Annotated in this window: 189 protein-coding genes, 2 tRNA genes and 3 pseudogenes (1 of these 194 cut by a window edge); 88 read left to right on the top strand and 106 right to left on the bottom strand. The window is 64.5% G+C overall.

Translation table 11 applies throughout. The features are described from left to right. Nucleotides 1-318, top strand: a pseudogene (locus tag THIMADRAFT_RS27940) (hypothetical protein); the annotation flags it as partial. A 305-nt stretch (nt 319-623) separates the two neighbouring features. Here the strand turns inward: THIMADRAFT_RS27940 and THIMADRAFT_RS28245 are convergent. From THIMADRAFT_RS28245 to THIMADRAFT_RS13665, 5 genes and pseudogenes are all read right to left on the bottom strand, one after another. Beyond that, nucleotides 624-926: pseudogene (locus tag THIMADRAFT_RS28245) on the bottom strand (site-specific integrase); the annotation flags it as partial. Next, nucleotides 919-1884 (bottom strand): tyrosine-type recombinase/integrase, encoded by a 966-nt coding sequence (locus THIMADRAFT_RS13650; protein ID WP_007193641.1) that lies wholly within the window; start codon nt 1882-1884, stop codon nt 919-921. The gene THIMADRAFT_RS13650 and the pseudogene THIMADRAFT_RS28245, both read right to left, overlap by 8 nt. Further along, nucleotides 1881-3134 (bottom strand): site-specific integrase, encoded by a 1254-nt coding sequence (locus THIMADRAFT_RS13655; protein ID WP_007193642.1) that lies wholly within the window; start codon nt 3132-3134, stop codon nt 1881-1883. The genes THIMADRAFT_RS13650 and THIMADRAFT_RS13655 overlap by 4 nt, the downstream gene beginning before the upstream one ends. A 747-nt stretch (nt 3135-3881) precedes the next feature. Further along, nucleotides 3882-4289 carry a nucleotidyltransferase family protein gene (locus tag THIMADRAFT_RS13660; protein WP_007193644.1) on the bottom strand — a complete coding sequence of 136 codons (408 nt, stop codon included), beginning with the start codon at nt 4287-4289 and terminating at the stop codon, nt 3882-3884. Nucleotides 4290-4511: 222 nt separating this feature from the next. Beyond that, complete coding sequence (locus THIMADRAFT_RS13665) at nt 4512-5681, bottom strand: hypothetical protein (RefSeq protein ID WP_007193645.1); 1170 nt, start codon at nt 5679-5681, stop codon at nt 4512-4514. A gap of 233 nt (nt 5682-5914) precedes the next feature. Between THIMADRAFT_RS13665 and THIMADRAFT_RS13670 the strand changes: the two genes are divergently transcribed. From THIMADRAFT_RS13670 to THIMADRAFT_RS13710, 9 genes are all read left to right on the top strand, one after another. Further along, nucleotides 5915-6130, top strand: coding sequence for a hypothetical protein (locus tag THIMADRAFT_RS13670; RefSeq protein ID WP_007193646.1), 216 nt, complete (start codon nt 5915-5917; stop codon nt 6128-6130). Nucleotides 6131-6137: 7 nt separating this feature from the next. Beyond that, the gene (locus tag THIMADRAFT_RS13675; RefSeq protein ID WP_007193647.1) at nt 6138-6935 is read left to right on the top strand and encodes an IclR family transcriptional regulator; all 798 of its coding nucleotides are present in this window, start codon (nt 6138-6140) and stop codon (nt 6933-6935) included. 598 nt (nt 6936-7533) lie between these two features. Beyond that, complete coding sequence (locus tag THIMADRAFT_RS13680) at nt 7534-8490, top strand: AAA family ATPase (protein ID WP_007193648.1); 957 nt, start codon at nt 7534-7536, stop codon at nt 8488-8490. Between the two features lie 16 nt (nt 8491-8506). Continuing rightward, nucleotides 8507-9424, top strand: a complete 918-nt coding sequence (locus THIMADRAFT_RS13685; RefSeq protein WP_007193649.1) for a DUF58 domain-containing protein — start codon at nt 8507-8509, stop codon at nt 9422-9424. Then, a complete protein-coding gene (locus tag THIMADRAFT_RS13690) occupies nt 9424-10050 on the top strand; it encodes a DUF4381 domain-containing protein (RefSeq protein WP_007193650.1) in 627 nt (208 codons plus the stop codon). The genes THIMADRAFT_RS13685 and THIMADRAFT_RS13690 overlap by 1 nt, the downstream gene beginning before the upstream one ends. Nucleotides 10051-10058: 8 nt before the next feature. Then, the gene (locus THIMADRAFT_RS13695) at nt 10059-11102 is read left to right on the top strand and encodes a VWA domain-containing protein (RefSeq protein ID WP_007193651.1); all 1044 of its coding nucleotides are present in this window, start codon (nt 10059-10061) and stop codon (nt 11100-11102) included. Further along, nucleotides 11095-12126 (top strand): VWA domain-containing protein, encoded by a 1032-nt coding sequence (locus THIMADRAFT_RS13700; RefSeq protein WP_007193652.1) that lies wholly within the window; start codon nt 11095-11097, stop codon nt 12124-12126. Before THIMADRAFT_RS13695 ends, THIMADRAFT_RS13700 begins: the two co-directional genes overlap by 8 nt. Continuing rightward, complete coding sequence (locus tag THIMADRAFT_RS13705) at nt 12123-13829, top strand: tetratricopeptide repeat protein (protein ID WP_007193653.1); 1707 nt, start codon at nt 12123-12125, stop codon at nt 13827-13829. The genes THIMADRAFT_RS13700 and THIMADRAFT_RS13705 overlap by 4 nt, the downstream gene beginning before the upstream one ends. Next, the gene (locus THIMADRAFT_RS13710; protein WP_007193654.1) at nt 13823-15616 is read left to right on the top strand and encodes a BatD family protein; all 1794 of its coding nucleotides are present in this window, start codon (nt 13823-13825) and stop codon (nt 15614-15616) included. Before THIMADRAFT_RS13705 ends, THIMADRAFT_RS13710 begins: the two co-directional genes overlap by 7 nt. Nucleotides 15617-15821: 205 nt before the next feature. On the opposite strand, the gene THIMADRAFT_RS13715 is transcribed toward THIMADRAFT_RS13710, so the two are convergent. From THIMADRAFT_RS13715 to THIMADRAFT_RS13790, 16 genes are all read right to left on the bottom strand, one after another. Continuing rightward, entirely contained in the window at nt 15822-16481 is a 660-nt protein-coding gene (locus tag THIMADRAFT_RS13715; RefSeq protein ID WP_233490264.1) for an ABC transporter ATP-binding protein, read from the bottom strand. A 323-nt stretch (nt 16482-16804) separates the two neighbouring features. Then, nucleotides 16805-17725, bottom strand: coding sequence for a YihY/virulence factor BrkB family protein (locus THIMADRAFT_RS13720; protein WP_139052834.1), 921 nt, complete (start codon nt 17723-17725; stop codon nt 16805-16807). A gap of 120 nt (nt 17726-17845) precedes the next feature. Further along, a complete protein-coding gene (locus tag THIMADRAFT_RS13725) occupies nt 17846-20044 on the bottom strand; it encodes a cation:dicarboxylate symporter family transporter (RefSeq protein ID WP_007193657.1) in 2199 nt (732 codons plus the stop codon). Between the two features lie 583 nt (nt 20045-20627). Next, complete coding sequence (locus tag THIMADRAFT_RS13730) at nt 20628-22472, bottom strand: V-type ATP synthase subunit A (protein WP_007193658.1); 1845 nt, start codon at nt 22470-22472, stop codon at nt 20628-20630. Nucleotides 22473-22809: 337 nt separating this feature from the next. Then, on the bottom strand, nt 22810-23523 hold the full coding sequence (locus tag THIMADRAFT_RS13735) for a DUF2764 family protein (RefSeq protein WP_007193659.1): 714 nt from the start codon (nt 23521-23523) through the stop codon (nt 22810-22812). A 15-nt stretch (nt 23524-23538) separates the two neighbouring features. Further along, the gene (locus THIMADRAFT_RS13740) at nt 23539-24276 is read right to left on the bottom strand and encodes a hypothetical protein (protein WP_007193660.1); all 738 of its coding nucleotides are present in this window, start codon (nt 24274-24276) and stop codon (nt 23539-23541) included. Beyond that, complete coding sequence (locus tag THIMADRAFT_RS13745; RefSeq protein WP_007193661.1) at nt 24273-24719, bottom strand: ATP synthase subunit C; 447 nt, start codon at nt 24717-24719, stop codon at nt 24273-24275. The genes THIMADRAFT_RS13740 and THIMADRAFT_RS13745 overlap by 4 nt, the downstream gene beginning before the upstream one ends. Then, nucleotides 24716-26521 (bottom strand): V-type ATP synthase subunit I, encoded by a 1806-nt coding sequence (locus THIMADRAFT_RS13750; RefSeq protein WP_007193662.1) that lies wholly within the window; start codon nt 26519-26521, stop codon nt 24716-24718. The genes THIMADRAFT_RS13745 and THIMADRAFT_RS13750 overlap by 4 nt, the downstream gene beginning before the upstream one ends. Further along, on the bottom strand, nt 26518-27123 hold the full coding sequence (locus tag THIMADRAFT_RS13755; RefSeq protein ID WP_007193663.1) for a V-type ATP synthase subunit D: 606 nt from the start codon (nt 27121-27123) through the stop codon (nt 26518-26520). The genes THIMADRAFT_RS13750 and THIMADRAFT_RS13755 overlap by 4 nt, the downstream gene beginning before the upstream one ends. 18 nt (nt 27124-27141) lie before the next feature. Beyond that, nucleotides 27142-28512 carry a V-type ATP synthase subunit B gene (locus tag THIMADRAFT_RS13760; RefSeq protein WP_007193664.1) on the bottom strand — a complete coding sequence of 457 codons (1371 nt, stop codon included), beginning with the start codon at nt 28510-28512 and terminating at the stop codon, nt 27142-27144. 890 nt (nt 28513-29402) lie between these two features. Further along, nucleotides 29403-30110 (bottom strand): ABC transporter permease, encoded by a 708-nt coding sequence (locus tag THIMADRAFT_RS13765; protein ID WP_007193665.1) that lies wholly within the window; start codon nt 30108-30110, stop codon nt 29403-29405. 205 nt (nt 30111-30315) lie between these two features. Beyond that, on the bottom strand, nt 30316-31797 hold the full coding sequence (locus THIMADRAFT_RS13770) for a transposase (RefSeq protein ID WP_007193666.1): 1482 nt from the start codon (nt 31795-31797) through the stop codon (nt 30316-30318). A gap of 221 nt (nt 31798-32018) precedes the next feature. Then, nucleotides 32019-32657 (bottom strand): hypothetical protein, encoded by a 639-nt coding sequence (locus THIMADRAFT_RS13775; RefSeq protein WP_007193667.1) that lies wholly within the window; start codon nt 32655-32657, stop codon nt 32019-32021. Between the two features lie 18 nt (nt 32658-32675). Beyond that, on the bottom strand, nt 32676-33836 hold the full coding sequence (locus THIMADRAFT_RS13780; RefSeq protein WP_007193668.1) for an ABC transporter permease: 1161 nt from the start codon (nt 33834-33836) through the stop codon (nt 32676-32678). 166 nt (nt 33837-34002) lie between these two features. Continuing rightward, the gene (locus tag THIMADRAFT_RS13785; RefSeq protein ID WP_007193669.1) at nt 34003-34731 is read right to left on the bottom strand and encodes an ABC transporter ATP-binding protein; all 729 of its coding nucleotides are present in this window, start codon (nt 34729-34731) and stop codon (nt 34003-34005) included. 23 nt (nt 34732-34754) lie between these two features. After that, nucleotides 34755-35972, bottom strand: coding sequence for an efflux RND transporter periplasmic adaptor subunit (locus THIMADRAFT_RS13790; RefSeq protein WP_007193670.1), 1218 nt, complete (start codon nt 35970-35972; stop codon nt 34755-34757). Between the two features lie 249 nt (nt 35973-36221). Between THIMADRAFT_RS13790 and THIMADRAFT_RS13795 the strand changes: the two genes are divergently transcribed. From THIMADRAFT_RS13795 to THIMADRAFT_RS13835, 11 genes are all read left to right on the top strand, one after another. Beyond that, the gene (locus THIMADRAFT_RS13795) at nt 36222-36851 is read left to right on the top strand and encodes an Arm DNA-binding domain-containing protein (RefSeq protein WP_007193671.1); all 630 of its coding nucleotides are present in this window, start codon (nt 36222-36224) and stop codon (nt 36849-36851) included. 63 nt (nt 36852-36914) lie between these two features. Continuing rightward, a complete protein-coding gene (locus tag THIMADRAFT_RS13800) occupies nt 36915-37523 on the top strand; it encodes a tyrosine-type recombinase/integrase (protein ID WP_007193672.1) in 609 nt (202 codons plus the stop codon). 44 nt (nt 37524-37567) lie between these two features. Then, complete coding sequence (relB, locus tag THIMADRAFT_RS13805) at nt 37568-37795, top strand: type II toxin-antitoxin system RelB family antitoxin (protein ID WP_007193673.1); 228 nt, start codon at nt 37568-37570, stop codon at nt 37793-37795. Between the two features lie 377 nt (nt 37796-38172). Beyond that, nucleotides 38173-38394 carry a hypothetical protein gene (locus THIMADRAFT_RS13810; RefSeq protein WP_007193674.1) on the top strand — a complete coding sequence of 74 codons (222 nt, stop codon included), beginning with the start codon at nt 38173-38175 and terminating at the stop codon, nt 38392-38394. Further along, on the top strand, nt 38391-40571 hold the full coding sequence (locus THIMADRAFT_RS13815; RefSeq protein WP_007193675.1) for a type I restriction-modification system subunit M: 2181 nt from the start codon (nt 38391-38393) through the stop codon (nt 40569-40571). Before THIMADRAFT_RS13810 ends, THIMADRAFT_RS13815 begins: the two co-directional genes overlap by 4 nt. A gap of 211 nt (nt 40572-40782) precedes the next feature. Further along, entirely contained in the window at nt 40783-41943 is a 1161-nt protein-coding gene (locus THIMADRAFT_RS13820) for a restriction endonuclease subunit S (protein WP_007193676.1), read from the top strand. After that, on the top strand, nt 41940-42464 hold the full coding sequence (locus tag THIMADRAFT_RS13825; RefSeq protein ID WP_007193677.1) for a zeta toxin family protein: 525 nt from the start codon (nt 41940-41942) through the stop codon (nt 42462-42464). The genes THIMADRAFT_RS13820 and THIMADRAFT_RS13825 overlap by 4 nt, the downstream gene beginning before the upstream one ends. Next, complete coding sequence (locus tag THIMADRAFT_RS26675; RefSeq protein WP_007193678.1) at nt 42461-42673, top strand: hypothetical protein; 213 nt, start codon at nt 42461-42463, stop codon at nt 42671-42673. Before THIMADRAFT_RS13825 ends, THIMADRAFT_RS26675 begins: the two co-directional genes overlap by 4 nt. Before the next feature lie 374 nt (nt 42674-43047). Continuing rightward, nucleotides 43048-46443 (top strand): type I restriction endonuclease subunit R, encoded by a 3396-nt coding sequence (locus THIMADRAFT_RS13830; RefSeq protein WP_007193679.1) that lies wholly within the window; start codon nt 43048-43050, stop codon nt 46441-46443. A gap of 97 nt (nt 46444-46540) precedes the next feature. After that, nucleotides 46541-46651 carry a DUF5681 domain-containing protein gene (locus THIMADRAFT_RS27950; RefSeq protein WP_233490253.1) on the top strand — a complete coding sequence of 37 codons (111 nt, stop codon included), beginning with the start codon at nt 46541-46543 and terminating at the stop codon, nt 46649-46651. A 137-nt stretch (nt 46652-46788) separates the two neighbouring features. Further along, a complete protein-coding gene (locus THIMADRAFT_RS13835; RefSeq protein WP_007193680.1) occupies nt 46789-47052 on the top strand; it encodes a hypothetical protein in 264 nt (87 codons plus the stop codon). A gap of 385 nt (nt 47053-47437) precedes the next feature. Here THIMADRAFT_RS13835 and THIMADRAFT_RS13840 read toward each other — a convergent pair. The 12 genes from THIMADRAFT_RS13840 to THIMADRAFT_RS24805 all read right to left on the bottom strand — a co-directional run bounded on the left by THIMADRAFT_RS13840 (nt 47438) and on the right by THIMADRAFT_RS24805 (nt 60822). Continuing rightward, nucleotides 47438-47522: transfer RNA gene (locus THIMADRAFT_RS13840), tRNA-Leu, on the bottom strand. A gap of 382 nt (nt 47523-47904) precedes the next feature. Beyond that, on the bottom strand, nt 47905-49524 hold the full coding sequence (locus THIMADRAFT_RS13850; RefSeq protein ID WP_040731528.1) for an alpha/beta hydrolase: 1620 nt from the start codon (nt 49522-49524) through the stop codon (nt 47905-47907). Between the two features lie 119 nt (nt 49525-49643). Further along, a complete protein-coding gene (locus THIMADRAFT_RS13855) occupies nt 49644-50693 on the bottom strand; it encodes an AI-2E family transporter (RefSeq protein ID WP_007193682.1) in 1050 nt (349 codons plus the stop codon). A gap of 316 nt (nt 50694-51009) precedes the next feature. Continuing rightward, complete coding sequence (locus tag THIMADRAFT_RS13860) at nt 51010-52611, bottom strand: YfcC family protein (protein WP_007193683.1); 1602 nt, start codon at nt 52609-52611, stop codon at nt 51010-51012. A 112-nt stretch (nt 52612-52723) separates the two neighbouring features. Continuing rightward, entirely contained in the window at nt 52724-53881 is a 1158-nt protein-coding gene (locus THIMADRAFT_RS13865; protein WP_007193684.1) for a hypothetical protein, read from the bottom strand. Between the two features lie 113 nt (nt 53882-53994). Beyond that, on the bottom strand, nt 53995-55257 hold the full coding sequence (gene arcA / locus THIMADRAFT_RS13870) for an arginine deiminase (RefSeq protein ID WP_007193685.1): 1263 nt from the start codon (nt 55255-55257) through the stop codon (nt 53995-53997). A 32-nt stretch (nt 55258-55289) separates the two neighbouring features. After that, nucleotides 55290-56714: a basic amino acid/polyamine antiporter gene (locus THIMADRAFT_RS13875; RefSeq protein WP_007193686.1), complete on the bottom strand. Its 1425-nt coding sequence runs from the start codon at nt 56712-56714 to the stop codon at nt 55290-55292. A gap of 90 nt (nt 56715-56804) precedes the next feature. Next, the gene (locus THIMADRAFT_RS13880) at nt 56805-57206 is read right to left on the bottom strand and encodes a hypothetical protein (protein WP_007193687.1); all 402 of its coding nucleotides are present in this window, start codon (nt 57204-57206) and stop codon (nt 56805-56807) included. 317 nt (nt 57207-57523) lie between these two features. Next, on the bottom strand, nt 57524-57922 hold the full coding sequence (locus THIMADRAFT_RS13885) for a type II toxin-antitoxin system VapC family toxin (RefSeq protein WP_139052835.1): 399 nt from the start codon (nt 57920-57922) through the stop codon (nt 57524-57526). Beyond that, nucleotides 57919-58185 carry an antitoxin gene (locus tag THIMADRAFT_RS13890; protein ID WP_007193689.1) on the bottom strand — a complete coding sequence of 89 codons (267 nt, stop codon included), beginning with the start codon at nt 58183-58185 and terminating at the stop codon, nt 57919-57921. The genes THIMADRAFT_RS13885 and THIMADRAFT_RS13890 overlap by 4 nt, the downstream gene beginning before the upstream one ends. Nucleotides 58186-58367: 182 nt before the next feature. Next, nucleotides 58368-58988, bottom strand: a complete 621-nt coding sequence (locus THIMADRAFT_RS13895) for a response regulator transcription factor (RefSeq protein WP_007193690.1) — start codon at nt 58986-58988, stop codon at nt 58368-58370. Next, a complete protein-coding gene (locus tag THIMADRAFT_RS24805; RefSeq protein ID WP_007193691.1) occupies nt 58978-60822 on the bottom strand; it encodes a sensor histidine kinase in 1845 nt (614 codons plus the stop codon). Before THIMADRAFT_RS24805 ends, THIMADRAFT_RS13895 begins: the two co-directional genes overlap by 11 nt. Before the next feature lie 271 nt (nt 60823-61093). On the opposite strand from THIMADRAFT_RS24805, the gene THIMADRAFT_RS13905 reads away from it, so the two are divergent. The 9 genes from THIMADRAFT_RS13905 to THIMADRAFT_RS13945 all read left to right on the top strand — a co-directional run bounded on the left by THIMADRAFT_RS13905 (nt 61094) and on the right by THIMADRAFT_RS13945 (nt 71559). Continuing rightward, nucleotides 61094-61927 (top strand): MipA/OmpV family protein, encoded by an 834-nt coding sequence (locus THIMADRAFT_RS13905; RefSeq protein WP_007193692.1) that lies wholly within the window; start codon nt 61094-61096, stop codon nt 61925-61927. Nucleotides 61928-62450: 523 nt separating this feature from the next. Then, on the top strand, nt 62451-63722 hold the full coding sequence (locus THIMADRAFT_RS13910; RefSeq protein WP_007193693.1) for an efflux RND transporter periplasmic adaptor subunit: 1272 nt from the start codon (nt 62451-62453) through the stop codon (nt 63720-63722). Continuing rightward, nucleotides 63719-66805 (top strand): efflux RND transporter permease subunit, encoded by a 3087-nt coding sequence (locus THIMADRAFT_RS13915; RefSeq protein ID WP_007193694.1) that lies wholly within the window; start codon nt 63719-63721, stop codon nt 66803-66805. Before THIMADRAFT_RS13910 ends, THIMADRAFT_RS13915 begins: the two co-directional genes overlap by 4 nt. 164 nt (nt 66806-66969) lie before the next feature. Next, nucleotides 66970-67512: a Na+/H+ antiporter subunit E gene (locus THIMADRAFT_RS24810; protein ID WP_233490254.1), complete on the top strand. Its 543-nt coding sequence runs from the start codon at nt 66970-66972 to the stop codon at nt 67510-67512. Nucleotides 67513-67711: 199 nt separating this feature from the next. Next, a complete protein-coding gene (locus tag THIMADRAFT_RS13925; protein ID WP_007193696.1) occupies nt 67712-68065 on the top strand; it encodes a monovalent cation/H+ antiporter complex subunit F in 354 nt (117 codons plus the stop codon). Beyond that, nucleotides 68062-68388: a monovalent cation/H(+) antiporter subunit G gene (locus THIMADRAFT_RS13930; protein ID WP_007193697.1), complete on the top strand. Its 327-nt coding sequence runs from the start codon at nt 68062-68064 to the stop codon at nt 68386-68388. The genes THIMADRAFT_RS13925 and THIMADRAFT_RS13930 overlap by 4 nt, the downstream gene beginning before the upstream one ends. After that, complete coding sequence (locus THIMADRAFT_RS13935) at nt 68385-69344, top strand: hydrogenase subunit MbhD domain-containing protein (RefSeq protein WP_007193698.1); 960 nt, start codon at nt 68385-68387, stop codon at nt 69342-69344. Before THIMADRAFT_RS13930 ends, THIMADRAFT_RS13935 begins: the two co-directional genes overlap by 4 nt. Next, nucleotides 69341-69721, top strand: a complete 381-nt coding sequence (locus THIMADRAFT_RS13940) for an NADH-quinone oxidoreductase subunit K (RefSeq protein WP_007193699.1) — start codon at nt 69341-69343, stop codon at nt 69719-69721. Before THIMADRAFT_RS13935 ends, THIMADRAFT_RS13940 begins: the two co-directional genes overlap by 4 nt. Then, nucleotides 69718-71559 (top strand): complex I subunit 5 family protein, encoded by a 1842-nt coding sequence (locus tag THIMADRAFT_RS13945; protein WP_007193700.1) that lies wholly within the window; start codon nt 69718-69720, stop codon nt 71557-71559. The genes THIMADRAFT_RS13940 and THIMADRAFT_RS13945 overlap by 4 nt, the downstream gene beginning before the upstream one ends. Before the next feature lie 16 nt (nt 71560-71575). Here the strand turns inward: THIMADRAFT_RS13945 and THIMADRAFT_RS13950 are convergent. Further along, nucleotides 71576-71649, bottom strand: a tRNA-Cys gene (locus THIMADRAFT_RS13950). A gap of 184 nt (nt 71650-71833) precedes the next feature. Here THIMADRAFT_RS13950 and rpmB point away from each other — a divergent pair. Together rpmB and rpmG are read left to right on the top strand one after the other, a co-directional pair. Next, complete coding sequence (rpmB, locus tag THIMADRAFT_RS13955) at nt 71834-72070, top strand: 50S ribosomal protein L28 (RefSeq protein ID WP_007193701.1); 237 nt, start codon at nt 71834-71836, stop codon at nt 72068-72070. A gap of 14 nt (nt 72071-72084) precedes the next feature. Then, the gene (gene rpmG, locus THIMADRAFT_RS13960; RefSeq protein WP_007193702.1) at nt 72085-72252 is read left to right on the top strand and encodes a 50S ribosomal protein L33; all 168 of its coding nucleotides are present in this window, start codon (nt 72085-72087) and stop codon (nt 72250-72252) included. Nucleotides 72253-72504: 252 nt separating this feature from the next. On the opposite strand, the gene THIMADRAFT_RS13965 is transcribed toward rpmG, so the two are convergent. Then, nucleotides 72505-73086, bottom strand: a complete 582-nt coding sequence (locus tag THIMADRAFT_RS13965) for a beta-class carbonic anhydrase (RefSeq protein ID WP_007193703.1) — start codon at nt 73084-73086, stop codon at nt 72505-72507. A 336-nt stretch (nt 73087-73422) separates the two neighbouring features. Here THIMADRAFT_RS13965 and tmpT point away from each other — a divergent pair, with 336 nt between their 5' ends. From tmpT to THIMADRAFT_RS13995, 5 genes are all read left to right on the top strand, one after another. Continuing rightward, nucleotides 73423-74082: a thiopurine S-methyltransferase gene (gene tmpT / locus THIMADRAFT_RS13975; protein ID WP_007193704.1), complete on the top strand. Its 660-nt coding sequence runs from the start codon at nt 73423-73425 to the stop codon at nt 74080-74082. A 219-nt stretch (nt 74083-74301) separates the two neighbouring features. After that, entirely contained in the window at nt 74302-76866 is a 2565-nt protein-coding gene (locus THIMADRAFT_RS13980; RefSeq protein ID WP_007193705.1) for a S41 family peptidase, read from the top strand. 420 nt (nt 76867-77286) lie between these two features. Then, nucleotides 77287-78270, top strand: a complete 984-nt coding sequence (locus THIMADRAFT_RS13985; protein ID WP_007193706.1) for an MBL fold metallo-hydrolase — start codon at nt 77287-77289, stop codon at nt 78268-78270. Nucleotides 78271-78325: 55 nt separating this feature from the next. Further along, nucleotides 78326-80689 carry an ABC transporter permease gene (locus tag THIMADRAFT_RS13990; RefSeq protein ID WP_007193707.1) on the top strand — a complete coding sequence of 788 codons (2364 nt, stop codon included), beginning with the start codon at nt 78326-78328 and terminating at the stop codon, nt 80687-80689. A 517-nt stretch (nt 80690-81206) separates the two neighbouring features. Continuing rightward, entirely contained in the window at nt 81207-82415 is a 1209-nt protein-coding gene (locus THIMADRAFT_RS13995) for an efflux RND transporter periplasmic adaptor subunit (RefSeq protein ID WP_007193708.1), read from the top strand. A 142-nt stretch (nt 82416-82557) separates the two neighbouring features. Here the strand turns inward: THIMADRAFT_RS13995 and THIMADRAFT_RS14000 are convergent, their stop codons facing one another. The 3 genes from THIMADRAFT_RS14000 to THIMADRAFT_RS27140 all read right to left on the bottom strand — a co-directional run bounded on the left by THIMADRAFT_RS14000 (nt 82558) and on the right by THIMADRAFT_RS27140 (nt 83541). Then, entirely contained in the window at nt 82558-82779 is a 222-nt protein-coding gene (locus tag THIMADRAFT_RS14000) for a type II toxin-antitoxin system RelE/ParE family toxin (protein WP_050799577.1), read from the bottom strand. Between the two features lie 98 nt (nt 82780-82877). Then, nucleotides 82878-83171, bottom strand: a complete 294-nt coding sequence (locus THIMADRAFT_RS14005; RefSeq protein WP_007193709.1) for a type II toxin-antitoxin system Phd/YefM family antitoxin — start codon at nt 83169-83171, stop codon at nt 82878-82880. A 217-nt stretch (nt 83172-83388) separates the two neighbouring features. Continuing rightward, entirely contained in the window at nt 83389-83541 is a 153-nt protein-coding gene (locus THIMADRAFT_RS27140) for a hypothetical protein (protein ID WP_007193710.1), read from the bottom strand. A gap of 290 nt (nt 83542-83831) precedes the next feature. On the opposite strand from THIMADRAFT_RS27140, the gene THIMADRAFT_RS14010 reads away from it, so the two are divergent. Both THIMADRAFT_RS14010 and THIMADRAFT_RS14015 read left to right on the top strand, forming a co-directional pair. Further along, complete coding sequence (locus THIMADRAFT_RS14010) at nt 83832-85577, top strand: FAD-dependent oxidoreductase (protein WP_007193711.1); 1746 nt, start codon at nt 83832-83834, stop codon at nt 85575-85577. Then, nucleotides 85570-85830, top strand: a complete 261-nt coding sequence (locus tag THIMADRAFT_RS14015; protein ID WP_007193712.1) for a hypothetical protein — start codon at nt 85570-85572, stop codon at nt 85828-85830. Before THIMADRAFT_RS14010 ends, THIMADRAFT_RS14015 begins: the two co-directional genes overlap by 8 nt. A gap of 89 nt (nt 85831-85919) precedes the next feature. Here THIMADRAFT_RS14015 and THIMADRAFT_RS14020 read toward each other — a convergent pair whose 3' ends face one another. Further along, the gene (locus THIMADRAFT_RS14020; RefSeq protein WP_007193713.1) at nt 85920-86357 is read right to left on the bottom strand and encodes a universal stress protein; all 438 of its coding nucleotides are present in this window, start codon (nt 86355-86357) and stop codon (nt 85920-85922) included. Nucleotides 86358-86558: 201 nt separating this feature from the next. Here THIMADRAFT_RS14020 and THIMADRAFT_RS14025 point away from each other — a divergent pair, with 201 nt between their 5' ends. Beyond that, nucleotides 86559-87140, top strand: a complete 582-nt coding sequence (locus THIMADRAFT_RS14025; RefSeq protein ID WP_007193714.1) for an HdeD family acid-resistance protein — start codon at nt 86559-86561, stop codon at nt 87138-87140. 620 nt (nt 87141-87760) lie between these two features. On the opposite strand, the gene THIMADRAFT_RS14030 is transcribed toward THIMADRAFT_RS14025, so the two are convergent. The 4 genes from THIMADRAFT_RS14030 to THIMADRAFT_RS14045 all read right to left on the bottom strand — a co-directional run bounded on the left by THIMADRAFT_RS14030 (nt 87761) and on the right by THIMADRAFT_RS14045 (nt 92096). Next, nucleotides 87761-89986 carry an FUSC family protein gene (locus tag THIMADRAFT_RS14030; protein ID WP_007193715.1) on the bottom strand — a complete coding sequence of 742 codons (2226 nt, stop codon included), beginning with the start codon at nt 89984-89986 and terminating at the stop codon, nt 87761-87763. A 44-nt stretch (nt 89987-90030) separates the two neighbouring features. Next, a complete protein-coding gene (locus THIMADRAFT_RS14035) occupies nt 90031-90951 on the bottom strand; it encodes an efflux RND transporter periplasmic adaptor subunit (RefSeq protein WP_007193716.1) in 921 nt (306 codons plus the stop codon). Nucleotides 90952-90976: 25 nt separating this feature from the next. Next, nucleotides 90977-91198 carry a DUF1656 domain-containing protein gene (locus tag THIMADRAFT_RS14040; RefSeq protein WP_007193717.1) on the bottom strand — a complete coding sequence of 74 codons (222 nt, stop codon included), beginning with the start codon at nt 91196-91198 and terminating at the stop codon, nt 90977-90979. 109 nt (nt 91199-91307) lie between these two features. Further along, a complete protein-coding gene (locus THIMADRAFT_RS14045; RefSeq protein ID WP_007193718.1) occupies nt 91308-92096 on the bottom strand; it encodes a hypothetical protein in 789 nt (262 codons plus the stop codon). 174 nt (nt 92097-92270) lie between these two features. Here THIMADRAFT_RS14045 and ilvB point away from each other — a divergent pair, with 174 nt between their 5' ends. The 4 genes from ilvB (at nt 92271) to THIMADRAFT_RS14065 (ending at nt 96153) form a co-directional block, all read left to right on the top strand. Continuing rightward, nucleotides 92271-94016: a biosynthetic-type acetolactate synthase large subunit gene (ilvB, locus tag THIMADRAFT_RS14050; protein ID WP_007193719.1), complete on the top strand. Its 1746-nt coding sequence runs from the start codon at nt 92271-92273 to the stop codon at nt 94014-94016. An 89-nt stretch (nt 94017-94105) separates the two neighbouring features. Then, nucleotides 94106-95158, top strand: a complete 1053-nt coding sequence (locus THIMADRAFT_RS14055) for a WD40 repeat domain-containing protein (protein ID WP_007193720.1) — start codon at nt 94106-94108, stop codon at nt 95156-95158. A gap of 312 nt (nt 95159-95470) precedes the next feature. Beyond that, complete coding sequence (locus tag THIMADRAFT_RS14060; protein WP_007193721.1) at nt 95471-95719, top strand: type II toxin-antitoxin system Phd/YefM family antitoxin; 249 nt, start codon at nt 95471-95473, stop codon at nt 95717-95719. Beyond that, complete coding sequence (locus THIMADRAFT_RS14065; protein ID WP_007193722.1) at nt 95719-96153, top strand: type II toxin-antitoxin system VapC family toxin; 435 nt, start codon at nt 95719-95721, stop codon at nt 96151-96153. Before THIMADRAFT_RS14060 ends, THIMADRAFT_RS14065 begins: the two co-directional genes overlap by 1 nt. 209 nt (nt 96154-96362) lie before the next feature. Here THIMADRAFT_RS14065 and THIMADRAFT_RS14070 read toward each other — a convergent pair whose 3' ends face one another. Both THIMADRAFT_RS14070 and THIMADRAFT_RS14075 read right to left on the bottom strand, forming a co-directional pair. Then, entirely contained in the window at nt 96363-96911 is a 549-nt protein-coding gene (locus tag THIMADRAFT_RS14070; protein WP_007193723.1) for a very short patch repair endonuclease, read from the bottom strand. Beyond that, nucleotides 96908-100234, bottom strand: coding sequence for a bifunctional diguanylate cyclase/phosphodiesterase (locus tag THIMADRAFT_RS14075; protein WP_007193724.1), 3327 nt, complete (start codon nt 100232-100234; stop codon nt 96908-96910). Before THIMADRAFT_RS14075 ends, THIMADRAFT_RS14070 begins: the two co-directional genes overlap by 4 nt. Before the next feature lie 365 nt (nt 100235-100599). Here THIMADRAFT_RS14075 and THIMADRAFT_RS14080 point away from each other — a divergent pair, with 365 nt between their 5' ends. The 5 genes from THIMADRAFT_RS14080 to THIMADRAFT_RS14100 all read left to right on the top strand — a co-directional run bounded on the left by THIMADRAFT_RS14080 (nt 100600) and on the right by THIMADRAFT_RS14100 (nt 105649). Next, nucleotides 100600-102771: a malate synthase G gene (locus THIMADRAFT_RS14080; RefSeq protein ID WP_040731618.1), complete on the top strand. Its 2172-nt coding sequence runs from the start codon at nt 100600-100602 to the stop codon at nt 102769-102771. Nucleotides 102772-102960: 189 nt separating this feature from the next. Continuing rightward, entirely contained in the window at nt 102961-103263 is a 303-nt protein-coding gene (locus tag THIMADRAFT_RS14085) for a hypothetical protein (protein ID WP_007193726.1), read from the top strand. A 90-nt stretch (nt 103264-103353) separates the two neighbouring features. Next, on the top strand, nt 103354-103602 hold the full coding sequence (locus tag THIMADRAFT_RS14090; protein ID WP_007193727.1) for a PepSY domain-containing protein: 249 nt from the start codon (nt 103354-103356) through the stop codon (nt 103600-103602). Between the two features lie 11 nt (nt 103603-103613). Further along, entirely contained in the window at nt 103614-104312 is a 699-nt protein-coding gene (locus tag THIMADRAFT_RS14095; protein ID WP_007193728.1) for a response regulator transcription factor, read from the top strand. Beyond that, entirely contained in the window at nt 104312-105649 is a 1338-nt protein-coding gene (locus tag THIMADRAFT_RS14100; RefSeq protein WP_007193729.1) for an ATP-binding protein, read from the top strand. Before THIMADRAFT_RS14095 ends, THIMADRAFT_RS14100 begins: the two co-directional genes overlap by 1 nt. A 91-nt stretch (nt 105650-105740) precedes the next feature. On the opposite strand, the gene galE is transcribed toward THIMADRAFT_RS14100, so the two are convergent. Next, nucleotides 105741-106763 carry a UDP-glucose 4-epimerase GalE gene (gene galE, locus THIMADRAFT_RS14105; protein WP_007193730.1) on the bottom strand — a complete coding sequence of 341 codons (1023 nt, stop codon included), beginning with the start codon at nt 106761-106763 and terminating at the stop codon, nt 105741-105743. A gap of 602 nt (nt 106764-107365) precedes the next feature. Between galE and THIMADRAFT_RS14110 the strand changes: the two genes are divergently transcribed. Together THIMADRAFT_RS14110 and THIMADRAFT_RS14120 are read left to right on the top strand one after the other, a co-directional pair. Continuing rightward, complete coding sequence (locus THIMADRAFT_RS14110; protein ID WP_233490256.1) at nt 107366-110893, top strand: hypothetical protein; 3528 nt, start codon at nt 107366-107368, stop codon at nt 110891-110893. Nucleotides 110894-111581: 688 nt separating this feature from the next. Continuing rightward, nucleotides 111582-112400, top strand: coding sequence for an SHOCT domain-containing protein (locus THIMADRAFT_RS14120; RefSeq protein ID WP_007193732.1), 819 nt, complete (start codon nt 111582-111584; stop codon nt 112398-112400). Between the two features lie 219 nt (nt 112401-112619). On the opposite strand, the gene cls is transcribed toward THIMADRAFT_RS14120, so the two are convergent. Then, nucleotides 112620-114059 carry a cardiolipin synthase gene (gene cls, locus THIMADRAFT_RS14125; RefSeq protein ID WP_007193733.1) on the bottom strand — a complete coding sequence of 480 codons (1440 nt, stop codon included), beginning with the start codon at nt 114057-114059 and terminating at the stop codon, nt 112620-112622. 68 nt (nt 114060-114127) lie between these two features. After that, nucleotides 114128-114901 (bottom strand): retropepsin-like aspartic protease family protein, encoded by a 774-nt coding sequence (locus THIMADRAFT_RS14130; RefSeq protein WP_007193734.1) that lies wholly within the window; start codon nt 114899-114901, stop codon nt 114128-114130. Nucleotides 114902-115316: 415 nt separating this feature from the next. Between THIMADRAFT_RS14130 and THIMADRAFT_RS14135 the strand changes: the two genes are divergently transcribed. From THIMADRAFT_RS14135 to THIMADRAFT_RS14150, 4 genes are all read left to right on the top strand, one after another. Then, nucleotides 115317-117278 carry an SLC13 family permease gene (locus THIMADRAFT_RS14135; protein WP_007193735.1) on the top strand — a complete coding sequence of 654 codons (1962 nt, stop codon included), beginning with the start codon at nt 115317-115319 and terminating at the stop codon, nt 117276-117278. Between the two features lie 191 nt (nt 117279-117469). After that, nucleotides 117470-118702, top strand: a complete 1233-nt coding sequence (locus tag THIMADRAFT_RS14140; RefSeq protein WP_007193736.1) for an ATP-binding protein — start codon at nt 117470-117472, stop codon at nt 118700-118702. Nucleotides 118703-118928: 226 nt separating this feature from the next. Continuing rightward, nucleotides 118929-120197: an urea ABC transporter substrate-binding protein gene (locus THIMADRAFT_RS14145; RefSeq protein ID WP_007193737.1), complete on the top strand. Its 1269-nt coding sequence runs from the start codon at nt 118929-118931 to the stop codon at nt 120195-120197. Continuing rightward, nucleotides 120194-122932: a bifunctional diguanylate cyclase/phosphodiesterase gene (locus THIMADRAFT_RS14150; protein WP_139052836.1), complete on the top strand. Its 2739-nt coding sequence runs from the start codon at nt 120194-120196 to the stop codon at nt 122930-122932. The genes THIMADRAFT_RS14145 and THIMADRAFT_RS14150 overlap by 4 nt, the downstream gene beginning before the upstream one ends. Here THIMADRAFT_RS14150 and THIMADRAFT_RS14155 read toward each other — a convergent pair. Both THIMADRAFT_RS14155 and THIMADRAFT_RS14160 read right to left on the bottom strand, forming a co-directional pair. Continuing rightward, nucleotides 122839-126036 carry an efflux RND transporter permease subunit gene (locus THIMADRAFT_RS14155; protein WP_007193739.1) on the bottom strand — a complete coding sequence of 1066 codons (3198 nt, stop codon included), beginning with the start codon at nt 126034-126036 and terminating at the stop codon, nt 122839-122841. The two genes, THIMADRAFT_RS14150 and THIMADRAFT_RS14155, sit on opposite strands and share 94 nt — an antisense overlap. Further along, a complete protein-coding gene (locus THIMADRAFT_RS14160) occupies nt 126033-127160 on the bottom strand; it encodes an efflux RND transporter periplasmic adaptor subunit (RefSeq protein WP_007193740.1) in 1128 nt (375 codons plus the stop codon). The genes THIMADRAFT_RS14155 and THIMADRAFT_RS14160 overlap by 4 nt, the downstream gene beginning before the upstream one ends. A 231-nt stretch (nt 127161-127391) precedes the next feature. Here THIMADRAFT_RS14160 and THIMADRAFT_RS14165 point away from each other — a divergent pair, with 231 nt between their 5' ends. Further along, entirely contained in the window at nt 127392-128087 is a 696-nt protein-coding gene (locus tag THIMADRAFT_RS14165) for a TetR/AcrR family transcriptional regulator (RefSeq protein WP_007193741.1), read from the top strand. Nucleotides 128088-128095: 8 nt separating this feature from the next. On the opposite strand, the gene THIMADRAFT_RS14170 is transcribed toward THIMADRAFT_RS14165, so the two are convergent. The 14 genes from THIMADRAFT_RS14170 to THIMADRAFT_RS14230 form a co-directional block, all read right to left on the bottom strand. Continuing rightward, the gene (locus tag THIMADRAFT_RS14170) at nt 128096-128941 is read right to left on the bottom strand and encodes a lipase family protein (protein WP_007193742.1); all 846 of its coding nucleotides are present in this window, start codon (nt 128939-128941) and stop codon (nt 128096-128098) included. A gap of 38 nt (nt 128942-128979) precedes the next feature. Beyond that, nucleotides 128980-129639, bottom strand: a complete 660-nt coding sequence (locus tag THIMADRAFT_RS14175) for a leucine-rich repeat domain-containing protein (protein WP_007193743.1) — start codon at nt 129637-129639, stop codon at nt 128980-128982. An 84-nt stretch (nt 129640-129723) separates the two neighbouring features. Beyond that, nucleotides 129724-129921 carry a YgjP-like metallopeptidase domain-containing protein gene (locus THIMADRAFT_RS27955; RefSeq protein WP_086010400.1) on the bottom strand — a complete coding sequence of 66 codons (198 nt, stop codon included), beginning with the start codon at nt 129919-129921 and terminating at the stop codon, nt 129724-129726. Between the two features lie 256 nt (nt 129922-130177). Beyond that, on the bottom strand, nt 130178-130531 hold the full coding sequence (locus THIMADRAFT_RS14180; RefSeq protein ID WP_199484243.1) for a type II toxin-antitoxin system PemK/MazF family toxin: 354 nt from the start codon (nt 130529-130531) through the stop codon (nt 130178-130180). After that, nucleotides 130518-130724: a hypothetical protein gene (locus THIMADRAFT_RS14185; protein WP_007193746.1), complete on the bottom strand. Its 207-nt coding sequence runs from the start codon at nt 130722-130724 to the stop codon at nt 130518-130520. Before THIMADRAFT_RS14185 ends, THIMADRAFT_RS14180 begins: the two co-directional genes overlap by 14 nt. 35 nt (nt 130725-130759) lie before the next feature. Beyond that, nucleotides 130760-130972, bottom strand: a complete 213-nt coding sequence (locus tag THIMADRAFT_RS14190) for a hypothetical protein (protein ID WP_007193747.1) — start codon at nt 130970-130972, stop codon at nt 130760-130762. A 111-nt stretch (nt 130973-131083) separates the two neighbouring features. Then, complete coding sequence (gene hrpA / locus THIMADRAFT_RS14195) at nt 131084-135103, bottom strand: ATP-dependent RNA helicase HrpA (RefSeq protein ID WP_007193748.1); 4020 nt, start codon at nt 135101-135103, stop codon at nt 131084-131086. Beyond that, nucleotides 135100-135354: a nucleotidyltransferase family protein gene (locus THIMADRAFT_RS14200; RefSeq protein ID WP_007193749.1), complete on the bottom strand. Its 255-nt coding sequence runs from the start codon at nt 135352-135354 to the stop codon at nt 135100-135102. The genes hrpA and THIMADRAFT_RS14200 overlap by 4 nt, the downstream gene beginning before the upstream one ends. Before the next feature lie 304 nt (nt 135355-135658). Next, the gene (locus THIMADRAFT_RS14205; RefSeq protein WP_007193750.1) at nt 135659-137347 is read right to left on the bottom strand and encodes a hypothetical protein; all 1689 of its coding nucleotides are present in this window, start codon (nt 137345-137347) and stop codon (nt 135659-135661) included. Nucleotides 137348-137417: 70 nt separating this feature from the next. Then, entirely contained in the window at nt 137418-139232 is a 1815-nt protein-coding gene (locus THIMADRAFT_RS14210; RefSeq protein ID WP_007193751.1) for an alkaline phosphatase PhoX, read from the bottom strand. A 296-nt stretch (nt 139233-139528) separates the two neighbouring features. Continuing rightward, entirely contained in the window at nt 139529-141541 is a 2013-nt protein-coding gene (locus THIMADRAFT_RS14215) for an EAL domain-containing response regulator (protein ID WP_158308386.1), read from the bottom strand. Between the two features lie 138 nt (nt 141542-141679). Then, on the bottom strand, nt 141680-142684 hold the full coding sequence (locus tag THIMADRAFT_RS14220; RefSeq protein ID WP_007193753.1) for a S49 family peptidase: 1005 nt from the start codon (nt 142682-142684) through the stop codon (nt 141680-141682). 264 nt (nt 142685-142948) lie between these two features. Further along, nucleotides 142949-143608, bottom strand: a complete 660-nt coding sequence (locus THIMADRAFT_RS14225) for an HAD-IA family hydrolase (protein ID WP_007193754.1) — start codon at nt 143606-143608, stop codon at nt 142949-142951. Beyond that, nucleotides 143605-144540 (bottom strand): RluA family pseudouridine synthase, encoded by a 936-nt coding sequence (locus tag THIMADRAFT_RS14230; RefSeq protein ID WP_040731633.1) that lies wholly within the window; start codon nt 144538-144540, stop codon nt 143605-143607. Before THIMADRAFT_RS14230 ends, THIMADRAFT_RS14225 begins: the two co-directional genes overlap by 4 nt. 915 nt (nt 144541-145455) lie before the next feature. Here THIMADRAFT_RS14230 and rne point away from each other — a divergent pair. The 4 genes from rne (at nt 145456) to THIMADRAFT_RS14250 (ending at nt 152023) form a co-directional block, all read left to right on the top strand. Beyond that, entirely contained in the window at nt 145456-148794 is a 3339-nt protein-coding gene (gene rne / locus THIMADRAFT_RS14235) for a ribonuclease E (protein ID WP_139052838.1), read from the top strand. Between the two features lie 95 nt (nt 148795-148889). Then, complete coding sequence (locus THIMADRAFT_RS14240) at nt 148890-150170, top strand: sulfotransferase (protein ID WP_007193757.1); 1281 nt, start codon at nt 148890-148892, stop codon at nt 150168-150170. A gap of 43 nt (nt 150171-150213) precedes the next feature. Then, nucleotides 150214-151299, top strand: a complete 1086-nt coding sequence (locus THIMADRAFT_RS14245; protein WP_233490257.1) for a glycosyltransferase — start codon at nt 150214-150216, stop codon at nt 151297-151299. Beyond that, on the top strand, nt 151286-152023 hold the full coding sequence (locus THIMADRAFT_RS14250) for a polysaccharide deacetylase family protein (RefSeq protein WP_007193759.1): 738 nt from the start codon (nt 151286-151288) through the stop codon (nt 152021-152023). The genes THIMADRAFT_RS14245 and THIMADRAFT_RS14250 overlap by 14 nt, the downstream gene beginning before the upstream one ends. Nucleotides 152024-152045: 22 nt before the next feature. Here the strand turns inward: THIMADRAFT_RS14250 and THIMADRAFT_RS14255 are convergent, their stop codons facing one another. Further along, on the bottom strand, nt 152046-152576 hold the full coding sequence (locus THIMADRAFT_RS14255) for a low molecular weight protein-tyrosine-phosphatase (RefSeq protein ID WP_007193760.1): 531 nt from the start codon (nt 152574-152576) through the stop codon (nt 152046-152048). A 174-nt stretch (nt 152577-152750) separates the two neighbouring features. Between THIMADRAFT_RS14255 and THIMADRAFT_RS14260 the strand changes: the two genes are divergently transcribed. The 5 genes from THIMADRAFT_RS14260 to THIMADRAFT_RS14280 all read left to right on the top strand — a co-directional run bounded on the left by THIMADRAFT_RS14260 (nt 152751) and on the right by THIMADRAFT_RS14280 (nt 160098). Then, nucleotides 152751-153941 carry an SPOR domain-containing protein gene (locus THIMADRAFT_RS14260; protein WP_007193761.1) on the top strand — a complete coding sequence of 397 codons (1191 nt, stop codon included), beginning with the start codon at nt 152751-152753 and terminating at the stop codon, nt 153939-153941. Nucleotides 153942-153978: 37 nt separating this feature from the next. After that, nucleotides 153979-156135 (top strand): HAD-IIB family hydrolase, encoded by a 2157-nt coding sequence (locus THIMADRAFT_RS14265; RefSeq protein WP_007193762.1) that lies wholly within the window; start codon nt 153979-153981, stop codon nt 156133-156135. Continuing rightward, complete coding sequence (locus THIMADRAFT_RS14270) at nt 156132-156971, top strand: HAD-IIB family hydrolase (protein ID WP_007193763.1); 840 nt, start codon at nt 156132-156134, stop codon at nt 156969-156971. Before THIMADRAFT_RS14265 ends, THIMADRAFT_RS14270 begins: the two co-directional genes overlap by 4 nt. Nucleotides 156972-156981: 10 nt before the next feature. After that, nucleotides 156982-157902 (top strand): PfkB family carbohydrate kinase, encoded by a 921-nt coding sequence (locus THIMADRAFT_RS14275; protein ID WP_007193764.1) that lies wholly within the window; start codon nt 156982-156984, stop codon nt 157900-157902. Nucleotides 157903-158094: 192 nt separating this feature from the next. After that, the gene (locus tag THIMADRAFT_RS14280; RefSeq protein ID WP_007193765.1) at nt 158095-160098 is read left to right on the top strand and encodes an alpha-amylase family glycosyl hydrolase; all 2004 of its coding nucleotides are present in this window, start codon (nt 158095-158097) and stop codon (nt 160096-160098) included. Nucleotides 160099-160370: 272 nt separating this feature from the next. Here the strand turns inward: THIMADRAFT_RS14280 and sohB are convergent, their stop codons facing one another. The 3 genes from sohB to gpmI all read right to left on the bottom strand — a co-directional run bounded on the left by sohB (nt 160371) and on the right by gpmI (nt 164169). Then, a complete protein-coding gene (gene sohB / locus THIMADRAFT_RS14285; RefSeq protein WP_007193767.1) occupies nt 160371-161387 on the bottom strand; it encodes a protease SohB in 1017 nt (338 codons plus the stop codon). Nucleotides 161388-161778: 391 nt separating this feature from the next. Next, nucleotides 161779-162618 carry a thymidylate synthase gene (locus THIMADRAFT_RS14290; RefSeq protein WP_007193768.1) on the bottom strand — a complete coding sequence of 280 codons (840 nt, stop codon included), beginning with the start codon at nt 162616-162618 and terminating at the stop codon, nt 161779-161781. Nucleotides 162619-162621: 3 nt separating this feature from the next. Next, nucleotides 162622-164169 carry a 2,3-bisphosphoglycerate-independent phosphoglycerate mutase gene (gene gpmI / locus THIMADRAFT_RS14295; RefSeq protein WP_007193769.1) on the bottom strand — a complete coding sequence of 516 codons (1548 nt, stop codon included), beginning with the start codon at nt 164167-164169 and terminating at the stop codon, nt 162622-162624. Between the two features lie 203 nt (nt 164170-164372). Between gpmI and THIMADRAFT_RS14300 the strand changes: the two genes are divergently transcribed. Together THIMADRAFT_RS14300 and THIMADRAFT_RS14305 are read left to right on the top strand one after the other, a co-directional pair. Further along, nucleotides 164373-165632, top strand: coding sequence for a glucose-1-phosphate adenylyltransferase (locus THIMADRAFT_RS14300; RefSeq protein ID WP_007193770.1), 1260 nt, complete (start codon nt 164373-164375; stop codon nt 165630-165632). A gap of 23 nt (nt 165633-165655) precedes the next feature. After that, on the top strand, nt 165656-166534 hold the full coding sequence (locus THIMADRAFT_RS14305; protein ID WP_007193771.1) for an SDR family oxidoreductase: 879 nt from the start codon (nt 165656-165658) through the stop codon (nt 166532-166534). Between the two features lie 9 nt (nt 166535-166543). Here the strand turns inward: THIMADRAFT_RS14305 and THIMADRAFT_RS14310 are convergent, their stop codons facing one another. The 16 genes from THIMADRAFT_RS14310 to dsrA all read right to left on the bottom strand — a co-directional run bounded on the left by THIMADRAFT_RS14310 (nt 166544) and on the right by dsrA (nt 181792). After that, entirely contained in the window at nt 166544-166753 is a 210-nt protein-coding gene (locus THIMADRAFT_RS14310; protein ID WP_007193772.1) for a DUF2061 domain-containing protein, read from the bottom strand. Between the two features lie 420 nt (nt 166754-167173). Then, entirely contained in the window at nt 167174-168301 is a 1128-nt protein-coding gene (locus THIMADRAFT_RS14315) for a hypothetical protein (protein WP_007193773.1), read from the bottom strand. A gap of 21 nt (nt 168302-168322) precedes the next feature. Continuing rightward, nucleotides 168323-168637 (bottom strand): HesB/IscA family protein, encoded by a 315-nt coding sequence (locus THIMADRAFT_RS14320; RefSeq protein WP_007193774.1) that lies wholly within the window; start codon nt 168635-168637, stop codon nt 168323-168325. 622 nt (nt 168638-169259) lie between these two features. After that, a complete protein-coding gene (locus tag THIMADRAFT_RS14325) occupies nt 169260-170642 on the bottom strand; it encodes a cobyrinate a,c-diamide synthase (RefSeq protein ID WP_007193775.1) in 1383 nt (460 codons plus the stop codon). A gap of 138 nt (nt 170643-170780) precedes the next feature. Then, nucleotides 170781-172034, bottom strand: a complete 1254-nt coding sequence (gene nrfD / locus THIMADRAFT_RS14330) for an NrfD/PsrC family molybdoenzyme membrane anchor subunit (RefSeq protein WP_007193776.1) — start codon at nt 172032-172034, stop codon at nt 170781-170783. A gap of 21 nt (nt 172035-172055) precedes the next feature. Next, the gene (gene dsrO / locus THIMADRAFT_RS14335; protein ID WP_007193777.1) at nt 172056-172856 is read right to left on the bottom strand and encodes a sulfate reduction electron transfer complex DsrMKJOP subunit DsrO; all 801 of its coding nucleotides are present in this window, start codon (nt 172854-172856) and stop codon (nt 172056-172058) included. A gap of 1 nt (nt 172857) precedes the next feature. After that, a complete protein-coding gene (locus THIMADRAFT_RS14340) occupies nt 172858-173331 on the bottom strand; it encodes a hypothetical protein (protein ID WP_007193778.1) in 474 nt (157 codons plus the stop codon). Nucleotides 173332-173348: 17 nt separating this feature from the next. Continuing rightward, a complete protein-coding gene (locus tag THIMADRAFT_RS14345) occupies nt 173349-175313 on the bottom strand; it encodes an NAD(P)-binding protein (protein ID WP_007193779.1) in 1965 nt (654 codons plus the stop codon). Nucleotides 175314-175425: 112 nt separating this feature from the next. Then, nucleotides 175426-176958, bottom strand: coding sequence for a sulfate reduction electron transfer complex DsrMKJOP subunit DsrK (gene dsrK, locus THIMADRAFT_RS14350; protein WP_007193780.1), 1533 nt, complete (start codon nt 176956-176958; stop codon nt 175426-175428). A 38-nt stretch (nt 176959-176996) separates the two neighbouring features. Continuing rightward, complete coding sequence (locus THIMADRAFT_RS14355) at nt 176997-177728, bottom strand: respiratory nitrate reductase subunit gamma (protein WP_007193781.1); 732 nt, start codon at nt 177726-177728, stop codon at nt 176997-176999. 79 nt (nt 177729-177807) lie between these two features. Continuing rightward, nucleotides 177808-178146, bottom strand: a complete 339-nt coding sequence (locus tag THIMADRAFT_RS14360; RefSeq protein WP_007193782.1) for a TusE/DsrC/DsvC family sulfur relay protein — start codon at nt 178144-178146, stop codon at nt 177808-177810. Nucleotides 178147-178174: 28 nt separating this feature from the next. Continuing rightward, the gene (gene tusB / locus THIMADRAFT_RS14365; RefSeq protein ID WP_007193783.1) at nt 178175-178483 is read right to left on the bottom strand and encodes a sulfurtransferase complex subunit TusB; all 309 of its coding nucleotides are present in this window, start codon (nt 178481-178483) and stop codon (nt 178175-178177) included. A gap of 9 nt (nt 178484-178492) precedes the next feature. Then, complete coding sequence (gene tusC / locus THIMADRAFT_RS14370; RefSeq protein WP_007193784.1) at nt 178493-178903, bottom strand: sulfurtransferase complex subunit TusC; 411 nt, start codon at nt 178901-178903, stop codon at nt 178493-178495. Between the two features lie 12 nt (nt 178904-178915). Further along, nucleotides 178916-179308: a sulfurtransferase complex subunit TusD gene (gene tusD, locus THIMADRAFT_RS14375; protein WP_007193785.1), complete on the bottom strand. Its 393-nt coding sequence runs from the start codon at nt 179306-179308 to the stop codon at nt 178916-178918. Between the two features lie 53 nt (nt 179309-179361). Continuing rightward, the gene (gene dsrB, locus THIMADRAFT_RS14380) at nt 179362-180432 is read right to left on the bottom strand and encodes a dissimilatory-type sulfite reductase subunit beta (protein WP_007193786.1); all 1071 of its coding nucleotides are present in this window, start codon (nt 180430-180432) and stop codon (nt 179362-179364) included. Nucleotides 180433-180538: 106 nt separating this feature from the next. Further along, nucleotides 180539-181792 carry a dissimilatory-type sulfite reductase subunit alpha gene (gene dsrA / locus THIMADRAFT_RS14385; protein ID WP_007193787.1) on the bottom strand — a complete coding sequence of 418 codons (1254 nt, stop codon included), beginning with the start codon at nt 181790-181792 and terminating at the stop codon, nt 180539-180541. 411 nt (nt 181793-182203) lie between these two features. Here dsrA and THIMADRAFT_RS14390 point away from each other — a divergent pair, with 411 nt between their 5' ends. From THIMADRAFT_RS14390 to THIMADRAFT_RS14430, 10 genes are all read left to right on the top strand, one after another. Continuing rightward, nucleotides 182204-183130, top strand: coding sequence for a TauD/TfdA family dioxygenase (locus tag THIMADRAFT_RS14390; RefSeq protein WP_007193788.1), 927 nt, complete (start codon nt 182204-182206; stop codon nt 183128-183130). A gap of 164 nt (nt 183131-183294) precedes the next feature. Beyond that, the gene (locus THIMADRAFT_RS14395; RefSeq protein ID WP_007193789.1) at nt 183295-183486 is read left to right on the top strand and encodes a hypothetical protein; all 192 of its coding nucleotides are present in this window, start codon (nt 183295-183297) and stop codon (nt 183484-183486) included. Nucleotides 183487-183535: 49 nt separating this feature from the next. After that, nucleotides 183536-184255: a hypothetical protein gene (locus THIMADRAFT_RS14400; protein WP_007193790.1), complete on the top strand. Its 720-nt coding sequence runs from the start codon at nt 183536-183538 to the stop codon at nt 184253-184255. A gap of 58 nt (nt 184256-184313) precedes the next feature. Further along, nucleotides 184314-185015 (top strand): type I-MYXAN CRISPR-associated protein Cas6/Cmx6, encoded by a 702-nt coding sequence (cas6, locus tag THIMADRAFT_RS14405; protein ID WP_007193791.1) that lies wholly within the window; start codon nt 184314-184316, stop codon nt 185013-185015. 283 nt (nt 185016-185298) lie between these two features. Then, nucleotides 185299-185637, top strand: a complete 339-nt coding sequence (locus THIMADRAFT_RS14410) for a TusE/DsrC/DsvC family sulfur relay protein (RefSeq protein ID WP_007193792.1) — start codon at nt 185299-185301, stop codon at nt 185635-185637. Nucleotides 185638-186185: 548 nt separating this feature from the next. Continuing rightward, the gene (locus THIMADRAFT_RS14415; RefSeq protein ID WP_007193793.1) at nt 186186-187394 is read left to right on the top strand and encodes a carbohydrate porin; all 1209 of its coding nucleotides are present in this window, start codon (nt 186186-186188) and stop codon (nt 187392-187394) included. Nucleotides 187395-187708: 314 nt separating this feature from the next. Next, on the top strand, nt 187709-189238 hold the full coding sequence (locus THIMADRAFT_RS14420; RefSeq protein ID WP_007193794.1) for a protein adenylyltransferase SelO: 1530 nt from the start codon (nt 187709-187711) through the stop codon (nt 189236-189238). A gap of 363 nt (nt 189239-189601) precedes the next feature. Further along, complete coding sequence (locus tag THIMADRAFT_RS14425; protein WP_007193795.1) at nt 189602-190255, top strand: beta-class carbonic anhydrase; 654 nt, start codon at nt 189602-189604, stop codon at nt 190253-190255. Between the two features lie 89 nt (nt 190256-190344). Next, entirely contained in the window at nt 190345-190587 is a 243-nt protein-coding gene (locus THIMADRAFT_RS28595) for an FmdB family zinc ribbon protein (RefSeq protein WP_083829290.1), read from the top strand. 50 nt (nt 190588-190637) lie between these two features. Beyond that, complete coding sequence (locus THIMADRAFT_RS14430; RefSeq protein ID WP_007193796.1) at nt 190638-192206, top strand: sigma 54-interacting transcriptional regulator; 1569 nt, start codon at nt 190638-190640, stop codon at nt 192204-192206. 26 nt (nt 192207-192232) lie between these two features. Here THIMADRAFT_RS14430 and radC read toward each other — a convergent pair whose 3' ends face one another. From radC to THIMADRAFT_RS14455, 5 genes are all read right to left on the bottom strand, one after another. Then, nucleotides 192233-192895 carry a RadC family protein gene (radC, locus tag THIMADRAFT_RS14435; RefSeq protein WP_007193797.1) on the bottom strand — a complete coding sequence of 221 codons (663 nt, stop codon included), beginning with the start codon at nt 192893-192895 and terminating at the stop codon, nt 192233-192235. A gap of 4 nt (nt 192896-192899) precedes the next feature. Next, entirely contained in the window at nt 192900-195836 is a 2937-nt protein-coding gene (locus tag THIMADRAFT_RS14440) for a DEAD/DEAH box helicase family protein (protein WP_007193798.1), read from the bottom strand. 216 nt (nt 195837-196052) lie between these two features. Then, a complete protein-coding gene (locus tag THIMADRAFT_RS14445) occupies nt 196053-197345 on the bottom strand; it encodes a restriction endonuclease subunit S (RefSeq protein ID WP_233490258.1) in 1293 nt (430 codons plus the stop codon). A gap of 97 nt (nt 197346-197442) precedes the next feature. After that, entirely contained in the window at nt 197443-198603 is a 1161-nt protein-coding gene (locus tag THIMADRAFT_RS14450) for a PDDEXK nuclease domain-containing protein (RefSeq protein WP_007193800.1), read from the bottom strand. Continuing rightward, nucleotides 198600-199835 carry an HsdM family class I SAM-dependent methyltransferase gene (locus THIMADRAFT_RS14455; RefSeq protein WP_233490259.1) on the bottom strand — a complete coding sequence of 412 codons (1236 nt, stop codon included), beginning with the start codon at nt 199833-199835 and terminating at the stop codon, nt 198600-198602. Before THIMADRAFT_RS14455 ends, THIMADRAFT_RS14450 begins: the two co-directional genes overlap by 4 nt. Before the next feature lie 83 nt (nt 199836-199918). On the opposite strand from THIMADRAFT_RS14455, the pseudogene THIMADRAFT_RS14460 reads away from it, so the two are divergent. Continuing rightward, nucleotides 199919-200826: pseudogene (locus THIMADRAFT_RS14460) on the top strand (tyrosine-type recombinase/integrase). Then, nucleotides 200823-201932: an IS91 family transposase gene (locus tag THIMADRAFT_RS14465; RefSeq protein ID WP_007193803.1), complete on the top strand. Its 1110-nt coding sequence runs from the start codon at nt 200823-200825 to the stop codon at nt 201930-201932. Before THIMADRAFT_RS14460 ends, THIMADRAFT_RS14465 begins: the two are co-directional and overlap by 4 nt. Before the next feature lie 176 nt (nt 201933-202108). On the opposite strand, the gene THIMADRAFT_RS26680 is transcribed toward THIMADRAFT_RS14465, so the two are convergent. The 12 genes from THIMADRAFT_RS26680 to THIMADRAFT_RS14515 all read right to left on the bottom strand — a co-directional run bounded on the left by THIMADRAFT_RS26680 (nt 202109) and on the right by THIMADRAFT_RS14515 (nt 216306). Continuing rightward, complete coding sequence (locus THIMADRAFT_RS26680; protein WP_007193804.1) at nt 202109-202975, bottom strand: HEPN-associated N-terminal domain-containing protein; 867 nt, start codon at nt 202973-202975, stop codon at nt 202109-202111. 591 nt (nt 202976-203566) lie between these two features. Beyond that, nucleotides 203567-204964, bottom strand: coding sequence for a restriction endonuclease subunit S (locus tag THIMADRAFT_RS14470; RefSeq protein WP_007193805.1), 1398 nt, complete (start codon nt 204962-204964; stop codon nt 203567-203569). Next, complete coding sequence (locus THIMADRAFT_RS14475) at nt 204961-206427, bottom strand: class I SAM-dependent DNA methyltransferase (RefSeq protein WP_040731651.1); 1467 nt, start codon at nt 206425-206427, stop codon at nt 204961-204963. The genes THIMADRAFT_RS14470 and THIMADRAFT_RS14475 overlap by 4 nt, the downstream gene beginning before the upstream one ends. Before the next feature lie 85 nt (nt 206428-206512). Continuing rightward, nucleotides 206513-207091, bottom strand: coding sequence for a Uma2 family endonuclease (locus THIMADRAFT_RS14480; RefSeq protein WP_007193807.1), 579 nt, complete (start codon nt 207089-207091; stop codon nt 206513-206515). A 185-nt stretch (nt 207092-207276) separates the two neighbouring features. Next, nucleotides 207277-210669, bottom strand: a complete 3393-nt coding sequence (gene hsdR / locus THIMADRAFT_RS14485; protein WP_007193808.1) for a type I restriction-modification system endonuclease — start codon at nt 210667-210669, stop codon at nt 207277-207279. A 507-nt stretch (nt 210670-211176) separates the two neighbouring features. Continuing rightward, on the bottom strand, nt 211177-211458 hold the full coding sequence (locus THIMADRAFT_RS25760; protein ID WP_083829293.1) for a BrnT family toxin: 282 nt from the start codon (nt 211456-211458) through the stop codon (nt 211177-211179). A 213-nt stretch (nt 211459-211671) separates the two neighbouring features. Continuing rightward, nucleotides 211672-212298 (bottom strand): 3'-5' exonuclease, encoded by a 627-nt coding sequence (locus tag THIMADRAFT_RS14490; RefSeq protein WP_007193809.1) that lies wholly within the window; start codon nt 212296-212298, stop codon nt 211672-211674. Nucleotides 212299-212337: 39 nt separating this feature from the next. After that, on the bottom strand, nt 212338-212766 hold the full coding sequence (locus THIMADRAFT_RS14495) for a type II toxin-antitoxin system VapC family toxin (RefSeq protein WP_007193810.1): 429 nt from the start codon (nt 212764-212766) through the stop codon (nt 212338-212340). Further along, a complete protein-coding gene (locus THIMADRAFT_RS14500; protein WP_007193811.1) occupies nt 212753-213013 on the bottom strand; it encodes an AbrB/MazE/SpoVT family DNA-binding domain-containing protein in 261 nt (86 codons plus the stop codon). The genes THIMADRAFT_RS14495 and THIMADRAFT_RS14500 overlap by 14 nt, the downstream gene beginning before the upstream one ends. Before the next feature lie 155 nt (nt 213014-213168). Further along, complete coding sequence (locus tag THIMADRAFT_RS14505) at nt 213169-213711, bottom strand: ferritin-like domain-containing protein (RefSeq protein ID WP_007193812.1); 543 nt, start codon at nt 213709-213711, stop codon at nt 213169-213171. Further along, nucleotides 213708-214544, bottom strand: coding sequence for a 2-oxoacid:ferredoxin oxidoreductase subunit beta (locus THIMADRAFT_RS14510; RefSeq protein WP_007193813.1), 837 nt, complete (start codon nt 214542-214544; stop codon nt 213708-213710). Before THIMADRAFT_RS14510 ends, THIMADRAFT_RS14505 begins: the two co-directional genes overlap by 4 nt. A gap of 1 nt (nt 214545) precedes the next feature. Further along, a complete protein-coding gene (locus tag THIMADRAFT_RS14515; RefSeq protein WP_007193814.1) occupies nt 214546-216306 on the bottom strand; it encodes a 2-oxoacid:acceptor oxidoreductase subunit alpha in 1761 nt (586 codons plus the stop codon). Nucleotides 216307-216531: 225 nt separating this feature from the next. Here THIMADRAFT_RS14515 and nifV point away from each other — a divergent pair, with 225 nt between their 5' ends. The 5 genes from nifV (at nt 216532) to nifM (ending at nt 220294) form a co-directional block, all read left to right on the top strand. Beyond that, nucleotides 216532-217680, top strand: a complete 1149-nt coding sequence (gene nifV, locus THIMADRAFT_RS14520; RefSeq protein WP_007193815.1) for a homocitrate synthase — start codon at nt 216532-216534, stop codon at nt 217678-217680. Between the two features lie 21 nt (nt 217681-217701). Next, complete coding sequence (locus tag THIMADRAFT_RS14525; RefSeq protein WP_007193816.1) at nt 217702-218244, top strand: hypothetical protein; 543 nt, start codon at nt 217702-217704, stop codon at nt 218242-218244. 361 nt (nt 218245-218605) lie between these two features. Beyond that, nucleotides 218606-218950: a nitrogenase-stabilizing/protective protein NifW gene (gene nifW, locus THIMADRAFT_RS14530; RefSeq protein WP_007193817.1), complete on the top strand. Its 345-nt coding sequence runs from the start codon at nt 218606-218608 to the stop codon at nt 218948-218950. Beyond that, entirely contained in the window at nt 218934-219425 is a 492-nt protein-coding gene (locus THIMADRAFT_RS14535) for a nitrogen fixation protein NifZ (protein WP_007193818.1), read from the top strand. Before nifW ends, THIMADRAFT_RS14535 begins: the two co-directional genes overlap by 17 nt. Then, nucleotides 219422-220294, top strand: coding sequence for a nitrogen fixation protein NifM (nifM, locus tag THIMADRAFT_RS14540; protein ID WP_007193819.1), 873 nt, complete (start codon nt 219422-219424; stop codon nt 220292-220294). Before THIMADRAFT_RS14535 ends, nifM begins: the two co-directional genes overlap by 4 nt. A gap of 180 nt (nt 220295-220474) precedes the next feature. Here the strand turns inward: nifM and THIMADRAFT_RS14545 are convergent, their stop codons facing one another. Together THIMADRAFT_RS14545 and THIMADRAFT_RS14550 are read right to left on the bottom strand one after the other, a co-directional pair. Then, nucleotides 220475-220921: a hypothetical protein gene (locus THIMADRAFT_RS14545; RefSeq protein WP_007193820.1), complete on the bottom strand. Its 447-nt coding sequence runs from the start codon at nt 220919-220921 to the stop codon at nt 220475-220477. Between the two features lie 263 nt (nt 220922-221184). Beyond that, nucleotides 221185-222765, bottom strand: a complete 1581-nt coding sequence (locus THIMADRAFT_RS14550) for an alpha/beta hydrolase (protein ID WP_007193821.1) — start codon at nt 222763-222765, stop codon at nt 221185-221187. A gap of 338 nt (nt 222766-223103) precedes the next feature. On the opposite strand from THIMADRAFT_RS14550, the gene THIMADRAFT_RS14555 reads away from it, so the two are divergent. From THIMADRAFT_RS14555 to THIMADRAFT_RS14565, 3 genes are all read left to right on the top strand, one after another. Next, a complete protein-coding gene (locus tag THIMADRAFT_RS14555; protein ID WP_040731655.1) occupies nt 223104-223328 on the top strand; it encodes a Trm112 family protein in 225 nt (74 codons plus the stop codon). 106 nt (nt 223329-223434) lie between these two features. Further along, the gene (locus tag THIMADRAFT_RS14560; RefSeq protein ID WP_007193823.1) at nt 223435-223962 is read left to right on the top strand and encodes a Slp family lipoprotein; all 528 of its coding nucleotides are present in this window, start codon (nt 223435-223437) and stop codon (nt 223960-223962) included. 12 nt (nt 223963-223974) lie between these two features. Continuing rightward, entirely contained in the window at nt 223975-224607 is a 633-nt protein-coding gene (locus THIMADRAFT_RS14565) for a Slp family lipoprotein (RefSeq protein WP_007193824.1), read from the top strand. Between the two features lie 198 nt (nt 224608-224805). On the opposite strand, the gene rapA is transcribed toward THIMADRAFT_RS14565, so the two are convergent. The 3 genes from rapA to alr all read right to left on the bottom strand — a co-directional run bounded on the left by rapA (nt 224806) and on the right by alr (nt 229986). After that, entirely contained in the window at nt 224806-227583 is a 2778-nt protein-coding gene (gene rapA / locus THIMADRAFT_RS14570) for an RNA polymerase-associated protein RapA (RefSeq protein ID WP_007193825.1), read from the bottom strand. A gap of 145 nt (nt 227584-227728) precedes the next feature. Further along, nucleotides 227729-228094 (bottom strand): hypothetical protein, encoded by a 366-nt coding sequence (locus THIMADRAFT_RS27480; RefSeq protein WP_007193826.1) that lies wholly within the window; start codon nt 228092-228094, stop codon nt 227729-227731. Between the two features lie 809 nt (nt 228095-228903). After that, nucleotides 228904-229986, bottom strand: coding sequence for an alanine racemase (alr, locus tag THIMADRAFT_RS14580; protein ID WP_007193827.1), 1083 nt, complete (start codon nt 229984-229986; stop codon nt 228904-228906). Nucleotides 229987-230218: 232 nt separating this feature from the next. Here alr and recD2 point away from each other — a divergent pair, with 232 nt between their 5' ends. After that, nucleotides 230219-230686 carry the beginning of an SF1B family DNA helicase RecD2 gene (gene recD2 / locus THIMADRAFT_RS14585; RefSeq protein WP_007193828.1) on the top strand. Its footprint extends 1707 nt past the window's final position, so 468 of the gene's 2175 nt are visible here — the first part of the coding sequence; its start codon is at nt 230219-230221; its stop codon lies beyond the right edge, outside the window.

A 230686-nucleotide genomic window follows, 5' to 3' on the forward strand; every position in this document is an offset into this window, starting at 1 on the left:
GTCAAGGGCCGCCCGGACTTCCCCTCCGATCCCTTCGACGACGTCGAGGCGGCACGACGCTGGATGACGACATTCACCGCCTGGTACAACACCATCCACCTGCACAGCGCGCTGAAGTTCGTCACCCCGGCACAGCGCCATCGCGGCGAGGATGGCGACCTGCTGGCACGGCGCGACGCGCTCTATCGAGCCGCCAGAGACGACAACCCGACGCGCTGGTCCGGACCCACCCGCAATTGGACGCCACCCGCTTCGGTCTTGCTCAACCCGGGAAAACCCCCTCGTGACCAGGAGAAGGCCGACACGAACATGACATGAAGGATGCGACAACTACCTTGACACTTACCGCGTCCTTTGCCGTGCAAATGCACACAAGCAGACGCCTCCAATACAACATCGGCGACCCGCACGGCGATGATCTCCGAGACGCGCGCCCCGGTGTTGTAGAGCATGGTCAACAACAGGTGGTCGCGCTGCGACGTCCAGGTCGCGCCTGGGTCGCCAATCACCGCGGTCATCTCTTCGCGCGACAGAAACCCCAACATGGGACGCTCGAAGCGCTTCATCGGCACGCCGAGCGCCTGTTCGACGCTCAACAGGGAGGCGACATCACGCCGTCCGGCGAACTTCAGGAACGCGCGCAGGGCGGTCAGGCGTAGATTGCGGCTGCGCACCGAGTTGTTGCGCCGCTGTTCCAGATCGTCGAGGAATGCCAGGATCAAGTCCGGCTCGAGATCCGTTAGGCGCAGTTCAGTCGGCATCTTGCCCAGGCGTTCGTACGCGAAGTCCAGAAACAGCCGCATCGCATCCCGATAGGACGCGACGGTGTTAGGGCTCATGGCGCGCTGAGCGAGCAGGTAGTCGGTGAAAAACTGCTGGACCAGTGCCGCAAACGAAGGCATGCGTACTAAAGTGGCTTCAGACATGGCTGACCTCCTTGCTTGGCAGCGGTTCGAACCGCTCGGCGGCCAGTGCCAACAGCGCGGGCACCGCGGTGATGTACCAGTAGGTGTTGGTCACCATCGCATGGCCGACGTAGGTAGACAGGGCCAGCATCTGCTGGTCAACATCGATCCCCTGCGCCTGCCAGAGCAGCATGCGGCGCACGACGAACGTGTGTCTCAGGTCATGAATGCGCGGTGCGTGATGGGCGCCGCGGTTGACCCACGCCAATCGGTTGCATAAGCCACGGAACACCCGATCGACCTGGCGCAGACACAGCACACATCCTTGCCGCGGAGCGCGTGTGCCGACAAAAAACGGCGTCTCGTCGGTACGCGCGACCTGCTGATCGCGCAGCAGACGGTACGCTCTTAGCACCTCCAGCGTGCTCGGATGCAGTGGTACCTGGCGGGATTTGGCGAACTTGGTCCGGCGGACCGCCAGCAGGCCAGATCGTAGATCAACATCCGCGTCGAGGAGATGCACCGCCTCGGAGACGCGCAGGCCGGTTGCCGCCAGCAAGCCGAACAGCGTCTCATAGGTGGCGCCGCGCAATGGCGGGCACAGGCCACGCGCGGCGATCAGCAAGTCGGCGATCTCCTCCTGAGTGTAGATGTGGGGTGCCAAGCGCTGGTCGACGCTGCCGAAGACGCTGTCGTCCGGCACCTCGGTGCCCGGCTCGAATTGCTGCAGCCAGCGGGCGAAGGGACGCAGGATCTTCAGTCGCCGCGCCCAAGTCAGCGGATTGTCGCTGCCATTGTTCGGGCAGCGTGCCCACGCGGCCATGACCTCGACGGTGAGCGGCCCCTGCGTTTCCAGACGATCGATGTCGCGGGCGAAGCTCCCAAGGGCATACCTCATCGAGCGCGAGGCAAGCCCGAGCCGCCGACGTTCGTCCAGAAATTGCGCAACGTACGTTTGCAGGGCGGTCGCGGTCTTCATGCCGCACCTCCTGGCCATGGCAAAGCGACCGCGGTCAGATTCCGACTGTCGAGCTTGGCGTAGATCAGCGTGGTGTTGAGCGAACGATGACGTAGGACATCGGCTACCTCCTTGAGCGAGCTGCCGCTGGCCAGCAGGCGACTGGCCATGGTGTGGCGCAGCAGGTGCGAGCGGGTATAGGGCAAACCGGCACGGGCGTAGGCTTGGCGGATGGTTTTGCGCACGCAGTCGGCGCCAAGCGGACGGTCGCAAGGCGCGATGCGGCGAACGAAGACCGCCCGACTGGCGCTCGGCGGGCGTTCGTGCAGGAGATAGTCGGCGATGGCCTGTCCCGTGGTCGGCGGTAACGGCAAGGTGTCTTCGCGGCGACTCTTGGTCCTGCGCAAGGTGAGCGTACCGGCCTGCCAGTCGATATCATCGAGGCCAATCGTGGCGACCTCCCCGCTGCGCATGCCCAGATCCAGGGCACAGCGCACCATGGCATCGGCGCGCCGCGCCGACGGCCCCTCCCAACCGAGCGAATCCACCAGGCGCCGGACTTCGGCATCGCTCAGGCCCTTCGGCAACGAGGCCAACTGCCAGTTGGCCGGATAGGGGAGCACTCCGATCAGTGCGTGCACCCGATCGCCACAAGTGGCACGGAAACGACAGTAGCCGCGCAACGCGGAAATCAGCGTGGCGGCGCTCCCCGGCGTGCTGTAGAGCTCGCTCTGGCTGGCGACGAATCGACGCACGCGCTCGGGCGTGATGGCGTCGAAGTCGATTGCCCCATCGCCGAATTGCTCGACGAGCAGACGACGGACCGTGCGCAGGTACAGGGTGCGCGTTGTTGGAGCGAGTCCCTGCGCATGATGCATGCGTTCGTCGAAGCGATGCAGTTCCTCGTCCACAGGCGTGGTCGGCACGATCCGCTCGGGGATCGCTTCCTCGGCGCGCAGAACGACGAAGAGATGCCCAAGCGCGGCGCTAAGGTCCTCGCGCGTGCGAACGACCGGTGCGGCGCAATCGCACTGCGGCAGATGGTCGTCGAGAAACTCCGCGATCCGGTCTTCATCAAGGGACTCGACCTGGAGTGGGCGCCGGTGCATCCAGCGCCCGAAGTGGGCCAGGCATCCGAAATAGGTTGTCGTGGTTTGAGGTGCGTAGTCGCGCTCGTCGAGGTAGCGTGCGAAGGCGTCCACGTAAGGTGCCAGCGGGCTACGACGCAGCCGGCGGATTGATCGCTCGGGAAGTTGGCCTACAGTGCTCATCGCGGTCTCCTGAAGTGGCTGGGCCTTTCAGTAAACCGCAAAAAATATGTAAAGTTTGCTCGCCGCTCATTCCAGGCACGACCCGCATACACAGCGACTTGCGAGGACGCCCGTGCCACGCTTTACATAGTTGGCAACTTTACATAGGGGTCGTGACTAGACACTCGTTGAAGCGCGATCGACTTTCCGCTAACAGGATCGAAGAGTCGCCTCCTTTCGGGCGCTGGGTGACCGGTCATGGCCAGTTTCTGCCGTTAGGGTCGCCTGAACCGACCCAAGATCAGCGGGACCCCGGGTTGCCGCAAAAGTGGTGGACGAATCCGGTAGAGTCAGGGCGGATTACTCTGAGGAATTCTCGTGGAATAAAGTCATCGACAACCACAGGTCGTCGGGATTCCTGCTCGTGGGCAGCCGGCTTGCTCGCACAGGCAACGGGGTGCGCATCGGCGCCGATTTTCTTGCCATCCATGGACCTCCAGGCCCGACCAGATAATGGAAGAGGCCGCAACCTATTGCTTTAAATAACTTCTTTTCATTCCGTGTCGCCATTATCCAGCGGCAACGATAATGGAGTACTCGCGCAGGCGCTGCTGCCCGGGAAGGCTTTCCGGTACGCCGCGGGACGCTTGCCGCGAGAGTTGCCCCTATCGCAACTCATCCAATTTTTCGCGGACCGTGGCGAAGACCCGCGCCAACGCTTCGAGCTTGGCCAACTCGTCTTCGATGTCGGCGCGCAGCAGTGCGATGTTAGGCGGCATAGATCACCTTGCCCCGCGCAATGGCCTTGGAGACAAAACGAGCGTCATCGGACTCGGTGTGGAGATCGATCGGGCGCCCGAAGGTCTCTTCCAGATCGCGCCGCAACGCCCAGTAGTCGGCAGGGTCCGTTCCAAACACGATCAAATCGATGTCCGAGCGCGCGTGAGCCCGACCTTCGACCAATGAACCGAACGCGGTGGCTCGAGTTGCGTGGTAGCGGCGAAACACGGCTGCACCCTCGCGTTCGACCTGCTCCAGCAATCGTGCCGACAGACTTGCGGACGCATTGCGCTGCGCGTCCCAACGCGCTTTGAGTGCGCTGTAGTCGAAGCGGCGCGGGGTAACTGTTTGTCCTCGTGAGGCGCGATCCGATGCTGGCGGGTGCGGGTGTGTCATGTGCCGTGACAATGGGTTGGGTTGAGCGACGATTCCAATGGAAGCAATGCCGGATCAAACCGGACACCGGCAGCTTAGCAGTTGCGACGTCGCCTGGCCCGGCTCCTTCCCGCGCCCCGTCTACCGGAAACGCGGATTTCGTCCAGCCCCCGCGCCTACGGGAAGATTGAGTTCGCGCCGCGCCGACCTCGCGTCGGCGCTGTGGTCACGCGCCCGATCGAGTCAATTGCAGAGCCTTGCCGGATGATCTGACGGAGCGAGCGATCGAGACGTCTCTTTCCTCGTCGCGAGCCTCCGGAGGCGCCCGAGCCAGCGCCAAGGCACCCAGACGAAGGCACCGAGCGCGACCAAGAGGTACAACACCCAATCGGGCACATTGACGAACAGACGCGCAAAGACGTGAATGACGTCGCCTTTGTAGACCATCTTGCTGCCGCGGGCGGTGAATTTCGCAAACCTCAGTGCACCGACCTTGTCGAGGGCCTGCAGGCCGCCTTTGCCGTAGGTCGCCGCAACCTTGATGCTGTCGACACCCAGATCACCCGCGCGCTGCGCGGTTCGCACGAAGCTGTTGCCGCCGATCCGGTAGAGGGTCGCGGTTTGATCGCCGAAGGTATCGGCCAGCTTGGCCATGCGGCGCAGCGAGGCGGCGTCCGTGGTCTTGCTCAACAGGGTCAGGCCACCACGGGTCTTGGCAAGCCGATAGACGTCGGCGAAGAGATCCGTGACCGCGTCGAGCTTTTTGGTCTGCTTGACCGTCTTGGCGCCTTTGATCAAAGCCTTGCCGAGCCAGGGCGGGAGCTTGCCGAGCTTGCGGGCAGTCTTGAGGATGATGACGCCGCCCTTGGCCGTGGTGCTCGCCGCGACGGTCGGGGCCGCCGCCCCGGCAGTGCCGACGGTCGCCGCGCCGCTCGCGAGCTGCGCCGCGGTGGCGACCAGGCCGATAGACGCGAGCGCGGTGACGACCTCGTCGACGTCTTCCCCCTGAGCGAAGTTGGTCGCCTGGTTTGCGAGATCGCGGATGTCGCCGATAACGAAGAGATCCGTAATGACACTCGCCGCTTGACCGACCGTCTCGTCGCTGGTGCCGTTGAGAAGGCCCTCGGACAACTTGCCGGCCTGATAGCTCAGGCTACTGCGCACGGCCTCGATCTCGGCGTGCAATGCCCGAGCGGCCGGATCCTGATCGACGTAGTCGTAGGCCATGAAGAAATCGAGATAGTCGGCCGCGTCCGCATAGCGCTCCTCGGCCACCATCGTCCGCGTCTCGGGCACGGGATCGATGCGGCTCAAGGCCAGGACGCTCAGTTGCGCTTGTTGCCAAAGCACGCCTGCCGCGATGGCGGCCAGGAGCAACAGGGTCAATTTTATGGGCAGCTTGAAGAGGATCATGGGTGTCGTCCTTGGATGATCGAAAGGGCGCGCACAGGGTCGGCGCGCCGCGTGAAAATATCCTTCATTCGATCGATGAATATCGTGTACTGGTGCTCGTTTCGTAACCTACCGGCAAGCCGCGCAAAGGGGACGAGCAACAGGCGCGAGCCGCGTTTCGGTCCGACGGGTTCGCCGCGCGCTCGCCGAGGACTACAATCTCACCGTGCCATCTCGCCGTTCAGACCCATTCCATGACCCGGAAGATCCTGCCCATCGGTATCCAGACCTTTCTCTTCGAGCTCGAGGTGCTCGAGATCGAGCCCGAGGGCCGGGCCTTGCAGAAGATCAAGGACCGCGGCTACGCGAACAAATACCGCGCCGACGGCCGACCCCTTCATCTGATCGGCGTAGAGTTCAGTCGCGGGCGGCGACAGGTGCTCGGCTTCGCGGTCGAGAGCGGGGATTGACCCGACCATGACCGATCACTCCAAACCCGATCAGATCCAAGCCCACATCCAGGTCATCGACCGCGCCGCCGCGCTGCTCGACGCCATCGCCCGTTATTCCGATCCCGTGAGTCTGAAGATCCTGGCCGCCGAGACGGGTCTGCATGCCTCGACCGCGCATCGTATCCTCGCCTCGCTGATCCAGAACCGGTTCGTCGAGAAGGACGCGGTCGGACGCTACCGACTCGGACTGCGGTTGCTGCAGCTGGGTGTAAGACTGCACGCCAACGTCGATGTCCGGGCCATCGCGCGACCCGTGATGGAGGCGCTGCGCGACCGGCTTGGGGAGACCGTGAACTTGACCATCCGCGAGGGCGACGCGGTAGTCTACATCGAGAAGGCGACGCCGAACCGAATGATCCACGTGCAGCAGCTGGTCGGCTCCCGTGCCCCTCTGCACGTCACCGCGGTCGGCAAGCTGATGCTGGGTGCCGCCGGCGAGGAGGCGATCCGCGCCTATGCCGCACGCACCAATCTGCCCGCCTACACCCGCAACACGGTCAGCACCCTCCCCCGCCTGCTCGCCGAATGCCGAGACGCCCTGGCGCAGGGATATGCGTTGGACAACGAGGAGGCCGAGCTCGATGTCGGCTGTATCGGCGTGCTGCTCTTCGACAGCACGGGCAACGTGAGCGCCGGGCTGTCGGTCTCCGCCCCGATCGAGCGCCGCCGGCTCGAGTGGACCGCGGACCTCATCGAGGCCGCGGAACGGATCTCGGCGCAGCTCGGACATCAGCCGCTGCACCCGCAAACCCACCCGGCCTGACCGGTCCGCCCATCCAGTCATCGCGCTTTTCGCAACTTAGCCGCAACACCTCTGCCCCGCACTCGCAACTGCACGGCAACACATCTGCATCAGTAGGCATTTCGGAGATGCCAACAGAACCTGTGGATAAGGATGTGGAGAAAGTCTGATCAACGTGCCTGAAGGCTTACGGTTGCTCGACCGAAAACAGATCGGTCAGATCTTGATCGCTTGAAATCGACACTTTTAAAACAGACGCTTGACGTTTCGTGGACGATCGGAGCACACCCTTTAAGAACATCAATGGCTCGGCGAAATCAGGCTTCGGATCCATGTGTACAACCGCTTTGTCAAGACTTGCGCAAGGTCTGTTCACCGCCGAGTCGATGGACGGGGCTCGCCACCCGATGCGCATGCGTCAGCCCGCGCCGATGTCGCAGGCAGCGAATGAAAACATCTGAATATACTGATAAATCGAGCAAGCCCGCCGATCCGGACGAGGCTTGCACTTGCCCGGGAAAAGGCACAGCATTAGGCGGTCGGACGCGACCGGTCGGAAGAATCGGCGATCCACGCCCCCCCTGAAGCAGTCAGCCACCCGGACAAGACGTAACAGAGCATGACGCCAAGCGATCTCAAGCCCGTTCGCGACCACATCGCCTCCCGCATCATCGGACAAGCATCCTTCATCGACAGCATGCTGATTTGCCTGCTGAGCGACGGGCATCTCTTGGTCGAGGGCATGCCGGGTCTAGCCAAGACCACCGCTGTGAAGGCCCTCGCCGATGCGCTGGAGGGCGACTTCCACCGCATCCAGTTCACGCCGGATCTGCTGCCGTCGGATCTGATCGGCACCGACATCTATCGGCACGAAAAAGGCGAGTTCGAGTTTCGCCCCGGCCCGCTCTTTCACAACATCCTGCTCGCCGACGAGGTCAACCGCGCGCCGGCCAAGGTCCAATCGGCCTTGCTGGAGTCGATGGCCGAGCACCAGATCACGGTCGGGCTGAAAACCTATCCGCTGCCCAAGCTGTTCATGGTGCTGGCGACCCAAAACCCGGTGGAGCAGGAAGGGACCTATCACCTGCCCGAGGCACAGCTCGACCGCTTCCTGATGCAGGCGGTCGTGACCTATCCCACCCGCGACGAGGAGCTGATGATCCTCGAGCTCGATGCCCGCCAGCAGAAGGAGCCCGAAATCGCGCCGGTGGAGCGCCTGAGTCAAGCCGATCTCTTCGCCATGCGTCGCGACGTCGCCGGGCTCTACCTGGATCCGAAGCTGCACAGCTATATCGTCGACCTGGTGCAGGCGACCCGCCAGCCCAAGCTCTATGATGACGATCTGGGGCGCTGGTGCCGGTTCGGCGCATCTCCGCGTGCCAGTATCGCGGTCGCCCGCTGCGCCCGCGCCCGCGCCTGGCTCGACGGCGACGACTTCGTTGCACCTCATCACATTCAGGCCGTCGTCCCCGAGATCCTGCGCCATCGTCTGCTGCTGACCTTCGAGGCCGAGGCCGAGGGGGTGACCACGGATGTCTTCGTGAATCGACTCCTCACCCTGGTGGCCATCCCCTGAGATCGGCCGCGGCACGATGAGTCTTTATCCCCGTCTCGACGACCTGCTGGAGCTGCGCCATCAGGCGCATACGCTCGGGCTGCCCTCACACCATCTGGTCAACTCGACCTTCGCCGGACTCTATGCGTCGGTCTTCCGCGGCGCCGGGGTCAACTTCGAGGAGGTGCGCGAGTACCGCGAGGGCGACGACATCCGCTATATGGATTGGAAGGTGACGGCCCGCACCAACGAGCCGCACATGAAGATCTTCCGCGAGGAGCGCGAGCGCTCGGTGGTGCTCTGTGTGGACAAGGGTCCGCACATGGCCTTCGGCACGCGCGGGACCTTCAAATCTGTGCAGGCGGCCCGCGCGGCGGCCCTGATCGGCTGGGCGGCGAGCCGGCTCAACGACCGGGTCGGCGGACTCGTCTTCGGCGATCCGTCCACCGGACTTCAGCACTTCCGCCCCTCGCGCGGTCGCCGAGCACTCTGGCAACTGCTGCGCACCCTGACCGTGCCCGGCGCCGAGCTGGATCCCTCGGTCGATTGTCTCGGCGGCGCGCTGCGGCGCGCGACCTCGGGTCTGCCCACCGGCTCGCTTGTCTTCGTGATCGCGGATCTGAATCGCGATGCCATGGGCTTGGAGGCAATCCTCGGTGATCTGGGACAACGCAACTCGGTCGCGCTCATCCCGGTCGACGACCCGGCCGACTGGGAGATCCCGGCGATGGGCATCGCCACCTTTACCGGCACCGACGGCATCCTGGTGGAGATCGACACCGACGACCCCGAGGCTCGGCGTCGCTATCGCGCGGCATGGGAGGAGCGGCGGAGCCTGCTCCAAGCGGTCGTCCATCGTCTCGGGATCATCCTCCTCCCGGTGCGGACCGATGCCGAGATCCACCTCAGCCTGATCCGCGCCTTGGAGCAGCGGGCGCGCTCCCGGGCGGTGTGATGGACCCGATCCTCACCCCCTCGCCCCCGGTCGCGATGCTGCGCGATATCCACGACATCCCGCCCATCCCCTGGTGGCCGCCGGCCCCGGGCTGGTGGCTGCTGGCGATCGCCCTGACGCTGCTCGTCCTCCTGGTTTGGCGCTCGCGTGCCCGGCTCAGTCTGCGCATCCCCATCCCCGGCATCACGCTCGGCACTTGGCGTTGGGAGGCCGCAGCCGCGCTGCGCGATCTCAAGCGCCGCGCCGGCAAGGGGCAGGACGCCAAACAGACACTCGGCGAGCTCTCCGAGCTGCTGCGCCGCATCGCCATGGCGCGACTCGGGCGTGCGGCCTGCGCGGGCCTCGTCGGAACGGCTTGGCTTGATTGGCTCTCGGCACAGGATCCGAACGGCTTCCGCTGGCATGAGCGGGGACGCATCCTGATCGACGCTCCCTATGCACCGGCCGGCACGCTCGGCAGCAGGGTCGGCGCCAAGGATCTGCTGTCTTTGATCGACGCGGCGCTCCCCTGGGTCGAGGTCCGCGATCCGCAACGAGAGCGGCACCACGGCCTGATCCAGCGCCTGAGCCAGAGCATCACCCGACGCCTGCCGTGGCTCCGAGCACGGGGGAATGCCCGTGGTTGAGATCCGCCATGTTTGAGTTTCATTGGCCCTGGGCCGCACTCCTCTTGCCGTTGCCGCTCCTGTTACCCTGGCTCTGGCCGGAGCGCGCACGGGATCCAGGCGAGGCGACGCTCGAAGGTCAGCGTGTCACCCTGCTGCACCCGCAGATCGTCGCACTTCAGGCCGCCTTTGCCGCTCGACGCCCCGCTCTTCAGCTCACCGGCTGGCTGTATCGGGCATTGCTGTATCTGCTCTGGATCGCGCTGGTCTTGGCGTTGATGCGCCCGCAGTGGCTGACGCCTTACACCGAGATCAGCACACCCGGTTACGACCTGATGATTACGGTCGACGCCTCGCACTCGATGGAGGCCCTGGATTTCACGGTCGACGGCCGTCCGGTCAACCGCATGAGTGTGGTGCGCGGTGTCATGGGCCGTTTTATCGAGGGCCGCAACGGCGATCGCGTCGGTCTGGTCGTCTTCGGCAGCCAGGCGTTCGTGCTCTCGCCCCTGAGCCTGGACCGGCTGGCCGTGCGTCAGCTGCTGGACGGGATCGTCCCGAGCATCGCCGGTCCGGCGACCGCGCTGGGCGACGCCATCGCGCTCGGGGTGGTGAAGCTGCGCGAGCGTCCCGAGGGATCGCGGGTCATGATCGTCATCGCCGACGGGGACAACAATGCCGGACGTTTCGCACCAAGCGAGGCGGCGACGGTGGCCCGACAGAACGGGGTGCGCGTCTACGTGATCGGGGTCGGCAGCAAGCAGGCGAGCATCCCGATCCTCGAAGAGGGCACGGTGCGCTACCGCGACGATCTGACGATGGACGAAGGCGCCTTGGAGGAGATCGCCGAGCTCACCGGAGGCGCCTATTTCCGCGCCACGGACACCCGCGCGCTCGAGGAGATCTCGGCGCGCATCGGCCAGCTCGAGAAGACCGAGGCCGAGACGCGCACCGCCTATCTGCCTCAGCCGCTCTACCGCTGGCCGCTCGGGCTCGCCCTGGTCGCGCTGCTCGGCCTCGGTCTCTTCCCCGAAGGTCGCAAGCGCTTCGTCGGGAGGACTGCCGGTGTTTGAAGGCGGCTTTCACTTCGAGCAACCGCTATGGTTCCTCGGCCTCCTGGCCGTGCTCCCGGTCGCCTACTGGCTCAAGCGCAGCGCGGCGCGTGCTGCTCAAGGCCCGCTGCACCGCTATGCCGATCCGCACCTGCTGCCGCACCTGACCGGAACGCGCGACCTGCGCACGACCGAGCGCTGGGGGCGATTTCTCACTTGGAGTCTCTTGTGGACGCTCGTCCTCACCGCGATGGCCGGCCCACGCTGGGACGCCACCGACGTGCGGCTCTTCCATCCCGGGAACAACCTACTGATCCTGCTCGACATCTCGCGCTCCATGCAGGTCACCGACGTGACCCCGAGCCGCCTCGGCCGCGCCCGTCACGAGATCAGCGACCTCATCCGCAAGAACCGCGAGGCCCGCATCGGACTCATCGTCTTCGCCTCCGTGCCGCACGTGATCTCGCCGATCACCGAAGACACCCAGACGATCCTCAACGCCCTGCCCGCCCTCTCGAGCGACCTCGCCGACCCAAACCTGCAGGGCAGTCGCGTGGGCGCGGCACTCGTGCGCGCCGAGCAACTCCTCGCGGGACTCCCCGAGGACAGCGCCCGCTCGATCCTCTTGATCTCGGACGGCGATTTCGAGGAACCCGACCTTCCCGAGCAGTTCACGGGACTGGCATCGCGAGGGATCCGGATCCACACCCTCGGCATCGGGACGCCGGAGGGCGGCTTGGTGCCGGGGCCGGCCGGCGGAGTCATCCGCGATCTCGGCGGCGAACCGATCCGCTCTGCGCTCGATGCCCCACTCTTGGCGAGTCTGGCGGAGGCCGGTACCGGCATCCATTGGATCGCCGACTATCGAGACTCGGACTCGGACGCCATCCTGCGCGCAGTCTCGGTCTCGCGCCTGCCGCCGCAATCGAGCGACGAGCGTACCCGGGTGTGGAACGAGCGCTATTGGATCCCTGTCGTTCTCGTCATGCTCCTTCTGCTGAGCCGCTTCCGCGCACCGATTCTGCGACGGAGGTCCTCCACATGAGCACCCCGTCGATCCTACGCCACGGCGCTCCGTCCCGCGCGGTCGCGGCGTGCATGGTGCTCGTCTTCTGCGTGCCGTATCCGGCAGCCGCCGGATGGTTCAAGACCTCCGAGCAAGAGGCGCTCGAGATCTATCAGGCGGGTGACTTCGACGCTGCCGCGGAGTCCTTCTCGGATCCCTATCGGCAAGGCGTGGCCCTGTATCGCGCGGGACGACTCGAAGAAGCGGAACACGCCTTCGGCGAGGCCGAGCACGGCAAGGAGGGTCAGTCGGCCCGTTACAACCTGGGCAACACCCGTTTCGAGCGCGGCGACTATGCGGGCGCCGCAGACGCCTATGAGTCGGTTCTGCGCGAGAATCCGAGTCATGCCGACGCGGCTCACAATCTCGCAATCACCCGTGCCACCTTGGCGAGGCTCGAGCAGGAGCAGTTTCGCGACGAGTCGGAACAAGAGGACGGTGACGATCCGACACAAAGCCCCGAGGAACGGGATCGGGAATCACAAGAGGAACCGCAGCCGGAGACGCAATCGCCGCAACAAGAGTCCGAGGATGAGCAGAAGTCCGAGGATGAGCAGGAGTCGGAGTCGGAGGACGAGAAAAAATCCGAGGAGGACAAGCCGTCCGAGGACCAGCAGCAGGGCGATCAGCAACAGGAATCCGAGCAAGAAGAAGGCTCCGAGCAACAACAAGACTCCGAAGGCGAGGAATCCGGCAACGAGCAGGGCGAGGACAGCGGCTCGCAGGATCAATCCTCCGACGGCTCGGGCCAGCAAAGCGAGTCGCAGACCGAGAGCGAAGGCGACGAGGTGGGTCAAGGCCAAGGCACCGACACGTCCGAAACGGCCGAAGGCCAGGCGCAGGGCGAGTCCAGCGACGCACGCGGCGCCGATGACACCGACGAGACCGGCTCGGCATCGGACAGCGCGACCGACTCGGAGACCGGCGAATCCGATCAACCCGAAAGCGACAACGATCGAGGCGATGCGGGGGATCGGGCGACGCCGGAGGGCACGTCCGGCGAGGAGCTCATATCCGACCCGGAGTCGGGAAAGGACAACGAGCCCCGCGATTCGACCGCCCCTGACGAGACCGAGGGCGGAGGCGAAGACAAGAGCGAATCCGAGCCATCGACCACCTCCTCCGTGAATCCGCCGGAGGACACGCCCGCGGACGGCGAAGAGGATCCGACCCAAGCACCGCGAGACGAATCGTCCGGGGATGAAGCAGAAGACGGGCGTGACCCGAGTCGCGGCGAGCCCGAATCACCCGACCGAAACGGCGAAGAGCCGGATTCAGCCGATCAGGGGCGCTCGGACGCCCCGGGCTCGGATCCGAGCCGGCCCGACCGTGACGAGGGCGGCTCAGAGGACGCCGGCGGGCGGACACCCCGTGGGAGCCCAACCCGTCCGGCACAGATGAAGCCGCTGGAAGCGCTCGGAACAGAGGAGCAGCCGGAGGCCGCCGAGCAATTCGATCAACTCGGCGATCGGTCCGGCGACCAAGTAGGGGAGGATGCTGAACACGAGCGAGGCGCAATGGACGGATCGCCCGCCCTGGGAGCAGGCATGGCCGTGATGGAGCAGCGCCTTAAGCAGGTGGAGGGCGACCCGTCACTCTTGATCCGAAATCAGTATCGCCTCGAGGAGCTGCGTTGGATGCAGAGCACGGGTGCGCCTATCCTGGAGAACCGTCCGTGGTAACGCGCTCCGCGGTTCTCCGGCACTTTTCTGCCCTGTTCGGCATGATGCTCCAGACGCCGAATCCGATTCCGGGCCTGATCCGGATCCCGATCCTGGGACTGATGCTCGGGTTGTTCGGCCAAACGGCGAGCGCATGGCCCTACGGCCCTCAGGGACAGCCGCCCTTCCCGCCACCGGGACCCTACGGCCAACCCCCGCCCCAGGCCGGAGCCTGGCAATTCCGACCCCAAGCTCCGACCAATGCGCAAGGCACCCCGCCGGCCTATCCGGCAGGCCAGATGCCGAACCAGGCGCCCGGGCAGCCACAGGCACCCGCATATGGCCAGTATCCGAGTCAGTTCCAGGGCCAGTACCCGAGCCACTATCCGACCCAGTATCGGACGCAACCCCAAGCAACACCGCCTCGGCTCGAAGCGACACTCGACGAGCCGGAGCCATACCTGCAGCAACCCCTGCTGCTGCGTCTTCGGCTCATCACCTCGGCGAACCCCGAGGAGGCCACGCTCGATCTCCCGGCGACCGGAGACGCACTGCTGAGGCGCATCGATGGACCAACCCCGGAGTCGCGTCTCGGGGAGGGAGGCCGGCGCGAGATCGTCAACACCTTCGTCCTGACCCTGATCCCGTTGCGGCCGGGCGATATCGAGATTCCGCCCATCAAGGTGACAGGAACCGTGCGAAGCACGGGCGGAGGCATGCAGCGCTTCGAGTCGGCGACCGACCACCCCATTCGCCTTCGGGTCCGACCGGCGATGAGCGCCGTGATCCCTTGGCTGCCCCTGAAGTCCTTGAGCCTCAAGGCCGACATCGACCGCGAAACCACCTTGGTCCCGGGGCAGCCCGTCACGCTGGCGTTGGAGCTGGCCGCCGTGGGCGGCACGGCGGCTCAGCTGCCGAGCTTGGAAGATCAGCTCGCCGGACCGGATCACCGGGTCTATCGCGAGCAGGTTCTGACGGAAAGCGGCCTCTCGGCGGACCGCCGCGATCTGGTTGCACGCCGAACCGAGTACTACACCCTGGTCCCTCAGTCCTCCGGTCGACTGACCCTTCCGGAAATCGGCGTACCCTGGTGGAACACCGATTCGGGCACGCGAGAGATCGCGAGTCTGCCCATGCGCACCTTGAGCATCGCCGGCGACAGCGGGCCCTTGGGCATGCCCTCCTCCGTCATGACCGCCCAAGACTGGAGCGTTGTCTGGCTCCCTCTGGCGGGGCTTGTGCTGGTGATTGCCGGTTATTGGGGCGGTGTCTTCTACGCCACCAGGCGAAAAACGGGAGATCGAGCGCGAACGCCTCCGGCGGACGCGCTGCTCGGCAGACTCCGGGCCTTTGCCGTCGTCATAGGCGCGCGCTTCGGTCGCCTCGCCCGTCGCCTGCAACCCGAACCGCTGGTACCGCGCATACGCGCCGCCGTGGCCTCGGCACTCCCGCCAAGCAGCCGGTTTCTGATGTGCGTGCGCCACGCCAATGGCGCATCGGAACCCGTCGACTGGTGCGACCGCTTCGAAGCGGACGCCCGTAGCCGACTGCGTTTCCAGGGGGAGGCCACCCAGCCCAATCTGACCCGACTCATCCTGAGCTTGCGTCCGCATGCGGAGCCGGCAACCTTGACCCGACTGATGCAAGAACTGGACGCCGCACTCTACGGTCGACAGGGTCTCGACTTCGCGCGATGGAAACGCGACTTCATGCGACAAGTCGGCCGCGGCGCCCGGTTGCGACCGCGCAAGGGCCGCGTTGCCCGGATCAAACGCGCCGCTTTGCCCGCGCTGAACCCCGGTCGTTGAGCCGCGGCGTCTTCGGTGGGTAATCGCTGCGATGCCTGTGCTGATGCAGGTCTCTACACAGGCTGCAAGGCGCAGAATCAACGACGATCCCTAAGGATGAATCATCTGAAACGCGTGGAAGCCGACAGGCGTCGGTCGGCATGAGCCCGAGATCCGCTCCGCCCCCGCATACACCAGGGGACGCGTTTTAGATCCGCGGCCTCGATCACCAGTCCAGCTCGGCCGGATACTTTCGACGCGCGTTGACCTGCACCTCCTGCACCCGACCGTCGGCCAACCGGATGACCCGATCGGCCATGTCGGCGATCACGGCGTTGTGCGTGATGACGGCCGTGGTGGTGCCGAGATCCCGGTTGATCTGTTGGATGACCTGCAGGACACGGATACCTGTTTTCGAGTCCAAGGCACCAGTGGGCTCGTCGCAAAGCAGCACGGCCGGGCGCTTGGCGACGGCGCGGGCGATGGCCACGCGCTGCTGCTCGCCGCCGGAGAGTTGCGACGGGAAGTGGTCCAAACGATCGTCGAGCCCGACCAGGGCGAGTGCGTCTTCCGGGGTCATGGGGTCAGGGCTGATCTCGGTGACGACGGCGACGTTCTCGCGCGCGGTCAGGCTGGAGATGAGGTTGTAGAACTGGAAGACGAAGCCGACATGTCGACGCCGGAAGGCGGTCAGCGCCTTGTCGTCGGCACCTGTCAAGTCCTGGTCGAGATAGCGGACCCGGCCGCCGGACGCACGGTCGAGTCCGCCGAGGATATTCAGCAGGGTGGATTTGCCGGAGCCCGATGCCCCGAGCATGACCGCCAGCTCCCCGGCATAGAGCTCGATGTCGACGCCGCGCAGGGCTTGGATCTCGACCTCCCCCATGACGTAGGTCTTGACGAGGTTCTCGACGGCGAAGACGATCCGGCCGGGTGCCCGACATTCGCCGCGTCGCGTCTCATCGCCGGATGGGAATTCGGCCTGTACCATATCGATTCGGCGAATGCGTTTAAACCGCGCCCGGCGCGGCGTGCGATGTTCTTGGATAGTATCGGCCTCGGCAGACTTGACGACAGCCTGAGTCGGCGCGGTTTAAAATGTTAAAAAATAATCATCTTAAACCGCGTCGCCGCCAAGGGTTGTAGATGCACCAAACGTCGAACTCACTCGAAAATGACGCATGTTGTTCCGGACGCAGTTTAAGGCGATCACCGAACGAATTCCTGCATGACCCTGACCGCCGATTTTCGGGGGACGACGGGTTTTCCGCGCGCATGGAGATACATGCGTGTGAAGGCCGCCCCCAGCAAGAGGATCAACGCCGAGTAGTACACCCAGAACAGGACGATGACGAGCGAGGCTGCCGCTCCGAAGGTAGACGCCTTCGCGGTGTGAGCAAGAAACAGGGTAATGCCGTAGCGCCCGATCGCGAACATCAGGGCGGTGACGACGGCACCGATCATCACGTCCCGCCAGGAGAGGACGACGTCCGGCAGCACCTTGAAGAGGGTCGCGATGAAGGCCGTCGCGATCAGCAGTGAAATCGCCGATTGTCCGCTGTTCCACAACAGCTCCAAGCCCGGCAGCGAAAGGTCCAAATAGGGCGCGATGGCACCCAGCGCCGAGCTGATGACGCTGTAGAGCAACAACGCCAGGCCGATCAAGAGCACCACGAACAAGGCCAAGAGCCGCGTCATGGCCATGCGCAACAGTCCGCTGCTTTCGGGATTTGGTCTGACGCCCCAGATGGTGTTGAGCGAGAAGCGCAATTGGGTGAATACGGTGGTTGCACCCACTACGACGGCACCGATCCCGAGCAGGGTCGGCATCACGCCCGTCTTGTCCACGCGCGACATCAAGACCGCATGCTCGATCGCTTTGGCTGCGCCAACCCCGATGGTGTCCTGCAGTCGGGCGGCAATCTCGCCTTGGGCCGCACTTTCGCCCAGCACCAGGCCCAAGACCGCGACGACGATGACCAAGGTCGGTGCGAGTGAGAACAGCGTGAAGAAGGCCAATGCGCCGGCATGACTGAAGGCGTTGTGCTCGAGCCAAAGTCTGCCGGCATCCCGGGCGAGTTGAAATCCCTCGATCGATTTCGGCGCAAGAGGCTTCGAAATTTCCGTCATTGCCATTGATATCCGAGTTTGAGGAGCAGGGTGGTATCGGTGGTGAGTGCCTGATCGGACGGCTTGCTGTCGTACTCGATCTGGTATTCCAATTGCCGCGGTCGCTGGTCAGCGAGGCATTCAATCGAGCCACCCGAGAACGTTGCGGGCGATCGACCAGCGCGGCTCGCGCGTGGTGTCGAGTTCGCCGAGCATCCAATAGCGATAGAGCACGTCGACAGTGCCGTATCCCTTTGCATTGTCGAGCCAGGCATTGAAGAAGGTCAGAAGCTGCGGATCGGCATCCCGTGCGAGCGCATAGCCGAACGGGATCATGAGGATCGGTGTCGGTATGGTCAGGTTGAGCCGCGGATAACGGATGGTCCAGGCGGCCCCTTCCTCGGCGGCCATCAGGATGGCATCGAAGCGTGGTGGATCTTCGGTCAGGAGGGCGTCGAGGGCCACGTTGTCCTGCAGGATGACCTGCTGCGCATCGGGCAGCATGCGGTCGAGAAAGCGCGGGGTGGCGCGATTGTCGGTGGTCGCGATGCGGATGTCGCCGGCCGCCGCGATGGCCTCCCAGCTCTCGAACTCGCGCCGCCGATAGTCCGGCATGATCATCCCGATCGGGCCGTCGATGACCGGCACCGTCATCGCAAAGCTCAGGGTCATCTCCGGGACGATCGGCAGCAAGGACATGAAGATATCGCACGTACCCTTATCGAGGGACGCCTCGGCGTCCGAGATCGAGTCCACGGGGATAAAGTCCACGCGGGCGTCGAGCCTCCTCGCGAAGCGATGGGTCATCTCGATATCGAAGCCGACCAGATCGCCGTGGCGATTGAAGAAGGACGAGGGATAGTCGCTGCGCTGATAGCAGGCACGCAGCACCCCGGTCTCCTGAATACGGGCCAGTGTCGCCGGTGCGCGCGGGGTCGTCTCGGGCGGCACCTCGCGATAAACCCTGTGCGGCTGAGGCGCCCGCAGCAAGGAGAGCCCTGCGAGCACCTGGTCCTTGGTGAAGGGGGCAACGAAGACGTAGGTATAGAAGGCACGGATCCCGATCAGGACCGCCAGCACCATCACCACGGAGAGGAGCGCGAAACGCACCAGGCGCCCCACGCGCACCTTCAGCGCGCCCTCCATGGCGTAGGCACCGATCAGGGCAATGGCGATGATATGCATGCCGGCCAGGAGTGTGCCGAAGCGGGCGCCGATGACGTCGACCGTGATGAAGACCTGGAACAGGTCGGCCGGCAAGCGCAGCAGATCGAACAGAAACGGTAGGGCCAGGATGGTGCTGCCGAAGAGACTGGCGAGTCCGGCCCCGGCGATCAGCAGATAATCGCTGGCCGCGACGGACGCGCCGACGAACCAGCCGCCGAAGAGCACGAACATCAGAGACAGGACAAGGCCGAGGTTGGGAAAGGGAAAGGCCGCCGGGATCAGGATATCGATGGCGGACTCTTCCTGCTCGCTCGGCTCGCCGTCCTTCCCGTCGGTCTCGGCGACCAGCCGTTTGGCGTCGGCCGCCAGCACGGGCAGCACGATCAGCACGTTCGCCGTCGCGAAGGCCGTGATCAAGGGGCCGCGAAAGGCGCGAACAACGCTCGTGTAGCTCAGCGGCGTCAGCGCCGCGATCAGCCCGGGAATGATCCAGAGGCTGAGGATCAGGGCCATGGACACATAGGTCACGATATAGACCTGGAGTCGCGCCAGATCGCCGATGTCGATGGTGCCGGCCGCCGCCGCGGTGATGGCGAACACCCCGTAAGGCGCGAGTCGGCCGATGAACCCTGTCATGGTCATCAAGGTATCGCCGACCGTGGAGAGCAGGTCGACGAAGCGCGCTTTGTTTTTGACCCCGATCAGGGCCACCCCGAAGAGGATGCTGAAGACGACGACGGCCGGCACGATCGCGAAGGCCAGGGAGGCGAAGATGTTCGAGGGGATATAGAGCTTGAGAAAATCGACCGCCGCGGGCTCCTGGATCTGGCTGGTGCTGAAGAAGGAGGCGGAGGCCCAGTTCGGGAAGGCCAAGGGGGACGACAAGACCACGGCCAAGCCGATGATCCAGAGCAGCAGCAGCACGCCGCCGGCCTTCAGACCGAGATGTTTGGCCTCGTCCAGGGTCAGTCGACCCAGCGACGTGATCAGGGCGACGATCACGTAGGGGATGACGGTCACCTGCAGCAAGGCGATGAAGATATCGCCTCCGAGCTGGAGGAAGGCCACCTCCTCGCCGAAGAAGAGACCGACGAGGATCCCCGCGCCCAGACCGATGAAGACCTGGGTCGCGATACCGAGCCTGCGTCGAGGCTGTCCGTTTTTCGGGCCCATGCCGATGACCTCTCCTCGGGAAGGGCGCAGGCGGCGCAGACCGCATCTTGGCCGAATCCCTTAGGCTCGATGGGTCGGACTCAGCCCTTGATGTCCGATACCCTTATGTGAGGGTCTTGCGGAATCGATGGCCTCGTCGCGACGCTCGACGAGCGTTTCGGTTGGTTGCAGGACCCGGGACGCGCCGCCCGGTCCATCGGGATCCGGCCGCATAGGATACGAGCCAACTGCAGAGGTTGAGCGGCGGTGTCGATCACCGCATGCCCCGACTGGCCGGCAGGTAAACCCTGGATTCCGGCGAGCGTTCGGGGGTTGGTTCTGGACGCGTCGATCGCGATGCGACGAACGCGCCCGGTGGAGAACAGGTTACGGCCCGCCTTCGAGCCGATCAAGCCATAAACCGCGCCCAGCGCGGTATGCGATGTTTTTGAATGATATCGGCCCCGGCGGACTTGACGACCGTCGGAGTCGGCGCGGTTTAAGATTTTAAGAAATAAATCATTTTAAACCGCGTCCGCCAAAGATCGTGGATGCCACATAGGACGAGCTCGCTCGACAACGAGCATGTCGCTCCGGACGCGGTTTAGGTCGTCATCGCGTCGATCTCGGCGAGCAGACGCGTGTAATCCGGTGATTCGGGTGCGGCGTAGTGGAAGTTCTTGAAGAGTCCGGTCAGCTTGTTGAAGTGGTGTCGCACCGCGGTCTTGTCCTCGAAGCTACGCTCCTGCTCGACGATGTCCCAGACGCGGTCGAAGGTGAGTTTTTGGCGATCCATGGGGACTGCGCCGTCGACAGCGTCGAAGGCGTCCTGCTGGAGGAAGACCATGTCGAGAAAGAGCGCCTTTTGATAGACGACATAGTCGTCCGTCGTGATGCCCTCCTCGCCCGTCACCTGCATCATCTGCTGAACGCTGTCGCCGCGGACGAGAAGATCCTTGAGGGCCTTGACGCGCTCGGTCCAGGTCGGGTCGAGGTTGCGGGCGTACCAGTCGGACAACTGCTCCAGGTAGCGCGACCAGGAGATCAGCGGATCGATCGCCGGGTAGAAGCGGCGGTACGCCCGATCGTAGGAGAGCCCGAGGAAGCTCTTGACCGTGCTGAGTGTGCCCTGCGTGACCGGCTCTTCGAAGTTGCCCCCGGCCGGTGAGACCGTGCCGATCATGGTCAGGCTGCCCGAGCTGCCGTCGGCACTTCGGATCAGACCGGCGCGCTCGTAGACGCTGCGGATCGCCGATTCCAGATAGGCCGGGAAGGCCTCCTCGCCCGGGATCTCCTCCAGACGCCCCGAGGTCTCGCGCATGGCCTGTGCCCAGCGCGAGGTCGAATCGGCCAGCAGCAGAACGTGGTAGCCCATCTGGCGGTAATACTCGCCGATGGTGATGCCGGTGTAGATGGACGCCTCGCGCGCCGCGACCGGCATGGAAGAGGTGTTGCAGATGATGATGGTGCGGTCCATCAGCGAGCCGCCGGTCGCCGGGTCCTTGATGCGCGGGAACTCCTGGATGGTTTCCACGACCTCGCCGGCACGCTCGCCGCAGGCGACCACGAGCACGATATCCACCGCCGCGTGCTTGGCCAGCGAGTGCTGCAGGACGGTCTTGCCGGCGCCGAAGGGGCCGGGGATGCAGGCCGTCCCGCCGCGCGCGACCGGGAAGAAGGTATCGACGGTACGCATCGTCGTGATCATCGGCTCGTTCGGATAGAGCCGCTCGGTCGTGCGCTCGCGCAACATATGCTCGGTCAAGGGGCGGCGGACCGGCCAGCGCTGGGTCAGGTCGAGCGAGTGCTCCTCGCCTCGGCCGTCGCGGATGCGCGCGACCGGCGTGTCGAGCGTCACGCTCCCTTCCTGAATCCAGGTGACCTCGACCTCGCCGGCCTGGTCGAACGGCACCATGATCTTGTGCGTGAAGCGGCCTTCGGCGACCGTTCCGAGCAGACCCCCGGCCCTCAGGCGCGCCCCTTGCGAGACGGCGGGGACGAAGGACCACTTGCGCTCTCGGTCCAATGGATCGACATCGACACCGCGCGGCAGGAAGATGCCGTGCTCGATGGCGATCTTGTCGAGCGGGCTTTGCAGGCCGTCGTAGACCTGACCGAGCAGGCCCGGGCCGAGGATGACCGACAACATCTCGCCGGTCTGCTCGACCGGGTCGCCGATGGTGATGCCGCGCGTGTCTTCGAACACCTGGACGTCGGCGGTATACCCGCGGACCCGCAGGACCTCGGCCTTGAGCCGTTCCTGGCGTCCGTCGGCGGCGACCCGCCCCGGCAGGATCAGGACCACCTCGTTCTTCATCAGGGAGCGACGCGTCCCCTTCTCCCAGCCGGCCTCGATGGTCACCAGGCTCTCCTGCACCGCCACGACATGCGCGAGTGCGTCGGCCTGTGCGGGAGGGGTCGGCGGGGCGGTCCGGGCGTTGTCGTCCATCGCTGCGAGGTCCTGAGTCCGTGGGGCGCCGTCGGACGCACGCGGCCGCTCCTCATGCTTTGGTTTGCCTCGGGTCGTATGTCTTGCCATGGGTAGATCCAGTAGGGCGCCGACGTCGAGCAAACGGTCGACAGGGTTAAACCGCGTCTAAACCGCGTCCAGAGCGAGATGCGCACTTTCGAGTGAGCTTAACGTTTGGTGCATTCACGGCCCTTAGCGGAAACGCGGTTTAGAACAATATATTTTTTAATATCTTAAACCGCGCCGGCTCCAGCGGTCGTCAAAACTACCGGGGCCGATCCCGTCCGAAAACATCGCATACCAGACAGGGCGCGGTTTAAGCGCGGACGGGTCGGGCGGTGTCGGCGGACGGCCGCAGGCTCTTCTCGACCCCCGCCATCGCCTGCTCGACCAGCTCGTCGAAGCGTCGCGCGGCCTCCTCGCCGTCGTACGTCGTCCAGCGCGCGATCATGTCCCAGCGCAAGACATAAATGACAACGGCCTCGAAATCGAGATAGTGCCCGTCGCTGCAGCTCTCCAAGTGGTTCCACACCGCGCCGAGCAGCAGGCGCTCGAGATCGACGGTGCCGCCGCGTGCAAGCAGACGCTCGGCCTCGGGCAGCCAGGGAAAGGCGCGCTCGAGACCGAAGGCAGGCTCGTTCCAGTGCTGCATGATCCGGCTCGTCCAGCGCCCGAATCCCCAGCGGCGGTCGCGCGGCGCGGACTCGCCGCGGTGGCGCCGCCGCAGGGCGGCGACCAGCGTGCGCAGCTCGAGCCGCCAGGTCACCAGATCGCGGATGAAGGGGTTCGTAATCCCCTCGATGACCTGTTTCGCCCGGACCACGGACTGTGCGTCGGTTCGGTCGGGCTCCTGTTGCGCCCACTCGAGCAATCGTCTGGCGTGGCGCAGACAGTCGGCCTCGTCTGGATCGAGCAAGGCGAGACGCTGGTTCAGCCGGATGCGCGACAAGGGGGTCTGCGTCGCACCGAAGAGCGGGCCGTGATACGGCAACGCGCTCAGGAGCATCGCGTAACGGTCGGAGTGCGCCACGGTCGCCTCGTCTCCTTACTTCACCATGCCTTCGAGGATCGCCCGAAAGCGCGGTTGCAGGTGCGCGAGCAGGGTGGCGGCGACCGTCTCGTCGGTCAGGTCGATGTGCACGTCCTTGCCCTTGAGTGCGAGCCGGATGCCCTTGCCCTCCGTTCCGGCGGCGACCCCGAAGGTCACGCCATCGGCCAGGATGTTGCCGGCCAAGGAGAGCACGAAGTGGGACAATGAACCCTCACGCAGCTCCAGCGGGTTGCGACGAAGCTCCTCGGGACTGACCAGCGCCTTGGGCAACTGGACCTCGACCGCCTGTCCGGCGTCGACCCCGGCCTCCGCGCGTGCCTTGGCGGCCACCTCCAGGATCAAGCGCTCGAGGAATGCCTCCTGCTCGATCTTGGCGGCGATGAGGCGTTTGACCTCGTCGCTGAAGCGATCGGAAAGGTCGGCCTTGAGCCGCAGCACGGTGTCGCGCATGGCGATCCGCAGCGCCTCTTCACCGCCCTTTCGCAGCGCATCGACCTCTTGTTGGGTCTCCTCGCGGATGGCCTTGGCGCGGTTCTCGGCCTCGCGCACGATGCGGGCCGCCTCGCGCCGCGCCTCCGCCTCGATCCGTTGCGCCTCGGCCTGACCGACCTGCACGCCCTCGTCGCGCAATCGCTCGATCAGCGCCTCGACGCCGGAGGATGCGAGGCCCTTGAGTGCACCCTTCTCTTCTATGGTCATGGTATCGCGCCCCTCGCTGCTCGTGCGGCTCATCCGGGGATCCCGCCGGCCAAGACCAGCGCAAACACGAAGGCGAACACGGCGAAACCCTCGACGATCGCGGCCGGCGCCAGCGAGAGACCGAAGATCTCGGGCTTGGTCTTGCTGGCATGAATCGCCGAGGCGCACGCCTGGCCCTGACGCATCGCCGAGAAGAGCAGCGCGAGACCCGAGAGCAGACCGATACCGAAGAGCGCCGGTGCGGTCACGGGTGTGACGTCGCGCTGCAGGCTGAACATGATGACGATGCCGTAGATGACCTGCGAGGAGGGCATCACCGACACACCGATGTAGCGTCCGTAGCCCGAATCCGTATCCACCATGGCGCCGATCGCCGCCTGTCCGGCAACCGCGCAGCCGATGACGCTGCCGATCGCACCCAGGGCCATGGGGGCGAAGAGTCCGGCCCAGCCCAGCGCAACCACAAATTCGTTCATTCGCGCAACTCCGTCCGTTTAAAGGGTTTGAAGGGGTAGCCTTCGCCGGCCAGGGCCCAGTTGTAGAATTCGATGAAGTTCAGCCGCAGCCCGTGGACCACGCCGCTCATGAGCGCGAGCAGCAGATTCAGCGCATGTCCGGCCAGGAGGATGAGGATGGCGAGCAGCAGTCCCAGGCCCGGCAGCTCGGTTGCGACGTCCCGGGCCAGTCCGTTGAAGGTCATCGCCATCGAGGCGGAGGCCAGGCCGAGTGCGAAGAGCCGCAGATAGGAGAGCACGTCCCCGAAGACCTGCGTCACCCGCACCAGGTTGCTCAGACCATCCAGGCCGCGCAGGGCCAACGCCTTCACGCCGTCCACGCGCCGATCGCTGCCCATGAGCAGGACCACGGCGAACCCGAGGCCCATCAGGATCTGCGCCGAAAGGACGACCCACTCGGGTGCCCCGGCATCACCCGCAATCCAGAGCGTGAAGCCGCCGACCATCACCGCGATCCAGCCGATGGCCACACGTCCGGCAGCTCGGCCGCGTTGCGCGCCGGCCATCTCGAGGTTGGCGAGGATCAGATGGACCACGCCGATCCCGACCGAGAGCTGCATCATGACCTCGAAATCGTTGATATCGAGGAGATGCAGATGCCCCGGGAGGCTGTCCGGGCGGGGCGCGAAACCGAAATAACTCCCCACCAGGACACCCCAGACCACGGATGTGCCGACCAGCGCCGCGGCCAGGATGCGCAGGCGCCCGCCGAGCGCGCTGCGGCCGATCTTGCGCCAATAGGCGAGCAGCAAGACGCCCAAGAGGGCCGCGTAGCCGGCATCGGAGAGGATCATCGCGAAAAAGGCCGCGAAGGAGAAGAACAACACCCGCGAAGGATCCCAGGAGTCGTAGGCCGGCATCTGGTAGAAGGCCACCAGGTCCTGGCCGGCGGCGATGGGGCCGGGATTGTCGAGCAGGGTCGGCGGTGCGTCGTCCGGTCCGGGCGTCTCCGTCAAGAGTGCCAGGCCCTGTTGCTCGGCGAGCGCCTGGACCGGCTCGACCGCGTCTTCGGGGACCCAACCCTGCACCAGGAATAGGGACTCCTCGTCGCGTGTCTGCGCCTGTGCGTGGCGAAGCTGGGCCGCGTCCTCGGCCTGGGCGAGATGTGTCGAGATGAGATAGATCCAGCGTGTCAGGGCAACGTGCTCGGCCCGGATCTCTTCGAGCTCGAGCTCGGCCGCCTCGAGACGACGGCGGACCTCGGAGAGACTCAAAGCCCCGGCCAGGGTGCGCGGCACCGGCAGGGCATCCCGCGGCGGCTCGTCCGGGTGGATCACCACGACCCAGGATTGACGGTTGTCGCGATGCACCACCTGCCAAGGGAGCTCGAGCGCTGCGAGCTGCGCCATCTGGCGCTGCGGCACGATGTAGAACCAAAACTTGCGCCCGGCCAGATCCGGCTCGGGCGGTAGTGTGAAATCGCCCCAGGGCTCAAGCTCGGCGATGCGCTCGACGAGGGCATCGCGGCGGTCGCTCGTGTCGCGCAGGCGTTGCTGATTCTCCAGGACGGCCGCGATGGTACCGGGCAGATCGAAGCCCTCCGGGTCACGGACCTGTCGACGCTTCTCGCGCGAGTCCTGTAGATACCGCAGGGCCTGCAGCGCATCGACGGCATGGCTGGCGGGCTCCTTCTCGGGCTCCCGCGGTGCCGGTCGCAAGGGGATCAGATGCAGACAGCCGAGCGTTTGGAGCTGCTCGAGGACGGCATCCTTATCCGTGGCGAGACCGGCCAAGGTCAGGCGCGTCAGGCGTTGAATGCTCATGCCGATGCCTCTCTGAGTCGTTTGCCCTTCGCGATCTTCGAGCGCACGATCGCCGCGCGCTCGGCGTCGGAGAGGTGGACGCGAATCCGCTTGATGTTCTCGCGTGTGCGCGGGATCAATACCTTGTCGAACAGATTCACCCGTTGAGTGACCTTGCGCACCGCTTCATCGAGCAAGACGAGACGCCGATCGTGCAGCGCCAGTTGTGCTTGGAGCGTCAGCATCTCGGAGAGTGCATCGACCAAGACATCCACCCAATGGGGCTTGCTCAAGAAGCCGTAGTCGCGTTTCACGAGATCGAGCCCTTCGAGCACGGGCAACCGCGTCCCGAGAAGGTTTTCCTCGCCGAGGCGTGCGCCGCGCACATGCACCAGGTTGCTCAGCTCGATCTCACGGTTGGCGAGCATGGGCAAGTTCTCCGTCACGCGCGTGCGCAGCACTGTAATCTTGCGACGGGTTTCCTCTTGGGCCACGACCTCCTTGGCGCGCTCGGTCATGATCTGTTTGCGCTTCAGATCGAGCGAGGGCAGGTAGCGCTCGTAGGTCTGGAGCGCGCGGTTCTGCTTGGCGAGCGAGGATTTGCTGAGACTCACGCGTGACATGCGATGGACTGCTCCGCGTCAAGCCGCCGCTTGGATCCGCTCGTCGTCGTCGAGCGTCGGGAGGTACTTATCGATCAGGGTCTCCTTCATCAGCAGCTCGTCGCGATCGAAGCATTCGGCAAGGGTCCGCCAGCACAGATCCAAACCCTTCTCCAACGGGATGCTGACATCGATATCCATGAAGCGCTCCCGGAAGAGGTTCCCGAACTTGATCAAGCGGATGTCGAATTCGGACAGATCGAAGGCCATCGCCTGTTTCTGCTCGGCATCGCGGGCGCCGGAGTAGAAGCGGATCATGGTGTTCATGATCTGGCTGTGGTCCTCGCGGGTGACCTTGCCGATCACGTGCTGCTTCAAGCGCGAGAGCGAGCCGAAGGGGTCGAGCATGCCGTCGTGGAGATAGAACTGGCCCTCCGTGATGTAGCCGGTATTGTCCGGCACCGGGTGCGTCACATCGCCGCCCGGCATGGTGGTCACGGTGAGGATGGTGAGCGAGCCGCCGTCCTTGAAGTCGGCGGCCTTCTCGTAACGTCGTGCGAGCTGGGAGTAAAGGTCGCCCATGTAGCCGCGATTGGACGGCACGGCCTCCATCGCGATGCCGACCTCCTTCATGGCGTCGGCATAGGCGGTCATGTCGCTGAGCAAAACGAGGACGCGCTTGCCCTCCTCCACCGCGAACCGCTCGGCAACCGCAAGGGCCATATCCGGAACCAACAGACGCTCGACCACGGGGTCGGATGCGAGGTTGACGAACATGACGGTGCGGGCGAACACGCCCGCGTCCTCGAAGCGACGCAGAAAGAAGTGATAGTCGTCGAAGATGAGACCGAGCCCGCCGAAGACGACGATGTCGGCATCGGCCTGGATGCCGATGCGCGCCAGCAGCGCGTTGTAGGGCTCTCCGGCAACCGAGAAGATCGGGATCTTCTGACTCTCCACCAGAGAGTTGAAGATGTCGATCATGGGGACGTCGGTGCGCACCATCTTGGAGGCAAGCGAGCGTCTGGCCGGGTTGGCCGAGGGGCCGTCGATCTCGATCTTGGGGTCTTGAGCAAGGCCGGGCCCGGTATCGAACGGGGTGCCGTCGCCGCGAAAGACGCGACCCAGGACGTTCGGCGAGTAGGTCACGCGCATCGGGTGACCGAGGAAGCGGACCGACGCCTGCGTGGAGAGCCCCTTGGTCCCCGAGAAGACCTGAAGCGACACCAGCTCGCCTTCGAGCCTGATGACGCGCGCCATCGATTTGAAACCGCTCGGGTCCTCGACCCATCCCAGGTCGCCGAACGCGACCCGTTCGCCCTGCTCGGACACCGGGGGCGGAACCAGGACCTTGAGGAGGTCGCCGACGATCTCGACGACCTTGGAGTAGCGCACGAGCGTGTGGGACATCGGACGTGTTTCCCCGCGTGTTTAAACCGCGCCCGTCGCGGTATGTGATGCTTTTGAACGGGATCGGCCTCGGCAGACTCGACGATTCTCGGAGGCGGCGCGGTTTAAAGTTTTTGAAAAATAAACTGCAAACCGCGTCTCCGTTAAGGATCTGAAAAATCCCCGACCCCGACACGACGTGAGAATGATGCGTGTCGCTCCGGACGCGGTTTAACCTAGATCCGGCAGTTGAACGCCCCCTGGAGTGCGTCCCGCGCGGTGTCCGGCAAGGCGCAACGAGGCGGCGTAGTGGTTCTACGCCAACGCGTTGCAACGCAGCCGGGCGCCGCGCGGGGCGTGCTCCAGGGGGCGTAGCGGCCCTCACCCGACGGGTGATCCCTCGGACGACCACGAACTTCAAGGCAGTCAAAGCCTTGCATGAAGCACGAAGCGGTCAACTGCCGGATCTAGGTTTAAGTGCCTATCTCAGGTCATGGAAGTTGCGCGACTGTAGGTCCTCTGATCCCGAGTCTATGCGGCGCTCATTCAAGGATCAAATGAAACTCGATGTGCGGACCGCGACTTCGGCCTGATCTTCGTGTGGTGTCCGCGGTCCTGCAAGGGGCCGTGTCGTCGCCGCCGAGTCGTCTCGCCGCAGCGTTAAACCGCGCCCCATTTGGTATGCGATGTTTTCGGACGGGATCGGCCCCGGTCGTTTTGACGACCGCTGGAGCTGGCGCGGTTTAAGATATTAAAAAATACATTAGTCTAAACCGCGTTTTTCCGCTAAGGGCCGTGGATGCACCAAACGTCAAGCTCACTCGAAAGTGCGCATCTCGCTCTGGACGCGGTTTAGGCTCGATCGCGAGTGCCCCGAACGAAGGCCGCGAGCAGCTAGGCGCAGCAGGCCATCATGACTCCCGCAAAGCCGTCGTGACCGGAAGACTCGCGGCGCGAAGCGCCGGGAAGATGCCCCCGATGAATCCAATGCCGAGCGCCCACTGAAGGCCGCGGATCAAGAGCTCCGGGGTCACCTGGAACTGGAAGACGACCTGACTGAAATTCGAACCCAATGTCGAGACCGTGAAGCCTTGAAACAAGGCCCAGGCGATTCCGGCCCCGAGCAGCCCCCCGGCCGCGGCAAGGGTCATGGTCTCCAGCATGACCGCGACCACCACGGGGAGTCCGGTGAAGCCCAAGGCCCGCAGCGTCGCGATCTCGCGTGCTCGGCTCGCGACTGCCGCATACATGGTATTGAGCGCGCCGAAGACGGCGCCGAGCGCCATCAGGACGGCCACGCCGATCCCGACCGCACGGATCACACGGGTGAGACGCTCCGACTGCTTGCCGTAATACTCGCGCGTGGTCTGCACCTCGACCCGTAGGCGCGGGTCGGCGCTCAGCGCCGCACGAAGGGTCTCGAGCGCCGCCGGCGAGGTCAACCGCACGGCCACGGACTGGAAGCCGTTGCGCCGGTAGGCGCCGGCGATGGATTCGGCGTCGCCCCAGACCTCGGACTCGTGCGTGTCGCCCGAGGCGAACACCCCGACGATCTGCCACGCCTGATTGTTCAACACGAGACTGTCGCCGATGTCCAGTCCGCTGAACTGTCGAGCCATTTGCGCTGCTGCGTTTTTCCTGGACCTGGTGAGCATCGTCGAGGGTCAAGCCGGCCGGCACGGCGGGTTTTTCACGCCTTCGCGGACGCCCGGCAGCGCGCCAGGGCCCACAAATGCGACTCACTCTCAATAAGGCCGGGCGACGAACAGCCGCGCCCGCAGGCGACGCCGCGGCAGCCTGGCCGGGAGGACCGAGCGGTCAACGCTAACCGGTCGCGGGAATCGGTTGCACCAACGAGCGCATCTGTTCGATGCGCCCCTGCCGGACATGCCCCAAGGCCATCGCCATCATGACCGCCAGGGCCAAGCCGACGCGGGTGGTCATCTTCGCCCGCCCCCGAATGAAGTGCCGCTCGAAGCCGAAGCTGTTGTCGATGCGGTTGTTGATCCGTTCCAGGGCGCTGCGCCGGTTGTAGTCGCGCTGCCAACTCGGGCTGCCGTGGGGCGTGGGCACGAAGCTGCGCCGATCGTGCTCGTCGAGGCGGATCCGCACGATGCGCCCGTAGGCGCCGGGCGAGACGCCGCCGGCTTGATGACAGGCGTCGCGGCCCTGGCAGTCCAGGTCATAGGCGGCGGCCGGGCAGCGGTATTTCAGGGCGTTGCGATCGGCCTCGAAGCCTTGGAAGGCCAAGTCGCGCTGCGTGCCGGTCTGCGGGCAAATGCAGTGGACGCTGCCTTTTTCGGTATGCACGATGGTGTCGACCCGCTCGGGGAAGAGGGGGCGCGTGATCGGCTTGGACGGATCGTAGTCGGGGTGTTGCTTCTCTTCGCGCCACAGCTCGCGGGTGTCGATCAAGGGGCGGATGGCGTACTCATCCCACAACAGCGCCTTGGTTTCGGCGCTGTCCAGACCGCGATCGGCGCTGAAGTCGCCGCAGCGCTGCGCCAACGCGGGGGTCTCGGCGAACAGCTCCTTGATCATCGCCCGCAGTTCGGGCTGCTCGGCGTGGGAGGCCGGGGTCAGGTGCATCGCCACGGGGATCTCGTAGCGGGTGTCGGCGATCAGGTGCAGACCGTAGCCGAACCAGCTCTTGACCTTGCTCCAAGCCTTGCCGGTGCGCGCATCGATCCCGCCGCTCTCGTGCTTGCCCCAATCGGCATCCGGATCGGAGGTTGTCCCGGTGGTGCGACTGGTCCGCCCGGTACTGTGGCTCTCGATGGCCTTGCCGTCATAGCCGAGATGACAGCCGAAATCCGGCAACGCCGCCATCAACTGCTCGCGCAGGATCCCGATCATCCCCGTCACCATCCCCAACGTCTCCTCCAATTCGACGACGTTGGCCAGAAAACGCGAGAAGCTCGAACTGGTAGGCACCGCCGCCTGCGGATCGGCCGGCGCCTCGCGCACCGCCTGCAGGCGTCCGGTTGCCGGATCGCGCACCAACTGCGTGACGGGTTTGCGTTGGATCGGCAAGACCGCAAAGCCGCACGCCTGCAGCAACGCCGGGTTGCGCCCCAGTTCGCGCAGCAGCGCTTCCACCGAGGGATGCTGGAAGACCACCCCGGCGATCAGTGCATTCCACATCGCCGCCACCGGGTAGTCGTCGCGGCCCGCCCCGCGCATGACTTCCAGGTATTGCAGCAGCCGCGCATCCGGGAGATGATCCCGCGCCAAATAGAAGCGATCCAAATCGCTGCGCGCGTCCACATCCCGCCAGTCAAACAAGCTCGGTTCAATGGTCGCCATGGGGTCCTCCTGCAAAGGATCGTCTCGACAACGATATGATCCCTTGGCGACCGCCTCTTTGCACGCCCCGCGAGGCCGGGGTGACTGTTCGCCCACCGCCCGAAACCGCGCACGTAAGTGACTGATCGATCGTCGATGCCGGGGCCGGAACCGGGGTAAACGAAAATGCCTCGACCCGGTGCAGCCTGTTACTTCAGTAGCTTACTGACAGCGCAAAGGGCTCACTGTCGCAACGCGCCCTGCCCGACGATCAGCTCGCGCAATCCCGGCCGAAAGCCTCGGCCGGCGATGATCCGCACCTGCGGACGCAGCTCCCGGACGGCAGGACCGACCCCGCGGACCTCGAGGTTCGCATCCGTCCCCGTCGATCGTTTGGGGACGCTGGCCACCACGACGACCTCGGCCGATGCGATCGGGTGTCCGTCGGCATCGCGTGCAATCCCGGGGGCCTGGATGATGAGTGTCGTCGACGGACGATCCAGCGCGGAGGAGAGTTCGGCGTTGGCCGCGGCCCGCAGCACCAAGGCCGTGTCGTCGCTGCCCGCGCCCGTGAGCGTCGCCTCGAAGCCCGCCGCCATGGCCTGCAGAGCCACCAGCACCCCCACCACGCCGGCGATGCCCACCACGACGACCGAGGTCGCGCCGAGACGCTCCGGTACCGTGCTCAACCCGACCCGTGCGACCGCCAAGGCCTGTCGACCGGTCCGCGTCAGGAGCAACCAGCCGAGGAACAGGGCCCCAAGACCGCCGACGAGACGGGGGGCGAGGACCCAAGCCCCGACGAAGGCCGCGACGGCGAGAGTCGCGGCAATCATCGGCCAAGCCGATGTCAGTGCGGCGGTCACCGAGCGTCGTTTCATTCCGATCTCATGCGGCGCTCATCGGCCCGCGAGGGCATCCACGATGCGCAGTCGCATCGCCTTGAGCGCAGGCGGCAGTCCGACCAGGGTGCCGATCGCCAGCATCAGACCGAGCCCCAGCGTCCAGCTCGCGGGTTGCAGCGCGACATCCAGTTGTCCGGAGCTTGCCTCGCCGATGATCGGAAGGGCCAGATACGCGAGTACCAGACCGAGCAGACCGCCGATCAGGAGCATCACGAGCGCCTCGCTCAAGACCAGGACGAGCACGGCCCGGTTGGTGAAACCCAGGGTCTTGAGCACCGCCAGCTCCGGGATTCGCTCGCGGATGGACTGTGCCATGGTGTTGCCGGTGAGCAGCACGAGCGTGAAGAAGACCGCCGCCATGATGGCCGTGACGATGAGCCCGATGTCCCCGATCTGCTTGGCGAACGAGAGCTGAAACTCGCGCTCGCTCTGGGTGCGGGTCTCGAAGGCCGAGTTGTCGAATTGATCGTCGATCGCCTGCGCCACCTGGTCCGCCCGCGCCGGATCCTCGACCCGCACGACATACCAACCGACCGTGCCTTGGCCGATCTCGCGTCCTTCGTCGAAATAGGTATGGTTGAAGAGCATCTGTTTCTCCGAGCCGCGCAGCTCGGGCTGCGCCGCCTTGAAGATGCCGACCAGGTCGAAGGTCCAGACGTCTCCGCCGTCGCGATGCGGATAGATGGTCGGGCGCAACGGGATCTTGTCGCCGACCTTCCAGCCGAACAGGTCGGCGAGACTCTGTCCGACGACGGCGCCCGTGCGGGTCTTGATGAAGGCCTGACGTTGCACATCCGGCAGGACCAGCTCGGGGTACATGTCGAGATAGCTCTCGGGCTCCACCGGAAAGTTGGGAAAGAAGTTTTTCGGGTCTTGGTAGATGCCGCCGAACCAACTGGCATAGGTGACCGCCTTCACGCCCGGGGTCGAGGCGATGCGCGCCAAATCCGCATAGGGCAGGGGCTGGATCAACGACAGACGCGAGGAGGTGATCAGCCGATCGATCCCGATCACGCTCTGCGGCGCGTTGAAGGCGACCCGCACCGCATCGAGCATGCCGAAGAGTGCGAAGGCTGCGGCCACCGAGAGCAGGGTGAGCAGCGTGCGCGTCCGCTTGCGCATGAGTGCGGCGAAGAGCAGGGGCAGGTATTTCATCTCGGGGGGAGCCGCCTGCCGGTCGGTTTATCGAAGCACGGGCGTCGCTTGCCGAATATTTGTCGAGTCAACGGACACATGCCTGAGGTCTCGGAATCGTCCAGCGGGCGGCGCGTAGCCGGAGGCGGACGGCTGGCGGCTGGCGGATTCGCATGAGACCGGACGTTCACGCCGACGTTCCCGCCTGCTCCACCAGAGTCCCCTTGTCCAGATGCAAGACCCGCTGCGCGAACTCGGCCGCCTTGGGATCGTGGGTGACCATGATCATGGTCTTGCCGTAGTCGCGATTAAGCCGCTGCAGGAGCATCAGTACCTCCTCGGCCGAGTGGCGGTCGAGATCGCCCGTGGGTTCGTCGCACACCAAGAGCGTCGGGTCGGAGACGATCGCCCGGGCGATGGCGACGCGCTGCTGCTGGCCGCCCGAAAGCTCGCTGGGCTTGTGCGAGGCGCGGTCCGCAAGCCCGACCAGGTCGAGCGCAACGGCCGCGTTGCGTCGACGCCGCACCGCCGAAAGCCGCGTCAGCAGCAGCGGCAGCTCGACGTTCTTCTGGGCCGAGAGTGCCGGCAGCAGGTTATAGAACTGGAAGACGAAGCCGACGTGGGCCGCCCGCCAGCGCGCCAGCTCGGCCGAGGACATCCGGTCGATCCGGCGCCCGGCGACGCTCAAGGTGCCTTCGCTCGGCAGATCCAGACCCGCGATCATATTGAGCAGGGTGCTCTTGCCCGACCCGGACGGCCCCATCAGGGCGAGGAAGTCGCCCTCGGGGATATCCAGATCGACATGATGCAGCACCTCGATGCGCTGTCGACCGCGCTCGTAGACCTTGCTCACGCCGCGGATGGCGACCAAAGGCCCGCGTACGTCCGGTCGTACCGCCGAGGGTGTCTCAGGCATCGGCTCGGGCTCGCGCTTCGTCTTCAAACCCCGTCGCGCGGGGAGACGCGCATCCCGTCGGTCAGCTCGAGCGGCGGATCGCGCACCACCCGCTCACCCGCGGAAAGCCCGTGCTCGACCAGGCGTCGATCGCCGAGCTCGCTTCCGGCGACGACCTGTCGTTCGCGCACATGGTCCCCGTCCAGCACGAAGACGATGCGTTCCTCGCCGTGCTCGCGAATCGCGCTCGCCGGCACCAGAACGCCTTCGCTCGCCTGCACCGGACCGTCCTCGACATCCTGCATGAAGGAGACCCGCACGCCCATCTCCGGGATCAGGCGCGGATCCTTCGCGTCGATCCGGATGCGCACCCGCACCGTCGCCTTGCTGCGATCCGCCGTGGGGATGATCGCGATCACCGATGCCGGGATCGTCCAATCCGGGTAGGCATCGAGCACCGCCTGCACGGGTTGGTCGGGGCTGACCCGGTTGATGAAGGCCTCGTTGACGTCGACCTCGATCTCGAGCGAGTCCATGTCGACGATGGTGCCGATCCCGGTGCGGGTGAAGCCGCCGCCGGCCGACATCGGCGAGACGATCTCGCCGGGCTGAGCGGCCTTCGCCACGATGATGCCGGCGAAGGGCGCGCGCACGACCGTGTTGTCGTAGGCGACCTGTGCAACCTGCACCTCGGCCTCGGAGACACGCACCTGACTGCGCTGGGCCTCGAGTTGGGCGGCCAGGGTCTCGACCTGCGTCTCGGCGGTTTCCAGGGCCTCTTCGGACGCCAACTGACGCGACCGCAGCTCGGTCTGTCGCTTCAGGCCTCGTCGACCTTGTTCCAGTTGGACCTGGATCTCGGCGAGCCTGGCCTGCGCCGCGGCCAGCCGTGCCCGCGCAAGATCGAGCTGCGCCTTCGCGTCCGTGTCGTCGAGGCGTGCAAGCACCTGATCCGCTTCGACCTCGACGCCCTCTTCGATCAAGACCTCGGCGAGCTTGCCCGAGATCTTGCTCGACACCGTCGCCTGGCGTCGCGCGATCACATAGCCGGTCGCGTCCAGGACGGCCGTCGGACCCGCGTCCGGCGCCTGCGCGACCGCGACATCCACCGGGGTCGGGCTGTCGGAGACCGCATAGTAGGTGCCGCCGCCGAGTGCGCCGACGACGAGGAGCAGGAGAACGAGCCAAAGCCCGCGGCCACCGCCGCCCTCACGGTCGGCCCGGTCGATGTGAAGCTCTTTGAGGGGGTCTTGCGCCGACATGCGTCTGTCCGAAGGAGGATGGTGCCCGGGGCGGGAATCGAACCCGCATGACCGAAGTCGAGGGATTTTAAGTCTCTTTTAGGCGCGGTCCGAAAGGACCAGGAGATACCCAAAAGTTCTTTCTCGCGCTCTGATTCTAAAGGATTTTTCGCTTTTCGAGTCCACCTGTCCTATCCTGTCCTCAGAGGGTATTTCCGGTCCTGAAAGGACCCTGAAAGGATCCAGGAAAAGTCAAGAGGGACAGTCATCATGCCGCGCATCGCCGAGAACCGCAGAAACCTGACCAAGGAACTGGTCTCCCGCATCAAGCCGCAAGCGACCAAGTATATCGTTTGGGACGAGGCGATCCCGAATCTAGGTCTGCGCGTCTACCCGACCGGCAACAAGTCCTATGTGCTGCGCCTGTGCTTCACGGACGCCAAGGGCAAGACCTCGCAGCGCATGGAGACGTTGGGCGCTGCCGAAGATTTCAAGACGCCCGAAGCGGCACGCGCGAAACCATTGGAGCTGCGCCAACGCTACAAGGCCGGCGAGGACGTGAAGGAGACCAAGAAAGCCGTGAAGGTCTCGACCAAGACCCTGCGCGAATGCTTGGAGCTGTACTTGACCGCGCGCGCCAGCGGAACCCTCCCGATGAAGGCGTCAACGGCCGATGACATGCGCGCCAAGATGGGGTTCGGGCTGGCGGCACTCATAGACAAACCGATCAAGGATCTCGATGCCGCGCGCATGGTGGAGTGGCATCGCGAGCGCAAACTGACCGCACCGACGCGCGCCGACGTCGAAGCGCGGTATCTGCGCGCGGTCTGGAACTGGACCCGCGAAGAACTCCCGGCGCTGAAACTGGAGCCGTGGCCGACCTCGCGATGGGCAAAATAGAAGGAATGGAGCCCGGCGAAGCGTCGGACCCGTCGCCTGAACCGGCAAACTGCTCCCGTCTGGATGGAGACGACGCAAGCATGGCCGAGCCCGCGAGAGCGCGCACTGTTCACCCTGCTGTTCTTCACCGGGCTGCGCATCAGCGAGGCCACCGGGCTTCACTGGTGCGACGTTGACCTGGACCGAGGCCGAGTGACGTTGCACGACCCTAAAGGGCGGCAGACCGTCACCCTCCCGCTGGCGCGGCAAGCCGTCGATGCCTTAAAGGATCTCGAACGACAGACCGAATGGGTCTTTCCCGCCGTCAAACGGACAGGCGAGGTTGCTTCGATGGGGTATCCAAGCAGCGGCGTTTCCGGCCGGCATACCGCCGAGTCGGGCGTCGAGTGGTCCCCTCACGATCTGCGCCGGACCTTCATCTCGGTCGGCGAGTCGATCGGCGTGCCGAGTGCAGCCGTGCGGCGCCTGACGAATCATGTAGTCGACCGACGCGATGCACACGACGGCCACATCGACTTCGACGCCGACGATCTGGCCCCGCATGTGCAGCGCGTCGCCGACGCCTTAGAAGGGCTCGCCAGCGGCACCAGGGGCGATGTCGTGACACTGCGCCCGAACACCGACAGGCCGACCGAGCAGCCGGGCGATGCCGCGTTGCAGTCCCGAGGATGACGACCACAGCCCGCAGCTCACGGCAACCAACGGGGAACCATGCCATGAACACCCACCACCTTGACTCGACCACTACGGCTCGCCTGCACGCCCTGGCGAGACTGACCGGGCGCCCGGAGTCCGATCTACTGCGCGAAGCGGTGACGGCTTACCTGGAGGACCTGGAGGACATTCGCGCGACCGAGGAATCCTTGCGCGAGATCGAGAGCGGAGCCAAGCCGCCGACGTTGGCCGAGTTGGACGAGTACCTGGATCGTGACCTGGCGCGTTGAAGTCGCCCCGCGAGCGGTCCTCACACTGGCCGGGCTGGACTCCGCGGTACGGACCCCGAGCGACGGCGGCAGATGTATGCCGAGACGGTGAAGCTCGGAATCGCGGCCTACGACGCGCCGGAGCAGGTCGAGGATGCCTCTGCGACAGCCACATGCACCTCCCGCGCCCATTGGACTCCGAGCCCGGTCAATCCAGCGGGGGCATGGGGCGATGCCTCGTCGGCGCTCCTGCGAGTCGGAGGGTCGGGAGTCTCTGGCCCTGGCCGGATGCCGTGGTTGCCTGCCCCGAGTTCCAGATGGACTCGGGCACGACGGGTTTACTCTTCGGTCGACGCGGCAGTACATTGGCAACACCTTCGTGACTGTCCGGCAACCGCATGGCGCGCATCAAGAGCGAAGTCCTCACCATTCGCACCACCCCCAGGGTCAAGGCGCTGCTCAGGCTCGCCGCCGAGCATGAGCATCGCTCCCTGGCCTCGATGATCGAGGTGATGGTCCTGAACTACGCGGGCACGCACGGCCTTGCCGTTCCCGATTTCAACCAGCCCGCACGCACGGAGTCTTCTCTCGATGTCCGTGAAGCCAAGGATCCAGAATGACGGGGAATGCCCTCAAAGACATCGAGCAGGTCGAAGCCAGCCTCTGGGAGGCCGCCGATCAGCTCCGCGCCAACTCCAAACTGACCTCCAGCGAATATGTGATGCCGGTGCTCGGCATCATCTTTCTGCGACACGCCTTCAATCGCTACGAAGCGGCCCGCGCCGCCATCGAGGCCGATCAGGCGGCGGGCCGGATGCCCAGGCGCCCACTGGTCAAGGCCGATTTTCTCAAGCGGCGGGCGATGCTGCTGCCCCCGGAGGCGCGGTTCGACGCTCTGCTCGAACGGCCGAAGGACGCCAACCTCGGCGCGGCGCTGGTCGGGGCCATGAAGGCCATCGAGGCCGAATTCGCGCCGCTCGCCGGTCAACTCCCCAATGACTACGAGGGCTTCGACCCCGATCTGCTCGAAAACCTGCTGCGCATCTTCGACAGCGAAGCCCTGCGCACCGCCTCGGGTGACGTCTTCGGGCGCATCTACGAATACTTCCTGATGAAGTTCGCCATCCAGGGCGCGCAGGACAGCGGCGAGTTCTTCACGCCGCCCTCCCTGGTGCAGACCATCGTCAATGTCATCGAGCCCGATCATGGCATCGTCTTCGACCCCGCCTGCGGCTCGGGCGGCATGTTCGTGCAGTCCAGCCACTTCATTGAGGATCGCGGCGGGGACACCAGCCATCGGGTGACCTTCTACGGTCAGGAGAAGACCGGCACCACCATCCGGCTGGCCAAGATGAATCTCGCCGTGCATGGTCTGGAGGGTGACATCCGCGAGGCCAACACCTTCTACGAGGATGTCCATCATCTCAAGGAAGGGAAGCCGATCTGGGGGAACTGCGACTTCGTCATGGCCAATCCGCCCTTCAACGTGGACATGGTCGATGCCTCCCGCGTCTCGGGTGATCGCCGTCTCCCCTTCGGGCTTCCAGGCACCACGAAGAACAAGCAGACCAAGAAGGAGACCGTCTCCAACGGCAACTATCTCTGGATCTCCTATTTCTGGAGCTACCTGAACGAAACGGGCCGGGCCGGGTTCGTCATGTCCTCCCAGGCGTCCAGTGGCGGCCATGGGGAGGCGTTGGTACGCCGCAAGCTGGTCGAGACTGGCGACGTGGACGTGATGATCGCGATCCGCTCCAACTTCTTCTACACCCGCACCGTCCCCTGCGAGTTGTGGCACCTGGACCGGGGCAAACCGGAGGAGCGCCGCGACCAGGTACTGATGATCGACGCGCGCAACGTCTATCGGAAGGTGACGCGCAAGATCTACGACTTCAGCCCGGAGCAGCTCGCCAATCTGACCGCCATTGCCTGGCTCTACCGGGGCCAGCGGCAACGCTTCCTGGATCTGGTCGCGGGTTATGTCGAGCGCATCCGCGACGAGATCGCCCTGATCGAGGAGACCGTGCTCGCGTTCGAGGAACGGCTCGTCGAGATCGAGGACGGGCTCAAGACCTTCGCCGATGGCATCGGCGCCCTCGCGGACATCGAGGAGGCGCAACGGCAACCGCTGACCGATGCACTGGCCGAGTTGACCGAGGCCGAGAGCGCCTACGAGACTGACCGCGCGTCCTTGATCGACGCCTTGGCGACCTTCGCCGCGATGACAGCCAAGACACCGCTCGCCAGCAACGCGGATCAGCACGCCACCCGGCACACCTTCGCCCCGCTGGCCGAGCGCATCAAGGGCCTGGTCAAACAGATCGACCTGCTCTACAAGCTCGCCGCCCGCGCGGCGCAACTGGCTCAGGATCTCGCTCGCGACGAGCCTGTAGGGGCGAATTCATTGGAGCTTGTAGGGGCGAATTCATTCGCCCGCTACGCCAAGGCCCTGTCACGCCGCCTCAAGCCGCTCGACGCCGAGCGCAAGACCGCCGTCGAGCAGATCAAGCTTGCGGTCTATTTTCACCGTCAGATCCTCTGGCTCCAGGAACGCTTCCCCGAGGCCGAATTCGTCGCCGTGCCGGGTCTGTGCAAGGCCGTCACCCGCGCCGAGATCGAGGCCGCCGACTGGAGCCTGACACCCGGCCGCTATGTTGGCGTCGCCCCGCCCGAGGAGGACGAGGACTTCGACTTCGAGCAGACCTTGCGTGATATCCATGTCGAGTTGGCCGATCTGAATCGTGAGGCGGCCGAACTGGCGGCAAGGATTCAGGCAAATTTCGATGAAATCCTGTAGGGGCGAATTCATTCGCCCAGAGTCCCGCGATTGGCGACGGGGCGAATAAATTCGCCCCTACAATGATGCCGTGCGGCATCCAGATCGGGCCGATCGATCCGAGCCGTGAGACCGCGGATCTGACGGCGCGAATTCAGGCAAACCCTGTAGGGGCGAATTCATTCGCCCCGTCGACGGCGCGGATTCAGGCGAATTTTGAGGAGTTGGGGGTGTGAACGTAAGCCTAGCTACAAGCTGCCGTTGGCGAGACGCGACGCTTCAAGATTTGGTGTTCTTCCAGCGCGGGTACGACATCACAAAAGCCCAGCAACACTCTGGCAATATTCCCGTAATCTCTTCTTCCGGTATAACAAGTTTCCACAATGAAGCGAAAGCTCAGGGACCAGGGGTTGTTATCGGAAGAAAAGGTACCCTCGGATCGGTTCACTATTCAGCGCAGGATTATTGGCCACACGACACGACGTTATGGAGTCGTGATCTTCGAGGAAACATTCCGCGTTTCGTTTACTATTTCCTGCACACCATCGATTTCAAGCGGTTCGATGTTGGCAACTCCAACCCAACACTGAATCGCAACCATATTCACGCTCTGCCGATCAAGGTTCCGCCATTGGATGTGCAGGAGTCAATTGCTTCGATCCTCTGCGCCTACGACGACCTGATCGAAAACAACCGCCGGCGGATGGCGCTGCTGGAGGAGGCGGCACGGCAGCTCTACCGAGAGTGGTTCGTCCGGCTGCGCTTTCCTGGCCATGAGCACACTCGCATCATTGACGGCTTGCCGGAAGGGTGGGAGCGGAAGTCATTCAATGAAGTCTGCCAAACTGTCGGAGGAGGAACCCCATCAACCACGAAATCCGAGTATTGGGACGATGGCGATATCATCTGGGTAACGCCGACTGACATCACTCGGAATCCGTGTCTCGCACTGCTAGACAGCGAAAAAAAGATCACCGAGGCGGGCCTGAAGCACTCGTCCGCGAAGATGCTACCGCCCAACACAATCATGATGACTAGTCGAGCGTCCGTGGGATTCTTCGGACTGATCGACAAGGCAGCTTGCACGAATCAGGGATTCATTAGCGTTGTCCCGAACGAACCTTTTTCGCAAATGTACCTGCTGCACAATTTGATGCACCGGGTCGATGAGATTCGCTCTCATGCGGGTGGCGCTACCTATAAGGAGATCAGCAAAAGTAAATTCAAGGCGCTACCGGTTGTGATGCCATCCTTGTCTCTGCTTAGAGATTTTGGGGAGCAAACGGCGGAGCTTTTGAGGCAGATTAGAACGCTTCACACAATGAATGTCAGGTTAAATCAGGCTCGGGACATCCTCCTCCCCCGCCTCATGAGCGGCGAGATCGCCGTATGACGCCTCAGAAGAAGATCGTCATCATCGCCGGCCCCAATGGCGCGGGCAAGACGACCTTCGCCCGCGAGCTGCTGCCCAATGAGGCCAACTGTCCGGTCTTCGTGAACGCCGACCTCATCGCCGCCGGCCTGTCCCCGTTCCGCCCGGAAGCGGCGGCGTTCCGCGCCGGACGGCTGATGTTGGAGGAGATCCGCCGCCACGTCGCTAACGGGCACAGCTTCGCCTTCGAGAGCACGCTGTCCGGGTTGACCTATGCCGCCATGATCGACCGCTGGCGTGCCGATGGCTATGTGGTGAAGCTCATTTTTCTGTCGCTGGCCTCGGCGGAAGAGGCCGTCGCCCGAGTGGCCGTGCGCGTGCGTCAGGGTGGCCACGATGTCCCGGCTGATACCATCCGACGACGCTTCGCGTCCGGCCTTGATCACTTCCAGCAGGTTTACCGTCAGCGCGTCGATTTCTGGCAATTGTTCGACAACGGCGGCGAATCGCCACTCCTGTTAGCCGAGGGGAAGACTCCATGAGCAAGCCTGAACATCCCACGCCGGTATCCAATCTGCCGGATGACGACATGCAGGCCACGCCGCGCGCGCTCGTCCGGGCCGCGCAACGGGCAAGGGAGATCGCGGCCCGGACTGGCACGCCATTGATCATCAGCCGTGCCGGGCGAATCATCGAATGCCCCGTGACCCGCCGAGATCAGGCGGCTTCCGGCACGGAAGGCTCAGGCTGAGGCGTTAAGCCATCGGTGAAAGAAGCGATACCTTTGGCTCGGCGCAGCCGGAAATCACGGGAAAAGAACCGCCAAGGCGCGCCAAGGGCGGTAAAACTCCATCATAAGCGACTGTCTTTGCGGAAAATTCGTGGACCCTAGCCGGCATGGAATGAGCCAAGATTGAGCCATATCAGTGAGCCAACCCGCGATGGTGACTTACGCCCTTGCTGGCCAGTCGTCTAAAGGACGTATCCACTGGAAATGTCTTGACCGAAGTCCTTAGACGCCTGGGACTGAGTCGGTAAGATCAAGATTGGAAAGGGTATTCATAAAGGACAAGGCGTGGAGAGTGTCCTTTATGGTTCGATGGAATGTCCGATAGAGGAAATCCGATGGCGCTGACCGACATCAACAGCGAGGACCGCCTGGTTCAACAGACCTTCGCCGACCACCTGCGTGACGTGCTGGGGTGGGACAGTGTCTATGCCTGGAACCAGGAGACCTTCGGGCCGAACGGCACGCTTGGGCGCAAGGACACGACCGAGGTCGCCCTGATCCGCGATCTGCGCGCGGCGATTGTCCGGCTCAACCCGGAACTGCCGGAGCAAGCCGTCAACGAGGCCATCGAGACGCTGACCCGGCAGGACTTCAGCCGCTCGCTGTTGCAGCACAACCAGGAATTTTACCGCTACATCCGCGACGGGGTGCCGGTCAGCTATCGGGACGCGCAGGGGCGGATGCGCCAGGGTTATGCCAGGGTCATCGACTTCCGTCAGCCAGAGAGCAAGAACAACCGCTTCCTGTGTGTGCGCGAGCTGAAGATCACCGGACTGCGCACCCCGAACTACAACCGCCGCGCCGACCTGATCGGCTTCGTCAACGGTTTGCCGCTGGTCTTTTTCGAGCATAAGGCGGTCTACCGGAACATCCGCGCCGGCTTCGAGGGGAACCTGCGCGATTATCTGGACGAGCATGTCATCGCCCATGCCTTCCACCACAACGCCTTTCTGATCGTCAGCAATGGCCATCGGGCGCGCTATGGCTCCATCACCAGCGGTTGGGAGCACTTCGCGGAGTGGAAGCGCCTGGACGAGCGCGACAAGGGTAGCGTGGAGGCCGAGGTGCTACTGAATGGCATGCTCGCGAAGGACCGGCTGCTCGATCTGGTGGAGAATTTCATCCTCTTCGATGCCAGCAAGCCGGGGGCGATCCGGAAGATCATCGCCAGCAATCATCAGGTTCTGGGGGTGAATCGCGCGGTTGATGCCGTCATTCGGCAAGAGGCACTGAAACGCGAGTTCTCGGGTGAGAAGCGACTGCGCAGCCGGATCATCGAGTTACCGCTCGAACCCCAGCGGTTTCCGAAGGCCGCCGAGGCGCCGGCCTCCTACATTCCGGAAGGACCGATCATGCTGATCGAGCGCGCGCATCCGGATCTCGGGCGGCTCGGTGTCTTCTGGCATACGCAGGGCAGCGGCAAGTCGTATTCGATGGCCTTCTTCACCGAGAAGGTGCGCCGGCGCGTACCGGGCAATTTCACCTTCGTCCTGATGACGGACCGCAACGATCTGGACGGCCAGATCTATCGGACCTTCGTCGGCTGCGGGGTGGCGGACGAGCGGACGCCGCGGGCGGGCACCGGGAAGGAACTGGAGCAACTGCTCAAGGAGAACCATCGCTACATCTTCAGCCTGATCCACAAGTTCAACCAGGACGTGAAACGGGACGCGCCCTACAGCAAGCGCGACGACATCATCGTGATCTCGGACGAGGCGCACCGGACCCAGGCGGGTAAGCTTGCGCGCAACATGCGCCTGGCGCTGCCGAATGCTGCTTTCATCGGCTTCACCGGGACACCGCTGTTCAAGGACGACGAGCTGACCAAGCGCATCTTCGGCGGCTATGTCTCGCGCTACGACTTCAAGCGTTCCGAGGAAGACGGCGCCACCGTCAAGCTGGTGTACGAGAGTCGCGGGGAAAAGCTGGGCATCGCCCGTCTCGATCTGAACGACCGCATTGCCGAGAAGATCGATGAAGCCGAGTTGAACCCCGATCAGGAGGCGTTGCTGGAGAAGCTGCTCGGCAAGGATTACGAGGTCATCACCGCCGACGAGCGCCTGGATAGGATCGCCGATGACTTCGTCGAACATTGTGCGACGCGTTGGGCGTCCGGCAAGTCGCTGCTGGTCTGCATCGACAAGCCCACCTGCGCCCGTGTCCAGCAGCGGATACTGCCGCGCTGGAGGGCCAAAACCGAACGGGTACAACGTGCGGCAGCGGCCAAGCAGGCCGACCTCGCCGGCGCGACGGATCCGGAAGTCCGCGAGCGGCTGCGTGCACAGCACGACCGCCTGCGGGAGCAGGCCAAGTGGCTGGAGGAAACCCGCATCCAGATCATCATCAGCGAGGCACAGAACGAGGTCGCGGACTTCCAAAAATGGGGCTTCGACATCATCCCCCACCGGGCGTTGATGAAGCAGGGCTTCGAGACGACGGACGGCAAGCGGGTGGATGTCGAAACGGCGTTCAAGGATCCCCGACACCCATTCCGCGTCGCCATCGTCTGCGCCATGTGGCTGACCGGGTTCGATGTGGAGTGCCTGTCCACCCTCTACCTCGACAAGCCGATGAAGGCCCACACCCTGATGCAGGCCATCGCCCGCGCCAACCGGCGCTACCCCGGCAAGGACTTTGGCCTGATCGTCGACTACAACGGCATGCTCAAGAGCCTGCGGGCGGCGCTGGCCCAGTATGCGTTGGGTGACGACGGATCGGGTGGCGATGAGATCGTCACCCCCATCGAGGAGCGGGTACAGGCACTGCTGGAGGCCATCGAGGCAACCGAGGCGCATGTTCGCGGTCTGGGGTTCGAAATGCCGTCATTGATCGGGGCGCATGGGTTCGTCCGCATCAAAGGCATGGCGGATGCCGTGGAGGCCGTCTACACGAGTGATGAATCCAAGCGGCGTTTCGAGATCCTGGCCCGTCAGGTTTTCATCCGTTTCCGGGCGCTGCTGATGGAGCCGTCGGCGTTCGCCTACGCCGAACGCCACGACAACATCGAGGCGATCTACAAGAAGCTCACGGAGCGGCGCGACACGGCGGATGTGACCGAACTCTTGAAGGAACTGCACCGCATCGTCAACCAGGCGATCCGCGCCGAAGCGCCGGGCGCGGATCAGACCGAAGGACTGATCTTCGACCTCAGTCAGATCGATCTGGAGCGGCTCCGCGACGAGTTCGCGAAGAAGGTCAGACGCAAGGCAACGGCGGTCCAGGACATCCGCGAGATCGTCGAGCGGAAACTCGCCGAGATGCTGAAGCACAACCCACAGCGGATGGATTACTACAAGCGGTATCAGGCGATCATCGCCGACTACAACCGCGAGAAGGACCGGGTCACCATTGAGAAGACCTTTGCCGATCTGACCGATCTGCTTGCAAGCCTTGATGAGGAGCAGCGGCGCGCCGCCGAGGAAGGCTTGGACGAGCATGAATTGGCGCTGTTCGATCTGCTGAAAAAGGACCGGCTCGGTCAGGCAGAGCGCGAGCAGGTCAAACAGGCAAGCCAGCGGCTCTTGGCCGCGCTGCGCGGACTGTTGGCACCACTGGAACGCTGGACCGATAAGGAGCAGACCCAAGCCGAGGTGGAGATCTTCATTCTGGATCAGCTTTACACTGATCTGCCTTCGCCGTCCTTTACGGAAGAAGACCGGCAGGAAGCGGCGGCGATCGTCTATCGGCACGTCTGGCAACAGTCGGTCAGCGGTGCTTTCCTTGCCGGATAGTGGCCTGAACCCCAGAGGCACGGCATCGCTGGACGCGGGATTGTCAACAACGAAGGGCGTCTACAGGTACCCTGAATCTTTCAGGAGGATTTCAGCAATGGCGAAGTTCAAACCAGGCCAAAGTGGCAATCCTGCCGGCAAACCGCCGGGCACGGCGAGCCAGTCCACCAGGCTGCGACGCAGCATCGAGCAGCACATAGAGAATTAAGGCCCTGGAGCAGGAGACCATCGCCCGCGAGGTCGTGCTGATCGTGGTCGGCCGACCGACGACTGAACAGGAGCGCAAGATCCAGCAAGGCAGGTATGGGGCCGTGATTCAGATTCCCGACAACCGGAGGGATCGCCATGCAGCAGATTGAACGACGGGTGATCGCACTCGAACGGCGATCCATCCATGTCGCTGATGGGTTCGTCAAGCACTTAAACGCTGATGATGCCAAGTTCAACCGTCGAATCGCGCGCCGTCATAGCGCATCCGGGCTCGACTTCGATCTGTTCGTGCGGATCATGCCAGATGACGATGTTCGGCGCCTTCACGCGCTGCACATGGGTGTGCTCGCGAAACTCGGTGTCAGCATCGATGATCTACCCAATGACGACTCACCATAGCAGTGACCGGCGATCCGAGCGGTCAGTTTCGTTTAGGGCGATGTGAGAATCCGTCGAGGCCATCGAGTCACACACTCAGGGAGCAAGGAGCATGAGTTCGAGATTCGCCAGCGCGGAGCAGTATAAGAGCGTCGAGGAGGTCCGAGACGCCTATCCGGGAGCCGTCGAGATCATGGAGGTCGAGGCCGGATGGATGGTCTTCGCGACCGAGGCGCAGTTTGCGAGCTGGAGGCGAAAGCAGTACGCGACGTTGCAGTCACGACCCCGGCTCGGCTCGGGGCTGGTTTTTTTAGCGGATTCCGCGGCTGAAAGGACCCTGAAAGGACCCAGGGCAGAGAGGCTACTCTCGGTTCGGCGATGCCGCATCCAACTCTTTGTTTTTGAATGGTGCCCGGGGCGGGAATCGAACCCGCATGACCGAAGTCGAGGGATTTTAAGTCCCTTGCGTCTACCAGTTTCGCCACCCGGGCGCGGCGTGAGGCTTGGGGTTGTCGGCAGGGTCCACTTTTCGGTGCGTCATCCGATCCTCGGTGAGCGGCAAGGGGCGACACTATCCGAGCAGACGATCGACGAAGAGTTCCGGCGGGGGTTGATGATGGAGGCTGAGGTCGGCGTCAAACCGGGGTACATGGCCTTGCAGTCTGTTCTTGCTCCTTCCCTCGCACTCCATCCGGCTTCTTGCCAAACCTTCAGTCCGTTCTCAACGGGCATCAGTGTCCCGTAGACATGGCGGCTTTGCAAGCCGCAACCGCAGTCGGTCGACTGTATTGCAGATGCATTCGTCGTCGCCCGGATGCAGTGCGCGCCGGCGTGCCGTCATAGGGCGCCCCGCCGGCGATCGTGGTTCGCCGTTCATTCGAAGATCGTCTTTAGCCGGGCTACCTCGGCGTCGCTCCAGCCTTTCGGTTCGGTCAGCGCCAGCCATGCGTCGATGTAGTGCGCCGGCGCGAATTCGTGACCGAAGCCTTTCGGGCTGACGCCCGCCACCATGTCGGCGGCCAGTTGCAGCATCGTCACGAGTGGAAACCAGCGTAGGTCAGGCGACACGTCGGGGCCGCGAGGTGCCTGCAGCCAATCGGGCTCACGCCACGCCGACTGCGGACTGAAGAAGGTGATCGGATCGCTCGCGTACTGGAGGAAAGCGATCCGAAAGGCGCCCCAGGGTTGGTCGCCGCTCTCCAATCCGCCGTCCTGGTTCATGAACCGAACCACCGACCCACCACGGAAACGAGGCAGCCACGCCGGCGATCCGGGATCGCGCTGAGCCGTCATGCGCCTCCAGGCGTCGTTGCGGAAGGGTGGGCCGCTCCAGAGTGCGCCGTTGAATGGGTCATCGATGATGTCGTAGAGATCGAACGACAGATCGGAGTTCAACGAACCCAGGCTCAGGCCGTTGAGGTAGAGCCTCGGCCTCGCGTCGCGGGGAAGGCGACGCCAGTAGCCATAAATTTCCGCGAACAGGGTACGGGCCATCTCAGCCCCATAGGCGCCCTCGGTCAGCAGTGCGAGCGGGCTGTTCAGATAGGAATACTGGGCGGCCACGGTGGCAATGTCGCCACGGTGCAGGTACTCGACCGGATCTTGCGAAGCTGCATCGATCCAGCCGGTGCCGGTCGGTGTCACCAGCAGCAGTGTCGAGCGTTCGAAGCCGCCCACGCGCTTCAACTCATCCAGTGCCAGACGTGCCCGCTCTTCAGGGGTATCGGCTGAGTTTAAGCCGACATAGACGCGAATCGGCGCCGGCATCGGGGCCGAAAAAAAACCGCTCAGGTCTTCGGCGTCGGGCCCGCCGGCAACGAACTTACGGCCCTGGCGGCCGAGGTCTTCCCAATTGATCAAGGACGCCAGACTGCCGGTCTGGTCGGGATCGGTCGGGCGCGGCAAATCGTCCTGAATCAGCGCATCGAGCTCCTGAAACGAACGATCGGCCACGCGCAGCAGGCTGCTCAGCAAGACGCCGTCGATCACGGACCAGAAGAGCGCCGCTGCGGCGACGATACCGAGCAGATGTGAAATTCTCGGCGGCATGAAACGCCGCAGTTTGACCGCAAGCACCCGAAACACCCAGCGAAACGCGCGCGCGAGCGCCAGCAGGATCAGGAACAACAACACCGCGATCGGGCCGAGCAGCAAGGGTTGCAGGCCGGCTTGCTCCTCCATGCCCATCAGCTCGCGAAGCGCGTTCTGCCAATGGTTCGCCTGCCATAGAAAGCTCACCGCGACAACCAGGCACAGCAGTGCTGCGATGGACTTGATGACGAGCGCGGTACGCTTGCGCAACACTGGCAATTGCAGATAGTTCCACAGGGCGACCGTCGCAACGCCAAGACCATAGCCTGCCGAAAACGACAGGCCGGAAAGAATGCCCTGAATGAAAAACGGTCTTGGCAGCAGCGAGGGCGTCAGCGAAAAGGCAAAGAAAACGTTTCCGACGAGTAGACCGACAATGTTTAGCTGCATTGAATTCGTCATCGCACTGAAGTGTTCGGGACGGACACGCAAACCGACTCGACGAGTCGACAGCCGCAGGGGCGGACCTTGCGCGAAAAATCGGTCGAGGGCAACGCCGCTACCTTCTTTCGGCTCCGCTGTCAGAGCCCCGCGGGCTCCTCCGTAATCGCTGGCCCCATCAAGATCGCGAGCGGGCGGGTATGCGGGCTCGCATCGAGCGCGATGATCAACGCCGTGGTCAACGGTACGGCCAGGAACATGCCGACGGTGCCGAACAGCCAGCCCCAGAACAACAGTGCGATGAAGACTGCCAGCGTCGAGATGCCAAGCCCCTTACCCATGATCCGCGGCTCGATGACGTTGCCGATCGCGGTATTAATCACCAGGTAACCGGCCGCAACCATCAGTGCCGTGACCAAGTCGACCTGCACGAGTGCCAGCAGGACGGCTGGGATCATCATGACGATGTTGCCGACGACCGGCACGAAATTCAGAAAAAAGGCGATCACCGCCCAGAGGATGGCGAAATCGATACCGAAGAACTTGAGCAAGAGCCAGACACAGACCGCGGTGGCGAAGCTGGTCATCGTCTTGATCAACATATAGCGGTTGATGTTGTCGAGCAGCCGCTTCAGTCGCGCTTCGCCCGTCTCGGTCAGATTGAAAGCCGCCTTCAGCTTGCCCGGTATCGCCGGCACCTCGAGTAGGATGAAGATCACCGTGAGCAGCACCAACAGACCGGTCGCAAAGACGCCGCTGGCACTGGACAACAATCCCGGCACCAGGGCCGTGAGCCTGGACGGGTCCAACAGGTCCGTCGCTGCCTCGGCCGGGTTGTCGACGCCGGTGCCCCCCATCAAACCGCCGAATTGCTGGGCCAGCGCCGCGAAACGTTCCTGATAGGTCGGCAGGCTATCCTGAAAGCCCTCGAGCGCCCCGGTCGTAATCAGCGCGAGCAGGCTGCCGACATCAAGCAGCACAAAGGCGATCACGAACAGCGCGCCCCATTTCGGCATCCCTTTGCGACGCATCCAGGCCAGCGCCGGGGTGGCGACGATCGCGATGAAGATGGCGAGCAGGATCGGCGAGAGCAGCGGCGCGGCGGTCTTCAACAAGGTCACGACCAGCGCGACGGCACCGGCGACAACCAGGCCGCGCGCGGGCGCACTGAAGGTGGATAGCACATTCATGGGGCGATTGCTCCTCAGTTGGGTTGATTCCTCGACACGGAAGCCCGCACCCGGGTGAGCGATTGGGGCTGGTCGATCGACGATCTCGCGTCGACTAGGCGAGCGCCTTCTCCTTGAGCCTGTCGAACTCACCCTGGTTGATCGTGCCCACATCGAGCAGCATCCTCTGCAGCGATAGCCGGCGAGCAGCAGTACCAGCGGGTGAATCAGCACCAGGAGAAGCGCAACGAAACCGATCTGTTTATGAACGAGTTGCAGGGCATCGAGCCAGAACGCTGCGGTTGCGCTCTTTACCCGGGACAGCAGGGCCAGATGCTCAGGCGATGCTGGCGGCGATTGCAAGCACGGCCGCGGACACGACGAACAGGGCCAACAGCAGCGGCCACATGAAGCGCAGGTATTTGTCGTACCCCACCTTCGCGATGGCCAGGCCGCCGATAAGGACGACGTTCGTTGGAGAGACCAGGAGCGCGAGCCCGTGGCCCAGGATCCAGGCGGTGATGGTCAGCGGACGGCCGACCCCGGCGAAGTCGGCCAGCGGCGTCAGCAGGGGCATCGCCAGCGCGGCATGTCCGGAGCTCGACGGGATCAAGAAGGCCAGCGGGACGTTCACCACCATGGTCGCGACGGCAAAGGCCCCCGCGGACGAGCCGGTGATCAGCTGCTCCATGGCGTGCAGGATGGTGCCCAGGGTCTGGGTGTTGGTCAAGATCACCGAGACACCACCCGCGAGGAGGATGACCATGGCCGGACCCATCATGTCCGAGGCACCCGCCTTGATGAGCCGCACGATCTCTTTCTCGTCCATCCGCGCGACCAGGCCTACCAGCACCGATGCGATCAGGAACAGCATCGCCAGTTGCGGGAACCACCAGTCGAGCTCGAACCAGAGGGGCTCGACCCCGGCGACCTCGTGGGTAACGTAATAGTCGGCCGGGCCGGTGTTGCCGCCGAGGATGCTGGCCCAGGGGATGACCGAGAAGATCATCAGTCCGAACGCCAAGACGGTGATCGCGAGCACCCATCTCTGGGTGCCGGTGAGGGTCCGATCGGCCGCGTCGGGGTCTAGGTCAGGGTCGGGACTGCCCGCCGTATTATCGGCGGAGGACGCGTCCTCCGAGGTCGACTGGTCGAATCCGATCAGGGAGGCGCTCGGGCTCGCCCGCACCCGTGCCGCGTAGCGCAGCACCCAGGCCACCGCCATCGAGGTCAGCAGAACCCACAAGATCAGCCGCAGCAGGATGCCCTCGCCGATACCGACCCCGGCCTCACCGGCGGCGACCCCGATGGAGAACGGATTGACCGTCGCTGCCATGACCCCGATCAGCGAACCGACGATGATCATCGCGGCCGTGACCAGGCGGTCATAGCCGAGCGCCGCCATCAGCGGGATGAACAGCGCATAGAACCCGAGAGTCTCCACCGAGAAGCCCATGGTGGTGCCTAGCAGGGAGAACAGCACCATGACCGCGGTGATCAGCAGCCAGCCGTGGTTCCTCAGGCGGTTGGCGAGCGCCGCCACCGCTACCTCCAGGCTGTGGGTGGCAAAGCTGATGGAGATGAAGGCTCCAATGGACATGATGAAGACGATGATGCCGATCTGACCGAACAGACGCCCGACGATCTCGGTGTCGACGACTCCCGCCACCGGGCTCAGCAGACCGTAGATCCCGTTGACCGGGGCGAGGATGAGCTGCGCGACCCGCTTATCGAAGGTCAGGGGCGTCTCGATGCGCTCGAAGGTCCCCGGGATCGGGGAGCCGTCGGCGTCCCGGGCATAGCGCCCGGACGGGATGAACAGTGCCGCCACCCAGACCAGGACCATGACGAACGCCAGGGTCGTCACCGCGCTCGGGAACTGGAACCTAGGCCTCGATGCCTTGGATTGGTTGGTCGTCTTCGGGGTCGCCTCGGACATGCATCCCTCCGGAGGGGGTATTGAATAGGCGGAGCGGCAACCGCCCCCTTCGATCTCCAAGTAGACGCTTAGGGTCGGTGGAAAAACAACTGAAACGCAGTTGTCTGTTTCTCTAGAAGGACTTGCGCACGTTCACCCAAATCTCGGTCGCGCTGTAGTCGCTGAACTCCGCGTCACCCTCATCGCGGATATACAGCACCTCCGGCCGCAGTGACCAGCCCGGGGCGAACGCATAGGTCAACCCGCCACCGAGCTCGTAGATGTCGAGGTCTGGCCTGAGTCGCCCGGGGTCGCCAAAGGCGTTCTCGTACGGGATGTCCTCGTGCGTTCCGTTGTGCTCCCAAAAGCCAAACAGAAAGGCGCCAAGGCGTTCGTTGAAGTCCATGCTCCAGTCGATCTGGGCGCCATAGATGGTTTGATCCCCGCCCTCACGATCATTTGTCGCCCATTCGCGACCGCCATTCACGGTGACGGTCACCGCCGCCCTTCCGTCCAGCAGGGCGCGTGTCCACCCCAGCCAGGCCTGGGCGATGTCCCGGCTGCGATTGCGCTCGCCGCCGCGGGGGTACTCGCGGGAGCGGACCTCAGCCTCGATCACGATCTCGTTGTCCGGATCGAGAACGAAGGCCCGATTGACGAACAGACCATAGTCCTGCCGATAGCCGTCACCGCCCCGGTAACTGGCCCGGCCGCGCACGCCGACCGACTGGCTGCCCGCATCCAGCGACTGGATCACCGCCGCGTTCCAGCGCAGATCCGAGTCGTCCCGCCGGTTGGTGTCGTCGTAGTCGCGGAACTGATAGTCCAGGCCAGCGTCGATCGAGATGTCGTCCGTCACGATGTAGCCCAATCCGCCGCCGATGCGTGCATTCCAGAACCAGTCACGGGTGGGGTTACCGCCCAGGGCATTGGTGGTGCGGGTGACGTTCTCACGGTAGAAGCCGCCGCCCGTCTCGGCATAGCCGAAGCCGCTCAGACGTTTGCCTTCCTTGTAGTCTTGCGCCGCGCGGGAGTAGATCTCGGCCTGCTCGCGCAGGTCCGGGGGCAGGTTGTCGTAGCGCAGGACCTGCTCGAACTCAAGCACCGCTTTGGCGTATTCGCCTCTGTCCAAAAAGGCCTGGCCACGCTCGAGGTGGCTGGAGATGGAGTCTTGCTTTACCTCGGTCGCGCTGGTCTCCGCGCCCTGTGCAGGTCCACCCAGAGCGAGCAAGGACGCGATCAAAGATCCCGCAATCCCGGCCCCGACCCCACGGCCTCGATCCCCGTTCATGCGGTTTTTCCTCTTGATTGCGTCCGCTATGGGTCGGGCTGCAGCCCGACGACGACGCTTGCCGACCGGCTGGTTCTGTGTCGGACTGAAAGCCAACCCACGGTCCCCGAGCCTCAGAAGTCGACCGCGTCCCGGATCAGCGGGCAGGTCATGCAGTGCCCGCCGCCACGCCCGCGGCCGAGTTCGGCGCCGACGATGGTGATGACCTCCACCCCGGCCTTGCGCAGCTCGCTGTTGGTCCAGGTGTTGCGGTCGTAGGCGACGACGACGCCGGGGGAGAGCGCGACCAGGTTGTTGCCGCTGTCCCACTGCGCCCGTTCGGCGGCATAGTGGTCGCCGCCGGTCTCGATGACCCGAAGTTTCTTGAAGTTCAGCGCCTCCGCGACGACGTCGGCAAAGGGCTTCTTCTCCAGGGTCGTATCGATGCCGCCGGGCTTGTCGCCGGGCCGCAGCGAGACCGCGTGCACCTGATCCATGATCGGCGCATAGAGCGTGACCAGGTCACGGTCGGCGAAGGTGAAGACCGTGTCCAGGTGCATGGCGGCTCTTAGCTTGGGCATGGCCGCGACGATGACCCGCTCGGCGGCACCATTCGCAAAGAGCGACGCGGCGACCTGGCCGATGCCCTGGCGGGAGGTGCGCTCGCTCATCCCGATCAGGACCGCGCCATTGCCGATCGGCATGACGTCACCGCCCTCCACGCTCGCCAACCCGAAGTTCTTGTCCGGGTCGCCCCACCAGACTTGAATGCCGGCGTTGGCGAAGGACGGATGGAACTTGTAGATCGCGGTGGTCAGCAGGGTCTCCTCCCGACGCACCGGCCAGTACATCGCATTGAGGGTGACGCCGCCGTAGATCCAGCAGGTGGTGTCGCGCGTGTACAGGGTGTTTGGCAGTGGGGCCAGCAGATACTCTGAGACGCCGTGGGCCTCGCGTACCAGGGACAGGTAGCCCGTGGTGCAGTACTCGTCGGGCACATCGACCACCGAGACGCCGCCGATCAAGAAGTCGGCCAGGATTCGCGGTTCCAGGCTCTCGAGAAAGGCCCGGGTGCTGTCGATCAGCGCCAGGCCGACGTTGTTCTCGGTCACCTTGCGATCGAGGAGCCATTGCTTGGCCTCGGGGATGGCCACCGTCTCGGCCAGCAGGTTGTGCATCTCCACGACTTCGACCCCGCGCTCACGCATCTTGAGCATGAAGTCGAAGTGGTCGCGCTTAGCGTTCGTCACCCACAGCAGGTCATCGAACAGCAGGTCGTCGTTGTTGGTGGGTGTGAGACGGGTATGGGCGAGCCCGGGGGCACAGACCATGACCTTGCGTAGGGTGCCGACCTCGGAGTGGACGCCATACACGGGCGCATTGCTCGAATTAGTCATCGCGAAGAGTCCTCTGTTTCAAAGTGACGCAATCAGATGGTGATCATGCCGGTGACGAGGCCGTAGATACCGGCCGCCGCGCCGACCACGAAGACGCCAAGCAGCGCGATCTCGAGCGGGCGAAAGATCGTCTGGCCTTGCTCCCGCCGCGCCAGGATGAACATCAGAGTGCCAGGGGCCAGCAGGATGCAGGCGAGCACCAGGTGCTTGAACCCGCCGGACAGGAGCATGAAGAAGGTGTAGACGACCGCGATCGCCGCCCAGGTCATGTCGCGTCCCCAGTCCTTGGAGCCCGGCGCATAGGTCTCGCGGGTCAGTACCAGCTTCAGCGCATAGCCCGCCACCAGGATGTAAGGAATCAGCGTCAGTGCGCTGGTCATCTCCAGCGAGAGGTCGAAGGCGTATTGGGAGAAGATCGTCACGATCAGGAAGCACTGCACCAAGATGTTCGTGATCCACAGTGCCGTGGACGGGACCTGATGCCGGTTCTCGTGGGCGAAGGTCTTCGGGACCAGGCCGTATTTGGCTGCGGAGTAGAGCACCTCGGCGGCCAGCAGCGACCACGCCAGAAAGGCACCGAGCACGGATACGATGAGCCCGGCGCTGACGAACGTGAGCCCCCAGGGGCCCACCACCGACTCTAAGGCACCCGCCATCGACGGCTGACGCAGATCCGCGAGCTCGGGCCGCTCGAGCACGCCATAGGGGAGCAGGGTCACCAGCACCAGCAGACAGAGCACCCCGAGGAATCCCATCACCGTCGCCCAGCCCACGTCCTCGCGAGTCTTGGCATAGCGCGAATAGACGCTGGCGCCCTCGATGCCGATGAAGACGAACACGGTCACGAGCATGGTGCTACGCACCTGGTCGAAGACCTGCGAGCCGCTGTAGTCCCCGCCGCCCCAGAAGCTCGCCGCAAACTTGTCGTAATCGAAGGCGAAGGCCATGAAGGCGATGAAGACAAAGATCGGCAGGATCTTCGCGAAGGTCACCACCTTGTTGATGAATGCGGCCTCCTTGATGCCCCGCAGGATCGTGAAATGAAAGGCCCACAGGATAACGGACGAGACGACGATGGCCTGGGGCGTATTGCCGTCGCCGAAAACCGGGAAGAAGGCCCCCAGCGTCGACTTGATCAGCACGAAATAGGTGGTGTTGCCGAGACAGGTCCCGATCCAGAATCCGAAGGCCGCCACGAACCCCAGATAAGAGCCGAACCCCTCTTTGGCATAGGCGAAGATGCCGGCGTCGATCTCCGGTTTGCGCACCGCCAGCGACTGAAACACGAACGCCAGCATCAGCATGCCGCCGCCGGCGATGATCCAAGCGACGATGGCGCCGAAGGGTCCGGTGGCCGCGCCGAAGCGGGCCGGGAGCGAGAAGATGCCGGCGCCCACCATGGACCCCACGACCATGGCTGTTAGGGTCAGCCGGGAGAATTTTTGATCCGCTGCCATCGGTGTCGCTCCGGTGTGCTGGTTGGGCCAGGCCTGCGCTAAAGACGTGCTGGGTCACCCGCCGCCCTGCCTAGCTGGTACGTTTTGCCGTTACCAGTAGGTTTTCAACAGATAGACCCAAAGCGCGATCAGCAGCAGCGAAACGACGAGCTGCGGCCACATCACCCGCAGGAACCCCTTTTCCTTGATCCGCTGTTGCCGCTCCACATAGGCCTCCCGTTGGGCTTCTTGCAGCCGGATCAGCCACTCGTCTCCGGCGACCTGTAACTCGTCGCCTTCCGTGTGCAGAAACACCGTCGCCTTCGAGGTGGCGAGCCAAAACACGAGATACAGGATGCCGCCGAACAACGGGAACAGGAAGATCACGATCAGGAACAGCCACCAGGCGAACGGCCGGCGTCCCACCAGCGATGCGGTGGTTTCCGTTGTCGTGACCGGCTCCCATCCGTTTGCGACGAGCTCGCCGACACGTTGGCTCAGTTTTGCTTCCATAGAATGTCTCTCCGGCTGGATTAGAACAGCGGTGATAAGTGTTTGTGGTGGGCGACGATCGTGCCGAACCGTGATGTACAAACGAACGCGGCTGCCCAGACCTCAAGGACTGATAATCAGCGATAGCCAGGAGTGTACGCAGCGGACCCGGAAGGCGGTTATTGCACCTTGGTTAAACACAAGTAACGCGCCTAGGTTCCTGTCGCCTCGCCCGTCTGGAGGAATAGCAGGTCGGTCAGCTCGGTGAGTTACTGGAGGTAGACGGCTCCGCCGTCCTTGAGGACGCCGCAGGGGCGCAACGAGGTCGTGGGTGACGGTTAGACTTGCTCGTAGTTCTGGATGGCCAGACCGGGGACATGGGCGAAGGCGCGGTCGGCGGTGATCAGGGTGGCGCCCTCGGCCATGGCGTGGGCGGCAATCATCAGGTCCAGCGGAGCCAGGGGCCTGCCGAGGGCGGTCAGCTCGGCGCGCAACGGACCGTAACGACGCGCCGTTGTGGAGTTCCATGGGCGAATGTCGATGCGGCTCAGTACGGCCTCGGCGAGCGCTGTAAATCCGACCCTTTGCGGGCGGCGTGCGAGGCCGAAGCGAATCTCGCCCTCGGTGACCACGGAAATGCAGAATGGCTCAATGGAGAGGCGCAAGTCTAGGTCGGGAGAACGGGCCTTCATGACCGCCGACAACGCGTTGGTGTCCAGCATCAGCAGGCCGCTCATGGCCAGTCGCGCTCGACATCTTCTCCCTGGTCGCGATCCGCAAGGAATTCGTCCAGCTCCTTGCGCTCTTCCTCCGTCATGCTGGCGATCAGGCGGTCGCGCTCGTGCAGCCAGTCACGGAAGGACTTGTTCATCGGGCTCAAGATCACATCGCCGGTCTCCGGATCGCGGCGGATCTCGACCTCATCGCCCTCGAAGCGGAATTCCGCGGGCAGTCGCACGGCCTGGCTGCGACCGTTCTTGAATAGTTTGGCGGTTTGCATGTTTAGCTCTCCTGCCTTCGCGTGGTATAGATCGCGGTATAGTCTAATGCCGGTAAGCGGCTCGACCAAGCTGCACGCGGCGATCGGGACAACCAGCTATTTGAAAATCGACGCCGATCGAGCAGGCCCACCACCCAAGACGCCAATCCCAAAGACGCCAAATCAAGGCCAGCCGCGCCCTCTCACTTTGCCGGCGGCACGCCCAACCGCTGCGCCAGCCGCACCAGCTCCGCCACCGACCTCAGCCCCAGCTTGCGCATCAGACGCCCGCGGTGGACCTTGATGTTCTGCTCGCCGGTGCCGAGGTCCGCCGCGATCTGCTTGTTCATCTTGCCGGCGATGACGTGGCCGAGCACCTCCCGCTCCCGTGGCGTCAGGCACGCGAGTCGCTTCCGCAGGGCCGCCAGTTCCTCGCGCTCGGAGTGCCGATCCGCGGCGCGTTGCAACGCGCCGCGGATCGCCGGCAGCAGCTCCGCCGCATTCACGGGCTTGGTTAGGAAGTTCTCCGCACCTGCCTTCATGGCGCGCACGCTCATGGGAATGTCGCCATGTCCGGTGAGGAAGACGATGGGCAGCTCGGCATTGATTTGGTGCAGCCGTTCCTGGACTGCCAAGCCATCGATGTAGGGCATCGCCACGTCCAGCACCAGACAGGCGGGGCCCTGCTGATGCGCGTGTCCAAGAAACGCCCGCGCACTGCTGAAACCTTGAACCTGAAACCCCTCCGCGCGGAGCAGTCGAGTCAGAGCCTTCAGCATCTCGGGCTCGTCGTCGAGCAGATAGACCATCGGTTCATCGGTCATGATGCGGCGCCGTCAGTGGCAGATAGAGGTGCAATGTGGCGCCGCCGCTAGCCGGCGACTCGGCCCAGACGCGCCCGCCGTGGCTGTTCACGATGGAGCGCACAATGGCCAGCCCCATGCCCAGCCCACCGGGCGTCGTGGAGTAGAAGGTCTCGAAGATGCGTTCCGGATCGGACACGCCGCATCCATTGTCCGTGACCTCGACCAGGACCCCGTCTGCCTGCGCGCGGGTGGCGACCGAGACCCGGCGATCGCCCGCCGGGTTGCCGGCCACCGCCGCGCAGGCGTTGTTGAGGAGATTGAGCAGAACCTGCTCGATCAGGATGCGATCCGCCTGCACTGAGGGCAGGTCCGCGGCCAGGCTCAGATCCAAGGTCACGCACTGGTCGTCGATGTCGTTACCGAGCAGCTGGATCACCCGATCAATCGCATCATCGAGCAACAGGTCTTCTCGGTCAGGTTCGCCGCGCTCGAGGAGCGAACGCAGGTGCCGAATCACGTCGGCCGCACGCCGGTCGGCGCTGGCGATATCGGCCAGAATTTCCTTGACTTCGGTCAGGTTCGGCGGTGTCTGGGCCAACAGTGCCTGGGCCGCCTCGGCGTTGGTCAGGATCATGGCCAATGGTTGGTTCAACTCGTGGGCCAGCGCGACCGACAGCTCGCTTAGGGTCTCTTCCCTAAACACGCGTTCAAGCCGTGCCCGTTGCCGACGCAGCGCGTCCAGCATCGCCTTGCGTGCCGTCATGTCCACGCTCACGCCCATCAGCGTGCGCGGACCCGCTTCGGTCGGGCCAACGCTGCGACCCAGGCCGGCGAGCCAGCGAACCCGGCCACCGGGGTCGACGACCCGGAACTCGGTGCGATAGCGCTCGTTCGAGCGTAGCGCCGCCGCGATCAGTTGTTTCACCCGCGCTTGGTCATGCCGATGCACCCGCTCCAGGAAATCCCCCAGACTCAGCGCCCCCTCGGCAGGCAGCGCGAAGAGCTCGCGCGTCTTTGCCGTGGCCCACACCGCACCTGATTGGGCATCGAGGCCCCAGAACCCGGCATCGGCCGCCTCCGCCGCGAGGCTCAGGCGTTGCTCGCTGACGCTTAAGGCGGCGTCCTTCGCCTGGGCGTCGCGCTCCGCCCGCGCGGCTCGCAACAGCCCGATGCTCAGCTCGGAGCCCATGGCGGCTGCAACAAAGACGAACAACGGCGTGACCAGAATCGGCCAGTGGGCAAAGTTCCAGAACACCAGCACCGCTTGGGCCGTGCCGACCGCGACGCCGACAAAGATGCTGATCGCCAGTGCGAGCGACCGCACGCCCTCTCCCCGCCGCCACGCACTGACGCCCCCGTCGAGGATGAACAACATCATCGACAGCAGGGCCGCCTGACCCGTCAGCATCCAAGGATTGGGGACACCCTCTCCGGCCAGCGCGACCGGCGCTCCGAGGAGCATGACGTGCTCGATTTCGGTCAGCTCGGTGAAATTGAGATTCGGCCCCGATAGGAAGGTCGCTGCCACCGCGACCGTCCGCAGCCCCACGGCAAGCCACCCCAGCCACAGAAAGCGCGGCCGCAAGCGCAGCGTGACCAAACCTACAATGGCGACAAAGCCGAACCAGACCGGAACCTGGAACCAGCGTAATGCGGTTGCATACTCCGCGGGCGTTTGCGCGCGCAGCATCCAGAGCTCCATTCCCGCGAGACCGGCGATGCTGAGCGCGAGCAACACGAACATGAGATAGGCCCAGGCGCCTCGCTGCATGAGCCAGGCCGCCAGATAGATGCCGGCGATCGTGGCCGACAAGGCCGCCATCATGAGGTAGAGAATCGTTATCCAGCTCATCTTTCATCCGAGTGCCTGGTTTCCGGGTCCACGCGCTTATCCCGCCTGGTTAACCCTCCTATTAAACCAAAGTACAATGTCGCCGAGCTTTCGGCTTGCTTATCTTGGCGTGGTATCGGGGCAACATGGGACAAGCGCGAAGTCGGACCCGACACGACCGTTCGGCTGCTGGCCGAGGTTGACCGCAACGCCGCAGGCACCGTCTATCGCTGGGTCCAGTCGCTCAAGATCCTCAACTGAGTCGTGTTTTCGTTGTGCCGGTGGACCGAAAATGGCGCAACGCAATAAGTCGACAAGGGCGTGCTTGCGGGTGGCCTTTGCACTCGCCATAGCGGCGGTGGCGGCCTGGCCGGGCCATGCGGACGATTTCGTGATCCCGCTGGAACTCCCGCAGGTCAATTTCATCGGGCTCGGTGTGGGCGCCTATCCAGATTACTTCGGGTCCGAGGATTCACGCGTGGGTGCCGCTCCCTTCGGGCGATTATCCCTGGGTGGTGCGCGCTTTGTTCGCCTGATGGTCAACGACATCCGAGTGAACGTGCTCGATCATCCCAACTGGCAGCTGGGCCCGGTGGCGCTCTGGCGCTTTGGTCGGGAGGACGTCAGCAACCCGGTCGTCGACAGGGTTCACGCGATCGACGACTCCCTCAGTCTCGGTTTGTTCAGCTCCTACCTCTGGCGGGACCCACAGGAGTTCCGTCGGACTGCAAGCGTCGGCACCTGGGCGCTCGGTGACGCTAGCGGCGTCTACAATGGCTGGACGGCGGGGCTGAATGCCCATGCGACGCAGCCCGTTGCGAAGATGGTCACCCTCGCCGGCGGTGCGGCTGTGACCTATGGCAGTAGCCGGTACATGGACGAGTACTTCGGCGTCACGCCCCGGGACTCGCTCGCCAGCGGCCTACCGGTCTATGTCCCCGGAAGCGGGGTGCGCGACGGGCGAGGCTGGGCCTTGGCGCTGCTCCACCTGAGTCGGCAATGGCACATCGGTGCCGGGGTGATGTACTCACGACTCCTGGGCGACGCCGCCGACAGCCCGATCGTCTCTGACGAGGGCTCGAAGGATCAATGGATCTATGGAGTGGGGGCGCTTTACGCCTGGTAGGCAGCGTGCCAGCCGCTGCGTCGGCGGAGCCCTCGGTGCCGGGGCGTTCGCTCGGTGCGCGTGACCGACACCTTGGTGCGGGAGACGGGACCAGTGATCCTGAGCCTCACTCGGGTTTCGGCTACGACCTCAGTCGGCCGAAGCGGGCCGGCTGCGGTTTGTCCCGCCTCCCCCGGGGGCCGACCGAAGTCGGCGTACCCGGGGGAGGCGGACTTTAGTCCGCGGTGAGGCCCATACGGGCGACGTGAGTCGCCCGACCCAACTCGCCGACGAAGGGTGCGCTCGGGCGTGTGTCTTGCGGTTTCTGCCGTGCGACGTTGTTTTCAAACGTTCAACGGGGAGACAGCACGCGGATCTCTATGAAGACGTCGTGTTCGAGACTTGAGCGGGACGACGGCAAACGCATCGCCCCGGGCCTCGGAGTCTCGGATTCTCGGGGCCTCATTCGATGGCCATTGCGCTACCATTGCGCCGCCGACTGCCTCGTTCATGCCTGGATTTTTCTACCTTGGGAGCGCTGTCCTTGAAGCCCTTTGCCCCGATCCCCTGTCGCGACGTTCGCTCTCCCGCAGCAATGGCCGGCGCGCCCTTGGCCTGCGTCCTGGCCCTGTTGATCCTGCTCACCGGTTGCCTACCGACCGACGAAGAGGCATCGCAGCCTGTCTCCGAACCCATCCGCCCGGTGCGGGTCGTCACCGTCGAAGAATTGCCGGGCGGGGAGCGCGTCACGCTGACCGGGACCGTCCAGGCCCAGGACGATGTCGCGCTGGCCTTCCGCGTCGGTGGTCAGTTGATCGAACGTACCGTCAATGTCGGCGATCAAGTCAACGCCGGGCAGGTGGTCGCGCGTCTGGATGCGGTCAACGAACGCAACGCGGTGGATGCGGCGCGGGCCAACCTGGCCGCCGCAATGGCGCGTCTCGTGGAGGCCCGCAACACGGTGCGACGCTTCGAGCCGATGCTTCCGCAGGGCTTCGTCGCCCGCGCGGACTTCGACCGGGCGGTCGAGGCGCGCGACGCCGCCCAGGCGCAGGTCGAGGCGGCCCAGGCTCAGGTCGCGACCGCCGAGAACCAGCTCGGCTTCACCACCTTGCTGGCCGATGGACCCGGCACGGTCACCGAACGCGGCGCCGAGCCCGGCGAAGTGGTCGCGGCCGGGCGCATGATCGTCCGCCTGGCCCGCGAAGCTGGCCGCGACGCGGTGTTCGACGTGCCGGCTCGGGTGATCGAGTCAGGCTCCGCCGACGACGAGGTCACGGTCGCCCTGAGCAGCGACCCTAAGGTCAGCACCAGCGGACGCGTGCGCGAGGTCTCGCCCCAGGCCGACCCGGTAACACGCACCTTTCAGGTCCGCGTCGGGCTGGCCAATCCACCGGCCGCCATGCGCCTCGGTTCCACCGTGACCGGCAGCATCCAGCTCGGCGGCGCGGCCGGAATCGAGATCCCGAACTCGGCCCTGACCTCGACCCGCGGGGCGCCGGCGGTCTGGGTGCTGGATCCGCAAACCAACACCGTGGCCCTGCGCAACATCGACGTCGCGCGTTTCGAGCTGGACCGGGTGCTGATTGCGCAGGGTCTCGACGCCGGCGAGTTAGTCGTCACCGCCGGTGTCCAGACCCTGCGCCCCGGCCAGCAGGTGCGCCGACTCGGTGAACCGGTCCCTGACGAGACCAGTGCCGAGACCAGCGAACCGGCCATTGGTCAGGTGGGTGAACCGACCAGTGACGAGGCCGGCGACGACACTGGTGATACCGCCAGCGAGCCGTCTGTCGAAAAGGCCGAGGCCCGTCCATGAGCGGCTTCAACCTCTCCGACTGGGCCATCCGCAATCGCTCGGTCACCCTCTTCATCATGCTCGCGGTGCTGGTTGCCGGCGTCAGCTCCTTCTACAAGCTGGGCCGCGCCGAGGATCCACCGTTCACCTTCCGGACCATGGTGGTCAAGGCCATCTGGCCCGGCGCGACGCTCGACGAGACCATTCGACAGGTCACCGAGCGCCTGGAGCGCACACTGCAGGAGGTGCCCAATCTCGACAACTTGCGTAGCTTCACGCGCGCCGGGTCCACGACCATCTTCGTCGACCTGACCGGCAGCACCCAGGGCCAAGCCGTCTCGGATGCCTGGTACCAGGTGCGCAAGAAGGTCGGCGACATGCGCCATACCCTGCCGCAGGGTATCCGCGGCCCTTTCTTCAACGACGAGTTCGGCGACACCTTCGGCATCATCTACGCCTTCACCGCCGACGGTTTCACCCATCGCGAGCTGCGCGACGCGGTCGAGGACGCGCGCTCCCAGCTCCTCACCGTGCCCGACGTCTCCAAGATCGACATCCTCGGTGCCCAGGACGAGGTCATCTATATCGACTTCTCCGCCGAGCGGCTCGCCGGCCTCGGCTTCGACCCGAGCACCCTGATCGCCGCGCTGCGCGCGCAGAACATCGTCAGTCCCGCCGGTGAGCTCAGCACCCGCGATGAATCCATCGCGCTGCGGGTCTCGGGTGCCTTCGCCAATGAACAAGACATCGCCGACGTCACCTTCGCCGTCGGCGAGCGCATGCTGCGCCTGCGCGACATCGCCGATGTCAGGCGCGGCTTCAGCGACCCGCCGCAGCCCATGTTCCGCATCAACGGCGAACCCGCCATCGGGCTCGCCATCGCCATGCGCGACGGCGGCGATACCCTGGCGCTCGGGCGCAACGTCGCCAGCGCCATCGCCGACATCAAGGCCGAGCTGCCGCACGGCATCGAGCCGCGGCTGGTCGCCGATCAGCCGCTGACGGTGGATCTGGCCATCAACGAGTTCACCACCTCGCTATGGCAGGCGATCGGCATCGTGCTGGTGATCAGCTTCGTCGCGCTTGGCGTGCGCGCCGGCACCGTGGTGGCCATCGCCATCCCGCTGACCCTCGCCGTGGTCTTTCCGATGATGGACATGGTCGACATCGACCTACAGCGGGTCTCCCTCGGCGCATTGATCATCGCCCTGGCCCTGATGGTCGACGATGCCATGACCAGCATCGACGCCATGAGCCGGCGCCTGGCCGCTGGCGACGACAAGGCCAGCGCCGCCACCTATGCCTACAAACACTTGGCCTTCGCCATGCTGATCGGCACCCTGGTCACCATCGCCGGCTTCGTGCCCATCGGCTTTGCCCAGAGCTCCGCCGGCGAATACACCTTCTCCATCTTCGCCGTGGTCGGCATCGCGCTGCTCGCGTCCTGGTTCGTCGCCATGGTGTTCGCGCCACTGCTGGGTATGGTGCTATTGCGTCCGCCCAAGGCCGGAGCGGCAGACAAACCGAATTGGACCGTGACCGCCTACCGCGGCCTACTGACGCTGGCCATGCGCGCGCGCTGGGTCACCATCGCGCTCACCATCGCCGTCTTCGTCGCCGCCATCCTAGCGCTGGCACAGGTGCCGCGGCAGTTCTTCCCCTCCTCGGATCGCCCGGAACTGATCGTCGACCTGCGCCTGCCGCAAAACGCCTCGATCCACGCCACCGAGCGTCTGGTCGACGAATTCGAGCAGATCCTGCGCGAAGATCCCGAGCTCGCCTCCGAGATCGAACGCTGGAGCACCTACATCGGCCAGGGTGCGATCCGCTTCTACCTGCCGCTGGACGTGCAGCTGGCCAACCCGTTCTTCGCCCAGGCGGTCATCGTCAGCAACGACATCGAGGCCAGAGAACGCCTACAGCCGCGGCTCGAAGAACTGCTCGCGGAGCAATTCCCGCAAGTGGTCGGGCGCGTCTCGCCGCTGGAGCTGGGGCCGCCGGTGGGCTGGCCAGTGCAATATCGCGTGCTCGGGCCGGACCCGACCCAACTGCGCGACATCGCCATGGACCTGGCAGATCTGGTGGCGGCTAGTCCCGGCACGCGCCGCGTCAACTTCGACTGGATGGAACCAGAGCGCGAGCTGCACATCCGCATCGACCAAGAACAGGCGCGTCAACTGGGCCTGAGCTCCCAGGCGGTGGCCACCGCGCTCAATGCCAATATCTCCGGCACCCCCATCACGCAGGTCCGCGACGACATCTATCTGGTCAATGTCGTCGCCCGCGAGCTGGGCGGACAGCGCCTGTCGGTCGAGACCCTGCGCACGCTGCCGGTGTCCCTGCCGAACGGGCGCACCATCCCGCTGAGCCAGTTCGCGACCTTCGAGTACGGTCAAGACTACCCGCTGGTGTGGCGGCGGGACCGGGTACCGACCCTGACGGTGCAGGCCGACGTCGCGCCCGGCACCCTGCCGGAGACGGTAGTGGCCGAGCTGGAAGCGCCCATCGCCGAGCTGAACGCGAGTCTGCCCGCGGGCTACCGCATCGAGCTCGGCGGCGCGGTCGAGGAAAGCGCCTACTCGCAAGCCTCGGTGTTCGCCGTGGTGCCCATCATGCTGCTGCTGATGCTCAGCTTGCTGATCTTCCAGCTCAAGAGCTTCGCGCGGCTGTTCATGGTCCTGAGCCTGGTGCCGCTGGGCCTGATCGGTGTGGTCGGCGCCCTGCTTGCCTCCGGCAAGCCGCTCGGCTTTGTCGCCATCCTCGGCATCCTCGCCCTGGTCGGCATGATTGCGAAGAACGCCGTGATCCTGATCGATCAAATCGAGGCCGAGCGCAATGCCGGCAAGAGCGTCTGGGACGCGGTGGTCGAGGCCAGCGTCTCGCGTTTTCGCCCGATCATGCTCACCGCGCTCTCCACCATCCTCGGCATGATCCCGATCGCCCCAACGGTGTTCTGGGGCTCGATGGCCTACGCCATCATGGGGGGACTGGCGGTCGCCTCGCTGCTGACGCTGGTGTTCCTGCCGACGCTCTATGTCACCTGGTTTGGGGGAGAAGCCCCGCGCGCCGAGCCTACTCCGCAGGGGGAAGCCCATGCGACCTAAACCGCGCCGGCTCCGACAATGATCGAGGCCGGCGCAGCCAAGCCAATCCAACACACGACGCAGACCGCGTTGGGTGCGGTTTAACTGGACTGTCACCGGAAGCAGAGCGTGATCGGCTTAGTCTTTAACGCTGAACAGCAAGCCCAAGGCAAATGGGTAGGTACGTGATACGTTCGGCGGTCTTACGCTGGGCCGGTTTCTTGCTGTTCTGGCTGCTGCTCGCCGCCCCCGACCTTGGCGCCCCCGTCATCGACATCCTCGTCGACCTGCTCGTCGGCTTGATGGCTGCGGCGGTCGCGGCCTGGACCAGCCTGCGCCTGCTGCCGCCGACGCCGGGGAGCCTGCGCTACGGTGCCCTGCTCCGACTCGCGGCGCGTGTCCTGCGCAATTCGGTCGTCTCCGGCTTTTCGTTGCTGCCGCGCGTGTTCGGGCCGCGCCTGTCCATCGCACCGGGTTACCTGTCTTATCCGGTGCGCCTCGCACCGGGACCGGCACGCGCGGTTTTCGGTGCCCTGACCAGCGTGGTACCGGGTACGCTGTCCGTGGGGACGGATCGGGACGGTGCTCTGATCTATCACTGTTTGGATGTCTCGCAGCCGGTTGCGGAAGACCTTGCCATTGACGAGACACTCTTGATCGAGACGCTCGGCAACAAACCCGAAGCGCGGGATGCGGTGCCGCGCCGCAAGGGTGAAGCGCGTGCTTAGCGTCGGCGATCACGGCGGGACGCACCCTCGGCGAACACGGCGTTTGGCTTCGGAGATATCCTTGATCTCAGTGAGACGCGGTTTAGAATTTATTATTATTTTTAATACGTTAAACCGCGCCGACTTCGACAGTCGTCGGAGCCGGCGCGGCCAAGCCATCCAACACATGACGCATACCGTACCGGGCGCGGTTTAAGCCATGACCACCTTTCTGCTGGCCGCAGCGGCCTTCATTCTGGCAACGGTCGCCTTGGGTCTGTGGCGCATCCTACGTGGGCCAAAGGACGTCGACCGCATGTTGGCCCCGCAGCTCCTGGGCACCGGCGGCGTTGCGGCCCTCGTGCTGCTGGGCGAGGCATCGCGCGAATCCGCCGTCGCGGACGTGGCCATGGTGCTGGCCTTGCTCGCGGCCTTCGCCTCGGTCGCCTTCGTCGTCGGTGCCCTTCGCCCGCAAGTCGACCCAAAGCGCGGCCCGCAGCTCAACCCGGAGCCCGACAAAGGTCCGGCGCCGGATCGGACGCCCGACGCTCCGACGCAGGACGACAACCCATGAGGCTCGCGCTCGACATCTTCACCATCGTCATGGTCTCCCTAGGCGGCCTGTTCTTTCTTGCCGGAACGGTCGGGCTGCTGCGTTTCCCCGACACACTCACTCGGCTCCATGCCCTGACCGAGGCGGATAATCTCGGTTTGGGCCTGGTGGTGCTGGGCCTGCTGGCTCAAACCAGTTGGCCGTTGGGAGCGCTCAAGCTGATTGCCCTTTGGCTGCTGGCCCTATTGAGCGGGGCCGTGGTCGCTCAGTTCTTGGGCGCGGCGGTGCGTCCCGCAGACTGGCGAACCGACGACGTCTCGGGGCCGCGAGAGGACGGCCGATGAGTGTCGGCTTGATCAGCGATGTGGTGTTGATCTTGTTGGTCCTGAGCTTGGCCGTCTGGATCACCATTGCCCGCACGGCCTATCGCGCAGTGGTCGGGTTCGTCGCCTACGGACTCTTGATGACCCTCCTCTGGGTGCGGCTTGCCGCCTTGGACGTGGCCATGACCGAGGCGGCCTTGGGTAGCGGACTGACCGGCATCCTGCTGTTTGCTGCCGCGGCGCGTCTGGCGCCATTCGAGGCCGCCGAACGCGCTCGCGCACCTGCTCCGGCCCTGCGGTTGCTGATCGGGCTGCTCTGCACCCTGGTCGCCGCCGGGCTCGCGGCCGTGGTGCTGTGGCTGCCCGAGCCCGCACCCACGCTCGCACCCTTGGTGGCCGAGCATCTGCCGCCGACCGGCTTGCGGAATCCTGTCACCGGCGTGTTGCTGGCGCATCGCGCCATCGATACCCTGCTGGAGTCCATGGTCCTGCTGCCGGCCCTGATCGGCGTCTGGTCGGTGGCGGCAGATGCCGATTGGAGCGGGCGCCCGGGCTCGCTGCCGCGCCCGCCGGCGAGTGACGCCTTGACCCTCCTGGCCCGGATTCTGCCGCCTTTCGGTGTCCTGGTCGCCATCCACCTCGTCTGGATCGGGGCCGATGAGCCGGGCGGCAAGTTCCAGGCGGCGGCCGTGCTTGCGGCGATGTGGGTGCTGGTCATGATGGCCGGCCTACAGCAACCACCGGCCGTAGTCAGCCGGGGTTGGCGCGGCTTGCTCGTCGTCGGCGCATCGCTCTTCATCGCCATCGGTATTGCGGGCATTTGGCTGGCGGATGCCTTTCTCGCCTACCCGAAGGGTCTAGCGAAGCCGCTCATCATCGCCATCGAGGTGGCCTTGACCGGCTCGGTCGCGGTCGCCCTGGCCCTGCTGCTGTCGGGGCCGCCGACGCGCGCGCACCGCTGCGAGGCCGGCCGATGAGCGGCACGACCCTCTTCGGACTCGGCGCGGCCGCGCTGGTGGGGCTGGGTCTGTATGGACTGATCTGCCAGCCCGGCGCGTTGCGCAAGATCCTCGCCTTCAATCTCATGGGCAGCGGCATCTTTCTGCTGTTCGGCGTCATCGCCAAGCGCGGCGGCGGTGCGCTGTTCGCGGCCGGCACCGGCAGCGACGGCGACCCGGTCCCTCAAGCGCTGGTCATTACGGGTCTCGTCGTCGCCTTCGCGGCGACCGCGATCGCCGTCGCCCTGCTGGTGCGGCTCGCCGAGACCGGTGGAGGCACCACCTTGGAGACCGATGCACAGGATGCACCTGCGGTCCCGACCGATGCGAACCTTCGGGGCGAGCGAGAACCATGACGCAGGCGCAGGCGTTGGTCGCTGCGGGGATCCGCGATCTAACGGATCTGGGCGGTGTCGTCCTGGTCTTTCCGTTGATGCTCCCGATCACGGGTCTGCTGCTCGGATTGGTTCTGGGCGGGCGCTATCTGGGGCGTTTCGTGCTGCTGTTGACCCTGCTGGGGCTCGGCGCCGCGCTGGCCATCGCCGCGGTCGTGCTGGTCGGCGGCGATGCCTTGCAGTATCTGCTCGGGGGCTGGAGCCCGCCGCTCGGCGTCGGCTTGCGCGCGGATGGGCTCTCGGCGGTGATGTTGGTCACCAGTGCCCTCGTGATGCTGGCCGTCGCGCTCTACGCTCAACGGGCATTCCCGATCACCGGCGACGGGTCCGAGACCCGCAGCTCGCTGGTCTTCTGGCTGCTGCTGCTCGGGGTCTGGGGCGGACTCAATACGGTCTTTCTGGGGCAGGACCTGTTCACGCTGTTCGTCGCGCTGGAGCTGCTGACCTTCTCCGCGGTGCCGCTGGTCGCGCTCGGCGGCAAGCCGGAGACACTGGCGGCGGCCTTGCGTTATCTACTCTTCGCGCTGCTGGGATCTGCCCTCTATCTGCTGGGCGCGGTGCTCATCTACGGCACCTACGGGACGCTGGACATCGCCTTGTTGGCGGAGCGCATCGCGGGCGCGGACCGATGGCCGCCGTCGTTGGTCGCCGCCATCGCCTTGATGACGGTCGGTCTGCTGGCCAAGACCGCGCTGTTTCCGCTGCACCTGTGGCTGCCGCCGGCGCATGCAGGTGCGCCGCCCGCCGCGAGTGCTGTCCTGTCGGCCCTGGTCGTGAAGGCGTCCTTTTTCCTGGTCCTGCGGATCTGGCTCGATATGATGCCGGGGCTGCTGGCGACGGCGGGGGTGCAGATCCTGGGCGCGATGGGGGCGGGCGCCATCCTGGTGGGCAACCTGGTCGCGCTGCGACAGGTGCGGCTCAAGCTGCTGATCGCCTATTCGACCCTGGCCCAGATCGGCTACCTGTTCTTGCTGTTCCCGCTGGCGGCGGGCGCCGAGGCGTTGGCCCTGACCGGCGGCACGCTACAGGTGGTCTCGCACGCGTGCGCCAAGGCGGCCATGTTCATGGCCGCCGGGCTGATCGCCGCAGCGCTCGGACATGATCGCATCGGCGAGCTCGGCGGTATTGCCCGAGCGTTGCCGATCACGGTCCTGGCCTTTGGACTCGCCGGCCTGGCGTTGTTGGGGTTGCAGCCCAGCGGCGGCTACCTCGTCAAGACTCTGCTCACGTCGGCCGCCGATGCCAGCGGCCAGTGGTGGTGGGGACTGGTCATGCAGGCCGGCGGATTGCTCACCGCGGCCTACCTGTTCCGGGTGCTCGGCTATGCATTGTTCGGTCCGCGAGCCGACGAGGGCCGACCACCGAACCTGGCGATCAAACGCCCCGGGCGCGTGCAGGAATTGGTGGCGCTGCTGCTGGCGCTGTGCGCGCTGTTGCTCGGACTGCTGCCGCCCGTCGCCTTCGATCTGACTGGCGTCGGTCGCGCAGGGGTCGATGCCGGCGCTGCCGTCTCGGTCGCCATGGCCGGCGCCTTCGACTGGGGCAAACTCTGGGGCGATCTGTGGCCGGTCCTGATCGTCGGGCTGCTGGTTCTGTGTGCGGTACCTTGGCCCGGCGGTAGGCCCGCTGCCGACGCTGATTCCGTGAGGGTATCATCCAGTGTGACCGGACGTGCCGCCGCTGTCGTCGGCCTGGTGTTCGAGCGGGTTGACGCCGCACTGCGGCAATGGCCCGTGGCGGGCCTATCGCTGCTGCTTTTGGGCCTTGGGCTGGCGGGCAGCCTAGTCGGAGGGGCTTGAGGCGTTTCCGGTGATATGGAGGCTGAGCCCGGAATCGAACCGGGGTGCACGGCTTTGCAGGCCGCTGCATGACCACTCTGCCACTCAGCCCGAGCCGGAAAGTATAGTCGCGCCGTGGGCGCTTGTCACGGTCTCGCTGCGACGAGAAAACGCATGCGCACATCGGTCGATGACGACGACAACCAATTTTGCGTTGCGCCGAATCGCGGAAACATGTTAGCTTTCCGCTTCTTTCTACCCCGAAGCACGACCTCCGAATTCTAGGGATTCCGCCATGTCCAAGGTATGCCAGGTCACCGGTAAGCGCCCGATTACCGGCAACAACGTCTCGCACGCGAACAACAAGACGAAACGCCGTTTTCTGCCGAATCTCCACGACCACCGGTTCTGGGTCGAGAGCGAGAAACGCTGGGTCAAGCTGCGGGTCTCCACGAAGGGTATGCGCATCATCGACAAGCGCGGTATCGATACCGTGCTGGGCGAGATCCGCGCACGCGGCGATAAGATCTAACCGGAGGGCACACCATGGCCAAGGCAGCACGCGATAAGATCCGGCTCAACTCCAGCGCCGGGACCGGTCATTTTTATACGACCACCAAGAACAAACGCAATCAGCCGGGCAAGATGGAGATCAAGAAGTTCGATCCCGTCATCCGGCAACACGTCATGTATAAGGAAGGCAAGATCAAGTAGCGCCTTCCATCGTCGCGGAGTCTTCTTCTCGCACCGAGTCGAATCACTCTTGTCGGCACTTGAAAGCAAGCCCGCGCAAGCGGGTTTTTTTCGCCGGTTTCCGAGCGGAGCGCTCGGCCCTCGGCCTCGCATCATGACCGACACGACGTCGATCGTCCCGCTTGGTCTGAAGAGCAAAGGATGAGAATCCACTCGCCGAATCCGGAGTGACACCGCTCTCGCGGCGTCACGATCGCAACCCGCAGATTAAGCTTATGCCGATGCCGCGCCGACGCGAGTCGCCTCCGCGACTTCGACCAGCCGACCGGTGCGCACATCGTAGATGAAGCCGTAGATGGGGATGTCGCCCGGCACAAGCGGGTGCCGCCGGATGCGCTTAACATCTTCGATCACGCTTTGCGCGTTGTCGTTGATGGTCAGCCAGTCGACGTAATTCCCCTCGGCCGAGCCCGGTCCTTCGCCGCTGTCGTGCCAACCGGAGGCATCGACGCTGGCGGTCTTCAGACTGCTGGCGAGCAGGCCACGCATGATCTCGTCGGTAAAGGTCTCCATGCCGCAATCGGTGTGATGAATGACGAACCACTCTCGGGTTCCGAGCAGCTTGTAGGAGATGACCAGCGAGCGGATCGCGTCGTCGCTCGCGCGCCCGCCTGCGTTGCGAATGACATGCGCGTCCCCTTCGGCGAGCCCGGCGTACTTGGCGGGATCGAGGCGCGCGTCCATGCAGGTCAAAACGGCGAAGTTCCGTCCCGGCGGCATCGGCAAATCGCCCTTGTCGAAGTCGGCGGCGTAGGCCGCGTTGGCGTTCAAGACCTCTTCGAGTATCTGGCTCATGGCGGTCCTCGTCTGATGGTGGATGCGCCGGTTGTCGAGGGCGATGCGTCGGCGCTCGATCAAAATGCTCGCCCCCAGCTCGACATGGGGCAATGTCCTTGGTTTTTCGACGGCCGATCGACGGGACTTGCGTTCCGGCGATTGGACGAGGTGCGGCGCCGATGCGTCCCGGAAACGACCTCGGAACCGCGATCGGCGTACAATTTTCCGCCGGGATCCGGGACAAACCGTCGGCGAGAGCGCGGTCCGTCGCGCGGACCGGCGGACGTCTGGCCTTGCGCTGACCCGAATCCCCGCGTATGCCCTACCCAACACTCACCACTCGACACCTCCCCCATGACACCTGAATTCTGGCTCGACCGTTGGCAGCACGGCGAAACCGGGTGGCATCTCCCCGAGATCAACGTGCATCTGCAGGAGTTCTGGCCTGGCCTCGGCCTCGTGCCCGAAACCCTGGTCTTCGTTCCGCTCTGCGGCAAGACACTCGACCTCCTGTGGCTCGCCAGCCGCGGCCACGGCGTCGTCGGCGTGGAGATCAGCGAGCTGGGCGTGCAGGAGCTCTTTGCCGAGAACGCTCTGGAGCCGCGCGTGACGGAGACACCGCCGTTTCGCACCTATGCGGTCGACGAGCTGCGGGTGCTCGTCGGCGACTACTTCGATCTAACCCCCGCCCAACTCGAGGGCGTCGGTGCGGTCTTCGACCGCGCCTCGTTGATCGCCCTCCCCCCGCAGATGCGTCCGGCCTACGCCGAGCACTTCAAGGCCATCGTGCCCGCGACCGCAAAGAGCCTCCTGATCACACTCGACTATGATCAGGCCGAGATGTCCGGACCGCCCTTCTCGGTCGGCCGCGACGAGGTTCAAACGCATTTCGGAGACCGCTACAGCATCGAACGGCTGGCAAGCTTCGACGTGATCGACGAGTCACCGGGTTTTCGCCGACGCGGCCTAACAGCCCTTGCCGAACACGTGTGGAGGTTGGAACCGCACCGCTGAGGCGTCGCACTCGACGCGATGACGGCTGCTTTGGCGCGGTTCCCGAGGCCTGACCTGATCCTGGCTCATCGGCGAACGGTAGCGATTTCCGTTATGCGTACCATACTTGGCCTAGGGCAGCTGTTTCTCGGAGCGACGCAGGCACACAGGAGCTGATGCAAAACGCTTCGATCGCCGATCGAGCCGGCAAACGAAGACCAACGCGCGGGGGATCCGACGATGAGCCAGTTCGGCACCTTCGAAGGAGAGGTCGTCGTGCAGTGGTTGACCCACGGCGGCGATGACCGGGACATGAAGCTGTTGGAGGCGTTTGCCTTTATCGACCCGAATGGGAAACGCTGGGTCGCCCCCGAGGGAAGCGTCGTCAACGGGGCCTCCATACCCTCGGCCCTTTGGGCCACGGTCGGTCCGCCGTTCGTCGGGGATTACCGTCGCGCGACCGTGATCCACGATGTCGGCTGTGACGAAAAGACCGCCACTCACGAAGAGGTCCACCGGACCTTCTACTTCGCCATGCGCGCCGACGGCGTCGGTTGGCTGAAGGCGACCACCATGTATCAGGCGGTGAAGCAGTTCGGGCCCAAGTGGGATCTCAATAGCGGGGCGGTCTCGCAGCGCCGATCGCCGAGCGTGGCCGAGATGGCGTCCTTCCTCGACGCGGCGCGGCAAGCCGCCGAGGAGATCGGCGAAGAAGGCGGTTTGGAGGCGGTCGAGAGACGCACCGGCCAGATTCTCCGCTCCCCGGCGGAACGGAGATCCTCGCCCGAGCCGAGAGTGACCGCCGCGCCATCTGCGCAGCGCCCGCTCAACAAGCTCACGCCTCTCGGGAAACCATCCGCCGCCTCGAGAAAGGACGCTGTCACTGACATTCCGCTGTTCGCCGCGGCACCCGAGGCGACGCGGAGACAGCTCGCCGGGACGGTCGAGGTCGAGCGCTTCCGGGCCACCACGCATGCCTTGTACAAAGCCGATCGGTTGCGCTTGGTCGAGCAAGCCTTGGTGCTCATCGAGCAGAACTACGTGCACTTGCCGTTGAAAGAGGCGATGCATGCGGTGGATCCGATCCAACGCCTACGGCTGCTGCGCCTGCGACTCGAGCAGACGGCGGAAGAGGGGCTCGAGGACGCGGTGCGCTTCCATCACGAGCTCGCGTCGGTGTTTCTATCCCTGCGCGACCTGCACACCAACTATCTCCTTCCCGATCCGATCGCGAACAAGGTCGCGTTCGTCCCCTTCATGCTCGAGGACTTTTTCGACGAGGGTGTTGCGGAGGGGGCAACGAGCAGAGGGCGCCGCTTCCTCGTCACGCGAGTCTTCGATGGCTTCCGGGAGCCGCCGTTCGGGCCCGGCGTCGAGATCCTGCGCTGGAACGGCATTCCCATCGAACGGGCTGTCGAGATCAACGGCGAGCGTTTTGCCGGCAGCAACCTGGAGGCACGACGTGCCCGCGGGATCGAGACGCTCACGGTCCGCCCCTTGATCCAATCGCTGCCGCCCGACGAAGACTTCGTGCTCGTCGAGTATCAGACCCCCGACGGCCGACTCCGGGAGTTGCGGGTGCCCTGGTTCGTGTTCGAGCCGGACACCAGCAGGACGGCCGGCCTCGGAGAGATTGCACCGGAGGTGGCCGCGCAGCAGGGCATCGACCTCGAGCAGACGATGGTACGTCTCGCACGCAAGATCCTGTTTGCTCCGCAGGTCGTCGCCGCCGAAGGCAAGATGGCACGGCGTAAAGCACCGCCGCGGGGCCGGGGATTGGACACCATGATGCCCGGCGTGGTCGAAGCGCGCCCAGTCCCGACCGACGCCGGGGAGATCGGCTATGTGCGCATCTGGACCTTCAGCGTCGAGAATGCCGACGCCTTCGTGGCCGAATTCATCCGTCTGGTCGAGCAGCTGCCGCAAGACGGACTGGTCATCGATGTCCGCGGCAACGGCGGCGGGCTGATCCTTGCCGGCGAGCAGCTGCTTCAGATCCTGACCGCGCAGCGCATCGAGCCGACGCTGTTCCAGCTGCGAAACACGCCGCTGAACGTCCGCCTCGCGGAACGCCTCGAGTTTCTGAAACCGTGGCGCGAGTCGATGCGCCACGCACTGATGACCGGCGCAACCTATTCCGCCGGCATTCCGATCACCGATCGCGAAGCCGCCAACAGGATCGGCCAGCGCTACCACGGCCCCGTCGTGCTGATCACGGACGCACTCTGCTACAGCACCACCGATATCTTTGCCGCCGGTTTCCGAGACCATGGGATCGGACCCATCTTGGGAGTGGACGGCAACATGGGTGCAGGCGGGGCAAACGTCTGGGGGCACGACCTCCTGCGGCAGCTCTTGCCGGGCACGGATTCGCCCTATCGAGCGCTGCCGGGAAATGCCGCCATGCGGGTCTCCATTCGGCGGACGATCCGTGTCGGACCGAGTGCCGGAAGAGTGCTGGAAGACCTCGGGGTGGTCCCCGATCAGATCCACCACATGACCCGCGAGGACCTGCTCGAAGGCAACTCGGATCTCATCGCAGCCGCCGCCGACCTGCTCGCCGGTCTGCCGAAACGCCGACTCGCCATCCGCTTCGGCCCGGAAACGGAACAGGGACGAGAGGTCATCGCAGACTGTCTCGGGATCGATCGGCTCGATGTCGACATCGACACGCGTCCGAACGGATCGATCGATGTCCGTGACGGGGAGAACGCGTTCGCAATGCCGGCGACGGGGACCCGGTTCTTGGATTTTCGGGGCTTCTCCGACGGAAACCTCGTCGCATCCCGACGCGTTTTTCTCTAACGGGTTCAAACTAAACCGCGCCCGGCGCGGTATGCGATGTTTTTGGATGGGATCGGCCCCGGCCGATTTGACGAGTGCCGGAGCCGGCGCGGTTTAAGTTATTAAAAAATATATTGTTTTAAACCGCGTCCCCGCCAAAGGCTGTGCATGAACCAAACGTCGAACTCCCTCGAAAATTCAGCATCTCGCTCCGGACGCGGTTTAAGGGACCGTGAGAGACACCATCCGAGCCAACCGCGGGATCGACGATGGACGCGGGACAACACGTCGGTCCTTTCTTGAACGATCCCGGCCCTCGAGCCGGAACCCGTTCTCTGACTCGCCGCCTTTGCGACGCGTTGAACAGCAGCCGGCGCGGGATGCTCCCGGACCGCCGCTGCGGTATAACGCTGTTTTGGTTCACCCTGAGGATGCTTACTCATGCCGCTCGATCGAATCCCGCACGGGTCCTCGTGGCCGATCGCCCTGCTCTTCTGCCTGATGCTCGCCCTCGCCTTCCCCGCCCTGGCGGAGCGTGGCCCGGACCTGCCGGACTACCCGGCGGAGCAGGTCGCTCCCGGTCTCTACGTGATCCACGGACCGGTAGACTACCCCACCCCCGAGAACCAGGGGTTCATGAACAACCCGGCCTTTTTGGTCACGCAGACCGGCGTGATCGTCGTGGACCCCGGCTCGAGCGTTCAGACCGGGGAGATGGTCCTGCGTCAGATCCGCAAGGTGACCGACAAGCCGCTGCTGGCGGTGCTGAACACGCACGTCCACGGGGACCATTGGCTGGGCAATGAGGCGATGCTGGCCGCGGCCCCACAGGTTCCGATCTACGGGCATCCCGAGATGCTGAAGCTGATCGCGGAAGGGGCCGGCGAGGAGTGGATCCAACGCATGATGAGCGCGACCGAAGGCGCCACCGCAGGGACCGTTGCCGAGGGTCCGACGCATCCGCTCGAGGGTGGCGAAACCCTTTCGATCGGAGGGCTCACCTTCAAGACGCACTATTTCCCGCATGTCCATAGCACCTCGGATCTAATGTTCGAGATCCCGGAGCTGGACGCGCTGTTCCTGGGCGACAACGCCTGCAACGGGCGCATCGTGCGCATGGACGACGGCTCCTTCATCGGCAGCATCAACGCGCTGGACGGGATCAAGGCCTCGGTGACGGCAAGCGTGCTGATTCCGGGGCACGGCCTGACCGGTGGCTGGGAGATCGTCGACGACTACCGCGCCTACCTGACCGGCGTCTATGACGGGGTCGCGGCCTTGTACGAAAGCGGCGGCAGCGACTTCGAGATGCGTCCGATCATCGCCGAGCAGCTTGTCCGATTCAAAGACTGGCAGGGCTTCGAGGAGGAGTTGGGCAAGCACGTCTCGCTCGCCTATCTAGAGGTCGAAGCAGACGCCTTCTGAGCGGTTCGGGGACGTTCGGACCGGATTCCCGATGGTGCGTCGCCGAGGTGGATCGATGCGAGCACTGCACACCAAGCTCCTGCGGGATCTCTTCGACCTCAAAGGACAGGTCGCGGCCATCGCCGTGGTGATCGCCGCAGGGGTGATGGTGCTGATCCTCTCCGTGACCACGCTCGATGCGCTGCGCCTGTCGCAGACCCGGTTCTACGACGACCATCATTTCGCCCATGTCTTTGCCGATCTCAAACGCGCCCCGGAGGGTCTCGCGGCGCGTCTGCGCGAGATCCCGGGCGTCAACCGAGTCGAGACGCGTGTTCAGGCACCGGTACGCTTGGAGGTCGCGGGTTTCGACGAACCCGTCCGCGGTTTGCTGCTCTCGATCCCGGACGGTCGTCAACCAGGGTTGAATCGGCTGTACCTGCGCGAGGGCGCACTCCCTGCGCCGGAACGCTCCGACCAGGTGGTGCTGAGCGAGCCCTTCGCCGAGGCGCAGGGCCTGCGGGCGGGCGATCGGTTGGAGGCGATCATCAACGGCCGCCTCCAAACCCTGACCGTCAGCGGCGTCGCCCTTTCTCCCGAGTTCGTCTACCAGGTGGGGCCGGCCGACATCTTGCCGGACTACAAGCGGTTTGCGGTCCTCTGGATGAACCGGCGCGCGCTTGCCCACGCGATGGACATGGACGGAGCCTTCAACAGCGTCCTGCTCTCGCTGCAGGTCGGGGCCGACGAGGCGGCTGTCATCGAGGCGCTCGACGTGCAGCTGGCCCGCTACGGCGGCATCGGCGCGATCGGCCGCGCAGACCAGATCTCGCACCGCTTCCTTTCCGAAGAGATCGACCAGCTCCGCGTCATGGCCGTCGTGCTCCCCGCCATCTTCCTCTCGGTCGCGGCCTTCCTGCTCAATCTGTTGATGGGACGCATCATTCAAACCCAACGCCAGCAGGTCGCGATTCTCAAGGCATTCGGCTATGCCAACCGGGACATCGCCGCGCATTACGGCCTTCTGACCGCACTCATCGTGGTCGCGGGATCACTGCTCGGGATCGGGCTCGGGGCTTGGGCCGCCCACGGGATGGCCGGTGTCTACGCCGAATACTACCGTTTCCCGCAGACGAGCTTCCGCCTCGAGCCGCGGATCGTCGCCTTGGCCCTGTTCGTCTCCGCATGTGCCGCCGCGCTGGGTACCGGCCGCGCCGTCGGCCGTGCGGTCGCGATGCCGCCGGCGGAGGCGATGCGACCGCCCGCTCCCCGGCGCTTTCATGCCTCTTGGCTCGAGCGCTCCGCACTCGGTCGGCGACTCGACCAGCCGACCCGGATGATCCTGCGCAACCTCCTGCGCCACCGTACCAAGGCCCTGCTCTCGATGATCGGGATCGGGCTGTCCGGCGGACTGCTGCTGCTCGGAAGCTATCAGTTCGGTGCGATCGACCACCTGCTCGACATCCAATACCGGCTGGTCATGAATATGGATCTTCACCTCGGGTTCACCGACCCCACACCCGAGCGCGCGCTCGCCGAGCTGCGCACCCTGCCCGGCGTGGCCTATGTGGAGGGCTATCGCAACGTGCCCGTGCGACTCATCAAGGGCACCCGAGACTACCGCACCGGCATTCAGGGCCTGGAGCCAGAGCCGCGTCTGCGCGGCTTGCTCGACGCCGCCCATCGCCCGACCCGACTGCCGCCCGAGGGTCTGCTGATGACCCGCTTTCTGGCGGAGGACCTGGGGCTCGCACCCGGCGAGGAGGTGCAGGTCGAGATCATGGAGGGACACCGTCGAACCCTCAGGATCCCGCTCGCCGGGATCGTCGACGAGCCGATCGGCGTGAGCGCCTACATGGAGCGGCGCGCCCTGAACCGACTGATGGGGGAAGGCCCCGCGCTCTCCGGCGCCTGGCTGATGACCGACGACACGCAGCACGGCCGGCTCTTCGAGCGACTTTGGGAGGTGCCGCGCGTGGCCGGAATCGGCGTGATCGCCGATGCGGAGCGACAATTCCGCGACTATATCGACGACACCGTGCTGGTGACGATGAGCATCCTGCTGCTGATGGCCGGCTCCATCACCTTCGCCGTGGTCTACAGCAACGCGCGGATCGCCTTCTCTGAGCGCTCGCGCGAGCTGGCTACGCTCCGCGTCCTCGGCTTCAGCCGGGCGGAGGTGAGCTGGATCCTCATCGGCGAGATCGCAGTCCTGACCCTATTGGCGATCCCCTTGGGCTGGCTGATCGGCACCGGGTTCGCCGCGCTGCTGAGCTCGGCCATGGCGATGGACATGTTCCGTGTGCCCTTCATCATCAGCCGCCAGAGCTATGCCTTTTCGGCCGCCGGGGTGTTGCTGGCCTCGATCTTGTCGGTGTTCGCGGTTGCACGACTGCTCGGGCGGCTGGATATGATTGCGGCGTTGAAGACGATCGAGTAGGGCTAAACCGCGTCCGCAGCGACCTCTATCGGTTCGTGATGTCGTCGACCTCGGCGCCGCTCAAAGCGCTGCCGGTGACGCGGTTTAGGATAAAAATTCGGTTTAATGGCTGAGCCGGATTTGGCTTATTGGTTGTACCGACGATAGGGGACACAACTTGCGCCGACGGTTGGCTGTGCCTCGCACGGCTTGGTCCAACGGCTTGCGGAATTCATCTAAGGTAATTTCCGGGTAATGATCTACCTGCGTGTAGGGGCGAGCTAGTTCGCCCCTACAGTCCCTACAAATCTTCCTGGCACGCGCAGTCGGGATGCCTATTCTCGGAAATCGCCTAAGCGCGCGTTTCGCCATCGTTCGACCTCCGCAACGCCAAACCACCAACGCGATGGTCCCGCCTTCCGGTGTAACATCTTTGAAGCGGGTCATCAGCTCGGCATGCAGATCAGTGTGTTGGCTTGCCGGGGTCCAGAGTTTTAGTCCCGTCCGGGCCGATTGAACATCGCGCGACGAGATCTCCATGTCACTGAGTAAAAAGCTGATCACCGGAATTATCGGCCTAACCCTACTCGGCTTGCTCGTGCTCGCCCTGATGCCGTCTCCCGTGCCGGTCAGCGCGACCTTGGTTCGGCAGGGCGTTTTCATCGAGTCGGTCGAGGACGAGGGCCGGACCCGCCTGCGCGATATCTACACCGTCTCTGCGCCGATCAGCGGCTATCTGCGCCGCGTGGAGCTCGAGCCGGGGGATGCGGTCGCTGCCGATCAGGTGCTCTTCGAGCTGGAGCCCTTGCCTGCGCCGGCGCTTGACCCGCGCTCGCGCGGTCAGGCACGCGAGGCCCTTGCCGCCGCGCAAGCGCATTTGGAAGAGGCCGAGGCAAACCTCGCGGCCCGACGGACCCAATACGAGCTGGCCCGCACCGAATACGACCGCAGCGAGACACTGCACCGGCGCCAGCTCATCTCGTCCGAGGAGCGGGGCCGACGGCTCGCTCAACGCGACGCGGCGGAAGCGGCCGAGCAGGCGGCACGACATGCGGTCGAGGTCGCACAGTTCGAGCTCAAGTCCGCCCGCGCGCTCGTGGAGATCGCCGACGGCAAGCGCGCTCCCGGCGATCACCCGGTCCTGGGTGTCCGCTCGCCCATCGAGGGGGTCGTGACCCAACGTCATCGCTGCTGCGAGGGACCGGTGCAATCCGGCGAGGCAGTCTTGGAGATCGGCGACCTGGATGCCCTGGAGGTCCAGGTCGACCTACTGTCGGTGGACGCCGTGCGTGTGCGGCCCGGGATGAGGGTCATCCTGGAACGCTGGGGCGGGGAGGATACGCTCGAGGGGCGGGTTCGCCTTGTAGAGCCCGCCGGGTTCGAAAAGATCTCGGCCCTGGGAGTGGAAGAGCAACGGGTGCCGGTCTGGGTCGAGATCGTCACGCCGCGCGATCGATGGCGGCATCTCGGGGACGGCTATCGAGTCGAGGCACGCTTCATCCTCTGGGAGGGCGAGGACGTGGTTCAGGTCCCGACCAGCGCCCTGTTTCGGCACCGGGACCGCTGGGCGGTCTTCGTCGCCGATCAGGGTCGGGCGCGCCTGCGTTCGGTCGAGGTCGGGCGGCGCAGCGGTCTCTGGACCCAAATCACCGGGGGGCTCGAGCCCGGCGAGATCGTCGTGACCCATCCGGGCGATCGCGTGCACGATGGCGCACGCATCGCGGCCGAGATCCGGCCTTACGCATAGAGGCCATCCGCGCGAAGGCCTTTTTCGTTGCAACAGCCGGTATGGTGGACGAGCGACAGCGGAAGCCACCGAGCCCCGCGCCGACGCCGGTGGACTCCGCTGCGCTTCTGTTTTACCGAACCGCAACCGAAAAGGTCCGGCCTCAATCCAAGCCGAGAAGTGGCCTGTCCTCCAAGGCCAGGTCGTCGAGCGGCGGTCGTCGATGGCCCTCGAAAACCGTAAGCACAACTACCGTGTCGCCTTGCAAGCGATAAACGATTCTGTCATTCCCCTCGACCAGTTCCCTGAACTCGCTGCCGAGAAGCTCGGGCAGGGTGCGCCCCAAGCCGGGGTGATCCGCGAGTGCCTGCGACCGATCGATCAACCGGTCGATAAATCACTCAGCAGTGGCTGGATTATCCCTTGCAATGTACTGCTCGATCTCTGCGAGCCGCTCGAATGCCTGATCGGGCCAGAGCTCCTTCATCCAACGGAACGCTCTGCCCGTCGTTCCGCGAGACGCTCGCGAAGGGTCGCGGTGTCCATGATCCGCCCGGCATCGGCGTCTCCGGCTCCGACCAGCAGAGATTCGAAAAACCGCTCCCGATCACACATGCGATCGTATTCGGCCGGCGACAGGACGACGCCCGCGGCTCGTCCGTTCTGCGTAATGACGAGTGGACCAGCTCCGTCGACAAGTCGCTTCAGATGACGCGAGATCTGAGTCTTGAACTCGCCGACAGGCACGATGCTTTCCGAAACCGAGATGGGTCGCATGGCCTTCATTCCGTCTTGAATTAAGACCTGAATTTAGGGCGCCACATCCTTTTTGTCAAAGGGATCCTTCTAAATCGCGTCCAGAGCGACATGTGTCGTTTTCACGTTGTATTCAGTCTTGGGAATTTCGCCGAAACCGGTGGAGAGGCGGTTTAGATTTCATATTTTTTAAGACCTTAAACCGCGCCCGGCGCGGTTTAGACCACATCCTCGATCGCTACGGCCTCCTTGCGCCGATGGGCCACCAACGCGGCGACCGCGCGCGCGGCGTCTCGGGCAGCCAGGGCAGGATCTCGGGCAGAGCCTCCACCACGGCTTGACTCGCCGCGCTCATGCCCGCGGCCAAATCGCCGATGATCACCACTCTCATACTCGCTCGTGGAGCCGGACCGGTTCCGGGTATTTGATGCACCGAGGTTAGCCGCGGGGTGAACGACCGACAAGGCCGCGGCAGCCCGTTACGCAACCGGACGAGCACCTGGATTGCCGGGCGGCAACAGGGGTCTTCGGTCGCGTGCGCTCGGAGACCGGACGCCGCTGCGCTGCGCGGGTCATGCGGCGCGGGTTCTGCGTTTCGGATAGAATCCGATCGTCGACGTCGACATCATGTCCCCTTGATTGAATAGGGTTTTTTGCTCAACAGAGAAGGCAGGAGAAACAGTGGTTGCAACCAGGACACAGGCCCCGGACTCACCGAAAATCCTGATCGTCGGCGGTGTGGCGGGCGGCGCATCCGCAGCCGCGCGAGCCCGCCGCGTCAACGAGCATGCCCGGATCATCATGTTCGAGCGCGATCCCTATGTGTCCTTCGCCAACTGCGGTCTGCCCTATTTCATCGGCGGCGAGATCGCCGATCGCGCGCAGCTCCTGATCGCGACGCCGGAGCTGTTTCGCGATCGCTTCTTGATCGATGCGCGCATCCGTCATGAGGTGATCGCCATCCACCGCGCGACCAAGAGGGTCATGGTCAAGAACCTCGACACCGGCGAGCAGTACGGCGAGGACTACGACAAGCTCATCCTCTCCCCCGGCGCCGCGCCGATCGTGCCGCCGATACCCGGCGCAACGGCACAGGGCGTCTTCAGCCTACGCAACATCGGCGACATGGATCGGATCATCGCCGGAATGACGCACGCGAAGGAGGCCGTCGTGATCGGCGCCGGCTATATCGGTCTCGAGGCGGCTGAACAGTTCGTCCATCGGGGGCTGAAGGTCACGGTCGTCGAGCTGCAGGACCAGGTCATGCCCTTCTTCGATCGTGAGATCGCCGAGCCGCTCCACCGCGAGAGCGAGCGCAACGGGGTGCGACTCGAGCTCGGCCGCGGTGTCGCCGCGATCGAGGAGACCAACGGGGCCGTGACCGGCGTGACCCTCGCCGACGGGACCCGCCTGTCGGCGGACCTGGTGCTGATGAGTATCGGCGTGCGCCCGAACGTGGCGCTCGCGGTGGATGCCGGGCTCACCATCGGGGCCAGCGGCGGCATCGCCACCGACGCCTACATGCGCACCTCGGACCCGGACATCTACGCCGTCGGGGATGCCGCCGAATACGCCTTCGGTCCGACCGGGGCGCGCCTGCGTGTCCCGCTGGCCGGCATCGCCAATCGCACCGGTCGACTGGCCGGAGAGCATGCCGCGACGGGTGCTTCGCGGCCGGCTCCCGCGGCCTGGAGCACCTCGGTCGTGCGCGTCTTCGGCTACGCCGCCGGGATCGCGGGTCTGTCGCTTCGCGCGGCAAGACAGGCCGGGTTCGATGCTCGCGCGGTGCATATCGTCTCCTACCATCACGCGAGCTACTATCCGGGTGCGGCGCCGATCGGCATCAAGCTGGTCTATGAAACGGGCTCGGGACGGGTGCTCGGCGCGCAGGTCGTCGGTGCCGCGGGCGTGGACAAGCGGCTCGATGTCGTCGCGACCCTGATCCATTTCAAAGGCACGATCGAGGATCTCGGCGAGCTTGATCTCGCCTACGCACCGCCCTTCGGCTCGGCGAAGGACCCGCTGCACATGGCGGCCTTCGTGGCGCAGAACGATCTGGACGGGCTCGCGCCGCTGATCCAGCCGGACGCGGATCTCTCCGCGTTCCAGGTCGTTGATGTTCGCGAGGCCGGGGAGCTTGAGGAGCTTCCGCTCTGCGACGCACCCCACGCCAAGCACATCCGGCTCGACGACCTGCGCGACCGCCTCGGCGAGCTCGACCCTGCCTTGCCCACGGTGGTCTCCTGCCGTGGCGGGCAGCGCGCTTATGCGGCGGTGCGCATCCTGGCTCAACACGGTTTCGCGCAGGTCTACAACCTCTCGGGCGCCGCGGCCATGCGAGACTTTGCGCTGAACCGTCGCTCCGGTGCCGAGCCCGCCACGCATGTCGACCTGCCGCGTCCCGAGCACTTGGTCGACGATGCCTGACCGGGCGGCGCGCGCGGCAACCTTCGGCGCCGTGCAGAGCTTGCTGGTCGACATGGATCAAGCGGTGAACGGCACGGTCGACGAATCCGACGGTACCGTCACCTTCGCGGATGCCGCGAGTGCCGAGAGCTACGGGGTCATCGACGAGTTCGCCCATCGGGTGCGCCTATCCGGCGGCGAGGTGCTGAGACTACGCGCACAGGACATCCCCGACGGCAAGGTGCTGGCGGCGATCCTGCGTGACGCTGTCTGAGATCGACGGTCGGCTGCTTCCTGCCGCCAGCCGCCAGCTCAGTCTCATTGAAGCTGAGGGCCGGAGGCTGGGAGCTGGAGGCTGGCTGCTCAGCTCACCACCGTTACCGGCCGATGCGCCGTGCGGATGACCGCGTCCGAGACGCTGCCGATGATGAGCTTCTGCATCTTGCCGAGTCCTCGACGGCCCATCACGATCAGGGCATCGGTCGCCTCCGCCGCAGCGACGATCTCCTCGCGCGGCTCGCCCCAGACGCTCTTTTCTTCGATCCTCAGATCGTCCGCGTTGCCGATCGCCTCCCGCGCCTTGGCAAAGGCGATGTTGGCCGCTTCGTGACTGATCGTGTCGATCTCCGTGCGCGGGAGATGCGCCATGCCCATCAGCTCGTTGCTGGTCGGGGAGAACACGTGCAGAAGCTGAATCGGGGAGTCCGTGGCGCGCGCCAGATCAGCGGCGAACACGGCAGCGCGCGCGGCACCCTCCGAACCATCCACCGGGACGATGATGATGTTGTAATGTGAAACCATGCAGCTTGATCTCCGTTGAGCATCCTGACCGAGGGGTCCGAGCGAGCCGCACTGGGACTTACCCTCATCACGTCTTTATAGGCTAGCCGCGCAGAGCGGCGTATCCTTCTGCGGCGGCTCCGAGCCCGCAGTCGTGGACCGGAGACCGTTCGCAAATCCGACACCGCCTACCGAGGCAAGTGCCATTATAGGAGATCAAGCATGGCGAACGACCAGAATACGCCCGTCTCGCAGCACCCCCTGTTCGGCGATCTGAGCCGGAATTGGGGATGGCTTCTCGCATTCGGCATCCTCTCCATCATCCTCGGGACCGTGGGACTGGGGATGACCTTCGGACTCACCCTGATCAGCGTCGTCTTCTTCGGCGCACTCCTGATCGTCGGCGGCACCTTTCAGCTCATCGACGCCTTCAAGTGCCAGGGTTGGAAGGGTGCACTCTGGCACATCTTGATCGCCCTTCTCTACATCGCAGGCGGATTGCTGATCGTCGTCGACCCCCTTCTGGCCTCCGAAACCCTCACCCTCGCGCTCGCCGCGGTGCTGATCGCCGTCGGCGTGTCGCGCGTCATCATGGCCCTTCAGCATCGGGGACAGAGTGGCTGGGGTTGGCTGGTGCTGGCGGGCCTGATCTCGATTGCGCTCGGCGCCATGATTATCGCCAAGTGGCCGATGTCGGGCATGTGGGTCATCGGCCTCTTCGTCGCCATCGAGCTGATCTTCAACGGTTGGGCCTATCTCTTCGTCGCGCTCGCCGCGCGTCGCGCAGGCAAGCTCGCGGCCTAGTGCCCTAGTACCCCGTTCCACCCTATTTTGCATGCTCGCAAAATAGGGTGGAACGGGGGTACTAGGTTAATGGGCCGAGCGACAGCGAGGCCCAACCTGCGCCAATCACAACCATCCGCAGAACAAGGGACCGAAGCGATTCGAGTCGTCCTCTTCCACGAGTGTTGCTCGCACGACCATCGGGTTAGGCAACGCCTGGAAGGAGCGGACGATCGCGAACGGATCGGCACAGCGGAAACCACTGCCAAAGCGCGTTCGGCTCGATTCCCGAGTGCGTCGCGTTGACCGCGACCTCGCGTGCCGTCTGGCCGGCTGAAGAGGACGACTGCAAGTCGTCTATCCCGGGGGATGTCGCCGCTTCGCGACGACCGTCGGCATCACGTCCGGCGAATCCGATGTGCAGTTGGGATGTTAAACCGCGTCCAGAGCGAGATCCTTTCTTTCGAGTGATCTCGGCGTTTGGTGCATCCACGACCCTCAACGTGAACGCGATTTAAAATGATTTATTTTTTAATCTCCTAAACCGCGCCATCTCCAGCGGTCGTCAAAAACCGCCGGGGCCGATCCCATCCAAAAACATTGCATACCGCACTGGGCGCGGTTTAGTTCCCGGAAATCGCCTAAAAGCGGGGCACCCGCCAGGCTTCCCAGTCGATCGCGTCCAGCGCCCCGGCCAACGTCCGCAATCCGCGCGCGACCCCGATATAGTGACCCGCGATCCCCAGGATATAGACGGCGCCCGGCGGCGGATCGCTGCCCCGGCGCAGGGCGTCGACCCGTGCGACCTCCGACAAGGCGGCGTCGCGATTGGCATCGAGCGCGTCGAGACTGACGGGGTGACGCGGTTGATCGAGTTTGCGCAGGAGCTCGCGCAGGGTGACCTGGAATGCCTCCCGCCAGTGCCGGCCGAAGTCCGTTCGGGGGCAGTTGTTTTCTCGGTCGGCACCGCATTCCTCGCGCCAACGGGCACGCGCCCGCTGGAGCGCACCCACGCGGATCAGCAGCGTCTCCACAGCCTCCAAGAGCGCATCGATCCGCTCCCGGTCGTTGGCCGGCGTATGGGCCGCGTCGGCCATCGGAACGATCTCGGCCAGCGACTGAAGCTCGGCGCGCAGACGCTGCTCGTAGCGCGCGAGAGTCTCGGCGAAGTCGGAGCGATTGCGATCGGCCAGCTCCCCGAGCGCGCGGTCGAGCGTCCCGATCAGATCCTTCAGCGTTCGGCGCAGATGCTCTCGAGGCGCCCTGCCCCCGAAGATGCCGAGCAGGACGATGCCGACGACGAAGCCGGTCAGGATACTGAGCGCCAGTCCAAGATAGCCGGCGGCGCTGTAGGTTTGAGCCGGCTCGAGCTGGACCATCAGGATCGCCATCAGACCGGCACCCAGGAAGAAGAGATTGCGTGGCTGCGGCAGGGCGTGGAAGAAGTAGAGGATCGGGTAGTAGAAGACGAAGAGCACGAGCGAAAGGGCGAAGAAACCGTCCAACTGCGGCATGACCGCGAAATAGACGGGCGCCGTCAGGAGGGCTCCCGCCACCCCGCCGATCGCGAGCCGGCGCGCCCGCCGGTGAACGGGGACATTCGCCAAGGTCTCGACGCCGATGACGACGACGACCATGGTCGCCCCGATGACGCCGAACGGCGGCCATTGCAGCTCGATCCAGAGCAAGGCCATCAACCAGAAGCCGGCGGCAGCGATCAAGGCGTTGGGCAGGGCGCGGGCCATCCGCTCGCGGAGCAGCGGGCGGACCTCCGCGGCCAACACCGAGGCCGGCAGCGAGCGCCCGGCGGCCAGGGCGGCGGCCGCATCCGCCAGACCCTCCACACGCATGATCAACCCCTTCAAGGCAAAGGCGGTCGCGTGCAGCACGGCACTCTCGGCGACGGCCTGCGCCTCGTGCCCGGGGTCCGCGGCCAGACGACCGAGACACTGCCGAGCAGCGCCGATGGCGTGTGCCGGAGACGGTCCGGTGAAGGTGCCGGGATCCTTCTCGATCCCCTCGACGGCGGCCGCGAGATCGAGAAGCGCGCGACCCAAGACCCGCCGATGCGGGGCACTCAAAAAGGCCCGCTCGCCCTCGGCGGCCAAGCGCAGGTTCTCGCCGAAGGCCATGAGCGAGCCGAGCACGGCGGCGAGCCCGTCGATCTGCGCCTCGTAGGTGCGTCGCAGGCGCCGGAAACCGCCGCTATCGAGCGCCGCCGCGGCGAGGATCTCGCGCAGTTGCACGGGTGCACCGCGCAGCGCCTTCGGCGGCTGCGGTAGGCGCCCGTCCGCGCCGGGGGACACGGCCTCGCCGAGTCGGCGCATCTGCTCGGCGAGCCCTGCGAGCGCATCGCGATAGGCACGGTTATAGATGGCACCGCCGGTACGCGGCCAGAGCAGTCCGTTGATCACCAGCACGACCAGGATGCCGACCAGCGCCTCGGTGCTGCGCGAGACCGCCTTGGCAAACGCCATGCTCGGCTCCAGGGACGCATCCCCGGCGATGATCACCGCGGTGACCGCAAGCATGAACCAGGCATACCCGTAGCGGCTGTTGCGGATCATGTAGATCGACACCGCGACCACCAGGGATAGCGCGCCGATCAAAGCCCAGCGGTCCTGGATCAGGAACGCCAGGAGCACGAGCACCAGCAGCGCCCCGGCCAAGGTACCGAGCACGCGCATCAACCCTTTTTGCAGGGATGCGCCGAGATAAGGTGTTTGCAGGAACAAGACGGCGATCGGCGCGAGGAAGGGATCCGGCAGTTGCTGCCAGAGCACGATACCCCAGGCGAGGGTGACGCCGAGCGTGGTCTTCAGCGCATTGAGCGCGGCGGCGGGGTTCCAGGTGCGCGCGATCGGCATGGTGGGCGACGTCCTCCGTGGACAGGCGTGCGCCGCTCGCCCCGTCAGTCGGAGTCGAGGACGGCGCCGGTCGCGTCCACGATCACGGCGCTCGGATTGACGGCGACGCTCGCGGTCAAACCCGCGCGCAGCACGATGCCGTCCGGAGGCGCGTCGAGACGAATCCGGACTGGAATCCGCTGCGCAAGACGGATCCATTCGAACATGGGCTCGACCTGCGCCAGATCGCCTGGGCCGGGCGCCGAGTGACGGCGCCCGATCCCGAACGCGATGCCCTCGACACGACCGGCCAGCGGCCGGTCCGGATAGCCCATCAGGGTCACCGCGGCCGGGTCGCCGATATGGATATCGGGCAGATCGGTCTCCTTGAAATAGGCTTCGATGCGGAAGGAGTCCGCGGCGACCAGCGCCACTTGCGGCACGCCGGCGTCCGCGTAGGTGCCTTCCCCGAGCTGCAGATTCGTGACATAGCCGTCGACAGGCGCCGTCACGCGCGTGTCGTCGAGGTGCGTCCGCGCAGTCGTCAAGGCGATCTCGGCCGCGAGAACCGCGGCATCCTTTGCTGCCGAAGGCGCCTGCTCGATCCCCTCGTCCTGGGCGCAGGCGGCGCCGCCCGACGGCAACTCCGCGCCCTGCCCGGCCTCGGCCGCCTCGGCGCGCCGCAAGGCGAGGTCGGCCTCGGCCTGCGCCAACGCCTGTCGATAGGGCAGCGGATCAAGCTCGAACAGCAGGTCACCCGTCGCGACCCGCTGATTGTCGACGACATGAATGGCGGTCACCTGACCGCCCACCCGGGGCGCCACATGCACCACGTTCGCCAAAACCTGCCCGTCGCGGGTCCAGGGATGCGCCTTGCCCTGCTGCCAGGCCCAATAGACGGCACCGCCGGCGATGCCGACCATCGATAGGGTCACCAGCACGCGCACGCTGTCCAGGATCCATTGCTTGGCGTTCGCGTTGCTCATCTGCCTTTGCCCGGATGGATGTCGGTCAGCCGAAAAACGACGGCACCACGGCCGTGCCGACCAAAACCGTGCAGGCGACGACCAGTGCGGTGAAGAAGAGCGGCGGATGCCACACGAAGCGACTCAGCCCGGTGCGGTTGGCGAACTCGGCGAGACCGATCGCCAAAACCAGGCCGAGCAGTCCCGCCAGCAGCCAAGGCGGATAGTAGACGCCGTTCAGACTCAACTCGACGGGAACAGCGCTCATGAGACCCTCGATCGGTCATCCTGCCGTGCTCGACGGCCGGTCTCGGGGGAAACCATCGGCGGCGACGGATCCGCGCCCCGTGACCATCCCGAACCCGGCACGCGACACCTCAGCGCGCCCAGCCCTGCGGCGGCGGATAGCCGTTCGGCGGCGCCACGGAGCGTTCGTAGAGGGTCGGCGGATAGCCCCGATAGGGAGCCGGACCGTACCCCGAAGGCACACCGGGAGCCTGCCGAGCCGCCGCGGGAGGCGCCTGATACGGCGGATAGCCCCGTGCATATCCCGGAGCCGGCATGGGCATGTAGCCCGGCGGAACCGGGGGATAAGCCTGCACCGGGCCCGGCAGCTCCGCGACTGCGGCGGCGCCGGTCATCGGCCGATCCGCGGACGGAACCGGAGGCTCCGGCGCAACCGGGGCCGCGCCGTCCGCCTCGGTCGATGCATGCGGCGACTCCTCCGGGTTCGCCGAGACGGCGTCCCCTGCGGCGATCGGATCCATCGCCGGCTCCGTCGGCGATTCCACGGTCGCCGCGGCTCGGGTCGATCCCGCATCGGATGCGGACGTGTCGGTGACGACACCCTCGGCAGGCGCCTCGGTCGGTACGCTCGCTGCCGGACCCGTTGCTGCATTGGCCACGGCTTCGTCGGGCTCGACGGCCGGCGCGGCAACGACGGGCTCGGCGAGGGTCAAACGCCCGATCGGCGCGAGCCGGTCCGCGACCAGAGGATCGACGGCCTGCGCCTCGTCCGGCGCAGGCGCGAAGTGAACGTCCACGAGATAGATATAGAGTGATCCCGCCAGTGTCGCCACCACGACCGAGACGACGAAAAGCCGCTCGTAGTTCAGAGATCTCAGCGTTTCGAGCAGCCCTTTGAGCCCTTCAACGATCGCTTGCATGTACAGCATCCTCATGGCGATTCTTCATGTCCCGGCAACCTGACCCGCAGGGTGACCGACCAGGCGCGGAGGATACCCGAAAGCCCCGCCCGGTTGGCGATCCATCCTGCCCTTTGGGCCGTGTGAGGGTATGATTAACGGCTTCTTAGACCCTGATCCCTGGTCGTTCGCCCTATGAGCCATGCCCCCCGAACCGGAGCCGCCATCTTCTTCGATGTCCTGACCGACCTCGGGGTCGAGTATCTGTTCGGCCACACGGGCGGCGCTGTCATCCCCCTGCACGTCGAGTTGAACCGACGGATGCGTCGGCGCGACCCGGCACCAAAGTTCATCCTCTGCCGTCAGGAAGGCGGCGCCGGACATGCCGCGGAAGGCTATGCACGGACGAGCGGACGCGTCGGCGTGGCGATCGCCACCTCCGGACCGGGCGCGACCAATCTGGCCACGCCCATCGCGGACGCCTACAAGGACTCGATCCCGACGCTCTTCATCACCGGCCAGGTGCCGAGTGCGGCGATCGGCACCGATGCCTTCCAGGAGGTCGATACCGTCGGCTTTACGCGGCCGATCTCCAAGCACAACTACTTGATCAAGGATATCCGCGACCTGGAGTGGGTGCTGCGCGAGGCCTATGCCCTGGCAACCCGCGGTCGGCCCGGCCCGGTCGTGGTCGACATCTGCAAGGACGTGCAGCTCGCTCAAACGAGCCGAGATCCGAGCGGACAAAACCCGCCCCGCATCCGTCATCGCGAGCCGCTCGCCTTCGACCCGCTGAAGGCCGACGCCATCCTCGCCGCACTGGCCGCCGCCGAGCGCCCGGTGGTGAAGGCCGGCGGCGGGATCATCCATGCCAACGCGGCGCCGGCTCTGCTGGCCTTCGCCGAGCGCTTCGCCGTCCCGGTCACCACCACCTTCAACGCGCTCGGCGCCCTGCCCTTCGAGCTGCCGCACAACCTCGGCATGCCGGGCATGCACGGCACCATCCCGGCCAACTACGCACTGCGCGACGCGGACCTGATCCTCTCGCTCGGCGGACGTTTCGACGACCGGGTCGCGGTGAAGGGTTTTGCCACGGGCAAGCGCATCGCGCACGTCGACATCGACCCCTCGGAGATCGACAAGACCATTGCGACCGATCTGCATCTGGTCGCGGAGCTCGGTGACTTCTTCGAACATGCCTTGACCGCCGGTCAGGCCGCCGACCATGCCGACTGGCTCGCCCGAATCGCGCAGTGGCGCGAGCAGATGCCCAAGCCCTACGGCCGGTCCGAGTACATCAAACCGCAGTCCGTCGTCGAGATCATCTCCGAGCTGACGGCGGGCGACGCGACCCTGGTCACGGGTGTCGGCCAGCATCAGATGTGGTCGGCGCAGTATTATCGCTTCCGCCGGCCGCGCCAGTGGGTCAGCTCGGGCGGGCTCGGGACGATGGGCTTCGGCCTGCCGGCAGCGATCGGCGCCTGGTTCGCCGACCCGGCCCATCCGCTCGTCCTGATCGACGGCGACGGCAGCTTTCAGATGAACATCCAGGAGCTCGGCACCCTGGTCGCCAACCGAATCCCGCTGAAGATCTTCGTCCTGAACAACAGCTTTCTCGGGATGGTCCGCCAGTGGGAAGACATGATGGACGAGGGTCATCACTACGAGACCTGTCTCGCCCGCGACGCGAGCTGCGACCCGGACTGTATGGACCTGGACCAGACCTGTCGGCGTCAGATCCCGAACCTCACCGGCCTCAAATATGTCTACCCACGCCTCAAGACCCAGCGCATCAAGCATCCGAAGGATCTGCGCGAGGGCGTCGCCCAAGCGCTGGCCGAGCCCGGCCCGGTCCTGGTCGATGTCTGGGTCGACAAGGCCGAGAACGTCATCCCCATGGTGCGCCCCGGTCATCGCCTCGATCAGATGATCGAGTCCTGAGCCGGCGCGGCCGAGCCCATCCACCAAACACCGCATACCGCATCGGGCGCGGTTTAAAATCCATTCGCATCAGTCAAAAGGAGACCGCGATGCCTACCCCACACTGGCGCTCCGTGCCCCGCACGGCCGCAACGGACACCATCTACGGACTTGCCCTCAGCCCCGACGGCCAGCGCCTGGCGACCGCAAGCTGGGACAGCCTTGTCAAGATCTGGGACGTCGCCGCGGGACGCGTCGAGCATGAGATGCAGGGTCACGACGGGCGCGTCTACACCGTGCGCTTCCACCCGGACGGCCACTGGGTCGCCTCGGGCGGGACCGACACCACCGTGCGACTCTGGGACGTCGCCACCGGCGCCGAGCTCTGGAACAAGAGCGGCCACAGCAGCCTCGTCTACAGCGTGGACTTCCAGCCCGGCGGCGCGCTGCTGGCCTCAGGGAGCGAAGACGGCACCATCTGCATCTGGAGATCCGCCGACGGCACCCTGGTGCGCACCATCGAGGGACATCCCCAGTACGTCCAGGGCGTGGTCTTCTCCATCGACGGCACGCGCCTGGTCTCGGGCAGCCGCGACTGCACCATGGCGGTCTGGAATGTCGACTCGGGCGAGGAGCTGCTGCGCCTCGACGTCGTCAACAACGGCATCAACAGCACCCAGTTCAGCCCGGACGGCACCCGGCTCCTGCTCAGCAACGTCGACGGCTCGATCGGTCTATGGGACCTCGAGAAAGGCGGGCTCATCATGGAGATGGAGGAGCACACCTATCCGGTCTGGAGCGCGGTCTTCAGCCCGGACGGAAAGATGATCGCCTCGGGCAGCGCGGACAAGACGATCGTTCTGTGGGACGCGGTCACCGGCGCGGAGATGACGCGCCTGACCGGACACGAGAAGGACGTCTACTGCGTCGCCTTTAGCCCCGACGGCAAGTGGCTCTACTCCGGCAGCGTCGACAAGCACATCCGGGCCTGGAGCCTGGACAGCGCCGATCCCCGCTGGGAGACCCTGAGCACCGCCTGGCAAGCCGCCGAGTCCGAGGATGCGAAGGCCGCCGCCGAGGCAGCGAGCGCTCTGGCCGCGCAAGCGCCCGCTAAAGCACCCGCATCGGGGCTCTTCGGGCGGTTGTTCGGCGGCAAGCGCTGACGGGCAAAGCCGGCTAAACCGCGTCCAGAGCAACATGCGTAGTTTTCATTTTGCTTTTGGCTTCGGAGATGTCCTCGATACCGGCGAGACGCGGTTTAGAATTTAATATTTTTGAGTACTTTAAACCGCGCCCACAAATGACGCATACCGCACCGGGCGCGGTTTAATACCATGGCCAACCAAACCTTAACGGACTCGTGACACCCGCTCCGCGGTGTCACGCATCCCCCGTGGCCGAAATTTCGAGCGAGTCACGGCGCGCCTAACCTCCGTCATGATATAGTCCGATGACCAACTCGCGTGGAGGTGCTCATGCAGATACTTAGCGTAGCGGAAGCGAAGGCCCGATTGTCTGCCGTGCTGGCCCAAGTCGAAGCGGGCGAAGAAGTCGTCATCACGCGGCGCGGTGTTGCGATCGCGCGCATTGTGGCCGAACCCGCTGCCAGGTCCTCGCAGTTCGATATGGCCGAGCTATTCGCATTCGTCGATGGGCAACCCATGCATGTCGGCATGGATGCCGGTCAATTTGTCGGTGAAATGCGGACCGACGCGCGTTTCTGATGCGGCGCTATTTCGACACTTCTTTGCTGGTAGCCGCCCTGATTCGTGAGGCCGGGACCGCGGCCGCAAAGACCTATTTGACCGGCTGCGGCGATGAGCCTTGGCTCATTTCGCGTTGGGTCACCACGGAATTCTCTTCCGCACTGGCGATCAAGGTGCGTACCGGCATGATTACGACGAGCGAGCAGAACGCCGCACTGACCATGTTTCGCCGTTTCAGCGCACTGCGCCTGGACGTGGTGAATATCGAATCAGCGGATTTCGATGTCGCTGCGGAAATGTCAGGTCACAGCGGGGTTGCGCTGCGAGCTGGCGATGCATTGCATCTCGCCGTATGCAGACGCTTGGGGACCCGGCTGGCCACCTTCGACGCCGGACTGGCCGCAGCGGCAAACCACCACGGCGTGACAACCGACTTTCTTACGGCCCCGTAACAGCGTTGATTTCCGCCATCACCCGCCCGGCGAAATGGCGGAACCGCTATCGCGTTCCGCCCTACGACCCGGTGACCCCTTGAGTTGGGCCCAAATCCGCTGGCCGTCATGACAGCGGAAGAGGACGACTGCAAGTCGTCGATCCCGGGATGTTGGCGCTTCGCGACGATCGCCGGCGTCGCGTCCGGACGGTCGCATGGCTCATGTACTCACCCGTCTTGATCCGGATCCTCGTCGAGTGGCTTGGGGCCGATCCGATAGCGTCGCTTCTCTTCGGCGACCCGCAGTAACCGACGGGGATCGAGTGCCCCGATATCGCAGCCGCCACCCTCGGGCACGACAGCTCCCTCGGTCAATGCCTCGACAACGCGAGACGCAGCGGCGACCGGATCACGATACAGCTCGCATTCCCAGACGACGATGACCTTCCAGTCCGCGGCCTCGAGCGCGGCGACGGCCTCCGCGTCGCGCGCGACGTTGCGCTCGAGCTTCTCTTTCCAGAAGGCCGCGTTGGTGCGCGGAACGGTCGCGCGTTTGCAGTCGGCATGGTGATGCCAGAAGCAGCCGTGAACGAAGACGACGGCGCGGTATTTGGGCAGGATGAGGTCCGGACGGCCCGGCAGTCCGCCGCCGCTCAGTCGATACCGAAAGCCGAGCCGATGCAGCGCGGAGCGCAGGATCCACTCGGGCTTGGTGTCCTTACCGACGACTCGGGCCATGAGGCGCGAGCGCTGGGCCGGGGTGAGCTTGTCCGTCACCGGGCAAGCCGTTGCCTGCTCGCAGCCTGCAGAGGCAAGGGGCGATCCGAATCGGTGCGCAGCAGCGCGGTGATGGCGTCGGGATCCAAGGGCCGGCTCTTCAGATACCCCTGGAAGAGATCGCAGCCTTGGTCGCGCAGGATATCGAGCTGGGATCGGGTCTCGACACCCTCGGCCAAGACCTGCAATCCGAGGGCATGGCCCATCGCGATGATCGCGTCGACGATGGTGCGGGCATCGGGCTGCTGGTCGATCTCGTCGATGAATCGCTTGTCGATCTTCAACAGGTCCAGGCGGAACCGGCGCAGATAGGCGAAGGAGGAATAGCCGGTTCCGAAGTCGTCCACCGCCATCCTGATTCCTTGCGCTCGCAGGCGTTCCAGAACACCCAGGGTGTCGCCCTCGCGCTCCATCAGGGCGCTCTCGGTGAGCTCGAGCTCGAGACGATCCGCCGGGAAGCCGGTTTGCCGAAGCACGCGCGCGACGGACTCGACGATATCGGTTTGACGCAGCTGATACGCGGAGAGATTGACCGCGATAACCAAGGGGGCGATGCCGGCCTCCATCCAGAGCGCCCCTTGCCGACAGGCCTCGTGCAGGACCCACTCCCCGAGCGGGCCGATCAAGCCGGTCTCTTCGGCCAGCGGAATAAACTCCCCGGGCGGGATCAAGCCGCGCTCCGGGTCGTTCCAGCGCACCAACGCCTCCACACCGATGATACGGCCGGTGGCGATCTCGACCTGGGGTTGATAGTGGGCAACCAATTGCCCTTCGGCCAAGGCGTCGCGCAGTCGCCGCTCGGTCTCCACGCGCTGTCGCGCGCTGTGGGTCAGATCCTCGGTATAGAAATCGAATCGACTGCGCCCCCCCGCCTTCGCCCGATAGAGGGCGGCGTCGGCTTGGCGGAGCATCTCGCCGGCATTCAATCCCGGCCCCTCGCAGAGACTGATCCCGATGCTCGCCCCGATGCGTACCTCGACCCCGCCTGGAAGCACCGCGGATTCGCCCACGGCGGCGATCAAACGCTCCGCTGCGCGGGCCGCGGCCTGCGGGTCGGGGAGATCTTCGAGCAGGATCGCGAACTCGTCGCCGCCGAGACGTGCGAGCGTGTCGGCGGGATCCAGGCAGCCGGCAAGGCGCAGCGCGGTCTGTTTCAGCAGCACGTCGCCCGCCGGATGGCCGAAGCTGTCGTTCACGTCCTTGAAGCGATCCAGGTCCAGCAAGAGCAGCGCCAGATGCTGATCTTCGCGGATCGCGACCGCGATCGCGTGATCCAGCCGCGAGACCAGCAGGAGGCGATTGGGCAAACGGGTGAGTGGGTCATGGTGGACCAGGAAGTCCAATCGGGACTCGGACTCCTTGATCTGCGACAGATCCGAGAAGGCGCCGACGAACTGGATCACCTTTCCCGAGACGTCCTTGACCGCGCTGATGTTGAGCAGCACCGGATAGAGCTCGCCGTTCTTACGTTGGTTCCAGAGCTCGCCCTGCCAGTGCCCGGTTTCGCCGATGGTCGACCAGAGTGACTCGAAGAAGGCGGCGTCATGTACCTCGGGGCTCAGGAGCTCCGATGTCCGTCCCACCGCCTCGCCCTCGGAATACCCCGTCAAGGCCACGAACGCCCCGTTGACCTGCACGATACGGCGATCGCAATCCATCACCATGACGCCTTCGCGCGTATTCTCGAACAAGGCCGCGGACAACCGCAGGCGCTCCTCCTGGCGCTTGCGCTCCCCGATATCGTCGACGGTCGCGACGAAATAGTTGACCGTGCCGTCGGCGTGTCGGACCGCGCGCACATCGATCGCCGCCTGGACGACCTGCCCGTCCTTGCGCACGAAGCGCTTTTCCATCGCGTACCCGTCCGAATCCCCTGCCATCACCCGCCCGAACTCGTCTAGATCCGCGTCGAGATCCCCGGGATGGGTCAATTCGCTCCAGGTCTTCTCGGCCAACTCGGCGCGCCCATAGCCGAGGATCTCGCAAAGCCGATCGTTGAAGTGAACCCACTGCTTGGTGAGCGGCGAGGTAATGGCCATCCCGACAAAGGGAAGCTCGTAGAACTTGGTCAACAGGCGATCATTTTCCGCGGCCTGCGCCTTCATCTCCAGGCGGTGGGCGCGCTGCTGCAAACGCCAAAACGAGAAGGACAGGATGCCGGCCACGACAATCGCAAAAAAGGCGATGAGGCTGACCCAGAAGACCAGGACCTTCAGCGGGGACATGACCTCCGCACGATCGATCTTCGCGATCAAGCGCCAGTCGGTCCCTTCGATCCGATGGTAGACGGCTAAGACGCGAACGCCTCGATAATCCATCCCCGGGACCCGCCCGGTTGTCGCGGCCTGCTGGAGGGCTGCCGTCGCCGGGAGCGGTTGGGAGAGCGGCACCTGCCGGCTCAAGGGCAACCACCGCTCGTGCCGAGGCGCCGTCATGAAGACCGCAAGGTCGCCGACCCGATCGACCACCAGCGTCTCGGCACTCGGACTGGAGGTCGGCCAGGTCTGGAAGAGCGGAAAAAAGAAGGTTTGCGGCTTCGCGTGCAGAACAACGGCCGCAACCACGCGCTGCGTATCGCCATCCATGACCGAAATCGGCACGATCCAGTCCAGATGGACGACGCCCTCGTCGTCCTGATAGAGATCGCTCCGCAGGATCCGCCCCTCGGCCCGGGCCCGCACGGCCAATGCCTTGAGCGCCTCGGAAGGCAGGTGGCTTTCCAAGAGCGCGAGGACCACGTCACCCCGGGAATCGAGGAGCATGACCCCGTCGTAGCCGCGGGCGTTCGCCAACGCGGCGAGTCGCTCCGAGACCTCCGCGGCGAGCGATGGATCCGCATCCGGCTCGCGCAGCAGGCCGGCGACGCGCCGAGAGAACGCCGCGTCGGATGCCAGAAGTGCCCCGTCGGCATCGCGAACCGCCATCCACTGCTCCAATTGATTTGCCTTCAGCGCGGCGATCGCCTCGAGGTTCTCGTACGCATCGCGCTCGAGCTGGGGGCCGTGAATCAAAACCAAGCCGAAGGCCAACAAGGGGATCAGCAACAAGGAGCCGACGATCGCGAGCAGCAGACGACGGCGTTTGAGCGGCTCGCCGGGCCTGTCCGAGGACACCTCGGGAAAACGACGCAGCAGGAGGTAGAGCAAGCCCGCCGTCACCACGACGAACAACCATCCTTTGAACATGCTCAGCCAGAGCAGAATCCCCGAATCGCCCGCACCGGCGCTCAGCAGCCAGTCCGAGACGACGATCCACAAAAGTGCGAAGAGGGTGTAGGCGACGGTGGTTCGCAGTGCCGGCGACCCCCGCAAGAGTTGCTTCATCGGTTGCCTCGGTTCACCCGTGCCGCGTCGACTGAATGAAGGTGCGTCGGCTCCGGTGAGCCGGCGATCCTCCGCCGAGGCGCTAAAACGAGCATTGCCCTGACGAATCCTCTCACTTGACAAAATTCATCGGAATAAACTTGTCGCATCGGAACAAGGGCTTCATCTTACAGAGTCTGGACGCACGATTTCACGCACAATCAAGAGCCGACCAAAGCCCTGACCGCATTCCTGCGGTACCTTCAAATTTTCGACCGCATGCGGACAAGTCGGCACGACGCCGGCAGAATGGCGGGAAAGCCCTACACCCACTGAGACGGTCCTCGCGAAACGCGGGATGGAGACCAACGACGATGCCGAAGAACATGATGGAACGCGTAGACGTGGGCGGCCTGAAGGTCGCTAAGCCCCTATACGATCTGCTCGAGAGCGAGGTGCTGCCGGGCACGGGTCTCGATGCGTCTGACCTGTGGCGTGCCTTTGCCGACATGGTCGGCGAACTTGCCCCGCGGCACCGCGCGCTTCTGGCCAAGCGCGATGCACTGCAGGCGCGCATCGATGCCTGGCATCTGGAGCATCGCGGACAACCCGTCGACTCGGGCGCCTACCGCGCGTTCCTCTCGGATATCGGCTATCTGGTGCCCGAAGGTCCCGGGTTCGGCGTCACGACGGCCGGGGTCGACCCCGAGATCGCCGAGATCGCCGGACCCCAGCTGGTCGTGCCGGTCAGCAACGCCCGTTATGCGCTCAACGCGGCCAACGCCCGCTGGGGCAGCCTCTACGACGCGCTCTACGGGACCGACGTGATCCCGGACACGGATGGGCTGGAGCGCGGCAAGACCTACAACCCCGAGCGCGGCGCCGAGGTCATCGCCCGCGCCGCAGCCTTCCTCGACGAGGCGGCGCCGCTGACCCGCGGCTCGCACGGCGAGTCTTGCGGCTATCGGATCGAGGACGGCAAGCTGGTCGTCTGCCTGCCGGACAATAGCCAGACCATGCCGAGCGAGCCGGGTCAGTTCGTCGGCTACCTCGGCACACCGGAATGCCCCTCGAGTATTCTCCTGATCAACCACGGGCTGCACATCGAGATTCGAATCGATCGCGAGCACCTCGTCGGCCAAGCCAGCCCGGCCGGCGTCGCCGACGTCCTGCTCGAGTCGGCCGTCACCAGTATCCAGGATTGCGAGGACTCGGTCGCCGCGGTCGATACCGAGGACAAGGTCGGGGTCTACCGCAACTGGTTGGGCCTCATGAAGGGCGACCTCACCGCCCGTTTCCAGAAGGGCGGCAAGCCCGTCGATCGCGCCCTGGACGAAGACCGGACCTACCGCACCCCGCTCGGCGGGACATTGACCCTGCCGGGGCGTTCTTTGATGCTGGTGCGCAACGTCGGTCATCTCATGACGACGGATGCGGTGCTGGATGCGGACGGCAACGAGATCCCTGAAGGCATGCTCGATGCTCTGGTCACGGTGGCCTGTGCACTCCACGACATCCATCCGACCTACGGGTCGCATCGCAACTCGCGCGCGGGCAGCATCTATATCGTCAAACCCAAGATGCACGGACCCGAGGAGGTTCAGCTTGCGGTCGACATCTTTGCCGGCGTCGAGGATGCGCTGGGTCTGGCCCGCAACACCATCAAGATCGGCATCATGGACGAAGAGCGCCGCACGACCCTGAACCTCAAGGAGTGCATCCGGGTGGCCTCCGAGCGGGTCATCTTCATCAACACCGGCTTCCTGGACCGCACCGGCGACGAGATCCATACCGACATGGAGGCCGGCGCAGTGCTGCGCAAAGGCGACATGAAGACGGCGCCTTGGCTGCTGGCCTACGAGAACTGGAACGTGGATGTCGGTCTGGCCTGCGGTCTGCGCGGTCATGCCCAGATCGGCAAGGGGATGTGGACCATGCCCGACGAGATGCGTGCGATGGTCGAAACCAAGGCCGGACATCCCAAGGCCGGGGCCAACTGCGCCTGGGTACCCTCCCCGACCGCTGCGACCCTGCACGCGATGCACTACCACCAGGTTGATGTGGCCGCCGTGCAGGCCGAGCTGGCCGCGGGTGGCCCGCGGGCCGGCCTGGACACCATCCTGCAGATCCCGCTCGACCCGGCGTGCGCCTGGAGTGCGGAGGAGATCCAGCAGGAGCTCGACAACAACTGTCAGGGCATTCTGGGCTACGTGGTGCGCTGGGTCGATCAGGGTGTCGGCTGCTCGAAGGTGCCCGATATCGCCAACGTCGGCCTGATGGAGGATCGCGCAACCCTGCGGATCTCGAGCCAGCATGTCGCCAACTGGCTGCATCACGGGATCGTATCGGGCGAGCAGGTCATGGAGACGCTCAAGCGGATGGCCGCCGTGGTCGACGCACAGAACGCCGATGATCCCGTCTATCGCCCGATGGCACCCGGATTCGACGGCATCGCCTTCGAGGCCGCGGCGGACCTGATCTTCAAGGGCCGCGAAGCCCCCAACGGCTACACCGAGCCGACCCTGCACGCAATGCGGCGTCGGCTCAAAGGGCATTAGACCGCACCCCGGGGTGGCCTAGGATCGGTCTCCCCGGGTTGGTGGCGCGCGGAGCGGCGAGCTTCGCCGCGGGCTTGAAGTGATGAGGAATGTCGACAGCCTCGTGGTTCAGGTGCGATTCAGCTCGGATCCCCTACTCTTGCGTTCATGACGGCTACCCCTTGCCCGTCGTTTCGCTGGAGATCGACCATGAACATCAAACCCCTGGCGCTGTTGATTCTCTCCGCTGTCGGTTTCGCGATCCTCGCACACACGCCGGCGACCTCGCAGGCGCGGGAGCATTCCCGATGGGAAGGACGCGACGGTCGAGAATGGCGCTGTGATCGCGCTCGGCCGTGCCAGCGCTATGACCGCCGTGATCGGCACGAACGCCGCACCACCATCACGGCCCCCGAATACGGAGGCCATGCCATTCGCGGTTACGTCCCGCCCCGCTCGGTCATCCTGAACCCGCCCGAGCCCCGATACAGGCGTTACGGAGAGTCGAGATAACGCGCTGCGGTGCGTGAACGCCTTCGGCCGGGCGCACCGTCTGTGCTAGATTCACGCGCAGCTGGAACGGACCCCGGAGCCGAAGACACCATGCGTCAGACCAGACTCGCCCTCGCCCTACTGCTCCTCGTCGCCGGCGTCGCGACGACCGGTACTGCGTGGGGCCGTAGCGACAAGTCGGGCCAAGGACAGATGACCCCGTCCCAAGCGGAGCAGGCGGCGCGTCGCCAGACCGGCGGCGGGCGCGTGCTCTCCGTCAAACCATCCGACGGCGGTTATCAAGTCAAGGTCCTCACCCCGTCCGGCGAGGTCAAGTACATCTTCGTATCGGGCCGCTGACGAGAACTCTCATGCATGTCTTGGTGATCGAGGACGAAGCGCAGCTGCGTCGCCAAATCATCGATCGTCTCGGTCGCGAGGGCGCCATCGCAGAAGGTACCGGCGAGGGTCGCGAAGGCTTGTACCTCGCGAGCGAATACCCCTTCGATGCAGCCGTGATCGATCTCGGCCTCCCCGGGATGAACGGGCTGGAGATCATCCGCAAGCTGCGCGCCGAAGGCAGTCTGCTGCCGATCCTGATCCTGACCGCACGCGATCGCTGGCAGGACAAGGTGGAAGGTCTCGAGGCCGGGGCCGACGACTATCTCGTCAAGCCCTTTCAGGCCGAGGAGCTGTTGGCCCGACTGCGCGCCCTGATCCGCCGAGCCAACGGGGCGGCCTCTCGGGAGCTGCGCATCGGCCCGTTGCGCATGGATCTCGTCGCCCAGTCGGTCTGGATCCACGAGCGCCCGACCGAGCTGACCGCCTACGAATACCGCCTCTTGGAGCAGCTGGCGAGCGCCCGCGGCGGTGTGCTCTCCAAGCAAGCCTTGGCGGACCGGCTCTATCCGCACGACGAGGATCGCGACAGCAACGTGATCGAGGTCCTCCTGGGCCGCCTGCGACGCAAGCTCGACCCCGACGGATCGCTTGCACCGATCGAGACCTTGCGCGGCCGCGGCTACCGCTTGGCACTCGCACGCGAGGACGCGCGCCCGGGTTCCGTCTGATGTCGCTGCGTGCGCGTGTCGTCGCCTCCGCTGCGGCGGTTCTCGCGGTCTTCATCCTCCTCACCAGTCTCGCCCTGGAACAGGCCTTCCGCGACACCGCCGAGTCCTCGCGCGAGGAGCGGCTCCTTGCGCAGATCTTCCTGCTCATGGCCGCCGCGGAGGCGGAGAACGACGGCCTGGTCTTTCCCGACGCGCTCGCCGAAGCGCGCTTCAGCCTGCCTGCATCCGGCCTGTACGCCCGCGTCTTCGACGGGGCCGACCGTCTGATTTGGGAATCGGACTCCGCGATCGGCATCCCCGAGCCCGCCCCCATGGCACTCGCGCCGGGCGAACGTCGCCTCGAATTCAGGACCGACGGCCAGGGAGAGGACTATCTGGTCGGGGGCTTCGGCGTGTCTTGGGCCACGGGGTCGATTCCGCGCAACTATGTCTTCCTGGTCGCTGAAGACACGGCCGCCTTCGACGTGGAAGTCGGACGCTTTCGCGCAAGCCTCGCGGCCTGGCTGGGGGCGATGGCCTTGCTCATGTTGACGGCATTGGTCTTGATCCTCGCATGGGGACTCGCGCCTCTGCGACGCGTGAGCGCGGAGGTGGCAGCAGTCGAGGCCGGCAAGCAGGCCAAGATCCTCGGCACCTATCCGAGCGAGATCCGCGCCCTGACCGACAATCTGAACGGCTTGCTGGCCCATGAGCAGGCGCGCCAGAGGCGTCTCGACAACGCGCTCGGCGACCTCGCCCACAGCCTCAAAACCCCGCTCGCCGTCATCAGAGGGGCCATCGGCGACATCGCGACGGGGAAGGAAACTGCCCTGCTCGTGGAGGACCAACTGGCGCGGATGGACACCATCATCGCCCATCAACTGCAACGCGCCCGCACCGGCGGGGGGCAGAACGCCATCCTGTCGCCGCCGCTGCAGGTCGCGCGCGTCGCGGAGCGTCTGATCGGTTCGCTGAGCAAGGTCTACCGCGACAAAGGCGTCGCGGTCACGATGGCCGTCCCGGAGGAGATCCAGATCAACGGTGCCGAGGGGGATCTCATGGAGATGCTCGGCAACCTCCTCGACAACGCCTTCAAATGGTGCCGGAGCCGAGTGATCGTCCGCGCCGCCACGGAGAAGGGAACGCTGGTCATCGCGATCGAGGACGACGGACCGGGCATTCCGCCGCAGCATGCCGAGCGCCTGCTCGCACGCGGGACACGTGCGGACGAGGCCGTGCCGGGACACGGCATCGGCCTCGCCATGGCCCGCGAGATCTGCGAGGCGTACGGCGGTCGCCTCGGCGTCGAGGTCTCGACACTCGGCGGCGCTCGGGTCTGTCTGCTGATTCCGACGTGAACGCAGGTCTTGGAATCCTGGACCGCGCCAACTCGGGCACGCGTGATTTCAGCCGCAGCCGATCCGCTCCAAACAAGACACAGACCGCTTCCTACGCGGTTTCGCCGCCGAAGCCTTCCGGGTTCTCCGACTGCCAGCGCCAGGTATCGCGCACCATCTCGTCGATTCCGAGCTCGGCCTCCCAACCGAGCTCCGACTTCGCGAGGGCGGGATCGGCATAACAAGCGGCGATGTCTCCCGGCCGGCGCGCGACGATCTCGTAGGGCACGGGCCGTCCGCTCGCGCGCTCGAAGGCCGCGACCATATCCAACACGCTGTAACCTTGTCCGGTACCCAGGTTGTAGACCACGACGCCGGGCCGCTGTGCGAGTCGATGCAGGGCCGCAAGATGTCCGCGGGCCAAGTCGACGACATGGATGTAATCGCGCACGCCGGTGCCGTCCGGGGTGGGATAGTCGTCGCCGAAGACGCGCAGTCGCGGCAGCTTGCCGACCGCGACCTGTGCGACATAGGGCATCAGGTTGTTCGGAATGCCGTTGGGGTCCTCGCCGATGCGCCCGCTCGGGTGCGCGCCGACCGGATTGAAATAGCGCAGCAGCGCGATGTTCCAGGCCGCGTCCGAGACGTGAAGATCGCGCAGGATCTCCTCGATAAAGAGCTTTGAGCGGCCGTAGGGATTGGTCGCCGACAACGGAAACCCCTCTCGGATCGGCACCGTCGCCGGATCCCCGTAGACCGTGGCCGAGGAGCTGAAGACGATGTTCTTCACCCCTGCCGCCGCCATCGCCTCACAGAGTGTAATGGTCCCGCCGACGTTGTTGTCGTAGTAGGCGAGCGGGATCTCGACCGACTCCCCGACCGCCTTGAGTCCGGCGAAATGAACAACCGCATCGAAGACGTGCTCGCGAAAGATCGCATCGAGTGCGGCACGATCGCGCAGATCCGCCTCGATGAATGTCGGCCTTCGGCCCGTTATCTCGCCAACCCGCCGCAGCGACTCCTCTTTACTGTTGCAGAGGTTATCCACCACCACGACGTCCATACCCGCCGCCAACATCTCCACGCAGGTATGGCTGCCGATATACCCCGCCCCGCCCGTCACCAGAACACGCATCGCATCACTCCGTTTTCGGCTTTTGAACATTTTTCGTGGCTTTATCGACCGACGCTCATACCTCCGACAGCCTGCTTTCAGGAGGCATCCCCCATCTTAGCCTCTTCGGCGAGGGTTCGAAGACAGAGGGTGCCTTGCGGATCGTTGCGCACCAGGACGGTGCGCGAGCGAGCGATCCTCCATCCGGATCGATGCGGCGGGCGCTCGGCCCAAGGGCGCGGCGCCGGCTTTCCTACTGGGTGCGGATCGTCGCTCCGACCCTAAACCCCGCCGGCGCTCATCGCCGAAAGGCGTCCCCCGGGATCGTCGACTTGCAGTCGACATCTTCCCACGCCCGACAGCAAGCGGGTCGAGCCCGACTCGCACCCCCTTGTCTCGCACTCGGCGGCGTTGGGCCGGGGCTAGGCCCGGGCGTCTCGCCATCGACGGGGACGGTGCCGATATCCAACACATCGCGCATGGAGATGTCATCGACCGACGAGCGCCCCACGTGGCGTCCTTTGTGCTTAACTCTCCCGCAGAACGCGGCCGTGCGCGCGTCTCCCGATCACGAGCGCCGTGCCCCCGCGGCAGGCCCCGCCCAACACTTGCAGGTCACCGACATGATCGATCCCATTCGCGAGCTTGGTCTCCACATCGATGCGTCCGCCGATCGTCCCGACGGCCCCTGCGCACCGCTCTCGGCCGACGACCGCCAGAAGCTACATCTCTACATCAACTTCAAGCTGATCTCCTCCGGTCAACCCTCATGCGGTACGGCGGCGACGGAGGGCTTCATCGAGATCGCCCACGATCTGCTGTTGAGTTATCGCGAGAAAAACCGGCTCTTATCGTCGTATCACTGCCCGGTAGATCGGCGGATCCAGGACTTTCTGGGGCGCTATTTCGAGGATCTGGAGCTGGACCGAATCCCGACCCTGCCCTTCCAATCCTTCATCCTGGACCGTCACGGACTGGCCCGCGAGCTTTCCGTCCCGGTCGACAGCGATGTCTTCACCTCGGACATCATTTCGAGCTATCGCGTAGCACAAGGCGTGCTGCACAACCCGGCGAGCGACCGGCGCACGACCGAGGGGTCTTTCCACGTCGCCGAAGGCGGGCTGCCGATCCCGGGCGACAAGAAAGCGGTCCCCAAGGCGGTCTTCGCAAAGATGCTCGAGGCTGCGCTCGATCCGCCGGACGACCTGCTGACCATCCCCTTTACGGCGAACCACAGCGAGCCGGCACGGATGTTCGTCTCTCTCCTGCTGCGGCCCTTGGTGTGCCCGGAGGTGCCCGGTTTTCAGCCCGAGAAGAACATGGAGATCCGCTTCTTCGCGCCGGGTAATCTCGTCTCCAACCTGGATTTCGTGGAGAGCATCTTCGGCAACGGCGGCAATCCCTATCTTGCGGATTTCGATGCCGCTCTGGACGTCGACCACTGGACCGGCCACACCGGCTGCGTGCTGCTTGCCCCGCACCTGACGCAACTCACCAAGCAGGCGCTGGGACTGCCGCACCGTGACCACGCAACGGAGCGCCAGCGCGCCGAGGGCATGTGCTGGAGCGATCCGGATGAGCGCTACAACGACGGCAGTGCCTTCAAGATCACCGCGCGCGACGACTCCGGGGTCATCGTCACCATCCTGGCGGACAACTATTTCGGCTACTGCAAGAAGGAGGTGAAGACACAAATCAGCTTCGCCGCCAACCTCTTCGGCCTGGCCGAGGAGGAGCACTCGGGCGGCGCGCTCGCATTCCCGCGATTCAACCACGGCGAGGAGTTCGGCGTGGATCAGACCACGCGCGAGCCCGGCTATTCCTTTACCGATGTCGCCGAGCGCTACGGCGCGATCATGGACCTGCAGCCGGAGGGCTACGGGATCGACAAACGCTTCCCGCAAGTCGTCTACGTTCCGCAAAAACTGCGCATGGACCTGCTCGCCCAGCGGATCACGTGGGATCACGACGGCACGACGCGAACCATCCGCCTGCAGCCGGGCAAGATCTACGTCCAGCCCAACGGCTACAAGATCGAGATGCACAAGCACCCGGGCGCGCCGTCCTGGCGTCTCATCGGGACCAAGGCGGAAGGGACCTTCTGCCACAAGCCCTGCACCGTCTCGGGCGGCGGCAAGTCCGAGATCTCCAAGTCGTTGGAGGACGCCGTCCTGTACGGCCCCATCTTCGTCGACGATCTGAATCAGGATCTGGACCGGGTGCAGGAGATCTTCGACCGCGATTACCGAGACCGCTTCCGTCCCGGCTTCGAGCACGAGGACCACGACGCCGGGCGCAAGCCCTTGTCCCCGGAGCGCAGCCTGGGCTCGGTGATCAAGCTGCTGACCCCCTCGCCCAGTCATACGCACGAGTACAACACCTGGCTCACGATGATCCCGCCGCGGTTGCTGGCCCTCACCTTCATGATCAAGCGGCTCTACCGTCCGAGCTGGGGCGAGGCGTGGCGCGACCGCTTCTCGGTCGACGAGGTCGACGGCGCGCCGGGCCACGAGCTGAAGGCCTTCGGGCGGCGCATCGTGGCGACCTACCTGCGCGTCGGGTTCGATCCGGACAGCAAGTGGCGGACCTTCAAGCTGCGTCAAGACTTCATCGCGGCCGAGAAGATCCAGATGGAAGACGACATCACCGCGTCGGTCGTGATTCCGCCGGGTGCGGTCAGCGGCTGTCGAGCCGCGGCTCGCGAGGGCGAACACAGCCTCAAGCTCGCCCGTAACTGCGAGTACCGCCTGTTCCAGCGTCCCGACGATGCCATCATCCCCGGCTTCGACAAACAGACCGAGCTCGAGATGGCGCAGGACGGCAACTTCATGGCCAACTACGAGCCGTTGCATGGACCGACACTGGACGCCGTCATCGGCGACATTCTGACCCTCTCGACCTTCACCGCACCCATGCGCGAGCGTCTCGAGCATGCAGCACGCGACGGCCTCGCCGTGGTCTCCTCGGCACACCCGCGGCTGGTCGACGGTAAGCCGTCGAAAAACCCCCGCTACCTTCAGGTGCGCCCGGATCTGGTCAACCCCGTGCGCAGCTATGTCGCCGAGATGGGCGCGCGCTTCCATCGCAAGCTGCCCTTGGATATCCCGGTCTGTCACCCGGTCGACGCGGTCCTGACCGGGCGGCGCAACAACCCGCCGGAGCCCGGCATACGCGCGCTCGCGGTCTACAACCCGATCCATTACCAAGAGCTGCCGGAGCTCTTCATGGACTTCATCTGCTCGCTCACCGGCAAGTCTCCCTCCACGACCGGTGCCGGCAGCGAAGGGGCGTTGACCAAGGCGCCGTTCAACGCCGTGCGCCCGACCGTGGATCTCAACAACGCCCTGGTGTCCTACATCCTCACCGGCTATGCCGGGTTCTCGAGTTCCGCCGGACACATCGGCCCGGACGTAAAGGTCTCGCACGACGTCTCGCTGTTGATACCGGAGATCTGGGCCCGTCTCACCGAGCAGGAGCGCGATCCGCAATACCTGATCGCAAACGACTATCTCGAGCCCCTCGCAGACTTCGAGCACCAGGGCCGCACCGTACTGGCCAGCCGTCTGGGCTACCGCATCACCGAGCGCTTCGTCGCCCACTTTCTAGGCAAGATCTTCGACAACCCGCGCGCCGTCTTCACCTCGGCCATCCTGCGCCCGGAATCGCAGAGCCTGGAGGTCTTCGTCGACGGCATCGAGAACATCTGCGAGGCACAAGAGCGCGTCGCCCGGCGCTATTTCGAGGACGGCAGCATCGCGGACGCCTGTCCGCCGCTCGCAGCCCTACTCCACATCATGGCGGAGGGCCACTATCAGGGGCGAACGGTCCACGACCCCCTGATCCGCAACCTCTTCACCCGCGAGTCCCTATTGAGCTCCGATTGGTATCGCGAACGTCTGCAGATCAAGCAACAGCGCGACATCCAGCTCGCTCGGAGGATGGTGCTGAATCTGCAGCAGTTCATGGATCTGCGCCACTACGCCGACGAGGCCGACCGTCTCGACGCCGCGGCGCGCCTGGAGCGCGCCAAGGCCGACCTGGCACGGGTCCAGGAGCCCGCCTACCTGGAAGCCTTGGTCGGCACCATCGGTGCGGATCCACTTGGACCGGCGCGGGAGATCATGTTCGAGGCCGAGCGACAGGCCGCCTAGGGCGCACCTGCGCTCGGTCGCCGTGACGGGGACGCGCATTCCGGACGGGTATGCGCGTAAGGGGATTACCTGGAGGAGCGCCTGAAGGACAGAAAACGCGTCCACCAGCGTACGCGGACCGAGCGTCTCGGCGACCCCAAGACCCTAACGGAGGGCTGACCCGCCGTTGGGCCCGCGGCACTCGAGCGTGGCACGTCGATCGACGTACTGCTCTCCAGCGCACGCCTGACAACCCGTTCGAAATCGAACGCATAGGTCGTCCCGGGCGCCGCCGGAGAGACCATCTCCGGCCTGTGGATCTCGGAGCGAGCTAGATCGGGCTTCGGCGCAGTACGGCGGTCTTCAGTCATCACCACGGGCGTCATCTTTAACTGCTCCGTCTCGGAATCGTCTGTGGGGGCATCGTCCGTGAGATCCGAACCCGACACTCGCCGGACTCAGGGCTTGGACCGCAGGTGCTTCGCGACCGAAGATAAGGGGAATCGGGCGAGACCGTGACGAAAGTCTACAGTCGTCAGATGACCGCGATGCGTGATCTTGACAAGGGGATCCGTGAATTATTCACGCCTGTTCCGACACGCCGCTCGACCCCGCGACGTCGATCCGACCAAACAGCAGCTCGACCGACACCCCGGACCGCCTTGTGTTAGCGTGCCGGGCATCAGCCAACAATCCCGGAACATCGAAGATGCAACACCTTACACCCCAGGGCCAACAGATCGTCGACGATATCGCCCGGCGTCACGGCTTCAGCCAGGACGCAGTCACCCACATGTTGATCGCCGTGCTCAACGGCAACGGCGGCATGGCCCAATTCAGCCACCCGGAATTCGGCGGCTCGGGCCAGTGGATGCAGGGCGGCATGCTGATGCTCGGCGACATGTTCAACTCCTCCCTCAAGGGTCGGGTCGACGCACTCTGCTACGAGCTCTCCAACCTGCTCGCCAACCAGCCGGGACTGCTTCAGAGCGGGAGCTTCCAATCCCAGAGCCAAGGCGGCGGATCCTTTCAAAACCAAACCAGCGGAGGCGTGCGCGGTCAATCCGATCTCTTCGTGCCGGACCCCGCCGATCACTGGTGGCCGCATGAGCTCGGCGTACCGAGCGCGACCGGCAGCCAGAACAACGTCAAGTACGCCTATTTCGCCGACGCACGGCGTCTGGCGGTGAACACCGGAGGGGATGTCTGGGTGTACGACACGTTGGATCATCAGATCGGGGGCTTCTCCCAGCAGCAGGGTAGCGGCGGCTCGATCAGCTTCGGCAGCCAATACGGCACCATCGATCTCGGACGCCTCCCGGTCGTCTCGCGCAACGGTCAACCCGCGGCACATGCGCCGGCCTCTGCGTCGGATCAGTCCGGGCAGTATCGGCCCGCCCCGAGCCCCGGAGCGAGCGAGGGCGATATCTTCGCCGCCATCGAGCGTCTCGGCGATCTCAGGTCGAAGGGCATCCTCACGGACGATGAGTTCAACGCCAAGAAGGCCGAGCTGCTCGCACGCCTGTAGCTGGAAGCTGGAAGCCGGAAGCCGGAAGCCGGAAGCCGGAAGCCGGAAGCCGGAAGCCGGAAGCCGGAAGCCGGAAGCCGGAAGCCGGAAGCCGGAAGCCGGAAGCCGGAAGCCGGAAGCCGGAAGCCGGAAGCCGGGAGCCGGAAGCCGGAAGCCGGGAGCCGGGAGCCGGGAGCCGGGAGCCGGAAGCTGTAATCTCCGCCTTCGCCGACCCGCCGATCAAAGATACGGCGAAAACAACCGCGCGAATCCGTCGCGCAGCTTCACCGGAATCGAGCGGGCGGCAAGCTCGGCGAGCGTCAAGGCCCGGCTCGCGGCGATCTTGGCGTCCACCAGCGCATGGAGCCGGCGCGACAGCTCGTGATCGTAACATTCGAGGTTGTACTCGAAATTCAGGCGCAGGCTGCGCGCATCCCAATTGGCCGACCCGAGAAACGACCAAGCGTCGTCGATCAGCATCAATTTGGTGTGATCGAAGGGCGGCGGGGAGAGCCGGATGCGGCAGTGTCCCTCCAAAAGCGCGTCGACTTGGGCCTGCGCGGCCCACTGCACGAGCTTCAGATTGTTCTGCTCGGGCATCAGGATCTCGACATCGACACCGCGCAAGGCGGTCACATTGAGCGCGGCGATCAGGGTCTGATCGGGCAGGAAATAGGGCGTGACGATCCGAACCCGCTCGCACGCCGCGCTCAGCGCACCCAGAATCATCCGTCGGATGACGTCGAAGTCCTCGTCCGGCCCGTCGGGAACGCCCCGTGCGAGGGTCGTTCCGACGTACCCCAGCACCGGATACCAAGTGTCCCCGCCGAGCCGCTCTCCGGTCGTGAAGGTCCAGTCCAGCGCGAAGGCCTCGACGAGGAAACGCACGACCGGACCTTCCACACGCAGGTGCACGTCTCGGATCGGATGGCGCGGACGGGACGCCAGCAAGGAGCCGGCGCGAATATTCAGGCCGCCGGTGAAGCCGACGCGCCCGTCGACCACCAGAATCTTGCGGTGGTTGCGCAGATTCAGGTACTGGCTCTTCACGGGGAGCACGGAGGCGAGAAAGACCGCGCTCGGGATCCCGCGACGGCGCAAGATGCGCGGCATCGCCGGACGACTGTAACGTTGACCGACCCCGTCGACCAGGACACGCACGGCAACGCCGCGCCGATGCGCCCGCTCGAGTGCATCGGCGAAGAGCCCGCCGACGCTGTCGTTGTCGAAGATGTAGGTCGAGAGCCCGATAGTCTCCTCGGCCCGATCGATCGCCTCGAGCATGCGTGGATAGGCTTGATCGCCGTCGATCAGGACATCGATCCGGTTACCCGCCTCCAGCGGCAAACCGGTCAAGGCATCGCCGAGATGACCCAGACGTACCAGATGCGGATACCGGGCATCCAAGGCACGGCGGGCGCAACGCTCCCCGGCCAACTCGGCACGGTCGCTGGCCTCCGATGTCTGCGGACGCAGCCGATGGGCCTTGCGGGTAATACGGTTGATCCCGAAGAGCCAATAGAGCACGAGACCGACCACCGGAGCCAACATGACGAGCCCCGCCCAGCCGACCGTCGATGGCACATCGCGACGCCCGAGCAGGAGATGGGCCACCGTGGCGATCCGCGCGGCGAGCTCCAATCCCAACAGGGCTCCCGTCCAGAGGGTTTGGTCAGGCATCCCGAGCGATCAAGCAATGCCGACGCTCCTGCCCGGGCTCCCGAAAGGGCGTGCGCACCGTTTCTCGCCTAACGGGCCGCCAAGGTCAGCTGATTCTGCTCGTCGTCGATCGTGACGCGGAAGCGACCGAGCAGACTCATCCCCAAGAGGGCATTCCCGCCGAGCCGCGAATCGTCGATGAAGGCTGCGGAGACCCCTTCGACCCGTGTCTCTCCGAGCCACACGCCGCTCAAGGTGCCGAGCCGCGCATCCACGGTCCCGTTGGCGGTCTGCACGGTCTGCATCCGCAGATCGTTCGGCGAAATCCCCAGCGGGCCGATCAAGGAGGCCGGCAAGACCACATGATCCGAACCCGTGTCGATCAGCAACACCCGCTGGACGCGCTGGCCGTTCGGCCCCTCGAGGGTCAGGTTCACGGCGTGCGAGGTGCCCTGTCGCTGCGTCGGCAGCACGATCGAGTCCCCGGGTTGACCGTCCTCGCCATCCGGAGCGTCGTCCGACGGAAAACCCGATCCTCCGGTTTCGATGATCAGCGGCGGTGCGACCACGGCAACCTTCTCGCCGAGGATGATGATCCGATCGACCTCGCCGGTTTCGGTCTGAACGATGACATGGTCGAAACCATCGAGCAGGAGCCGAAGACGGGGCACCAGTTCGGCGCCCTCGGCGCGCCCCTCCATCTCGGCCGTCTGCTCGATGCCGCGCACCTCGAATCCGTGCTGGGCGATCAGCCGCTCCAACTCCTCCTCGACGTTCACCAGCGGCGCCGCATCGGCGGTGCCGGCGAGAAGGGTGCATGTCCAACAGAGGTTGATCAGGCTCCGACGAACGAGGTGCTTCATGACTCCGGACTCCGGACGCGATCGGCGCGAAGGATGGGACGGTGAAAAAGTGGCTTGAACAAGAGAGAGACTAGCAGCGCGCCGGAGTCCGGGCTACCGCCCTGTTTCGTCCAGCCCCGCGCTCGGGGATGCCGAGTCGAGCCTTCCGGGTCGGATACGCGCACAAGACCGTGAAGAAAACCGGGAAAAATGGGATCCGTTTCTTTATGATCACCGGTCTTTCGGTGGTTCCTTCAAGGCGCAGAGACAGGATGCGTTCACGTTTCGAGCCCGCGCCGCTCCATCTGCAGAACCATCCGAAGGAGCCGTCGTTTCCCGACGCCGTGCCCCTAAACAACAGGTCCGACCGGCATCGCGCCAAAGGCTCGGCGCCGAATCCGTGACAAGGCCCAGAACACAAAGAGGACACTCAAGCATGCTCGCCGCTTTTCGCGCCCTGACCAAGACCGATCTCGCTGCGGTCCTCTTTGCAATCGTCGGGTTCTATCTCGCCGGTCTCGTCCCCTCCGTGGAGATCGCCTGGGTCGTCGGATTCCTGCTTCTGACCATCTTCCTGTTCGCCTTCGAGGTCGTCACCGTCGATGTCGCCGCGATCAGCATCATGGTCCTGCTCGGACTGACAGGACTCTTTGCGCCCTTCATGGGGCTCGAGCAGGGTTTGGTGCCGGTCGAGCATCTGTTCGACGGCTTTGCGAGCAACGCCGTGATCTCCATCATCGCGGTCATGATCATCGGTGCCGGGCTCGACAAGACCGGGATCATGTCCAAGGTCGCGGGCTTCATCATGCGCATCGGCGGCAAGACCGAGTCGCGTATCATCCCGCTGATCTCCGGGACCGTCGGCGTCATCTCGAGCTTCATGCAGAACGTCGGGGCCGCGGCACTCTTTCTGCCCGTCGTCAGCCGTATCTCCGCGCGCACCGGGTTGCCGATGTCGCGCCTGCTGATGCCGATGGGCTTCTGCGCCATCCTGGGCGGCACCATCACCATGGTCGGCTCGAGCCCGCTGATCCTGTTGAACGATCTGATCCTCACCTCGAACCAGGCACTCCCGGCCGGCACGGCGCCGATGGAGACCTTTCAGCTCTTCGACGTGACCCCGATCGGGATCGCGCTGCTCGTCGCCGGTATCCTCTATTTCGTGATCGCGGGGCGCTTCGTCCTGCCCTCGCACGGGAACGAGATGCTGACCGGCAGCGACACCAGCACCTACTTCGCCGAGACCTACGGGCTGTCGTCCTTCGAGATCCGGGAGGTCAGACTGCGCCCGGACAGTACCCTGGTGGGCATGAGCGTCGACGACTTGGAGCAAACCTGGCGGTTGCGCGTCATCGCCGTCGAGAAGGGCGACGGCCTGCGTCTGGGTGCGGACGGCGTAGACCGCTCGCTCGGTATCGAGCCCGGCACCACGCTCGGCCTGCTCGGCACCGAGGAGAAGCTCGCGCGCTTTGCCGATGACAACGCCGTGGATGTCAAAACCGACCTCGAGCTCTTCTCCGAGGCGATGTCGAACACCAAAGCGGGCGTGGCCGAGATCGTGATCCCGCCCGGGTCCAGCCTGATCGGCAAGACCGCACGCGATGTCTGGATGCGCAAGACCTACGGCCTGTCGCTGCTCGCCATCAATCGCGGCGGCACCCAGATCACCTTCAACACCGGCGGCGTGCGCAATACGCCGCTCCTCGCCGGCGATGCCTTGGTGGTTCACACGACCTGGGCAGACCTGACGCGCCTGACCAAAGACCGCAACTTCGTCGTGGTCACGACCGAATATCCGCATGAGGAGCTGCGTCCGCACAAGGTCCGCGCCGCGCTCGTCTTCTTCGTGATCACGCTGGCATTGGTGCTCCTGACCGACCTGAGGCTCTCGGTGGCGCTGCTTACCGGTGCCATGGGCATGATCCTCGCCGGCGTCCTCTCGATCGACGAGGCATACCAGGCCGTGAGTTGGAAAACGGTCTTTCTGTTGGCGTCTCTGATCCCGCTCGGGCTCGCCGTCGAGTCCAGCGGGACCGCCGCCTGGATCGCCCAGCAGACGCTGACCGCGCTCGGTGACGTACCGATCTGGGTCGTCCAGGCCGCGCTCGCGGTGCTCGCGACCTTCTTCACCCTGGTCATGTCCAACGTCGGTGCGACCGTCCTGCTCGTCCCGCTGGCGGTCAACATGGCCTTGGGGATCGGCGCCAACCCGGCCGTGTTTGCCCTGACGGTCGCGATCGCCACCTCGAACTCCTTCTTGATTCCGACCCATCAGGTGAATGCACTGCTGATGGGACCCGGCAATTATCGGGTTGTCGACTTCATGCGTGCCGGCGGGATCATGACGGTCCTCTTTTTGGTGGTGGCGCTGACCATGCTCAACCTGGTCTTTGGCTGAACCGCGTCCTCGGTGACATGAATTGTCGAGGTCAAGCGGGACCTCGACCCAAACAACAAGGCCGGCGAGACGCGGTTCAGGATTTTTTTCTTTCTTTCTAGAACCGCGTCCGCTGCGACGGGCTTGGAATCACGCGAGGGCGAGACCCGAATGAAGACAGTGCATGTCGCGCGAGACGCGGTTTTATAGGGATGTCGCTGCTGCGCAAGACGCCGACCTGCCCGGTGCATGGCTGCGAGCTGGTGCTCTCGCACCACGGCAAGAAGAGCAATCTCGGGCATTACTTCGTCGAGGTGGTGGGCGCGCCGCTCCTGTATTGCCCGCAGTGTTTGGAGAAGGGTCAGGACACCTCGGTGGAGGTCGAGCCGGCGGCGTCCAATGCCTTTCTGAAGCGGCTGGTCCAGGTGCTCGAGACCTCGGAATTTCCGGGATTGCTCAATAAGCCGAAGATCAGGGTCGACTTCAATCCGTCGAAGACGACCTTGGAACACCCCTACGCCCAAGGCGTTACGATGAACACCGTCGGGACGGCGCAACCCGGAGCCGCCGCACCGCCGGCGGAAGAACCCGAAGAGACGCGCTTGGACGGCATCGAGCCGGTCGAGCCGCGCCACACGCTCAATCAACTCATCCTGGATCAGGACACCTTGGAGCGCATCCGCGAGGCGACCAACGTCCTGGTCTCCCAGGATATGATCTACGTCACCTGGGGCCTGAGCTCGGTGGCCCGCACCGGGCGCAGGGTCGCGCTCAACTTCTACGGCCCGCCGGGGACCGGCAAGACCCTGGCCGCCGACGCCATCGCCGACCTGCTCGCGAAAAAGATCCTGCGCATCAGCTATGCCGAGCTCGAATCCAAGTATGTCGGCGAAACACCCAAGAACATCAAGGCCGCCTTCGCCAAGGCCTCCGAGACCGGCGCCCTGCTCTTCTTCGACGAGGCCGACTCCATCCTCGGCAAGCGTCTGGTCAATGTCTCCCAATCGGCCGACAACAGCATCAACGTTGCGCGCAGCACGACCCTGATCGAGCTCGACAACTTCGACGGCGCGGTCATCTTCGCCTCGAATCTGGTCGGCAATTACGACACCGCCTTCCTGCGGCGTATGCTCGCCCATGTCGAGTTCCGACTCCCCGCCACCGAGCAGCGCGAGAAGATCTGGCGCTGCCACATCCCGCCACAATTGCCGCTGTCGGAGGATGTCGATTTCGAGAGCCTGGCGCTCTATTCCGAGGGTGCGGCGGGCGGCGACATCCAGAACGCCGTGCTCCTCGCGGCCTCTTATGCCTCGATGCGACAGGGGGCCGAGCAAGTCGTCATGCTCGCCGACCTGAAACGTGCCATCGCCTTCCTCCTCGACGGCAAACGCAAGATCCTCGAGGGCGACGCCGGATCGGACAGCGATCGGTTCGATTGGGGCTAAACAGCGTCCCGCATGCCCCGCCCTCTTGTTGGAAGGCCGCCGCGTACAGATCGACACGCATCACAGCAGGCGCGGCGTCGATCGACGATCATTGCCCCTGTTGGACCGATCGATCAGAGCGCAAACGATGCTGCGAGGAAGCCGACATGACCGAGTGCGTGCCCTGCCGCGAGCGTCGGCCAGATCGTGGGCCGTCGTTGGAACAGTCCGCCCTGGCTAAAACCTGATGCGCGCACCGCGTTCGCTGCTGCCGGTCCTCTTGATCTCGGCGACACTCGCCGCGGCGACACTCATCCCGGGATCGTTTCGCACCTCGGTCAGCGAGCCGATCCGAGTCGGCGTCCTCCATGCCGGGTCCGGTCCGATGGGCGAGAGCGAGAGAGGGCTCGTCGACGGGGCGCGGCTCGCCGTGGAGGAGATCAATGCCGAGGGTGGGCTGCTCGGGCGTCGGCTGGAGCTCGTCGTCGCCGAGAACCATTCGGATCAGACGCAAGCAGCCGCCGAGGTCGAGCGCCTGATTCTCGAAGAGCGCGTCAGCGTCGTGCTCGCCTGCTGGACCTCCGCGTGCCGCAAGGCCGTCACGCCGGTGGTCGAGCAACATCGTCACCTGATGCTCTACGTGCTGCAGTACGAAGGCCTGGAACAATCGCCTCATCTCGTCTACATGGGCTCGGCACCCAACCAGCAGATCATCCCGGGGGCGCGTTGGGCGATGGACCGATTCGGGAGTCGGATCTATCTTGTCGGCTCGGACTACATCTTCCCGCGCACCGCCAACCGATTGATTCGGGATCTGGTCACCGCAGCCGGCGGCGAGATTTCGGCGGAGCGCTACGTACCCATGGATGCGACCGATCTCGACGCGATCGCCGCCGAGATCCGAAGCCTGGCACCGGACGCGGTGCTCAACACGCTCAACGGCGATGCCAACCGGCACCTTTTCGCAGCCCTTCGGGCCGCAAATCTCGATGACATGCCGGTGGTCTCCTTCAGCGTCGCCGAGCCCGAGCTTCGCTCCATGCGCGGAGGGCACTTTCATCGCGAGCATTACGCGGTGTGGGGTTACTTCCAAAGCCTGCCGGACGCCGTCAACCGGCGTTTCGTCGCCGCTTTCCGGGAGCGCTTCGGCGCCGATCGCGTCGTCGGCGACCCGATCGTCTCGAGCTACAACGGGATCAGGCTGTGGGCCGAGGCGGTTCGCGAGGCCGGCACCGACAATTCGGCACAGGTGAATCGCTCCATCGGGCGCGCGAGCCTGCAGGGGCCGTCCGGGATCGTTGCACTGGATGCCGCCACTCGACACCTGTGGCGCAAGGTCTATGTCGGACATGCACGCGCGGACGGGCAATTCGACGCGGTCGAGATCTCCGAAGCACCGGTCCGCCCGGCGCCGTTTCCCGCTTACCGCAGCCGCGCGCAGTGGCGTGCGTTGATCGATCTGCTGTCGGACGAATCGATTCGGCGCCCGCCGGAGGATCAACCGTGGGCGCCGTGAATCCACGCCGTCTCGGCCTGCGTTTGGCGGTCGGATTCCTGATCATCGCCCTGCTGCCCTTGGCGGGTCTGGCCTGGTTCTATCTGCACACCTTCGAGCGTGCCCTCACCGCAACCGTTCTGCAGAACGTGACCTCGATTGCGGACAAAAAAGCCGACCAGATCGACGACTACATCAACGAAAGGCTGGCCGACGCACGCTCGTTTGCGAGCCAGGCCCAAGTTCGGGGGACGTTGTCGGCACTCCTCGCCACCGATCGCAGCGCCGCGATTCCGACTCCGAGCACAGCCGATTTCAAAGAACTGGCCAAGCTCGGCGAGCGCGCGGACTACCACGACGTCCTCTTGATCGACGAAAGAGGCGATGTCGTCTTCTCGCTTCGCGGCGAGGACGACCTCGGCACCAACCTTCTGCACGGCCCTTTTCGCAATACCGAGCTGGCCGCGGGCTTTCGCCAGGCCATGACCTTCATGCACATCGACCTGACCCGTTTCGCGCCTTATGGCCCGTCGGGAAACGCGATCGCGGCCTTTGTCGTCGCGCCGATTCTCGAAGGGCAGCACCCGATCGGGGCATTGGCGCTTCAAGTCAACCTCGCCACCCTGATGCCGGTGGTCAGCGACCGCACCGGGCTCGGGGTCACCGGCGAAACCGTGCTCGCCGTTCGGGACGGACAATCGGCACGCTACACCATCGCGCTCGAACGCATGCCGGGAGAGCCCTTCAGCAATCGGGTGCCGCTCGACCGCACGGCGGAGCCGATGCGTCTTGCGCTGGCCGGAAGCCAAGGCCGCGGCCTGATGCAGGACTACGCAGGCATCGAGGTCGCAGCAGGTTGGCGATATCTGCCGGCGCTGGGCTGGGGCATGGTGGTGAAGATCGACGCTGCCGAGGTCATGGCCCCTCTGCATGCGATGCAGGAGGCCACGGCATGGGCGTTCGCGCTCTTCCTGCTCGCCTCGGCCAGCGCGGCACTCGTGCTCGGTCGCCGCTTGGTCAGAGACGAAACCACCATCGCCGCCCAACAGGCGCGCTACCGCGCCATGCTCGGCAGCATGAACGACGGGGTTGCCCTCTACCGCCCGCGTCCGGACGGGAGCGAGTTCGTCCTGATCGACATCAATCCGGCCGCCCAGAGGATCGCGGGGGTGGCGAGACGCAAGGATGTGCTCGGACGACCCTCCAGGATCGCCTTCCCGGGTTTGGAGGCCGCCGGCATCTTCGCCGCATTTCGCCGCGTTCATCGCCATGGCGGGCGCGAAACGATCAGCCTTGCGGTCTACGACAAGGGCCCGATCCGTCTCTGGCTCGAGAGCGACGTGATCCGCCTCGAGGGCGGCGAGATCCTTTCGGTGTTCAAAGACATCACCGCCCGCAGGGCCGCGGATGAACGCATCGAGCACATCGCCCATCACGACAGCCTGACCGGTCTCGTCAATCGCCACAACCTCGAGATCCTGTTGCGGCAGGCGCTGCACTCGGCACACCGCGACGGGCGATGGCTCGCGGTCCTCTTTATCGATCTGGACCGCTTCAAGGTCATCAACGATACGCTCGGCCATCACATCGGCGATCTGTTGTTGGTCGAGGTGGCACGCCGGCTGCGCGCCGACGTGCGCGAGAACGACATCGTCGCGCGTCAGGGCGGGGACGAGTTCGTTGTCGTGCTCACTGCCTTGGAGCGCGCCGAAGACGCCTCGACGGTCGCCGCGAAGATTCTGGACGCAATCGGCGAGCCGTACGCCATCGACGGCGAACGGCTGCACACCAGCCCCAGCATCGGCATCAGCATTTATCCCGATGACGGATGGGACGCCGACACCCTGATGAGGAACGCCGACACGGCGATGTATCACGCCAAGGAGCAGGGTCGAAACAACATCCAGTATTTCACCGAGGCACTCAACGTGGCCGCCGGCGAGCGCCTGACGGTCGAGCGCGAGCTGCGCGTGGCGATCGAGGAGGGTCAGCTCGCGGTGCACTATCAGCCCCAGCTCGAGCCCGATGCGGATCCGCTCGCTCGCCCCTACGCCATGGAGGCCCTGGTCCGTTGGCACCATCCGCAGCGCGGCTTGCTCGCCGCGGGATATTTCATCCCGATCGCGGAGGAATCCGGCCTCATCCACGTGATCGGGGAGTGGGTCTTGAACGAGGCTTGTCGCCGTTTCGGCGAATGGAAGGAGGCCGGCATGGGACCGAGGCGCATCGCCGTCAACCTCTCCGCCCACCAACTGCGCAATCCCGCCCTGATCGACACCGTCTCCGCCGTGCTGCGACGCTACGGCATGAAAGACAACGAGCTGGAGCTCGAGGTCACCGAGACGGTTGCGATGCGCGATCCCGGGCGCGCGGTCGAGACGCTGCAGGCACTGCGCGGTCTCGGCGTTGCACTGGCGATCGACGATTTCGGTACCGGCCATTCCTCGCTGGCCTACCTCAAACGCCTGCCGATCCAGACGCTGAAGCTCGACCGTGAGTTCGTGCGCGATATCGAAACCGACGAGAACGACGCCGCGATCAGTGCCGCGACCCTCGCCCTCGCCCACGAGCTCGGCCTACGGGTGGTGGCCGAGGGCATCGAGACGGAGGGTCAGAGCCGTTTCCTGCAAGCACACGGCTGCGACCTCCTGCAGGGCTATTTCTACGGCAGACCCGAGCCCGCCGAGGTCTGGACGGCACGCTGGTCAGAGGGCGAGTCTGCCGAGCTCAGGCGCACCCGAAACCATAACGCGTAGAGCGCCGGCAGAAACAACAGCGTAATCAGGGTACCGACCAACACCCCGCCGATCAGCACGAAGGCGAGCGGCCCCCAGAAGGTGTCGGTGGTGAGCGGGATGAAGGCGAAGACGGCCGCCGCCGCCGTCAGCACCACCGGGCGCGCGCGCTGCACCGTGGCCTCCACGACGGCGGCGGAGCGCTCCAGACCCTGGTGCAGGTTGTCCTCGATCTGCTTGGCCAGGATCAGGGTGTTGCGCATCAGGATACCGGCCAGCCCGATCAATCCGAGCAGGGCGACGAAACCGAAGGGACGATCGGCGATCAGCAAGGCCAGGGTGGCCCCGATCACCCCGAGCGGCGCCGTGGCCACGACCATGAGCGTGCCCGAGAAGCTGCGCATCTGGACCATGATGACGATCAGCATCAGGACGAGCATGATCGGCTGGACGCGTTGGATCGAGGCGTCGGCCTTGCCCGATTGCTCCACCGCGCCGCCGATGTCGATCCGATAGCCGGGCGGCAGCTCGGCGATCAGCCCCTGTAGCTCGCTCCAAATGGCCTGCGTCACGTTCGGCGGCTGCGCGCCTTGAACCTCGGATTGCACCGCGATGAAGGGCTCGCGGTTGTAACGCTTGAGCACCGGATCCTCGAAGGCAATCATCAACTCGCCGGCCTGCTCGAGCGGGATGGTTTGACCGTCGAGCGTCTTCAGATTGATGCCGGCGAGGCTCGTCGGCGTGATCGCAGCGCCGCTGCCGCCTGCGCCGAATCCGGCTTCGGCATCCTCCGCGCTCGCCGGGCCATTCTGGCTGACCCCGCGCAGGATCAGCTGCACGTTGCGGATATCCTCGCGGATCTCGGTCGCCGGCAGCCCGGAGAGTTGATACTCCAGCTGACCGGCAAGCTCGCGCGGGGTGAGCCCGATCAGACGCAGCCGCTCGGGATCGAGTGCAAGCCGCACCACGGGGACGCGCTCGCTCCAGTCCAGGTGCGGGTCCACCGAATTCGGATTGGCGGCGACCACATCCCGGACCTGCTCGGCGATCCCGCGCAGCACCAAAGGATCTGGCCCCACGACACGAAAGGTCACGGGCCAGATCACCGGCGGTCCGTAGAGCAGCTTGTGCACCCGCACCCGCGCCTCGGGGAACTCGCCGGCCTCGATATGGGATTGGAGCTGGGCGATGAGCGCGTCGCGCTCGGCCGCGCCTTCGGCGACCACGATGAGCTTGGCAAAGGCCGGATTCGGAAACTCGGGATTCAGCGCGAGGAAAAAGCGCGGGGCCCCCGCGCCGAGATAGGCCGCACTCGAACGCACGCCGGGGGCCTCCGCCAGGATCGCCTCGACCCGCTCGACCACGGCCGCCGTTGCACGGATCGCGCTGCCCTCGGGGAGCCGGATGTCGATCAGGACCTCCGGGCGATCCGAGGACGGAAAGAACTGCTTCTGCACGCTCCCGGCCAACCCGACGATCGAGAGGACCAACAGACCGAAGGTCGCGGCGACGACCCAGATCTTGTAGCGGACACAGCCTCGGATCAGCCCGCGCAGCCTTCCGTAGAGCGGCGTCGCGTAGGCGCTCTCGGAGCCGTGGGTTCCCTCGGTCGGCGGCGCCTTCAGGATCACCGTGCCCAGATAGGGCGTGAAGGTCACCGCCACCACCCAGGACGCGAGCAACGCGAAGGCCAGCACCCAGAAGATGTTGCCCGCATACTCCCCGACACCCGAGCGCGCGAAACCGATGGGCACGAAGCCGATGACGGTCACCAGTGTGCCGCTCAGCATGGGTGCCGCGGTCACCGTCCAAGCATGCGCCGCGGCACGCAGCCGATCCCAACCCGCCTCCATCTTCACCAGCATCATCTCGATGGCGATGATGGCGTCGTCGACCAACAGGCCCAGAGAGATGATGAGCGCGCCCAAGCTCACCCGATCCAGGTTGATCCCGCGGATCAGCATCAACAGAAAGGTCAGCCCGAGCGTCAACGGGATAGCGATGCCGACGACCAGCCCGGCACGCCAGCCGATCGCGACGAAGCTGACCAACATGACCACCGCGACCGCAACCAGGAACTTGATCTGGAAGAGGTCAACCGCGTGCGTGATGGCATCGGCCTGGTTGGTGAGCTGTGTAAAGCCGACACCCAACGGCAGACTGACCTCCAGCTCGTCCTGCAGCGCACTCAAGCGCTCGCCGAGCGACAACCCGTTCTCGCCGCGCTGCATCACCACCCCGAGCAGCACCGCATCCTCCCCGCCGGCGCGGATCAGAAACTCGGGCGGGTCCTCGTAGCCTCGACTGACCTCGGCGATCTCGCCCAAGGTAAGAAGGTGCCCGCCGATGCGCAGCGGCACATGCCGGATGTCCTCGAGCTCGCGCAGCTCGGCGTCCGGACGCAGATAGAGCCGCGGGCCGTCGGTCTCGACCAGGCCCGCCGGTGCAAGCCGATTCTGCGCGTCCAGCGCCTCGCGCACGTCCGCGGGCGACACCCCGAGCGTCGCCAAACGGGCCTGATCGAGCTCGACGAAGAAGCGCTGCGGGCGTTCCCCGAGGATACGCGCCTTCTGCACACCCTCGACCCGGGCGAGCCGATCGCGGATCCGCTCGGCCTCGCGCACCAGCAGACGGTTCGGCAGATCCGGCGCCGTGAGTGCATAGAGCGCGAAATAGACGTCCGAGAAGTCGTCGTTCACGAAGGGTCCGAGCACCCCGGCCGGGAGACTCCCGGCCGCGTCCGACATGCGCTTGCGCACCTGATAGAAGAGATCCGGGATCTGCTCCGAGGGCGCGTAGTCCTGAAACTCGACCAGCATGTCCACCCGTCCGGGACGCGCCGTGGTCTCGAGCCTGTAGAAGAGCTCGACCTCGCCGATACGCTTCTCGAGCGGGTCGGCAACCAGATCCTGCATCTGCTGCGCGCTCGCCCCCGGCCAGAGCGCCGAGACGACCATCACCCGCACGGTGAAGGCCGGGTCTTCCGCACGCCCGAGCTGCAGGAAGGCGACCAGACCGGCGACCGCGGTGACCAGGATCAGAAAAAGCGTGACCGAGCGCTCGCGCACGGCGAGCGCGGAGAGGTTCAGCGGTGCTCCCGGCGGCCCGGCGTCGGAGCGGCTCATCGCTCGAGCACCTGCACGGCCTGACCGGGCATCAGCAGATGCGCCCCGAGTGCGACGACCGCAGTCCCCGGCGCCAGACCGGTGCGGATCTCGGCCTGCTCGCCGACGATGCCGATCAGCTCGATCGGCTCGGGCTCGACGCGTCCATCCTCGATCCGCCAGATCTGCGGCCCTTCGCCGCGTTCCAGGACGGCGCCGAGCGGCACCCGAGCGATCGGTCCGGACGCCTCGCGTGCCGTCTCGAAGGTCAGGGTCACGGTCGTGCCGAGCCCGGGCTCGCCGGGCAGGTCAGGCAGACGATAGCGCGCACGCCAGGTCCGGCTGAGCGGATCGGCGCTGCCGGCGATCTCGCGCAGGGTGACCTGCACGGGCGCCGATCCGCCCGACGCTGCGCCCGCCGATCGGTCGACAGCGACGTTCCCGAGCCGGGCCGTCGCCTCGGGCGGCAGACCGACACGCCGCGATTCGGGCACCTGCACCTCGATCTCGCGCGGCCCGTCCTCGGCCAGGCGCGCAACCGCCTGACTCGGCGAGACGACCTGTCCGACCTGTCCCTCCACATCCAGAATCACGCCCGTCGCGGGTGCAAGCAGATCGGCATAGCGCATGGCGTTGCGGGCCTGCTCCAGGCTCGCCTCGGCCGCCAACAAGCGTTGCTCGGCGGCGCGCGCCGCGGTCACGGCCCGGTCATGGTCCTGCTCGCTCGCGAGACGCTTGGTCAGAAGATCGTCGAGACGCTCGCGCTCGCGCTCGGCGTTCTCGGACTCGGCCCGGGCACTCGCGACCGTCGCCTCGGCTGCCAGACGTTGCTGTTTCACGTCGCGCGGATCGAGCCGGAACAGGACGTCCCCGGCCTCGACATGAGCCCCGGCATCGACGAAGCGCTCCTGGATCTCCCCGCCGATCCGGAAGGACAAAGGGATTTCATGACGGGCACGCACCGTCCCCGTGAGCGTCCAGACGCTGTTCGGCGCGGACTCCACCCGGGCGGACAACACCCAAGGTACCGATTCGGGATCGGGCAGCGCCTCGAGCGCGCTCGACGCGTCCTGACTCGGCTCGCATCCCGAGCCCAAGAGCGCTGCAACGCAGATCGCTCCGATCCTGCTCATCCTGGTCGACAAGGGTCACTCCTGCACCGCAAGTGCCGGCGTTGATTGAGAGACCGAACGGATGTGGGCTTTTCGCCTCACCTTACGCCTCGCGCACGCCGAGCCGGCGTTGCGTCGTCTCCAGACGCGCGGGACACGCACTGGTTTTCGAAAACCCACGTACGCTCGGTATGGTTCATCGGACCATTATTACTGTACGATTGCGTTTAGTAAATACTCGAAAACAGGAGAGAGGATCCAGTCATGCCGACACCCGACGCCGGCGCGTCCGACAGACCGGCGGCGCCCCGATCCGCCGGACGCGGTCGACCGCCGGACCCCGCCAAGCATGCGGCGATCCTCGCGGCCGCTCGAAGGCTCTTCTTCTCGGGCTCGATCCAGGCGCTCAATATCGAGGCCGTCGCCCGCGCCTCCGGTGTTTCGAAGGTCACGGTCTACAGCCATTTCGGCGACTTACAGGGTCTGATCCGCGCAGTCGTGCTGCTGCAGCGCAGCGAGATGACGGCGGCACTCGACGATCTGCCCTCGGGCCAGCGCGGACTGAGACAGGCGCTGATCGAGCTCGGATGCGCACTGATGGGCTTCCTGAGCAGCGACGACTATGTCGCCCTACAACGGATGCTGGCGAGCCTGGCCGGGCAGGAGAACTGGCTCGGCACACTTGTCTACCGGGACGGCGCGGAGGCGACACGCGATCGCCTCGCCGCCCGCCTGGCCGAGGCGTCGGCGCGCGGCGACCTACGCGCGCACGACAGCCGCCTGGCCGCCGAGCAGCTGCTCGGCATGTGGCAGGGGATTCAGACCACGGGGCTCTTGAGCGGCGGCTGTCCGCGACCGAACGCCGAGGAGCTGCGCCGTCGGGTCGAGTGCGGGGTCGAGGTGCTGTTGCGGGCCTATGCGCCCGAGGGCATGGATCGCAAAATCGACCGGTCGGTTTGAGACGCGACTCAGCCGCGAAGACGCTCTTGGTAATTAGGGATCAGATGGGCATGGATACCTTTGCGCACGAGCGTCCAGAGCTCATCCGTAAGGCTCGCCGTGAGCATACCCTCCACCGCCGTGCGCCCGAGCTCCCCGAGCGCATGGGTGAATGCCCTCTGCGTCGGATCTTGAAGCCTGATCTCGTTCAGACAATGGGCATAGGCGTTGGCCACCAGACTGACCGTCGGCAGGAGCGGGACCGGGTCTTCGATGTCGACATAGCGAAAGATCCGGTCGGGAAACGCCTGCTCGAAGGCTTTGGCCGCGACGGCGTTGCCGATCATCGGCGCGCCGAAGGTAACGACCTCGTGCACCCCGATGAAGGCGCGCTGAAAACGCCAGGCCGCAAGCAAGGCAAGTGCCCCGCCGAGGCTGTGCCCCGTCACCCAGAGCGGTCGCGCCGATGCGTCCATCGCCTCCTGGACGGCCTGTACGAGCGGCGCCCAGATCTCGTCCAAGGCCTCCATGAAGCCGCGATGGAATCGGGCCCCCACGCCCGCGGCGGCGAAATCGGTGCCGATGCGTCCCTCGGGGACGACCAACAGGTTATTTGCGTTGGTCAGCAGCCAGTCCTTGACCCCGTCGAGGCTCGTCGGTGATTGCGAGCCGCGAAAGGCGACGACTAGCGCACCGGGGTCGCTCGCCACATAGACCTGCGTGTTGTCGACGCCGATGAGGCGCGCATCCAGACCGAGTTCGGCCCGAAAGCCGGCCGCACCTTCGGGCTTGTCCAAATAGGCCAGCTCGCACGCCTTGGCCAGAAATCGGACGTTGGGCAGATGATGCCCCGGAATCGACGCGTCGAGTGTCATGGTCTCTTAACCTCGCAGAACGAAACGAAAGCGTGGCCTCAGCGCAAGCCCCGGCGCCCGGGCTTGGCCTTGCGCCATTCGGAGAGGGTCTCGGCCGAGACGGATGTACCGCGCAGATCCAGCTCGAGCAATCTTGGATGAGGCATCAGGAACGCGCGAAAGGCGGCGTCCGTGATGCCCGTGTTGGCAAGACGCAGCCGCTCCAAACGCGTCGATGCCGCAAGGCGCGCGAGCCCCGCGTCCGTCACGCCGCTATCGTTCAGATCCAGCTCGCGAAGCCGATCCATCCCGGCGAGCAGCGCCAAGGTCTCGTCCGTCACATCCGGGTTGGCCATCTGCAGCACGACCACATCCGTCGCGCCTTCCAGCACCCGATAGTCGTGCCGGTCCCAGCCGGTCAGGGTGATATGGCGCTCGCCGTCGACCAGCACATCCCGCGGGCCAAGATCGACAGGCAACAGACGGTTGACGACCGGCGGACCGGCGGCGAGCAGCAATCCAGCCAATCCCAGGACAAGCGGACCGCGCGCGGCGTGAAAACGGCCGACCGCGAAGAGCAGCCCGGCCGGCGGAAAGAGCGCGACCGCGACACCCCAAGGACGGCTGCGCCGCCAAGCGACCACGGCAAACCAGATCCAACTGACCGCCAGCAGGCCGAAGCCTGTCAAGGTCGCCATGAAGAGGTAACTTTCGTTCATTTCGGGTCACCCTGCCGTGCCGAGGTACCAATATCCGCCCGATGGACGCGCGACGAAAGCCAGGTGATTCGCCTCTCCATGCGGTCACTCCATCCACTGCTCCGCACCCAAGGGCAGATTATTGAACTCGGCGCGGGCTTCCCGCCACGTCGGGTAATGCTCACCGAGGATGGCGATGAAGCGATCATTGTGCGTAGGCTCCAGAAGCTGTGCCATTTCGTGCACCAGGACGTATTCAAGTAGATCCTTCGGCTTCTTCACCAGATCGGTATTGAGACGGATGTGTCACGCCTCGTAATTGCAGCTTCCCCACGTGGTGATGATCCCTTCGGCGACGGCGTTCCTGGAGAGTTTGCCCTTCGCCTTGAGCTTTCGGGCGATGGCGTCGGGTAGGAGGTGAGACTCTCATCAACCGAGTTGACACTTACGCCTGCGTCCAGTCGCTCAATCGTTCGACTGAGCGACTGAATTTTCCACTCCTCCGGAATCACCCCCACCTCGCTCTGACTGTACTCCGGCCGGATCGCTGCTGTGCCGCTCATGCCGAAAGTCCCTGCTGCATGATCAGCCGGATAATCCCGCCGAGCGTCTCCTGATCGCTCTGCATCAGAGCGCCCAGTCGTCGTCGGATCAGGGATTGCTCCACTGTGAAAATGAGCGGCTTGAACAAGGATGGCTTCAGTAATCCAGCCGCTTTCCAGTCATCGATCAGCGCCTCGCCATAGCTCAGCGGGGCACGAATCTGACTGGTGATCGCCAGCAAGATGCAATCGGGACGCGCCTGCTGATAGGCCGCCGGACTGACGATCACGGCGGGGCGTTGCTTGCTCTCCGTCAGGTTGCTGAACGGAAACGGCACGAGCACGATGTCGCCAAATCTATAACTGGTCATAGGCGGCATCGTCTGCGTTGTTCCAGATCTTCTCTAGTGCCGGCTCCGAAAGACGCGAGATGGTGCTGGTTTCACTCTCATCGGGCAATAGCAGCAATAAACGCGCGGTCTTACCGTAGAACTGGCGGTAGTGTTCCGGGACATGCACGTTGCCCACGTTGTCAATGGTCGTTTCTATTTCGATTGCAAACATGGTTCCTACCTCTCGATTCATAGTGTTGAACGGCGTCAGGCCGGTGCTCCAGGTCTTGTCGGAGAACGGCGGATTGGCGACCAGGTCACCGTGTCCTTGAAATCGGGGAAATCGCTGCGGGCCAGCCGCGCGTTGGCCTCGATGAGCGGCTGGATGATCCGGGTGTTGATCCGGTCGCCGATGTCGCTGCTGCCCTTCAGGGCGAGCATGACCTTGAAGCTTGCGCCCTCGGGGATGATGACCCGCATGAGGGGTTGCGTTGCTTCCCCCGAAGCAACGCTTGTCGGTGGGGGAATGCGACTTGGCGGCTTTGGTCCTCCCCATGCAGAGCCGATCGACACGCGCCCGGTTATCCTGCCCTACAACCCCAATTCCCGCCAACGCGCCTCGATACGCTTGACCGACACCGGACCGAATGTGCCGAGGGTCTGCGCAAAGAGCGAGACGCGCAGCTCTTCGAGCAGCCAGCGGATCTCATCCAGTCGCGCGTCCTCCCGGCCGGCCTTGCGGGCGGCGACCGTGCGTTCGCGCCAGCGTGTCAGCAGCTCGGCCATGACAGCTATCTGCTCGCGGTCGCGTCCGGGGGCGTGGGCGAGCTTGTCGAGACGCTGCTCGGCGGCCTTGAGATAGCGCGGGTACTGCTTGAGCCTGTCGAATGGGATCTGCTGGAAGAAGCCCCGGAAGACCAGTGCATCGAGCTGCTCGCGTAGATCCTGCGCCGTCGGCTGCCAGTTGACCTGGGTGATGGCGGCGAGACGTTGGCGCAGCGACTGATAGGCGGCGAGGATCTCGGCGGCGAGCCGGGTGACCTCGGTGGCGGTCGGCTGGAGCCGGCTGCGCGATTCGGCGAGACGGGCCTCGAAGTCGGACTGCTGTCGGATGGCCGGACGGTCGTCGAGGAAGGTTCGATCGAGGATCAGGGCCAGCAGCTCGTCGGCGAGGTCCGGTGGGCGAGCCTCGGTTCCGCTCGGCGGGCGCGACGCTTTTCCGCCGGAGCTCAAGGCATCCGGGCGTTGCGTCTCCGAAGTGGCCGCCTCCGGGATGGCCGTCACGGGCGCCTTGGCATAGAGCAGACGCAGCCGATCCAGATCCTTCAGCGATTGGCGGATCGGACGCAGGTTCGCACCGAGTGTCAGGATCAGAAGCCGGCGCAGGCCCGCACGGTGTGCGCGCGCGGCGGCCTCGGGTGAATCCAGCACCCGCACCGCCACGGTCTGGCCTTCGTCGACCAGGGCCGGGAAGCCGCGCATCCGGATCCCGCCGCGGGTGATGTCGACCTGCTCGGGGAGGTCGCCGAAGTCCCAGCGGGTGATGCCCTCGCGTTCCAGCTCGGCATCCGGGATGCGGGCAAACCGCGCCTGACCCGCTTGGCCGAAACGCTGTTTGAGCCGTTGCGGATCCTCGTCGAGCGCAAGCGCCCTGCCCGCCTCGTCGACGAGTCGAACCTTCATGCGCAGATGCGCCGGGATGGCGTCGCGGTCCCAGGCGTCCTCGGGGATGCGCAGACCAAGCTCGGCCGCGATCCGCTCGGCGAGGACCTGTGTGAGCGGCCGATCAACCGGTGCCTTGCCCTCGGCGAGTGCGGCCTTCAGCCCGCCGGCCAAGCGCGCAGCGGTGTCCGGCACCGGGACCAGCGCCGTGCGCAGGCCTTTCGGCAGACCGCGTAACAGGGCCGTGATGCGCGCCTCCAAGAGACCCGGCACCAGCCAATCCAGCCGCTCGGCGGTCACCTGATTGATGAGCGGCAAGGGCACGATCAGGGTCAGACCATCGGCCGACTCGCCGGGCTCGAAGCGGTATTCCAGCGGCAGCGCGGTTGCGCCGACCTGGAGCCGATCGGGGAACTGCTCCGGCGTGATCCCCTCGGCCTCATGCTGCATGAGGTCGGCCGGGCGCAGATGCAGGCGCTTGGGATCCGTGCGGGTCGCCTTGCGCAGCCACTGCTCAAGCTGAGGCGTGGAATAGATCCCGGCGGGGATGCGCTGATCGTAGAAGGCGTAGAGCGCCTCCTCGTCGACCAGAATATCGCGGCGGCGCGACTTGGCTTCCAGATGATGGATCGAAGCGATCAGCTCCTGGTTGTGACGCCAGAAGGGTGCGCGGGTGCTGAAGTCGCCTTCCACCAGGGCGAAGCGGATGAAGATCTCGCGCGACTCGGCCGGGTTGATGGGTCCGTAGTTGACGCGCCGCTTGGGGACCAGGGTGACGCCGAACAGGGTCACCTTCTCGTAGGCCGCGACCTGCCCCGTCTTCGCCTGCCAGTGCGGCTCGAAATAGCTGCGTTGCAGCAGATGCTGCCCGGCGGCTTCGATCCAGGCGGGTTGAACACGGGCGACGATTCGCCCGTACGCTCGGGTGGTTTCTACACGCTCGCCCGCCAGGATCCATTTGGGCGACGTCTTGAAGAGTGCCGAGCTCGGATGGATGCGGTAGCGACTGTTGCGCGCGCCCTGGTACTCGTGGTTGGTGTCGAGTGCGCCGATGTGGTTCAGCAGTCCGGTCAAGAGCGCGCGGTGGATCTGCTCCTCGGTGCCGGCGGTCTGGTTCTCCTTGAAGCCCATCTCCAGGATCTGCTCGCGCAGTTGGGTCTCGATGTCGCGCCACTCCTGGACCCGGTTGTAGGAGAGGAAGTGACGCTGACAGAGCAGACGAAACTGGTTGCGCGAAAGCGCCTTGCGCTCCTTCTCCAGGAAGCGCCAAAGGTTGAGGAAGCTCAGGAAGTCCGAGTCCGGATGGGCGAAGGTGGCATGGATCTGATCGGCAGCGGCGCGCTGCTCGTGCGGACGCTCGCGCGGATCCTGAACACTCAGCGCGGCGGCGATTACCAGCACCTCGGCCAGACACTGTTGCTCGGCGGCGGCGAGCAGGATGCGTCCGATCCGCGGGTCGACCGGCAGACGCGCGAGCCGACGACCCAGCTCGGTCAGCTCTCCGCGGGCATCGAGCGCGGCCAGCTCCTCGAGGGTGCGCTCGCCGTCGGCGACCAGACGCGGGTCGGGCGGGTCGAGGAAGGGAAAGTCGGCCACGTCGCCGAAGCCGAGCAGCTTCATCCGCAGGATCACGGCGGCCAGATTGGTGCGCTGGATCTCGGGCTCGGTGAAAGGCGCGCGGGCGGCGAGGTTGTCCTCGCTGTAGAGCCGAATGCAGATGCCGGAGGCGACCCGCCCGCAGCGTCCCTTGCGCTGATCGGCCGAGGCGCGCGAGATGCGCTCGACAGGCAGGCGTTGGAGCTGGCGCCGGTGGCTGTAGCGGCTGATCCGCGCAAAGCCGGGGTCGATGACGTAATGGATGCCGGGAACGGTCAGCGAGGTCTCGGCGACATTGGTCGCCAGCACCACGCGCCGGGTGCCGTGCGACTGGAAGATCCGCGCCTGCTCCTGCGGCCCCTGGCGGGCGTAGAGCGGCAGGATCTCGGTCGCAGGCGGGTGATGCTTGCGCAGGGTCTCGGCGGTCTCGCGGATCTCGCGCTCGCCGGAGAGAAAGACCAGGACATCGCCGCGTCCAACGCGCGCCAGCTCCCCGACCGCATCCGAGATCGCCTGCTGCATGGTCTCGTCGCGCTCGCCGACCGACTCGTCCTCGGGCGGGCGATAGCGCACCTCGACCGGATAGGTCCTACCCGAGATCTCCAGGATCGGCGCCGGACGGCCCTGCGCATCGGCGAAGTGCGCGGCGAAGCGCTGCGGATCGATGGTCGCGGAGGTGACGATGAGCTTCAGATCCGGTCGACGCGGCAGCAGACCCTTCAGATAACCGAGCAGGACGTCGATATTGAGGCTGCGCTCGTGGGCCTCGTCGATGATCAGGGTGTCGTACTCGTTGAGCAGCCGATCCTGCTGGATCTCGGCGAGCAGGATGCCGTCGGTCATTAGCTTGATCGCGGTCTCGGGACGCACCCGGTCGTGAAAACGCACCTTGTCGCCGACCAGCCCGCCGGCGGTCCCGCCGAGCTCCTGCGCGATCCGATTCGCCAGGGTACGCGCCGCGATGCGCCTCGGCTGGGTGTGGCCGATCCGCCCGGCGAGCCCGCGCCCGAGCTCCAGACAGAGCTTCGGCAACTGGGTCGACTTGCCCGAGCCGGTCTCGCCGCAGAGGACGATGACCTGGTGGGCCGAGATCGCTTTCGCGATCTCCGCGCGGCGCTCGCTGACCGGCAACTCGGGCGGATAGGCGATGACCGACGGCACGCCGGCCTGGCGGCGTTCAAGAACGGCTCGGGATTCGCGTAGCGTCTGCCAAACCGCGAGCAGACCGCGCTCGAACGGCTCACCCGCCCGTGCACGGCGTCGCAGGCCGCGCACACGTTGGCGCAGGCGGTGACGGTCCTGGATCAGACAGGTGCCGAGGTCGGCGTCGGTGGGAAACTCAAGGTCGGTCAAGGATGTTTAAACTGCGCCCGCGCTTGGGAGATGACATCGACCGGTAGCCCCAGCCTTTCCTCCAGCTCGAGCTTGAGACGCGCACGTTCGAGGAGCGTCAGGCCCTGCGGGTTCTCGACCAGAAGGTCGACGTCACCACCTCTGGCCCGTTCGTCGAGCCGCGAGCCGAAAAGATAGACCACAGCCGTCTCCCCCGAGAGACGTGATGCCGTGCCGAGGATGGTGAGTACCTGATCGGATGTCAGTCGCATGGATGAAGTCGCTCGCTCGGCACGAATCCGGAGCGTGGGATCCTCGTCCGGCTAGCGACAGACTAACGCCGATCGGAGTCCCACGCTACGGCATCCCTGCCTTCGCAACTTCGCTTCCAGGCGGTAAGCCGGGGCTCGCCGCGCTCGCCCCGGCCTCCTCATCGCAGCGTCGCACATGACTGGACGCCGGCATTGCGTCACGAGGACGCTGGCTTTGTCCCCGGGCTTCCCGATCCGGAGCGACGTGCCGGGCCAGGATCGCGCCAGGCATCGAGTCGTTCCAAAGACTGCCGACGGATCCAGGTCAGAGACCGGAAACCGCCTCTTGCACACCGGTTGCCTTGCCGCCCTCGACGACTTCGTGGACGTTGCCGACCGGCGCAACGGTTGCGTCGCGCCCGAAGACAAAGCCCTGTTCCTGCACGATCACGCGGTAGGCCTTGTTGAGGGCCAAGGCGCGCTCGGGAGAGGCATACAGCAGCTCGGCGATGTCCTGCCGCAGCGCGTCGAGACGCTCGGGGATCACGTCCCCTTCCGCGGTGAAGAAGCGCGCGCGCACCTCTTCATTCTCGCGCAGCTCGTCCCCTGCCCGGTTGGTTTCCAAATAAAAGGCGTACTCGGGTCGGCCGTCGCGGCGCACAGGTTCATGAAGGCCACGCAGACCACGCTGACTCCAATGATACCAGCCCCTTCGATAACCGTCCGCGTCGAGCTTGCGCGGAAAGGCGAAGCTCGAATCCGTGGTGGCGCCGATCCCGCTGTGGCAACCGACACAGAACACGAGCTCTTCATAGCTTTGCGGTCGCAGCGCTCCGTCGGCATCCTCGATCATCGCGGCGTAGACCCAACCTTGGTCATTGCTGACACCGGCTTCGAGATTACCGCGAACAGTTCGGATGCGATCCGGAAAGTCATGCTTCTCTTTGAGCTCGCCGGCCATCCGGCTCTCGAGCCTGGCATAGCTCATCCAGTAGCGCTTGCGGGCGTAACGGACCTCCTTCATCCGCGCCGAGAGGCGATTATCGCCGATCTTGACCGATTCCCCGTATCCAACAGGCCCCTCGGTCTCGATATAACGCACGGTGTGGAGAAACTCGGTGCCCTCCGGATAGAGGCGCGCGGCGAGATGAGCCCGGCCGGCGCGCTGCTCCGCCAATGCCTGCCCGACATACCACATCGATCTGCCTTCGAGCGGGGCCCAGTCATAGACGACCTTCCGCGCGACGCCAAGCGAGCCGTCCTTGTCGAGATCGACGCCACCGAGGCCGATCTCGTCGACCGGATCGATGACAACGTCGGCCTCTCGGACCAGGGCTTCGACGATCGCGAGATTGGTCTTGTAGACGCTCAGATCCATTTCTCCATCGGTGTTGCGTCGGAACGGCTCGGGCAAACGGATCATGACATCGTCGGTCGAGCCGTTGGTCGGCCAGAAACTACCGAGGAACGGGTAGTAGGCAAAGGCACGCCAGCCGGTCAAGGTGCCGTCGGGTGCGCGATCGAATCCCTCGGCGTCGAATTTGAGATAGGCGTCCGGAACGAAGCCCTCCCATTGGCCGTTGTCATCGTAGTCCCAATCCGGCGGCACCGAGGCGAGGGTCACCGCGGGGATGATGTTGCCGTCGTCGTCGAGATAGTTGCTGCGCCGAATGTAGTCCAGGATCTCATCGTCGCTGAGCGCCTGGACGGCTTCCCTGCGATCCTCGAAGAGATTTCGCCAGGGATTGCGCTCGGCAGGCAGCGGAAAATCGTAGGCGAGCTGAAGATCCCCGTCATTGAGGTAGTTCGGGGCATCGGATGGTGTGTGGCATGCATAGCAAGGGTTGTGCACGTCTCCGCGTACATCTTCGGTCTTGGTGTAGCACTGAGCGGGGATATGGGCTGTCTCGTTTGACAGGATCCGCGCCTTTAATGGCAGGGGCTCCGATTCACCGCCCGCGATGGTGTTGCTGGCCACTGCAGCACAAAGCAGCATGCAGTATCGGGTCGTCATCGTCTGGCTCCGAAGGGTGCTGATCGGCCTCGACGGGCGCTCGCTCGGAGCGCCTATCGAGACCCGTTCGTTATAGCGGGAAGACGAAGTAACCCGTGTATCCGCGAGCGTCCGCCGGATCTTCGAGCTTGTCGCCGTCCGACTCTCCGTAGGGATGCTGGATAACCGACATCAAATAGGCGAACCCGTTGATGTTGGAGAGGTACGGCGAGGTGGTCTCCGAACCGTATGGCGTGGTTTGGATCCGGGTCAGCTCCCGAGACGTCAGGTTATAGGCCCAAACCATGTCGTTCTGGTGTCCGCTACCCGTGTCCTCACCGATGATCAGGGTGTCGTAGTTTGCCACATAGGTGATGTTGTCGGGATTGGCGATACCTTCGACGTCGCACTTGTTGATACCGTCATAGTCGGGCGAGTCGACAGACGCACCGTAGTCCGCCGTCATCGGCGTGCCTTGCACAAGACCCCAAATATTCCAGGCCGTGTAGTTGCTGTCCAGGTCGAGTGCGTAGACAGCACCGCAGACGTTGCCGGACGGGAGCGCGATGTGATTGGGACCGCCGATGTCGTACTTGTCGTATACGCCGTCGCGACCGACTCGACCGAAATCGAGCATGCCTCGATCGACCTCGGACATCGCCAGGTAGAGTCGATTGTGGTCGGCATCGAACGTGATCCCTTCCATCTTCCGGAACTCTGTCGTCATGCCCTGCATCGCGCCCCAGCGACGAGTCTCGAGACGCGATGCGATCAGCTCGTCGTCCCAGCCGATCACGCCGTCTTGATTGACGTCTCTGAGCTTAAGGCACTGATGATCGCCGTCTTCGTGCCCGGCGTTGATGGAGGTGAATCCATCCGGGCAGGAGCCGCTGCCCTCGTCCGGCTCGACTTCATCGAAGATATCTTCGAAGCGATAGCTGGCGATCCATTCCTTGACCTGCTCGGCGGTCGCATAGCCGAGGTTGATCCAGTTCAGCTTCGCACTACCCATGCCCTGTTGAGGTCCGACGGCCTTCCACTGCGCACCCCAGAGCGTGCCTGCGCCGAGGTTGCCCGGAGTCGATGCCACGAACCGGTAAAGGGCCACGTTCGTTCCGTCGTCCGAGAGATAGACGGTCTTTCTGTCGGGCATCACGTAGCCGAGCTCCAGCGCGACACGACCCATCGCGTATTGCTTGCGCACCGTCGCGTTCTCGAAGCTGTCCACCTCCACCTCGACCACGTAGCCGTAGTCGTAGGGATTCATGACAGTCGCGGCATCGCTCGGCGAGGCGTTGAAGTAGCTGGCCATCGCGGCGTTATATTCACTGATGGTGCCGTCGCGCCACTGCTTCGCATCGGGCTCGTACTCTTCCGAGCCCAGATGGGTTCCCCAGGGCGTCACGCTGCCGGCGCAGTGCACCCAGCCGCCGTTGGCGTCGGAGAGATCAAGCGGACGGGTGCGTTCGGCTGTCAGGATGCCGTTCAGCGGATTCTGACGCATCTCGGTCAAGTAAAGCCCGCCGGGGCGAGACTCGAAGTGCGACACCATGTAGACGATGTCCTGCTCGCCCGGAAGCAACGAGGAGAAATCGTTGTCGCTCGAGATGAAGGAGGAGCCGTCTTCGGCCAACAGCGGGTTGCCGTTGATGTCGATGAGCTGTCCGAAGACTCCCCCCGCCGGGTCGTTCGTCCCGCTATCGCCGGAACGGAGGATCGTCCGGTACGGCATGGGGATCCGGACCCCGTCGAGGACCGCATACTCCGAAGTCAGGATCGCCCGCTTCTCGGCGTCGGTCCGCGGCACGGGCGCCTCTAAAAACTCCACTGTCCCTGCCGAGGCAAGGGACGCCGCCGTGGTGCCGAGCAACACGCTCACGGCAAGACTCATCTTGGTTGGACGCATCACGTCTTCCTCCGTCGGATAGATGTCGATTGGTTGAACTCTCGACGGAACAGACTATCGGACGGTTGTGTCAGGTCGGTGACCGTTCGTTTGCCGCGCGGTTGCGGCATGATGGGACGGCGCTACGGAAACCCTGGCCTCGGCCCGAGATCAGATGAAGGCAAGAGCCAGAGATGTCATCGACCCCAACCGGCTTGCAGCCGACGACAGCTCCTCCTTCATTTCGAGCGGCAACGATTTCGACCGTCGATGAACCGACGAGCGGCTCGAAGCCAATCAAGGGTCTCAAGCTACGATCAGTTCGTATCCACCCCGCTGAAATCGTAATCCATGACAGCACTCGGGGGCTGGACGAAGGGCCCTTGGAGGAGATCGACACCGGCGCGGCACAGACGCGCGATGATCTCCGGGCTATCGACTCCGCCGGCGATCACGGCACGACGGCGTTCACGCAGGCGCTGAACCAGGTCGGCGAGCGGCTCGGCATCGAGCGACTGCGCCATGGTGCGCGCGACGCGTGCGAAGGCGGCCGGGACACGCGCGAGCACCCGCTCCGAGGCCTCGCCGTCATCGACGCCGTTCAGACACACCGGGATGCCGAGCCGTGCCAATCGAGCGACGCGGTCGGCTGCGAGCCCCGTGTCGTCAGCCGCTTCTTCGACCTGAAACTGGATCACGGGCCGCAAGCGAAAGAGGTCGCGCCGGTTGATCTCTTCGCGAATCCGGTCGACCCAATCGTCACGCCCCGCGCCGATGAGCGATTGGTAAAGAAAAAGCTGTGCCGGCTGGCCGGCGTCTCGACAGGCCGTGAGGGCGTCCAGAGCGCTGCTCATGAGCCAGGCATCCAGTTGCTCGGCCAGTCCGCGGCGCTTTGCGAGCGGCATGAAGTCGACCGGAGAGAGCAGCTCGCCGTCCGGGGTAGCCAAGCGAGGCGAGACCTCGTAGCGCGCGCTCGGTGCCGGGGTCAGGGAGACAATGGGCTCGAAGAGTAATTGCAGCCGTTCGGTCAGGATAGCTGTCGACACGGCGTCCTGGTCCGATGTACAGGCAGGCACGGGGTCGCAACCGTAGCCCAGCGGCAGACCATCCCCGGCTTTACGGGCCGAGCGCGCTGCCTTGGCCGCCCGGGACATCAAGGTGACGGCGTCCCCGCCGCTGTTCGCCAAGGTGCACCACCCGATTCCGACGGCGGGGCCTGGCAGCAAGGCGAAGCCGGCCCGAGACAGCTCCTCCGCGAGCTGCCCGACGGCGCGCTCGAGGCTTGCCGCGTCGTCGCGTCTTATCAGAGCGGCCAGACTGCACTCGCCGACACGCGCGGCCAGATCCGCGGCACTGCACGACTCGGCGACCGCGCCCGCAAGACGCATCAGCGCGGGCTCGTCACCGGCAAGATCCAGCACGACCAGCGCGCGACGATCCACGTCGGACCCGCCCCGGCCGATCAACTGACCGAGGCGCCCCAGGAGGCGTCCGAGACTCGCAAGACCGGTAAGCGCATCGACGGCATCCGGACCGCTTCGGCGTCGCGCGCGTTCGCGTGCCCGCGCCAGTCGCTGCTTGACGCAGGTGACGAGATGCTCCGGGGCGACCGGCTTGGCGAGGAAGTCATCGCCCCCGACACGCAACGCCGCCATCTGTTGCTCGGCGTCGAGTTCGGCGGAGAGAAAGACGATCGGCAGATCGGCGAAACGGTCTTGCTCGCGGATGATCCGGGTCAGCTCGATGCCGGACGCGCCGGGCATGTGCAGATCCATGAGCACCAGATCCGGAACAAAGGCATCGAGTGCATCGAGCACCGCGAGGGGGTCGCCGACGCGCTCGGTCAAGATGCCGGCCGACTCGAGCACGCGGGCGGCGAAGAGCGCGGCGACGGGCTGATCGTCGACCACGAGCACACGATCGGGGGACACCGCCTGCGTGCCGGCCAGATCCAGGAGCCGATCGGTGAGCTCCTCGACCTCCATGGGCATCTTCAGATAGTCCGTGGCGCCCGCGCGCATCGCGACGAGTCGGGAGCGGATGTCGCTCCCGGGGGCCAGACAGACCAGCGGGATCGGTTGCTTGCCGTGCTGTTGCAGTTGCGCGACGAGTCCGCCGAGCGTGTCCGCATCGGGGAGCGCATCGAGGTCGACGAGCAAGAGGGCACGCGAGCTTGGGTTTGCGCCGATCAACCTCTCGGGCGTTTCGAAGGTTTCGAGCATGAACCCCTGCGCGAGCAAGAGCGCCCGAAGCGGTAACGTTAAATCGGCGTTGCCGCTCAGAAGATGGATCGCGGGCGCGGATCCGGCATCGGCGATCGTCTGATTCATGGTCATCGGTCTCGTCCAGGGTGGGCCGAGACCTCGAACGCTCGCGCCGACGGGGCGCGCTCGGCCCGAGGTCATCGGTGCCGAGGATAAACCGAGCACGTTACGTGAACAACTCCCGAGCCCGCGTGACCGACGGCATCAATAGCTGATGCGCGGTGCTGCCCCGCCGAGCGCCTCGACCAGCCCGGCCGCAAAGCTCGCGCCGATCCGTCGCGAGAAGCTCTCGAAGAGATCGCGTTTCTTGGTGTAATCAACCAGGGTTTCCGCGCCGATCACGTCGCGTGCGACCGAGCTGGAGCTGCCGAGATCGTCGACCAAGCCCAGCGCGACCGCCTCCTGGCCGCTCCAGAAGAGCCCGCTGAAGATCTCCTCGCCGCCATTCAGGCGGTCGCCGCGGCCGGCCTTGACCTCGGCGATGAACTGGTCATGCAGGTTGTCGAGAACCGTCTGGATAAAGGCCCGTTGATCCTCCGGCAGTGGCGAGAAGGGGTCGAGGATCCCCTTGTTCTCCCCGGCGGTCAGCAGGCGCCGCTCGATCCCGAGCTCCTGGATCGCCTCGTTCAGACCAAAGCTGCCGATGCGCACGCCGATGGAGCCGACGAGACTGGCCTTGTCGGCGTAGATCGAATCCGCGGCAACGGCAATGTAATAGCCGCCCGAGGCGCAGATGTCCGTCGCCACGGCATAAACGGGCATCTCCTTGTCGTTGTCGTCCTTGTACTTGGCCTTCAGCCGCTTGATCTCGTCGTTGATGTAGCCGGCCTGGACCGGGCTGCCGCCGGGGCTGTTGATGCGCAGGATGATGCCCTTGACCTTATCGGCCTCGAAGGCGTCACGAAGGGCCGTGATCACGCGGTCAGCGCTCGCGTCGGCCTCGGGTGCAATGACGCCCTTGATGTCGATCACGGCCGTGTGCTCCTCGCTCGGGGAAATGCGCTCGAGCAGATCCTGCGAGTAGGCGGCGATGACGAGCGCGATCAGATAGACCAGGATCAGGGTCTTGAAGAAGATGCCCCAGCGGCGGCCGCGTCTCTGGTCGCGCAGATGTTCAAGCGCAAGCTTGTTGATTAGGGCGCGCTCCCAATCGGGCGCGTCGGTCGACGGCATCTCGTCGCGGCGCTTGGTCCAAAACGTCCAATTCATGGGTCACTCCCCGGGTTAAACCGCGCCGGGCGCGGTATGCGATGTTTTTGGATGGGATCGGCATCGGCAGACTTGACGACCGCTGGAGTCTGCGCGGTTTAAGAGATGAAGAAATAGATCGTTTTAAACCGCGTCCCCGCAAAGGGGCCTGGATGCTCCAAGGGTCAAGCTCACTCGAAAACGAGCCTCTCGATCCGGACGCGGTGTAGGCGTTCGGTCTCGGCGACATCCGGGCCGCGCAGCGCGAAGTACCGCGATCTCGGCTCAGCCTATGCCGTAACCGGCCAACCAGGCGGGCAGCGCCGAGATGTCGTGAAGGCAGTCCAACGGGGCGTGCGTCATCAGTCGCTCGACCGGATGGACACCGTAGGACACGGCAAGTGCCTTGGTGCGTGCATTCACGGCCATCTGCATGTCGTACTCGGTATCGCCGATCATCAGCGTGGCGGAGGCATCGGCGCCGAGCTCGTCCATCAGCTCGAGCAGCATCTGCGGGTTGGGCTTGGAGAAGGTCTCGTCGGCGCAACGGGTCGCATGAAAGAGCCCACCCAAGCCGGTATCGGCGAGGGCCCTGTCGAGTCCGACACGACCTTTACCGGTGGCGACGGCCAAGCGGTAGCCCTCGTTTGCCAGCTCGCTCAAGGTCTCGCGAGCGCCGGCGAAGAGCACGGAGGGCGTCGAGTCGATCTCGAGAAAGTAACGGCGATAGCCGGTGACCAAGTCTCGGACGGTCTGCGGATCCGCCCCGGGATGCAGCCGCAGGAGCGCCTCGTCCAGGCCCAGTCCGATCACGTCCCGCGCGGCCTCGCGCCCGGGCGGCTTCAAGCCGAGATCGCCGAACGCCGCTTGAAGACAGTTCACGATGCGCGCCTCGGAATCCATCAGGGTTCCGTCCCAGTCGAACACGATCAAGTCAAAGGTCACGCGGCAGGCTCCAGTGCAGAAAGGAAGCGCTCGAGGTCATCGGGCAGGGGCGCCTCGACCCGGTTTGGCCGGTCGGCGCTCGGGAGCTGAAAACTCAAGGCGGAAGCATGTAAAAACAAGCGCGACAATCCTTGAGTCTTGAGTGCGCGATTCGCGCCCTCGTCGCCGTATTTGGGATCGCCTGCCAAGGGGGTTCCCAGATGGGCGGCATGGACGCGGATCTGATGCGTCCGTCCGGTGATCAGCTCGGCCTCGACCAGGGTGAGCACGCCCGACTCGGCGCGGAACCGACCCAGACGTCGAAACACCGTGCGTGCCGGCTTCCCGTCGTCCTGATCGACCTGGACCATCCGCTCCCCGCCTTGCAGCAGGTTCTTCTTCAGCGGCGCATCCACGTTCACCTTCGCGCGTTCGAGCTCCCCGACGATCAACGCCAGATAGCGCTTGTCCATACCGCCCTCGCGGATCAGCTCGTGAAGCTCGCGCAGCGCACTGCGCCGCTTGCTGATGACCAGACAGCCGGAGGTGTCGCGATCCAGGCGGTGCACCAGCTCCAGCTCGCGACCGGGCCGCAGCTCACGCAGCGACTCGATCAGGCCGTAGCTCAGGCCGCTGCCGCCATGCACGGCAAGCCCGGCGGGCTTGTCGATGACCAGCAGGCGTTCGTCCTCGTAGAGGACGGCCTCCGCGAGCGGGGCGAGACGCGAAGCCGGCACCCTGACAGGCGTCTCCGCAAGGGCCGTGCGCACCGGCGGGATGCGCACCAGATCGCCCGTGCGCAGGCGATGACTGGCCTTGACCCGGCCCTTGTTGACGCGGACCTCGCCGCGGCGCATGACCCGATAGAGGTGGCTGCGCGGCACACCCTTGAGGTGGCGCAGGAGAAAGTTGTCGATGCGCTGTCCGTCGGACTCGGCATCGACGCAGAGCACGCGTACGGCCGAATCGTCGCGGAGCTCGGGCTCGGGCCGCGGACGCTCGGCAACCGCGGGCTTCGTGCCTGAACGTTTGAGCTGCGCGCGTCCGGATCCGGCGATCTTCGGACGAGTCGTTTCAGGGCCGGCCCGTCGGGCAACGGCGCTTCTCGAGTCAGCACCGGCAGGGGCGCGACTCTTGGCGCCGGGGCTCCCGGGCGCAGCGCCCCGGGGGACGGCGCGCTCGGAACCCGGGCGCACTCCGGGCCCGTCTCGACGCCCGCTCGCACGGACGTCGGCATGCTTGCTCGGACGGCGATCGGCACGACGATGGGGTCGATTCACGAATGATGGCGCCTGCCTGGTGGCTCAATTGATGCTAAATAAGGTTTACTGATACACTTGGACGCTTGCGCTGGCCAGCGGAAACGCGATTTTTTCCCGGAGCGGCGAGCGCAGCCAAGGGTCGGTCACGATACCGGAGCGAGCGGAGCTAGATCCGCTCGGAAGGCCCCGACCCTTATGCCGGCATCCGATGTCCGAGCAGGCCGATGTGCGGGATCTCGAGTGGTGTCGCGGACTCGTTTCGTCGAGTGACCGCGCATTCTACACCCTGTGAGCGCCGCGCGCCCTGCACGACGGCAAACCAGCGCAGCCGGCGCCGACCTCGCCGCTCCCGCGATCGGCCCCTCCAACCGGGCGGGCGGATCAGGTGCGAGTGCCCGAATGGGCGCTCGTCGACGACACAACACTACTGACTACGCGCGTGCCCGTTCGGACCGGCCGAAGTGCCTGCCTGAACGGACGCTGCCGATGCCGTCGGGCCGATTCGTCGGCACGGCGGCGACACGCCGAGCCGTCCGCGGGTTTGCCGGGGCGCACGGCGAGCAGTCCCCGAAACGGGAGACGCGTCGTGGCGCGGAAAACAACCCTATGAAACGCATGCTGATCAACGCAACTCAGCCCGAAGAGTTGCGTGTCGCGACCGTCGACGGTCAACAGCTCTACAACCTCGACATCGAGTCCCCCGGCCGAGAGCAGAAAAAGGCCAACATCTACAAAGGCATCATCACCCGCGTCGAGCCCAGCCTCGAGGCCGCCTTCGTCGACTACGGTGCCGATCGGCACGGTTTCCTTCCGCTCAAAGAGATCGCGCGGGCCTACTTCGAGCCCGACAGCGTCAAACCCGGCTCGCGTGTCAGCATCAAGGAGTCGGTGCGCGAGGGTCGCGAGGTGGTCGTTCAGATCGACAAGGAAGAGCGCGGCAACAAGGGCGCGGCACTCACCACCTTCATCTCGCTGGCCGGCCGCTATCTGGTCTTGATGCCCAACAACCCGCGCGCCGGTGGCGTGTCGCGACGCATCGAGGGCCAGGATCGCAGCGAGCTGCGCGACGCCATGAGTCAGCTCGAGATCCCCGAGGACATGGGCCTGATCGTGCGCACCGCGGGCGTGGGCAAGAACGTCGAGGAGCTCCAGTGGGACCTGGACTACCTGCTTCAGCTCTGGAAGGCGATCGAGACCTCGGCCCAGGACCGCAAGGCCCCCTTCCTGATCTATCAAGAGAGCGACGTCATCATCCGCTCGATCCGCGACTATCTGCGCGTGGACATCGGCGAGATCCTGATCGACAACAAGGCCGTCTTCGAGCGGGCCGAGAGCTTCATCCGGCAGGTGATGCCGAGCAATCTGAAGAAGCTCAAGCTCTACCAGGACGAGGTCCCGCTCTTCACCCGCTATCAAATCGAGAGCCAGATCGAATCGGCCTTCCAGCGCGAGGTGCGCCTGCCCTCGGGCGGCTCGATCGTGATCGACCACACCGAGGCGCTGACCTCGGTCGACATCAACTCGGCGCGCGCCACCAAGGGCGCGGACATCGAGGAGACCGCGCTCAACACCAACCTCGAAGCGGCCGACGAGATCGCCCGCCAGCTGCGTCTGCGCGACCTCGGCGGGCTCTTCGTCATCGACTTCATCGACATGACGCCGCCGAAGAACCAGCGCGAGGTCGAGAATCGTCTGCGCGATGCGCTCAAACACGACCGTGCGCGCGTGCAGGTTGCGCGCATCTCGCGCTTCGGTCTGCTGGAGATGTCGCGCCAGCGCCTGCGCCCCTCGCTCGGGGAGTCGAGCCAGCAGGTCTGCCCGCGCTGCAAGGGCCAGGGGACCATTCGCGGAGTGGAGTCACTCGCGCTGTCGATCCTGCGCATTGTCGAAGAAGAGGCGATGAAGGAGAACACCCACCGCATCGTCGCCCAGCTGCCGGTCAGCGTCGCGACCTTCCTGCTCAACGAGAAGCGCCGCGGCATTCTGGAGATCGAGCAGCGCCAAGGCGTCGAGGTCCTCTTGCTGCCCAACGAGGCACTCGAAACGCCGGAGTATCAGATCGAGCGCGTCCGCGCCCAGGACGCGGGCAAGCTCGTTCCGGATCAGTCGAGCTACGAGCTGACCGCATTGCCGGAGACGAAGGCTGCGCCCTTTTACGCCAAGCTCGGTCAACCCGTGCAGGCGGAGGAGCCGGCGGTCAAGCAGGTCTCGCCCGCAACACCGGCCCCGCAACGCTGGACACCCACACCGCAACCCGAGGCGCCGGTACAGCACGAGCCGGAGCGCGGCGAGCCCGAAAGCCTGCTCAAACGGATCTGGACCGGGCTGTTCGCGCCGCGCCAGCCCGAAGCGACTCCCCCTGTAAGCCGCAGTCCCGCTACGGCGGAGTCTACCCCGCACGAAGCCGCGCCGCGCACGCAGCAATCACGGCACACCGCCCGTTCCGGCGAGCGTCGCGGCCAGGACAGACCATCCCAGGGTCGCCGCGACGAGTCATCGGGCGAACGCAACCGCCAGGATCAGGGTCGACCCGCCCGGGCGGCACAGGATCAGCAGACGCGCTCGGAGCCGAGTCGCGGCCGGACGGAAGCCGCTCAAGGCAGCGAGGATGCCTCTACAGCAGGCGAGAGCCGGTCCGAAACCGATGAGCAGGCGCAGAGCCGTCGCAGCGGCGAGACACGCTCGCGCCGCAGCGGTTCTCGCGGACGCGGTCGGCGCGGCTCCGGCTCGAGCGATGACGCCCGCATGAGCGGCGACGCATCGCGCGAGCAGGACTCCCGCTCCGACGAGGGAGCCGGAGAGCGCGGCGAAGGTCGAGAACAGACCAAACGCCGCGGTGAGGAGGCAGCGCCGCGAGCCGACGATCGAGCATCCACGCCCAAAAGGGGCACCCGGCCGGAGGATCATCCGTTGATGGTCGCGCCCGGCGGAGACAACTCCGGACCCGGAACGGCGGCTCGACCGGCGACGGAAGAGCCCGCTGCCGAGACGAGAGCAGCAGAAGCAACCCCGACCGAATCGACCGAACGCCGTCGTCCGGCCGAACGTGCCGAGGAGACGCGTACCCCGGAGCGCGCAGAAGGGGTGGAAACCACATCGAATGAAACCCCGGATGCCGGGGCCGACCAGGGCCACGAGGGTAACGCACCGCCGGCCGGCGAGCGTCCGCGCTCCTCGCGTCGACGTCGCGGCGGCCGCAATCGTCGACGCGCTTCGGCTGGCGCGGAGGCCAAGGACGCGACGGCCGGAGAGTCGGGCAGCACCGACGCCGTTTCGGATCCCCACTCCGCGCAGCCCGACAGCGCGTCGCCGGCTGACCGGTCCGCGCACGAGGTGTCGAGCGAGACGCTCTCCCAAGCCCGCGAGCACCGATCCGAGAGAGCGGCCCGCGGCCGGGCAGTTGACTCGCAGGGTGATGCTCCGAGCGCCGAGCCACAATCGGCGGGATCGGGCGCCGATGAGCCGACACGCAGCGAGCAGAGCGCGCCGGTGAGGCAGGAGAAGGAGAACCCGGCGGCCGAGCCAACCGCATCGAGCAAGCAAGATGCCGCAGGGAGTCAGCCAACCGTATCGAGCAGTCCGGATACCCCGGCGAGTGAGCCGACGACAGCGGACCCCCATCGTGCCCCGGCACGGGAGCCGATTGCGCCAATCGAGGAGGCACCCCGCAGGACCCTGCCTCCCGCCATGATGCCTCGCCCGGAGCCCGTCGCGGAGCCCCCTCTGTCTTCGGTGCCGAGCGATCGCACGTCCGACGCCGATGCCCGTCATCACGCGCTCGACAGACCCCGGCCGGAAGGCAACGGCAGCCGGGCGGACACCGATGATCGGGCAACGCCACGACCCGAGCCTCTCGCTCCGGGACCGGTCGCCGCGCCGCCGACACCCCCTGTTCCGGCGCCCTCCCCGACCGCCGACCCGAGCGAACCTAAAGGCGGCGCCTAAGCGCGCGACGGCGGTCGATTTGTGTCGACGTTCGACGCAAATCGACCGGCCGAAATCGAAACGCAAACCCCGGGAGTCGGCTCATCGGTGTCGCCATGCTCACTCTGTTTTTCGAGAGCCTGACCAACCTACTCGTCCTGACCTATCGGACCTTCATACCGCGTCCGGGCCATCCCCGCCCGAGCGCCGGACGCATGCTGGTGATGAGTGGATTCATCCCGCTCTTCGCCTTGGTCCAAGGGATCCACTGGATCGGCTTTCTGCTCGACGAAATCCTCTACCGCGGCTATCGCCGTGTCGTGATTCGCGAGCCGTTGTTCGTGCTCGGGGTCCCGCGCAGCGGGACCACCTACCTCCATCGTCTCATCGCACGCGACACCGCCCTCACGACCTTCTCGACCTGGGAATGTCTCTTCGCACCCTCGATCACCCAAAGGAAGTTCTGGCTCGGCCTCGGACGGATCGATGCGCGTATCGGGCGCCCGCTCGGGCGGATGCTCGACTGGATCGAACGCCACGCCTTCAAGGGCCTCGATACGGTCCACGCCATGCGCCTGAGCGACCCGGAGGAAGACTACTTCGCGCTCATGCCGGTGCTGGCGTGCTTCATCCTCATTCTGCCCTTTCCGCACTCGGATCTGTTGTGGCGAATGGGCCTCTTCGACCGGGACATGCCGCAGGCCCGGCGTGCGCGGATGATGGACTTCTATCATCGGTGCCTGCAGCGCCACCTCTTTGTTCACGGGCCCGAGAAGCGGCTCCTGTCGAAGAATGCCGCCTTCGCCCCGCTGGCCGGCAGCCTCGTCGCGAGCTTCCCCGACGCGCGCTTCATCGTCTGTCTGCGCGAGCCGCACGCCACGCTTCCGTCTCAACTGAGCTCGCTCGAGGCCGGCATCGACTTCTTCGATGTCCTGTCGGCGACCCCCGATTTTCGCGAGCGCTTGACCGATCAACTCGGCTTCTATTACAAGAATCTGGAAACGGCACTCGGAGAACGACCCGAAGAGCGCTGCGCATGGGTTACCATGCGCGCTTTGCAGTCGGATCCCGCGCGTCTGATGCAGGCCGTCTACGCGCAGCTCGGGCTACCGCCGAACGAGGAGCTCCGCGGCGCACTCGCACGAGACGCGAGCGAGCCGGGAACCTACAGAAGCTCCCACGCCTATAGTCTGGAGCAGTTCGGACTCTCTCGGGGGGACATCGATCGCGATCTGGGACCCGTCTTCGCCCGCCTTGCCGCCCGCTCGGCACGAACCGCGGCGAATGCATCGCCGATGCAGACGGGCACAACGCCCGGCGACGATCCCATGGGCTCATCCTCAACCAGGACACCCGTGCGCCATGCTGAACCGATCCACTGCGGAGACTCGTGTTAGGACGCTCATGCCTCCGTGCGCCGCGGGGCTGCGAGTTGCCATCGTGTCCGACGCCGCACCCGAGCGAAACGGTGTGGGCGCTTACTATCGCGACCTTGCCGATCATCTCAGGGCCGCCGGCGCACGGGTCGATTTGGTCGCCCCGCGGTGCCGCGCCGGGACTTGGTACGGGGGCCTGACGCTCCCGCTCCCCGGCGACCCGACCCAGAAAATCGTCTTGCCCTCCCCTTGGCTCGTGAGCCGCCGCATCGATCGCCTCCGACCCAATGTCGTCATCGTCCCGACTCCCGGCCCGTTCGGCATGCTCGGGATGCATCTGGCCGAGCGCAGCGGTGCTGCGCTGGTGGTTGGATTCCACACCCACTTCGAGGCCCTGACGACGCTGTTCCAGAACTGGGGTATCGGCGCCCGCATCGCCAACGGTTACCTCGGCGCCTGTCATCGGCTGCTCTTCGGCAAGAGCGACCTGGTCTTGGCGAACTCGCAGGAGATGATGGCGATTGCGCGATCGATCGGTGCTCGCCGCGTCAGCCTTATGGCGACACCGATCCCGCAGCGGTTTCTCGATTTTCAGCCCGTACCGGCGCGCCGGGATCTTGCTCGCGTTCTCTTTGCCGGACGTTTGGCGCCCGAGAAGAACTTGGAGGCCATCGTCGCCGCGGCGCGCCGACTCCCCGACATCGAGTTCCTGATCGTCGGCGACGGCCCCATGCGAACCTGGGTCGAGGAGCAATGCCGAGGGTTACCCAACCTAAGCCATTCGGGCTGGGTCCGCCGCAGTCGGATCATGGCCTTGATCGACGAGATGGACGCCTTGATCCTGCCCTCCACGGTAGAGTCCTTCGGGACCATTGCGCTCGAGGCGATGGCGCGGGCACGCCCGGTGTTGGTCTCCTCGGCCTGCGGCATCCTGAGCTGGGATGTGCTGAGCCGAGGCATCTTCCGGATCCACGAGGGCGAGCACCTCGCCGACGCCTTGGCACGGCTGCGCGACCTGGACCCTGCAATCCGCGAACGCAAGGCGCACCTGGGACGCGAAGGCGCTCGTGACATCAACCACCGCAACCTGCAACATTGGCTCGCGGTCTTGTCCGGTGACTATACGGATTCGGTCGATGTCGGACGTTGAAACAGCAGCCGGCTCGAATGCCGGACCTATCCGCGCGCTGGTTTCGGTGCACGACGTCATGCCCGAAACCTTGCCGCAGGTCGAGCGCATCCTGTCTCTACTCGACGCCGAAGGGATTACGCCCGTGACCTTGCTGGTGGTTCCCGGCGTCGGCTGGAGCACAGAGGGTATCGAGCGTCTCCAACGGTTCAGGGCGATGGGTTGCGAGCTTGCCGGTCACGGCTGGATCCATCGCGTCGAGCGCATCACGGGTTTGGCGCATTACGTGCACTCGCGTCTCATCTCGCGCAACGTCGCCGAGCACCTCGCGCTGGATCGGCACGGCATTCATCGACTGATCGCACGCTGTCACGCCTGGTTTGTCGACCAAGGCCTCGGCGCCCCGGCACTCTATTGTCCGCCGGCCTGGGCGATGGGGCCCGTCCCGCGGTCGATGCTCGCAAGCCTGCCGTTCACGCGCTATGAATTCTTCAGCGGGGTGCTGTCGGCCCAAACCGGACGGATGCACCCGGTCCCGCTCACCGGCTACGAGGCCGATACCGCCTTGCGCAAGGTCGTGATTCGTGCCTGGAACCGGCTCAATCGTCGGCGCGCCGCCCGGCGGGGCTGGATCCGCATCGGTATCCATCCCGACGACCTCGACCTTCGCCTCGCGGAGGATCTACGTCGGGACCTTCGTCGCTATTCCTCTCATGCCGGCTACTCGGAGATCGCCGCGGACTAGACCGCCTCGCATCCAACGCATCTCATCTGCTCGGCATCGCGGATGCCGACCGAAGATGCCGCTTGAGTAGGTCTTCCAAGAGCCCTCGGGAGGCCGCCTCGACCAGATCGAAGACCTGATCGAAACCGCGCGCACCCCCATAATAGGGATCGGGCACGTCGCGCACCCCGAGATCGGGCGCAAATTCCATGAAGAGCCGCAGCTTGGACTCCATCCCCGCCGGACAAAGGCTCGACAGAATGCGGTAGTTGTCTCGATCCATCGCCAAGACGTAGTCGAAGGACTCGAAATCGGCGCGCTCGGCCAGACGGGCACGCAGATCGCCGATATCGATCCCGCGCTCGAGCGCCGTTGCACGTGCACGCGGATCCGGCGGCTCGCCGACGTGATAGGCATGCGTGCCGGCGGAATCGATCTCGACGCGATGCGACAAGTCTCGCTCCACGACCAGCTGTCGAAAGACGCCGTGTGCCGTGGGAGAGCGGCAGATGTTGCCCATACACACGAAAAGCACCCTGACCTTTTGCGATTCAGACTGTTTCGATTCATTCATGATGGTCTCGGCCCGACGAAGTCGATCATGGCTGGTATGATATACCGACCCAACACGAATATTTCGGTGCATCGACGATCCTGCGCGAAGCGCCCGCGCGTCCAGGCCACGGCGGCGGGATGTCGAGGCGGCAGGTCGAATCGAGCATCGGTTTAACTGAAGGACGCGGCTCCCATGGAGAACACGCCAGACACGGCCGCTTTGGCCGATCAGATCGGCTCTCTATCCGACGCGTTGGCGCGCCATCGACTTGAGTTTCAAGCGGCCGAGAGCTCGCTTGTGACGCGAATCGCGGATGTCGACGATGACCGAAGGCTGACGACCAATCGTCTACAGCGCGCCTGGCAGACCCATCGTGAAGAGGTCGAGGCCAGGCTCAAACATCAGGCATCGGTCTTCGCCGGAGCACTCCTGCTCGTCGCCGCCCTGCTCGGCGGTGCCTTGTTCTTCGCCTACGGCCAGCTGGATTCGGCACGGCGCGCGCTGTTCGAAGATGTGGCCCGGCTGCGGGTCGACTACGAGCAGCTCGCCGCCGTCGCGAGCCAAGATGCAGCCCTGCGGGAAGGTCTGGCCGAACTGCGAGACTCCGTTGCGGCCATCTCGGAGTCCTTGCCCCCGCGTGTCGAGGCCACCGAACCGCAGGTGCCGACCGCAGCGTCGGCATCGATCGATCAAGGGCAGGCAGGGCTTGCTTCGGCGTCGAGCGAGTCGCCCCCGGACAACATCGCGAGCACAGCCGCCGAGATGCCGGGCACGCCGCTCGAAGACGCATCGGCGACGATCGCGCAAGCGCTACCCGAGACCGAGGCGTCCCCGCCTGTGACCGCAAACCGGAACGAGACCGCTCAGACGCCGACACAGACACCGAAAGAGCCCGCCGGCCAGGACGTCGAGCCGACGCCCGAGCCCGTCCCCGAGGCATCCTCCGAACCCGGCCCTGCATCCGACCTCGAGCCGACCGGCGACCCCTCTCCCCGCGATGACGACGCCTCGCCACAGAGCATCGAGCCGACCGCACTGACCCTCGACGCCGACGCACAAACGCCGCAGTCGGTCTCGACCAGCATCTCCGAGGCGTCGGTGACGGTCGGGAATACGCCATTCGCACTGCAACTGATCGGATTTTATTCGCTCGACGAGCTGCTTGATTTCGCTCGCAGCGAAGAGCTCCCGTCCCGCGTCTACTTCCGCGAAGAGAGCTATCAGGGCCGGCCTTGGTTTGTCCTGATTCACAGTCTTTACGCGCAGTATTCCGAGGCGTCCGCTGCCATCGACAGACTGCCGACGCAATTGGCGATACTCGACACCTGGATCCGCGACTTTCCGCCCGAGACCAGGCTCGGGATTCTCGACATCCAGCGGTAGCCGCTTTCGGCCGGACCGCTTCCAACGGGTGGTACGCATGTACGTTTTGTTGCTCAGTATTCATGGCCTGATTCGCGGACACGACCTCGAGCTGGGTCGCGACGCGGACACCGGAGGCCAGACGAAATACGTCGTCGATCTTGCCCGCGCACTGGCCGAGCGAGACGATATCTCCCGCGTCGACCTGGTCACTCGCCGCGTGGTCGATCCGGCCGTCAGCCCGGATTACGCCGAGCCCCTCGAGGCCCTGAGCGAGAAGGCGCGCATCGTCAGGATCGATGCCGGACCGGAGGGCTACATCCCGAAAGAGCAACTCTGGGATCACCTCGACGGCTTCGTCGACAATCTCACCGCCTTCCTGCACGACGAGGCCCGGTGGCCGGGGGTCATCCACAGCCATTACGCGGACGCCGGTTATGTCGGCGTTCGCCTTTCCAATCTGGCCGGCATCCCCTTGGTTCACACGGGGCATTCATTGGGGCGCGACAAACGCCAGCGCCTGCTCGCCGCCGGGCTCGACGGCGAGCAGATCGATGCACGCTACAACATGGTGCGTCGCATCGATGCCGAGGAGAGCGTCCTGGGCACGGCGGATCTGGTCATCACCAGCACCCACAACGAGATCGAAGAGCAATACGCCCTCTACGATTACTACCAACCCGACCGCATGGTCGTGATCCCGCCGGGTACCGACCTGGTCCAATTTCATCCACCGACGCAGGACGATCCCCCGATCGGTTTCGCCGCGGAGGTGGACCGCTTCCTGGACGAGCCCGAAAAACCGCTCATCTTGGCGCTTTCGCGCGCCGATCACCGCAAGAACATCGTCGCGCTGCTCGAGGCTTACGGTGAATCGCCCGAGCTTCAAGCGCTCGCCAACCTGCTGATCATCGCGGGCAACCGGGACGACATTCGCGACCTCGACGAGGGCGCGCGGACCGTCCTCACCGACGTCTTGCTGACCATCGACGCCTACGATCTCTACGGCAAGGTCGCAGCCCCCAAACATCATCGCTCCGAGGAAGTGCCCGAGATCTATCGGCTGGTCGCCCGTTCCGGCGGCGTCTTCATCAACCCGGCCCTAACCGAACCTTTCGGACTCACCCTCTTGGAGGCCGCCGCGAGCGGACTGCCGCTGGTCGCCACCGAGAACGGCGGTCCGGTCGACATCATCGGCAACTGCAAGAACGGTCTTTTGGTCGACCCCTTGGATCGCCGGGCCATGGCCGACGCCCTGATTCGCATCCTGGGCGACGAGGACTTCCGCCGGGCGCTCATCCGAAACGGTCTGACGGCCGTACGCGACCGCTACTCCTGGCAGGCCCACGCCGAGACCTATCGCGAACGGATCGCCCCGCTCACCAAAAGGGCCGAGCCGATTCCCGCCACGCCGCCCCTGCGGCGCCGTCTTATCTACCGCGATCGCGCGCTCTTCACCGATCTGGATCAGAGCCTCCTCGGCAATAGCGAGGGGGTGCGGCTGTTCATCGAGATGATGCGGGCCAACAAGCGCTGCGCGAATTTCGGGATCGCGACCGGACGCCGACTCGACACCCTGCTCGTCGAGCTCAAGCGGCACGGTATCCCTGTTCCCGACGTCATGATCACCAGCCTGGGAACCGAGATCCACTACAGCGCCGCCCTGGTGGTCGATGACTTCTGGAGCGACCATGTGGACCATCTGTGGAATCCCCGGGTGGTCCGCCGCGCCTTGCAGGATGTGCCGGGGCTCGTACCCCAACGCAGGACCGAGCAGAGCCGCTTCAAGATCTCCTACCACTACGACCCGAACGTGGCCCCGCCGGTCGAGGAGATCACCACCCTGCTGCGCACCCGCGAGCTGACGGTGAACGTCATCCACGCCTTCGGTCAATTCCTCGACGTCGTGCCGATTCGCGCCAGCAAAGGGCAGGCGCTGCGGTATGTGGCCCATCGCTTCGGGATCCCGCTCGAGCACATCCTCGTCGCCGGGGGCTCGGGCGCGGACGAAGACATGATGCGCGGCAACACGCTCGCGGTCGTGGTCGCGAACCGTCACCACGAGGAGCTCTCGCGGCTCGTGGAGATGGACAACATCTATTTTGCCCGAGAGGCCCACGCGCTCGGCATCCTGGAAGCCATTGAGCACTACGATTTCTTCGCGAGCTGTCGTGTGCCCGAGACGGCTCCGAACACCGGCGGCGTCGTATCATGAAGCCGCTGTTGCTCTGTACGGATCTCGACCGCACCCTCATTCCCAACGGCGCGGAACCGGAGTCGCCCGACGCACGCCCGCGCTTCCGGGACTTCGTGTCGCAACCCGAGGTGACCCTCGCATACGTCACCGGCCGCCATCAGGGACTGGTGCGCGAGGCGATCGCGGAATACGACCTGCCCGTTCCCGATGTGGTCATCGGCGATGTGGGGACCAGTATCTTCGAGGTCACGACGCGCGAGTGGACGCCGCTCGCGGACTGGCAGAAGGAGATCGGTCGCGACTGGGGCGGGATCGGCCGCGAACGACTCGCCGAACGCTTTGCCGATCTCGAGATCCTGCGGCTTCAGGAACCGGAGAAACAGGCGCCCTTCAAGCTCAGCTACTATGCCCCCGTCGACGCCGACAGCGGTGCGCTCAAGTCCGAGCTGGAAGCCCGCCTATCCCAGCTCGGGGTGAACGCCAGTCTGATCTGGAGCATCGACGAAGCGGCGGACATGGGATTGCTGGACGTACTGCCCGCAGGCGCAACCAAATATCACGCCGTGGATTTTCTGATGCACCGACTCGGTCGCGACGAGACGACGACACTCTTCGCCGGCGACAGCGGCAACGACCTCGAGGTCTTGATCAGCCCGATTCCTTCGGTTCTGGTCGCCAACGGTCATCCCGAGGTACGCACTCAAGCCCTACGCCTTGCCGCAGCCAATGGACAGGCCGACCGACTCTACTGCGCACGCGGCGGCTGGTCGGGGATGAACGGGAACTACAGCGCGGGTATCCTCGAGGGTATCGCCCATTTTCGACCGGATCTCGCGGTCGAACCGACGAGATAGGAGCCCGCCCATGTCCGATTCCTCAACCGCGCAACCCATCGTCGACATCTTCGGCGAGGTCCTCTTCGACTGCTTCCCCGGCGGTCGACGCGTCCTCGGCGGAGCGCCTTTCAATGTCGCCTGGCATCTGCGTGCCTTCGGGGCCGCGCCGCGACTCATCAGTGCGGTCGGCGACGATACGGAGGGCAAACAGGTGCGCCGCGCAATGCAGGACTGGGGGATGGACACGAGCGCCCTGCAAACCGATCCGGAACATGCCACGGGCGAGGTCCGGGTCACGCTCGATGACGGCGAGCCGACCTACGAGATCATCCCCGATCGCGCCTTCGACCATATCCGCGCCGTCGACCTTCAGCCGGCCGGGGAGCTGCTCTATCACGGCACGCTGGCGCTGCGCGGCCCGGTCTCGGCTACAACGCTGAAGGCGCTCAAGGCCCACGGACACGGCATACGCTTCCTCGACGTGAATCTTCGCGATCCCTGGTGGTCTGCCGACGAGACCCGCGGACTGCTGCAGGATGCCGACTGGGTCAAGCTCAACCGCAGCGAGCTGACCCTCCTGGCGGAGGGCCCCGGCTCGAACACCGACGACATCGAGGATGCGCAGCTCACGGCGCTGGCGTCGGCGTTCCTTGCCCGACACGACCTGACCGGGCTCGTCGTCACACTCGGCGGCGACGGTGCCTTCGCGCTCGGGCGCGAGACCTCGCCGGTGCGCGTCGCACCGGCGCCCGCGCTCGCGGTCAAGGACACGGTCGGCGCGGGCGACGCCTTCGCCTCCGTGCTCATCCTCGGCATTGTCCGATGCTGGCCGCTCGCCATAACCCTGGAGCGTGCCCAGTCCTTCGCCTCTCGCATCGTCGAGCAGCATGGCGCAACGGCTGCCGACCCCGCACTCTATCGGCCTTACCTCGATCAATGGGGTATTTGAACCGCGCTCGGCGGTTCATGCGAAGATCGGCGCCCCTGGAGACCGGTCGGACCCTTGCGAGGGTCGGTACCGCGCGGTTCAAAGATTTAAAGTCACACATGATCTTGAACTGCGTCTCAGCCGAGACGACGGATGGCCTTCAGGCCCATACAACACGATATACAGCACTCACACACTCCGGACGCAGTTCAAATGTACGAACAGGTTTCCCATGCCCTTCTCAACGACATCCTCGATGAGCTCGATCGCGAGGTCTGTCGCGAGGACCTACGGCACTTCTTCACACGCCTCGGCGCCAACTTCTACGCCATCCATTCGCTGTTTTTCCATCTCTACGGACATCGCGAAGACTTCAAGAACCAGATGGTGCACCTCACCGAGCGTCTGGCCCGGGCCTATATCGACCGACCGGCGGCGCTCAAGCAGGTCGACATGGCGCGCGAGGAGGACCACAACTGGTTTCTGAGCCAACAATGGGTCGGCATGGCGCTGTATTCGGACGGATTCGCGGGCAATCTACAGGGACTCAACGAGCACCTGCCCTACCTGCAGGAGCTCGGCGTGAACATCGTCCATGTCATGCCGATCCTCAAATGCCCGCAAGGCGCGAGCGACGGCGGCTATGCGGTCAGCGACTTCCGCGACATCGACCCGCGCGCGGGCACCGTCGAGGATGTCCGCGCACTCGCCGACTCCATGCGTCGGCGCGGCATGTTGCTCACGCTCGATGTCGTGGTCAACCACACCTCCAACGAACATGAATGGGCGCAGCGCGCCCGCGAAGGCGATCCGGATTACCAAAACCTCTACTACTGCTTCCCCAACCGCGACGTCCCGGACATGTTCGAGGCGACCATGCCCGAGATCTTCCCGGAGACCGCCCCCGGCAACTTCACCTGGGACGAGGAGATGGGCAAGTGGGTGATGACGGTCTTCAACAACTATCAATGGGACCTGAATTACTCCAACCCCGCCGTCTTCATCGAGATGCTCGACATCATCCTCTTCTGGGCCAACCAGGGGGCGGACATCGTACGGCTCGACGCCGTCGCCTTCCTGTGGAAGAAGATCGGTACGACCTCGCAGAACGAGCGTGAGGCGCACCTGATCCTGCAGCTCATGAAGGACTGCTGTCAGGTGACGGCCCCGGGTGTGCTCTTCATCGCCGAGGCGATCGTGGCCCCGTCGGAGATCATCAAATACTTCGGCGAGGACGCGGTCATCGCCAAGGAATGCGAGATCGCCTACAACGCCACCTTCATGGCCTTGCTTTGGGACGCCGTCGCGACCAAGAACGCCAAACTGCTCAATCAGGGCATCAAGAGCCTACCGAACAAGCTCGACCGTGCGACCTGGTTAAACTATCTCAGGTGTCACGACGACATCGGCTTGGGTTTCGACGACGCCGACATCCGCGCCTGCGACTACGACCCTTACTCTCACCGTCGTTTTCTGGTGGACTGGTATACGGGTGCCTTCGAGGGCTCCCCGGCGCGCGGGCGCCCCTTCGGCGTCAATCTCAAGACCGGCGATGCCCGCATTGCAGGCGCGCTCGCATCGCTCGCGGGACTGGAATCGGCGCTCGAGGCCGAGGATCAGCATGCGATCGATCAGATTGCGGATCTCATCCTGATGCTGCACGCCATGATCCTCTCCTTCGGCGGCATCCCGCTGCTCTGGTACGGAGACGAGATCGGCACGCTCAACGACAACTCCTTTCTCAACGACACGCACAAGGCGAGTGACGCTCGCTGGATCCATCGCCCGCGCATCGACTGGGCGCGCGCCGAGCGACGCCATGTCAGCGGCACGGTCGAGCGCAGGCTGTTCGATGGCCTGAAACGCCTCATCGCCGTGCGCAAGGACACGCCGGCATTCGCCGACTTCAACAACCGCGAGCTGATCGACGTGGAGAACCCGCATCTCTTCGTCTTTCTGCGAACCCATCCGAGTCTCGCCGCGAGCTCGGTCCTGGTCGCCGCCAACTTCGACGCCAAACCTCAGTATCTGGATCTCGACACCTTGAATCGACGCGGACTCTTTCGCTACGGACAGATCATCGATCTGGCCTCGGGCGATTCACCCGCCGTGTTCAACAACCGGGTCGTGGTTCCGCCCTACCATTTTTACTGGCTGGCGAACCAACGCCCGGGCGCCCTGCTCGATGACCCCTTCGGTGTCAGCCGGCACCCTTGAGATGGCGATATGAAGGGCGTCCTCCTCGCTGTTCCTCGGCACAGCGCCAAGCGCGCTCAAGTCCTTGGACACGAGGTTCGCTTGATCTGCGATATCCAACGCGGGGATCTCATCAACAAGAGCTAGCCGCGTCTGGGCTGCTTTCGGGCCTCCCTTGGAGATCTCGTCTTCGACACGCGTCGAGATGAACGGGGCGTACTGACTGCGACGTGCGTCCCACCACTCGGCGGTCATTGCTTGCCGCGCGGCGAGAACCAAATCGCGACTTGGCCTCAGCTCGCGCGGCGCCAGTTGGCAACGGCGCCGTCCAAGCGCGCTCGGATGCTCGACAGAAGCCGCTCGATGGGTTTCTTGCGGACGCTGTACTTGAGCTTGAGGAGATCCATGTCCTCGGTTGCGGCCAGGAGGAAATCGTCGCTGGTCTGGATGTCGTCAACCAGACCCAGCTCGACGGCGCGTTGGCCGTGCCAATACTCGCCGGTGGCGACGCGATCGAGATCGAGCGCGGGGCGATAGGCCGCAACGAACGACTTGAAGAGTGCGTGTGTCTCTTCCAACTGCTCGCGCAGCTTTTGGCGACCCTCGTCGGTGTTCTCGCCGAAGATGGTCAGGGTGCGCTTGTACTCGCCGGCGGTATGCAGCTCGAAGTCGACCCCGTAGCGTTCCAGCAGTCGATGAAAATTGGGCAGCTCGGCCAGCACGCCGATCGAGCCGATGACGGCAAAGGGCGCGGCGATGATGCGCTCGGCCACACAGGCCATGAGATAGCCACCGCTCGCGGCGACCTTGTCGACCGCGACCGTCAGCGGGATCCCTTTGTCGCGGATACGCGCCAATTGCGACGCGGCCAACCCGTGATCGCTGACCAGACCGCCCGAATTGTCCAGACGCACCAGGACCTGATCGCCCTCGCGGGCCTCCATCAGGAGCGTCGTGACCAGCACCCGCAAGGCGCCGACCTCGCTGGCCCTGATGTCGCCGTTGAACTCGATCACGAAGAGCCGCTTACGATCGGCATGCCCCGCCTTCTCGCGGGCCTTCTCCTCCTTGTGCTCAGCCTTGCGATACGCCTTGAATGCCTTCTTCGACATCGAGAACGCCTTCAGCTCCGAGCTCAGCTCGCGATAGCGCTGGTTGAGATCCGTGATCTCCAACTGCTCGGAATCGGCGTGACCACCCTGTCTCAGCCGCAATGCCAGAATCAGCAGCACGCCGATTCCGAGCAGGATCGTGATCGTCTTGGCCAAAAAAAGTCCGTACGCGAGCAAGACTTGAATGAGTGATTCCATCAGCGGCAACTCCTCGCCCGAAACGTTCGTGAATGTTGCGCAAGCCCGCACAACATGGAAGACAGCACATCGAAAACGACAAAACCCGCCGGCCTCATTCATGAGGGCGGCTGGCGGGGGGCGAGCGAGAGCGATCGCCGCTGGTGGACTGCGCTGCGCTTGTCCACCCTACAGTGCTTGTCCCCTACAGTGCTTGTTCAGCCTACGGCGCTTGTTCAGCCTTCGGCGCTTGGCCGCCTTATCGCTCAACCCCGAAGCCCGATCAGTCACCCACATCCAACCGCCCGACCCGGATTCAAAAATCCTGAATCGCGCAGCTTAGCCCCCGCAAGATCGCGCGAACATCACCCCCCGCTCGAACCGAGCAAATCGCTCCGAGCGCGATTCAGCCTCAGACCGCGATGGGCGCACGAATCGCGGGATCCGGCTCATACCCGACGATCTCGATATCCTCGAAACGGTAGTCGAACAGGCTCGGCGGACGGCGCAGCAGACGTAACTGCGGCAGCGCCCGAGGCTCGCGCCCGAGCTGCTCGAAGACGATCTCGTCGGTCAGATGATTGCGGTAGAGATGCAGGTCGCCGAAGGTGTGGATGAATTCACCAACGGCGAGATCACACTGGTGGGCGATCAGATGGGTCAGCAAGGCATAGCTGGCGATGTTGAAGGGCACGCCGAGAAAGAGATCGGCGCTGCGCTGATAGAGCTGGCAGGAGAGCCGCCCCTCGGCGACGTAGAACTGGAAGAGACAATGACAGGGGGCGAGCGACATGCGCCCGGCATCTACGTTCTCGCGCGGACTGAGGGTCTCGTCGGGCAGATCCGCCGGATTCCAGGCGGAAACCACCAAGCGACGCGAATCGGGGCGGGTCCGGATGGTCTCGACCAGCTCGGCGAGCTGGTCGACGACGCGGCCATCCGGACAGGCCCAACTGCGCCACTGGGCGCCGTAGATGGGACCGAGACGGCCGTCCTCGGCCGCCCACTCGTCCCAAATGGTCACGCCGCGATCGCGCAGCCAACGGTTGTCCGTCGAGCCGGCCAGAAACCACAGAAGCTCATGGATCAAGCTCTTGGTATGGATCCGCTTGGTGGTCAGCAGCGGGAATCCCTCGCTCAGATCAAAGCGCACCTGACGCCCGAACACCGAGCGCGTCCCCGTGCCGGTGCGGTCGGCCTTGTCGATGCCGTTGTCGATCACATCGCGCAGCAGATCGAGATAGACGCGCATCCGTCAGACCGTCGCCGGTCCGAGCAGAAGCGAGTGCCCGTCCATCTGCTCCGGGATGGGGATGCCCATTAGATGCAGGATCGTGGGGGCGATATCCTTGATGCCGCCGCCGACCGACAGCCGCCAGGGCACCTCGTCGATGACGAGACAGGGGACCGGATAGGTGGTGTGCTGGGTGTGGGGATCACCCGTGACCGGATCGACCATCTCGTCGCAGTTGCCGTGATCGGCGCTCAGGATGACCGAGTAGCCGCACTCCACGGCCGCATCGAGCACCCGGCCGACCTCGCGATCGAGTGTCTCCACGGCGGCGATCACCGCCTCGCGCACGGCCGTATGACCCACCATGTCGCCGTTGGCGAAATTCACCACGATAAAGGGAAAATCACCGCCGCGCAGCGCCTCGATCACGGCATCCGCGACCCCCGGAGCGCTCATCTCGGGTTTCAGGTCGTAGGTGGCGACCTTCGGCGAGGGGATCAGCGCGCGCTCTTCGCCGGGGAAGGGATCGCCCCGCCCGCCGTTGAAGAAGAAGGTTACATGCGCGTATTTCTCGGTCTCGGCACAATGAAACTGCGCGATGCCGTCGTCGCTGAGGATCTGCCCGAGCGTGGTCTTCGGCGTGTCGGTGTCGAAGGCAAAGGGCAGCCCGAACCAGGGATCGTACTCCATCATGCCGGTGACCTGGACGCGGGTCACCCCGCGGCGGTCGAACTTGTCGAAATCGCTCTGGTGCAGAGCCGAGACCAGCTGACGCGGACGGTCCTTGCGGAAGTTGATGTGGATGACCTGGTCGCCGTCGCGGATCGGCTCGGCGCCTGCGACGATCGTGGGTCGGATGAATTCGTCGTCCTCGCCGGCGGCATAGGCCGCCTCGATCGCCTCGCGCGCGCTCTCGGCGTGCCGGCCTTCGCCGTCGACCATGGCACGCCAGGCCATCTCGGTGCGATCCCAGCGATTGTCCCGGTCCATCGCGTAATAGCGTCCGCTGACGGTGGCGATCCGCCCCCCCGAGGTCTCCAGCGCCTCGTCGAGACACTTGAGATAGCTCAGCGCCGAGCGCGGCGGGGTGTCGCGGCCGTCCGTGAAGACGTGGACCATCGGGCGCGCACCCTGACGCTTGCACAGCTTGATCAGCGCTGCCAGATGACGGACATGACTATGGACACCGCCGTCGGAGACCAGGCCCATGAGATGGATCGGCCGCCCTTGCTCCGCCGCCGCTCGCGCCGCATTCACCAGGGCATGATTGTCGAAAAAGCTGCGGTCGTCGATCGCGCGATCGATCAGCACCAGATCCTGCAGGACGACACAGCCCGAGCCGATGCACATATGCCCGACCTCGGAGTTGCCCATCTGCCCGTCGGGAAGCCCGACCGCCAGCCCGGACGCCTGCAGCGCAGTATGCGGATAGCTGGAGAAATAGCGATCGAGGTTCGGCGTGTCGGCAAGCGCCACTGCATTGTTGGCCTTGGCCGGATTCAAGCCGAAACCGTCCAGGATGATCAGGATGACCGGGCGGCCCGGAACCTTCTGCCTCGGTTGATTCATCTCTCGCTTACTCCTCTAGCGTCGGGGTTGGATATTGTATACCGAGCACACTCGGGTGTTTCGGCGGTGTCCGAAATCCGCCAAGAGGGCGTCCGATAATCGGGAAAGCTCCGGTCGAGGGGTTTATCATTCCGGCATGGGTCCAATGATCGGATCCAGCCACCACAACACAAGCTCCTTAAGGCGGGGCAAGCGGAGGAACCATGCAGACCGATCGAATCATCGCTTTCGTCATGGCCGGCGGCCAAGGCTCGCGACTCCAGCCGCTCACCACGGCACGCTCCAAGCCTTCGGTGCCATTCGGTGCCCGCTACCGCATCGTCGACTTCGTGCTCAGCAATCTGGTCAACTCCCAGATCCAGACCATCTATCTCCTGGTGCAGTACAAGTCGCAATCGCTCATCGAACATGTTCGCAAGGCCTGGACCATCTCGCCGCTGCTGCAGAGCCAGTTCGTCACCGTCGTACCGCCGCAGATGATGTCGGGGACGCATTGGTTCCAGGGCACGGCCGACGCGGTCAATCAGAACATCGCGCTCATCGAGGAACATCGTCCCGACCTCGTGGCGGTCTTCGGGGCAGACCACATCTACCGCATGGACATCCGCCAGATGGTCGATTTCCACAAGGCACGCAACGCCGACGTGACGATCGCCGCCCTGCCGGTTCCGCTCGCCGAGGCGTCGAGCTTCGGGGTGATCGCCGCGGACGAAGAGGGGCGGATCAACGCCTTCGAGGAGAAGCCTGCGAATCCCTCGCCGCTGCCGGGTGATCCGAACATGGCCTTCGCCTCGATGGGCAATTACATCTTCGACGCCAAGGTCCTGATGCAGGCGCTCAAGGAGAGCGAGGCCGCCGGCGAATCGGACTTCGGCCAGCATGTGCTGCCGCGGTTGCTCAACACCCATCGACTCTTCGCCTACGATTTCGCGACGAATGTCATACCGGGCGTGCACCCTTACGAGACCTCGGTCTACTGGCGCGACGTCGGCACCATCGATGCCTACTTCGACGCCCACAAGGACGTCTTGGGCGCCGAGCCCGTCTTCGATATGTTCAACCCCGAGTGGCCCATCTACTCGAGCGGCTACCAAGGCCCGGTTGCTCGGGTGCTCGGCGGCGAGCTGCGCAATACCCTCCTGGGCGCGGCGACCATGATCCACGAGGGCGCTCGACTGACCAACTCGATCATCCGGCGCGAGACCGTGATCGAAGAGGACGTTGTCCTCGAGGACTGCATCATCATGGACTATGTCCGCATCTGCCGCGGCGCCCGCCTGCGCAACGTCATCGTCGATCGGCACAATGTCATCGAGGCCGGCGACCGGATCGGTTTCGATCCGGTGAAGGATCAGCAACGCTTCCATGTCACTGCAGGGGGCGTGACCGTGGTTCCGATGGGGCGCGTCAGCTATTTCGCACGCGACGTGCGCGGCACCGGACGCGGCGGTTACTCGGAGTAAGGATCCATCATCGGGTGCCGCCAATGACCGCCGCGAATCGCAAGACGGTCCTCGTCACGGGGGCCAACTCCGGCTTGGGTAAGGCGCTCGTGCTGGCCTTCGCCCGCGACGGAAGCCGCGTCGGCATGCTGGTCCGCAACGAAGAACGCGGTCGAGCCGCCCGAGACGAGGTCGCAGCGGCGACCGAGAACCCGGACATCCATCTCTTCGTCGCGGACCTCGGCAGTCAGCAGGAGGTTCGCCGAGCGGCAGCTGAGATCCTCGAACGCTTCGAGCGCATCGATGTCCTGATCAACAACGCCGGAACGGCCTATCCGAGCCGCCGGACCAGCCCCGAGGGCATCGAGCGGTCGCTGGCGGTCAACCATCTCGGCCCTTTCCTGCTCACGGTCCAGCTGTTGGAGCGCATCGAGGCCAGCGCGCCAGCCCGCATCGTCAATGTCGGAACCCGCATCGACACCGCGATGGATTTCGACGACCTGGACTGGACACGGCGGCGCTATCGGATGATGCAGGCCTACGGCCAGTCCAAGCTCGGCAATCTTCACTTCACCTTCGAGCTTGCGAGACGGCTCGCAGGCACCGGGGTGACCGTCAACTGCGTCTTCCCCGGCATCTTTCGGTCCAACCTCGGCGGATCGGACGGGGCACAAGGTGTCTTTTGGAAAACGGTCGACCTGCTGCTCGGCTGGGCCCTGCCGAGCCCGACGCGAGCCGCCGAGCGCGTGCTCTACGCCGCCCTGTCACCCGAGCTGGACGGGGTTACGGGCCAATATCTCGGCAATCGCCGGCCCATCAAGGCGCCGTCTCAGGCGCTCGACCCCCGCGCCAATCAGCGACTCTGGGGCATCAGCGAGAGACTTGTCGGTTCCTCGCACGACACGCTGCCGTCCGAAGCTTGAGACGCCATCTCAGGCGGGCAGCAGACCACCCGGAGGACCGTCTGCACGCTGTTGCCGGATCTGCTCCCAAACCTTTTCGTGGAAGAAGTAGACCACCGTATTGATCGCAGGCTCGACCAGGGCGATCGCCCCGCCGACCAGGAGGTTGCCGCTCAACAGGTAGGCCACGCTGAAGGCGACCGTCATGTGCAGGATCGCGAACGTGATTGTCTTGGCCATGTGAGTGCTCCTCTTCAAGTGTTGGGTAGGAGCATAGCGCTGACGGAGCAATCTTCAAAATCGATTATTATTAACCTATCGATTGCCAAAGACGATCAAGGCAGGCGTAAAAGCGACGAAGTCGCTTGTCGTCTGCCGCCGGTCAACACCTCGACGCTCTCGACTCTCGGACGACGCCCTCGTCGATCCGACGCCACGGAGGATCCCGGTGATCGATTCAGCCATAGCGCCCCGTGGCGTTGAACCTACATCCGGCAGTTGAACGCCACGGGGCATGCGTCATTTTCACGTTGTGTCGGGATTAGGGATTTTTCCGAACTTCGTGGAGACGCGGTTTAGAATCTTAGATTTTTTAGAACCGTAAACCGCGCCGGCTCCGACAATCGTCGAGTCTGCCGAGGCCGATCCCATCCAAAAACATCACATACCGCGCTGGGCGCGGTTCAGAAGGCTCAGCCGATCCTGGAGCGGGTCGATGACGGGGGTTAGCTTCCGGCGCATGAGGCTGCCGAGAACGCTCGGGTCGAGCGCGACGGCGCGGATGAGGCCATAGCCGACACCCGAAAGAAACCGCATGGCGGCAACCTCCGAGGTCATCTCGGGGCACGCGCTCAGCAGCCGTCCCGTGTCGGCATGCGGGCTCGTCGGCGTGGCGAAGCGCTCGGCGTCCGCGATCAGATCCGAGAGCGGAAGGTCGGGGTCGCCCTGCGCGCGCAACGCACCGAAGTACTCTCTGAGCACGTCGAAGGTGGCTGTCACGACATCCTGGCTGGGCGGCTTCGACAACACGGTTGCGACCGTCGCGATGAAGGTCTGTCCGGGCGAGGAAAAGACCCGGCCGAGCAGCCCGGCACAGGCGTTGCCCGCCGCGGCCAGCGCCTCGACTGGCTCGGGAAGTGCGCGCGCCACCGAGCCTTCCGCGCCCGGCAGGTCGTCCGGAACGGCCTGCAGGAACCCCACGAGATAGACCTGCTTGCGTGCCGCTTTCTTCCAGAGATCCTCACGTCGCTCGGCGTCGAGCAGTCCGGTTTGCAGGATCAGCCTGATCGACTCTGTGATCTTGTCGCTCTCGGTTTCGAACGGGAGATAGTCGACGAGATAGTCCACCAGGATACGGCCCATGCTCCCCGCGACGATGGACGAATTGCTCAGCATGCGGCGGGCATTCTCCGCGTCCTCCATGGCCCACCAGGCGCGGCGGGCGAGCTCGTCGGTCAGTCCGGGGGAGCAGACGGCCGCCACCACGGCCTCCGGCTCGCCGAGCAGGAGCAATTGCTCGAGACTCTCGTCGCGCATCTGGCCCATGCGGGTCCAGCGGCGCAGATAGATGGGATAACCGCCGGGCGAGCCCAGGACGTGACCGGAAATGAGTTCCTTGACACGTCGCAGATATTGATCGGGACGTGCGTTCGGGTTGAGACGCACGGTTGCCTCGCCCTGCGGACCCAGACCGTAGACGATCAGCTTGGATTCGTCGATACGGATCGCCTGCGGGCGATTCGCGAGCAGGACATTTAGCCTGAAGCTGTCCTCGTTGCTGAGATCCATGACGACTCGGCGAGTACCCGGTCAGACCTCGGTCGGAGGTTTGTAGTGCGGATCCTTCGGGTTGAGAAAAATGAAGCGGAACTGTCCGGGCTCCATCTCCACATAGTCCATCGTCGTCTGGTCGAGCAGCGGCACCTGCTCGGGCGTCATGACGATATCCACGCCCGCGCAGGACATACGGATATCGTCCTCCGTCGGCTCGTCGAAGCCAATCCGGTAGTCGATCGCGCCATCCTGCATTTGAAACGCGGCCAACCTCAATGACATGCCTTCGGTACCGCCTTGCTGGGCGGCCTTGAGCACCTGATCCGCCGCTGCTGTCGTGAGTGTGAACATCTGAGACCTATTATCCTGTTGATTAAACCGCGTCCAGAGCGACATGCGTCATTTTCACTTGGTGTCGGGATTAGTGATTTTTCCGATCCTCGTGGAGACGCGGCTTAGAATTTCAGATTTTTTAGAACTTTAAACCGCGCCGGCTCCGACAATCGTCGAGTCTGCCGAGGCCGATCCCATCCCTAAACATCACATACCGCGCCGGGCGCGGTTTAGTCGCTTGAGATGCGTCCGATCGGCCCGCCTCCAAACCCCTGGCAGAGCGATCCGCATCGCTTCACCCTCGAATCGGGCCGGCCGCAGGCTCGACGCCTTTGCGAGCGGAGCGGGTTGGAGACTCGATTCCGGCACACCGTGGGGCAGCTCCGCGGCACGGGAAGCGCAACCTCGGGCTGCCGTGTCCGAGCAAAACGGCCAGTCGAATCGTCCGCGCTCCAACGAACGCCTCAAAAGATGAGTAAAACAATCCGACGATAGACTACCTGTTCCGCGATTGTCGTTGTCGTCATCGGCTACGACAATGATTTATTTTTTAATATCTTAAACCGCGCCAGCTCCAGCGGTCGTCAAATCTTCCGGGGCCGATCCCCTCCAAAACATCACATACCGCGTCGGGCGCGGTTTAAGCCCCGAGACAGCGCCGGATGTGATCGACGAACCGGCGTGTCCAGCCGACACCGCCCACGTCCCTGAGGTGACTGTAACAGGCCAGTAATTGGCCTTGGACAACCCCGTCGTGGGCCCCGTCGATTCCGACACCCCGCAACACATCATAGCCGTAGCGCCAAGCGGGGTCAGGCGCAACGACCGAGGAATGGTGAAACTCATGCGCGGGTATCTCGCCGGCACTCCCGCCCGCCTCGCCCTGCCAAGGAAAATCGGGGGTTTCGCGCAGTCGCACATAGCCGCGCCCTTGGGGTCGAGCATGTAATCGGACCTCGGCCTTGAGCGCGCCGACCATTTCGCGCCGTTCGCCCTTCCAACCGATCGCCTCGCACAGATACATCAGCCCCCCGCATTCGGCGTAGACTGGCCCGCCGCCGGCGATGAAGTCCGCGATCTGCTCGCGCATCCCTCGATTTGCCTCCAGCTCCGCCATGCGACACTCGGGGAACCCTCCGCCGATATAGAGTGCATCGACGCAGGGAAGCTCCCGATCGGCAAGCGGGCTGAGCTCGACCAGCTCGGCACCCGCAGCGGCGAGCGCACGCAGATCATCCGGATAGTAAAAGCCGAAGGCAGCGTCGCGCGCGATACCGATACGCACCGTATCCCCTGCGGGTGCCTGGATCAACGGCGACGACGACACGGGTGGCGGGCGCGATGCACCCTCGGCAATCGCGAGCATCCGGCTCAGGTCGACCTGTTCGGCCACCCGTCCCCGGATACGATCGATCCATGCCTCGGCGGCCTCCGCCTCGTTGCTCGGCATCAGGCCCAGGTGGCGCTCGGCGATCTCGATGTCGTCGTCGCGATGCATGGCGCCCAACACCGGAAGATCGGTGTAGTGCTCGAGCGCGGCGATCAGATTGCGGGCATGGCGAGTACCGCCGACCTTGTTTAGGATCACGCCGGCAAGATTCAGGTCGCGGTCGAAGGCCTGGTAGCCAAGCAAGAGAGGAACGATGCCGCGGCCCATGCCATGACAGTTGATCACCAACACGACCGGTGCGCCCAAGAGCTTGGCGAGCTCGGCGTTGCTGTTGGAGCCCGCGGGATCGATGCTGTCGAAAAGGCCGACGTTGCCCTCGATCAGTCCGAGATCTGCCGTATGGAGCTCACCCGCGAAGGCGTCGAGGATCTCGGCGCGCCCCATGGTATGGAAGTCCAGATTGTAGCAGGGGCGTGAGCAGGCTTCGGTCAGCCAGAGCGGATCGATGTAGTCGGGGCCCTTTTTGAAGGGCTGGACGCGCACGCCCGCGTCACGCCAAGCACGACACAGGCCGATGGCGACGGTGGTTTTTCCCGACGATTTCTGAGCCGCCGAGATGTAGAGATGCGACATCGAACCGTCACCCGACCTTCGACTGATTAGGAATTGCGATTGCCGCAAGCATTCGAGAGGACGATCGGGCCGGGCGTCCCGGCCTGCAAAAAGCCATGCCGGCGCCGCCCTCGAGGGCCGAGGCCGACGCGGCGGCGATCAGGCTTTGGCGCCTGCCGGACCTTGCTCCACGATCTTCTCCTCGTCGACCGGGAGGACATCATCCGCAAGCGACTCCGGAAGGAACTGCAGAACCCGCACACCGACCGACGTGATCAAGAGGGCAACGGCCACGCCGCCGAGTCCGAGCAGAATCTCGGGAATCGCCGGGCTATATCGTGAGGCCTCGCCCTGCACACCGTCGAAGAAACCGGACGCCAGGACCGTCTGCCCGGGGAACATCTGCATCGGATACGCCTGGCTGCCGATAATGATGACGTACATGCTGGCCAAGCCGCCCACGATCACCAAGCCGCAGGCAGCCGCGATCCAGTTCTTGTCCTTGCTCAGCACCGGGTGATAGATGATCCCGAGCGGCACGAGGCCGCCGACCAAGACCCAACCGACCCAAAACATGAAGGTATAGATCCCGCCGTCGAGGAGGAGCCAACCGACCAGATCGTGGTTCTTCGCCCCGTAGAGCTTGGTGAGATGGTAGACCAGCGTGAAATAGAAGACGCCGAGAATGAAGATGCCGAGCAGATTCTTGAGACGACAGAGGATGCGCTCGCCGATCGGGCGACCTTCCTCCGTGAAGGCGAACATCAACACCAGCATGAAGATGGCGAGACCGTACGCGAAGGACATGACGACGAACATCGGGGCGAGGATGGCGGCGTCGTACGCCTGACGCGCGACCAGGAAACCGAAGATCGAGCCGGTACCCGTCGTCAACGCGAGCCGCCAGAAGGTCGCGACGATCCCTATGGGGCGGTTGTAGGGCTCGCCGTGACGATCCGCCATACTCCAGAGATAGGCGATCACGATCGCCATGAAGCCCGAGTAGAGAAAGATGTTCCACGCGAAGATCGACCGGAAATTATAGGTGGTCATTGCCACCACCAGGCGCTCGGGGCGGCCGAGATCGAGCACCAGGACCAAGAGGCCGCCCATCAGGAGCGCCGCGGCGAGAAGCCCGGAGAGACGCCCGAGCGGCTTGTAGAGCGGCTTACGGAAGACGGTGCCGATGGAGGCGATGTTCAGCGCCCCGGAGGCCGAAATGATGAGGAATACGGCAAACACATGGGGCGTACCCCAGACCACCGAGTTGCTCATCCCGCTGACCCAATGGCCCTCGTGCTCCATGTAGGCGAACGCGAGTGCGCCGATCCCGACAACCGAGGCGAGAATGCCGAGGAGGCCCCAATACCGAGCGGGCGGAATGCGCCACTCGCGATAGATAATTCGCTTCATGTCCTGCTCACCTCGCCCAGATCAGATTCCGGAATACCGAACGCCTGTGTTCAAGCTCAGATCTTCGCGGATCTGACGGCTCGCCGTCTCGGCGAGCTGCTTTCGGATGGCGCTTTCGGGATCTTTGAGGTCACCGAAGACGATCGCCTCGTGCCCAGCCTCGCGACAGGCATCGACGCAGGCGGTGGACTCCTCGCCGAAGTCGCGCCGGTGGACACAGAGATTGCAGCTCTCCACACATCCCTTGCCGCGGGGCACGCGGGTGAGCTGGTCCTCCATCACCTTATGGATGAAGCTCCTGGCCTTGTAGGGGCAGGCCATCATGCAGTAGCGACAGCCGATGCAGGTGTGGCGGTCGACCATGACGATGCCGTCGGCGCGCTTGAACGAGGCCCCGGTCGGACAGACGTCCACGCACGGGGGGTTCTCGCAGTGCTGGCACATCATCGGGAGATTGGTCACACGCCCGGTCTGATTGTCCTGGAGCTTGACCTTGCGGATCCAGACCGCCTTTTGGTCGTCCCAGTGCTCCTGCGACGCGCCTTCAGGCTTGTTTTGAAGATTCAACCCGTTCTCGCGATCGCATGCCTCGACGCAGGCCGAGCATCCGTCCGCGCACTTCGCGGTGTCGATCAGCAGGCCCCAGCGCACGTCGCCGGTGACCGCCTCCGAGCGCGGGGCGGCCGCGACTGAATGCAGAACAACCCCCGGCGCAACGACGGCCCCCGCAACACCGGCGGCGACTCCCATGAAGGCCCGGCGCCCCGAATCGGCAGGACCGGCATCGGCCGGACGATCGGTTGGTTCGTGGTGATCTTTCATCTCAGTGGTCTTCCCCGTCAGGTCGAGCCTGAATCGATCGATCCACACCGGCGGCTTGGAAGGCTGCATGCGACGCCAGCTCGGCTCCCGGCCCTTTGGGCACGGACGCATGGCAATCGAAGCAGTTCAGGTTGACGGCCGCGAAGGCATGGCAGGCACCGCAGAACTCGTCCTTCTGATGAATCGGTGTCGGCACCTGGTCCGCGTCGGTGCGGATGTGACACTCGACGCAACCGGCAAGACTGTGTTTGCTGGAGCGGATTCCGCCATGCACGGTCGCGTCGCGCTGGTGCTTGATGAGCTCCATATGCTTGCGACGCATCACGTCGGTCGGCTCGACACAGGACTCCAAGGCCGCCGCCTTGGATCCCTCGAGCACGTAGGTCTTCGCGTCGGCCGCCAGGACGACTTGGGTGACCAGCACCCAAGCCAATCCAACGGCGACGAGGCCAGCTCTCACTGCGGCTTTTGCCATCGACGCCTCCACTGTGTTTACTCGCCGAGACCCATCTTGATGTAGCCGGTCGGGCAGACATCGGCGCAGATATGACAGCCGATACACTTGGCATAGTCGGTATCGACATAACGTCCGGTGGTTCGGCTGTCCTTGTCGACCCGGAAGACAGCGTCTTGCGGACAGAAGATCACGCAGTTGTCGCACTCGAAGCACATGCCGCAGCTCATGCAGCGCTTGGCCTCGTCGATCGCCTCAGCCTCGGCCAGTCCGATGACGCGCTCCTTGAAGTGGCCGAGCACGTCATCGGAGCTCGGCACCTCTTCCTTGCGCAGATTGCGGGCGTGGAAGTTGAAGTGGCCGAGGAACAGCTCCTCGTGCGGGATGACCTCGGCACCCGAGCGATCCTCGTAGTTGTGGATCGCGTAGTTGGCGCTCGAGGTTCCGCGCATATCGCCGCGCTCGTCGGGAACGAACGACTCGGGCGCGAGATTGGCCTCGGTCATTTTCTCGAGCAGATTGAAGTGGTGCACATCGACCTTCGGGCGACGCTTGTGCTCGACCTGACGGACGTACTCGTCGATGGAGTCGACTGCGATCGACGCCTGTCCGATAGCCGTGGTCAACAGATGCGGGCGGATGATGTCGCCGGCGACGAAGTGGCCGGGCTTGTTCGGCACCTGATAGAACTTGTCGGCGTTCATCAGACCGCGCCCGTTGTCGAGCTCCTCGAGGCCGGACAGATCACCGCCCTGACCGATGGCGGCGACGATCAGATCGGCCGCAAGAATGCGCTCGGTCCCTTCGACGGGGGTCGGACGGCCGTCGACCATCTGGCAGTCGGCGACCCGCAGACCGGTCGCGCGTCCGTTCTCGCCGAGCATGACCTCGAGCGGCATGACGCCGTCGAGGATCGTGACGCCCTCGTGGGTCGCGTCGTGCACCTCGTGCTCGGACGCCGTCATCTTGTCGCGCGTGAACAGCGAGGTCAGCGTCACCTCGGCGCCCTCGGCAGCGGCAGTCATGGCCGCATCATGCGCGACATAACCGTCGTGGATCACGGTTTCGGGCAGGTCCTTCGGACCGGTCTTGCCGATATGACCGAGCCGACGGGCGACCGAAACGACGTCGATCGAGGTGTCGCCGCCGCCGACGCAGACGACCTTATCGGCGGTGATCTTCATGCGGCCTTCATTGAAGGCCTTCAGGAAGGCGACACCGGAGACGCAGTTGGGCGTGCCCTGCCAACCCGGGACGGGCAATCCGCGACCGCTTTGGCAGCCGATCGCCCAGAGCACCGCGTCGAAGTCCTTCTCGAGTTGCTCGACTGTGACATCGGTGCCGACCTTGGTCTTTAGGCGAACCTCGATCTGACCCATGTCGAGGATGCGCTGGATCTCGGCGTTGAGCTTGTCGCGCGGCACGCGGTAGCCGGGGATGCCGTAGAAGAACATCCCGCCAAGTCCGTCGTTCGCCTCGAAGATGGTCGCGGCGTGTCCTTTGCGGCGCAGCTGGTAGGCGGCTGCGAGCCCCGCCGGGCCGCCGCCGATGATGGCCACGCGCTTGCCGGTATCGACCGGCGCGGCCTCGAACCCGTAACCCTTCTCGATCGCGGTGTCGCCGATAAACTGCTCGACCGCGTTGATCCCGACGAAGTCTTCCAGTGCGTTGCGATTGCAGCCGTCCTGACAGGGCGCAGGACAGACGCGACCCATCATCGACGGGAAGGGGTTCGCGTCGGTGGAGCGGCGGAAGGCATACTCATGCCAGTCCATTCCAACCGGCGGCTTCTCCATTCCGCGGACGATCTGCAGCCAGCCGCGAATATCCTCGCCCGACGGACAGCTGCCCTGGCACGGCGGTGTCTTGTGGACGTAGGTCGGGCACTTGTGCGAAGTGTCCTGAACAAAGATCTTGTCCGTCAACTTCTCCCACTCGTGCTGACCGTCCTCGAAACGGCGCCAGGAAGGTTTGCTCTTCATTTCGTCGGTTGAAGTCGCCATGTCGATCACTCTCCGTACCGGTTGAACCCTGATGCATCGTCAGGGGGTTCGTATCAGCGTGCAGCTCGCAACCCGCGAAGACTGCGCTATTCGGCGCAAGACCGCCGGGGGGTCACGCGGCCTCGTCCGCCTCGTCTTCGTCGTCCTCGACATCCTGTCCGGTCAGCACGATGGCGTTCGACACCAGCTGGTGCAGACTCACGATCTGGTCCATCTCCATGCCGTAATAAGGAAGCACCTTCGTGAACTGGCTCTTGCAGATGGCGCAGATCGCGGCCATGTGCGTGACGCCCTTCTCCAGCATCACGTTGTTGAGTGCCTCGACACGGGGTTTGGCGCCCTTGACGCGCAGCTCCATCAGGTCGTCGGTCAACAATCCGCCGCCGCCTCCGCAACAGAAGGTGCGGTCGCGGATGGTGTCCTCGTCCATGTCGTAGAAGTGGTTGCAGGTCTCGCGGATGATGGCGCGCGGGATCTCGAACTGTCCGCCGGGCGTGTTGCCCATGCGAGAGGCACGGGCGACGTTGCAGCTGTCGTGATAGGTGAGAACCTTGTCGTCGTTCTCGCTCTTATCGAACGTGAGCTTGCCCTCTTGAATCAGGTTGTAGGTGAACTCGCAGATGTGCTGCGGGACCGGATAACGCGGATCCAGGAAATCCCAGGGTCCGGCCAAGGTGTTCAGGAAGCTGTAGGCGACGCGCCAGGCGTGGCCGCATTCTCCGAAGACGATGCGTTTGACCTTGAGCTCGATCGCGGCTTCGCGGATGCGCTGGGCGACCCTGCGCATGTTGTCGTACGACCCGATGAACATGCCGAAGTTGGCTGCTTCGGACGCATGCGAGCTGAGCGTCCAGGTCACGCCGGCCTCGTGAAAAACCTTGCCGTAGCCGATCAATCCGTCGACATGCGGCTCCGCAAAGAAGTCGGCCGAGGGCGTCACCAACAGGATCTCGGCACCGACTTCATCGATCGGGTAGCGCACGGCCACGCCGGTTTCGTCGAAAACGTCTTCTTCCAAGCCCTCGAGCGTGTCCTTCAACGCAGGCCCGGGAAGGCCTAGGTTGTTGCCGATGGTGTAGACCTTACCGATGATTTCGTTGCAATATTTTTGCCCCACCCCGATGCTGTCCATGATCTCGCGCGCGGCCATGGAAATCTCGGCCGTATCGATCCCGTAGGGGCAGAAGACCGAGCAACGCCGACACTGCGAGCACTGGTGGTAGTAGCTATACCAATCGTCGAGGACGTCCTTGGTGAAGTCCTCGGCCCCGACCAGTTTCGGAAACAGCTTACCGGCCAGGGTGAAATAGCGCCGGTAGACCTTGCGCATCAGATCCTGCCGTCCGACCGGCATGTTCTTTGGATCTTTGGTGCCCAGGTAATAGTGGCACTTGTCGGTACAGGAGCCGCATTTGACGCAGGAGTCGAGATAGACCCGCAAGGAGCGATACTTTCCGAGGAGCTCGCCCATCTTGTCGAGGGCCTTCTCCTGCCAGTCGTCCATGAGCTCGCCGGGAAAGCCGAGCGGCGCCTGAAACTCGGGCTTGGCCACGAACGGCTTGCTGTGAGCCATGGTCTCCGGCGTCACGGGCGGGACGTCGAGGTACTGACTCAGCTCGGGAACTTCAAACGTTGCCTTAGCCATGGATCAACCTTTGCTGCGGACAGAGTGGCGCGAAAAAGCTATTCCTGCTCGAGTCGTTTCGCCCAAGGCACGATATGTCGGCGCTCGCGCGGGTTGTCGACCTGATTGCGGCTGGGGCTGAAGAAAAGACCCGGTGCATGGAGTAGCTTGCTGTAGGGGAAGATGATCATCAATGCAGCCACCAGAAAGAGGTGCAGCAACAGGAGCGGATCCCCGGGCAGCGGCTGCGGGTCGAAGCTGTAGAGCCCGATGAAGAAGGACTTCACCGCGACGACATCGGTGTGGAAGACGAACTTCATCAGCAAACCGGTGCAACCGATGGCGATCAGCAGCGCCAGGATCAGGTGATCCGAGGGCGAAGAGATATAGCGGACGCGGTCGACAAAGAAACGTCGCGCCCACAAGCCCGCAAGCCCGACGACCATCGCGATACCGCCGTAGATTCCGAAGGGCTGAACCAGCTCGATCGGGAGCCACACGGGTTCCATGAAATAGCGCAAATGGCGAAGGGTGACCAGGAAAAGGCCGAAGTGAAAGATCCAACCGAAGATCCAGGTCCACTTGTTGCCCCGAAACAGGCTCTCGAAGAGCACGATCTCGCGCGTCATTCTGAACACGACGCCTGAACGAGTGGTCGGTGCCGGTGTCGTCGGAATCTTCAGCGGAGCTGGGGTGCGCGCGTACTGGACGACCTTGAAGGTCACGCCGGCCAACAACACCAGGGCTGCGAAGTAAAACAAATAGGCGTAGACCATGGTCAGGAACGACATGTGCCTGGTACCTCAGTGGATCGGAGAGTCGCCGGGGGTCGAGTCCGCAATGCACCCGCCCCCGGTCACGGCCGCCGTGTCAGACGCAGCCGGTCGGCTTCGGCAGTCCGGCGAAACGGCACGCCTGCTTGGCCGGACCATAGGGGAACAAGCTGTAGAGGTACTTGCTGTTGCCCTTGTCCTTGCCGAGCTTCTTGCCGACAGCCTTGGTGAGAACCCGGACCGCAGGTGCGATCTGGTACTCCTCGTAGTACTCGCGCAAAAAGTTGATGATGTCCCAGTGCTCGTCGGTCAACTCGATGTTGTCCTGCGCCGCCATGACGGTGGCCACACCCGGCACCCAGTCGTTCAGGTTGGCGAGGTAACCTTCCTCGTCCACGCCGTATTCCTTACCCTCGACTTCGATCGTGTCTGACATCTCGATGCTCCTATCGGTTTCTGAAAAACTACAACCAGGCCTGAACTTTCCCGTTTTCCGCGGCAAGATCCACGAATCCGGCATAGTCCACGACACTGATACCCTCGATGATACGCTCCGCGGAAAAGCCGCGCGCCTGTAGGTCCGGACCCAGGACGTAGACCTTCAAGCGACCGAGCGCATCGCTCACATGGGGCTCGACGGCGGTGCCTTTAAGGGCCGCATAGACGCCGTCTTCGAACAACAACACGGCCGACCCGTCGGTGGCAAACTTCAGACAGGAGTCAAGCGCGTTGCGCTCGAACGGCGACTTGTTGACGGTGTGCAGAATACTCATGACGTCCCTCTAGAAGCTGAAGATCGCATCGGATTCGTTCATCAGCTCGCCGACGCGGGCCGAGTCGATCACCTCGACGATGTTCTCGATCTCTTCTTCGGTCTCGAAGTCCTCCCAGGCGATCTCGACCAGATCCTCTTGAGTCAGACCGCGGGCCTCCAGCGAGGCACGGTCGACATAGATCTTCTTGACCTCGTAGTCGCCCAAGGTACGGAACGTCGGCGAGAAGTTCTTCATGCCGATCGCCTTGGTATCTTGCCCCTTGGTGAGCTGATAGACCCCATCGTCGAGGAACATGACGCTGACGTCCTGATCGAAGGCGGCTCCGATGAGCACCACCTCCAGCGCTTCCCAGGCATAGATGGTCCCGTAGGGCGCCTTGCGGTTGAGGTACATGAATTTCTTCACGACTTCCGACATCTCAAGTCTCCTTTAGTCGCCGAAGACGACGAGACGGTCGGCTTGGATGGCCGCCTCGACCAGCTGCCCGAGTCCGGAGATGCGGAACTTCGGATGAATGTTGGTGGCGTCCTTGCCGTTGCGGCTCGCTTCGCCCTCGTCCACGATGCCGCGGCGCTGAGCCGCGGCCACGCAGACCACCAGATCGAGGTTGTGCTGCTCGGCCAACTCCGCCCAGCGATTGACGATATGGCGGTCGTCCTGGGGCGGTGTGGTCAGACGCGTCGAGTTGTTGACCCCGTCATGATAGAAGAAGACCCGAAAGATCTCGTGCCCCTTCTCCAGCGCCGCCTTGGCAAATTGATACGCCGAGTCGGATGACTGGTGCTGATAGGGTCCCTCGTTGATCTGAAGTGCGAACTTCATGCCGACCTCTCGACTGATTGCGATAGCTCTTGAACCGATCCCTCTGACCGCCTTTAGAAGCGGATGTACGAGGAGCTGTTGAAGCTGGCCCGTGCGCCGCGCCAGGTATCGATATGATACTTGGTGAAGGGCAGCTCGACTTCCTCGAAGAACCGCGGCCAGCCGATACGCTCGATCCACTCGTTGACCCGCTCCCAATCCCGCGCGCCCTCTTTATACGCCTTGAGGATGCGCTTGACGATGGCGGTTGCCTCGGGCCAGCGCGGCGGGTTGTTCGGGATCCCGGCGGCGACGAGCTTCTGGAAGGTCGGCTTGCCGCGGGCGTTGGAGTGGTTTCCACCGACCCAGATCGCCAGCTTGGAATGCTCGGCATCGTTGATCTGCATGGGCGGACAGGGCGGATAGCAGGCACCGCAGCAGATGCACTTACGCTCGTCGACTTCCAGCGACGGCTTGCCGTTCACCATGGCCGGGCGAATCGCCGCGACCGGGCAGCGCGCGACAACCGAGGGGCGCTCGCAGACGTTGGCGACCAGGTCGTGATTGATCTTCGGCGGCTTGGTGTGCTGCACGTTGATGGCGATATCGCCCTGTCCGCCGCAATTGATCTGGCAGCAGGACGTAGTGATATGCACCCGATTCGGCATGTTGGCGTTGCGGAACTCGTCGATGAGCTCGTCCATCATGGACTTCACCACGCCCGAGGCGTCGGTGCCGGGGATGTCGCAGTGCAGCCAGCCCTGGGTGTGCGAGATCATCGCCACCGAGTTCTGAGTACCGCCGACGATGAAGCCAGCGCCTTCGAGCGCATCAATGAGGGGCTGGACCTTCGCCTCGTCCGTCACCATGTATTCGATGTTGGAGCGCAAGGTGAAGTGCACATAGCCCTCGGCGAATTCATCACCGATATCACACAGCTTGCGCAGGGTGAAGACATCGAGGATCCGCTGGGTGCCGGCCTTGATGGTCCAGATCTTATCGCCGCTGTAGGCGACGTGCAGTAGAACTCCCGGCCGGGGATGGTCGTGATACTTCCACTGGCCAAAGTTTTTACGCATCATCGGATGCATGTATTGCCAGGGATCAGGGCATCCGGATTCGATCGGCTCACGCATGTCTGCCATCGCCTTTACTCCAATATTTCAGTCTGATGGTAAGTCAGTCGGCGGCACCCTCGGGTGCCGGCACCTCGGGATCTCGAGTGCGGCACCTACGGGTGTCGGTGCGGAATTACTTGCCGGCTTCGGCTTGACGCTCGAACCACGCCTCGGCCGCCTCGTCCCAGCCGTCCAGTCGGACGTAGGAGCTTTGACGCGGGTGGCTCAGCATGTTCGGATCCGGCTCGATCCCGATGCCGTCAAGGAAATTAGCCAGGCCGATACGCTCGATCATCTCGCCGCAGCGCTCGTGCTCCAGACCGTTCTCCGCCCAGAAGTCGATGATGGTCTCGGCAAGCTCGACCATGGACTCGTAGTCCTCTTCGGTTTCGAGCTTCTTGAAGGGCACTACAACCGTGCCCATCAGATCGCCGATCTTGAGGGTACGCTTCCCGCCGATGAGGATGGTGACACCCTTGTCGTCGCCCGGATGCAGTGCCTTCGGCATCACGTTGAGACAGTGCATGCAGCGCACGCAATCGCGGTTGTTGACCACCAGGGTGTTGTCGTCGGTCAGGCTGAGCGCCTGCGTCGGACAGCGCGTGATGACGTTGTCGATATAGTACTGACGACCCTTGTCGGCGATGTAGTTCTTGACCTCGGCTTGGTCGACCTTCATGTCGTCGCGCCACGTGCCCAGCACCGCGAAGTCCGAGCGCTCGATGGCGTTCTGGCAGTCGTTCGCACAACCGGACACCTTGAACTTGAACTTGTAGGGGAGAGCCGGGCGATGAACGTCGTCGACGAAGTTGTTGACCAGAGCGCGATGCGCCTTGAGCTCATTCGTGCAGGACATCTCGCAACGTGCCGCACCGACACAGGACATCGCCGTGCGTACGCAAGGACCGGCACCCCCGAGATCCCATCCGTATTCGTTGATCTCGTCGAAGAAGTGCTGGGTATTCTGACTGTCGGTGCCGATGAACATGATGTTGCCGGTCTGACCGTGGAAGGTCACGAGGCCCGACCCCCATTTCTCCCAGCTGTCGGCCAATTGGCGCAACATACCGGTCGAATAGTGATTACCGGCCGGCGGCTGGACGCGCAGCGTATGAAACTCTTTGGACTTCGGAAAGGCCTTACCTACCTCGGAGAAGCGCGGGATGATCCCGCCGCCATACCCGAACACCGAAACGGTACCGCCCTTCCAATATCCCTTACGGGTCTCGTACGAGTGCTCGAGCTGACCCAGAAGGTCATTGGTCATCTCGTTGATGCGTGGCTCGGGATGCTCGTCGCGGAGGCGCTTGATGCCCGAAATGAAACTCGGCCAGGGGCCTGTTTCGAGCTGATCAAGCATCGGGGTACTGTGCTTCTCGATAGCCATGGCGCTGTCTCTCCGAATCAGAATGAAGCAGGAAGGGATCGGGGTTTCAATAAAACCGGGTCGGACATGTGTTCGGCACGCAACCGATTGACCGAGTGTCTCGCCATGGCGCGGGCCGGCTGACATACCTGAATGGCCGGCGCACATCGAAACCTAGTTTCACCGAGACCCCATCGTCATTCGCTAAATTACCGGCTCCGGGGGCCGACGCCCATTCCACGATTGGGAGGGCCATCAGCCGACGGACTATCCCATTCGGGATAGAGGCATGACGAGCGCCGCAGCGGGTGTCCTCCCGATTGTTTTGGCGGCGAACATGCTTGAGCAAATTGACAGGAGATGCTACATCCGGATGAAGTCTAAGTCAACATTCTCTAATATTCAGGTTTACTCATTTAAGGGGTACAGGCCGTGGACGACCCTTTCGCTCTCTCGCAAATCAGCGCCTATTCGGACTGGAGGGCCCGCAAGCTTCGGGCTTATCCAGCCGATATCGCCGACCTGCGTGTCCCCGTCGGGCGGCTCGACCAACCTACGGAGGCCGAGCGGGCCGCTTTGAAGGAACGAATCGATACCTTCAACATGGCCTTGGTCGAGGTCGATCCCGGTGGAATCCGCACCGATGCACTGCTGTCCTTCACACGGGCTTTAGGGCTTCAAAGGACGGATGCCAACCTCTTCGCCGATGCCTCGGCCGTGAGCCGCATCACCGCGACGCGACGCGACCCCGGCGAGGAGCGACGAGCGGACGCGGGTCCCCGGACCCACGGCGGCGCCACTCTCGGCGACTTCGCCCCCTACACCGACAAACCGCTGAGCTGGCACACCGATGGGTACTACAACGCCCCGGACGGGCAGGTCGGGGCCTGGTGCCTGTTCTGCGTCCGTGCCGCACGTGACGGCGGGGAGAACAGCCTCATCGATCACGAGATGGCCTATCTGCGACTTCGCGATGAATCGCCGCGCCACATCGAGGCCCTCTCTCATCCGCAGGCCCTGAGCATACCGGCGCACATCCAGGCCGGGCGCACACTCCGCGCGCAGAGTGTCGGGCCTGTGTTCTCGGTGCGCAAGGGACACCTGCACATGCGATATTCGGCACGCGCACGCCACGTCCTCTGGCGCGACACGCCCGACACGCGCGCGGCGCGGGACGCACTGGATCGGTTGTTTTCCCGCCCGGATGTCTTCACGTTCAGGTACAGGTTGAGACCGGGAGAAGGGCTGGTGTCGAACAACGTCCTTCACTGTCGCTCCGGATTCAGCGACGACGAAGACCCTGCCAAGGCGCGGCTGCTTTACCGCATCCGCTTCCTGGATCGAATCGGACTCGACTGAGGTTCGACCGAAGCGGTCGAGGCGCGCCACCGACCGGCGGATCGGCCTGGACCCGTCGCCGTGTACCGACAAAATAACGAGACACCGACCCGCAAGCGCGAAGATGCCGACCGGGCGAAGGTCTCAACATCAACCCAACGACAAAGGAGCAGTAGCGGCGACCCATGCTCAAGCTCAGCGAGATACTGGTTTCCAATCAAGACATCGAATCCTTCGACGAGCTCGTCCCCGTCATCCAGGCGGTCGCGCGTTCGGGCGAACGCTTCTTCAGGATGGACGTCAAGCCCCCCTACCCCGACACCCCGGACAATTGGGAGGACCGTCTCGAGGCGGCCTTCAGCGGGCTCGTCCGATGATCTCCGAGTCCAGATCCGAGCATCGCCCGGAGCGCATGAGGGCGCCATCATGAAACAGTTCGACGTCCTGGCAACGCAGATTGCCGATACCGCGGCCGATTCGATCATTAATCGCAGTGCCGAGAACGCATCGCTCGAGTCGCACTTGAAGATGCAGCAGGATCGGCTGAAGAATCTCCTTCAGATCCATGCCCCCGGGCACGCGATCGCGGACGCCCGGCTGCAGGTCGCACGCACGCTGGTGAGTCTGGAGCGAGGCGAAGAGGCTTGGCCCATCGGCCGTGCGGCCTTCGACCATTTCATCGCACACGACTCCTTCGAGCTCGCCGCCGACGCCTGCGATGTTTTGTTTCAGGCCGGCCAAGAGGAGTCGCTCGTTGCGCTCGGCCAAGGGATCTGGCTCGCCGTGACATGCCCAATCGATCCGGAGCTGACGATCGAGCTGCTCGGTCACGTGATCGACGAGACGCCCGACGACGCCGACGGTGCCGCGGTCGCCGCAACCACGGCACTCTTTATCGCCGACGTCCGCGCCCGAGACCGTCAACGCGACGATCTCATGTTCTTTGCGACCCAAATGCTCGGCACGGTTGCACGACGACACAGCGGCGTCGACTCACCCGAGCAGCTCGAGAACTGGATGGAGCGCCTCGAGCTCAAGGAGCCGGAGAAGTTTCTGGTCCGCTTGCGCAACGTGGTCGATGTCCTTGTTCAGGACGCATGGTGGTTCGACCGGCGAGCGCTGCAGGAACGTCTCCCGTTCGCCTGAGGGCATCCCGCTGCTTCAGACCCCGGAACATACTCGAGAGCACTCACGGACACACACGATGTTTTGGAATGACGACGACAACGCCGACCGGATTCGCGTGCCGGACGACATCGTCGATCTCCTTTTCGGGATCGACTGTAAGTGCATCCCGGTCGACCACGCCTATCTGCTCGCCGACGCGTTGAGACAGGCGCTGCCCTGGATCGCCGAGGAGCCGGGCGTGGCCGTGCACTCGGTGCACGTCGCCGGGTCGCAAAACGGCTGGGAACGGCCCGAGCACGGGCCGGACTCCTATCTCGCCGTCTCCCGGCGGACCAAGCTCACCCTGCGGGTTCCCCGGCACCGAGTCGCCGAGGTGTTGCGCGACCTCCCCGGGACCAGGCTCCATCTCGGGGGCGAAGCGCTCGTCGTGCGCGCGGGCAAGACCAAGCCGCTCAGCACCGAGACCACGCTGTTTTCTCGGTATGTTGCTCTCGACCTCGCCGAGGGGGCGGACGACGACGAGGGTGTTTTCCTCGAGACCGCGGCGCGTGCCCTCGCCGAGATCGACGTTCGCGTACGCAAGGCCGTGTGCGGCAGGACCAACCGGCTCGCCACACCCGAGGGCCCGATCACGACACGCAGCCTGATGCTCGCCGGACTCACGCCGGATGAATCCATCCGGTTGCAGCAACGGGGAATCGGTCGCCATCCCCTCCTCGGTTGCGGCATCTTCATCCCCCACAAAGGCGTCGACTCGGTCAAGCCCAGCCAGGGCTAAGCACGGCTCGGCGCGGGCTCAGTGCGAGGAGCGCGCGCCCGCGTCCGAACAGGCACGGGGGCATCGCACCCCGGCCGCGGGACAACCCTCCCCCGGTGTTTCATCTCCCCGCACGCTTCAAATGCGAGCCGCTCCGGACGCGGTTTAGTCAGTCGGATCACAAAAAAATGTGACGTCTGCATCACAAAATCATAAAATTAGAAAGTTTAAATCAAACCCCAAAAGACGGGTAGATCGTCGCGTAACGACTCTTCCCCGCCGAGCAAAGACGAGAGGAGCAACCATGGCCATCGAAGTCAACGGCAAGACCATCGAAACGACCCCAAGCGGCTACCTTCAGGAGCTCGCAGACTGGAGCGAAGATGTCGCGATGAAGCTCGCGGAGATCGAGGGCATCACCTTGACCGACAAACACTGGGACGTCATCAACTATCTGAGGAGCGAGTACCACGACAACGCCCAGAACCAACCCATGGAGCGCGTGGTTCTGAAAGAAATGGCCAAGAAGTGGGGCACCAAACCCACGAGCAAGGATCTCTACACCCTCTTCCCGCTCGCACCGACCAAACAAGGCACCAAGATCGCGGGTTTGCCCGAGGTGCTGCGCAAGGGCGGTTACTGAAGCGACCGGCCGCGCTCGTCGCACGATCCACGGACGGATCAAAACAACCCGCCTCGACCGGAACGCGCTCGGAGCATGCCGTTGAACCCGGATCCGGCATTTTGAACCGCAAAGGCGCAAAGGACACAAAGGAAAACAAGAAATTACAGGTTGGTTTTCCCCGCACCCGCCCCCGCCTCGCCGGCCGCCTCCGTATCCCGCGGTAAGCACGTCCCGTCCCGACCTTCCCGAAACACCCGCACTCGAGCGTGCCGCGCGAGCAGCACGCCGGCTGCCGACGCTCGACCGATCGATCGGACGCCCTCTATACCGCGTCACGACGAAGGTCGGAAGAATCCTTGAGCCCGACACAACATGAGAACGCCGCATTTCACTCTTGACGCAGTTTGGTCGCCAGCTGTCGCTCTCACTTGATCCAGATCAGTCTCGCCCGCTTCGCCGGGAGAACCCGGCGGCACGGTAAGCAATCCGCCTTTACTCCTTCGTGGATGCCGTATATAAATGCGAACGGTTGTCATTTGCTTTCGCATCGAGATGGAGCATCCGCTATGTATCGCATCAAACACCCCGCCGACCCTAGCCTCGTTCTTGCCGCGCTGACCTCCGGTCTACTTGTCGCATCGGCAGCCCCGAGCTGGGCCTACGACGTCACCGACAACTTCTCGATCGGCGCGGTGTTGGGCGCGGCGGGTCAGTGCCAGGAGGGGCTCGGCGGATTGGTCGACGAGGCCGGGCAGTCGCTGGAGGGAGACACCTGCCGCGGCGGCATGCCGTTTCAGCTCGAGATGAGCTTTCGCCCGAGCGAGCGCGACGAGCTCTACGCCCTGCTCGGCTTCGCCGTGGACAACGGCCTGAACGCCGTCTCGCCCTTCGTGCTCGCGCCCTGGGCGGTCGATCTCGAGGACGATCTGCAGGACATCAACGGGCGCGGCCGCGACTATCTGCTGCAGGCTTGGTACAAGCACACCTTCACGCTGGGCGAGGACGCCACCCTCGGCGCCACCTTCGGCATCATCGACTCCACCGGCTATCTCGACGAGAACGCCTACGCCAACGACGAGTTCACCCAGTTCATGAACGAGGCGTTCGTGAACTCCGGCGGCTTCAATCTGCCCTCCTACGACGCCGGCGCGGCGCTCGAGCTAGCACTGGGGGACTGGGAGATCACCGCCGCGGCATTGAACATCGGCGAGAACGACGACGGCAACAACTACAATTTCTGGGGCGCACAGCTCGGCTATCGTCTCGATACCGCACTCGGCGAAGGCAACTATCGCGCCGTGATCACCGGCACCTCCTCGGCCTTCTTCAAGCCGGGCGCGCCCCTCGGCGAGGAGCCGGAAGGGACCGAGGACGGGTCGCCGCTCGCCGCCGAGGACACCCCGGAGAAGACCGATCTGATGGGCTACGGGCTGTCCTTCGACCAGGCCCTCGGCGATCGTCTCGGTGCCTTCCTGCGCATGAGCTGGACCGATCATGAGGACATTCTCGACTACCGCGGGCTTTACACCGGCGGCCTGAACATCGGCGGCGGTCTCTGGGGCCGCGAAGCCGACAACGTCGGCATCGCCTACGGCTACCTCGACGGCGCCAACACCGGGATCGCCAACACCAACGTGGCCGAAATCTACTACCGTTTCGCCGCCAACGACTTCCTCGCTCTCACCGCCGACGTTCAGTATATGGCCGACGCCTACGACAGCGGCGAGGACATCGAGGGCTGGATCTTCGGACTGCGCCTGGTGGCGGGGCTTTGATGAAACCGTGATGAAACCGCGTCCGGTGACGTCATGTCCTCTTGCCGGGTTATTCCACCTTGCGGACATCAACGAGCGCCGGAGTCGACGCGGTTTCATGAGTCTAAGGGCAATTGACGATTCAGCGCCCTGCTGGGGTTCGCAAGCTCACCCCAGCCGACATGTTGCGGTTGCTCTTAAATCGGCCCCTATCTCCTGAACCGCGTCGCGCCAAGGTCGTTCCTGCGCTCCGAGGCCCGGAGCACCTCGGAGCACGCGTCTCACGGGGAACGCGGTTCAGTAGCGGTTCAGTTGCGAATCGCCTGGATGGCCGCATGCCTACGGTATCGACCCACAGCCGACAGCAGACCACTCGCATGCCCCAGCAGTCTATTCGCTTCGCGTTCGACAACAGCTACCGACGTCTTCCCGATCATTTTCACGCCCGCATCCATCCAACGCCCGTCACGACACCCGGCTTGATCAAGCTGAACGCAGCATTGTTTGAAGAGCTCGGCCTGGATCCGGCGGCTGCGGATCCGGACGTGGCGACCCCGCTCTTCGCCGGTAATCTCCTGCCGAACGGCGGTGATCCGATCGCGATGGCCTATGCCGGCCATCAGTTCGGCAACTTCGTCCCGCAGCTCGGAGACGGCCGGGCGATCCTGCTCGGCGAGGTGCTCGACCGGGCCGGGCAACGTCGCGACATCCAGCTGAAGGGATCCGGACAAACGCCCTTCTCCCGCAGCGGCGACGGACGCGCGGCGCTCGGGCCCGTTCTACGCGAGTACATCCTCGCCGAAGCCATGCACGCACTCGGGATCCCGACGACCCGTGCGCTCGCCGCCGTCACGACCGGCGAGCCTGTCTATCGCGAGACCATCCTGCCCGGCGCCATCCTGACGCGCGTTGCGAGCAGCCATATCCGCGTCGGAACCTTCCAGTATTTCGCCTCGCGCGGCGACACCGAGGCCGTGCGACATCTCGCCGATCACGTCATTGCCCGCCATTACCCGCAAGCTAGCGGGGCCGACTCGCCCTATCTCGCGCTGATCGAAGGCGTCCTGGAGCGACAAGCCGCCCTCATCGCAGCCTGGATGCACGTCGGTTTCATCCACGGCGTCATGAACACCGACAACATGGCGATCTCGGGAGAGACCATCGACTACGGGCCGTGTGCCTTCATGGACGCCTATGATCCGGCCACCGTCTTCAGCTCGATCGACCGCGGTGGCCGTTACGCCTACGGCAATCAACCGGGGATCGCCCAGTGGAACCTCGCCCGCTTCGCCGAGACCCTGCTGCCCTTGATCGACGACGCATCCGACGCCGCAATCCAACAGGCCACCGACCTGATCCGCGGCTTCTTCGGCCGCTACGAGGAGCACTGGACCGCCGGCATGCGACGCAAACTCGGCCTCGCCACCGCCGAGCCCGAGGATGTCGACCTCATCCACGGGCTCTTGGACGCCATGAAGGCGTCGGGCGCCGACTTTACGCTGACCTTCCGTCGCCTCTGCGACGCGGCCGCGGATCCCGCGGCGGACAGCGGCGTACGCGATCTGTTCCTCGACCGGCAGGCCTACGATGCCTGGGCCGCGCAGTGGCGCGCACGTCTCGAACGAGACCCGCAAACCCCCGCCGAGCGTGCCGAGCACATGCGCGACACCAATCCGGCGGTCATCCCGCGCAATCATCGCGTCGAGCAGGCGCTGAATGCGGCCGTCGAACAGAGCGACTTCGGACCATTCGAAGCCATCCTGCGCGTCCTCGAACGCCCCTACGAGGATCGCCCCGAGCTTGCCGGCTACACCGAGCCGCCGCAGGAGGAGGAGCGTGTTTTGAAGACCTTCTGCGGGACCTGAGTCGACACCGCCTGCGAAGGCCGATCATCCTGTGCCGGCCAGGCCGCAGTGTCCTTGGAGAGGTCTGATCCGACTTGGCCGGCCGCTGAATCCTCTCCATCGTCGGCCCTGGCGGAAAACCCGGAGGAGTTGGCGCGCCAGCCCGGAAGCAGGGCTTCCATTAAGGAAGTCATGCTTCATGATCACGATGCATTGTTTTTATTCGAGTTATGTCGGCTTTCACCAAAACCGACGACGAAACAAAATCCAACCGCTACACTAAGCCATTGATGATTATCATCGCCCGCCCTGGCACAAGCATTGCGGAGCTCAGGTTGCCGTTCTCGGCCAACCGGAACACCAAATGAGGGTAGGAGAAACGCGATGAGCTATCTGAAAGACGAGATCAACGCACGTGTCGATGCCTATGATCATTGGGCGACGCGTCGCCGCTTCGGACCCGACGGCCCCAACAATCGGCGGCTCTGGGTCTTGGCTTGCATGGACGAACGCCTGCCGGTCGATGAAGCACTCGGGATTCGGGTCGACAGCCCGGTGGGCGGCGGCGATGCTCATTGCTTCCGCAACGCCGGCGGGATCGTCACGGACGACGCGATCCGATCGGCGATGCTCACCTGCAACTTCTTCGGAACACAGGAGATCGTGATCGTCCAACACACCCAGTGCGGGATGCTGTCGGCAAACGCCAAGGACCTGGAAGCGGCCCTCCGGGCCAAAGGCGTCGACATCGACGCGCTGGCTCTGGATCCGACCTTGCCCGAGTTGAAGCTCGAGCCGGGCGGCTTCGCGAAATGGATCGGGATGATGGACGATGTGGACGTCACCTGCATGAAGACAGTGGAGACCTTCCGAAATCACCCCCTGATCCCGAAGGACGTGGTCGTCAGCGGCTGGGTCTGGGAGGTAGAGACCCGGCGCTTGCGCCCGCCCGTGCTCGATGACGAAAAGCGCGCCCGTACGGATGTCACCTCCGCGCAGTTCGGCGTCACGACGCCGCAGCCCAACCGCTGGCGTTGATCGAAACGGCGCCCGACTCGGGCGCCGCCTTGCCCCGCTCCACGACACTTGCTCGACGACGGGCGTTGACATCAATAGAGAGTGCTCCGATGCCGATCTACGACTACCAGTGCACCTGCTGCCAAACCTCCTTCGAGAGCTCCCGAGCCATGAGCGCCGAACCGCCACCCTGCCCCGCCTGCGGGGCCAAAACGGCTCGGGTCTTTCTCTCCGCACCCGCGGTACACGGCCGAATGGCCCGGGGTCGGGATCAGGCCGTTCGCTCGCTGCAGCCTGCCGACACGTCGCGGGGTCACCAGCATGGTCCCGGATGCGGGTGCGGGCACTCATAAGGGCGCATTCTTCTTGCGCGCCGAACGATTGACCTCATCGATTATCGAACATGCCTGAAGCGACTGGATCACCGTCACGCGCGGTCGCCTTTCTCCAATCCTTTGTGTCCGAGATCGCCAAGGCGATGGATCGGGCCGAGTGCCCCAGCTGTGCCGCTCACCTCGAGCAGATCGAGCAGATCGGCCTGACGGCCGGCGTTTGTCTGGAGGAGAAGGCTCGCGAGGTCCTCGGCTCACCCCGGCCGATGGACCGGGACCATTACGCGGACCTGATCGTCGAGATCAAGAACCAGATCGGCGGGCGATTTTCCCGTGCCTCCGGCGAGGCCGGCACGGTCAGAGTCGTCAATAGCCGATGCCCATTCGGCGAGCAGGTCAAGCATGCACCCTCGCTCTGCCGGATGACGTCGAGCGTCTTCGGCGGAATCGCCGCGCGCCACTTCGGCTATGCGAAGGTGGAGCTTCGACAGACGATCGCGGGCGGGGATGGCTCCTGCGACGTCTGCATCTATCTGGATCCGCAGCTTGCCGCGCGAAACGAGGGGACCGAATACCGGGCGGACGGAGAGCGCCTGACCTCGGGAAACCTCACCACGTTCATGACACCCAAGGTTCACCGGCGACTGCGCGAGAACTGGTGCCCGCCGCCGGTCGGTGCCGGCAGCCCCGACGCAGCCCTGCAACCGATCGTCGCGGAGTCCGCGGCGATGCGCGATGCACTGCGGGCGGTCCGGATCGTAGCGCCCACGGACGTGACCGTCATGATCACCGGCGAGACCGGCTGCGGCAAAGAGCTCGTTGCACGCGCACTGCACGGGCTCAGTGCGCGTCGCGACAAGCCGATGGTCACGGTCAACTGCGGGGCCATCCCGGAGAACCTGGTCGAAACGGCGCTGTTCGGGCATGAGAAAGGCGCCTTCACGGGCGCTTACGAGGTCCATCACGGCTACTTCGAGCGCGCCGAGAAAGGGACGCTCTTCCTCGACGAGATCGACTCGCTCCCGCTTTCGGCGCAGGCCAAGTTGTTGCGTGTCATCCAGGAAGGCGAGTACGAACGCGTCGGCGGCAAGCGCTCCCTGCGCTCGGATGTCAGGATCATCGCCGCATCCAACCGAGAGATCGTCGCGATGGTCGACGCCGGACATTTTCGCCGCGACCTCTTCTATCGACTCAACGTCGTGCCGATCGCGATCCCGCCGTTGCGCGAGCGAACCGAGGACATCGACGCCCTGATCACGCACATCCTCCGCAAGCTCGCCCAACGCTATGCCACTTCCGAAAAGACATTGGTGCAAGCCGCGCGCCTCAAAGCCTTGGCCTACGCCTGGCCGGGAAACATTCGAGAGATGGAGAACGTACTCGAACGCGCCTTCATCTTTGCCGCGGATGCCCGGATTACCGACATCGACGTTCCGGTGACCGCGCCGACCGAATCCGTCCCCGCATGGCGCACGCGCAAACAGCAGGCAGCCAAGCAGGCAGAGGTCGACACGCTGACCCGTGCACTGAGGGTCAGTCACGGCAATGTCGATCAAATCGCGACCCAGATGGGGATCACGCCGCGAGCGGTCCGCATGAAGCTCAAGGCGCAAGGACTCAGGGCTGCGGACTACAGGTAGGGTCTCGACGGCTGCGCCGTCGGTCATCAAAGACGCCCCGCTTCCAGAAAGCTGAAATAGGCCGTACGGTTGAAGATGATGTGATCGAGCAACCCGATTCCAAGCAGGGCACCCGCGGCCTTGAGCTGCCGGGTCACCTCGAGATCTGCCGGCGACGGCTCCAGACTCCCGGCAGGATGGTTGTGGGCGACGATCACGGCCGAGGCCCGGTCGGTCAAGGCGTCGGCGAAGACCTCGCGCGGATGAACGTGCGTGCGGTCGACCAGACCGATGGACACGACCCGGATGTTGATGATCTCGTTCGCCCCGTTGACGCTGGCACAGAGGAAATGCTCTTGCCTGCGGTCGGCATAGTGGCGCACATGCGGCAACAAGTCGGCCGGCGTCTCGATCCTTGCCCCGTCGGGCTTAATGCGGCGACGCGCAAACTCCAAGGCCGCCATCACCAAGGTCGCCTTCGCGTCGCCGATGCCGTCGAGGCTACGCAGGTCGTCCGCCTCCACCTCGAGCCCCTTCTCGTCGATGACCCTGGCCAGTTTGCCTGCAAGCGCCATCACATCCGTGCCCGGTGTGCCCTTGCCGAGCAGCACGGCCAAGAGCTCCTGATCGCTCAGCGCACCCGCGCCCTTTCGGAGCAGTTTCTCGCGCGGCCGGTCAGCCGCCGGGATGTCGCAAATTCGCTTGCCCATCCCGTCAGGCTGCGACAGCGAGATGGGTCTGGATGACCGTGATAGCCATGATGTCGAAGATACCGCCGGTGTCGGTGTATTTGAGATCGGCCAGCTCCTCGTAACGCGCCAGATCGCTGTAGATGCCCTGAATCTCGCCGTTCACTTGTCCGCGATAGGCGCCTTCGAGGTAGAGCCGGTCCTCTCGATGCGCCTGCACGGTCCCGCGGATGGTCGGATCAGCGACCTTTTGCTCGGTGACCTGTTTGATGTAGAGCGCTTCTTCGTCGCTGATGGCAAACCTGGTCCGAATCTCCTCGATCATGTCTTGGACGGAGATCTTCCGCGGCGGCGGCCCCGCCCCCCGTTTGGCACCGCCGGGGCGGAGCTTCACCTCGCCGCCTGCGTGTCGCACCTCACCCTGATACTCGACGGCGGCCTTGATGACCTCGGTTCGACGGATCTGCTTCATCAGCTCCGAAACGCTGCCGGGCTTGATGAGCTGGGGACCGACATAGGCCGTGAAGGCCACAAATTCGCGGATCTCCTGCGGATAGGTGACGAAGCAGGTCAAGAAGTGGAACGCCTTGACCAGTCTGACCAAGAGATAGACGTAGCCCTTGCGGTCGTCGCCTGACGGAAAGTGGGCCTGGAACCGCACGCGCAGGGCACTCACGAGGAATTGCACCTGAGCATCCGTAGCACTCGCGACCCTGTCGACGAAGTCGCGGGCGTCGGCCTGCGTGAATGGGCCCGCGCTCAGGATCTCGGCATGTAAGCGGATGCACAGCTCGGGGTCCGGCTCGTCGGGCTCGAACGGCGTGCCCTTGCGATACCGGGCAAAGGCATTGAGGATGGCGGCCGCGTTGTTGGTGAAATCCACCACGACCACATCCTGCTTGCCCTCGTGGCAGCGATTCAGGCGCGAGACCGTCTGCACCGCGTTGCGGTCCGCGACGGATTTATCGAGGAACATCCCGGCCAGCAGCGGTTGATCGAAACCCGTCTGGAACTTGCTGGCCACCACCATCAAACGGTAATCGTCGCCCTCGAAGCGGTCCTCGATCAGCTCGCCGTCCGCGAGCCCGTTGACCGCATGCTCGCTGATCGCCTCGTTTGTCTCAGGGTGAAAGAAATCCGAGAAGGCATAGAGCACCTTGTAGTCGGCACCGCGCTCCTTGAGCTTCTCCCGAAGGATGTTGAAATAGCGCAATCCAGCCACGCGCGAGGTGGCGACGATCATCGCCTTGGCCCGCCCTCCGATCAGCGGTTTCACGGTCTCCTCGAAGATCCGGAGCATCACCTCCGCCTTGTACTGGATCAGCCCGTCGTCTTGGAACGCGACGTTCTGCAACGCCTTGGCGATGACACCTTTCGGATACAGCGGCTCCCGATTCGGCGCCGGGACGATCGGGCAATGCAGGTTGTAGAGCGTCTTGTACGAGATGATGCTCGCGGCTACGTCGACGATGTAGCCCTCGGCGATGGCTTCGGCCTCGGTGTAGCTGTCGAAGGGATCGCCGAAAAGGGTCACCGTGGCCGGGGACGGCGTGGCGGTAAAGGCGACGAAAAGCTGGTTGCGGTCGTGCTCGCGGATGATCCGGGCGATGGTCTCCTCCGCGTCCTTGTCGTCGCCCTCGGCGTCCTCCACATCCGGATCTGCCGACGCGCGAAACGGCACGCGGATGGCCACCCCCATCCGTCCCTCTTGCGAACGATGGGCCTCGTCGATCAGAAAGGCCACCCGCAGACCCTCGAGGTCCGGATTATTCTCGATCTGCTCCAGCACCCAGACGAACTTCTGCTGGGTAGTGACGATGATCGACTTACGCTCCTTCAGGAAGCACGGCAGATGGTCCGCCTTGCGTGCCAGACCCACCAGGCCCTTGAGGTGCGTGAAGTTCTCGAGATCGTCCCGGATATTGGTATCGAGCGATTTGCGGTCCGTCAGGATGAAGACGATGTCCACCAGCTTCTCGCCGGTGCCCGGCTTGAAGAGGCTGTGAAGCCGGTCCGCAAGCCAACAGATGGAGAGCGTCTTGCCGCTCCCGGCCGAATGGTCGATCAGATACTTCCGACCGATGTCGCCCGACGCCGCAAAGTGTGCCGCGGCATCGTCCGCGACCTTCCGCACCATGCGGCTCTGGTGATAACGCGGCAGGATGGTGAAGGCCGGACGTTCCGGCTTGTCGTCCTCGGCCTCGCGGTACGGCACCCGAACCAGGAAGAAGGACAGCATTTCGAGCAACTGGTCCTGCGAGAGCACCTCGCGGTACAGAAACTCGATCGGGTACTCGCCGTCGGTCTGCGGCCGATTAATCAACCCGCTGTTGTGCCAACGGAAGTTCTCGGCGCGGCGCGGGTCGCTCGCGGCCATCACATCGCTCGTGTCCGCGGCGAGATAGAGAAACGGATGTTGGAAGATCTTGTGGGCGTGGTCTCGCGCGGCAAACTGCGCGACGGCGTCGTGAACGCTCTGGTTTTTCTCGTGCTTCAGCTCCAGCACGACGATCGGCAGACCATTCAGGAAGAGGACGATATCGATCTCTTGGTTGGTCTTGCCGAAATAGAAGTGCGGCCGGAAGCTGATGCGGTTCTCCGCGTGCTTCGTCGCCGCAGCGCTCTCGCTCGAACGGGGTTTCGGATAGTAGAGGCGCAACTCCAGACCGCGCACCTTCAGCCCGTGGCGCAGGATCATCCAGAGCGGTGTGTGCTCGAGCGCCTTGCGCAGCGCGCGAAAGACCTCGTCGCGTGCGTCGGTGCCGTAGTCATCGACGAGCTTGCGGAGCTGATCGGACTGGGTGGCCGCGAGGAAGCTCCAGAGTTCCTCTTCAGCGATGGCGTTCTCGGTGTCCGTGATGTCGGACTGTTCGAGCACGCCATAGCCGTGCACACGCACCAGGAAGGCCGCGATGTGCTGCTGAAAGCTCAGCTCCGGGATGTGCCGTCGACCTTTTGCCATGTCGGATCTCGATTCCCTGATCGTCGTTCCGGCCCTAATCGATGCACACGGATGGACGACGTGTGCCTTGAATCCTGTCTGGTTCCAAAGTCTCTCACGGAGACACGGAGTGCACCAAGAGCATGTCTCTGTTTCTCCGCGTGCTGCGTGAGGCTTTCCGCGCCGGAACCAAGGCGCCAACCTAAACCGAGAGGTGACAAGCGAATTGTGCTTCGATCAGGCGTGCGCTGCGACTCGCTCCACATCCGCCGCCGTGATCCGCCGCTGTCCGGTCACGCATTCATGAATCAGGGATTTTCGGTACGCAGTAAGCGTGCCGATCTGGCGCTCAATGATGGCGATTGTTTCCTTCACGTTTCCTAATTTTGTGTCGAGATAGTCACAGATCGCGCGCTGTTCATCAAATGGTGGTAACGGAATCAGCATCCGAGAATAACGGGTCGAGTTCAGATTGGACTGCTGGACCGATGGAATTGCCAGTTTCCTTGCAAATGAGAGAAACCCTTCACTGTTAGCCACGTAGTTCAGAAACTCGGGCATAATTCGGTGATTGACCCGTAAGCGAACCAAATATGACGCAAACGTGACTCCGTCGTCCTCTTTGCCACGAAACAGGGCAGCCTTTCCGACCTGGTCTGGGCTGTTCGTTCGGTTGTAAAGCAAATCGTTGTGGGCAAGCAGCAAGTCCTCGGTAACCTCCTGGACAAACTCCATCTTCGAAAAGACGATCTCGCCGGCTTGAATATTCCCCATCTTGAGGACCGCGTGCCTTCCCTCAGGCTCGGTCCGAACCGAGATTCCGTAATCTAAACGCGAGACAAGCCGTTTAATTCGAGTGACCGACCACCGATCAGGCAGCGACCCGATCCAGTCCTGATCAATCTTGGTATGCCGCGCATGCGCACTCAACCCTTGTGTGACAGCCTTTTCGATAATACTTGCTCTGAGAAGATCCAGCCTGGCGATCTGCCGCCGCTTGGTGGCCGCCGCCGCGTCGATTGCTGCGCAGCTCGCGTCCAGGTAATCGGCGATGCGCTCCTGCTCCGACAGCGGAGGCATCGGAACCTCAAGCGCATTAAAATCCCTGTCGTCGACTGCTGGATAACCGACACCCTTTGCTGTAGCTTCGAAATATTGTCGAGCCGAATCTGAAACTAAGGTGTAATAGGCAAACCTCGACTTGAAATGCCAGTCTTTCGGCTGAACGACATTGAACCCGGTAGAACAAACGAGTTGTTCCATACCGCCATCGATCAAGACAATTGATTGCAGGTTCGGTCGGACCGATGAAACCAGTATATCGCCTCGCTGCACTAGCCTACGAGCTCGCGAAGGCGCAACCGCATAACGCAATCGCGGGATTGCCGTGGCATCGATCACGCCGCGAAAATCGACATTCGAGATCTCTAGATAGTCAAATTCGAAGTCCGGATCTGTACTCGCCGCCAATGATCTACCATTGATAGTGGCCACGTCCTTCAGCCGATCACTCTTCCAGTAATTAGGCATCCATGTCATTTCAACGAACCTTCGCACATCTTCGTCAGGCCAACCTTAAGAAATTGAAAAAAGATCATTTTTTGAGCATGAACTTGGATTGGTAAATCTACAGTTCAGCCGGAAGCGCAGCCCTGACCACCGCAGCAAGCTGCTCCGCACTCGGCAACCGCCCCTTCAGCTCACCGGGCAGCCTGGAATGCAGCTCATAAGTCGCCACTCCGATCGGGTTTGCCTTGCTGCGCAGGGCGTATTCCACCTCCACATCGTCTTTCTCGGCGCAGAGGATGATCCCGATCGAGGGGTTGTCCTCGGGTGGGCGTTCGGTGTCGTTGAGCAGGTTGAGATAGAAATCCATCTTGCCCGCATGCTCGGGCTCGAACGGACCGACCTTCAGCTCGAAGGCGACCAGCGCGCGCAGGAAACGATGGTAGAAGAGCAGATCGATGAAATACTCCTTCTCGCCGAGAACGAGTCGGTATTGGCGACCCACGAAACAGAAGCCGTAGCCCAGCTCCAAGAGGAAATCACGCAGTCGTTGGATCAGCCGATCCTCGAGCTCGCGCTCCTGGACCGCTTGACGCAGGCCGAGAAATTCCAGGTTGTAGGCGCTTTTGAGCATCTCCTCCGCCTGCTCCGAAAGATGCTCGGGCAGGGCGAGATCGAAGTTGTGGGTCTTTTTCTCCACCCTGGCCCGCTCGTAAGCTCCGGCCTTGATCTGATTGAGCAAGACATTGCGCGACCAGCCGAGTCGGGCGGTAGCCCGAAGGTAGTACAGACGGGCGGCCGGGTCGTCGGTCTTCTTAATCAAGAGAAGGTGATGTCCCCAAGGTACCCTGGACAGAAGTGCAAGGTCCGGGGTGGACGCTGTTTTGGTTTCTGGGACAGCGTGTCCCAGAATCGCGGCTCCCGACCCGTCAATGGCGCCAAGGGTACTTCCCGGGACAGCCCGTCCCGGAACCTCCGCATCCGCATAGGTGAGATAAAACTGCCGCATCCGCCACACATTGTCCGCGGAGAAGCTTCGGGTGGCGGGAAACGACCGGCGCAGCTCCGCGGCCACCATCTCGACCACCGAATCACCCCACCCGTGCGCCCGCTGACGCTCTGTGATGGCGCGACCGATCTCCCAATACAGAAGGATAGCAGCGCGGTTGACGGCAGTTGCCGCAGAGACCCGAGCCGAGACGATCAGGACTTTGAGGTCCTCGACCAGCCGAGAATACTCCGGGGCAGAGGCTACGGCGGGATCCGATTCGGGCGTCTTCACTGCGCCAACCCCTCCAATAGCGTCTCCGCCTCCTTCTCCAGGCGCCAGAATTCGGCGAGCAGCTCATTCGCCGGCTTGGGCGGCTGGTAGCGGTAGAAGTACTTGTTCGGCAGGATCTCGTAGCCGAGCTGCGGGCTGTCCTGCCAGCGGATGATCGGCTTGGCGATCTCGCGGTCCAGAAACGCCTCGATGTCCTCGCCGAAGGGGATGTATTCGTCGTCCTTCACATAGTGCCGGTGGGTCCAGTCGACGGCCAGCACCTGTGGCTTGTCCTGCATGAGCGCCTTGAACTGGCGAGCCGCGTTGTCCTTCGGACCAAGGGTGAACGTCCGCGTCGTCTCGGTCTCGCCGATCTTCAGCCGCACGCGAAAGGTCAGCTCGCTGTCGTAAAACTCCTGCTCCTTCTTGAGGTTCACCGCCGTGAACGCCTTCTCGTAGGGCTCGGTGACGGTGGCGGGCCGGTCGTTTTCGTCCAACTGCCAGAAGACGACGCTGACCTTGTGGTAGGCGAAGTCTTCGCGCCGGAAGCACTTGACCTGCTCGTCGACGAAGCCCTCCGCCCAGCCTTCGCGGTAGCGCTCTTGGATCCAGGCACGGTGACCATCGCTGATGCGGTTGCGCTTGTTGCCGAAGGATCTGGGCTCCTTCTGGTACTGCTGGCGGGCGTCGATCAGCATCACGCGGCCGCGGTGGGAGGCCGGCTTGTCGTTGCGCAAAAGCCAGATATAGGTGTAGATGCCGGTGTTGTAGAAGAGCTGATCGGGCAGCATCAGGATGGCGTCGAGCCAGTCGTTCTCCAGGATCCAGCGTCGGATCTCGCTCTCGCCCGAGCCGCAATCGCCGTTGGAGAGCGGCGAGCCGTTGAAGATGATGGCGATGCGGCTTGCGCCCTTCTCCGGCTGCTTCATCTTGGCCAGCATGGTTTGCAGGAACAGCAGCGCGCCGTCGTTCACGCGCGGCATGCCGGCTCGATAGCGCGACTTGACCAGCTTGCGCGCCTCGGTCTCATAGCCGTCCTTGCCGCCCCAGGTCACGCCGAAGGGCGGGTTGGAGAGCATGAAGTCGAAACGGTATCCCGCTTCCGGAAGCTGATCGCCCGGCTCGCGGCTGTGGGGGTCGTGCGGGATCAGCGAGTTGCCGAGATAGACCTTGGCTTGCCGGTCGTTCTTGATCAGCAAGTCGGCCTGACAGATGGCGTAGTTGGACGAAGCCGCTTCGCGGAGAAGGCCCATGCCGGCCTCGTCGGCTTTAAACTGCAACCTCACGCCCTCGCTTGCGAGGGGTCGTCTGTTCACGATCATGAGGTTACACCACCATGTCCAACTCCTGCGAAGAGCGCTTCAAACATCACTACGAGGCCCATCTCAAGCACCTTCGACTCAAGGGGCTGCAGCCCAAGACCATCGAAGCCTACGCCCGCGCCGTGCGCCGCATCGGCGCCTATTTTGACGGCTGCATCGAGGATCTGTCCGAGCAGCAGTTACTCGACTACTTTTCCGATCGGCTCCAAACCAACTCCTGGAGTGCCGTCAAACTCGACCTCTACGGGTTGAAGTTCTACTACGCCCATGTGCTGCGCAAGCCTTGGGTGAACGTGGACCTGATCAAACCACCCAAGGGTCAGCGCTTGCCCGATATCGTGACGGTCGAGGAGGCCCGGCGTCTGATTCAAACAACGCAGACACTCAGCTATCGCGTCTTCTTCTTCACCCTCTACAGCCTCGGTCTGCGACTGGGCGAGGGGCTGCGTCTGAGCGTGGCCGATATCGACGCGGCGCGTCGGCGCGTGCACATCCGTGATGCTAAGGGCAACAAGGATCGCTTGGTCCCACTGCCCGATACAACGCTCGAGCTGCTGCGCCGCTTTTGGCGGTTGCATCGCAACCCGGTGCTGCTGTTTCCCAATCGCCACGGCGGACTCAAGGCGGCGGCCTCGGCCTGCACCCCGCTGGATCGCGGCGGCGTGCAGGTGGCCCTGCGCAAGGTCGTCGCGGCGTGCGGGATTAAAAAAAGATCACGCCCCATAGTCTGCGTCACAGCTATGCCACACATCTGATCGAGGCCGGTGTCGATCTGCTGGAGGTGCAGAAGATCCTCGGTCATCACTCCATCCTCACCACCGCCCGCTATACCCACCTGACCCGTCAGACCGGCGGCAACGCCGAGCAGGCCATCAACACCTTGATGAGCGGCTTCTCCATCCACTGGAGGGGCGTGAAATGATCCTGCTCTCCGCCATCATCGCCACCTTCGAGGCGGACTACCTCGCCCGGTATGGTGAGACGATCCTGCCCAGTCAGCTCAATGCCCTTCACGCCCTGAAGCGCTGCCGCACCTCGGCCAGCCCCTTGATGCGGGCGCAGTGCAGCGCGTGCGATCACACCGAACTCGTCCCGCACTCCTGCGGTCATCGTGCCTGTCCGCACTGTCAGCACCACGAGAGCCAGCGCTGGCTCGAGCGTCAGCTTGCCAAGCAGGTACCGGCGACCTATTTCCTGCTCACCTTCACCGTGCCCGAGGCACTGCGCCCGCTGGCGTGGTCCAACCAGCAGAGGCTCTACGATCACCTCATCCGCGCGAGTTGGGAGACGGTGCGCACCTTCGCGCGCAATGACACGCAGTTGCAGGGTGAGGCCGGGGCGATTGCAGTGCTCCATACCCATTCGCGGCGACTGGATTTCCATCCCCACGTTCATCTGGTGGTGCCCGCGGCGGCCCTTGATCCGGACAAGAAACGCTGGCGCACCAAGTCGGGCAAGCGCGGCTATCTGTTCAATCACAAGGCCCTGGCCAAGGTCTTCCGCGCCAAGCTGCTCGCGGCCATCGCCGCCGAGGGACTGACCCTCCCGCCCGGCCTGACGAGCACCTGGGTCGTCGATTGCAAGAACGTCGGCCGTGGCGAGAAGGCGCTGGTCTATCTGGGGCGTTACCTCTATCGCGGCGTCATCCAGGAGAAGGACATCGTCGCCTGCGAGAACGGCCAGGTAACCTTTCGCTACCGCCATGCCAAGCGCAAGCGCTTCGAATACCGCACCCTGCCGGGGGCGCGCTTCCTCGCCTTGGTGCTCCAGCATGTCTTGCTAAAAGGGTTTCGCCGGGCCCGCAACTTCGGCTTTCTGCATCCCAACAGCAAGCGCGCCATTGCACTGCTGCAGTGGCTCTTCGGACTCGATCCGAAGCGCCTGATCGCTCAACTCAGGCCACGGCCCCAGCTGAAATGCCCGTGCTGCGGCGCCGCGATGCGCATCGTGCAGACACGCCTTCCGCCGCACTCGCCACAACCGACCCTGCCGCCAACCCTCGAGGCGCCCGAGGCACTGGCGATGTAACCGCCGGCGACACGGCGAGCCCCGGACTTCGGCTTCCACGGGGCGAGGGTGGCGCTCGCCTCCAATTCAGGCACAATGCACACCTTGAGCGCCTTGGGGCGCCATGTTCACCGCGATGGCGAGCTTGGCAGCCGGGGTTGCGCAGCTCCTCGCTCGTCTCCAGGCTCAACGACCCATCAGCCTCGAAAAGCTATTTTCTCTCTCCCCTCCGCACCGCCGTGATCACGGGCTCGTCCAACAAACGGTTCAGATCGTCGCTCGCTTCGCTCGGACGATCTAACCTTATTCGTTATATCGAAAGCTCCATAGAACATCGATATTCCGGAAGGGCTCATCCTGTTCGGATATTTGGCGCGGTCTAGTGGGGGAGAGCCAAGACGCTTCGATGTCGTAAGCGATTCTTTGGGGTCTACAATATGGACGCGATATAGTTTTGAGGTCGTGTTGATTGCATCGATTAGGCCAATATCCTCGACCATGTGTGCAAGTGCGTCGAGGATTTTGACCGGATGCATTTCATCATGTTGAAACTCATCATAGCTCTTAGGCGTAGCGCTCAAGAAGACGTATCTCGCTTCGTGCATTACGAATTTCGAGAAGCCTTTCCACCCATAATAGAGCGTTTGATCTCTTCTTAGTGCAAAAGGATCGCGCTCACACCATTCGTCATCGTTTAGTGCCGAGTTTATCTGTTCCTGTAAATCCCCGTTCAGCGCATATAGGCCAACGTTCCCCAATAGCTCCCATGAGTCTATTACCGCACCTTGCCATCCTCCTTCTCTTGTTTCATAAGGTAGTCCCTCGTCGGCCGGTTGCCCCCATTCTGTCCTAATGCAGGACATTGCGTGATCCAGCAATTCTTCCAGTGTGCAAGTACCTTCGCCGACTGTCCCACAATACGTGCACGGGGTTGTACCGCCGCTGTTTCTAATGAAATCCCGTAACGCTTCTTCGTCAAAGCAATCGGGGCACACCACAATGTTCTCATCAACTGCGAAGCCTCGTTCCATGGCTTCTTCCCACATTCGCTTGGCTTGTCCCATGGTGACCTTGTGCATCTAAAAGTGGATTAGACAGAGTGTCGGTCAGGTGAGATAGACGGAATCTGTCTATCTCAGTCGGGACAGATTCTGCCTAGCCGGTGTCTCATTTTTCCGGGCGTCGTCTCGTCACCTGCACAATGACCATACACGATGTCCGGCATCGAGACGCTAGCAGATCATGGGCGTGGCGACAACTCAGACCCGGTCGGTCGATCCCGGTGGCGGTGTGCCCAAGGGCTGGGTCGAGTGAGGGGACAGATCTTACGCCGTGGCCCTTGCTCCAGATAGCGGCTCCCGCCCGCTCTCCCTTGGGGAATGAGGCGATCATCCGTTCATCGGCCTGCGCCAACTGAACGTTCGGGCTGCTCCAGCGCTTCGAGTGCAAGCTGCGCCTGGATGCCGTCGGGATGCTCCAGCAGGCATCGGGGTCACGTCTTGAAATCACGCATTGCGTGATTTCAAGACGTGTCCCTATGTTCCCCCGCATCAGCTGACCGACCCGTTGGCGGGTCACCCCTGCGATCTTCCTTCCTTTGCTCGTGCTCGGTCCTATGACTGCTTTGGGGTTTGGTCGACATCAACGGGGAGCGGCTAGGCGGCGACTCTCGCGTTGGCAGTCTTACCGCGCCCTCTGCGGGTGTTCTTGGTTTGCTCGGCGCGCGCGGCGCAGATGCGCTCCAGGAGGACCGAAGCCGGCTCGTCGCTCGGGTCCTGAGAGACGAGCTCGCCACGGAAGGCTTTGGCGAGGTTGGCTTGGTCGAGATGGTTAAGCAACGATACCGCTCTCGTGTATTCCGAAGTTGTGGATTCGACATATGCCAGTTTCGTCTCGATCCTCTCTACGACCTCCGGCATCTCTAACTCCGAGGGCATTGGCACCGGAAGCGCCTTCAGAGTTCGGCCGTTAATCTTCGGCATATTTCCTGCCGTTCCGGTCGCATGATTTTTGAAATAGCTTCTAGCATCAGGAGAATTTAAGAATCGCCAGAGGTATTGGCGCAGTACGTCATCTTTCACCCGCAGGCGCATCATCAAGTCCGGATAAATGTATGTTTTCGGAGGACCACGAAAAATTGCCGTTGCTCCGACATATTCTAATGAATTGGCACGTTGAACCAGAATGTCCCCATCCTGAAGCCAATATTGCGAGTCTTCCGGAATGACATCGGATAGGCGCTTTATTGCTCTTTCAGACAGATCAAGAAATCCTCGCGTTGTTGCTGTTAGCTTGAGGGACAATGTTCCTGAAGGGTTATCACCTGCTCGCGGCGAATACCCGTTGGTAGGTCCGTCGGCGATAAGGCTATGCAGTGGTTTGGTTTCCCATGCCGAGAGATTATTTTTCTCTCTAAATGACCTCGTCAAATCACCTCGAAAAGCCGCCTCCAAAATCGCCTTCTTGTAACTCTCGATCAGGCGCGGGATATGAGACAGTTCCTCGCGGGCGCGGCGGGTGCGCTCGAATAGACTGTCCAGCTTGGAAACGATGCGGCGTTGTTCTGCACGAGGAGGAAGGGGAAAAGGTATTTTAGATATTGTTTTGGAGGACAAGTGCTTTACGGTTATGGAATGTGTGTGCTCGTTAATCAGGCGTAGATAACCGGGAAGCGCATAGGAAACAAACTTCTTCTCTAAAAAATCTTCCTGCGGGGTTAATTTGCAAACACGCTGATTGAGCAGACCGCGCTCGGACGGCCACAACCGACAATTAAAATCTCCGTCCATTCCGATAACCATATCGGACGGCTCGACCCAATAGCCTTCTGGTATTTCTCCACTGTAGAATGTCGCGCACATCCCGGACGTTACATCCCGTATGCGAATTACGGGCGCACCACCACTTCCATTGAAGTATTGGGATTGAAAGGGAAAGCCATTCAAGATGTTGCAGACATCACCCAATGGGATACGTTGCCACCAGTCGGCTGTGTTATGTAGGGGATCATTGGAACGAGCGACTAGGTCTGCAACATCATGGCTGAAACTCATGCCGCCTCCTCGGACACTGCGGCGGCAGTTTCGATCTCCTCCGTCAACCCCTCAATCTCCTCAAGCGCCGCGCGCAAATGCACAATGATTGCGGCAGCGATGTCGTCTGGATCGCTCAACCGCTCCTCGATGTCCTCGCTCTCGTCGCGCAACCAGGCGATATCGAGATTGTCGTTCCGCTCCTTGATCTGCTCGCGCGTGAAGCAGCGGAACCGCCCGGTCTCGCCCTGATCGGTCCGCCCCGCCTTGCCGTAAGGATCATCGCCGAACGCGGCCTCGAACTCCGCGAAGTCGGCCACGGTGAGCGGTCGTGTCTTCCCGAACGCGGGCATGTTGGCCCGCAGTTCATAGACCCAGACGGCTTGGGTATTGGCCTTGTCGTTCTTCCCCCGCGTGAAGAAGAGCACATTGGTCTTCACGCCCTGCGCGTAGAAGATGCCGGTCGGCAGCCGCAGGACGGTATGCAGGTCGCATAGCTCCATGAGCCAGGTCCGCAAGCGTCGCCCGGTGTTGTCCTCGAACAGCACGTTGTCGGGCACGACGACGGCGGCGCGTCCGCCGGGTTTCAGTGCGCGGACGATGTGCTCGACAAAGGCGAGTTGCTTGTTCGAGGTGTCGTTCGTGATCGAGAAGTCGGAGCGGTTCGGCCTGCCCCCGCCCTTCTTGGTGCCGAAGGGCGGATTGGTCATGATGAGATCGGCCTTGCCGAGGGCCTCGCCGTCCGGCGAGAGGGTGTCGGCGCAGACGATGCTGCTCTCGATGCCGTGCAGCATCAGGTTCATCAGACAAAGTCGATGTGCGTCCGGAACCAGCTCGGCGCCTCGGTAGGCGAGATGGCGCTGAAAGAACGCCTGGTTTTCGGTCAGCTCGAACAGATCGTCGGTGCGCACCTTGATGTCGTGGTCGGCGGCGACGATGAAGCCCGCCGTCCCTGCCGCCGGGTCCTGGATCACCTCGCCGGGCTTCGGCTTGGTCAGGCGAACGATGCAGTCGATCAGCGGGCGCGGCGTGAAATACTGGCCTGCACCGGATTTCTTCTCGGCCGCGTTTTTCTCCAGCAGGCCCTCGTAGAGGTTGCCGAGGCCCTCCTCGCGCGCCGAGAACCAGTCCAGCTTGTCGATGGCCATGGTCAGGGATTTGAGGTTCGCGGGCTTGCGCAGCTTGGTGCCCGCGTCGGCGAAGATCGCGAGAATGGTGGGATCCTGCGTCTTCTTCGTGTCGCCCAGATCCAGCAGGAGGCGACGGTAGTATTCGAGCTGGTCGAGACCCTCCCGCGTCGACAATGACTCCCAGCCGTACCCGTTCGGGATACGGTCCTCATGTCCGGTCTCCTGCATCATCTTGAGGAAGAGCAGGAAGGTCAGCTCCGTGACGTACTCGTTGTAGGTCACGCCGTCGTCGCGCAGGATGTGGCAGAGGTTCCAAAGCTTGGCGACGATGTCGCGGGTTCGATTGTCGGTCATCGGGTTCATTGAAGCGGTTGCGGTGGAATTCCCTGGTCCGGGGTTCGGGGTCCGGGGTTCGGGGCTAAATGCACGGTTCGTGAGGTTATCTCGAGAGCTCAACCTTGTCGTAGACCTCGGCCAGTAACAGCTCCGCGTCGACGACGCGCAGGGGGATGGATTCCGACGGGTCTTGATAGCTGCTTAGGCTCCAGGTCCCGTCCGGCTGGCGCAGGAACAGCTCGGCCTGGATTCGGTATTGCGACAACAACAGGTAGGCCTGCAGGCTTGGCAGGTTGCGGTAGTGCCGGAACTTGTCGCCGCGATCATAGGCCTCGGAGGAGTCGGACAGGACCTCGATGATCAGGGTCGGATTGGTGACGACATCGCGCCGGTCGTCGTAGAACTGGCGCTCGCCGCAGATGACCATTACGTCCGGGTAGGTGGCGACGTCATCCGAGACGATGCGAACCTTCATGTCGCTTGGGTAAACCCGGCAGGGTTTGTCTTTAAGCTGGTTGCGCAGCTCGGCGCCGACATTGAGCACGATCAGGTTGTGCTCTTCGGTGCCGCCGGCCATCCCGAAGACCTCACCGCCGACGTACTCACTGCGTTGGTCCGCGGCGACGCGCTCCATGGCGAGCCAGTCCTCGAACGAGAGACGCGGTTGAGGTGCAACAGACATCATGGCCTCCAATGGGTGCGGCGGATGGTTCCGCGTCGATTATAGCGACGCCGGGGGCGGGCTGAAGTCGGCGTACCCGGAGGCGCGGCGCCTCGGGTGCGGCGCGACATGCGCTCGGTCACGGTAAAGAGCCGTCATCCAGAATCAGGTTGCTGGCTTTGCGTCTGCGCCCGCGATGCGGTTGCTCATCCCGCCTCTTCCCAGAGCGCCTCGTTCAGCTCGCCCAGAACGGCTTCGAGCTGACCATCAAACACCTTGTTCAGACGACTGAAACCGCCATGCGCCTGGAAGGGCTCACGGTCGAGCGCCGAGCGGTCCACCACGATCTCGCGCTCGATCTGCTCGGCGATGCGCTTGAGCCATTTGCGCTGCGGATCGCTCCAGGGGTGTTTGGCGAGGATCCGCTGCGTGGCGGCGCGGACCCGTTCCTCGAAGGGAATCAGCGCGTCGCCGAGGGCGGCCTGACGGACGAACCCGATGATCGAGGCGGCGATCTCTTCGTTCCGGGCATCCTGCCACGCCCGGCGCAGGTTGGCATCGGAATAACCCAACTTGTCGAGCGCAAGGCGCAACTCGCGAAGCTGGGCGCGGGTCAGCTCGCGCGGGCGCTGCACCACGACGGTCAGGGCGGCGATCTTGTTGACGTTGTTGCGGACGTAGCTGGTGAAGCCGTCGAGAAAATCCTCGGGCTTGTCGGCGGACCCGTAGCCGCGCACGACCTCGGCAATCCGATCATCGTGAGACGAGATCGGGATTCGGCGCGGCGCATACGCCTCCGGTTCCCAGTCGAGGATACGGCCAAGACCGGGCCTTGACGTGATCCAGACGACGCTCGTATCGAGCGGCTGCTCCGCCAGGCGCTTCAGTGTCGCCTCGGGCGTTTCACCTGCACTCGCCTCGTACTGCTCGCGGGCCTCGCCGGAGAGCTTGCCGAGACGCCGCCGCAGCTTGACCAGGATTTGGTCGCGGATCTCTTCGCGGTGCGCGTCCGTCTCGACCTCGGCGAACTCCTCGAACAGCTGTTCCAGGCTGATCGCGGGGTTGACCACGACCGGGCGCATGTCGGTCAGGTTTTGGAGATGCGGATAGAGATCGACGGCATCGAAGATGCGGAAGGTCTCCTTGCCGATCTCGTCGCAACGCCGGGTCGCCCGGCCCAGCATCTGCTCGTAGAGGATGCGGCTGTTGACGCGGCGCAGAAAGACGAGGTTCGTGATCTTGGGAACATCGATCCCGGTGGTCAGCAGATCGACGGTGACGGCGATCTTCGGCAGGTCGTCGTTGCGATAGGAGCGGATCAGGCCGCTGACCTGATCGACGCTGCCGGTGATCTTGCGGATGGCGGCGTCCTCGATCTCGCCGTAGCGCGCCTTGAACGCCTTTTTGAGCTGGTCGACGACGATGTCGGCATGGGCGTCGGTTGCGGCAAAGACCAGGGTCTTGCCCGGCAGATCAGGATCGATGTGCTTGGTCAGCTCCTCGGCCACGACCTTGTTGAAGTTGATCGTTACGACCTGCTTGTTGAAGGCTTCGACCTCGAAGTCGATCTGGTCCGGGACATGGGAAAGGTCGATCTGGCCGGTCTTGGTGTCGAGCAGCTCGATCTGCTCGCCCCTGCCGAAATGAATCCCGGCCTGCGAGAGGGCGGTGGTGATCTGGATCGGCGGCTCGTGGTCGATCAGGTAGCCGTCGACGACCGCCTCGCGGTAGGAGTAGGTATAAACCGGATCGCCGAAGATCTGCACCGTATGCAACGCGGGCGTCGCGGTCAGGCCGATCTTGACCGCGTCGAAGTGCTCCAGGACCCGGCGGTATTTGGAGATGTAGTCCGCCTCGCTGCGGAAGCTGAGCTCGCCGTCGGAGAGCTCGCGGTCGAGGAGATAGCCCCGGTGGCACTCGTCGATGACGATCAGATCGTACTGGTCGATGGGCGGTACATCGGCCGGATCGGCGTTGTAGAGCACCCGGCGCACGAGGCCCTGAATGGTGCAGATGTGGACCTTGGTTTCCGGCTCGGGACGGGCGGCGTCCAGCCCTTTGAGATCGAAGATGTCGGCGAAGGTCTTGGTCCCGACCACCTTGGTGGACGAGAACTCCCCGCCGGTCTGCTGCCCCAGTGCGCTGCGGTCCACCACGACGCAGACGCGGCGAAAGCGCTTCGCGTTGAGGAGGCGAAAGAGCAAGGCGATGGCGAGCTTGGTCTTGCCGGTTCCGGTCGCCATGGCGACCAGCAGGGACCGCAAGCCGTCGGCAATGCTCCGCTCGACCGCCTCGATGGCCTGCTGCTGATAGGGCCGCAGGGGGAAGCCGAACACCATCGGCTGGATCTTGAGGGCCTCTTGGGCGGCCTCGATGTCGATCTCCAGCCGGGCCTTGAGCCCGTCCGGCGTCGGCCAGTCGTTCAAGGCGCGGCGGTGATGGGTGGCCTTGCGGGTATCGCGAAACCAGATGCCGCTCTCGGTCTCGATCTGCTTGAGATAGGGCCGTCCATTGGTCGCGAAGACGAAGGGGACTCGGTAGGCGTCCCATGGCCCCCCGCTCGCCTCCGCCTCGCCGTCCTCGAGGATGATGTCGCGCGCGTAGCGCTCGGACTGATCGACGGCGGCGGAGACGTTCTTGCGTTCGCGCTTCGCCTCCACCGTGCCGAGACAGGGTAAGCCATAGAAGAGTGCATAGTCGGCCGGACCGCTCGCGGTCGGCCATTCGGCAATCGCCATCGCCCTGCCCTTGGCCGGGCGTGCGCCCTGGCTGTAGCGCAGGACCTTGGTATCGGCTTCCCAGCCTCGGATGCGCAGTTGCTCGTCGATGATGGCACGCGTCGCGGCCTCGTCGAGATCGATCCCTTTGGCGGCTTGCTCGGCCTGTTGCTGCTGACGGGCCTTCTGCTGCGGCGTGGCTTGGGCGGCGGCCGTCTGTAGGATAAGCAGGTCGGCCAAAGCGGCGTTCTTCTGGTCCTCCGCGTCCTGCGCAATCGCGGCCCACAGCTCTCGCTCCTCGTCGATCCGGCGGGCGCGGGCCTCGGTGGTTTCATAAGCGACCCTCGCCGCCTCGACCGCTTCCCGTACCTTCTCGGCCTCGTCGAGCAGTTGAGCCCGTTGGGCGCGCAGCTGCTCCAGCTCCTCCACGAGGGATTCCGAAGCGGCCTGCGGTGCGGTCGGCGGCACGAAAGGGCCGGGCTTGAAGCCGGTGTCCTTTCCGAAGGTCCGGTGAAACCAGATCGCCAGTTGCCGGGCGATCTTGAGCGTGTTCAGGGCATCCCGATGGTCGCCGTCGCCATGGTGCGTCGCGCGGTTGCCGAGAATTCGGACCTGGTGAAACAGGTCGAGGACCTCGGGAGGAACCGCACGCTCGAATTTGAGACGACGCAACAGGTCCGATTGCAGCTCGTCCGGGGTGACGAGAAGACCGCTCCGAGCGGCCACTTGGCGGGCCAGCTCCTCGCCGAGCTGGCGGAGCTTGATCAGGCAGGTCGAGGGATCATCGGCGAAATAGCGCTCCGCCAGGGCGCCGAGGCGATCAAGCTGCTGCTCATAGGCCCGCAGACATCCGAAGTTCCGGGATACCGCTTCGGTTGGCATCAAGACACTCCTGTCGCGAAGCTCATCCGCTTGCCGCTGCCGACGCGCCGCAACGCGATACAGAGGGCATCGGTATCAGAGAGCAGATACCCAGCTTGAGCCGCGGGGTCGAGCCCTCTGCATTGCCGCGGTCATGATCGCAATCGCGATCGACGAGCATCTGGCGGCTGGACGGAGCGCCGGTCCTCGGCAACATCATGATGCCGCGCCCGATCGGCTGCGCTGCCGACGCCCCGTTTTGCCTTTAGCGACTTGTTGGCGAATTCTCGTTCCCGCGCAAACGCTCATGCACCCATCTTGATATCAGGTCCGCTTCAGAGAGGTGCTCGCGCCTTGCTCTTCTTCGGAGAGCGGAGATGTCTTCGGATGCCAGACGAATGGAAACTTCCTCTGCGCGCTGGAATACCGGTTCGCTGATTTCGACGAGCTCATCTTCGAAATCCGTGAGATCGTGGACCTGCCAAAAGGCCGCGAGCTCCGAGATTGAGTCGGTTGTCGGTAGGTGTTTCATTTTCTTTTCCACTGCTGATATCGTGCCCGTTCGCGATCGGTCATCGGGCGAGCCGTAACGGGATATCCCTTGCCGTCGGGAAACTGGATGACAATGCAAAGCAGATGCTTGTGACTAAGTGTTTCTCCGAGAACATGATAGACCGGGTTGGCGCCCTCTGACCTTGCTCGGAGCAGCAACGACCGCGCAAAACACACTTCTTCGAATTCATCAGGGCTTACGCCATGCCGAGAGATATGATCGATTCTGTCCTCGGGCCAGAGAATTTCTGTGATCATCTGGGCGAAGGTGTTCTAGATGAGGAACGCGGGGTCAAGGAACCTGGGCGCAGGTCTCAAATGTACCACACAGCCGGGCCTGCTCATGGAGCAAAGCCATAAGTGCGGGAGCAAGGGACATCGGGCTCAAGTCTTGACCCCAAGTCCCGCCTCAGAAATCCGAAGTTTCCTGATAACCTCACGGTTGGCATCAGAACACACCTGTCGCGAAACTCATCCGCTTACCGCTGCCGACCCGCCGTAACGCGCGATGCAGCTTTCAAGCTGTGTCTTCGCCGTCCGCTGAATCCGCCCGAGCAGGTCGTGCTTAACCTCCGTGAGCCCAAACCGCGCCATCAAGGCCCGCTCCAGATACAGCGTCAGATGCGCCGCCATCTCGGCATCGGCCTGCGCTCGATGATAGCGGCCGGTGACCGGTAGCCCGGCGTACTCGACCAGGGTGCCGAGCTTGTGATTGGGTGCTTGGGGTAGGACACGACGGGAGACCAACATCGAGCAGGCGAAGGCTTGCGGCGTCCTGCGCCCGATGCGCGCCAGCTCGGCATCCCAGAATTTGCGGTCGAACGAGGCGTTGTGGGCGACCAGGGGATAGTCGCCGACGAAGTCCGCAACCTCCGCCATGACTCGGCTAGCCGGCGGTGCCTCGCGCACCATGGCGTTGCTGATCCCGGTGAGGTGCTCGATAAAGGACGGGATGCGCACACCGGCATTCATCAGGCTCTGGTACTGATCGACGATGCGCCCGTCGCGGATCAAGACGGCCGCGATCTCGGTCGCGCGATCGCCCATGTCCGGCGAGAGACCGGTGGTCTCGAAGTCGATCACGACAACCGGATCCATGCCTCTTCGTCTCCGCGTTGCCGCTGAAGCCCTTGCCGGTCAAAGTGTCTCATCGGTCGGCACCTGTACAGGCGGCGCACAGCCGAGCCGGCGCGCCCGGCGTGCAAAGCGCCGATCATCGAAGGTGTAGAGGGCCTCGCAGTGCTGGCTGGCCGTCAGGTGCAGGGCGTCGGCGAAGTCCATACCGTCGGCGGCAAGCGACAGCGCGGCGGCGACGCGCTCGGACTCCTCGGTATTGACGTGACCAAGGCCGAGCAGGTGCTCGAAGACGCAACCGACCTGCGCGGATTCGAAACGGTAGAAGGCCCGCAGCACCCATTCCAGCTCCAGCGCCACGGTCAGGGGCACGAACAGGCTGGGGCTCTCCGTCATGATCGCTCGGGCGATGGGACGCTGCCTGTCGGCCTCCGGGTCGTTTGGATCGTCGACGTAAAAACGCGCGAGGATGTTGGTATCAACGGCGATCATCGGCCTCGGCCCGCATCGCCTCGGCCGCGTCGAAGTCCGCCAGGCGGCGCTCGCCCGGCAGTGCGCAGCGGAGCATGCCGTAGCCGTCCTCGGCACGAGACGGCGGTATCGACTTCAGCGGGCGTACCCGGATGCCGTCGCCTTCAAGCTCGAAGTCGAGCTTGCTGCCTGGCACCAGACCGAGCCGCCGGCGGATGGCGGCGGGGATGACCACCTGACCCTTGTCGGAAACGGTGACGGTCGGCATGAGAACCTCGATTTCTTACCTCGTAAGATGCGGCCTAAATTAGCATGCCCATCCGCGGGCTACAACGTCATGAGGATCACGGTGGACTTCGCCGAACCGGTGTTCTAGCCGGCACCGAAGGGCGAGCACAGCTCGTCGGCGGTCATGGTCGGGCCTCAGCCCTGCAGATTCGGCGGATCCAGATCCTCGGGCAGCCGGGTCGGGCTCATGCGCTCGCGCTCGACCCACCTGGTGACCAGCTCGACGTGCTCGTTCTCCTCCGCCGCCATCTCGGCAGCGAGCGCTCGAACCCGCGGCTGCGGTGAATCGGTCGCGACGAAGGCGTAGAAGTCGCGGCCGCGGATCTCGTTGAAGAGCGCCAGCTCGAAGGCTTGGAGCGGGGTCATCTGGTAGCTGACGTCGATGTCGTCGCAATCGACCTCGGGGCTGCCGGGGCAGGCCCATTTGAAGTCCCAGGGGGCGATCTCGGGGAGCCGGAGACCCTCGGCGCGGGCGGTCACCTCCGAGGCGTGGGCCGCGCTCATGTCGGCGAGGAGTCGGAAGACGGCGGCGACCGTGTGATTGTGGTGCAGGGTCATGGTCTCGGCGAGCTGACGGTAACGCTCGGCCGATTCGTGCTCGAGCTCGAGGGCGTGCACCAGAAACTCGGCGACGGACTCGATGCGTTGGGTCGATGGCGGGCTCGCAGGGGTGCTCATAGCACAAACTCCCGTTCCAGATCCGCGGGCGTCGCGGTCGGCTGGTTTTGCGGCTGCCAGACCGGGAGCCGCCGGACATAGAACAGGCCGAGCGCCATGCCGTCGTCGGCCTGGATGAAGCGGGCGGCCTCGACCGGATCGTCGGTGGGTGCCGTATCGGCCGGATGGACCAGGTGCTTCCACTCCTTCTGCTCCGGGCGGAAGGTCTGGCAGGGACTCAAGACCTGTAGAAAGGCGAATCCGGGATGCTCGATCGCCTCCACCAGCAGCTTGGTCAAACCGTTGGGGTCACCGGCAAAACCGCGCGCGATGAAGCTCGCGCCGGCCGCGAGCGCAATCGCCGTGGGCAGAAAGGGCCGCATGCCGGTGCCGTGCGGCGTGAGCTTGCTCTTGGCCCAATCGGGCTGGGTGGTCGGCGAGGCCTGGCCCTTGGTCATGCCGTAGACCTCGTTGTCCATGACGATGTAGGTCAGGTCCATGTTGCGCCGGCAGGCGTGCAGGAAATGGTTTCCTCCGATTGAAAAGCCGTCGCCGTCGCCCCCGGCCACGATCACGGTCAGATCCGGCCGGGCGGCCTTGAGGCCGGAGGCGAGCGGCAGGGCGCGGCCGTGGATGCCGTGGAAACCGTAGGCGTCGACATAGGCCGGCAATCGGGAAGAGCAGCCGATGCCGGAGATCATGGCGACGCGCTCCTTGGCGAGCTTCAGATGCGCCAGCGCCTTGGTGACGGCGGAGAGCACCGCGAAGTGTCCGCAGCCGGGGCACCAGACGGGCGCAACCTCGGACTTGTAGTCTTTGGCTCGGAGGGTCGGGGTGATGACGGCGACATCCATCTCAGGTCTCCTCGCGCTCGGCACTCTCGGTCAGCGCACGCATGATCTCGCCGGGGCGCAACGGCAAGGGGCCGGGCCGCGCATAGGATCGTGCGTGTGCCGGTAGCGCCTGTTGTGAATGGAGGTAGGCAAAGCATTGCGCGGTCTGGTTCTGCTCGACCACCAAGATCGACCCGGCCGAGCCGATAGCCTCGAGCAGGGCCTCGCGCTGCAGGGGTGCGAGCAGGCGCAGGGCGATCGCCCGTGTCGGCGTGCCCGAGTCGCGCAGACGTTCCGCGGCCTCGAAGACCGGGCCTGCAGCGGAGCCCCACGTCAGAAGCACATGGTCGCCCTCCCCTCGGATCTCGGCCCAACCCGGCCCGTAGTCGAACCCCGTCAGCTTACGCAGGCGTTTGTCGAGCTGCTCGGCATGGTCGATGGCACGGCTCGAGGGCGCACCGCCCGGACCGTGCTCCAGACCCTCGCCCGTATACATCCCGCCCGCCAGACCGGGCAAGGCCATCGGCGAGACCCCGTCGGGCGTCGGCCGATAGCGACGATGATCGGGGTCGGCGTCGCGCGCGATCAGGCGTTGCAGGTGCGGCGTCTCCCCTGCCCCGAACGCTCGGTCGCCGGGCGGGTCGACGATCGCCCGCGACTGCCCCAGGATCTGATCCGACAGCACGATCGCGACTGTCTGCAGGTGCTCGGCCAAACCGACCGCCCATGCAACCGTGTCGATGCAATCGCGAATCCCCAAGGCCGCCAGGACCAGATGCGGGGCGTCGCCGTGCAGACCGTAGAGTGCGATGTTCAGATCGGACTGCTCGGACTTGGTCGGGATGCCCGTCGATGGCCCGCCGCGCTGGACGTTGACGACCACGACCGGGGTCTCGCTCGCCACGGCCAGACCCAGGCCTTCGACCATCAAACTGAGGCCGGGGCCGGAGGTCGCCGTCAGCGAGGGCACGCCGCCGAACGAGCTACCGATGATCATGTTGATCGAGGCCAGCTCGTCCTCGGCTTGGAGCAAAGAGCCGCCGAGGAGCTCCAGCCGGGGTGCGAGCCATTCCAGGACCTCGCTCGCCGGGGTGATGGGATAGGCGGCGACGAACCGCACCCCGCCGCGAACGCCACCCAATCCGGCGGCCTCGTTGCCGCTGATGTTCCAGCGCGCGACAGCCGGGGCGAGCGCCGACGAGGGCACGCTCGAGCTTTGCGCATCGGCCGCGGCATAGCCGGAACGGATGCACTCGAGCGAGTGCGCCAACACCCGCCCGCCCTTGCCGCCGAGTGTCGCCCGAGCACCGGCTTCGAGCGCATCCGGCGGCAGCCCGAGCATGGCGCCGACCATGCCGAGCGCGACCATATTCACTCGGCCCTCGGTCTGGCCATCGGCAAGCGCCTTCCAGGGGAGGCTGCGCACCTGCGCGCCCGAGCGGACAAGGATCTCGGGGATCGGCCCGGCCTGCGCATCCGTCAGGATGAGACTGTTGCGATCGAGCGGAAGCTCGTCTGCAAACCGGGCGACGTTCTCCCAGTCCAGGCCCACGAGCAGGTCGAAGCGATCGCCCATGCACTCGATCGGCCGCGGCCCGAAGCGCAGCATGGCCGCGGACTCGCCGCCGCGAATCTGCGGACCGGCCGAGCGGCCGAGCAAGCCGTAATAGCCGGCGCGCCCGACGGCGGCGAGCAGAATGAGCCCTGCCGTGACCGCCCCGCTGCCGCCTGAGCCCGTGATGGCGAGGGCGGCACCCCCGTCGAGGGTCGATCGTTCGGTCATCTGCACTCCGCTCATTGAAATCGCACCGACTATTGGAACCGCAAAGGCGCGACCGGCGCAAAGGTTTTCGAGCACCGTTGTCTGTGCGACACCCCCGCCTTGACCAGGCCTGTCGGAAACCCTCCAACTTCGCGATCCATTGCGCGCAAGCGTTTGATCTTAGATTTAAAAGATAAATGGCCTGCTGTTTGCTTAAACAACGACAACATCTTCGAGGAGCCGGGCATGGAACCGCAACAGGTCACGATCAACGACACCACTTTACGCGACGGCGAGCAATCGGCCGGCGTCGCCTTCTCGATCGAGGAAAAAATCGCGATCGCGCGCGGTCTCGACGCGCTCGGCGTGCCTGAGCTCGAGGTCGGCATCCCGGCGATGGGAGAGGAGGAGCGCGAGTCGATCCGCGCCGTCGCCGCACTCGGTCTCCCGGCACGTCTGATGGTCTGGACCCGAATGCGCCCCGCCGACATCGCGCAATGCCGCGACCTGGGCGTCGACATGGTGGATCTGTCCATCCCGATCTCCGACCAGCAGATCACCCGCAAGCTCGGACGCGATCGCGAGTGGGTCATCGCGCAGATTCGACACCAGGTCGGAGTCGCTCTGGACATGGGGCTCGAGGTCTGTGTCGGTGCCGAGGATGCCTCGCGGGCCGATCCGGAGCTTCTCTGGCTCGCCGCGGAGGCCGCCCAAGCCGCCGGCGCCCGACGCTTTCGCTTTGCCGACACGGTCGGTCTGATGGATCCCTTCACGGTCCACGAGCGCATGCGCGACCTGCGCGCCATCGTGGATATCGAGATCGAGATGCACGCCCACGACGATCTCGGCCTGGCGACCGCCAACAGCCTGGCGGCGGTCCGCGGTGGCGCGACGCACGTCAATACCACCGTCCACGGACTCGGCGAGCGGGCCGGAAATGCCGCCCTGGAAGAGGTGGTGATGGGGCTCAAGCACATCCACGGCATCGACAGCGGGATCGATCTGCACTCCTTCGCGGAACTCTCCGCTCTGGTCGCACGGGCCTCCGGAAAGCCGGTCGCCTGGCACAAGAGCCTCGTCGGCGACGGCGCCTTCACGCACGAATCCGGCATCCATGTCGACGGTCTGCTGAAGGATCCGCTGAACTATCAGGGCATCGACCCCGCCGAGGTCGGGCGCAGGCATCACCTGGTGCTCGGGAAACACTCCGGGCGACACGCGATTCGCCAAGCCTACGCCGATCTGCTGTGCTGCGATCTGGATCTCGATCAAGCCGATCGGCTCCTGCCTCTGGTCCGGCGCTTCGCGACCCAGAGCAAGCGACCGCCCGAGGCACCGGAGCTGATGGGCTTCCTCGCCGAGATCGGCAATCCCCTGGCGGTTCGGGTCCAATAGGCCCGGGAGGAGACGCGCACGATGGATTTCTTGGATTTCGACGGCGAGCCCATGTACTTCGACGAGCCCGTCTCGCCGGAGGTCGAGCGGCTCCTCGAGGAGGCGGCGGAAGGCTACGGCGAAGACACCGCCGAAGATCGCCTGCTGCTGGCCTATTTTCTCCAACCCGAGCACCTGACGGTCTTGGTCGCGCTCTATCGCTATTTCTATTACCGACACAGGTATCGCGAGGCCCTGATGACGGCCGACCGAGCGATCGCGCTCACCGCGGCAAGGCTTGAGCTGCCGACCGACTGGCGAGACCTGCGCGAGTCCGATCTCGGGCAGTCCGTGCTCGTCTCCATGAGCCTGACGCGGTTCCTGCTGTTGGCGCTGAAGGGCTCGGGATACCTCCTGTTTCGCCTCGGCGATGCAGCGGGAGCACTGAAACGCTTCGAGAAGATCGCCGAGGTCGACACCAGCGATCGGCTCGGCATCGGCGAGCTGCATGCGATGGCACGTTCCGCGGTGACCCGATCCGCGCTCGAGGGCGCGGGCGGCAATGTGCGGTACTTCAAGGGCTAAAGCGCGTCCTGTGCGACGGGAGGTGCCGAGCGTACTGCGACGCTCGGTGCAGCTCGGTCGGTTCCTGCCTGATGCGGTTTAGACATTGAAATGATTCTTCAGCGACTTGGACTGCGGCTCGTCTCCACATGACCGCAGCGTGAAGGGTCGACTCAGGCATAAACCCGGCCACGTCGCTGGCCGGATGGGTGCCGGATGGGTAGGGTGGACAAGCGCAGCGCAGTCCACCAGCGCCGGCGCAGGGTTCGGTGGACTGCGCTGCGCTTGTCCACCCTACCGGGCTTGTCCACCCTACCGGCCGATCCTGTGAAAAAGACCCGTAACCAATGTTTCCACCGTGGCTTTAATGAAGGAGACGACCATGACCGACGATGAATTCGACCTCGACCTCGAGGATCTCTCCAGCGCCGAAGACTTTCTGACCTATTTCGAGATCGATTTCGACCCGAGCGTCGTCCATGTCAACCGCCTGCATATCCTTCAGCGGTTCCACGACTATCTGGAGCAGGTCGAGGAGATGCCCGATTCGGGGATTGCCCGTCGCGCACTCTATGCGGATCTGCTGAAGTCGGCCTATCGCGACTTCGTGGTCTCGGATGCCGCGACCGAGAAAGTCTTCCGCGTCTTTCGAATGAACGAGCCCAAGAGCGTGCGGGTCGCGCTCAGCGACCTGACGGAGCGGATGCCCGATGCGGCCCGGCTTTGAGTATGGCGACGAGGTGCGCGTCGTGCGCAACGTGCGCAACGACGGCACCTTTCCGGGACGCCCGACCGGAACCCTATTGATCCGACGCGGCAGCACCGGCTTCGTCCGCGACATCGGAACCTTTCTCCAAGATCAGATCATCTATTCGGTGCATTTTCTGGAACATGACCTGGTCGTGGGTTGCCGCGAGGAGGAGCTGCAAGCCGCCGCGGCACCCTGGACGCCAAGCCGCTTCGAGGCACGCGAGAAGGTCGCCAGCCGGGTGCCACTGGGCATTCAAGGCAAGGTCTTGGTGGATGCCGGAGAGATCGGCGAGGTGATACGCGTGCTGCGCGATCATCCGGCCGGGGTCGCCTACGAGGTCCACTTCGCGGACAGACCGACGCTTCAGGTCCCCGAATCCGCCTTGATCGAGACCGCTCCCGTCGAGGGCGGTACCGCCGACAGACCGGGGCCGGAGGTCAAAGCACCGTGACCACGACATCGCTTCGAAAGACACCGATTGAGTCGATGGACGGCGAATATCGCTACCACCTGCTGCGCGCGGCGATCGAGCGTTTTCAATGCGATCTGGCCGGCTTGGATGCGCAGCGCATGGCCGAGGTCGAAAGCCAGGCACGCCGGACCTTCGATCTGGAAAGCCTGGTGCTCTCCTCGTGCGAGGCGCTGGATGCGGTCGTGCCGGAGCAGCGGCTCGAGGACGCACTGCAGGAACTGCGCGGCCGTTATCCCGACACGGACGCCTTCGAGGAGGACATGGCGCGCAATGGACTGGACGAGGACGCCATGCGCCGCGCGCTGCAACGCGAGTTGACCTTCGACGCCGTCATGCAGCGGGTCGGCACCTATGCCGAACCCATTACCGAGGTCGATGAGCGGCTCTTCTACGAGCTGCATCGCGAGCGCTTCCAAACACCGGAGCGCCGCGCCGCACGTCACATCCTCATCACCGTCAACGACGATTATCCGGAGAACACACGCGACGCGTCGCGCGCGCGGATCGAAAGGATCGCGGCGAACCTGAAGGGCCATATCGAGCGCTTCGGCGAGCTTGCCCGAAGGCATTCCGAGTGCCCTACGGCAACAGAGGACGGGAACCTCGGACTCGTGAGGCCGGGACAGCTCTTCCCGCAGTTGGACAAGGGGCTGTTTGGATTACAGGCCGGGGAGATGAGCGGACCCTTGGAATCCGACCTCGGCTTTCATCTACTGCTCTGCGAGCGTATCGAGCCGGAACGATCGGTGGACTTCGAGCAGGCCCGGGCAAAGATTCGATCGGCACTCGAGCAGCGTCGCCGGCGCGAGGCCCAAAAGGATTGGATTGCGTCTCTGCGGCGGAGCTAGCGCGCCTGCGTTTCGATCGCCCCGCCCCCCTTACATCGCCGATCGGAGCGGTGTAGCGTCGACAAGCGCAGCGCAGTCCGCCGACGTCGGCGCGGGGATTTGGTGGACTGCGCCGTGCTTGTCCACCCGACCCCTCGCGACCAAACGCATCACATCCGTTCCGCGGTATCGCCTGCCCCGCTAGGCCACCTGCTTGTCCGCACCCTCGAGCTTACGGATCAGCGGATAGAGATGCTCCGTCTCGCGCTGAATACGGTCCATCACCAGCGCAAACATCTGCTCGGTATCCTGCAAGAATGATGGATGATCGTCGATGGTCAAGGAGCGACGTTTCTGCGAGCACCATTGCTTCACATAGGCATTGAAGATGCGTTTGATCTCGGTCGAGCCGGAGAGAAAACGATTCGCGGTATTCTTGACCTTTTGATCCGGATTGGAAATGAGCTGACTGCAGATCTCCCGATCGACGAGCTCCATGTGCTCCTTGACGCGATTGGTCAGATCGAAGAAGACGTCGCAGGTGACATCCGTATCGCACATGGAACGGTCTCGAACCAAATAGAGAAAGACATTCGAGAGCTCCGTAATCTTGTGGTTCTGCGCGTGTAATTCGGCGAATGCGACCATGGTAAAGCTCCTCCGGTCGATAGGTAATTAGGTCATTAGGTAATAAGCTTGGTGGCTCGAGGCGATTCGGCCGGGAGGCCGGATTTTCTGTGGTGACCCAAGGCACAGGCTGCGGTCGATGTCGCAGCTCCAGTAAACCTTAGCGCTTTTGGTAGTTTACGCGAAAGCACGATTCAAGAGTAGCCTGCGCAGGATCAAAAATTTTTGGCAACGCCTCGACTGCCGGACTCGAATCCTCGACATAAATGGGGTTATTGGGGCCATCAATCCGCGACGACCGGAAAGGTGACAGCGACCGCGCATGCGAATGCAATCGCATTCGCAACGGCAGCAACCGCCGGGTGGCGGGTGCGTCGGTACACCCAGCCACTGAGCAGGCCGTAGATCAAGAACAGCACCAGTATCGCCGGCACGATGATGACCAAAAAGAACAACGCGTTCAGATTCAGCGCCACCGCAGCGAGCAAGGAGAACAAAAAGAGGAGCTTGGTCAACCAATATCCGCCCCGTGCCGCACCCGCTCCACGGGTCGCCCACTCGTCTGCAAGACAATAGACGAGCGTGCCGGCGAAGATCGCGAGCACAAGGTGCATGCGTTCCAGCCCCGGCAGCAGTGCGGTGACGAACCGATCCGTCGGCACGGCAAAGGCCAGTGTCGCGTAGACCGAGACGGCGAGGATCGCGACCGTCATCGCCGATCTGCTCACCGCGCCTTGCCGAGCGGATCCCGCGGGGCGCATGACCCACACGCCGAGTGCAGTCAGAAGGCCGTAGACGGCGAAGTGCAGCGCCAGATAGTCGCCCAGCATGATCGAGAGGAAGTCGCTCGGAAGGCGCCAGAGGACAAGCGGTGTCAGAACAGCCGGTGCAATGGCGACCGGCAGCAACCGCCTCCAGCTCAGACCAGCGCCGCGCGGATGATCGGACACCTGCGGCAGCAGTCGGGACAAGGGCCAAGCGAGACAGAGGATGCCGAGAAAGAGGAGCGCGAGCCCGGCGCCGCGACGATCGACGTAGCCACTTCCGGTGCGGGCGAAGGTCGCGTCGAGCCAGGTCAGCGACTCGGCCAGGGCACCCTCGGCATAGAGCACACCGATGTGCTCCACACCGGGCGCGAGCGCCAAACGCCGTGCACTGCCGTCGTTCGGGTCGCCGTAGGTCTGTCCGGCCTCGACCTCGCCACCCGTCGCCTCGGCGATGGCCGTACGTCCTTGCCCGTGAAGCATCTCCGGCTCCAAAGCACCATAGAGCAGGAGCAGGTTCCGAAGCGGTGCCGTGTCCGTGTCCGGAGAGAGATAGGGCGAGACGAGCACGGAGGCCGCGACCGGCACCTGCGCGGACTCGGCGAAGCGCACCAGGACGTCGCCCGCCATCGAGTGTCCGAGCAAGGCGAGTCGGCCATCCGCTCCGGCCTGGCGCAAGCCCAGCGATACCGCCGGCACGAGCGCATCCGTCAGGACGCCTAAACGAGCCGCCTGATCCTCCAGATCGGCGACGAAGGGTGTGGAATTTCGCCCGTGCCCGGGAAAATCGAAGGTAACGGCAAGATAGCCGTTGCGTGCCAAGGTGATCGCATACGCCTGCATCATCTGACGAGATCCCGCGAACCCGTGCGCGATCACCACGACCGGTGCAGGCGCATCGCCGGCGGGGCGATAGAGCGTCATGGGCACCCCGGCCTCGCGCACCTGCACGATCGACAGCCCTCGGGTGGCCGATTCAAGCTTCAGGAGTCCGGCCGCCAGCAGGCAGACCGCAATCACGGCAACGATGACAGGAGCGATGACCGCTCGGACGCCGCCGGCGAGCTGCTGCCGAACCGGGATTGTGTCTGAAGGATGCATAAGATCTCGACCTGAGCAACGACCGGGGCCTTCCCACGCGGGGCGAGTCGGCCGACGCCGGGGGGTAAGGTGGTGGACTGCCGCGTCCGAAGTCTCGCCTTGGTGAAATGCAGCGAAGCCATCGGCTTTTCAACGCGGCGCGGACAAGCTCCGCTGGTTGTGTCTCTTCCCGGGGCGGTAGAATCGAGAATCGACTTTAGGGCGGCCGTTCGGACCCGGTCCGAGACGCGAGCGGGACAGTCCCGCGCAGATCCAGTCCTCCCTGACGCTTCGAATCCTGAACACACCGTCGCAGAATTTTGCGTTGCCGTATCACAGCTTTGCGGAGATCCACCATGCTGGACAAACAACTGCTCGACATCCTCGTCTGCCCCGTCACCAAAGGTCCGCTGATCTTCGACAAGGCCCGCGGAGAGCTGATCTCGATCTCGGCGCAGCTCGCCTACCCGATTCGCGACGATATCCCGGTGATGTTGGAGGACGAGGCACGGCCGCTCTCCGCCGAGGAGCTCGAGGTCTACCGTGAGCGCCGCTCCGGCTCGGCCAAGGCCAGCCATCCGTGACACCGCAGGCACGTCCGGCCCCGCAGGCGCTCCCGACCCGGTCTCGGGTCGGACGGGCGTCCGCGTTTCGGCCTGCGTCCTGATGGCCCGAGCCCCCACACCAAGGATGGCCGTCGTCGCCCTGCTCTTGCTCGGGGGATGCGCCACCAGCCAGGTGCCCGAGGAGATCCGCGACCCGGCGCTGCCCTCGCCCGCCGTGACCGATGTCCAGCAACGGCCCGAGGGCTTCATCGGACGACGCGTGCGTTGGGGCGGGACCATCCTGGATGTGCACAACGCCCGGGACACCACCCGTATCGAGATCCTCGCAAGACCTCTGAACGGGAGCGGCGAGCCCGACGATGCCGCCGACGGATTGGGGCGCTTCATCGTCGAGCTGCCCGGCTTCAAGGATCCCGCCGAGTATCCGCAACGACGTCGCTTCACCGTGGTCGGCCCCCTGGTTCGGATGGAAACCCGCGATGTCGGCGAATACCGCTATCCTTATCCGGTCGTCACGGGCGAGACCTGGTATCTCTGGCCGAACCCGCCGCCCGTCGCCACCCCGTGGCCATACGACTACCCCTGGTATCGTCCTTGGTACGGGCCCTCTTTCGGGCCCTGGTACGGACCTTGGTACGGACCCTGGTATTGAGGTGACGCACAGATGAGCGCAGACCCGCGATCAAACCCGGCTCGCCCGAGGGTGCCCCGGCCACGGAAACACTTCACCGGACTCGGCAGCGTCCGGGGACGGACCGGATGGGGCCTCGCGGTCCTGCTCGTCGTGCTCGCAGTCCTCGACGGCTGCGCGAGTCAACAAGGCTGCGTCACACCGGTCGGCGCCTCGGGTCTGACACCCGAGAGCGTCGCCTCGCTCGGTCAAGGCGAGGGCGCCGTCGTCACCTGGGGAGGCGTGATCGCCGATACCCGCAACCTCCCAGAAGTGACCGAGATCGAGACGATCGGCTACCGGCTCGATCGCTGCGGGAAGCCGACGGCGAGCGGACAACCCATCGGTCGGTTCATCGCCCGCCAGGCGGGTTTTTTGGAGCCATCGGACTATCGCGCGGGCCGCCGCATCTCGGTCACCGGCCGCATCGCGGGCGTGCGCGACGGTCAGGTCGGCGAGGCCAGCTATCGCTTTCCGATCCTGGAGAACGCCGTGGTGCGCCTTTGGCCCGACGAGGCCGCGGACGATCAACGCGGATGGACGCCGCGACTGACGCCTTATCTCGGCATCGGATTCGGAAGCGGGGGCTTCGGGGGGATCGGCGGCGGCATCGGCCTTGGCTTCTGAATCGCGTCCCGAGGGGTTAATAGCGGCTCGTCATGTGGCGGCGGTCGTCGCATGCCCGTGAGATCCTCGCTGGACGCGATTCAGAAAAATTGAACAAAAAATGACTTTAAATTCTTGAACCGCGTCGACTCCGACGTTTGCGAGAGCCCGACACCTCCGCCGACCTGTGCTGAAATTGCATGTCGCACCGGACGCGGTTCAACCGGTCACCACGAGCCGTAGCGCATCCAATCTCAGGTGGGTCTTCGCCAACGCCTGAGCGAGCTGTTCGCGTCGGTCCTCAAGGGCGGCGATCTCCTGCGGACGCACATTCGGGTTGACCCGCGCCAAGGCGCGCAGACGGTCCAGCTCCTCGCCCAACAGGGTCTGCATCCGCGCGGTCGCATCCCGACGCAGGTCGACCACGGCCGCTCGGGCCAAGCGCTCGCCGAACTCGATCATCGACACCAGGCGTTCGCCCCGCGACTCGAGCAGTGTGCGGGCGAGCTTATGGTTGTGGTTGAGACAATGGCCCTGCAGGTCATCGTGCGGGATCGTCTCGGCCAGATTCGCACCGGACTCGTCGATCAGCAGCCGCAGCAGGGTCGGCGGCAGGAAGCGGCCCGCCTCCAAGTAGGACGGGGCCTGGCACTCGGCGACATAGAGTGCCTCGAGCAGCAGGCTCGCGCGTTTGAAACGTGCGTCGCGGACGATCGTCAGGGCCGAGGTTCCGAGGTCGGAGGCGCTCAGAAGCTCCATCGCCGCAAGGACCATCGGGTGCTCGCGGGTCATGAATTCCCAGTGCTCGTGCGACAGCGCGGTGGCCCTGTCGAATGTGAGGGTGACGCCCTCCTCGGGCAGCTCGGGGAAGGTCTCCTGGAGCATGTGCGCCCCCGGGCGCACCACCCATGAATGGCCCGGCGCGGACTCGTGCTCGACACCGAATCCGTCCCAGAACCGCTTGAGATAGTCGGCCAAGTCACCGTCGGCGTCGACCCGCTCGATGGCCTCGACCAAGGCGGCGGAGCGCTCGGGACGGTGCGAGTGCAGCTCGAGGAGACGGTCGCGCCCGGCGGCCAGCTCGCCGTTGATACGCGCGCTCAGCACGCGTGCCTCCGCGACCAGGGCGTCGGCGCCTTGCGGATGCGCGAGCGCCGCCGTTAAGTCCTCGCGCAGCCGCGCGTAGACGGCCGGCGCCGCGGGACAGATGGCCGAGAAGGCATGCAGGCCCTCGGCATACCACCGAAACAGGACCTCGCCCGGACCGCCCGCGAGATAGGGGACATGGATCTGCACCCGCCGGGTCTGCCCGATCCGATCGAGCCGCCCGATACGCTGCTCGAGCAGGTCCGGATCCAGCGGCAGGTCGAACAGCACCAGATGATGGGCGAACTGGAAGTTGCGTCCCTCGCTGCCGATCTCCGAGCAGAGCAGGATCTGTGTCCCGTCCTCTGCGGACGCGAAATAGGCCGCCGCCCGGTCGCGCTCGCGGATGTCCATCTCCTCGTGGAAGACGGCCGCGTGGATGCCGGCACGACGCAGCAGCACATCCCGCAGATCCAGGACCGTGTCGGCGGCGGTACAGATGAGCAGCAGCTTCTCGGGCCGGAGCCGTCGCAGCAGCTCGACGAGCCAGTCGACGCGCGGGTCGATCTCAGACCATGCGGGCCCGTGCGCACGCTCGGGTGCAAGCCGCTCGGCCGTGTCGCTCCCCGCCCGGTAGGCGTCGGGCTCCGGCAAGGGATACGGCAGCAGATCGCGCCCCGGAAAGCCGGGAATGGACGCACGCGTGTTGCGAAACATCACCCGCCCGGTGCCGTGACGATCGAGCAGCCGCTGGAGGATGGTCTCCGCATCAAGCCCGTCCAGATCGCCCAAGCGCGCGGCGATGAGGGTCCGATCGGCATCGCCGAGCGCCCGCCCGTCGAGCAGGTGCGCGGCGGCTGCCGCGACGGGCGCATAGTCCGCCTCCTCGGCGAGAAAAGACGCGTAGTCGCGAAAGCGCTGCGGATCGAGCAGCCGCAACCTGCCGAAGTGACCCGCACGGCCCAGCTGCTCGGGTGTGGCCGTCAGCAGCAGCACGCCCGGGGTGCGCTCGGCCAGGTCGGCAACCAGGCGATACTCGGGACTGGCGGCGGTCTGCGACCAATCCAGGTGGTGTGCCTCGTCGACCACCAGCAGGTCCCATTGACCCTCGACGAGCGCCCGTCTCGCCGCCGCCGAGCGGATGATCCAGTCGAGGCTGCAAAGCACCTGCTGATCGGCGAGAAAGGGGTTGGGATCGGAGATGGACGCGAAGCGCGCGTGATCGAAGAGCGCGAAGCGCAGGTTGAAGCGGCGCCGCATCTCCACGAGCCATTGGTGGAGCAGCGGCTCGGGCGTGATCACCAGCACCCGCTGCGCACGCCCGGTCAGGAGCATGCGATGCAGGATCAGCCCGGCCTCGATGGTCTTGCCCAGCCCGACCTCGTCGGCCAAGAGCACGCGCGGGGCGTCGCGTCGCGCCACCTCGGCGGCGATCTCGAGCTGATGCGGGATCAGCCCGACCCGCGCACCGACCAGACCCCGCACCGGCGAGCCGGCCTCGCGCATCCCCTGCAACCAGGTCCGCCAGCGCAGATCGAACCAATGATCCGGGTCGAGCCGCCCGGACATCAGACGCTGATGCGGGCGATTGAATCTGAGCCGGTCGTCGATCTGGGACTCGGAAAGCGCGACGACCGCCCCTTGGACGTCCTCGCAGCGATAGATGAAGAGGCCCGCGTCGTTCGCGACCGAGAGGATCGTCAGATCCCGGCCGTCACGATCCCGCACATGCTCGCCCGCCGTCAGCTCCAGACGTACCAAAGGGGCCTCCGGGAGTGCATAAATGCGCTCCTGGCCGGTCGCCCGATAGGCAATCTCGACGCGGCGCCCGTCGACGGCCACCACCAGCCCGAGCCCGAGCTCGCCTTGGGTCTCGCTGATCCAACGTTGGCCGGGGACAAATCGTTGCATAGTCTTCCGATCGGCTTAAACCGCGTTCTTCTCTGCGGCCGCGCATGGCCGAATCGACGATCTAAACCGCGTCGACGCCAAACGTACCGGATGGATGCCGACATAGCCGACCACTCAAGGAGGCGCAGACCGCGCCGGACGCGGTTTAGATGCGCCGACGATAGTCGAGGATCACCGACACCCCGTGCCGCTTGACCTCGGGCAATGCCCGCACGATCGCCCGACGCAAGGTCTTGGGCACCCGCTCGCACAGACGCGCCACCGTATAGGACGGCAGACCGCCGGCAAGACGCACCGCCTCGGAACGCGGGATATCCTCCAGGAGACGAACCTGGGAAGGCTCGCGCAAGCGCAGAAACCGCAGACGCGCCGCGTCGAACTCGCCGCGACCGCAAGCACGACGCACCGTCACGACGTCCTGATCCGAAGACTCATCGGAGCGCGCGTCGGATCGCACGGGGTGGACGGCGAACTGCTGAGGACGATTCAAGGTGTTATTCATCAACTCCATCACCGGCTTCTCCTCGACGCCGAAAGGCGCACTCAGAGGACCATTGAGCCCGAAACATCGCCGCCGACGCACGAGAGCTTCGACGGACATAGCGGGGACAACCAAAACCGGCAACCGCCGGCACCCAGTCGGATGCTGGAACCTCGAACAGAGCAGAGCGAGAAGGTCGCAAGCCGCAACGGCCCGCGAGACCCAAAGACCGCTCGCGGCAAGCTGCCGGATTCGATCCCGACCCTCCGTCTCGGGACGGGGATCGAGTGGCTTTGGATCCGATGGATGCTCTTCCAACCGTGCCGGCGAGGTCGCCGCACGTCCGGTCGAGCCAAGTGACGGGTCAGATGACCGTTTTGGAGGGCTCGTCCGAAAGACGCTGGTGCGACGCGCGCGCCGGGTCATGACCGACCTTCACGCCTGTCTGCTGTCGACTCCAACTGTCCATAAAAAAACAAGCCTCTGTGGCCGAACACGTGCTCTCGAGACCATAGCAAAACAGGCCCGTCGGAGAGCGGCGCGTATTATGCGATTCTTCCGGGCGGGTGGCAAGACCTTCGAGGCACGCAGGGGCACGGACAGGCGGACTTCTCGCAAGACCGACGGCACGCCCTGCCACTCCCGGCCGTAGGCTGTGTCGAGCCGCGCGAGGCGTGCTCCAGGGGGCGTAGCGGCCGTCACCCGGCGGGTGATCCCTCGGACGACCACGATCTTCAAGGCAATCAAAGCCTTGCATGAAGCACGAAGCGGTCAACTACCGGACCCAGGATCATCAGTACAACCCGTATGGAATTTCCCGGTCCTTGTGGAGACGCGGTTTAATCATCCTCGTAGATCAAGGGGACGCGTCGGTTGATGTTGGTGAAGAGTTGATAGGCGATCGTGCCGCTTGCCTCGGCGACCGCGTTGGCCGAGATCTGCCCACCCCAGAGCTCGACCGGCGCGCCGATCGCGGCATCCTCGATCCCCGTCAGATCAAGGGTCACGAGATCCATGGACACACGGCCGACGATCCGGGTGATGCGGCCCCGGACCGCGACCGGCGTCCCGTCCGGTGCGTGACGCGGATAGCCGTCCGCGTAACCGACCGCGGCGACCCCGACACGGGTCGGGCGCTCGCAGACGAAGCGTCCGCCGTAGCCGACCGGCTCGCCGGGGTCGAGATCCCGCACCGAGATCAGCGCGGACTCCAACGTCATCGCCGGCCGGAGCGATGCGGTCGACCCATGCGCCCCCTCGAACGGCGAGGCGCCGTAGAGCATGATCCCGGGACGGGTCCAGTCGCCGTGCGCGCGTGGCCAGGCGAGCACGGCCGCCGAGTTCGAAAGGCTGCGGGGCGCGCACAGCGCTGCGGTCGCCTCCGCGAAGACGCGCATCTGCTGCGCGGTGTAGTCATGATCCGGCTCGTCGGCGCGGGCGAAGTGCGACATCAGGACCACGCTTCGCACATGCCGACACTCCGCGAGCTGCGCATAGGCCGCGGCAAAGTCCCCCGGCGCGAACCCCATCCGATGCATCCCGGAATCCATCTTCAGCCAGCAGTCGAGCGGACGCTCGGGCCGGGCGCCGAGAAGCCACTCAAGTTGCAGACGACTGTGGATCACCGGCGTCAGACCCGCCCGATCCAGGATCCTCATCTCGTCGGGCGAGAACACCCCGTCCAAGAGCAGGATGGGCGCGCGGATGCTGGACTCGCGCAGTTCCAGCCCCTCCTCGAGATAGGCGACCGCGAAACCGTCGGCTTCATCGGCGAGGGCACGCGCGACCGCCACCGCGCCATGCCCGTAGGCATTGGCCTTGACGACCGCGAGCGCCCGGGCATCCGGCGCCAGGGCCTTGGCTTGACGGTAGTTATGTCGCACCGCATCCAGACGAATGCGGGCACGGATCGGACGGGGCATGGCGGGCTCGGCGTGGGTTGGTGGCGTAGCTCGGGTCGTCGCGGCAAGCCTGCCGGAGCGGGCTCAGGCTCTGAGTCTATCGCACCCGAGCTGCTCGGATCAGCAAGCTGCGTGCGATTCGCACCCGACGGGATCGTCGAGCGCGATCTGACCGGCAACGTCATCGTGCGCCGCAGCGATTGCGTCGCCGATCCCGGCCCTGGCCAGCTTTCGCCGGGTCTACAATCCGACGATGAATCCCACCTTACCACCTACCGAGCCGCTTAGCGGCGCCGTCGAGCGCGTCACCTACCACAGCCCCGAGAGCGGCTTCTGCGTGCTGCGGGTGCAGGTGCGCGGTCAGCGCGACCTGGTCACCCTGGTCGGCTCCGCGGCCAGCGTCTCGCCCGGCGAGCATCTCGAAGCCGAGGGGCATTGGGTCAACGATCGGCAACACGGGCTGCAGTACAAGGCGACCAATCTGCGGATCGTCCCGCCGCGCAGCCTGGAGGGGATCGAGCGCTATCTCGGCTCGGGGATGGTCAAGGGCATCGGACCGCACTTCGCCCGCACCCTGGTTGCGGCCTTCGGCGAGGACGTGTTCACCGTCATCGAGGAGACCCCGGAGCGCTTGCTCGCATTGCCGGGAATCGGTCCGAAGCGCCAACAGCGGGTGACCTCGGCGTGGGCAGAGCAGAAGGTCATCCGCGAGATCATGGTC

Origin of the sequence: Thiocapsa marina 5811 (assembly GCF_000223985.1) — a bacterium.
GTDB lineage: Bacteria > Pseudomonadota > Gammaproteobacteria > Chromatiales > Chromatiaceae > Thiocapsa > Thiocapsa marina.

Excerpts from the sequence above, each read along its gene's own strand:
- THIMADRAFT_RS13650 (WP_007193641.1), bottom strand. The coding sequence starts at position 1,884 with ATGAAGACCGCGACCGCCCTGCAAACGTACGTTGCGCAATTTCTGGAC.
- THIMADRAFT_RS13655 (WP_007193642.1), bottom strand. The coding sequence starts at position 3,134 with ATGAGCACTGTAGGCCAACTTCCCGAGCGATCAATCCGCCGGCTGCGT.
- THIMADRAFT_RS13660 (WP_007193644.1), bottom strand. The coding sequence starts at position 4,289 with ATGACACACCCGCACCCGCCAGCATCGGATCGCGCCTCACGAGGACAA.
- THIMADRAFT_RS13665 (WP_007193645.1), bottom strand. The coding sequence starts at position 5,681 with ATGATCCTCTTCAAGCTGCCCATAAAATTGACCCTGTTGCTCCTGGCC.
- THIMADRAFT_RS13670 (WP_007193646.1), top strand. The coding sequence starts at position 5,915 with ATGACCCGGAAGATCCTGCCCATCGGTATCCAGACCTTTCTCTTCGAG.
- THIMADRAFT_RS13675 (WP_007193647.1), top strand. The coding sequence starts at position 6,138 with ATGACCGATCACTCCAAACCCGATCAGATCCAAGCCCACATCCAGGTC.
- THIMADRAFT_RS13680 (WP_007193648.1), top strand. The coding sequence starts at position 7,534 with ATGACGCCAAGCGATCTCAAGCCCGTTCGCGACCACATCGCCTCCCGC.
- THIMADRAFT_RS13685 (WP_007193649.1), top strand. The coding sequence starts at position 8,507 with ATGAGTCTTTATCCCCGTCTCGACGACCTGCTGGAGCTGCGCCATCAG.
- THIMADRAFT_RS13690 (WP_007193650.1), top strand. The coding sequence starts at position 9,424 with ATGGACCCGATCCTCACCCCCTCGCCCCCGGTCGCGATGCTGCGCGAT.
- THIMADRAFT_RS13695 (WP_007193651.1), top strand. The coding sequence starts at position 10,059 with ATGTTTGAGTTTCATTGGCCCTGGGCCGCACTCCTCTTGCCGTTGCCG.
- THIMADRAFT_RS13705 (WP_007193653.1), top strand. The coding sequence starts at position 12,123 with ATGAGCACCCCGTCGATCCTACGCCACGGCGCTCCGTCCCGCGCGGTC.
- THIMADRAFT_RS13715 (WP_233490264.1), bottom strand. The coding sequence starts at position 16,481 with ATGGGGGAGGTCGAGATCCAAGCCCTGCGCGGCGTCGACATCGAGCTC.
- THIMADRAFT_RS13720 (WP_139052834.1), bottom strand. The coding sequence starts at position 17,725 with ATGACGGAAATTTCGAAGCCTCTTGCGCCGAAATCGATCGAGGGATTT.
- THIMADRAFT_RS13725 (WP_007193657.1), bottom strand. The coding sequence starts at position 20,044 with ATGGGCCCGAAAAACGGACAGCCTCGACGCAGGCTCGGTATCGCGACC.
- THIMADRAFT_RS13730 (WP_007193658.1), bottom strand. The coding sequence starts at position 22,472 with ATGGACGACAACGCCCGGACCGCCCCGCCGACCCCTCCCGCACAGGCC.
- THIMADRAFT_RS13740 (WP_007193660.1), bottom strand. The coding sequence starts at position 24,276 with ATGAGCCGCACGAGCAGCGAGGGGCGCGATACCATGACCATAGAAGAG.
- THIMADRAFT_RS13745 (WP_007193661.1), bottom strand. The coding sequence starts at position 24,719 with ATGAACGAATTTGTGGTTGCGCTGGGCTGGGCCGGACTCTTCGCCCCC.
- THIMADRAFT_RS13750 (WP_007193662.1), bottom strand. The coding sequence starts at position 26,521 with ATGAGCATTCAACGCCTGACGCGCCTGACCTTGGCCGGTCTCGCCACG.
- THIMADRAFT_RS13755 (WP_007193663.1), bottom strand. The coding sequence starts at position 27,123 with ATGTCACGCGTGAGTCTCAGCAAATCCTCGCTCGCCAAGCAGAACCGC.
- THIMADRAFT_RS13760 (WP_007193664.1), bottom strand. The coding sequence starts at position 28,512 with ATGTCCCACACGCTCGTGCGCTACTCCAAGGTCGTCGAGATCGTCGGC.
- THIMADRAFT_RS13765 (WP_007193665.1), bottom strand. The coding sequence starts at position 30,110 with ATGGCTCGACAGTTCAGCGGACTGGACATCGGCGACAGTCTCGTGTTG.
- THIMADRAFT_RS13770 (WP_007193666.1), bottom strand. The coding sequence starts at position 31,797 with ATGGCGACCATTGAACCGAGCTTGTTTGACTGGCGGGATGTGGACGCG.
- THIMADRAFT_RS13775 (WP_007193667.1), bottom strand. The coding sequence starts at position 32,657 with ATGAAACGACGCTCGGTGACCGCCGCACTGACATCGGCTTGGCCGATG.
- THIMADRAFT_RS13780 (WP_007193668.1), bottom strand. The coding sequence starts at position 33,836 with ATGAAATACCTGCCCCTGCTCTTCGCCGCACTCATGCGCAAGCGGACG.
- THIMADRAFT_RS13785 (WP_007193669.1), bottom strand. The coding sequence starts at position 34,731 with ATGCCTGAGACACCCTCGGCGGTACGACCGGACGTACGCGGGCCTTTG.
- THIMADRAFT_RS13790 (WP_007193670.1), bottom strand. The coding sequence starts at position 35,972 with ATGTCGGCGCAAGACCCCCTCAAAGAGCTTCACATCGACCGGGCCGAC.
- THIMADRAFT_RS13795 (WP_007193671.1), top strand. The coding sequence starts at position 36,222 with ATGCCGCGCATCGCCGAGAACCGCAGAAACCTGACCAAGGAACTGGTC.
- THIMADRAFT_RS13800 (WP_007193672.1), top strand. The coding sequence starts at position 36,915 with ATGGAGACGACGCAAGCATGGCCGAGCCCGCGAGAGCGCGCACTGTTC.
- relB (WP_007193673.1), top strand. The coding sequence starts at position 37,568 with ATGAACACCCACCACCTTGACTCGACCACTACGGCTCGCCTGCACGCC.
- THIMADRAFT_RS13810 (WP_007193674.1), top strand. The coding sequence starts at position 38,173 with ATGGCGCGCATCAAGAGCGAAGTCCTCACCATTCGCACCACCCCCAGG.
- THIMADRAFT_RS13815 (WP_007193675.1), top strand. The coding sequence starts at position 38,391 with ATGACGGGGAATGCCCTCAAAGACATCGAGCAGGTCGAAGCCAGCCTC.
- THIMADRAFT_RS13825 (WP_007193677.1), top strand. The coding sequence starts at position 41,940 with ATGACGCCTCAGAAGAAGATCGTCATCATCGCCGGCCCCAATGGCGCG.
- THIMADRAFT_RS26675 (WP_007193678.1), top strand. The coding sequence starts at position 42,461 with ATGAGCAAGCCTGAACATCCCACGCCGGTATCCAATCTGCCGGATGAC.
- THIMADRAFT_RS13830 (WP_007193679.1), top strand. The coding sequence starts at position 43,048 with ATGGCGCTGACCGACATCAACAGCGAGGACCGCCTGGTTCAACAGACC.
- THIMADRAFT_RS27950 (WP_233490253.1), top strand. The coding sequence starts at position 46,541 with ATGGCGAAGTTCAAACCAGGCCAAAGTGGCAATCCTGCCGGCAAACCG.
- THIMADRAFT_RS13835 (WP_007193680.1), top strand. The coding sequence starts at position 46,789 with ATGCAGCAGATTGAACGACGGGTGATCGCACTCGAACGGCGATCCATC.
- THIMADRAFT_RS13850 (WP_040731528.1), bottom strand. The coding sequence starts at position 49,524 with ATGACGAATTCAATGCAGCTAAACATTGTCGGTCTACTCGTCGGAAAC.
- THIMADRAFT_RS13855 (WP_007193682.1), bottom strand. The coding sequence starts at position 50,693 with ATGAATGTGCTATCCACCTTCAGTGCGCCCGCGCGCGGCCTGGTTGTC.
- THIMADRAFT_RS13860 (WP_007193683.1), bottom strand. The coding sequence starts at position 52,611 with ATGTCCGAGGCGACCCCGAAGACGACCAACCAATCCAAGGCATCGAGG.
- THIMADRAFT_RS13865 (WP_007193684.1), bottom strand. The coding sequence starts at position 53,881 with ATGAACGGGGATCGAGGCCGTGGGGTCGGGGCCGGGATTGCGGGATCT.
- arcA (WP_007193685.1), bottom strand. The coding sequence starts at position 55,257 with ATGACTAATTCGAGCAATGCGCCCGTGTATGGCGTCCACTCCGAGGTC.
- THIMADRAFT_RS13875 (WP_007193686.1), bottom strand. The coding sequence starts at position 56,714 with ATGGCAGCGGATCAAAAATTCTCCCGGCTGACCCTAACAGCCATGGTC.
- THIMADRAFT_RS13880 (WP_007193687.1), bottom strand. The coding sequence starts at position 57,206 with ATGGAAGCAAAACTGAGCCAACGTGTCGGCGAGCTCGTCGCAAACGGA.
- THIMADRAFT_RS13885 (WP_139052835.1), bottom strand. The coding sequence starts at position 57,922 with ATGAGCGGCCTGCTGATGCTGGACACCAACGCGTTGTCGGCGGTCATG.
- THIMADRAFT_RS13890 (WP_007193689.1), bottom strand. The coding sequence starts at position 58,185 with ATGCAAACCGCCAAACTATTCAAGAACGGTCGCAGCCAGGCCGTGCGA.
- THIMADRAFT_RS13895 (WP_007193690.1), bottom strand. The coding sequence starts at position 58,988 with ATGACCGATGAACCGATGGTCTATCTGCTCGACGACGAGCCCGAGATG.
- THIMADRAFT_RS24805 (WP_007193691.1), bottom strand. The coding sequence starts at position 60,822 with ATGAGCTGGATAACGATTCTCTACCTCATGATGGCGGCCTTGTCGGCC.
- THIMADRAFT_RS13905 (WP_007193692.1), top strand. The coding sequence starts at position 61,094 with ATGGCGCAACGCAATAAGTCGACAAGGGCGTGCTTGCGGGTGGCCTTT.
- THIMADRAFT_RS13915 (WP_007193694.1), top strand. The coding sequence starts at position 63,719 with ATGAGCGGCTTCAACCTCTCCGACTGGGCCATCCGCAATCGCTCGGTC.
- THIMADRAFT_RS13925 (WP_007193696.1), top strand. The coding sequence starts at position 67,712 with ATGACCACCTTTCTGCTGGCCGCAGCGGCCTTCATTCTGGCAACGGTC.
- THIMADRAFT_RS13930 (WP_007193697.1), top strand. The coding sequence starts at position 68,062 with ATGAGGCTCGCGCTCGACATCTTCACCATCGTCATGGTCTCCCTAGGC.
- THIMADRAFT_RS13935 (WP_007193698.1), top strand. The coding sequence starts at position 68,385 with ATGAGTGTCGGCTTGATCAGCGATGTGGTGTTGATCTTGTTGGTCCTG.
- THIMADRAFT_RS13940 (WP_007193699.1), top strand. The coding sequence starts at position 69,341 with ATGAGCGGCACGACCCTCTTCGGACTCGGCGCGGCCGCGCTGGTGGGG.
- THIMADRAFT_RS13945 (WP_007193700.1), top strand. The coding sequence starts at position 69,718 with ATGACGCAGGCGCAGGCGTTGGTCGCTGCGGGGATCCGCGATCTAACG.
- rpmB (WP_007193701.1), top strand. The coding sequence starts at position 71,834 with ATGTCCAAGGTATGCCAGGTCACCGGTAAGCGCCCGATTACCGGCAAC.
- rpmG (WP_007193702.1), top strand. The coding sequence starts at position 72,085 with ATGGCCAAGGCAGCACGCGATAAGATCCGGCTCAACTCCAGCGCCGGG.
- THIMADRAFT_RS13965 (WP_007193703.1), bottom strand. The coding sequence starts at position 73,086 with ATGAGCCAGATACTCGAAGAGGTCTTGAACGCCAACGCGGCCTACGCC.
- tmpT (WP_007193704.1), top strand. The coding sequence starts at position 73,423 with ATGACACCTGAATTCTGGCTCGACCGTTGGCAGCACGGCGAAACCGGG.
- THIMADRAFT_RS13980 (WP_007193705.1), top strand. The coding sequence starts at position 74,302 with ATGAGCCAGTTCGGCACCTTCGAAGGAGAGGTCGTCGTGCAGTGGTTG.
- THIMADRAFT_RS13985 (WP_007193706.1), top strand. The coding sequence starts at position 77,287 with ATGCCGCTCGATCGAATCCCGCACGGGTCCTCGTGGCCGATCGCCCTG.
- THIMADRAFT_RS13990 (WP_007193707.1), top strand. The coding sequence starts at position 78,326 with ATGCGAGCACTGCACACCAAGCTCCTGCGGGATCTCTTCGACCTCAAA.
- THIMADRAFT_RS13995 (WP_007193708.1), top strand. The coding sequence starts at position 81,207 with ATGTCACTGAGTAAAAAGCTGATCACCGGAATTATCGGCCTAACCCTA.
- THIMADRAFT_RS14005 (WP_007193709.1), bottom strand. The coding sequence starts at position 83,171 with ATGCGACCCATCTCGGTTTCGGAAAGCATCGTGCCTGTCGGCGAGTTC.
- THIMADRAFT_RS27140 (WP_007193710.1), bottom strand. The coding sequence starts at position 83,541 with ATGAGAGTGGTGATCATCGGCGATTTGGCCGCGGGCATGAGCGCGGCG.
- THIMADRAFT_RS14015 (WP_007193712.1), top strand. The coding sequence starts at position 85,570 with ATGCCTGACCGGGCGGCGCGCGCGGCAACCTTCGGCGCCGTGCAGAGC.
- THIMADRAFT_RS14020 (WP_007193713.1), bottom strand. The coding sequence starts at position 86,357 with ATGGTTTCACATTACAACATCATCATCGTCCCGGTGGATGGTTCGGAG.
- THIMADRAFT_RS14025 (WP_007193714.1), top strand. The coding sequence starts at position 86,559 with ATGGCGAACGACCAGAATACGCCCGTCTCGCAGCACCCCCTGTTCGGC.
- THIMADRAFT_RS14030 (WP_007193715.1), bottom strand. The coding sequence starts at position 89,986 with ATGCCGATCGCGCGCACCTGGAACCCCGCCGCCGCGCTCAATGCGCTG.
- THIMADRAFT_RS14035 (WP_007193716.1), bottom strand. The coding sequence starts at position 90,951 with ATGAGCAACGCGAACGCCAAGCAATGGATCCTGGACAGCGTGCGCGTG.
- THIMADRAFT_RS14040 (WP_007193717.1), bottom strand. The coding sequence starts at position 91,198 with ATGAGCGCTGTTCCCGTCGAGTTGAGTCTGAACGGCGTCTACTATCCG.
- THIMADRAFT_RS14045 (WP_007193718.1), bottom strand. The coding sequence starts at position 92,096 with ATGCAAGCGATCGTTGAAGGGCTCAAAGGGCTGCTCGAAACGCTGAGA.
- ilvB (WP_007193719.1), top strand. The coding sequence starts at position 92,271 with ATGAGCCATGCCCCCCGAACCGGAGCCGCCATCTTCTTCGATGTCCTG.
- THIMADRAFT_RS14055 (WP_007193720.1), top strand. The coding sequence starts at position 94,106 with ATGCCTACCCCACACTGGCGCTCCGTGCCCCGCACGGCCGCAACGGAC.
- THIMADRAFT_RS14060 (WP_007193721.1), top strand. The coding sequence starts at position 95,471 with ATGCAGATACTTAGCGTAGCGGAAGCGAAGGCCCGATTGTCTGCCGTG.
- THIMADRAFT_RS14065 (WP_007193722.1), top strand. The coding sequence starts at position 95,719 with ATGCGGCGCTATTTCGACACTTCTTTGCTGGTAGCCGCCCTGATTCGT.
- THIMADRAFT_RS14075 (WP_007193724.1), bottom strand. The coding sequence starts at position 100,234 with ATGAAGCAACTCTTGCGGGGGTCGCCGGCACTGCGAACCACCGTCGCC.
- THIMADRAFT_RS14080 (WP_040731618.1), top strand. The coding sequence starts at position 100,600 with ATGATGGAACGCGTAGACGTGGGCGGCCTGAAGGTCGCTAAGCCCCTA.
- THIMADRAFT_RS14085 (WP_007193726.1), top strand. The coding sequence starts at position 102,961 with ATGAACATCAAACCCCTGGCGCTGTTGATTCTCTCCGCTGTCGGTTTC.
- THIMADRAFT_RS14090 (WP_007193727.1), top strand. The coding sequence starts at position 103,354 with ATGCGTCAGACCAGACTCGCCCTCGCCCTACTGCTCCTCGTCGCCGGC.
- THIMADRAFT_RS14095 (WP_007193728.1), top strand. The coding sequence starts at position 103,614 with ATGCATGTCTTGGTGATCGAGGACGAAGCGCAGCTGCGTCGCCAAATC.
- THIMADRAFT_RS14100 (WP_007193729.1), top strand. The coding sequence starts at position 104,312 with ATGTCGCTGCGTGCGCGTGTCGTCGCCTCCGCTGCGGCGGTTCTCGCG.
- galE (WP_007193730.1), bottom strand. The coding sequence starts at position 106,763 with ATGCGTGTTCTGGTGACGGGCGGGGCGGGGTATATCGGCAGCCATACC.
- THIMADRAFT_RS14110 (WP_233490256.1), top strand. The coding sequence starts at position 107,366 with ATGATCGATCCCATTCGCGAGCTTGGTCTCCACATCGATGCGTCCGCC.
- THIMADRAFT_RS14120 (WP_007193732.1), top strand. The coding sequence starts at position 111,582 with ATGCAACACCTTACACCCCAGGGCCAACAGATCGTCGACGATATCGCC.
- cls (WP_007193733.1), bottom strand. The coding sequence starts at position 114,059 with ATGCCTGACCAAACCCTCTGGACGGGAGCCCTGTTGGGATTGGAGCTC.
- THIMADRAFT_RS14130 (WP_007193734.1), bottom strand. The coding sequence starts at position 114,901 with ATGAAGCACCTCGTTCGTCGGAGCCTGATCAACCTCTGTTGGACATGC.
- THIMADRAFT_RS14135 (WP_007193735.1), top strand. The coding sequence starts at position 115,317 with ATGCTCGCCGCTTTTCGCGCCCTGACCAAGACCGATCTCGCTGCGGTC.
- THIMADRAFT_RS14140 (WP_007193736.1), top strand. The coding sequence starts at position 117,470 with ATGTCGCTGCTGCGCAAGACGCCGACCTGCCCGGTGCATGGCTGCGAG.
- THIMADRAFT_RS14145 (WP_007193737.1), top strand. The coding sequence starts at position 118,929 with ATGCGCGCACCGCGTTCGCTGCTGCCGGTCCTCTTGATCTCGGCGACA.
- THIMADRAFT_RS14155 (WP_007193739.1), bottom strand. The coding sequence starts at position 126,036 with ATGAGCCGCTCCGACGCCGGGCCGCCGGGAGCACCGCTGAACCTCTCC.
- THIMADRAFT_RS14165 (WP_007193741.1), top strand. The coding sequence starts at position 127,392 with ATGCCGACACCCGACGCCGGCGCGTCCGACAGACCGGCGGCGCCCCGA.
- THIMADRAFT_RS14170 (WP_007193742.1), bottom strand. The coding sequence starts at position 128,941 with ATGACACTCGACGCGTCGATTCCGGGGCATCATCTGCCCAACGTCCGA.
- THIMADRAFT_RS14175 (WP_007193743.1), bottom strand. The coding sequence starts at position 129,639 with ATGAACGAAAGTTACCTCTTCATGGCGACCTTGACAGGCTTCGGCCTG.
- THIMADRAFT_RS14180 (WP_199484243.1), bottom strand. The coding sequence starts at position 130,531 with ATGACCAGTTATAGATTTGGCGACATCGTGCTCGTGCCGTTTCCGTTC.
- THIMADRAFT_RS14185 (WP_007193746.1), bottom strand. The coding sequence starts at position 130,724 with ATGTTTGCAATCGAAATAGAAACGACCATTGACAACGTGGGCAACGTG.
- THIMADRAFT_RS14190 (WP_007193747.1), bottom strand. The coding sequence starts at position 130,972 with ATGCGGGTCATCATCCCCGAGGGCGCAAGCTTCAAGGTCATGCTCGCC.
- THIMADRAFT_RS14200 (WP_007193749.1), bottom strand. The coding sequence starts at position 135,354 with ATGCGACTGACATCCGATCAGGTACTCACCATCCTCGGCACGGCATCA.
- THIMADRAFT_RS14205 (WP_007193750.1), bottom strand. The coding sequence starts at position 137,347 with ATGACGACCCGATACTGCATGCTGCTTTGTGCTGCAGTGGCCAGCAAC.
- THIMADRAFT_RS14210 (WP_007193751.1), bottom strand. The coding sequence starts at position 139,232 with ATGCGTCCAACCAAGATGAGTCTTGCCGTGAGCGTGTTGCTCGGCACC.
- THIMADRAFT_RS14215 (WP_158308386.1), bottom strand. The coding sequence starts at position 141,541 with ATGAATCAGACGATCGCCGATGCCGGATCCGCGCCCGCGATCCATCTT.
- THIMADRAFT_RS14220 (WP_007193753.1), bottom strand. The coding sequence starts at position 142,684 with ATGAATTGGACGTTTTGGACCAAGCGCCGCGACGAGATGCCGTCGACC.
- rne (WP_139052838.1), top strand. The coding sequence starts at position 145,456 with ATGAAACGCATGCTGATCAACGCAACTCAGCCCGAAGAGTTGCGTGTC.
- THIMADRAFT_RS14240 (WP_007193757.1), top strand. The coding sequence starts at position 148,890 with ATGCTCACTCTGTTTTTCGAGAGCCTGACCAACCTACTCGTCCTGACC.
- THIMADRAFT_RS14250 (WP_007193759.1), top strand. The coding sequence starts at position 151,286 with ATGTCGGACGTTGAAACAGCAGCCGGCTCGAATGCCGGACCTATCCGC.
- THIMADRAFT_RS14255 (WP_007193760.1), bottom strand. The coding sequence starts at position 152,576 with ATGAATGAATCGAAACAGTCTGAATCGCAAAAGGTCAGGGTGCTTTTC.
- THIMADRAFT_RS14260 (WP_007193761.1), top strand. The coding sequence starts at position 152,751 with ATGGAGAACACGCCAGACACGGCCGCTTTGGCCGATCAGATCGGCTCT.
- THIMADRAFT_RS14265 (WP_007193762.1), top strand. The coding sequence starts at position 153,979 with ATGTACGTTTTGTTGCTCAGTATTCATGGCCTGATTCGCGGACACGAC.
- THIMADRAFT_RS14270 (WP_007193763.1), top strand. The coding sequence starts at position 156,132 with ATGAAGCCGCTGTTGCTCTGTACGGATCTCGACCGCACCCTCATTCCC.
- THIMADRAFT_RS14275 (WP_007193764.1), top strand. The coding sequence starts at position 156,982 with ATGTCCGATTCCTCAACCGCGCAACCCATCGTCGACATCTTCGGCGAG.
- THIMADRAFT_RS14280 (WP_007193765.1), top strand. The coding sequence starts at position 158,095 with ATGTACGAACAGGTTTCCCATGCCCTTCTCAACGACATCCTCGATGAG.
- sohB (WP_007193767.1), bottom strand. The coding sequence starts at position 161,387 with ATGGAATCACTCATTCAAGTCTTGCTCGCGTACGGACTTTTTTTGGCC.
- THIMADRAFT_RS14290 (WP_007193768.1), bottom strand. The coding sequence starts at position 162,618 with ATGCGCGTCTATCTCGATCTGCTGCGCGATGTGATCGACAACGGCATC.
- gpmI (WP_007193769.1), bottom strand. The coding sequence starts at position 164,169 with ATGAATCAACCGAGGCAGAAGGTTCCGGGCCGCCCGGTCATCCTGATC.
- THIMADRAFT_RS14300 (WP_007193770.1), top strand. The coding sequence starts at position 164,373 with ATGCAGACCGATCGAATCATCGCTTTCGTCATGGCCGGCGGCCAAGGC.
- THIMADRAFT_RS14305 (WP_007193771.1), top strand. The coding sequence starts at position 165,656 with ATGACCGCCGCGAATCGCAAGACGGTCCTCGTCACGGGGGCCAACTCC.
- THIMADRAFT_RS14310 (WP_007193772.1), bottom strand. The coding sequence starts at position 166,753 with ATGGCCAAGACAATCACGTTCGCGATCCTGCACATGACGGTCGCCTTC.
- THIMADRAFT_RS14315 (WP_007193773.1), bottom strand. The coding sequence starts at position 168,301 with ATGGATCTCAGCAACGAGGACAGCTTCAGGCTAAATGTCCTGCTCGCG.
- THIMADRAFT_RS14320 (WP_007193774.1), bottom strand. The coding sequence starts at position 168,637 with ATGTTCACACTCACGACAGCAGCGGCGGATCAGGTGCTCAAGGCCGCC.
- THIMADRAFT_RS14325 (WP_007193775.1), bottom strand. The coding sequence starts at position 170,642 with ATGTCGCATCTCTACATCTCGGCGGCTCAGAAATCGTCGGGAAAAACC.
- nrfD (WP_007193776.1), bottom strand. The coding sequence starts at position 172,034 with ATGAAGCGAATTATCTATCGCGAGTGGCGCATTCCGCCCGCTCGGTAT.
- dsrO (WP_007193777.1), bottom strand. The coding sequence starts at position 172,856 with ATGAAAGATCACCACGAACCAACCGATCGTCCGGCCGATGCCGGTCCT.
- THIMADRAFT_RS14340 (WP_007193778.1), bottom strand. The coding sequence starts at position 173,331 with ATGGCAAAAGCCGCAGTGAGAGCTGGCCTCGTCGCCGTTGGATTGGCT.
- THIMADRAFT_RS14345 (WP_007193779.1), bottom strand. The coding sequence starts at position 175,313 with ATGGCGACTTCAACCGACGAAATGAAGAGCAAACCTTCCTGGCGCCGT.
- dsrK (WP_007193780.1), bottom strand. The coding sequence starts at position 176,958 with ATGGCTAAGGCAACGTTTGAAGTTCCCGAGCTGAGTCAGTACCTCGAC.
- THIMADRAFT_RS14355 (WP_007193781.1), bottom strand. The coding sequence starts at position 177,728 with ATGTCGTTCCTGACCATGGTCTACGCCTATTTGTTTTACTTCGCAGCC.
- THIMADRAFT_RS14360 (WP_007193782.1), bottom strand. The coding sequence starts at position 178,146 with ATGTCAGACACGATCGAAGTCGAGGGTAAGGAATACGGCGTGGACGAG.
- tusB (WP_007193783.1), bottom strand. The coding sequence starts at position 178,483 with ATGAGTATTCTGCACACCGTCAACAAGTCGCCGTTCGAGCGCAACGCG.
- tusC (WP_007193784.1), bottom strand. The coding sequence starts at position 178,903 with ATGTCGGAAGTCGTGAAGAAATTCATGTACCTCAACCGCAAGGCGCCC.
- tusD (WP_007193785.1), bottom strand. The coding sequence starts at position 179,308 with ATGAAGTTCGCACTTCAGATCAACGAGGGACCCTATCAGCACCAGTCA.
- dsrB (WP_007193786.1), bottom strand. The coding sequence starts at position 180,432 with ATGGCAGACATGCGTGAGCCGATCGAATCCGGATGCCCTGATCCCTGG.
- dsrA (WP_007193787.1), bottom strand. The coding sequence starts at position 181,792 with ATGGCTATCGAGAAGCACAGTACCCCGATGCTTGATCAGCTCGAAACA.
- THIMADRAFT_RS14395 (WP_007193789.1), top strand. The coding sequence starts at position 183,295 with ATGCTCAAGCTCAGCGAGATACTGGTTTCCAATCAAGACATCGAATCC.
- THIMADRAFT_RS14400 (WP_007193790.1), top strand. The coding sequence starts at position 183,536 with ATGAAACAGTTCGACGTCCTGGCAACGCAGATTGCCGATACCGCGGCC.
- cas6 (WP_007193791.1), top strand. The coding sequence starts at position 184,314 with ATGTTTTGGAATGACGACGACAACGCCGACCGGATTCGCGTGCCGGAC.
- THIMADRAFT_RS14410 (WP_007193792.1), top strand. The coding sequence starts at position 185,299 with ATGGCCATCGAAGTCAACGGCAAGACCATCGAAACGACCCCAAGCGGC.
- THIMADRAFT_RS14415 (WP_007193793.1), top strand. The coding sequence starts at position 186,186 with ATGTATCGCATCAAACACCCCGCCGACCCTAGCCTCGTTCTTGCCGCG.
- THIMADRAFT_RS14420 (WP_007193794.1), top strand. The coding sequence starts at position 187,709 with ATGCCTACGGTATCGACCCACAGCCGACAGCAGACCACTCGCATGCCC.
- THIMADRAFT_RS14425 (WP_007193795.1), top strand. The coding sequence starts at position 189,602 with ATGAGCTATCTGAAAGACGAGATCAACGCACGTGTCGATGCCTATGAT.
- THIMADRAFT_RS28595 (WP_083829290.1), top strand. The coding sequence starts at position 190,345 with ATGCCGATCTACGACTACCAGTGCACCTGCTGCCAAACCTCCTTCGAG.
- THIMADRAFT_RS14430 (WP_007193796.1), top strand. The coding sequence starts at position 190,638 with ATGCCTGAAGCGACTGGATCACCGTCACGCGCGGTCGCCTTTCTCCAA.
- radC (WP_007193797.1), bottom strand. The coding sequence starts at position 192,895 with ATGGGCAAGCGAATTTGCGACATCCCGGCGGCTGACCGGCCGCGCGAG.
- THIMADRAFT_RS14440 (WP_007193798.1), bottom strand. The coding sequence starts at position 195,836 with ATGGCAAAAGGTCGACGGCACATCCCGGAGCTGAGCTTTCAGCAGCAC.
- THIMADRAFT_RS14445 (WP_233490258.1), bottom strand. The coding sequence starts at position 197,345 with ATGCCTAATTACTGGAAGAGTGATCGGCTGAAGGACGTGGCCACTATC.
- THIMADRAFT_RS14455 (WP_233490259.1), bottom strand. The coding sequence starts at position 199,835 with ATGGGCCTTCTCCGCGAAGCGGCTTCGTCCAACTACGCCATCTGTCAG.
- THIMADRAFT_RS14465 (WP_007193803.1), top strand. The coding sequence starts at position 200,823 with ATGATCCTGCTCTCCGCCATCATCGCCACCTTCGAGGCGGACTACCTC.
- THIMADRAFT_RS26680 (WP_007193804.1), bottom strand. The coding sequence starts at position 202,975 with ATGGGACAAGCCAAGCGAATGTGGGAAGAAGCCATGGAACGAGGCTTC.
- THIMADRAFT_RS14470 (WP_007193805.1), bottom strand. The coding sequence starts at position 204,964 with ATGAGTTTCAGCCATGATGTTGCAGACCTAGTCGCTCGTTCCAATGAT.
- THIMADRAFT_RS14475 (WP_040731651.1), bottom strand. The coding sequence starts at position 206,427 with ATGACCGACAATCGAACCCGCGACATCGTCGCCAAGCTTTGGAACCTC.
- THIMADRAFT_RS14480 (WP_007193807.1), bottom strand. The coding sequence starts at position 207,091 with ATGTCTGTTGCACCTCAACCGCGTCTCTCGTTCGAGGACTGGCTCGCC.
- hsdR (WP_007193808.1), bottom strand. The coding sequence starts at position 210,669 with ATGCCAACCGAAGCGGTATCCCGGAACTTCGGATGTCTGCGGGCCTAT.
- THIMADRAFT_RS25760 (WP_083829293.1), bottom strand. The coding sequence starts at position 211,458 with ATGATCACAGAAATTCTCTGGCCCGAGGACAGAATCGATCATATCTCT.
- THIMADRAFT_RS14490 (WP_007193809.1), bottom strand. The coding sequence starts at position 212,298 with ATGGATCCGGTTGTCGTGATCGACTTCGAGACCACCGGTCTCTCGCCG.
- THIMADRAFT_RS14495 (WP_007193810.1), bottom strand. The coding sequence starts at position 212,766 with ATGATCGCCGTTGATACCAACATCCTCGCGCGTTTTTACGTCGACGAT.
- THIMADRAFT_RS14500 (WP_007193811.1), bottom strand. The coding sequence starts at position 213,013 with ATGCCGACCGTCACCGTTTCCGACAAGGGTCAGGTGGTCATCCCCGCC.
- THIMADRAFT_RS14505 (WP_007193812.1), bottom strand. The coding sequence starts at position 213,711 with ATGAGCACCCCTGCGAGCCCGCCATCGACCCAACGCATCGAGTCCGTC.
- THIMADRAFT_RS14510 (WP_007193813.1), bottom strand. The coding sequence starts at position 214,544 with ATGGATGTCGCCGTCATCACCCCGACCCTCCGAGCCAAAGACTACAAG.
- THIMADRAFT_RS14515 (WP_007193814.1), bottom strand. The coding sequence starts at position 216,306 with ATGACCGAACGATCGACCCTCGACGGGGGTGCCGCCCTCGCCATCACG.
- nifV (WP_007193815.1), top strand. The coding sequence starts at position 216,532 with ATGGAACCGCAACAGGTCACGATCAACGACACCACTTTACGCGACGGC.
- THIMADRAFT_RS14525 (WP_007193816.1), top strand. The coding sequence starts at position 217,702 with ATGGATTTCTTGGATTTCGACGGCGAGCCCATGTACTTCGACGAGCCC.
- nifW (WP_007193817.1), top strand. The coding sequence starts at position 218,606 with ATGACCGACGATGAATTCGACCTCGACCTCGAGGATCTCTCCAGCGCC.
- THIMADRAFT_RS14535 (WP_007193818.1), top strand. The coding sequence starts at position 218,934 with ATGCGGCCCGGCTTTGAGTATGGCGACGAGGTGCGCGTCGTGCGCAAC.
- THIMADRAFT_RS14545 (WP_007193820.1), bottom strand. The coding sequence starts at position 220,921 with ATGGTCGCATTCGCCGAATTACACGCGCAGAACCACAAGATTACGGAG.
- THIMADRAFT_RS14550 (WP_007193821.1), bottom strand. The coding sequence starts at position 222,765 with ATGCATCCTTCAGACACAATCCCGGTTCGGCAGCAGCTCGCCGGCGGC.
- THIMADRAFT_RS14560 (WP_007193823.1), top strand. The coding sequence starts at position 223,435 with ATGGCCGTCGTCGCCCTGCTCTTGCTCGGGGGATGCGCCACCAGCCAG.
- THIMADRAFT_RS14565 (WP_007193824.1), top strand. The coding sequence starts at position 223,975 with ATGAGCGCAGACCCGCGATCAAACCCGGCTCGCCCGAGGGTGCCCCGG.
- rapA (WP_007193825.1), bottom strand. The coding sequence starts at position 227,583 with ATGCAACGATTTGTCCCCGGCCAACGTTGGATCAGCGAGACCCAAGGC.
- THIMADRAFT_RS27480 (WP_007193826.1), bottom strand. The coding sequence starts at position 228,094 with ATGGAGTTGATGAATAACACCTTGAATCGTCCTCAGCAGTTCGCCGTC.
- alr (WP_007193827.1), bottom strand. The coding sequence starts at position 229,986 with ATGCCCCGTCCGATCCGTGCCCGCATTCGTCTGGATGCGGTGCGACAT.